Source organism: Phreatobacter stygius, from assembly GCF_005144885.1.
GTDB classification, from domain to species: domain Bacteria; phylum Pseudomonadota; class Alphaproteobacteria; order Rhizobiales; family Phreatobacteraceae; genus Phreatobacter; species Phreatobacter stygius.
The window spans coordinates 5821297-6051458 of sequence record NZ_CP039690.1 but is presented as its reverse complement, the minus strand read 5'-3'; the positions used below and the strand labels follow the sequence as shown (position 1 = coordinate 6051458).

Sequence of the window (230162 nt, the reverse complement as noted above, 5' to 3'; positions counted from 1 at the left end):
ATTATGTCGCAGCTGGCAGGCCAAATCAACACGACCGTATCGAATATCGATACTATTTAGCCGATTTTGGACAGGCAGAGGCTACCATACCAGTCATGGCTGATCCGAAGCAGGATGCAAAGAGAGAACAGTTGCTTATCGCAAGCGGCTGCAACCGCGGCGAGATTGGGGAGCAGCGAGCGCGGCGCGCGTGAACCCTCGCCCGCCGGCTACGCCGACACCCTCTGGGCTAGCGGATGCACACATCTCTGAAAGGGACCTGAATTCGCCGCCCCTCAAGGCTTCGCACGAGAACCACGGATAGCGCATGCGCCGCCCTTTTTCGTCATGGCCGGCCTGGTGCCGGCCATCCACGCATTGCCTTGACCGCGGAAGACGTGGATGGCCGTGACAAGCACGGCCATGACGAAGCGAGGAACGGCGTGCCAAGCCGTCGATTGTCGAGATGTGTGAACCCTCGCCCTCTGGGAGAGGGTTATTTGGTCGCCCTCAAGCCTGCCCGCAGCCCTCAAGCCCGGCTGCGGCCCTCGCGCCCGGTCGCGCCGGCGAGCGTCTTCAGGTCGAAACCGCAGGCCTCGAAATCGGCCAGCGTCAGCGCGCGCGAGGCCGCCAGCACCCGGCGCGCCAGCATGTTGTCGGCCGGCTTGTTGACCGATTCGACGCCGAGAAACCGGCCATCCTTGAAACAGAAGATCGAGAAGCGGCCGTCGGCGACCTCGCCCTGCAGCACGCTATGGTCATGGCCGGCGGTCAAACCGGCCATTTGCAGCTTGCTGTCGCCCTGGTCGGACCAGAACCAGGGCACCGCCTGATAGCTGGCCGGCCGGCCGGCGAGCCGCGCCGCCACGGTGCGGGCCTGGTCGGCGGCGTTCTGCACCGATTCGAGCCGGATCAACCCGCCGGAAAAGCTGTTCGGATGGGCGGCGCAATCGCCGATCGCCGAAATGTCGGGATCGCTGGTGACGAGGTGCTCGTCGACCAGGATGCCGTTGTCGACGGCCAGGCCCGCCTCCGCCGCGAGCTCGACATTGGGCAGCACACCGATGCCGGCGACCACCAGGTCGGCCTTCAGCACCCGGCCGTCGGCAAGCCGCACGCCGGTGACGCCATCGGCATCATGCTCGATGGCGGCAACCTCGGCCTGGAACGAAAAATCCGTGCCCCAGCTCTCGTGCCGGCTCTGAAAAAAGGCCGCGCAATCCCGGCTGACGGCGCGCGCCATCAGCCGCGGGCCGGCTTCGACGACATGCACGCGGCGGCCGAGCTTGGCGGCGACGGCGGCAAGTTCCAGCCCGATGAAACCGGCGCCGATCACCACGATATCGGCTGAATCGGCGAGCTTCTTCTGCAGCGCGCGGGCATCCTCGATCGAGCGCAGATGGGCGACCTCGCCGCGTTCCGCGCCGGCGACCGTCAAGGGCCGGTTGCGCGCGCCGGTGGCGATGACCAGATGGCCATAGCCGTGGCGCGTGCCGTCGGCGAGCCGCACGGCATGGCCTGCCCGGTCGATGGCGACGACCTCCGCGCCTTGCACGAAGTCGATGCCGAGCTTTTCCAGGAAAGCCTGCGGCCGCAGCTGCAGGCCGGTCTCGTCGACGGCGCCGAGCAGGAAGGCTTTCGACAGCGGCGGCCGTTGATAAGGCACGCTCTGCTCCGCGCCGATCAGCGTCAGCTGGCCGTCATAGCCTTCTTCGCGAAGCGAGATCGCGGTCTGCAGGCCGGCCTGGCCGCCGCCGACGATAACGATGCCCGAGCTCATTGGCCGTTTTTCCTCTGCAAACCTTGCCTCTGCAAACCTTGCCGCGGCCCTGAGAGCCCGTTTGAGAACTCGATCCCGGGCAGTTCGCCGCCGCTCGTCATCCCCGGGCTTGGCCCGGGGACCCATGCATTCAAAACAGAACAAGTCGTGGATGGTCGGGACAAGCCCGGCCAAGACGACGTGAGACCTCGCTGGAACGAGTTCTCAAACGGTCCCTGACATGGCCCGCAAGCCGCGCCGGCGCCATGGCGTGGTCCGCAAGGCAGATCCGCATTTTGCTAGAGCTGCGCCTCCGCGACCTCCAGCACGATGCCGTCGAGGCTGTCGGACATTTCGATCTGGCAGGCAAGCCGGCTGTTCGCCCGCCGCGGCGCGGCGGTGGCGCCGAGCATTTCGTCCTCGGCCGGTGACACCGGTGCGATCCGGCCGAGCCAGGCGTCGTCGACATAGACGTGGCAGGTGGCGCAGGCCATGGAGCCGCCGCACTCGCCGATGATGCCGCGGACCTGGCTGCGCAGCGCCGCCAGCATGGCGCTGTCGCCGGCTCGCACCGCGAGTTTGACGCGCCGGCCATCCGGCTGGACGAAGGTGATTTCAGGCATGACGCTCAGGCCGCCTTGACGCGGAGCGGCAGCGTCTTGAGGCTGCGCAGATTGTTGTTGAGGCCGCGGGTCGGCGCGCCGGCGAGCGTCAGTTCGCCGACCCGTGCCGCCATGGCCTTCAGCACCGCCTCGCCTTCCAGCCGCGCGATCATCTGGCCAATGCACATGTGGATGCCCGTGCCGAGCGCCAGGTGGCCCATGGTGGAGCGCATCAGGTCGTAATCGTCGGGGCGCTCCCAGAAGTCGGGATCGCGGTTGGCCGAGGCCAGGATCATCAAGACCTTGCTGTCGTTTTCGATCAGCGTGCCGTCGACCACGACGGGACGCATGGTCTGGCGGCAGACATTCTGGATCGGCGTTTCGAGCCGCATCGCCTCTTCGAGCGCGGCGCGCGCCCGGGCCGGGTCCTCGCGCAGGAGAGCCCATTGGCCGGGATCGCGGGCGAGGTACCAGAGCGCCGCCGAAATGCTGCTGGTGGTGGTGTCGAGGCCGCCGCGCAGGAAGGAACGGACCAGCAGCGGCGCGATGTCGGGTTCGATGTCGCCGGCATCGGCGGCCAGGAAGATCTTTTCGCCGAAGCCGCCCGGCACCAGGCTCTCGCGCCTCATGCTGTCATTGTACCAGTCGGTGATCGCGTCGGCGCGGCGCTGGGTCGCCTCGTAACGGGCGTTGCGCGGGCCCTGGCCGTCGAAATTCAGCTCGCCGAGCAGGAACAGGTTGGCCCGCCGCTCGGGCGACCATTTGAGGCCGAGCGCGTCGGGAAAGGTCTTGGCGACATAGGTCTCGGCGAGATCGTCGACGCCGCAGAACTCACCCCGCCCGACCAGCTCGACGACGAGCCGGTCGGCCTCGCGCTCGAATTCCTCGCGCCATTGCCGGATGACCGCGGGCGACAGGATGCGCTGCAGCGCGGTGCGCACCTTGGTATGCTGGGGCGGGTCGACCTCGACGATCGGGCTGCCGGGCCGCCAGGCATCCGGCCGCCTGATGTCGCCGAGGCCGGAGCCGCCGGTGGAGGAAAAGGTCTCCCAATCCTTCAACGCCGGCTGGATGTCGCGATGCCGGCCCATGACATAGACGCCGTAGCGGCTGAGAAAGGCGACCGGGCCGGCGCCGCGCACTGCCGCATGCATGGCGAAAGGCTCGTTCAACACCGCGTCGGCATAAGGATCGACATCGATGACCGGGGCCGGCTTGCCGGGGAGGTCACCGGTTGCTGGTTGGGTCATCTCTTGCTTCCCCTCATGGATGGCGCGGCCAGGAAGGCCGGCCGGCGTCCCAAATCATGGCTCGAATGCCCGTATCGTCAGGCAATATCGACGTATTGTCATGAATGCTAGCGGCCCAATTCCAACCCTGTCAATTCGGCCGGGCCGCCTTTTCCGCAGGGCCGGCATGACATGCGCGACGGCAGGCGGTCGGGCGGCGGAATCGAAGACGATCATGCGGCATGGTGGATCATTCGGCGCTCCGGCCTTCCAGCAGGTCGCGCTCGCCGCCGAGCGCGGCCGCGATGAATTCGGTGAAGGCGCTGACCCGGCCGGTGCGGCGCAGGTCCTCATGGGTCAAAACCCAGAGATCGGTCGCCATGGCGGCAATGGGCGCGCCGATGCGGCTCAGCCCGGCCGTCCGGTCGCCGAGATAACAAGGCAAGGCGGCGATGCCGAGGCCGGCACGGGCGGCGTTGCGCAGCACGACGAGCGAATCCGCGCGCAGCGCAATGGATGCGCCGGGCAAGGTCTGGCGCATCCAGCGCGCGATCGTCGATGTCGCGAGGCTGTCGTCGGGCGCGAGCCAGGGCTGGTCCGTGAGATCCCCGGCCGGCTGATACGCCGCGTAAAGCGCGAAAGCGATGCCCGAGATGCGGCGGCCGACCAATGCCTCGGGCGGATCGCTCGCCGGGCGGATCGCCACATCGGCATCGCGCCGTGTCAGATTGGCGAGCGCATTGGCGGTGGCGACCTCGATCAGGATGCCCGGATGCATCTGGCGGAACCGCGCGATCAGCGGCGGCAGGACCGAGGCCATCAGCGTGTCCGTCGTGGTGATGCGGAGCGTGCCTTCGAGCCTGAGGTCCTGGCCGGCGAGCCGGCGTTCGAGGGCTGTCACCGTCGCCGCCATGGAGCGCGCGGTCGCCAGCAATTCCTCGCCGCCGCCGGTCAGCGCATAACCGGTCGGCAGGCGGTCGAACAGGCGTAGGCCAAGCCGCTGCTCGAAGGCATTGACCCGCCGCAGCACCGTCGTGTGGTTGACCCCGAGCGCGCGGGCAGCACTCGCCAGCGACCGGGTATCGGCCACCGCCAGGACATAACGCAGGTCCTGCCAGTCGATCGGCTTCTGCATCGGCGCGGGGCCCTCGCGTTTCGGTCGCCGGACGAGCCTAGCAGCACACTGTGCAAATTTGCAGTTCAATTCGGCAAATAGACAGATCGCGCGGCGATCTCGCACCGGCCATCTGTCTCGGTGACACGACGGGCCCTCCCGTCGAACCGCCCACCGGGAGATACCGATGACCCCGATCCAGCTGCACAGCTATCAGACGCCGAACGGCCACAAAGCCTCGATCATGCTCGAGGAGACCGGCCTGCCCTATCAGGTCCATGTCGTCGACATCGAGCGCGGCGACCAGCACGCGCCGGATTTCCTGGCGCTCAATCCGAACAACAAGATCCCCGTCATCGTCGATCCCGACCGCAACCGCACCGTATTCGAGAGCGGCGCCATCCTGACCTATCTCGCCGAGCGTTCCGGCCGCTTCCTGCCGGCCAACGAACAAGAGCGCCTCGTCACCTTGCAGTGGCTTTTGTTCCAGGCCGCCCATGTCGGCCCGACGCTCGGGCAATTGTGGAACTACAAGGTCTTCGCTGCCGAGCGCATCCCCTCTGTCATCGGCCGTTTCGAGAAAGAGACCGCTCGCGTCCTCAAGGTGATGAACGGCGAACTCGGCAAGCGGGCCTTTCTCGCCGGCGACAGCTATGGCATCGCCGACATCATGACCTGGCCCTGGATCCATGCCGGGCTCAAACATCTCGGCCTCGACCTCGCGGCAAGCCCCGATGTCGGCCGCTGGTACGAGACCATCGGCGCCCGGCCGCAGGTCCGGCGCGGTCTCGCCATTCCCGCGCTCGGCGACCGATCCGACGCCGCCTGAACGCCTCGCCCTGGACAGTTCCGATGGACCATCTCTTCATTCCGCTCGCGCTCGTCGCCGGCGGCCTGCTCGCCGTGCAGGCCGGCGCCAATGCACAGCTGGCCAAGGCGACCGGCAGCGCCTTTGCCGCCACCACGCTGCAGCTCTCGGTCGGCACCGCCGTGCTCATTCTGGTGACACTGGCGACCGGTACCTTCGCCGCGCTCGCCGGCCTCACCCAGGTCGCCTGGTGGCATGCGATCGGCGGCACGGCGAGCGCCTTTTACGTCGTCGCGACCATTCTGCTGTTTCCCCGCCTCGGCGCGGTGGTCAGCGTCGGCCTGATCATCGCCGGCCAGATGCTGGCCTCGGTGGCGCTCGACGGCTTCGGCTGGCTCGGCGTGCCGCCGCGCGGCTTCGGCGTTGCGAGCCTGGCCGGCGCCCTCGTCGTGCTGGCCGGCGCCGCCGCCGTGGTCTTCGGCCAGACCGCCGGTCCGGCCGGCATGCCGAGACCCGGCTGGATCCTGTTCGCCTTGCTCGCCGGCGCGGTGCTGCCGGTGCAGGGCGCGGTCAATGCGCTGCTGCGCCAGGATCTCGGCGCGCCTTTCGCGGTTGGCGCCGTCAGCTTCTTCGTGGCAACCCTGGCGATGGCCGCGGTGCTGCTGCTGGCGCTGGCCTTCAACCGGCAGCCGCGCCCGTCGCTCACAGGGGTTGCCGCCATGCCCTGGTGGGGCTGGCTCGGCGGCCTTGCCGGCGCGACCTATGTCACCACGCTGTTCACCGCGATCCCGGTCATCGGCACCGCGGCTGCGGTTGGCCTCACCGTCGCCGGCCAGCAGCTCGCCTCGGTCCTGGTCGACCGCAACGGCTGGTTCCGGCTCGCCGAACGGCCGGTCTCGGGGCTCCGGCTTGCCGGCGTCGTGCTGATCATCGCCGGCGTCGCCGTGCTGAAGCTCGCCTGACGGCGCGCCACCCCTGCCCCCAAGCTCACGGGAGTTCATCCGATGTCGCCGACATGGGCCTGGACGATGCTGATCCTGTCCGGCCTGGCGGATGTCGCCTGGGCCGTCGCCACCAAATTGTCCGACGGCTACAGCCGCCCTGGCTGGACCGCGGCCTCGGTCGCCGCCCTCGTGGTCTTTCTCGGACTGCTGACCCAGGCCCTGAAGGTGCTGCCGCTCGGCACGGCCTATGCGGTCTGGACCGGCATCGGCGCGGCGGGTTCGGTCGCCGCCGGCCTGGTGCTGTTCGGCGAGACGATGAGCGCCTATCGCATGGCTGCCGTGGCGATGATCATCGGCGGCGTCATCGCCTTGAAAGTCCTGCCGGATTGAACCGAAGGGCGGCCCGGTTCACAGCAAAAACCATCTCCGCGGGCAAGTTTGGACGCGCGTGGGCTCGTGTCCAGGTTGCAGATCGGCTAAACTCATTCCATGCAGCCGATCATATCCGTCTCGAATCTGTCCAAGACCTACGCCTCCGGCTTTCACGCCCTCAAGACCATCAATCTGGAGATCCGGCGCGGCGAGATCTTCGCCCTGCTGGGTCCGAACGGGGCCGGCAAGACGACGCTGATCGGCATCGTCTGCGGCATCGTCAATGCGTCCTCCGGCTCGGTCGCCGTCGACGGCCATGACATCAGCAGGGACTATCGCGCGGCCCGTTCGCTGATCGGCCTGGTGCCGCAGGAACTGGCCACCGACACGTTCGAGACGGTCTGGGCGACGGTCTCGTTCAGCCGCGGGCTGTTCGGCAAGAAGGCCAATCCCGAACACATCACCAAGGTGCTGAAGGACCTGTCCTTGTGGGACAAGAAGGACAGCAAGATCCTGACCCTGTCCGGCGGCATGAAGCGTCGCGTGCTGATCGCCAAGGCCCTGTCGCACGAACCGCAGATCCTGTTTCTCGACGAGCCGACCGCCGGCGTCGATGTCGAGCTGCGCAAGGACATGTGGCAGGTCATCCGCACGCTGCGCGATTCCGGCGTGACCGTGATCCTGACCACCCATTACATCGAAGAAGCCGAAGAAATGGCCGACCGGATCGGGGTGATCAATCACGGCGAGATCATCCTGGTCGAGGACAAGGTCGAGCTGATGCGCAAGCTCGGCAAGAAGCAGCTGATCCTCGAACTTGCCGCCAAGCTCACGGCGCTGCCCGAGACGCTCGCCGGCTACGGCCTGACGCTCAATGCCGACGGCAGCGAGATGATCTACAGCTATGACGACGCCGGCGAGCGCTCCGGTATCGCGACCCTGCTCGCCGACCTCAACCAAGCGGGCATCGGGTTCCGCGATCTCCACACGACGCAAAGTTCGCTGGAGGACATCTTCGTCGGCCTGGTGAGCAAGAAATCATGAACCTTCATGCCGTCAAGGCCATCTACCTGTTCGAGATGTCGCGCACCTTCCGCACGCTGCTGCAGAGCATCGTCTCGCCGGTCATTTCGACCTCGCTCTATTTCGTGGTGTTCGGCGCGGCGATCGGCTCGCGCATCACCGAGATCGAGGGCATCAGCTACGGCGCCTTCCTGGTGCCTGGCCTGATCATGCTGATGCTGTTGACGCAGAGCGTCGCCAACGCCTCGTTCGGCATCTATTTTCCGCGCTTCACCGGCACGATCTACGAGATCCTGTCGGCACCGATCTCCTATGTCGAGATCGTCATCGGTTATGTCGGCGCGGCCGCCACCAAGTCGATCATTCTCGGCCTGATCATCCTGGCCACCGCCGGCCTGTTCGTGCCGCTGCAGATCGCCCGGCCCGGCTGGATGCTGGCCTTCCTGGTGCTGACGGCGGTGACCTTCAGCCTGTTCGGCTTCATCATCGGGATCTGGGCCGACGGCTTCGAGAAGCTGCAGGTCATCCCGCTCCTGATCATCACGCCGCTGACCTTTCTCGGCGGCAGTTTTTATCCGGTCAGCGTGCTGCCGCCGTTCTGGCAGACGGTGGCGATGTTCAATCCGGTGGTCTACCTGATCAGCGGTTTCCGCTGGAGCTTCTTCGGCATCACCGACGTGCATATCGGCATCAGCCTCGGCGCCACCGCGCTGATGCTGGCCTTGTGCATCATCGCGGTCGGCTGGATCTTCAAGACCGGCTACCGGCTGAAAACCTGACCGGCCGGCCGGTCCGAAAATCGGCTCGCGGCGACTTTTTCACGCGCTGCGCCGGCCGCCTCAGAAAGGTCGAAAAGCCAGCGCCATCGTCGCCTCGTTCGTGACAGCGCAGCCCGTCCCCGACAGTCGTTCGGAAGCGGCAAAAGCCCTTCGGCCGTGGCCGAGAGAAGGCTGGCGCGTCTCGTATCCGGCCGGGGCCGACGCTCTCGCGCGGGCCCGGCATCTGGACGTCAAGCAGAGCTCACGCTTGTTCGAGGAAACCCACGATGGCGAACCAAGACACCAAATCCGAGCATGGCCAATCCGAGCATGCCCAATCCGGGCATGGCCAATTTGAGCATACCCATGACAGCGACGCCCTGGCTGCGATGATCGCCGCGGCGCCAACCATGATGCAGAGCCTGCTGGACAGCCAGCACGACGTCCTGACCGCCAGCCAGCAGATGGTCGAGGAAACCTTCAGCTTCGCGCTGAAGCGGCTGGACGCGCAACGGGAGTTCTTCGCCAGCCTCACCGAAGCGAAAGATCCCGACACCCTGACCCGCCTGCATACCGCGTTCTGGAACCGGGCGAGCGCCGACTATGCCGGCGAGTTCAAGAGCGTCGCCCAATCGGTTCAAGGCATGGTCGAAAGATTGCAGCCGCCGAAACGCGCCGCGTGACCGCCATCGGCGCCGCCTGAAGCCTGGATCGCGGCCAAATCGGGGCGCCGGCACGGGCGCCCCGCGACGATCCGCCATGCAGCAACGCCCGGCATCAATCCCTGCCAATTGAACTAGGCTGCCGCTGGCCGGTTGTGACCGGCGAAGCATGGCAGACCGGAGACGTTGGATGATGAAGGACATCGTTGTGCATCTCGACGGCGGCGCGGAAGACGAGACGCGGCTGTCTTACGCGGAGCAACTGGCCACCGGCCGCGGCGCCCATATCACCGGCCTCTATACCAATGTCATGCCCGATATCGCGATGATGGCGACGCCGGAGGCGGCGGCGGCGGCCACCGTCTTCACCGAACTGGAACAGGCCGCCAAGGCCCAGGGCGACGCCACCGCGGCCAGATTGCTCGAACGCCTGACCCGCTCGGGCCTGCCGGTCGAGCTTGCCCGCTGCGACCAGCGCCTCGGCGAACTGAGCCTGGCGGCAACCTCGGCGGCACGCTGCGCCGACCTGTTCATTGCGACCTGCCCCTATCGCGGCGGCGACGGCACCAATTGGGACGGCCTCGCCGAGGCGGTCCTGTCGGACAGCGGACGCGGCACGCTGTTCGTGCCGCCCGGCCTGGCCGCCGGCCAACCGGCGCAACGGATCATGATCGCCTGGCGCGACACCCATGACGCGGCGCGCGCGGTCGCCGAGGCCTTGCCGCTCATGGCGGCGGCCGCCCGCGTCGACCTCGTCATGGTCGATGCCGATCCGGGCGAGACCGGCGCCCCGGCCGCCGACATGGCCAGGCACCTGGCACGCCATGGCGCCAAGGTCGACGTCAGGGCGGTGGCATCCGACGGCCGCAGCGTCGCCCAGGCGCTGACCGATGAGGCTGGCCGCGGCGCGATCGACCTCCTGGTCATGGGTGGTTATGGCCACTCGCGGCTGAGGGAATGGGTGCTGGGCGGAACCACGCGCGATATTCTGACCACCACCGCGATCCCCGTGCTGATGGCGCACTGACGGCAGGATCCCAGGTCTTCAGAAGTCGTAACCGACACGCAGCCGCACCTGATGGCGCTCGAAGCCGATCAGGTCCATGCCGTGGCGCTTGCCGACCTCGTGGCCGGCAATCTGCGTCTGCCAGCTCAACGAGGCCCACCAGTTGCCGCCGAATTCGGCATAGACGGTCGGCCCGAGATAGAATGCGTGGCCGTGGAAACGGCCGGCGGCGAAACCGTCATGGCGGCGCAGATAACGAAACTCCGCGCCGACATGCAGCACTTTGCTCAACCTGGCGGCGAGACCGAGCCCGAGGCCAGCCCGCGAGCCGCGCTCCCAGCCGGCAATGCCGTCAATGCGCTGATGGGTCATTTCATAGGTCAGGTTGAGCGTGCCGAACAGCGTGCCGGCAATGAGTTCGCGGTCGAGCGCCAGGCTCACCGCCAGCCCGTGAGCCGCGCCGCGACGCACCGCCTCGTCGGCGAAACGCCATTGCGGCGTGAACTGCAAGGTCAGCCCGATGGGATTGCTGCGCCGGTCGATCAGGCCCAGACGCAGGTCGCCGCGGAAGCCGCCGAGCAGGGCGCGCCGGACATCCGGCAGGCCCGGCACGACATGGACGGAGGCGATGGTGAATTGTGGGCCAAACGCCACCTGGACCTGGTCGGTCACGGCATAGGCCAGGTTGAGCAGCGTGTCGCTCGAGGCGAAATGGCGACCGCGCCGGCCATAGAGGCCAACCGTGTCGAGTTCGAGCGAGACCGTGCCGGCCTTGTCCATGTCCGAACTGTTCAGGAAGCCATATTCGACGCCGCCCGGTTCCGGCGCATGCGACGCGGCACCCTGCGCCCAGCCCTGCTGTGCCGGCAGCACGCCGGCCAAGACCAGAAGCCCAGCGGCGATCACGCCACCGCACGAACGAAAGGCGTTCAACAAGCGTGACATGCAGCGATCCGTGCCGGAACGAGCCCCCGCCGGCGACGGACCTTTCGGTTCGCCGCGGCCGTTCAACGGGCGGATCTAAGCCGGGCTCGATGCCAGCCATGTGACGGAACGGCAGCTTAGCCGTGACAAGCCTCACATCTATCGCGGCTCGACACGCCGACCGTTCTCAGTTCGCTGTTCCTGCCGCCAACCCTGGTGTCCGGCCATTTCGGCATGAACACCAAGGATCTGCCACTGGCCGAGACAAGTCATGGTTTGCTCCGGACCCTGGCCCTGATGGGACTGTCCTCGGTCGCCGTCTATGGCCTGTTCCGCTGGATCTCGCGGCAGCGCTGACCGGACGGCGATTGCTTTGCGTCATAGCGAAGCCGGCCTGCGAGCCGCTGAAAGCGCGCATCGTTTCAGACCGGCCGCGACCCGTCAGCCTTCCTGCTCGCGATGAACGTCGTGGACCACGATGCCGGCGCCCTCGGGCGGCAGGTCCAGCCAATCCTGGCGCTGCAGCGTGCGCCGGGTGTCCTCGTAGCCGCTCTGCCAGTGCTCGCGCATCGAGGTGCCGGAGAATTCATGATCCTTGGCATGGCCCTCATAGGCCTTCTGCTGATAGATCAGCTGCAGGATGGTGATCTCCGGCAGGTCGTGGAGTTCCGCTTTCAGGTTATGCTGCTCGGCCGTCAGGTCGGCATCCGGCACCTTGTCCAGCGCCTGGAACAGCTGCGTCTTCAAGTTGTGCATGCGCCGGAACAGGTCGGTCGTGTAGCGCGTGCGCGACGAATACATGATGTCCTTGTGGCGGGCCATGACATCCTGGATGTCGCGCGGCAGCACGCCGCGCGAGCTGAACAGGTCGACCTGGAAGACCAGCGAGTTCAACCCGTCCTCCTGGTCGAGCAGGTGCTGCAGCGGCGTGTTGGAGACGATGCCGCCGTCCCAGAAATGATCGGTGCCGATCTTGACCATCGGCAAGGCCGGCGGCAGGGCGCCGCTCGCCATGATGTGTTCCGGTTCGATCGGCTCGCGGGCATTGTCGAAATAGATGAAATTGCCGCTCAGCACGTTCACCGCACCGACCGAAAAGCGCATGGCCTGCTCGTTGATCAGCGAGAAATCGACCAGGTCCTTGAGCGTCTCCTTCAACGGCGCGGTGTCGTAATAGCTGGTCGCGCCCTGCGAGCCGGCAAAGCTCACCCAGGGGTTCTGCTGGCGCGGCGCGAAGAAGCCGGGCTGGCCATAGACCATTGTTATCATCGAGCTCATGCTGTTGCGGGCCTGGCGGAACACGTCGCCATCGGGCGTGAAGGCCCAGATCTTGCGCTCGGTGATGGTCTCCCAGAACTGCCTCAGACGGTCGAGCCGGCGCGCCGGCGAATTGCCGGCGATGATCGCGGCATTGATGGCGCCGATCGACACGCCCGAGACCCAATCCGGTTCGATGCCCGCTTCGTGCAGCGCCTGATAGACGCCGGCCTGGTAGGCGCCGAGCGCGCCGCCGCCCTGCAGCACCAGCGCGACGCGGTCGCAGCGGTCGGGGCGCAGCCCCTGCGCCCCGGGCTTGGTTCGGGCGACCGGAGTTCTGGCCATCGGGCCTTTGGCAACCGGGGACTTCAAATCCGGGGTCTTGGCATCCATGGCCGTCTCCTTCACGCATCACGGCCACGATGCAGTCCGGTTCTGACAGGCGCATGACGCAGTGCGGTAGAGGCGGTTGCGCCGCGTCACACATCTGTAGCCATCGCCCGACACAAGGAGGGTCGACGTTCAGCCGCCGGTTTGGGAGTTGCTTCGATGCTTTCGGGAAAGACCGCGATCGTGACCGGCTCGACCAGCGGGATCGGGCTCGGCATCGCCAAGGCGCTCGCCAAGGCCGGCGCCAATATCGTCATCAACGGCTTCGGCGATCCGGCCGCCATCGAGCAGGAGCGCGCGAGCCTTGCGGGCGAGAACAATGTCAAGGTCACCTATAGCGGCGCCGACATGGCCAAGCCCGAGGAAATCGCCGACATGATCGGGCTGGCGGCCGATGAATTCGGCGGCGTCGACATCCTGATCAACAATGCCGGCATCCAATATGTCGCGCCGATCGAGGATTTCCCGATCGAAAAATGGAACGCGATCATCGCGATCAACCTGTCGAGCGCCTTCCACACGGCGCGCCTGGCGGTGCCGGAGATGAAAAAGAAGGGCTGGGGCCGGATCATCAATGTCGCCTCGGCCCATGCGCTGGTCGCCTCGCCTTACAAATCGGCCTATGTCGCCGCCAAACACGGCATTGCCGGCCTGACCAAGACGGTGGCGCTCGAGGTCGCCGAGCACGGCATCACCGCCAATGCCATTTGCCCCGGCTATGTCATGACGCCGCTGGTCGAGAAGCAGATCCCGGAACAGGCCGCCGCCCGCGGCATTTCGGAGGAGGCGGTGGTGCGCGACGTGCTGCTGGCGGCGCAATCGACCAAACGTTTCGTCGAGGTCTCGGAGCTCGCGGCGCTCGCGACCTTCCTGTGCTCGGCCGAAGCCGGCTCGATCACCGGCGCGATCATGCCGGTCGACGGCGGCTGGACCGCCCATTGATCGCCGGGCGGCGGTCGGTCAGGCCGCCGTATCCCGGCTGCCCGCCGCCCCGACGGCACCGGCCAGATCGCCTGCGGCGGCCAGATCGCCAGCGCCGGCAAGATGCCTGGCGGCGATATAGCCAAAGGTCAGCGCCGGCCCGAGCGTGATGCCGCCGCCGGGATAATTGCCGCCCATGATGCTCGCCATGTCATTGCCGCTGGCATAGAGCCCGGGGATCGGCTCGCCGTGATCGTCGAGCACCCGGGCGTGGCCGTCGGCGCGCAGGCCGGCGAAGGTGCCGAGGTCGCCGACCACCACCTCGACCGCATAGAACGGCGCCTCGGCGATCGGCGCCAGGCACGGGTTCGGCTTGACGTCGACATCGCCGTTGAAGCGGTTATAGGCGGTCGAGCCCTTGCCGAAGGCATGGTCCTCGCCGGACGCCATGTCCCGGTTCCAGGCCGCGACCGTCGCCTCCAGATTGGCGGCGTCGATGCCGGTCGCCTTGGCGAGTTCGGCCAGGCTGCGGCCGACTTTGAGATAACCGGAACGGAGCTGCGGCCCGACCGGCACCGGAAACGGTTTGACGAAGCCGAGGCCGTAACGTTTCAGGAACGGCCGGTCGACGATCAGGAAAGCCCGTGCCGGCTGGTCCTTCTCGCCCGCCGCGAACAGCGCCTGGCAGAAGTCGTGGTAAGAATTGGCCTCGTTGACGAAGCGCCGGCCATTGGGCAGCACGGCGATCAGGCCGGGCTTGGCGCGGTCGATGAAATGCGGGAAGACGCCCCAGCTGCCGTCGCGGCGCGGCACCCGTGACACCGGCACCCAGGCCGCGGCATTGGGATAACCCTGCTCGACCACGGCGCCGGCTTCTTCGCCGAGCCTGAGACCGTCGCCGGTATTGCTTGCCGGCGCCGGCGAATAATGGCCGTCATTGGCGCGGTCATGCGGGAACATGCGGCGGCGGCGTTCCAGGTCCTGCGGGAAACCGCCGGCGGCGAGCACCACACCACGCCGCGTCTGCACCAGCACCTCGCCGTCGGCCCGCTGGACCAGGGCGCCGACCACCGCGCCATCGGCGTGTTCGAGGCGGATCACCGGCGCGTCGGTCCAGACATCGACGCCGAAATCGAGCGCGCTCGCGAACAGCCGGGCCGCCAGGGCATTGCCGTTGGTCAAGAGCATGCCGCGGCCGTTCAACGCGAGATCGCGGGCGTGCGAGGTCAGCCGGCCGGCGACATAAGCCGCCGAACGCACCGACCGCGTCACGTTGAAAAAATGCTTTAACTCCGGCCCGGAACCTATCATCAGGCCAACAAAAGTCAGCTCCGGCAGTGGCGGGCGCAAGCGCTTCAGTTGCTTGCCCAGTTCCTGGCCGCGGAAGTCGCGCGCCTTGATCGAGCGGCCACCGGGCAAGCCGCCCGGCTCGGTCGGATGATAGTCGGAAAAGGCCGAGGCCGGCTCGAACTGAACCTTGGTCCTGGTCTCGAAGAAATCGATCGCCTCGGGCCCGCTCGCCAGGAAGGCATCGACACATTCGGCGTTGAAATGGTTGCCCGCCTCGTGGCGCAGATAGGTGCGCGCCGCCTCCACCGTGTCCGCGATGCCGTCGCGCCGCGACACCGGATTGTTCGGCACCCACATGAAGCCGCCCGACAGCGCGGTCGTGCCGCCGACATGGCTGGCCTTTTCGGCCACCACCACCTTCAGGCCGCGCGCCGCAGCCGCCACCGCCGCGGCCAGCCCGCCGGCGCCCGAGCCCACCACCAGCACGTCGCATTCGATCATCGTCGCACTCATCGTTCCGGCCATCGCTTCACTGCTCATGTCGTTTGCGCCCGAGCGCCTGACGCCGTTCGTCGAGGATCGCGCCCATATGCTGCTCGCGCTTGTCGAGCCAGGCGCCATGGCGCACCGGCCAATCGGCATAGTCGGGCTTAAGCCCGAGCTGCTCGCGCGCCCGGCGCGGCCAATAGGGGTCGTTCAGGGCCTCGCGGCCAATGGCGACGAGGTCAGCGCAGCCGGCCTGAAGCAAGGCTTCGGCCTGCGGCGCATCGACGATCATGCCGACGGTCTGGGTGACCACATCGGCCTCGCGCCGGATCCGGTCGGCAAAATCGACCTGAAAACCAAGGCCGCGCGGCACGGCGATGCGCCGCGTCTCCTCGGTGAGCCCGCCGGAGGAGACGTCGATGACGTCGACCCCAAGCCGCTTCAGTTCGCAGGCGAAGACAATGGAATCGCCAATGTCCCAGCCGCCTTCGGCGCCGTCGACCGCCGAGATCCGGCAGAACAGCGGCCGATCGTCGGGCCATTCGGCGCGCACCCGCGTGACGATCTCGAGGCCAAGCCGCATGCGCCCTGCCCGGTCGCCGCCATAACCATCGTCACGCCGGTTCGACACCGGCGACAGGAAGCTCGCGACCAGATAGCCATGGCCGAAATGCAGTTCGATCGCGTCGAAACCGGCGAGAACCGCACGCCTCGCCGCCGCGCCGAACTGGCCGATGGCGCCTGCTATGTCGGCCTCGTCCATTTCGGCCGGCGCGCTCCATTCCGGTCCGGCGGCAATGGCGCTGGGTCCGAACCGCTGCAAGCCACCCGGCGCCGTGGCCAGTTCATCGACGCTAAAGGCGCTGCCGCCGTCCCACAACGCGTGGCTGCCGGCCTTGCGTCCGGCATGGGCCAGTTGCACGCCGATCAGGCCGTTCTGGGCATGGATGAAATCGACCACGCGCTTCAGCGGCGCAATATGGGCGTCCGACCAGAGACCGAGGTCGCGGATGCCAATGCGCGCTTCCGCCGCCACCGCCGTGCTTTCGGTCAGGATCAGGCCGGCGCCACCGAGCGCAAATTTGCCGAGATGGACGAGGTGCCAGTCGGAGGCCGCGCCATTGTCGGCGGCATGCTGGCACATCGGCGAAATGACGATGCGGTTCGGCAAGGTCCGGCCGCGCAAGGCGAGCGGGCTCAACAGGCGCGGTCCGACATCGCCTGGGCGGTCAGACGACATGGTGGACCTCGACCAGGAAGGCGGTGATCTCGGCGATGAAACTGAGCGCGTGGCGCTGCGCCCGCTCGGCCGCGGGCGAGCGGAAGGCGGCGGTCAGGTCGGCCTCCGACCTGAACCACATTTCGACAATGCCGTCGGCCGGCACCGCCTCGTAAGCCGAGCTCGCCCCGGGCACGGCCTGACGGCCGGTGATCAACGTCTGGGCATAACCGGCAAGACCGGGAAATTCGCGCACCAGCGGCGCGTGGACCCTGCCCCACTCGTCGGCGAAGCGTTCCGGGCTCATGCCATCCAGGCGGCGCAGGATCGACATGCGCTTGATCAGCGGCCCCGCCCCGTCGGCCACCGGCACCACCACCTGCTGGCGGCCGGTGATGACGCGCGTATCGGCAAGGAAATGGGCGGAATCCTCGACAACCGGCCGATAAGCTTCCGAAGCGATGGCGCGCCGCATGGTCTCGGCATCGTCGAACCAGAGCTCGGAAATGCCATCGATCGCCCAGCCGCCCCGGGCGTGGTCGATAGCCAGCTGGCGCCGGTCGACAATATGGTTCTGCTGATAGGCGTTGAGGCCCGGCAGATGGGCGGCCAGCGGCCCGTGGACCGCGCGCCAGTGCTGGCGGAATTCGGCCTCGGAGAGGTCGGGCCGCCGTGTCAGAAGCCCCATGCGGACGATCATCGCGCCGGTCCTCAGAGCGCCAGATAGCCACCGTCGACGACAAGCGTCGTGCCGGTGACATAGCTCGACATGGAGGAAGCGAGGAACACCACCGGACCGACCAGTTCCTCCGGCTCGCCATAACGGCCCATCGGGATGCGGGCGAGGAAGCGCTCGGAGCGCTCGGGATTGAGCCTGGTCGCCTCGGTCATGGCGGTGGCGATGGTGCCCGGCGCAATGGCGTTGACCCGCACGCCGTCGCGGGCGAGCTCATGCGCCATGCTCTGGGTCAAGGCCTTCACGCCGGCTTTCGAAACCGGATAGCTCACCGAGGTCGCGGTCGAGACGAAGGCGGCGATGGAGGCGATATTGACGATCGTGCCCTTGGTCGCCTTGAGCTGGTCGAGGCAAGCCAGCGACACGTTGAGCGTGCCGCGCAGGTTGATGTCCATGGCCTGATCCCACAGCCGCGCGAGATCCGGGCTGTCGAGCTGATGGCGCGGGCAGATGCCGGCATTGTTGACGACGATGGAGATGGCCCCGAGGCTGTCGCCGATTGTCGCAGCCAGAGCCCGGCTCGCCGCGGCATCGGCGACATCGAGTCCATGGGCTTCCGCCCTGCCGCCGGCGGCGCGGATCTCGGCTGCCGTCCGCTCGGCGGTCTCGGCCGCGATATCGGTCGCAACGACAACCGCGCCTTCTCTGGCCAGGCCCTTGGCAATGGCCGCGCCATTGCCCTGGCCGGCTCCCGTGACGATGGCGATGCGCCCTGCCAGCAGCATATGCGCCGTCTCCCTGGTCGATGGTCTTGATGGGGGCGCCGGCCCGGTCGCGAAGGTCTGATCTGGCCGGCGGCCCGAGACGTCAGAATTATTCATAGAGCGAGCGCATTCGCAAGTGACGAATCTTTCACACCTTCGATTTGTCGGTTGCGTAGCGTTTCGCCCATTGCTAACACAGTCAAATCCGACCCATCGTCACGACAAGAAGCCGGCGGCCGGACTAGGGAGAGAAGATCCGGAACGGCTGCGCTCGCGGCCACCGGCTTGCCGATTTTCCTGTCCGAACCGACTGGCTCCCAAGCGAAGCGCTCGGAGCTGAACAAGCCGGAAACGCGGCAGGAGGAACCATGACCTATTCCAGCAATCCGAGCCGCCGCGACATTGGCCGCGGCGCATTGGCGGCGCTGATCGCCGCGCCCGCCCTGTCGCTGTCCGGCCGCGGCGCCTCGGCTGCCGAGGACATCAAGCTCGGCTTCAACGGCGACCTCTCCGCCTCGCCCTCGGCGCAATCCGGCCGGGCCGCTGTGGTCGGCATCCAGGCTGCCATGGAAGACCTGCAGAAGCAGGGTGGCGTGCTCGGCCGCAACTTCGCGCTGACCATCCGGGACGACCTGTCGCAGCCGCCGAAGTCGATCCAGAACATGAGCGACCTGATCGACAACGAAAAGGTCGCGGCGGTGTTCGGGCCGACCAATTCGGGCAATGCGCTGGCCTGGCGCCATATCCCGAACCAGAAGCGCATTCCGGTCATGGGCTGCATCGGCTCGGCCACCGACATCACCAAGGCGATGAGCGCCGGCTCGGACAATTACATGTTCCGTGTCGGCAGCGTCGACCGCACCCAGGTGGTCGCCCTGATGGGCTATGCCAAGAAGAGCCCGAACGGCAAACGCATCGGCTTCCTGACCGAAACGACAGGTTACGGCCAGGGCGGCCTGAAAGACCTGCAGGAGGTGGCGCAGGCCCAGGGCATGAACGTGGTGGCGAACGAAAAATTCAACGTCGCCGACACCGACATGACCTCGCAGCTCGCCAAGCTGAAGGCGGCGGGGGTCGACACCGCGCTGGTCTGGGCCCAGGGCACGCCGATCGGCCAGCTGATGCGCAGCATGGACAAGATCGGCTATTTCCCGGTCACCCTGACCAGCTGGGCCGCCGACAATCTGAGCTTCATCAATGCCTCCGGCCCGGCGCTTGCCGAAAAGCCGATCTTCCTGCGCACCGTCTCGGAAGACCGCTCGCCCCGCCAGCAGGCGCTGTTCGACCGGATCCGCCCGAAGCTCGACGCGGATTCGGCCTTTTCCTTCGCCGTCCACGGTTATGACTGCACCTTGCTGCTCGCCAAGGCGATGCAGCAGGCCGGCAGCACCGAGGGACCGAAGGTGCGCGCCGCGCTGGAAGACCTGAAAGGCACCATCGAGGGTTATGCCAAGACCTATACGCGGCCCTTCACCACCGCCAACCACGACGCGCTGGGGGCAGCCGACCAGCGCTGGACCTGCTGGCGCGGCGGCAAGCTCGCCGCCTATCGCGACGACGTCATCGACGCTTTGAAGAGCGACGACTTCAAGGGCTGAGGCCCGCATCGCGACCTGCCTCGCCCTTGCGGCCCGGCAGGTCGCCGCATCATCCCTTGGCGCCATCGGGCGCCTCCATCGACGAAGGATCTCTGGTGCTCGCGACCTTCCTCCAGGCCCTGGTCAGCGGCCTTGCCATTGGCGGCATTTATGCGCTGATCGCGCTCGGCTTCAGCATCACCTTCACCACCACCAAGACGCTGAACTTCGCCCAGGGCGAATTCATCGGGGTTGGCGCCTTCCTGGGCGTCACCGTGCTCTATGTCCTGAGCTCGGGCAGCTTTTCCGGCCATGGCCTGCCGCAAGCGGCCTCGGCCGGGGTCAACTTCCCGGTCGCCGTGATTGCCGTCGGCGCGGTCATGGGCGTGCTCGGCATCCTGCTGTTCATCACCGCCGTGCAGCCCTTCGCCGGCAAGCCCGGCATGTCCTGGATCATGAGCACGATCGGCTTCGGCACGATTTTGCAAAGCTTCGGGCTGGCGATCTGGGGGCCGGCACCGGTCAGCGTGCCCTCGCCGTTTGGCGACGACGTCATGCGTTTCGGCGGCGTCGGCGTCCGGCCGCAGGAGATCCTGGTGCTGGTGGTCGCCATCGTGCTGATGGTCGGGCTCGACATCCTGATGCGCCGCACCCGGCTCGGCAAAGCCATGCGGGCGGTCGCCCACAGTCCTTCGGTGGCAGCCCTGATGGGCATCAACGTGACCGCCATCATGCTCGGCGCCTTCGCGCTCTCCAGCCTGCTCGCCGGCGTCGGCGGCCTGCTGGTCGCGCCGATCTCGTCGGCCTCGCTGTTCCTTGGCCTCGGCATCGCCTTGAAGGCCTTTTCGGGCGCCATTCTCGGCGGCCTCGACAATCCCCGCGGCTGCATTTTCGGCGGCTTCATGCTCGGCCTCCTGGAGGCCGGCGTCGCGCTCTGGCAGGCGCAATGGCGCGAGATCGTCATCTTCCTTTTGATCATCCTGGTGCTGGCGATCTTCCCGAACGGCCTGTTCGGCTCGCGCTCCCTGGACAAGGTCTGAAGCCCGATGCGCCATGTTCTCGCAGCGCTCGGCATCGCGCTTGCCGCCAGCCTCCTGGTCCTGGTCACCGCCAACGACTTCTACCTGCGCATCCTGTTTTCGGTCTGCGTCTATTTCCTCTGCGCCTCCGGCATGAACGTGCTGCTCGGTTTCGCCGGCCAGAAGTCGCTCGGCCAGGCCGGCCTGTTCGCCGCCGGCGCCTATGCCGTGGCCATGCTGACCACCAGCCTCGACATGAACCCTTGGGCCGCACTTGCCGCGGCAACGGTCATCTCGGCCGGTTTCGGCGTGCTGATCGCCGCGCCCTCGCTGCGGGTGCGCGGCCCAAGCCTCGCCATGGTGACGCTCGCCTTCGGCATCGTGGTGGAGAAGCTGGTGACCGAAGCCTCCGACCTGTTCGGCGGCGCCATGGGCATCTATGCGATCAAGCCGCTGACGCTCGCCGGCGAGCCCTTCACCATGGCGCAATGGGTCTGGTTCGCCATCGCTCTCAGCCTTGCCGTGCATCTCCTGTTGCGCAACGTGCTGATTGGCCGGCTCGGCCGGGCGCTGCTGTCGATCCAGGCCGACGAGGTGGCCGCCAGCGCCATGGGCGTGCCGGTGCTGCGCTACAAGGTCCTGGCCTTCGTCATCGCGGCGACGACCTGCGGCCTCGCTGGCGCGCTGGTCGCCCAGCAGAACCAATATATCAACTCCGACTTCATCACCTTCAACCTGTCGATCTTCATCCTGCTCACCGTGCTGTTCGGCGGCGCCGGCTCGCTCATCGGGCCGCTGCTCGGCGCGCTGACCTTGACGGTGCTCTCCGCCTTCCTCGCCCGCTGGGCCTGGATCGAACATTTCGCCAATGGCGCGCTGCTGCTCTTCGCGCTCTATGTCATGCCGCAGGGGCTGGCCGGCGTGCTCTCCGGCCTGTCGCGGCGCCTGTTCGGCGAGCGCCTCTCGGGCGATGTCACGGTGCCCTTGGCCGACCCCACCGGCGCAGCCTTGCCGGTGCGCGACGGCAAGGCTGCGCGGCCCGATGCGCCGCTGCTGGTCGCAACCAACCTGTCGAAATCTTATGGCGGCGTGAAACCGGCACGCGACGTCAGCGCCGTGCTGACCGCGGGCCATATCCATGCGCTGATCGGGCCGAACGGCGCGGGCAAGAGCACGTTCATCAACATGGTCTCGGGCATCATTCGCGCGGATGAGGGCCGGATCGAATTCCGCGGCAGCGATATCGGCCGGCAATCCACCCACGCGATCTGCCGCGGCGGGGTTGCCCGCACCTTCCAGAACCTCAGGCTGTTCCGCGAGCTCTCGGTGATCGACAACGTGCTGATCGGCCAGCATGGCCGGATGCGCAACGGCTTCCTCACCTCGCTTTTCGGCCTGCCGTCGTCGCGCCGCGAGGAGCGGTCGGCGCGCGAACGGGTCGCCCGCATCCTGGCCTTTCTCGATCTGACCGGTGTTGCCGGGGCGCCCGCCGGCAGCCTTGCCTATGGCCTGCAGCGGCGCGTCGAGCTGGCCCGCGCGCTCGCCACCGAACCGGAAGTGCTGCTGCTCGACGAGCCGGCGGCCGGCCTCAATCCGCAAGAGACCGAAGAGCTCGGCCAATTGCTCAAGCGCATTCGCGACCAGGGTATCACCATCCTTTTGGTCGAACATCACATGGACCTGGTGATGGCCATTTCCGACCACGTCATCGTGCTCGACTATGGTGAGAAGATCGCCGAGGGTCCGCCGGCCGCCATGCAACGCGATCCGCGCGTCATTGCCGCCTATCTCGGCGTCGACGAGGCGGACGAGGCAGCGGCCCAAGACGGCACGCCGGCGCTCGGGCTTGCCGGCGATTTGGCCGGCAGCAATCTTGCGGGGCACAGGTGAGCGCCATGCTGACACTCGATGCCGTCTCGCTGTTCTATGGCCCGATCCAGGCCGTCTCGGAGGCGACGATCACGGTTGGCGAAGGCCAGGTGGTTGCCATTGTCGGCGCCAATGGCGCCGGCAAGAGCACGCTGTTGAAGGCGATCGCCGGCCTCGCCTTGCCGAGATCCGGCCAGATCCGCTTTCGCGGCGAGGATATCACCCAGCTTGCCGCGCATAAGCGGGTGAAGGCCGGCATCGCGCTGTCGCCCGAAGGGCGCCAGGTCTTTCCCGACCAGAGCGTGCGCGACAATCTCGAGCTCGGGGCCTATTCGCGCAAGCTTTCGACGGTCGATCTGACCCGTGCGATCGACGCCCAGTTCGACATGTTCCCAAGGCTCGCCGAACGGCGGAGCCAGCCGGCGGTGACCTTGTCCGGCGGCGAGCAGCAGATGCTCGCCATTGCGCGCGCGCTGATGGGCGAACCGAAGCTCTTGCTGATGGACGAACCCTCGCTCGGCCTGGCGCCTTTGATCATCAAGGAGATCTTCGCGACCATCCGGCGCCTGCGCGATGCCGGCATGACCATCCTGCTGGTCGAGCAGATGGCCAACCTGGCGCTGGCGGTGGCCGACCGCGCCTATGTGCTGGAGACCGGCCGGATCGTGCTGTCGGGCACCGGCCAGGAGATGTTGCAGAACGCCCGGGTCCGGGCGGCTTATCTGGGAGGTGGGCATTGATCGGCGTCAGGCCGGAAACACCTACGTCACCCCCGGCGAGCGAAGCGAGGGAAGGGGGTCCAAGGGTTGCAGGCCGCTTAGCTCAACACTGCGAAATCCCCCGAAATCGATCCACGGAAGGCGTGATGTGTTGGCTCCTGGGCCCCCTTCCCTCCCTCGCTACGCTCGGTCGCCGGGGGTGACGTAGAGGTTCACGTGCGTGTTCCGAAAAGACATGCTTGCAAGGCAGCCTGCATCCTCGCCAATTGGCCCCGACCTTCGCTAGCCCGGCCTTGACCGGCGCGGCGGGCGGGCAAAGGGCACGGCGCGTTCGGCGAATTCGCCGCGGACGCGGCCGAAACCGAATGGCAGGGCGGCCGCCGGATCGTCGCTTGTCCGTTCAGCCCGAAATCCGAGATTGGCCGACAGGCTTTCGGCGAAACGCTTGACGAAAATCGCCTGCTCGCTGTCGCCCTTGACGATCAGGTCGGAGGCCGGACCGATCAGCGTGATGGCGAATTGCACCTGGCCGCTATGGTCGAGCACCGGGGCGCTGACCGCGTTGATGCCGGGCACCGGAATGCCCTCGGTGGTGGCAAAGCCGCGCCGCCGGATCTCGGCGAAATCGGCGGCCATCTTGTCCCTGGCCAGGCGCGTCGCGCCCGGCCGGCCGGCGCCACGTTCCTTGTCGATCAAGGGCCGCACCAGATCATCCGGCAGGAAGGCGGCGAACAGCCGGCCGGTGGCCGTGCCGGTGACCGTATAACCCGCGCCGACGCGCAGATTGACGTGCACCGGCTGGACCGATTCCTCGACCTCGATAATGGTCGGCCCATGGGTGCCCCAGACCGTGACGGTCACCATCAGGCCGGTCTCGGCGGCAAGCTCGACCGCCGCCTGGCTCGCCATGCGCAGCGGCACATGTTCGCGCATGCGGGTGAGCCCGACCTGCAGCGCGAAGGGGCCGAGCAGGTAGCGCCCGCTCAAGGGATCCTGCTCGACCATGCCGATCTTGCGGAAACTGACGAGATAGGCATGGGCCTGGGCCGAAGTGACCTTGGCCATGGCCGCGAGGTCGCGCAGCATGGCCGGCTTGCCGAGCTCGACCATGGCGGCGAGCAGCCGCCCGCCGACCTCGATCGACTGAACGCCCCTGCCCTCTGGAAGCCGCTTGATCATGGCCGAATCCATACGAGGAACCGCGGCTCAACACCAGTGCAATCAACGGGTTGCGACCCGACGCACCCGATTCAGGCGGTCTTGGCGGCAAGGCTCAGCCAGTCGCGGACGCGCTGGTCCGGGTCGGGATTGCCGGTGACATCGCTGACCACCGCGATCGAATCGGCGCCGCTGGCATAGACCGCCGGTGCCCGCTCCAGCGTGATGCCGCCAATGGCGATCAGCGGGATGGCGCCCATGCGGTCCTTCCAGGTGCGGATGCGCTCCAGCCCCTGCGGCCCGAAGCGCATGACCTTCAGGGTCGTCTCGTAGATCGGCCCGAGCGCGATATAGTCGGGCACGTAGTCGAGCGCGGCATCCAGCTCGTCGTCGTCATGGGTCGACACGCCCAAGGTCAGCCCGGCGCGCCGGATTGCCGGAACGTCGGCATCGGCGAGGTCCTCCTGGCCAAGATGGACATGCTCGGCGCCGGCATCGATCGCCGCCTGCCACCAGTCGTTGACGACCAGCCGGGTCGGCGTGCCACGGGTCACGGTAAGGGCCTCGCGCATCAGGGCCGTCGCCTGTTCGAGCGTCAGGTCCTTGACCCTCAGCTGCACGGTGCCGACGCCGAGCGCGGTCAGCCGCCTGAGCCAGGCGAGGCTGTCGATGACGGGATAGAAGCGATCAGGGTAGGTCATGCCAAAACGGTGTCCCGACAACCGGCGTGGAGGGAGAAGCGAAGTCGCGCGGCGCCATCAGGCCCGCCGCATGGGCGGTATAGCCGGCCTCCACCCCTTGCCGGAAGGCCCTTGCCATAGCGACGGGATCGGCGGCCTTGGCGATCGCGGTGTTGAGCAGCACCGCGTCGAAGCCGATCTCCAGCGCTTCCGCCGCATGCGAGGGCGCGCCGAGGCCGGCATCGACCACCAGGGTCAGCTCGGGCAGCCGGTTGCGCATCAGTTCGAGCGCCCGCCGATTGGTGATGCCGCGGGCGCTGCCGATGGGCGAGGCCCAGGGCATGATCACCCGGCAACCGGCATCGGCCAGGCGCAAGGCCACGCCCAGGTCCTCGGTGCAATAAGGAAACACCTCGAAGCCATCCTTGATCAGGATGGCGGCCGCCTCGACCAGGCCAACCACGTCCGGCTGCAGGGTGTCGTCATCGGCGATCACCTCGAGCTTGATCCAGGGCGTCTCGAACAGCTCGCGCGCGAGCTTCGCCGTGGTCACCGCATCGCGCACGCTGCGGCAGCCCGCGGTATTCGGCAGCACGGCGACGCCGAGCTCCTGGATCAGCGACCAGAAGCCCTGGCCGGTGCCACCGCCGGCGCTTTCGCGACGGACCGAGACGGTGACGATCTCGGACCCCGCGGCGCGCACCGCCTCCTGCATGATGGCGGGTGACGGATAGAGCGCCGTGCCGATCAGCAGGCGCGAGGTGAACGAACGTCCGTAGAAATCGACCATGGTCTCAGCCGCCCTGGCGCGGCGTGATGATCTCGACCGCGTCGCCGTCCTGCAGCGCGGCTTTCGCCCAGGCGGCGCGTGGCACCACCTCGTGGTTGACCGCAATGGCGAGATGGCGGTGCTGGTATTCGAGCTCCTCCAGCAAGGCCGGCAGGCTGGTGGCCGCCGTTTCGGTTTTTTCGCCGTTGACGATCAGGATCATGACATCACCTCGTTGTCGATTGAGCCGTGTTGCAGACCTTGCCGCACCTGCGCGAGCGTCAGTTCGGCGAGCGCCGGCGCGATGAGAAACCCGTGGCGGTAGAGCCCGTTGACCGCGATCATCCGGCCGTCGACGGAAATCCGCGGGTGGTTGTCCGGAAAGGCCGGCCGGAGCGCCGAACCGAGTTCGACAATGCGCGCCTCGGCGAAAGCCGGATGCAGCGCATAGGCCGCGGTCATCAGTTCCAGCGCCGAGCGCAGGCTGACCCCCTGGCTTTCGCTCTCGATCGAGGTTGCGCCAATCAAAAACAGGTTGCCGGCACGCGGCACCACGTAGAGCGGCCAGCGCGGATGCAACAGCCGGACCGGCTGGGACAGCGCGATCTCGGTGGTCTCGATCAGCACGGTCTCGCCCTTGACGCCGCGCAGGGCCGGCTGGCGGTCGCGGCCGGCGAGCCCGCGGCAATCGATCGTCAGGCCGGCACAATCGGCCGGTTCGCGCCTGGCGCCGAAGACGATCTCGCCGCCCGCCTGGGCGATGAGCCGGCGCAGCGCCGGCATGACCCGGCGCGGTTCGACATGGCCTTCGCCGGGAAAATGCAGGGCATCGCGGAAACGCCCGGCGAGCGCCGGTTCGAGCGCGGCGAGACGTTCGGCGTCGAGCCGGACATGGCCCTCGGTCATGCCGGCGAAGCGCTCGAAATCGGCCCGGTCGCGCGTATGGGCGACCACCAGCGAGCCATTGAAGGCAAGCTCGGGCAGCGCGTCGCGCCAGAGCGACAGGGACCGGATGCCGAGCCTGGTCACCACGTCGTCGGCGGCCTCGCGCTCGCACCAGGGCGCCAGCATGCCGCCAGCCCAATGACTGGTCGCCTGGCTCATTGCCTCGTCGCCCCGCTCGAACAGCGTGACCGCGTAGCCGGCGCGGGCAAACAGCAAGGCTTGCCAGAGCCCGGCTATGCCGGCTCCGATAATGCTGACCTGTGCATGGCGTGCTGACGTGTCGTGACGCATCCCTGTCCCTCCGCCGGCATGATCCGGATCAGGTTCAAGGGTCGCCACCGTGCCGGCGTCCATGCCGGCCTTGCAGCCTCTCAGCCCCGTCGCGGGGCTCCCCTCAGAGTTCACTTGAATCTGGCCTCCTCCCCCGGTCCCGTCAACCCCTGCCCGCGGGCAATGGACAATCACGCGCCAATGGCGTGAGCTTGGCGCGGGCCGGCCAAAAGCGAATCCAGGCCGCCGGTCGGATGCGAGAGGAGCCGGGACAATGCCCAGGGATTGTCGTGGACTGACCATGACCTGCGCGTCGGACGCCGCGGCGGTGGCCTTCGACCATGCGGTGGCGGGCTATCTGACCTATCGGCTGGACACGGCGGCCCGGGTGAAGGCCTGCTTGGCGGTCGATCCGGACTTCTGCCTCGCCCATGTGCTGCGCGGCTACCTGACGCTGGCCGCGTTCAATCTCGCAACCGTGCCGGCGGCGCGCGAGGCGCTGGCGCTGGCAAAAACCGCCGCCGTCAACGCCACGGCGCGCGAGCAGGCCCATGTCGCGGCGCTGGAAGCCTGGGTCGACGGCCGGCTGGACGAACTGCTGGCCCGCTGGGAAGCCATCGTGGCGCGCCATCCGACCGATGTCCTCGCCTTCCGCCTGCACCATTTCAACGCCTTCTGGCTCGGCCGTCCCGAGCAGATGCTGGCTGTCGTCGAAGCGACCTTGCCGCATTGGGAGCTGGGCCTGGCCGGCCGCGGCGCGGTGCTCGCCTGCCGGGCCTTCGCCAACGAGGAATGCGGCAACTACACGGTGGCCGAAAATTCCGGCCGCGAGGCGATCGCGCTCGACCCCGGCGACATCTGGGCGACCCATGCGGTGGCCCATGTCATGGAAATGCAGGGACGGCGCAGCGAGGGCATCCTGCTGCTGCGCGACCTGGAGCCGCATTGGCAGGGCGGCAACAACCTCAAGCATCACCTGTGGTGGCATCGCGGCCTCTACCACCTCGAACGCGAGGAGTTCGACGAGGTCCTGGCGCTCTACGACAAGGGCTTCCGCAACCTCGGCTCGCCCATCGTCGAGATGCAGCCCGACCTCTATATCGACGTGCAGAATGCCGCTTCCATGCTGTTCCGGCTGCAATTGCAGGGCGTCGATGTCGGCGACCGCTGGATCGAGCTCGCCGACAAGGCCGAGGGCCGGATCGGCGACTGCCTCAACGCGTTCACCTTGCCGCATTGGATGATGGCGCTGGTCCATACCGGGCGCTACCAGGCCGCCGAGGCTTTCCTGGCCGGCCTCGAGGCGGCGGCGGCCGGATCGGATACGATCGCCGGCCTGGTCCGGCTCTATGCCCTGCCGATCTCGGCGGCGGTGCTCGCCCATGGCCGGGGCCGCTACCAGGAGGCGGTCGAGCTGATGCGGCCGGCGCTCGGCGGCATGTACCGGCTCGGCGGCAGCCACGCCCAGCAGGACGTGCTGGAGCAATTGTTCACCGATGCCGCGGCCAAGGCCGGCTCGAAAAGCGATGTCCTGATGATGCTCGAGCGGATCGCCGGGCGCTACCCGGTGCCGCCGGAAAACCGCATCGGCTATCGGCATTCGGCGACCCTGGTGGCCTGAATGGACCTTGGCGGACGCGGCGATGGTTGCCCCGGGAGGGCGTGGTGAGCCTCGGCTTTTTCATCAGCCATCCCGAAGTGGTCATCGATCCCGCCGTGCCGGTGCCGCGCTGGCACCTGAGCGACAAGGGCATCCAGCGCATGCGGACATTCGCGGCGTCATCGGACATGCGCGGCCTGGCCGCGGTCTGGGCGAGCAACGAGACCAAGGCGGTGGAAGCGGCGGGCATCCTGGCCGGCCGCTCGGGCTTGGCCGTCGGTGTTCACCCTCGCCTTCATGAGAACGACCGCAGCGCCACCGGCTTTCTGCCGCCGCCCGAATTCCAGCGGACGGCCGACATGTTCTTCGCAAGCCCCGACGAGAGCGTCAGGGGCTGGGAGCGCGCGGTCGATGCCCAGGCGCGGGTTGCCGCCGCGGTCGATGCAATCCTGAACAACCATTCGGGCGGCGACATCGCCTTCGTCGCCCATGGCGGGGTCGGCACCCTGCTGCTGTGCCGTTATCTCGGCCAGCCGATCAGCCGGAGCGCCGACCAGCCCTTCGAGGGGCATTACTGGGCCTTCGAGATCGCCACGCGCCGGGTCCTGCACCCGTGGCGGCCGATCGCAGCGCGCTGACGCCTACGGCATCAGGGCCTTGGCCACGGCCATGAAGGCCGGCAGGGTCACCGGGTCGTTGGCGACATTGCCGGCCTGGGGATGCGAGCCGTAACGCGCGATCACCATCTCGGCCTTCGGGTCGACATAGATCGACTGGCCATGGATGCCGCGCGCCATATAGACGCCGTGCTCGTTGTGGCTGACCCACCACATGTTCCGCTAGGACCAGCCGGGCAAGGTGGCATACCCCGCCGGCTTGAACTGCGCCGGGTCGGCGCCGCGCGCGATATCCTCGACAGCCTCGGCCTGAATGATCTGCTGGCCGTTGAACCGGCCCCTGTTGCGCATGCATTCGCCGAAGCGGGCAAGGTCGCGCAGCGTGGTGTTGAGGCCGCCGCCGCCCGATTCCGTGCCGATGCTGTCGACGGTGAAGAAGGCATCTTCCTCGGCGCCGAGCTTCGACCAGATCCGGCTCGACAGCAGCTCGCTCAACGACTGGCCGCTGGCGCGCCTGACGATCCAGGCGAGCACGTCGGTATTGACGGTCTTGTAGGCGAAGACCTGGCCGTGCTCGCCTTGCTTCGGCTGGGAGATCAGGAAGTCGTAGAGCGTCCTGGCGCCCTGATAGTCCGGATCCCGCGCGGCCATGCCATTGGCGCGGCGCAGCCCCCAGACATCCGAATTGGCGTCGGTATAGACCTCGGTGTAGCGAAGCCCCGTGGTCATATCCATGACCTGGCGGACGGTGGCGTCGCCAAAGGCGCTGGCGCCGAGTTCCGGCACATAGCGGGTCACCAGGGCCGCGGGATCGATCAGCCCATCGGCGACCAGCATGCCGGCGAGCACGCCGACGAAAGACTTGGTCACCGACATGGCGAGGTGCGGCTTATGGGCCTCGAGCGCGCCGAAATAGCGCTCGTAGACGATCCGGCCGCGATGCAGCACACAAATGCCGTCGGCATAGGTCTCGGCCAGCGCCTGGTCGAAGGTCATCGGACGGCCGTCCATGGTGGTCGAGGCAACCTTGCCGAGGTCCTGCTCGTCGCGCGGCAGCACCGAGACCGGCCCCCGCCCGCGCCAGACATTGGTTGTCGGCACCAGCTGGCGGATATTGCTCCAGGCCCAGCGGAATTCGGGAAATGAGCGGAACGAGCCGTCGGCGAAGGCGACCGTCCGTTCGGCCGGCGGCGGAAAGCCCCGCATCATGCCGAGCGCGACCGGGTCGCTGTCGGCGGCACTCGGTGCGGGCGGGGCTTTTGGTGCGGGCGTCGTCATCAGCATGAACTCCAGAGCCGGAATGCGAACCGTGGCCGGCGGCGCGACTGTCCGGCCGATCGGCGGCCGGCACAACGGCCATGCCGGCGGCCCGTCCATGCATTCATGTCACGGCAAGCCCCCCCCTCGACCCCACCCGCCCATGAAAAAGAGCGGGGACCAGCCCCGCTCCTTCCTGCGTCGCGAGAGCGCGTGGCTCAGGTGCGCTTCGGCGGCGTTGCCGGCCAGGACCGGATCAGCGCGTCGTAATCGACCGTCTGGCCCTGCGGCTTCTCATTGGCGAGCTTGCGCTGGGGCGCGACCGTGCCGGCGGTCTCGGCCCGGCGATACCATTCGTCAGCCGTCGTCTTTGGATTGATGCGCGGTCCGCAGGCGCCCTGGACGCCGGAGCGTTCGAGCCGGATCATCACGTCGTCCATGGCATCGGCGAGCGAATCCATGGCGGCCTGCGGGGTCTTGGCGCCCGACGAGGCATCGCCGATATTCTGCCACCACAGCTGCGCCAGACGCGGATAGTCGGGCACGTTGTTGCCGGTCGGCGTCCATTGGACGCGCGCCGGCGAGCGGTAGAACTCGATGAGGCCGCCGAGGTTCTTGGCCCGGTCGGAGAAGCTCTGGTGCCAGATGTCGCTCTCGCGGATGAAGGTGAGGCCGACATGGCTCTTCTTCAGGCTGGTGGTCTTGCAGACGCAGAACTGGGCATAGAGCCAGGCCGCCTTGCGGCGCTCGACCGGGGTCGACTTCATCAGCGTCCAGGAGCCGGCGTCCTGGTAACCGAGCTTCATGCCCTCGCGCCAATAGGAGCCCTTGGGCGACGGCGCCATGCGCCATTTCGGCGTGCCGTCGGCATTGACCACCGGCAGGCCGGTCTTGACCATGTCGGCGGTGAAGGCGGTGTACCAGAACATCTGCTGGGCGATATTGCCCTGGGCCGGCACCGGTCCTGATTCCGAGAAGGTCATGCCGGCGGCGCCGGGAGGCGCGTATTTCTTCAGCCACTCGACATATTTCTCGACCGCATAGACGGCGGCCGGGCCATTGGTATCGCCGCCACGGGCGATATGGGCGCCGCGCGGATTGCAGCCCTCCATGCGAATGCCCCATTCGTCGACCGGCATGCCGTTGGGAATGCCGCGATCGCCATTGCCGGCCATCGACAGCCAGGCGTCGGTGAACCGCCAGCCGAGCGAGGGATCCTTCTTGCCGTAGTCCATATGGCCATAGACACGCACACCGTCGATCTCCTTCACCGTATTGGTGAAGAACTCGGCGATATCCTCATAGGCCGACCAGTTGGCGGGCACGCCGAGGTCATAGTTGAACTGCTTCTTGAAGGCTTCGCGGATCTGCGGCCGCTGGAACCAGTCGTAACGGAACCAGTAGAGATTGGCGAACTGCTGGTCGGGCAATTGGTAGAGCTTGCCGTCGGGCCCGGTGGTGAAGGCCTTGCCGATGAAATCGTCGATGTCGAGGGTCGGCAAGGTCACCTCCCTGCCCTCGCCGGTCATCCAGTCGGTCAGTGGCACGGCCTGCTGGTAGCGGAAATGGGTGCCGATGAGATCGGAATCATTGACCCAGGCGTCATAGACATTGCGACCCGACTGCATCTGCGTCTGGATCTTCTCGACCACGTCGCCTTCCTGGATGACGTCGTGCTTCAGCCGGATGCCGGTGATCTCGCCAAACGCCTTGGCGAGCGTATTGGCCTCGTATTCATGCGTCGTGATGGTCTCGGAGACGACATTGATCTCCTGGCCCCGATAAGGCTGGGCCGCCTTGATGAACCAGTCGAGTTCGGCCGCCTGCTGTTCCTTGGTCAGCACGGAGGGCTGGAATTCACTGTCGATCCAACGCCTGGCGGCATCGGCCTGGGCACGCACCGGGGTCGACAGGTAGGGGGCGGCCACGAGGGCCGAGGTTCCTGCGACGAATGCTCTTCTGTTGATCTTGATTTTCATCGTCTCCTCCTGGGTTGGCCTCAGTCCGGTTTTCCGGTTTTTCTTGATGGCGCGTCAGACGTATCGGAACACTCCGAAGGCCCAGACGAGCGAAACGAGCGTCGCGCCCCAAAGGCCCGAGGCGCCCAGGGCCGCGATCCACAGGATGTGGATGATCGCGGCGCTCAAAAGCGAGAGAAACAGCCGGTCGCCGCGCGTCGTGGCGATCCTCAAGGCCCCGCTGCGCTCGACCTCCGGGTAACGGACGGCGAGCACGGTCATCACGACCAGCGTGCAGAACAGGACGAAAAAGAACAGGCCGGTCTGCCAGGTCCAGGCCATCCAGGCGAAGGTCTGGGCGAACCAGTCGACGGTCCGGGCGAACCAGTCGGCCATCACACCCTCCCCAGGGCGAAGCCCTTGGCGATGTAGTTGCGGACGAACCAGATCACCAGCGCGCCGGGGATGAGGGTGAGCACGCCGGCGGCCGCGAGCAGGCCCCAGTCCATGCCGGCCGCCGAGGCCGTGCGGGTCATGATCGAGGAGATCGGCTTGTTGTTGGTCAGCGTGCGCGCCAGCAACAGCTCGACCCAGGAGAACATGAAACAGAAGAAGGCCGCCACCCCGATGCCGCTGGCGATCAGCGGCGTGAAGATCTTCACGAAGAAGCGCGGGAAGGAATAGCCGTCGATATAGGCGGTCTCGTCGATCTCGCGCGGCACCGAGGACATGAAGCCCTCGAGAATCCAGACCGCCAGCGGCACATTGAACAGGCAATGGGCGAGCGCCACCGCCCAGGGCGTGTCGAACAGGCCGATCGCCGAATAGAGATTGAAGAAGGGCAGCGCAAAGATCGCCGGCGGCGCCATGCGGTTCGACAGGAGCCAGAAGAACAGGTGCTTGTCGCCGACGAATTTGTAGCGCGAGAAGGCATAGGCCGCCGGCAGGGCGATGCCGATCGACAACAGCGTGTTGATCACGACGAAGGTCAGCGAGTTGACATAACCCATGTACCAGGACGGATCGGTGAAGATCTTCTCGTAATTGCGCAGGGTGAAGGTCTGCGGATAGAGCGAGAAGGCCGTGGTGATCTCGGTATTGGTCTTGAAGCTCATGTTGACCAGCCAATAGATCGGCAACATGAGGAAGACGAGATAGACGATCAGGATGGTGCGGCTGGCCCTCATGGCGCGCCCTCCCGCTGGGTCTCGCCATGGGTCATGACGGTGTAGAAGACCCAGCAGACGGTCAGCACGATGACGTTGTAGATGATCGACAGGGCCGCGGCCTTGCCGAGATCGAACTGGCCGAGCGCGATCTTGACCAGATCGATCGACAGGAAGGTGGTGGTATTGCCCGGACCGCCGCCGGTGACCACGAAGGGCTCGGTATAGATCATGAAGCTGTCCATGAAACGGAGCAGCACCGCGATCAGCAGGACCCGGTTCATCTTCGGCAGCTCGATGGTGCGAAACACCGCGAAACGCGACGCGCCGTCGATCTTGGCGGCCTGGTAATAGGCGTCGGGGATCGACTTGAGGCCGGCATAACAGAGCAGCGCCACCAGGCTGGTCCAGTGCCAGACATCCATGACGATGATGGTCACCCAGGCGGCCAGCGGATCGCGGACATAGTTGTAGTCGATGCCGAGCCCGTTGACGGCATAGCCGAGCAGGCCGATGTCGCCGCGCGCGAAGACCTGCCAGATGGTGCCGACGACATTCCACGGAATGAGCAGCGGCAGCGCCATCAGCACCAGCGTCCAGGCCACGCCCCAGCCGCTCTTCGGCATGGACAGCGCCACCAGGATGCCGAGCGGCACCTCGATCGCCAGCACGATGGCCGAAAACATCAGGTTGCGCCCGAGCGCATCGTAGAAGCGCTGGCCGACCGACGAGCTCGGGTCGAGCACCTCCTGGAACCAGCCTATGCCGTTCCAGAAGAACTGGTTGTTGCCGAAGGTGTCCTGGACCGAATAATTGACCACCGTCATCAGCGGCACGAGCGCGTTGAAGGCGACGATCAGCACGACGGGGAGAACCAGGAACCAGGCCTTGTTGTCCGCGATCTTCTGCATGGGTCAGGCCTCCCTCTCAGGCGTGACGAGCCGGCCGTCGGCATAGATGTTGATGCGGCCGGGATCGAACAGCACCGATGCGGCGTCGCCGGCCGGCGTGACGTCGTCGGGCACGGTCACGGCAACCGCCCGGCCGGCAACCTCGACCCGCGCCAGCCGGATCCGTCCGAGATCCTCGATGCGCAGGACACGCGCCGGAATGCCCGCCCCTGATGGCCCGAGGCGGGCATAGTTCGGGCGAATGCCCAGTTCGACAGCGCCTTTGAGCGGCCCGTAACCGTGCTTGAGATCGAGCATCGTGCCGGCGACGCTCGCCGTGCGGCCGTCGACCGCGCAGGGAATGAAGTTCATGCCGGGCGAGCCGATGAAATTGCCGACGAAGCGATGGGCTGGACGCTCGAACAGCTCCTCGGCGCCGCCGGCCTGCAGCACCCGGCCGTCCGACATGACGATGACCGTGTCGGCGAAGGTCAGCGCCTCGGTCTGGTCATGGGTGACGTAGATCATGGTCACGTCGAGCTGGCGGTGGATGACCTTCAGTTTCGACCGCAATTCCCACTTCAGATGCGGATCGATGACGGTCAGAGGCTCGTCGAACAGGATGGCCGAGACATCCGAGCGGACCAGGCCGCGGCCAAGCGAGATCTTCTGCTTGGCGTCGGCAGTCAGGCCCCGCGCCTTGCGGTCGAGGTCGCGGCCAAGGTCGAGCAATTCGGCGATCTCGCCGACCCGCCGCTTGATGCTGGCCGGGTCGAGCCGGCGGTTCTTCAGGGGAAAAGCCAGGTTCTCGCCGACCGTCATGGTGTCGTAGACGACCGGGAACTGGAACACCTGGGCGATGTTGCGGTCGACCGTGCTGGCCTTGGTAACGTCGCGGCCGTCAAATTTGAGCTGGCCGCGGGTCGGCACGACCAGGCCCGAGATGATGTTGAGAAGTGTGGTCTTGCCGCAGCCCGATGGCCCGAGCAGGGCATAGGCGCCGCCATGGCGGAAGGTGAAATCGAGCTCCTTCAGCGCCCAGTCGTCCTCCGCCCGGCTCGGCGTCTTGAGGTAGGAATGGGCCATGTGCTCGAGCGTGATCGCCGTCATGACGCGCCCTCCCCGACCCTTGCCGCGGCAGCGGCAGCTGCAGCGGCCGGCCCGCCCGCCAGCCGCCCGTCCTGGCCGAACAGGAAGGCCTGTTGCGGGTCGAGCCAGGTGGTGATCGCCTGGCCCGGCTCGAGATTGCGCACGCCCTGCGCCAGCGCCACCAGAAGATGCGCGCCGGCCGCCAGGTGGACGAAGCTTTCCGAGCCGGTGATCTCGGACACGCGGACCGTCGAGGGCAGCGCCAGCGCGCCCTCGCCGAGCCGGTCGAGCGACAATTGGTGCGCCCTGAAACCCATGGCATAGGCGCCATCGGCGACGCCGGCGAAACGGCCGGCCGGCGCCGCGCCGAAGGGGCCGAAATCCAGCACCGGCCCGCGCTTGGCGACGTCGATGACATTGAGCGGCGGGTCGGAAAAGACCTCGGCCGAGGTGAGGTCGCGCGGCTGCCGATAGACCTCGCCGGTCGGCCCGAACTGGGTCAACCGGCCCTGGTGCAGGGTTGCGGTCGAGCCGCCGAGCATCAGGGCTTCGGCCGGCTCTGTCGTGGCATAGACGAAGATGGCGCCGGAGGCCTCGAAAATGCGCGGCAGTTCCTCGCGCAGCTCCTCGCGCAGCTTGTAGTCGAGATTGGCCAGCGGCTCGTCCATCAGGACCAGGTCGGCGCCCTTCATCAGCGCCCGGGCAATGGCGGTGCGCTGCTGCTGGCCGCCGGACAGTTCCAGCGGCATGCGCTTGAGATAAGGCTCGAGCCGCAGGAGCTTCGCCGCGGTCCCGACCCGCGCCTCGACCTCGGCGCCCGCCACGCCCTGGACCCGCAAGGGCGACGCGATGTTCTCGAAAACGCTCAGCGTCGGGTAGTTGATGAACTGCTGATAGACCATGGCGACGTTGCGCCGCCGCACCGGGACGCCGGTGACATCGACACCGTCCATCAGGACGCGGCCCGCGCTTGGCGGGTCGAGGCCGGCCATGACGCGCAACAGGCTGGTCTTGCCGGCCAGCGTCGCGCCCAGCAGCACATTGAGGCTGCCGCGCTTGAGTGTCAGCGACACCGCGTCGAGATGCTTCACCGTCGCAACCGATTTCGACACGGCGTCGAGGACGAGGCTCATCGCGCCTCCCGGCGGAGGGTTCCGCTCTGCCCGGCGCCGACCAGGCCCGCCATGAAGCCGTCCAGCGCGGCGATTTCGGACGGCTGCATCCTGAGCCCCAATTTCGACCGGCGCCAGACGATATCGCCGGCCGAGCGGGCCCATTCCCGATCGGCGAGATAACGCACCTCGGCTTCGGTCAGGGTCGCGCCGAAATCGCGGCCGAGGTCCTCGGCGCGGCGCGCTTCGCCAAGGATCGCCCGGGCGCGCGTGCCATAGGAACGGGCAAGGCGCGCCGCATGATCGGCGGCGAGGAACGGGAATTCGGCCCGCAGTTCGGCGGCAAGCGCGGCGCGCCCGTCGACGGGGAAGTCGCCGCCCGGCAAGGCCGCATGCGCGGTCCAGCCGGCGCCGCGCTGGCCCGGACCGATGCCGAGCTTGCCGAGCGCGTCCTCGGCGAGCTTCCGGTAGGTGGTGATCTTGCCGCCGAAGATCGACAGGAGCGGTGGCTGGCCGGAGGCATCATCGAGTTCGAAGACATAGTCGCGGGTCGCCGCCCGGGCTTCGCTGGCGCCGTCGTCATAAAGTGGACGGACGCCGGAATAGCGCCAGACCACGTCGGCGGGCGTGACGGCTGAGCGAAAATAGACGCTCGCCGCCTCGCACAGGTAGTTGACCTCGGCCTCGGTCGCCGCGACGGCCGCCGGATCGCCGTCATAATCGAGATCGGTGGTGCCGATCAGGGTGAAATCACCCTCATAGGGGATGGCGAAGACGACGCGCCCGTCGGCGGTCTGGAAAATGTAGCAGCGCTCGTCGGTGAACAGCTTGCGGACGACGATATGCGAGCCCTGGACCAGCCGGACCTTGGCGCGGGCCGCCATGCCGAGCTTTTCCGACAGGACATCGGCGACCCAGGGGCCGGCGGCATTGACCAGCATGCGGGCGGCGACGACGTCGCGGGCGCCGCTCGCCACGTCCTCGACCGTCACCTGCCAGCCCTCCGCCAGCCGCTCGGCGCCGACCACGCGGGTGCGGGTGCGGATGACCGCCCCGCGATCGGCCGCGTCGCGGGCGTTCAGCGCCACGAGCCGGGAATCATCGACCCAGCAATCGGAATATTCGAAGGCCCTGGTGAACAGCCCGGGCTTCAACGGCAGCCCGGCGGGGTCGCGCGTCAGGTCGAGGCTGCGGGTGGGCGGCAGCCGCTTGCGGCCGCCCAGATGGTCGTAGAGGAAAAGCCCGGTGCGCAGGAGCCAGGACGGACGCAGCCCGGCATGATGCGGCAGGACGAAGCGCAAGGGACCAACGACATGCGGGGCTATGCCCCACAGGACCTCGCGCTCCTTCAGCGCCTCGCGCACCAGGCGAAACTCGTAATATTCGAGATAGCGCAGGCCGCCATGGATCAGCTTGGTCGAGGACGACGAGGTGCCGCTGGCGAGATCGTCCATCTCGACCAGGCAAACCGTCAGTCCGCGGCCGACCGCGTCGCGCGCGATGCCGCAGCCATTGATGCCGCCGCCGATCACCAGGAGGTCGAATTGGCCCTGCACGCGCAATCTCCGGCATGGCCGTTTGATGCGGCCTGTACCAGACAAAGGCTAAAACGAAGATCGAAACGCGTGCAAGTGAAAATCAACCCGAAGACCGATAAACCTCAATCCGGCTCGCCTCGGCTCAGAACGCCACCCGGATCGGCCTCGACCAGGTCGACCTGCGCCTCCAGGCACATCTGCCGGATGTCCTCTGAAGGCACCAGGTCGGTGACGAAACTGTCGATCTGGCTCATATGGCCAATGCGCACGGGCGCCTTGCGCGTGAACTTGGTCTGGTCGGACACCAGGATGACATGGCGCGCGTTCTCGATGATCGCCTGGGTGACCAGCACCTCGCGATAGTCGAAATCGAGCAGCGTGCCGTCGGCGTCGATGGCCGACACGCCGATCACCGCATAGTCGACCTTGAACTGCCGGATCAGATTGGTCGCGGCGGCGCCGACCACCGCGCCGTCGGCCTTGCGCACCGGGCCGCCGGTGACGATCACCTCGATGCCGGCGTGCCGGTAGAGTTCGGTAGCGACATTCAGGTTGTTGGTGATGACCAGAAGGTCGTCGCGAAAAGCCAGGGCCTTGGCGACTTCTTCAGTGGTCGTGCCAATATTGATGAACAGCGAAGAGCCGTTCGGCACCAGCGCCGCCGCGGCGCTTCCAATGGCGCGCTTGGCTTCGGCCGCGGCAAAGCGCCGGGCATCATAGGACAGGTTGGCGACACCCGACGCGACCACCGCGCCGCCATGGACACGCTGCAGCACCCGCCGCTCGCAGAGCTCGTTGAGGTCCTTGCGCACGGTCTGCGGCGTCACCTCGAAACGCCGGGCGAGATCTTCGACGCCGACCTTGCCGGCGGTCCGCGCCAGCGCCAGGATTTCCGATTGCCTGGGCGAAAGGTCGCTCATCGCGCTGCCAAGGTCCTTGTTTGCCGCGCCGGGTTGCCGCCAGCTTTGTTCGTTCTGCCTTTCAATATTGTCATGTTCGAATAAATAACGAAATAGCCTTGGAGTTCTCTTGCGACTTCAGCCCGGCGCAATACGGGCACGGTCGATGATGGATTGGCTGTCGAGGCCGCTGGGCATGGTCCCGAAGGCCTGCCCCCAATCGCCGTCCAGACGGGTCGCGCAGAAGGCGTCGGCAACGGCCGGGGTCGAATGGCGCAGCAGCAGGCTCGCCTGAAGGGCAAAGGCCATCATCTCGACGACCCGGCGCGCCGCGCCCTCGAAATCCGCGAGCTGGCCAAGGCGGCGCTCCAGGTCGTCGGTGAAGGCATCGAAGCGGCGATCCGCCCCACGCGCCTTGCGCAGTTCGTCGAGGAACACCGTGACGGTTTCGGGTTCGCGCTGCATCGCGCGCAGCACGTCGAGGCAAATGACATTGCCGGTGCCCTCCCAGATGCCGTTCAGCGGCGCCTCGCGGTAGAGCCGCTCCATCAGGTGATCGGCGATGAAGCCGTTGCCACCATGGCATTCCAGCGCCTCGACAACGAAGGGCGGCGCGCGCTTGCAGGCCCAATATTTGGCCACCGGCGTGCAGATCCTGGACAGCAATTGCTCGAACCGGTCCTCGTCGGAGCGGTCGAGCGCAAAGGCCAGCCGCATCGACATCCACATCAGCGCCTCGCTCTCGACAGCCAGATCGGCCACCACATTGCGCATGATCGGCAGGTCGACCAGCGACCGCTGGAAGGCGCGCCGGTTGGTCGTGTGGTGGATCGCCTGCGACAGAGCCTGGCGCATCAGGCCGGACGAGCCGACGGCGAAATCGAGCCGGGTGACATGGGCCATTTCGATGCCGGTGCGGATGCCCTTGCCATCCTCGCCGAGCATGACCGCGTAGAGGTCGTGGAATTCGACCTCGGACGAGGCATTCGACTTGTTGCCGCATTTGTCCTTGAGCCGCTGCAGCTTCAGCCGGTTGCGCGTGCCGTCGGGCAGCCAGCCGGTCGCCAGGAAACAGGAGAGCCCCTTTTCCGTCTGCGCCAGGGTCAGGAACAGATCGCTCATCGGCACCGAGAAGAACCATTTGTGGCCGGTGATGAGATAAGGCGCGCCGGAGCCCCGGCGGCTGGTGGCGGGCCTCGCCGTGGTGATGGTGGCGCGCAGATCCGAGCCGCCCTGCTTCTCGGTCATGGCCATGCCGACGGTTGCGCCGGCTTTCGCGGCGGCGTGGATCGGCCTGGGATCGTAGACGGGTTTCAGGATCTGCGGCGCCCATTGGTCGAACAGCGCGGGGTCGTGCCTGAGCGCGGGAATCGCCGAGAAGGTCATGCCCATCGGGCAGCAGATGCCGTTTTCGCCCTGGTTCCAGAGATAGCTGAGGATGGCGCGCGCGACATGGCCGCCCGGCCGCTTGTGGGTCCAGGCAAAGCTGTGGGTCTCGGTGCCGTAAATCAGACCCATCAGCTCGTGATAGGCCGGATGAAACTCGACCACGTCGAGCCGGTTGCCGAACCGGTCATGGGTCCTGAGTTCCGGCAGGTTCCGGTTGGCTTGCCGGGCAAGGTTTTGCACCTTCTCGCTGCCGACGATCGCACCGGCGCGACGCAAATGGTCGCCGGCCCAATCGGTACCGAAAACGCGGGCCGCCTCGACCAGCGCCGTGTCGCCGGCGAAGGCATTGTAATCGGCGAGCGAACCGGACTGGTTGAACACCTCGTGGGTGGCGTAACCCGGCGCCTCGCCGGCGAGGCTGCGATCCGTCATCGTGCTGCTCGTCATCAAGCCCTCCCCTCGTCTGCCACAACAACCCGATCCTGAGACCGCGCCTGAGGCCCGGCCAGGCCCGGCGGCTCGCAGCCCGTGGCGCAGCACCGTCCCGGCTGCCTGGACGGACGGCCGCCGCCGGCCAGGACGCCGCGGTCGAGCAGGCTCTCGACCAGCTCGACCTTTTCCATGACCGGATAATTGCGCCAGACCTCGCGTTTCATGGCTTCCGGCGAGCCGCCGCCATGGAGCGAGATGACCGAGTACCAGCCAGCCTGATGCGAAATGGTGAGATCTTCGATGAAACGGGAGACCTCGATGCGCTGCGCCATGGGAATGTCGGCGCGGCCGCCGAGCACGGCGGCAAGCGAAGCCTGGGTCATCGGATTGTGGTCCTCGTCGGGGCCGGGAAGCGCGACGATCAGGCCGCCCGAGACATAATGGGCGAGCCGATGCATGTCGTAGATCCTGGTCGCCAGCAGGAGCTTGCCGATGTTCGAGAACACCGCATCCGGCATGACCGAACCGGCGGGGTCCTGGACGCAATAGACCGATGACGCGACGCCGCAGGCGTAGAAGCCTTCGGTGATGGTGATCAGCTCGACCATGGCGTCGCGGATATGACCATGGGCGTCGGCATCGAGCCCATTGGCTTCGGTCATCAGCGCGCCGGCGCCGATCAACAGGTCGCCGAAGCCGGCGCGCGCGCCGATGCAGGAATGCCGGTGGTGGGTGGCGTAGGAGGTGGTCAGGAAACCGCCCTCCTCGACCTCGCCGGCGAGGAAGACCCGATCATGCGGCACGAACACGTCGTCGAACAGGACGACGCCGGTCGACTGGCCGTATCGGGCGGAAAATTTGGCCGCCGCCTCGCCTGGGCGGCCGGCCGGGCGGGCGACGATGGTGACGCCGGGCGCATCGACCGGCACCGCGCAGCAGACCGCGAAGTCCGCATCTTCCGGGACATGCGTCCGGCACGGCATGACCAGGAATTCGTGCATATAGGGCGCGCCGGTGACGATCGCCTTGGTGCCGCGGATGACGATGCCGTCGGGCCGCCGCTCCTTGATATGGACATAGACGTCCGGGTTCGCCTGCCCGCCCGGCCGCCTGGACCGATCGCCCTTGGCGTCGGTCATGGCGATGCCGAGCGTCAGGTCGCGGTCCTGCACCGCGTGCAGGTAGTTCAGGAAGCGCTGGGAATAGTCGGTCGCATGGGCCTGGTCGGTGCGCCGCGTCGCCTGAAACAGGCCATTGAGCGCGTCATGGGCGAGGTAGCGCTGGGCGCAGCCCGAGATCCGGCAGGCCAGACGCACCGCTTCCAGCTTCTGCAAGAGATCCGACGAGGTCTCGTCGATGTGCAGCATCCGGTTGACGGTCTTGCCCGAGGTCCCCTGCCGGGCCGTCATGACGGTGCGATGCCCGGCTTCGTGCGCGAGGTCGTAGGCGGTGCCGACGGCATTGATGCCGGGCGCCAGCAACGGCTCGTCGGCGACGCTCGCCACCGCGTTGCCATTGACGAAGACACGCGGCCGATAGGCGCGCAGCGACTCGCGATAGTCGGCGGACGTCATCAACATGGGCACCTCCAGGACTTCTTGTTTGATTAATTGAACAGTGTTAGAAAATTTATCGACAGTCAATCGGGACGCGACGGGAAGAACGGTGGAACAGCGCAGGCAGGGACGCACCCGGGCGGTCAAGGAGCTCAAGCGCAGCCTCATCCTGGACGCCGCGCGCAAGGTCTTCGAGGCGGAGGGCCTTGATGGCGCGTCGCTGCGGGCGATTGCCTCGGAAGCCGGCTACACGCCCGCCGCGCTCTATTTCCACTTCGCGTCCAAGGAAGCGATTTACGCCGAGGTGCTTCAGGCCTCGCTGACCAATCTCAGCGAAACCGTCGACCGGGCGGTCGCCCGCTGCCGCACGCCCGCCGAACGGCTGCGCGCCGCGGCAACCGCCTTTTTCGGCTTCTATGCAGCCAATCCGCGTGATCTCGATCTCGGCTTCTACCTGTTCCGCGGTGGCATGAAACCGAAAGGCCTCGGCCGGGAGCGCGACGAGGAGCTGAATGCCGGGCTCGCGGCGGCGCTCGGGCCGATCGCGGAAGCCGCCGAAAGCCTGGGCGCGACACGCGAAGCGGCCAATCTCCTGATGGTCGACGCCTTCGCCCACGCCGCCGGCCTGCTCCTGCTCGCCCATACCGGCCGCATCAGGATGTTTTCAGCCTCGGCGCCCGAACTGATGGCGCGCTACATCGACGGCGTCGTCGAGCGCCTGCAGCGGACGTGACAGGCGGCGAGCGGCGGCCTGCCTGTCAGGGAATGAGGATGGACGGCGCCGAAATGCGGGCGCGGAACATGTTCCGCTGGCCGGGACTGCCGGCAAGGGTTGCATCCGAGCTCTCGATATCCAGCCTCAGGCCCCGATCCGCCAGGGCCTCCGCGACCTGGTTGAGCGCCGCGATCGCACCAATGAGCTTGTCGCGCATCTCTTGGGGGATAGCATCCATGATGGGCTCCGGCTGACCGGTCTGAACGGCGTCGCCGACGGCCGGCGCACCGCCCTCGAATGTGTATTCAACAACCGACCGGCTGCGCAGTTCCTTTTCGGAACGGCTGGTCTGCGCTCAGTTCGACCCGCGACATGCCGCCGCCGGGCGGAACAAAGACCGGGGCCCGCGGGTTGTCGGACCGAGCTGGCCTGCCTGCCGCTTCGGCCGGTTTGTGAGGGAGGCTCATGCCATGCGCGACGACATCGCTCGGCCCGGCCCGCGCTGCCTCTATAGTCTTCAGGACATTCGGCAGATGCGGCTGAAATTCGACCAGACCTGCGAGGAACTCGGCCTGTTCCACGAAGACCGGGAGGCCCGGGCGGCGGTCGGCCGTGCCGTGGTCAAGGCCTTCGCCACCGGCCTCGCCGAGACCCCGCCGACATTCGCCACCGAGACCCTGCCCTTCGAAGGCGAAGGAGCGGCCGTCAGGACCCGATCGGGGGGCTCGCCCTACGGCATCCGGCACCGCCGCCTGATCGATTCGGCATAGGGCAGAAGCGGCGTCAGGTCGAAGGTCTGCTCGACACCGGCGAACTGAATGAACAGACGCGCGGCGCCGGCAATATCGCGCAGCAGGGATTCGGCATAACGCGCGCTGACATAGGCCGTGCGTCCCGGCGTGGTCCAGCTGATCGGCTTGGAAGGCCCGTCGTCGATCTGATAGGTGCCCGCTATCGGCCTGTCGCGCGGGCGATCGACCCGGAATCCCGCGGCGTAGGAGATGAACACACCGGTTTCGCTGCAGACGACCGTGAATTTCTCGCCCGAACTGCGGTAAGTCAGGTCGAGCACGGCGGCACTGCCCGGTCGTGCCGCGATATCCTGCACCAGCCATTGGGCGCGCGCCGGACCGGCGACCAGCATCGTCCAGAGCAGGGCAGCGAGAATACGACGGATCGGCACGGTCACTTCTTGGGTCAGATCTTGCGAATTCATCGGCCATCAATGATCCGGCCATTGCACAAACTATATGATCGCCCGTGCAATGGTCGAGTGTGTTGCCGCACATAACCGTCATTCCGATCCGCACGACAATGGATCTTTCGACCGACCCTGGGGCAACCCCAGCGTCAACTCACGCAAGGCGGCCGCGTGACCGGCACCGCACCCGCCTTCCCCCAGCGTCCCGATCGTCGAGGCCTGCAAAAAGCGCTCGGACCAAAAACCACACGCGGGCCATGTGGAACTATGGCTGGGGCCCACGCGTTGATGCGGCGCCGGACAGACGGCGAGAGCCGGCAAAGGGTCAGACCATGGCATGGGACAACTTCCTGAGCGCGCTGGCGTCTTATGACCCGCCGACGGACGATACCGACGAGCACGCCATCGATGACGGCGGAACCTTCGAACACGATCTCGTCCTGCGTTATGCGGCGGTCGGAATATTCGTCATTCTGGCGATCGCCACGCTGAACATGACCCGCGCCATCTCCCTGCCGGTAACCGCCGGCGTCATCATCGGCCTGGTTCTCGGCCCGCTCGTCGATCGGCTGGTTCGGCACGGGGTTCCAAGGCATCTGGCGGCGGCGGTCCTCGTGCTGGCCAGCGTCGGTCTGACACTTGCCGCGCTCTCATTGCTCACCGTCCCGATCGCCGCCTGGAGCGACCAGTTGCCGGCCATGATGGCGGCGCTCCAGGCCAAGCTCGCCGACATATTTGCGATCATCAAACAGGTCGAAACCGCGCTCGAGAGCCTCTCGACCTCGTCGGGCCTGCAGGTCAACGTCGCCGGCGGCAGCCAGGTGATGCATTTCGCCATATCGTCCTCCGCGGCCGCCGGCGGCGTGCTCATTTTCATTGCCACCACCTATTTCTACCTGGCCACCCGTCGCATCATGAAGGCGCGCATCCTCCGCCTCTGCCTTGGCCGCGGGGCCCGGAAATCGGCAGGCGGCTTCTTCGAAGAAATCGAAGAGCGGGTGGCTGCCTATCTCGGCATCGTCACGGTCATCAATCTGGGACTGGGCGCGGCCACGACGATCATCGCCTGGATCGCCGGCCTGCCGTTTCCGATCTTCTGGGGAGCGCTGGCGTTCCTGCTGAACTATCTCGCCTTTGTCGGCCCGATCATCGTCGCGGCGCTGCTGTTCGCAGCCGGCCTGCTAACGACCACGACCACGCTTGCCGCGCTTTGGCCGGCCGCCGCCTTCTATGTCCTGCATCTCGTGGAGAGCAATGCCGTGACCCCCGCCGTGGTCGGCAACAGGCTGACCGTGTCGCCCTTCCTGGTGTTCATCTCCTTCATCTTCTGGCTCTGGCTGTGGGGGCCGATCGGCGCCGTGCTGTCGACGCCGATCCTGCTGATCGCGATGGTCGGCGTCGAAACCTTCGCCAAATACCGCGCCGAAGAACGCTGCCCGCCGGCCGCACCGACCCCGTGAGATGGTCCGGGAACCGATCGGAGGGCCGGACGTTCATCATGGGATCGAAGCGGGGCGACCCGCTCCCGCACCGAAGCGATTTCATCGATTTTGCAAGGAGATTGATATGGCCAATCCTGTTTCGTCGGGCAAACGACTGTCGGCTGTCTCGGCCGCGGCCGAGGACGCCGCCGAGCGCGTTTCGGCAACCGCCACCAAGGCGCGCGAGGAGGCTTCGGAATTGCAGGACACCGTCGTGCGCAATGCCGAGGAACTGGCGGCGAACGTCAATCAGAAGCTGAAAGCGGCCGGCGTCGACACTGACGTGATGGTCAAGGCCGCCAAGGGCCAGGCGTCGGAACTGCAGCGCCTGGTGGCGGACGAGCTGAAAGCCCGGCCGCTGCGCGCGCTCGGCATTGCCGCGGCCATTGGCCTGGTCGTCGGTTTCATGACGGCGCGCTGACATGTTCAAGGTGCTCGGCGCGCTGGCCATGAGCGAGGCAGGCCAATCGATCAGGAAGAGCCTGGTCGTCCACGGCCTCTATGTCGTCGCGATTCTGATCGGCGTCGTCGCCTGCGGCTTTGCGCTCGCCGGGCTCTACACCATGCTCGCCCTGCGTTACGATGCGGTGGTGGCGAGCCTGGTGATCGCCGCCGGCCTGTTCGTCGTCGCGCTGGTCATTTTTGCCATCGCAGCCTTCATGCAATCGCGTCCGCGCAGGTCCAATGCCCTGGCGACCACGGCGCTGGTCGCCGCGCCGATCGCGGCGAGCGCGCTCGGCTCGAAGAACACGCTCAAGGTCGCCGCGCTCGGCGGCATCGTCTTGCTCGGCGCCGCGCTCGGCCGCCAATTGGGCCGCTGACCGGCAGGCCGGGCAAGCCATGTCTTTTGACATAGGACGAGGCGCCGCCTTAGCCTAACTCGATCCGATGATCGGTTGGATGAAGACGCGCTCGGCGATGACCAATTGGTGGCCAACTCAACGGGCGAGGTCGATGACGCCCCTGGTCAGCGGCATTCTGGCGCTGGCCGCGGTCGCGGTGACCATCGTCATGGTCGCCCTGATCAACCTGCAGGCGCTCGAAGCGGTGCGCCGCGTCGTCCATGCGCTGCAGGCGCGCGAACATGCCGAGCGGTTTCTCGGCCAGTTGCGCGACGCCGAGACCGGCCAGCGCGGCTTCCTGCTCACCGGCCGGCGGGAATTCCTGGAACCCTATGACAGCGGCAAAGCGGCCATCGCGGCCGAACTCGGCAGCCTTGCCACACTCGTCTCCGACAATCCCGCGCAGAGCATCCGTGTGACCCGGCTGCGCAATCTCGCCACCGCCAAGATGGCGGGACTGGACGAGGCCATCGCCGCCTATCGCGCCGGCGACCTGGCCAAGGCGCTCGACCAGGTCCGCCAGGAGGTCGGCAAGGGGCTGATGGACGAGGTGCGCCTCACCGTCGGCGAACTGCAGGCCGAAGAGACCCGGCTTTCAGCCGAGCGCACCGCCACCGGCAATCAGCGCAGGCTGATCAGCACGCTGGGCGTGGTCCTGGCGCTGGCTTTCCTGGCCTTTGCCGCCTGGCGGCAGCTCTATGTCGGCAACCGCCGCAATCTCAGCCTGGCCCAGGCCAATGCGCTGCTCGATCGGCGCGTGACCGAGCGGACGCAGCAGCTGGAAAACGAGAAGCTCAGGGTCGAGGCGCTGCTGAAGGACGTCAACCACCGGGTCGGCAACAATCTGGCGACGGTGTCCGCGCTGCTCAGCGTGCAGGGCCGCCAGGCGCGCGAACCACAGGTCAAGGCCGCTCTCGCCCAGGCCCAGTCGCGCATCCAGGCGATCGCCGCCGGACAGCGCCGCCTGCGCATCGACATCGAGGCCGACGAGATCGATGCCCGCCCCTATTTCGAAGACCTCCTGGCCGAGATCGGCAAGGCCGCCGAGGGCCGCCCGATCACCTTCAAACTCGCCATGGAGAATATCCGGCTGCCCGGACGCGATGCCGTGTCCTATGTGGTGCTGGTCAATGAACTGGTGACCAACGCGATCAAACATGCCTTTCCCTCGGGCATGGCGGGGACGATCACGGTTGGCGTGCACCCGGCCGCCGACGACACGAATGCCGTCCTGCTGCGGATCGAGGACGACGGCGTGGGCATGCCGGCCAAAGTCGAGTCCGACGGCCTTGGCCAATCGGTCATCGCCAGCCTGTTGCGCAGCATGCGGGCGACGATGGCCGTGGAGATGATCGATCCCGGTGCGCCAAGGCCGGGCACGCGTGTCACCCTGATTTTCCCGAAAAAGGAACCGGCAGCGACCGAAACCTAGGCCTCGGCGTTCAGGACATTCTCGACCAGCCGCCGGATCTCGGGCGCCGAAAACGGCTTGCGAACGAAGGGCACCGCGCGCAGCAGTTCCGGCAGGTCCGCCGGCAACGAGCCCGAGACGAAGGCGAAAGGCGTACCGCGGCTGGCCAGGGCTTGGGCCAGCGCGAAGGTCTTGCCGCCAATGACGTCGATATCGAGCAAGGCGAAGGATAACGGCGCCTCCGCCGCCTTGTTCGCCTCGTCCAGCGAGCCGACGACGACCAGCTCGGCATCGCCATCCAGGCCGTCGCCGACCGTGGCCTCAAGATCGAGCGCAATGAATGGATCGTCTTCGACGATCAGAACTCTTGTATTTGCCAAGGTTCGATCCCTCCATTGGCAGCCGAACCTTACCGCTCATTTGAATGATTCTGGCAGAGATAGATTAGCGCCGCGTTATTCGATATCGTCGACGCAACCTGCCGGGCCGGGGCCGCCCACAAAGGAAGAGCCTCGCGCGCTCGCTCTGGCGCGTTCGGAAGCCGTTGTTTCGATGGGCCCTGTCATGATGCAACGCATGCCCGACGGACCAGTTCCTGCGGTGTAGCCGACCAACGATCGCCGGCCGCCTTCAGCCTGACGGCCGGGGCACAGAACAGAATGGGCGGAGCTCGGTGGTCACACCGATGCTTTCAAGGCCGATGCGGGAGAAGCGCCATGGCAGTGATCAACATCATCATGATCGTGTCGATCGTCATCGTCGTGGTCGCCACGGTGATGGGTTTCCTCAGCGGCTTCGGCAAACGATCCCGACACTGACAAGCCGAGCCCCGGCGCGATGACCTGACGACCTGAGCTACGGCGAGCGGAGCATGAGCCGGCGTCGCCGGGTCATGACGGGCCTGCCTTGTCTCGGTCGCGATCCGACCGTGCCGCGGCCCCGGACAGCGCGCGGCGGAGCCTTCCGTTGCACCCGCAAACGAGGAACAAAACACGGCACGCGGCGTTTTCCGAAAGACTTCAATAGGCAGCACAGGAGAGACGCCATGTTCGGCTGGGCCATCATGTTTCTGATCGTCGCACTCATTGCCGCGGCCCTTGGCTTCGGCGGCGTTGCGGGAACCGCCATGTCGGCCGCCCAAATCGTCTTCGTGGTGGCGCTGATCGCATTCGCGATCTCCGCGGTCATGGGTCTGGTTCGCGGCAGGGGCTGACGGCGCCGACGCGTCGACAGGCGGCCATTCCTCCAGATCAAAACCCCCGCTTCGGGTGATCCGAAGCGGGGGTTTTGTGTTTCGAGGGCCGACATCTGTCGTGTGGCCGGCCCCGTTTCGCGTGGTGCGCCTTCGATCAGGCGGCCGCCTTGCCGGCGCGCCGGTCGAAGAACAAGGCCTGGCTGATCGCTGCCTTCACCGCATCCTGCTGGAACGGCTTGGTGATCAGGAAGGCCGGTTCCGGCCGGTCGCCGGTGAGCAGGCGTTCCGGATAGGCGGTGATGAAGATGACCGGCACCGAGATCGAGCGGAGGATCTCGTTGACCGCGTCGAGGCCCGAGCTGCCGTCGGCGAGCTGGATGTCGGCGAGTACCAGGCCCGGCCGCTTGGCGGCGACCAGGGCGACGGCCTCCTTGTGGGTGCGCGCGACGCCGGTGACCCGGTGCCCGAGCTCCTGCACCATCGTCTCGATATCGAGCGCGATGATCGGTTCATCCTCGATGATCAGCACGTCGGTCGCCATCTGCTCGGCGATCTCGCGGCCGGCGCGATCGAGCAGGTCGGCGGTGTCGGCCACCGGCTCGGCCATGATGCTGGCGACCTCGGACAGCGAAAAACCCTCGACGGTGCGCAGCAGGAAGGCCTGGCGGGAGCGCGGCGTCAGCGCGTCGAGGTTGCGCTCGGCGAAGGACCGATCCCCCTCGCCTTCGTTGTTGACGCCGACCGAGGACCAGAGCTTGAGGAACAACCGGTAGAGCGCAATGCGTTCGCCGAGGCTGCGTTCGAAGATCGTGGGGTCTTCGACCAACGCCTCCAATGTCGCCACGACATAGGCATCGCCGCTCGCCTGGGTCCCGCACAAAGCCCGTGCGAAACGCCTAAGGTACGGGAGATGCTGGGCTATTTCCTTCGCGATCGACATCGTATGGTGCTCCTTATTGGTCGGAAGGCGAACATTTGCCGCCATCGCTTGGCAAGCATTTTATTTCTTGCTCGACATGGAACTTTCCTGAGGCGCACAGGTTCCTTAGGCGGATTGGTATATCTGCGCCTTGGCGAGCGCGACGCTTCTGTGGCCAATCGACAACTGCGGATTCCGCTGGTCAAGGTGATGATGAGGACGAGCATGGTGAACCCAAGAGACGAAGACCCCGCCCGCGATTTCGAGGTCTTCGAGAACGAGCCTGTCCTCGATCAACGCGTTCAGGATGCCATTGGCCGTTCCTTGAAAGCCCATTACGACGATCTCGTCAGGGCCCCGATCCCCGATCGTTTTCTGGTTCTGCTGGCGCAGCTCGAAGCCAAGGAGCTGAAGGCCCAGTCGAATGGTGAAACCGATGAGCGATGACATTTTCAGGGACGGACTGATTGCCGAGATTCCGAACCTGAGGGCTTTCGCGGCATCGCTGTCCGGCTCGATGCAACTGGCTGACGACCTGGTCCAGGATACGCTCTTGAAGGCCTGGTCGAATGCCGAGAAATTCGAACCCGGAACCAGCCTGCGGGCCTGGCTCTTCACCATCCTGCGCAACACCTATTTCTCGCTCTACCGCAAACGCGGGCGCGAGATCCAGGACAGCGACGGCACCTATACCGAACGCCTGTCGACCCAGGGCAACCAGGAAAGCCATCTCGACCTCGCCGATTTCCGCAAGGCGCTGGCGACCCTGCCGGACGAGCAGCGCGAAGTGCTGATCATGGTTGGCGCAAGCGGCCTGTCCTATGAAGAAACCGCCGAGATCTGCGGCGTTGCCGTCGGCACCGTCAAGAGCCGTGTCAATCGCGCCCGCGGCAAGCTCGCCGAGCTGCTGCAGATCCATGGCGCCGACGAATACGGCCCTGACCGGAAGACAACCGCAGCCCTGCAGACCACTGGCGCCTCGGGTTCCGGCAACTGACGAAACCGGCAGAGCATGAAGCTGTCCAAATTCCAGACCGTCCGAGGCCGCCTGATCGGGCTTCTGGTGCTGATCGCGGTGCCGATGGCGCTGCTCGCCGCCACCGCCGCGGTGACGACTTATAGGACGGTGCTGGGATCGATCGAAGATCGCCAGCTGGAAGCGGCGGCCAATTACGCGGTCAGGACGCGGATCTGGTACGACGGCGCGCTTCGGGCGCTGCTCGCCACCGTCGCCGGGGTCGAAGCGACCGGTCTGACGGACCCGCAATGCGACGCGATCGGCCGCCAGGTGCTCGCCGGCACCCAGGACGACCAGGCATTGCGCCTGCGCTTCGCCAATGGCACGTCCTGCCTCGCCTCGCGCAACGGCGCCCTGTCCGCCGAGACGCTCGACGCCATGACGCGGACCCTGACGTCGCGCCCGATCGTCCAGGATCTGCCGGGCGCCGCGTCGACGACGGCGCGCTACGATTATGTCGACATCGACGGCAAGCACTATCTCGCCATTCACGCGACCGGCGGCGGGGCCGGAACCGGCTGGGAGGGCCTCTACGTCACCGACGTGGCGGCGCTCGAGCGGGCCTTCGATCTCGGAGCCCTGGCGGCCGGCGCGGTCGTCGGTCTCATCGGCCGGAGCGATCAGATCCTGATCGCCCGGGGCGCCGACGAGAAGGACGTGAGCTGGCTGCCCGAGGGGAGCATTTCCCGAACCGGCGAGCCCTTCGAGGCGGCCAGCCGCGCCGGCGCGCGGCGGTCCTATTCCGTTCAGCGGATCGCCGAGCCCGATCTTTATGTCCTGGCAAGCCTCGACCAGACCGTCACCCGCGCCGCGCAAACCCAGTTCCTGGCGCTGCTGATCATTCCACTGGCGACGCTTGCCCTGCTCTGCGCGGTCTATCTGCACGCCATCCACAGCCACATCCTGCGCTGGCTGCGCGGCATCGAGCAGGCGGCGCGGCAGGAAGAGCAATCGTCATTCACCGCCCGCGCGCTGGTCGCCGAGGAAATGCCGTCGGACATCAAGAGCGTCGCGCGGGCCTTCAACGGCATGGTCGATGCGCAGGAGCAGCGTCAGCACGCGCTGCAGACCGCGCTCGACCGCAACCGGCTGCTGGTGCGCGAGCTGCACCACCGGGTGAAGAACAGCCTGCAGATCGTGCAGAGCTACCTGTCGCTCGCCAAGCGCAACCATTCAACCGAGGCGAAGCTGGCGCTGAGCGAGGCGGAGTGCCGGGTCCAGGTGCTGGCCATCGCCTATCGTTTCGCGCTTGCCGAAGGCGAGATGCATGTGGTGCGTGTCGACGCATTCCTGGACGAGGTGCTGGCGACGATCTCGCGGCTGCTGTCGCGCCCCGGTCAATTGGTGGAAGGGCAGATCGCCTCGCAGGCGAGCTTGCCGATCGATCGCCTGATCCCGCTGGGGCTGCTGGTCGTCGAGGTGGTGTCGCGCTGCCTTTGGACCATACAGGGCGTGCATATCATCGCCCGCGTCGTCGATCTCAACCCGAACGCCGCCAAAAAGGCCTTCGAACTCAAGCTGACGGCCGATCGCGACGTGGCGCTCGGACCGCAGCCGAAAATGCTTGCCGGCCTCGCCATGCAGATCGAGGCGGTCCAGCCGGTGCCGGCGACGGCCGCCGATCTCGGCACCTGGCAGGTGACCACCTAACCCGGACGTCTCACGCGGGCCTGAAGGTTCAGCGCTCGATCGCCGGGCGGTCACCCGGATCCGGCAGGACACGCTCGAGCGTATCGATAGCGGCGGTGGCGTTGATCGCGAGGACGGCGCCCTGCGCCGCCTGATCATGGTAACCGAGGCGCGAATTTGGCCCGCCGGTTGGCTGTAGGATCATGCTGACCAGGCAGATGCCCAGAATGACCAGGGTTGCCGCCGCAAAGGACAACAGGGGTAGAACCGGGCGCGACGCGATGGACATGGTGATCTCCTGCCTCGTTGCGGGTCAGTGCAGGAGCAACGTGCGATATCTGGGGTTGTTCCCCGTGGGCCGCGGCACCGATGGGTTTCAGCCGACCGGCGGGCGCGACGCAGGTGGCGGCTCAGACGCCGGCCTTGCCCAGTCCGAACATCCGCCAGAGCGAACTGGTCGACGTCTCCGCGGTCAGGCGTGCGCCCGCCGGCCGGCGCTCCAGGGTGATCTTGCGGTCATGAAACTCCTCCAGGCCGGCGCGATGGCCGACACTGATGACCGTCGAACCGGCGAGTTCCTCGCGCAACAGTTCGAGCAGCCCATTCTGGCTGTCTTCATCCAGCGCCGAGGTCGCCTCGTCCATGATGATGATGGTCGGTTTCTGGATCAGCAGCCGGGTAAACGCGACACGCTGGCGCTCGCCCCCGGACAGGGTTTGATCCCATTTGGCCTCGTCGTCATCGAGGCGCTTGGCGAGATAGCCGAGACCGCAGCGCTTCATCGCCGTGACGATGGTCTCGTTGTCGACCGCTATGTCGGCATGGGGATAAAGCAGCGCCTCCTTGAGGGTGCCCATGGGGATGTAGGGTTTTTGCGGCACGAAGGCGATGGACTGGCCCGGCGGCACGGTGATCTTGCCCGAACCCCAGGGCCAGAGACCGGCGAGCGCGCGGATCAGCGTGCTCTTGCCGGTGCCGCTCGCGCCGGTGATCAGCACCTTTTCGCCGGCCTCGATGACGACGGAGGCATCGGCAATGACCACGCGGCCGTTGCGATGGGCCAGCGACAGGTTGTCGATATGGATCGCGCCGTCGCCGCTGGTGCCCAACTCGATCTGGCCCTCACCCTCCATGATGGTGCCCATGTCGAGGTCTTCCAGCACCTCGACCAGTTCGTCGACACGCTTGAGCGAAGCGTACCATTCGGCGAGCTTGACGAAATTGTCGACGAACCAGATCAGCGCGGACTGCACCGCGCTGAAGGCGGCGGTGACCTGCATGACCGCCCCGAGAGACAGCTCGCCGGCGAGATATTTGGGCGCCACCAGCACCAGGGGAATGATCGGGAACAAGGCGCCATTGGTGTTCATCACCAGCGCGATGATGCCCTGCTGGCGGACGATCTGAAGCCAGGCCTTGACGACATTGCGGTAATTGTCGTGAACCGATGCCCGTTCGTCATCATCCCCCCGGATCAGCGCGATGCTTTCGGCATTTTCCCTGAGCCTGGTCATCTCGGCGCGGAATTGCGCCTCCATCTGGTTCTTGTGCGAGATCCTCCCGACCAGGGGCCTGCCGGTGAAATAGGCCGCCGTCGAGATGACGACCGCATAAAAGATGGCCGCGATCGCCATGTAGAAGGGAATGACGACCGTCGTTCCGCCGAGCGAAAACTGCACCGATCCCGCCACCTGCCAGAGGATGGCGGCGAAGGTGACCGCCGTGACCGAGGCGGTGATCAGGCCGAGCGCGAACTCGACCAGCGGTTCGACCGACAGGCGGACGTCCTCGGCAATGCGGAATTCCGGCGCGGTCTGCTCCTCGGCGATGAAGCCGAGCCGGTAATAGCGCTGGTCGGCGATCCACCAGCCCGCCAGATGCATGGTCAGCCATTCGCGCCAGCGCGTCTGCAGCAGCATGCGCGTGACGACGACGCCCGACAGCGCGAGCGAGAAGAAACCGACAATGACCGGCACCCAGCCGATGGCGCCGAGGACGTCGCCAACCGACTTTCGCTCGAGCGCATCGAAAAACAGGCGTTGCCACATATTGATGCCGACCTGCGCGCCAATATGGGCGGCGGCGAAGGCCAGGACCAGCAAGGTCAGTCCCCAGGCCCGAAACCGGGTGCGTCCCGTCCAGAAACCCAATGACGTCCGAAAGAATTCGCGCGCCCGCAAGCGCCCGCGAGATGAACCCTCATCCCGCCCCAGATCGTCATTCTCGGTCATCATGGCCACCGGTTCGAAAGGCGCGACACGCGAGGGCGCGCCCCGACGCGCTCCCCATGACAACGCCCCGTCCCCGCGCAGGTTCCTCTCCTGCGCCGGAACTTCCTGGCCACGAGGCCGTTGATGCGGTGGTTGATTTTGCGAGGGTCCGAATGCTCGTCTATACTGACAAGAGCCGCCTGCCGCGGGCCGGAACGCCCTGCAGTGCCTGCCCCCTTCGGGCCAAGCCCGCTTTTGCCGACAAGACGGTGGATGACATCGCCTTCATCCAGTCGATGAAGATCGACCATCGGCTGGTGAAGGCCGGCAGCGACATCATCAGCCCGGGCGAAACCGATGCCGAACTGTTCACGCTGTTCGCCGGCTGGGCCTATCGCTACAAGACCTTGCCCGACGGCCGGCGGCAGATCCTCAACTTCCTCCTGCCCGGCGACATTCTGGGCCTGCAAGCCTCACTGCTCAGCGCCTCCCAGCATGGCATCGAGGCCTTGACCGATGTCGAGGTCTGCGTGTTTTCCCGCCGCCGCGTCTGGGACCTGTTCGTCAAGATGCCCACCCTCGCCTATGAGCTCGCCTGGCTCGGCTCGCGCGAGGAAAGCATGGTCGACGAGAACCTTGTCTCGGTCGGCCAGCGCAGCGCCGCCGAACGGATCGCCGCGCTGGTCATCTCGCTGTTCCGGCGCGCCGAAACGCTCGGCTTGGTCAGCGACAAAAGTTTCCAGTTTCCGCTGTCGCAGCAGCACATGGCGGACGCGCTCGGCCTGTCGCTGGTCCATACCAGCAAGACCTGGTCGCGGCTCCGGCGCGCCGGCCTGTTCGCATTCGCCGGCGGACGCCTGACACTGCTGAATCCGCGGCTCACCGCGCGGATGGCCTCGCTGTTCGAACGCGAGATGACGCCGCGGCCGCTGATCTGAGCGGCGCAGCTTCTCGGTGCTTGCCGGGAACCTTGATCCGACCCGAGACGTTCCATGACTGTCCCCCCGCCTGTGCGGGCCCACCTTCAAAACCCGGAGATTGTGAAATGGCGAACCAAGCCACGGGAACGACGTCCGGCCGGTCCATGTCCGGTCATTCCGCGATCATTGCCGCCGACCGCGTCGCCGGCACCAATGTCTATAACAGCAATGGCGAACATCTCGGCGAGATCCACGACATCATCCTCGACAAGGAATCGGGCCATGTCGTCTACGCCATCATGTCGTTCGGCGGTTTTCTCGGCATCGGCGAGAAATATCATCCGCTGCCGTGGAGCGTGCTGAAATACGACACCGAGCGCGAAGGCTATGTCGTGCCGCTGACCCGCGACCGGCTGGAGAACGCCCCGATGTACGATGCCAAGGGCGAGCCGGACTGGAGCGACCGCGTCTATGGCAAGCGCATCTACGACTATTACGGAACCAGTCCCTACTGGATGTAAGTTCCACGTCGACCTTTCGGCATTTCAGGGCGCGAGCTTGCCGCTCGCGCCCTTTTGACGAAACGATAGCGCCGGCCGGCGCGCGCGTGCTGTAGCATGGCGCTGCGGTTTCCTTTTTCATCCCGCCGGAGCGCGCGATGCATATCCGTTATGGCTTCCACATCGACATCCTGTGCGAGGCGGCGACGCCGCTGATCGCCTTGCTCGACATTCACCCGAGCCGGCGCCAGGACCTGACCCAGGCCGACGAGCTGATCGCCAGCGCGCTGGCCGACCCGGCCTTGCCGATCGAGCAGACCATTCACGAAGATCAGTTCGGCAATCTCTGCCGGCGCATGACCGCGCCGGCCGGCGGCCTGTCGCTCAAGGCCGGCGGGGTGATCTTCGATCCCGGTTTTTCCGACACGGTACAGCCTTTGGCCGGCGAGGTGCCGCCGGAGCAACTGCCGGAGGACACCCTGATCTACCTGCGCGGCAGCCGCTATTGCGAGACCGATCAGCTGTCGCAGGAGGCCTGGCACCGCTTCGGCCATGTCGCGCCGGGCTGGAGCCGTGTCCAGGCGATCACCGATTTCGTCCACGACCGGCTCGGCTTCGGCTACCACTTTGCCCGCGACACGCGCACCGCTACCCAGGCCTTTGAGGAACGGGTCGGCGTCTGCCGGGATTTCGCCCATCTGGCCATCACGCTGTGCCGCTGCATGAATATCCCGGCGCGCTATGCCACCGGCTATCTGCCCGATATCGGCGTGCCCCAGGACCCTGCCCCGATGGATTTCTGCGCCTGGTTCGAGGCCTTCCTCGATGGCCAGTGGTACACCTTCGATGCCCGCCACAACATGCCGCGCATCGGCCGCATCGTCATGGCCTACGGCCAGGACGCCGCCGACGTGCCGCTGGTCAACTCGTTCGGCGCGCATGTGCTCGATCGTTTCGAGGTGACTGCCGAAGAGGTGCTCGGCCAGCGCTTCCCGGTGAGTGCGGAAGATCGCCGCGCCCATGCTGCGGCCCAGACCGCGTGGCGCCGAAACCGGTCCGAAGGATTGCCCTGACGGCGGCTGCGCGGGAGGCCGGTGCCAGCCGGCCTCCCCTCATGTCATTGCTCAGCGGGCGTTCCAGACGCCGACGACGAAACCGACGGCCGCGGCGATGCCGAGCGCCCGGAACGGCCGGGCGGCGATTTCGTCGATCAGCAGCTTCTGCAGTTCGGTTGCCTGGCCCTTGGCGGCGTCGACCATGACATCGGTGTCGACACCGACATGTTTCAGCGTCTTGCTCGCGGACGAGGCAAAATCGCTGGCGCCGCGGACGATCTTGTCCTCGAGTTCGGTCGGGCCGGCCGGGCCTCCGTTGTTCGATCCCGTGCGGCCTTGCGCATCAGCCATGACAAACCTCCATCGATCCTGAACCCATGCGGGCAATGCCCGTCAATGGTCCAACCCGATCGAAGGCGTGAGGTTCCGGCCGAGGCTTAGCGCCACATGCCGCGCATGCGCTGGGCGATATCCACCTTGACCGGCTGGGCGGCGGCGCGGCCGGCATTGGCCTGCTGGGCGGCGATCGGCCAGGTGGTCAGCTGGAAGTTTTTCAGAACCGAGGGCGGAATGAACCGGGTGCGCTGGGCATAGACGTGCCGGTCGCCGGTGGATGACTGCTGATGGGTGAAGAAGCGCTGCGGCACCATCAGGTGCAGGTCGTCCTTGGCGCGGGTCATCGCGACATAGAGCAGCCGCCGCTCCTCCTCGATCTCGGAACTGGTGCCGGCACCGAGATCGGAGGGAATGCAACCATCGACCGCATTGAGCACGAAGACCGATTTCCATTCCTGGCCCTTGGCGGAATGAATGGTCGACAGGATCAGGTAGTCCTCGTCGAGCAAGGGCATGCCGGCCTGGTCGCTGGTCGCGTCGGGCGGATCCAGGGTCAGCTCGGTCAGGAAGCGCTCGCGCGAGGGATAACCGCCGGCGATCTGCTCCAGTTGCAGAAGATCGGCGCGCCGCACGCTGGCGTCCTCGTGCATGCGCTCCAGATGCGGTTCGTACCAGAGCCGCGCCGCGCCGAACTCGGCCGGCCAACCGGCCCGGCCGGACCGCAAGGCCAAGGCCAGGTCGACAAAGGCCGGCCAGTCATCGCCGGAGCGAGGCGGCGCCGCGGCCTCGGCCAGCGCGCCGAACGGATCCCTGACCCCGGTCATCTGGTCGATCAGGCGTGCCGCCGAACTGCCGCCAACGCCCGGGATGAGCTGCAGCACCCGGAACCCGGCGACGCGGTCGCGCGGGTTCTGCACGAAGCGCAGCAATGCCAGCATGTCCTTGACATGGGCGGCATCGAGGAACTTGAGCCCGCCGAACTTGACGAAAGGAATGTTGCGCCGGACCAGCTCGACCTCCAGCGGGCCGCTGTGATGCGAGGTGCGGAACAGCACCGCCTGGGCCTTCAAGGCCGTGCCGGTCTCGCGGTTTTCCAGGATCCGGTCGGCGACGTAGCGGGCCTGGTCGATCTCGTCGCGCACGGTGACGAGGCCCGGAGGCTCGCCGGAGGTGCGTTCGGTCCACAGATTCTTGGTGAAGCGCTCGGCGGCCTCGCCGATCACCGCATTGGCGGCGGCCAGGATCGGCTGGGTCGAGCGGTAGTTGCGGTCGAGCGTGACGATCTCGGCCGGCGGGTCGAACTGGCCGGGAAAATCGAGGATGTTGCGCACGGTCGCGGCGCGGAACGCATAGATCGACTGGGCGTCGTCGCCGACCACGGTGAGGCCGCGCCCCGCGGGCTTCAAGGCGATGAGGATCGACGACTGCAGCCGGTTGGTGTCCTGATATTCGTCGACCAGGATATGGTCGAAGCGGCCGGAAAGCTCCGCGGCGAGCGCCGGCTCGGCGACCATTTGCGCCCAGTAGAGCAACAGGTCGTCGTAATCGAGCACGTTGTGGCGCTGTTTCGCCTCGACATAGGCGGCAAACAGCGCCCGCAGTTCCGCTGTCCAGGCCATGCACCAGGGAAAAGCCGCCCGCAGCACCTCCTCCAGCGCCATCTCGGCATTGACCGCGCGCGAATAGATCGCAAGGCAGGTGCCCTTGGTCGGAAACCGCGTCTCGGTCTTGGAGAAACCCAGCTCGTGGCGGCAGAGGTTGACGAGATCGGCGGAATCCTCGCGATCATGAATGGTGAAGCCCGGATCCAGTCCGATCTCGCCGGCATGGTCACGCAGGATGCGCGCGCCGATGCCGTGGAAAGTGCCGGCCCAGGTCAGGGCATCGGTCATCACGCCGGCCTTGGCACCCAGCGCCTCGGCCGCGATGCGCTCGACCCTTCGGGTCATTTCGGCAGCCGCCCGGCGCGAAAAGGTCAGCAGCATGATGCGGCGCGGATCGGCGCCGCCGACGATCAGGTGGGCGACCCGATGGGCCAGCGTATTGGTCTTGCCCGAACCCGCCCCCGCGATCACCAGCAGCGGTCCGCAGCCGGCCTCCGTTGAGGCCGCGCCGTGCTCGACCGCGCGCCGCTGCTCGGGGTTGAGCTTGGTCAGATAGGCGGCGGCGACGGACAAGCGCGAATCATCCCTGGGCTGGCTTCATCCCGTGGATGACACGTTTCCTGTTTTGTTCCAATCACCGGCCGGTTGCGGCGGGAGACCTTTGCCCTGGTCGCGCCGGATCAGCCCCGCTGGCCGGCCGATCCGGGCTTCTGGCCCTGCTGGCGGCTCGGCTGGCCGCCGGCCTGCGCCTTCTGCCCACCGCGCGCCGGGCGGCCATTGCCCTGGCTCTGCTGCGACTTGCCCTCGTCATCCGGCTGGACGGGCGCCTGGGCATCTTGCCATCCACCGGCTTCCTTGGGATGCATCATGATCGCCTCCTGTTTCGCCTCTATCGAGACACAACGAGATGCGGGCGGTCCGGTTCCTGCCGCGCCGATCACGCATCGGATCGACCGGTCGGGCGGGCCTTGGGCGAAGCATCATGAGGCGGACCTGCCTCGACGGGCGGCCGCCATGGGTTAGAATGCGCCAGGGGAACCGGGCCTGCCGCCCGACCTTGCTGATCTCCGGACGCCCGACCGGTCCTTTTTTAGATATCGCCTCGCCCTCGACAGGTTGCATGATGATCGACGCCCCCAGATCCAGGAACCTGCCCGATCTGCTGGCGCCGCAGATCCGTCTTCGGCCGGACGACTATGCGGTCTATTTCGATTTCGACGGCACCCTGGTCGACATTGCCAATACGCCGGAAGAGGTGATCCTGCCGCCAAGCCTGACGCCCGACCTGACGCGGCTTCAGCAGCGCCTCGGCGGCGCGGTCGCGGTGGTGACCGGGCGGCATCTCGCCGATATCGCCCGCATGATCGCTCCGGCGCAACTGGCTGGCTCCGGCCTCCATGGCCTCGAATTCAGTTTCATGTCGGCCGATCCGGTCACACCCATGCCCGAGGCGATCGCGCCGGCCCTGCTTGCCCGCGCGGTGGCGCTGGTGGCGAGCCATCCAGGCGTGCGCCTGGAATATAAGGGCCCGATCCTGGCGGTTCACTTCCGGCAGGCGCCCGAGGCCGGGCCGGCCTTGCTCAATGCGCTCGCGCATCTGTTGGTCGAGCTCAATCTCGATCATCACCTGAAAGAGGGCCGCGCGGTGATCGAGGTGATCCCCAACGGCACGTCCAAGGCAACGGCTCTGCGAGAAATCATGCGCAGGCAGCCCTTTGCCGGACGCATTCCGATCATGATCGGCGATGATCGCGCCGACGAGGACGCCTTCGTCGTGGCCGAGGGTGCCGGTGGGTTCGGCCTGAAGGTCGCCGGCGAGCATTTCCGCCAGGCCGACGCTAGTTTCATGGAGCCGGCGGAGGTGCGCGCCTGGCTGTCGCGTATCGCCGGCGGCGACGCGGCATAGCGGCCAGGCCTCACGGGGCGACGACGGCCGCCGGTGCGGCCACGCTTTGGCCCGGCGCCAGGACCCGCAAGGCTCCCGGCATCAATTTGAACTGCAAGGGCATCGGCAAAAGCCGGATCTCGCCGTCGTTCAGCACCGTGATGCGCCGGCGGCGTGCGCCGATCCGGATGGCGGGAGCCTCGTGATAGACGATATTGGCATTGTCCTCGGCGCGGCCGGCGAGGATCGCCGCGGCCATTTTCATCAGCGTCAGCCGGCCGTTGTCGCGGGCGGCATAGATGGCGAGCCGGCCGCCATCGAGGCTCGCCCGCCTGGGGATGCGCGACGGCTGCCTGAGGAACGGATTGACCGAGACGATCACGCCGCGGCTGTCCTCGCGCCAGGTCCGGGCGCCGTCGCCGAGCACCAGGCGCATCGGCCTCAGGCGGAAGGCCTTCAGGATCGTCGTCACGATGGCGAGCAGCGTCGCCGGCAGCCGGCCCCGCGCCTGTTCGCGATAGCGCTGCAGCTTGGCAAGCGGCCCGACGACAGACGTGCACAGGAAAGCGCGTCCGTTGACCATGCCGACATCGATGGCGCGGATCGAACCGCCGACGAAGGATGCCACGGCAAGTGCCGGATCCAGCGGGATATCGAGGTCGCGGGCGAGTTGATTGACCGTGCCGAGCGGCACGATGGCCAGCCGCGTATCGGTTCCCAGGAACGCCTCCGCCGCGGCCAGAATGGTTCCATCGCCGCCGATCACGAAGACCAGATCCGGCTCATGCGCCCGGCAGGCGGCAAGCGCCTCCTCGAGGCCGCCCCGCCGCGCCATGAAGAGCCGGGGATAGAAGCCGTGCCCGGCCAGCATCGAGACGGCGACATCGACCGCTTCGGCGGTTCGCGCGGTCAGGCCGGAACTGCGATTGGCCAGGATCGCGACGGAGGCGTCGCCGGTCATCCCGAACACCAGATTGTCAGCCAAATGTCCCCTCGTCACGTCATGATTGGCCACGTCATGATTGCCGGCGCGCCCGGATGGCGGTCCGTCAAGGACGGCATCACAAGCCAGCCTGCCGCCGGCGGCCCTCATCGGGGGTCGCGGTCTTCGTCGTCGGGCGGGTCGGGCGGCGGCTCGTCAATGCTGTCGGCCGGCTGATCGATCGCCGGATCCTGGTCCGGATGACGCTCCGGATCGATCACCGGATCGCCCACGTCCGGCTCACGGCGGCGCCGGGCCGGATCGTCTTCGTCGAAGCCGGGACTGTGTCTGGGAACAGGATTGCCCATCACGACTTCCTCCCGATCGGGGCGTCGTCGACCCGCACGTCCGGGCGATCGTCGCCGGATGAATGTTCCTTGTGCCAGCGGCCGTCGCCATCCTCATATTCGATATCGACCGGCTCGCCCGGCCGGTGCTGGCGGGCCGCCACGCCCTCGGCCGCGATCACCGCTTCGTCATGGGAGGCGAAGGTCTCCGAGATGACGTCGCCCAGCTTATAGGCCCAGCCGCCATCATGCTGCACGATCTGGTAGTGAAGCTCAGCCATGGTGACCCTCCTGTGACCAGCAGGAAACCGGTCGCGCGCGCGAAAGTTCCCGCCGAACACCCCACGAAACCGCCTTTCGATCGATCGGCCGCCGGCCAGGGCGCTGACGGTCCGGCGGAACCGATCGGCGCGCCTTCCGTTGGTATGAAGCCACAGGAGGACACCATGACCAGCCAGGGAAAATCGCTCGCCGATCGCAAGGCCGACGACATGCAGGCCGAAGGCACCCGCGAGTTCGAGGCGGCGATCGCCGGTGCGGGCCCGGCCATGCCGGCAAAACAGGCAGGCCAGACGATCGACAAGGGTCTGATCGATAAGGATCTGATCGACAAGGATCTGCACAAGGCGCTCGAGGACACTTTCCCTGCGAGCGATCCGGTTGCCGCGACCTCGGCCGAGACCAAGCCCGGCGCCCCTTCGAAACCGCGCCGCGACGCCTGAACGGGCCCCATGATCGCCCGCCGCGGATGGACCGGCCGTTACTCTGATCGGGAACCTTCCGGGTCGACCTGCGTTGAATAGCCGACCGTGTGACTGCCGCAGACCCAAGCGGCATGTCGACACGAGAATCCGATCCCGCGAGGCTCACATGTCGACCCTGCTTCTGATCATCCTGGTCGTCCTGCTGCTTGGCGGTGGAGGTTATTTCGGACACCGGGCCTACGGTTCGAGGGGCCTCGGCGGCGGCCTCGGCACCGTTCTCGTCATCCTGTTGATCGTCTATCTGCTCGGTGGCCTGGGCGCCGGTATCTGATCCGCCCGACCAGGCCGGGCGCCCCGTTCCAATCACCTCGCCAAACACCTCGCTCCAAACACCTCGCTCAAGGCATCGAAACGGTGTGGACGAACAGCCGGTCGCGGGCGCTTGCCTGGCTGCTTCCCGGGCCATTGCCTTGGCCACCCGCCGGGGTCATGGAATTCGAGGCCGCCTCGCCCGCCGCCGCCAATCTTTGCCGCGCCTTGGCGACGACCGTCGCCATCCGGTTCTGGACATTGCGCCGCAGGCCGACCAGCACGGCCGGCGGGATATCCTCCTGCGCACCGATATTGGCGATCTCGGCGCCGATCATCTCCTCGAAACGCGCCAGCGTGGCCTCGGCCGCGGCCGGATCGAGCCGTCCCAGGGCCTCGGCGAGACGCCCGAAGCCTTCCTCCAGGAACAGACCCGTGATCGACAGGACATAGGGTCGCATCCAGGGTTCGTCGCGGGTCATGACACATCCTCGGGGGGATCCAAATCCCGAACGCGCAGGCCGGCACGTTGTTCCGGCCCCCGAGCAAAAACGCCTGGCCCGTGGTGGATTCGGACAGCCGGCCGGGAACCTCGGGGCAAGCGGCCTGTTGGTCTCCCGAAGAACCCATTCTCCCGAACAGCCCATTCTCCCGAACAACCCTGGAGGACGACATGGCGAACAGCCCTCATCCCGGCGGATCAAGCCGCGACGTCAACCGCGACGAACCCAACAAATCCGGCGGAACCGCGCGTGGCAATCAAGGCGAGGACCGCAACCATGGCGACATGGTCGGAGCGGGCAATTTCGCCGATCAGCCGGAGCGCGACGACGACGGCCTGGTGCGAGGGCCGCCGCCCAAGCCGCACAAGCGCTACAGCCAGGCCGGATAACCTCCGGCACTGATCCGAAATGCGACAACGACTAAGACACTGTTCGCGGCGGTGCGCCGAGCATCGGTCGCCGCGCGACGCAATGCGGCAATTGCCCCTCTGAAATGTCTGATCAGCTGTGGCTGTTGTCGATGGGAAACACCACCCGCCGAAACCGCAACCCCGCCTTACATTCTCCTTGCATCTCCCGCCAAAACTGTACGTCATGACGCTCCTTGACGCTTTTTTGGGGGGGAAGCGGCATGTCTCGAACCACAAGCCGGCCGCGACGGCTGTCGGGCGGATCTGCGGCTGACCTGCGCAAGGCGCTGTTGGCGGGCGCGGCTTTGCTGGCCGTCGCGACGACGGCCGCAGCACAGGTTCCGGTCAATTACAACGACGGAGACGTCAGTTCGGCGCCGATCGTCGTCGACGGCGTCATGGGGACGAACCTCATTGTCGTTGTGGGCACGGCCGAGCAGTCCGGTGTCATTTCGGGCGGACCGCACGCTCTCCTCAAGACTGGCGCGGGCACGTTGATCCTGTCGGGCGCGAATACCTATACGTTCCAGACCGATATCTACGAGGGAACGTTGGTCGCGGGCAATGATGCGGCTTTCAGCAACAGCATCGTCAATCTGGCCTTGGCAGGAGCGACCCTCGGTTATCTCGACGGCATCACCATCAACAACACGATTGGCATTGTCGTTTTCGGGGGCGCGGTCAATTTCGACGTCGCGTCGGGCCGGGCAACCCAGGCCGGCGAAATCACCTCGCCCTTTGCCGACGACCTGATCAAGACCGGCGCCGGCACCTTGGTACTGGCTGCGGCCAACCCCTTCCTCGGCGCCTCGCTTCGGATCGATGCCGGCACGATCGAGGTCGGCAATGCCGGAGCCTTGGGCGGACCAATCGGGGCTACCGCGCTCATCCTGAATGGCGGCGGTCTGCGCTCGACCGTCTCGGCGACCTTCGCCAACAGCTTCGTCTTCAATCCGGGCACGACCGGCACGGTTTCGGCGGCGGCGGGCCAGACGATCACCTTCGGCCCGGCTGGCGGAGGGAGCATCGCGCTCTTCGGCGCCGGCAGCACCGCCATTTTCGGCAGCGCCACCGACAGCGGGACGGTGGTCATCGCTTCCAACACGGTCATCGTCGATCCAGGTGCCATGCTGCAGGTCGCCGGCGGCACCTTGCGCGACGGCAATGGCCTGTTCGGGGGTCAGCTCTTCAACTTCGCGTCGGTGACGGTGAATTCGGGCGCGACGCTCGATCTCAACGGCTTCTCGGCTGGCATCAACAATCTGCTCGGCGCCGGCACGGTCCAGACCGGCATCAACCCCTTGTCCGTACTGGCCCTGCAGGGCGGCGATTTTGCCGGAGCCATCACCGGCGCCGGCGCGGTTCGGCAACTCGCCGGCGGCACGACCATTCTGTCCGGCGCCAACAGCTATTCCGGCGGCACCGCGATCGATCTCGGCGGCACGCTGCAACTTGGCACCCTGACGAGCGCCGGCTCGATCACCGGCCTGGTGACCAATGACGGCACGTTCAACATCGTCAACGGCAATACCAACGGACTGACCATCAACACCACCGGCGAGATGAACTTCTACAACGCGACGTCGGCCGGCAATGCCACGATCACCACCATCGCGTTCGGAGGCCTCGTTACCTTTCGCGACAACAGCACCGCCGGCACCGCCACGATCATCAACAACAGCGGGCTCGAATTTACCGACAGCAGCACGGCTGGCGCGGCGACGATCACCAATAGCGGCGACCTGCTGTTCAGCCAGCAGGCGCGCGCAGGCACCGCTGTCATCACCAACGGAACCGGCGGCGTCCTGTATTTTGGCTCGACCATCCTCGGCGGCACCGACACGGCCTCGGCTGACCATGCGACCATCGTCAACACGGCTGGCGGGCTCACCTTTTTTGGCGGCTTCGCGACGGCCGGCAATGCCACCATCACGAGCCAGTCCGGATCCGCGGTTTTCTTTGGTGAATCCAGCACTGCCGGCAGCGCCACGATCACCAACCAAGCCGACGCGGCCACGTTCTTCAGCGATTCCAGCACCGCGGGCAATGCCACCATCATCAATGAGGCCGCGGTCGGCCCGGCCTATGCCCTCTTGGTGTTCGACGGCTCCAGCACCGCCGGCAATGCCACCATCATCACCCGGAATGGCTCCGAGGTTTTGTTTGGCGGCAACAGCACCGGCGGCAATGCCCGGTTCATCACCGAGGCGGGCGGCCTGGTCGATTTCGGCTTCAGCTTCGGCCCGAACAATGACGGCCGGCTCAGCGCCGGCTCGATCGAAGGCGCCGGCGACTATTTCCTCGGTTCCAACCAGTTGACTGTCGGCAGCAACAACCGGTCGACCGAGGTGAGCGGCGTCATCGCCGACAGTTGCGGCTGCGGCCCGGGCGGCGGCTCGCTGGTCAAGGTCGGCACCGGCACGCTGACCCTGTCGGGCGCCAATACCTATACCGGCCCGACCATCGTCGAGGCCGGCACGCTGACGGTCAATGGCTCGCTGGTCTCGGCTGTGACCGTCAATGCCGGCGCCTGGCTGAGCGGCGTCGGAACCATCGGCGCATTGGATCTCAGCGGCAATCTGGCGCCCGGCAACAGTATCGGCACCATGACTGTGGCAGGCAATGCGACCTTCAATGCCGGTAGCGTCACCTTCATCGAACTTTCGGGGACGACGGCAGACCGGGTCAATATCGGCGGCACCGCAACCCTGGCCGGCGGCTTGCGGGTCGTCCTCGCCGGCAGCGGCTTCAATTTCACGACCACTTATACCGTGCTGTCGGCAACCGGTGGCCGGACCGGCACCTTCACCGACTTGAGCTCGACGCTGCCGGCCATCACGCCACATCTCACCTACACCGCAACCGATGTCCAACTGAGACTCAGCGCCGGCGCGTTGGTCCCGCTTCTGCCGGGCCTGCCGACCAATCCGGCCAATGTCGCGGCGGCGCTCGACCGCGCGGTCGCCGGCGGCGCCGATGTCTCGGCCTTCATGCCGCTCTACTTGCTGCCGCTGTCGTCGCTGCAACAGGCGCTCGCCGGACTGTCGGGCGAAACCGGTACCGGTACGCAGGACGTGGCGTTGCGGGCCTCCAGCCTGTTCCTCAACCTGATGCTCGACCCGATGGCCGGCGCGCGCGGGGCCCAGGCCTCGTCCGCCAGCCCGTCGCTGATCCAGATGGCCGATCCGCCGGTCGGCCGGCCCTTGTCGGCCGGGCGGGTCAGCGAAGGCTGGGCGATCTGGACCAAGGCCTTCGGCCAGGCCACCAAAATCAATGCCGATGCCGGCACTGGCGCCGCGGCCACTAATAGCGGCATCTATGGGGTTGCCGCCGGTGCCGACCGTCGCATTTCGCCGGAGACCCTGGTCGGTTTCGCGCTGGCCGGTGGCGGCACGTCCTACGGGCTCGGCGCGCGCGGCGGCGGCACCGGCGACCTGTTCCAGATCGGCCTTTATGGCTCCACCCGTCTCGGCAATGCCTATGTCTCGGCGGCCGTGGCCTATGGCTGGAACAGTTTCGACATCAAGCGCAACGTCAATCTGGCCGGCCCGGAGCTCTACCGCTCCAGCGTCACCGCGCAGACCTATGGCGGCCGGATCGAGGCCGGCTGGCGGTTCGGCCAGCCGGGCTTCGGCTGGACGCCTTACGCCGCGCTGGAAGCGATCGGCTATTCGGCGCCCCGCTACAGCGAAAGCTCGATCCCGGCGGGCGGCGTGTTCGGCCTGAACTTCGCCGGAAAAAGCGCGGCCTGGGTGCGCACCGAGCTCGGCGTCCGGCTCGACGGCCGGATGGTGCTGTCGCCCGGCACCGACCTGATCGCTTTCGGGCGCCTCGCCTGGGCCTATCAGCCGACCACCGAGCGGTCGCTGGATGCCCAGTTCCAGACGCTCGGCAATTCCGGCTTCACGGTGTTCGGCGCCCGCCCCTCCATGCATACCGCGCTCGCATCGGCCGGAGCGGAACTCAGGCTCGGCACGGGCCTCAGCTTCACCTCGTCGATCGAAGCCGAGCTCGGCGAGCGGCATCAGGCGATCCGCGGCAGCCTCGGCCTGCGCCACACCTGGTAAGGGCAGCACGCCTGCCGGCAAGGCCGGCATGGCGGCCAGCGCCGAGTTCGACTATGATTTTGCCGTTGCGAGGCCATTTGCCGGCGCGCCGAACAGGCGCAGTGCCCGGGCCTGAGGGTATGCCTGTTCGCACGGGTGCGCCTGCTCGACAGCGTGCAGCCCGAACGGCAATCGGCCGACCAGCGACATCCGATCTGCCCGCGGCGGCGGTCCACGCCTGGCAGAACCACCGGCATCGGCATTCCAAGCGGCGCGTCCAACCGGGAGCAACAGCCATGCTCGAGACCCTGCGGCCAGACCCGACCTTCTATCCCTCGCCCAAACTCGCCATGGAGGCCCCACGCGAGAACTATGCCTATGTGCTTTTGCTCTCGCCCGACTTCTCCAAGCCCGATGCGCTGGGCGTGGTCGACGTGACGCCTCATTCGACCCGTTTCGGCCATCTCGTCCATCAGGTGGAGATGCCCAACAAGGGCGACGAGTTCCATCATTTCGGCTGGAACGCCTGCAGCTCGGCACTGTCGCCGATGAGCGGCCACGGTTTCCTCGAGCGGCGGTTCCTGATCATTCCCGGCATGCGCTCGTCCAGGATCTATGTCGTCGACACCAAGCCGCATCCGACCAAGGCGAAGATCCACAAGATCATCGAGCCGGAGGACGTCTTTCGCAAAACCGGTTATTCGCGGCCTCACACCGTCCATTGCGGTCCCGAGGGCGTCTATATCTCGACCCTCGGCGGCAAGGGCGCCAACGGCACCGAGGGGCCTCCCGGCGTGTTCATCCTCGATTGCGAGAACTTCGAGATTCTCGGCCAATGGGAGATCGACCGCGGCCCGCAGCGGCTGCATTACGACTTCTGGTGGAACCTTCCCCGCGACTATGCGGTGTCGAGCGAATGGGCCCTGCCGCCGCAATTCGAGAATGGCATCGTGCCGGACGATCTCCTGGGCAACCGCTACGGCCACCAGGTGCATTTCTGGGATCTGCGCGGCCGCCGCCACATCCAGACGATCGATCTCGGGGCCCAGCACCAGATGGCGCTCGAAGTGCGCCCGGCCCATGATCCGGCCAAGGAATACGGCTTTCTCGGCGTCGTCGTCGACACCACCAATCTCGAAGGCTCGATCTGGACATGGTGGCGGGACGGCGGACGGTTCCATATCGAAAAGACCGCAACGATCCCGCCGGAGCCGACCGACGCAGCACTTCTGCCGCCCCTGTTGAAGGGTTTCGGCGCCGTGCCCCCGCTAGTGACCGATATCGACCTGTCGATGGACGATCGCTATCTCTATGTCGCCTGCTGGGCGACCGGCGAGTTGCGCCAATATGACGTGACCGAGCCCAGAAAGCCCGTCCTGGCCGGGTCCGTCCAGATCGGCGGCATCGGCAAGAACCGGCCGCGGCCGGGCGGCAAGCCATTTGCCGGCGGACCCCAGATGATCGAGATCAGCCGCGACGGCGAGCGGGTCTATTTCAGCAATTCGCTCTATTCGACCTGGGACCCGCAATTTTACCCCGAAGGCATCCCCGGCGCGCTCGTCATGGTCAATGTCGCCGCAGACGGGGGCCTGGCGATCAACCCCGATTTCCAGGTCGAATTCCCGCCCGGCTACGCCGCCCATCAGATCCGGCTGGAGGGCGGCGACTGCTCGACCGACTCGTTCTGCTACCCCTCGGCCTGAGGCGCCCGATGTAGCGACAGGAACTTTGGCGACACGGACATGGCGACAGAGACGGCGCTCTGGCTGGCGGTGGTCGCGAGCGGCCTCTATCACGGGCTGAACCCTGGGATGGGCTGGCCGCTGGCGGTCGCGGCGGGCATGACGGAACGCCGGCTCGGCGCGCTGATCGGCACCTTGGTTCCCTTGGGCGCCGGCCACCTTGCGGCGGTTGCCGTCGTGCTGCTGCCTTTCGCAGCGCTGAGCCTGCTGCTGGACTGGGCGCGCGAGATCAGGATCGGCGCGGGATTGCTGGTCGTCGGTTTCGCAGCCCTGCTCCTCTGCTATCCCGGCCATCCCAGGTTCATGGCCAGGATCCGGCCGACCCAGATCGCGCTGTGGTCGTTTCTGGTCGGCGTCCTGCACGGCGCCGGGCTCCTGCTCGTGCCGATCCTTCTGGGGCTTTGCACGGTCCCGTCGGCCGGCCTGCCGGGCCTGGCGGCCGGCCAGGCGCCAGGTCTTGCCGGCAATGCCGGCCTGGCGCTGGGCGTAACCCTCATCCACACGGCGGCCATGCTGGCCTCGGGCGGCCTCGTCGCCTGGACGGTCTACCGGCTCGTCGGGCTCGGGGCGCTGACCCGGTCATGGTTCGACCTCAGGATGCTCTGGGCGGCGAGCCTGGCGCTCGCCGGCTCGCTTGGCCTCTACGCCGCCTTCTGACGCCGATCGCCGCCCCGGCGCCCAGCCTTCCGCTCAGCGGTCGACCTCCCAGAACATCGGGTAGGACGACTGGATGAGATTGTTGAGGTGGCTGCGATAACCGGCGGGAATGGTGAACTGGCCCCACATGACGGATGGCGTCAGTTCATAGGCAACGGTCTGGATCTCGGCCGCGACGCGCTTGCGATCGTCGTCGCTGTCGGCCTTGGCGAATGCCTCCAGAAGCGCCGGCACCCGCTGGTCGCAGGACCAGCCGGGATAATCGGCGCAGGTCGACGCGATGTAGAAATGCGACAATGGTGAGATCATGTCGGTGCCGTTCGAATAGACCGAGAACATCGACCAGCCGTCCTTTTTGGCCCGGCGCGCCAGCACGGTGCCCCAGTCCATGGTCTGCTCGTCGACCACGAAACCGGCATTTTTCATGTTCTGCGCCAGGACATTGGCGGCGGTCTGGCTGATCGAGCCGGCGACCTCCAGCAGGATCACCGGCTGGCCGCGATAGCTCGTGGCCTTCAGTTCGGCCTTGGCCGCTTCGATGTCGAGGCGGGCGGTCTCGGAGCCGGCGGTGGTCGACAGCGGCGCGTCGCACATCCAGAACGACGGGCATTGCGGCGCGCGGAACTGCTCGGGAACGCCGATCGCGGTCAGCACCGAGGACTGGTCGGCGAGCTTCCACAGGACGCGCCGGATCGCCGGGTCGTCGAACGGCGGAAACTGGTGATTGAGCCGGAAATTGCCCTGAAACTGGTGGATGCCGCCAAGCCCCAGGAGATTGACCCCGCGGGCCCGCTGCAACAGCGGCAACATGTCGAAGGGCAGATATTGCATGTAGTCGATTTCGCCGCGCATCAGCGCGTTGGCGCCGGTCGACTGGTCCGGCATCACCCGGAGGTCGAGCTGGTCGATCTTCACCGTCTTGCCGCCGGCCAGGAAATCCGGCGGCTCGCGGCGCGGCACGTAGTCGGGATTGCGTTCCAGCACCATGAGATTGCCCGAGCGCCACAGGTCCGAGCGGAACCGGAACGGTCCCGAGCCGATCGGCGTGGTGATGCGCTGGTCGCCCGGCGTCCTGGCCAGCCGCTCCGGCATCATCACCGGCAAGGGCGCATTGGCCTTGCCGAGCGTCGCCAGCATGAGCGGGAACGGATGCTTGAGCTGAAAGGTGAAGCTGCGCGGGTCATTGGCGGTGAGCGCCCCGGTGGCGGCCGCCAGCATGCGGCCGAGCGCGTCGCGCGGCGCCCAGCGGTTGAGCGAGGCGACGCAGTCGGTGGCGGTCACCGGCTCGCCATTGTGCCAGCGCAGGCCGTCGCGCAGCTTGAACTTCCAGGTGAGCTTGTCGGCCGAGGTCTCGAAGGCCTCGATCATTTGCGGGCGGATGTCGCCCTTGCCGTCCATGGCGAACAGCGTGTCGAAGACATGGGTGCCGAAGGTCCGGGTGATGGCGGCCGTGGTGAAATGCGGGTCGAAAATGACCACTTCGGATTCCAGCACGACGTTGATCGATTTGGCGGCGCGCGCCTCGCGCGGTCGGATGACGCCGGCCGCGGCCAGAGTGGCGCTCCCGGCCAGCATGTTTCGCCGGCTCATCGTCGCGTCTGCCATGCTCGTCTCTCCTTGGCCTTCGAGAAATCCAAAGCGGGATTGGTCGAACGATTGCATGCACTGCCGGAGCGCCAAGCTGAGCCGGTTTCCTCCTTCCGCGCAACGGCTGATCGGCACCGACACCCATCTGCCGCAGGGCAGCCGTGAACCGCCCTTGGTGCACTGCGTCCTGCCTGGACGGGTGCCCCCTTCCCGGTCGAAGATCGGAAGCGGCAGCACTGTTGCCGTTCCGGGGAGCCCCCATGCAAGACGCCGATCTCCTGTTCATGTCCGCGACATCGGCGGCGGCGCTGATCCGCGCGCGCAAGCTGTCGCCGGTCGACTATGTCGAGGCCGTGCTCGGCGCCATCGCGCGCCAGCAGCCGCGGCTCAATGCCTTCGTCACCGTCACCGCCGCTGAGGCCAGGGCCGACGCGAAGCGAGCCGAGCAGGCGGTTGCGGCCGGCGAACCGCTCGGCCCCCTGCATGGCGTGCCGGTCAGCATCAAGGACCTGGTCGATGTCTCGGGCGTGCCGACCAAACACGGCTCGGCGATCTTCCAGGACAATATCGCCAGAGAAGACGATGTGCTGGTCGCGCGCCTGAAGGCGGCCGGCGCCATCGTCATCGGCAAGTCGACGACCCCGGAATTCGGCAACAAGGGCCTGACCGACAGCCCGAGCCACGGCATCACGCGCAATCCCTGGAATCTCGGGCGAACCTCCGGCGGGTCGAGCGGCGGCGCCGCGGCAGCGGTTGCCGCCGGCCTTGGGCCGATCGGCCTCGGCACCGACGGTGCCGGCTCGGTGCGCGGGCCCGCCGCCTGTTGCGGCGTCGTCGGGCTCAAGCCGACGCTCGGCGCGGTGCCGGCCGACACCACCCGCGACGCCTTCGGCAACAATATCTATGCCGGGCCGCTCGCCCGCACCGTCACCGACGCGGCGGTGATGCATGCCGTGCTGACCGGGCCATCGGCCAAGGATCCCTGGAGCATCAAGGGCCAAGATCAGCGGCAGCTCTCGCCCAAGCTGATCGGCGGCGATCTCACCGGCATCCGCATCGGCCATATCGCGCGCTGCGCCAATCCCCGGGTGGCGGCCGACGTGACAGCCAATACCCGCGCCGCGCTCGACGCCTGGGCCGCCATGGGCGCCGAGGTGGAAGAGGTGACCGACGCGATCGACTGGATCGAGCTCGAGGGGCGCATTCTCTACCAGGCGAATTTCACCGTGTTCTGCGCGCAATATCTGCCGCGCTGGCAGAACCAGATGGACCCGGTGACGCTCGCCTTCATGGAACGCGGCGCGACATTCAGCCTGGCCGACTTCCGCAATGCGCAATTTGCCCGCACCCGCCTGTTCCGCGCCATCCAGGCGCTGTTCGAGCGTTATGATTTCCTGGTCACCCCGACCAACACCCGCTCGGCCCTGCCGGTCGAATTCGACGCCGCCAATGACGAGGTCGAGGTCGACGGGGTGAAATGTGGCATCACCCGCCAAGGTTGGACCTCCTACCAATATCCGTTCAACCTGACCGGACATCCCGCGCTGTCGGTGCCTTCGGGCTTCGCCGCCGACGGCCTGCCGACCGGCGTTCAGATCGTCGGCCAGTGGGGCGCCGAGACCGACGTCCTGCGGCTCGGCAGCCTGCTCGAACAGGCCCGGCCCTGGGCCCAGCATCGCCCGGCCGGGCTGTGAGAGACCGATCATGAACGACGCCGACTGCTTTCTGACCATCGACCAGCTCCAGTCGCGTTATGCCGCGGCAACACTCACCCCGACGGGTGTCGCCATCCTGCATTTGCAGCGCATCGCCAGGATCGAGCCGGCGCTCAACGCCTTCCAGCTGATCGATGCCGACGGCGCGCTGCAGGCGGCCGCCGACAGCACCGCCCGCTGGCAGGCCGGCCGGCCGATCGGACCGCTCGACGGCGTGACGGTGACCATCAAGGACAATGTCGACATTGCCGGCTTCCCGACCCGCCACGGGTCGCTGACGGTGGAGGATCTGCCGGCCACCGCCGATTCACCGGTGGTCGCGCGGCTGCGCGAGGCCGGCGCGGTGATCCTGGGCAAGACCCGCCTGCCCGAATTCGGCTGGAAGGGCTTGACCGACGGCCCGCTGCAGGACGGACCGACCCGCAACCCCTGGAACCTCGGCCGATCGCCCGGCGGATCCAGCGGCGGCAGCGCGGCCTGTGTCGCCGCCGGCCTCGGCACTTTCGCCTTCGGCAATGACGGCGGCGGCTCGATCCGCATCCCCGCCAGTTTCTGCGGCCTGTTCGGCATCAAGCCGACCTTCGGCCGCGTGCCGCATCATCCGCAGGAAGGCCTGTTCGCGACCCTGGTCTCGGGCGGCCCCTTGACCCGCACCGTCGCCGAGGCGGTCGCCGTGCTCCAGGTGATGGCCCGGCCGGATGATCGCGACTGGTTCGCGCTGCCGCCGCCGGAGCCCGGCTGGCTCGCCGGCATGGCGCCGAAGCTCACCGGTCTGCGCCTGGCCTATTCGCCCGATTTCGGCGGCATCGCGCCGGATCCGGACGTGCGTGCCGGCATCGAGGCGGCGGTCGCCGCCTTGCGTGCCGCGGGTGCCGACATCACCGAGGTCGGTCCTGTCGTCAGCGATCTCGAGACGGCCTTCGGCGCGTTCTGGATCGCCGGATTCGCCCGCCGCCTGCGTCAGATCCCGCGCGAACGCTGGGACCAGCTGGATCCGACGTTCCGCGCGCTGGCCGAACGGGGCCTCGATGTCGGTGTCGACGCCGTGCTGACGGGCGAAGCCGCCCGCGCGGCCCTCGGCCGCGAGCTCGCCGCCTTCCATCGGGATTTCGACCTTTTGATCTCGCCGACCGTGCCGCGCGTCGCCGCGCCGGTGGAAACGGCCTATCACTCGCAAGGTTATGACCGCTGGCGCGACGCGGTGCCCTATACCCTGCCCTTCAACCTGACCGGCCTGCCGGCGGCGACCTTGCCTTGCGGCCTGTCGCCCGAGCGACTGCCGATCGGATTGCAGATCTCCGGGCCCAAATATTCCGAGCGGCTGATCCTGGAAGCCTGCCTGGCGGTCGAGCAGACGCTGGCCCTGCCGCAGCCGCACCCGGTGCTGATCGCCGCGCTCGACACGATCGGCTGATCATGATCCGGCATGACGGCGGCCCTGCACGACGGCCCATGGCCCGACGATGCCAGGGGCCGGACCGCTCCGGCCTCGCCGATCAGCCGCGGCCATTGACCGGCAGCGCGGCGCCGGTGATGCCACTGGCTGAATCAGCCAGGAGAAAGGCCATGGCTTCGGCCACTTCCGAGGGCAGCACCCAGGCCGACGGATTGGCTTTCGGCATGGCCGCGCGATTCTGCGGAGTGTCGATCGTGCCGGGCAGGACGGCGTTGACCCTGACGCCCTCGGACTTCAACTCGGCGGCGAAACTCTCGACCAGCCGCAGGACAGCGCTTTTCGACGCGGCATAGGCCGCCAGCCCCGATGGGGCCTTCAAGCCGGCTCCGGCGGCAATGGCGACCAGGCTGCCGCGTTGCGCCGCGCGCATCGGCGGCAGCGCCGCCTGGACGATGTTGAGCGTGGTCAGCGTGTTGAGCCGGAACATCTGGTCCCACAGGTCGGTGCCGCCATCGGCGGCCGGGGCGGCGGCGAAACCGCCGACCGTATGGGCAAGGCCGTCGATGCGCCCGAAGCGGGCGAGCGTGTCGGAGACGACCTTCCGGCAAGCCGCGGGATCGAGCAGGTCGGCGTCGGGGATCGCCAGATGCGATGCGGCGGCGGGCAAATTCGCCAGGGCTTCGGTGAGCGCCGCGCCGCCGCGAGCCACCGCGACGACGGTCATGCCGCGATCGGCGAGCACGGGCAGGAGCGCACGTCCGACATTGCCGGTGGCGCCGGTGACGATCACGACAGGGGTCGGATGGGGCATGGCGGTCTCCAGGGATGCAAGCGCCGACCAGGCTACATCCCGTGCCCTGCCCGGCGCCATCCCGTTGACGGGCCGCCGCGGCGGCAGCCGCCGGCCTCCCGCCGAACCCGATCAGCCCAGGTAATCGTTGTCCAGGTAATCGTGCACGACCTCGCCGAGGTCGAGGGTGAGGTCGGCGATCAGATGCACGCCGGACAGGATCTCCAGCACCGGCAGGTCGGCGACCGGCGCCAGGGCGTGCGGGCTGAGTTCCAGCGCCGCCGGCCCGGTCCAGGCGCCCTTGAGGTCGAGATCGCGCAGGTAGTAGCGCACCAGTTCGCAGACGCGCGGGCGGCCGTCGACATGGGGAACGATCTTGAGCAGGAAGCCCGGCTCCTGAAGCGCGTGCAGCGCGGTCTCGTCCGGGATGCGCCGGTGCTTGTAACCCATCGTGCCGGTGGCGATCCGCGCCGGCCCGAAATCGAGCGTGCCGACCAGCGTGTCGCCTTCGACCTTCAGGCTCGGCGCGGCGAGCTTCTTGGGAAAGCCCCAGAGTTCGCGCCCGCCGGCGATCGGCGGGTCGTCGTCGAGGAACATCGAATGGACGAAACCGCCGCTCTGGTAGCCGCCCTGCCCGTCCGGCAGCCTGACCGGAATGACCTGGCCGGATTCGGTGTAGTCACCGAAGCCGGTCGAATCGGGCATGCGGATGAACTCGTATTTGACGATCGGCTCGACGATCTCGAGCGGCTCGGGAACCACCCGTTCCAGCGCCTCGCGGCTGGTCCGATAGGTGATGATCAGGAATTCGCGATTGACGAAACGATAGGGGCCAGGCGGAAAGGACGGGTTTTCCAGCGGCATGGCGAAGGCGTTCTTGCGGATATCGGCGGGTTCCATCGAAACGGTCCTCGGAGCGGGGCGTCGGCGCGCAAAACGTGAACGGTGGGCGGCGGTTCAGGCGAGGTAGTCGTGAACCACCGTGCCGAGATCGAGCGTGTAGTCGGCGATCATGTGCAGGCCGGTGACCTCGCCCGCCATCGGCAGGTCGGCGAGCGGCGCCAGGGCGTGCGGATGCAGCCTGAGCGCCGACGGCCCGGTCCAGGCGCCCTTCACGGTAACGTCGCTCTTGGTGACCCGGACCAGCTCGCAAATGCGCGGGCTGCCATCGACATGCGGGATGATCTTCAAAAGGAAGGTCGGCTCGAGGAAGCCGGCAAGCGTCGCCTCGGCGTCGGCGCGCCGGTGCTTGTAGCCCATGGTGCCGGTGGCGACCCTGACGCGGCCGAAATCCAGCGTGCCGACCAGCGTGTCGTGCTCGACCGCCAGCTTCGGCCCGGCGAGCTTTTGCGGAAAGCCCCAGAGTTCGCGTCCGCCCGAGATCGGCGGATGGGTGTCGAGGAACATGAAGCGGGTATAGCTGCCGGTCTCCTGGCCGAACTTCACCGGGATGACCTGGGCGGCGCCGCTATAGGCGCCGAAGCCGGTCGAGTCGGGCATGCGCACGAATTCGATACGGACGGCGGCGTCGATCACCTCGAGCGGTTTCGGCACGACGCGCTCGATCAGCGCGCGATCGGTCCGATAGCTGATGGTCAGATATTCGCGGTCGACGAAGCAATAGGGCCCCGGCGGAAAAGACGGGCGGTGCAAGGGCATGGCGAATGCGGATGCTCTGACGTCCTGGGCTTTCATGGGCTCACCTCGCACCTTAAAAAAAGGGTGAACGCACCCCACCCTGCCGGACGAGCGCGACCGCGCTGATCTATGACACGGGGCGCGACAGGCGGATGTCACGGGCCGGTGTTTCTCGTCCCCTCATGTCGTCCGGCTGGTGCCGCTCGGCCGGCCCCGGCAGCCGCCGGTTGCCGCCCGGCAAGCGCGCGCGCCGCGTGACCCTCGGCCCGCGACCGGCGCAACGCGCCCTGCCGGCGCGAGCCGCGAGGCGAAATGCCAGCTCGACTTGCATCAAGCCCTCTGGATTAATCTTCGGTAGAGCGAATTCTGGCATTATTCTCGGCTCGGCAAGGGACACTGCAGGACATGCTTCGCAGCCGCTGGATGGCAAACTGGGCGAACCGGGGACCCGCCTTGCGCTGGGTCGCGCCGATCGTCCTGATTGCCGGCTGCTTCTGCGCAGTCTGCGCCCATGTCCTGATCGAAGCGCGCCACGCAGCCCTGGAGCGTGCCGCTCAGACCGCCACCGGCCTGGTTGCCGCGATCGAGACCGACACCATTCACAACGTCGAGAGCGTCGCTCTGTCGATCGCCGGCGTCGTCGAGGGCCTGAAGCGGCCCTATATCGATCAGGTCAGCCCCGAACTCCGCCAGGTCCTTCTGTTCGACCGGTCGACGACCGCGCGCCATCTCGGCGGCATCATGGTCATCGATGAAACCGGCGAAGTGCACCTGGATTCGCGGACGCTCTATCCGCTTTCGGTCAACCTCAGCGATCGCGATTACTTCCAGTTCCACAAGGGCAGTGCCTCAGCCGGGATCTATATCAGCCGCCCCTATGAGGATCCGATCACCGGGCAACTCAGCGCCGGGGTCAGCCGACGCCTCTCCCATCCGGACGGATCGTTCGCCGGTGTGGTGATCGGCGCCCTGCGCCTGGAATATTTCCAGAACCTGTTCAAGGACACGTTTCTGGGCACCGACGGGCTCATCACCCTGGCCCGCGCCGACGGCACCATGCTCATGCGGTGGCCCTTCCAGGAACACCTGCTCAGCTGGAATCTCCGGTCCACGGAACTGTTCAGGCATTTTGCTCAGAAAAGAGCCGGCCGTTATGAAGTGAAGATCGTCCCCGACGGCATCGACCGGCTCATGGTCTATGGCCAGATCGGCGAATTGCCGCTGGTCGTCGTGGTCGGGCAATCCCTCGCCGACATCTATGCGTCGTGGCGCCGCTACGCCTCGATCGTCAGCCTGCTGGTCGCCGGGCTCTGCGCCGTCACCGTCACGCTGGCGGTGTATCTGGCGCGCGAACTGAAGCGGCGCACCGACACCGAGGCCGAACTCGAGCTACGCGCCCGGACCGACGAACTGACCGGCCTGTCCAACCGGCGCCATTTCAACGAGACGCTCGATCGGGAATGGGGGCGCGCGGCGCGCGCCCAGGAGCCGCTCGCATTGCTCATGCTCGATATCGACCATTTCAAGACCTATAACGATGCCTACGGCCATCAGGCGGGCGACAAGCTGCTCCAGGCGCTGGGTTCGGCGATCAAGGGCAGCATCCGGCGCCCGGGCGATCACGGGGCGCGCTACGGCGGCGACGAATTCTCGATCCTGCTGCCGGGAACCGAGGCCGAGGGCGCGGTGCGGGTGGCCGAGCTGGTGCGCGCCTGCCTGGCGCAGACCGAGCCCGGCGAGATCAGGTCGGCGCAGCGGCTGAGCGTTGGTGTCGCCTGCCTCACGCCCAAGCCGGAATGGCAGCCCGACGAACTCATCGCGCTGGCCGATCGCGCGCTCTACCGGGCCAAGGAGCTCGGCCGCAACCGCACCGAAATCGTCGAGCGCCGGTCCGCCCGGCCGGCACTCCGGCGGCAGCAAGGCCCCCACCAGGCTTCGTAGCGAATGGCGAGTAGTGAATGGGGATGATGCGAAAACCGCAGTGAACGTCCCCCTGCCGCAAGCGATTTGTGCCGGCGGCATTTCGCTGCATGCCCCATTCGCCACTGGCTATTCGCTATTCGCCCCCGATTCCGGAAAGGACAGTGCCTTGAGCGAAAACCTTGGATTGGACGAGACGCGTCGGGATGCCGCCCTGCACGGCCCGATCGAGAGCATCCGGTTTTCTGGCCTCGGCGCCGGTCCGGCGCTGATCGTGCTGGGAGCCGTGCATGGCAACGAGATCTGTGGTCCGAACGCCATTCGCCGCGCCATCGCCGCATGCCGCTCGGGCGAACTCTTGATCCGGCGCGGCGACGTCACCTTCGTGCCGGTGGCCAATCCGAAGGCCTATCTCCAGAACACCCGGGAAGGCGACCGCAATCTCAACCGCGACCTGCGCGAGAAACCCTATCCCGCCGACTATGAGGACCGGATCGGCAATCGCCTCTGTTCACTCCTGCGCCAGCACGACGTGCTGCTCGACATCCATTCATTCAAGAGCCCCGGCGTCCCCTTCACGTTCTTCGGGCCGGAGAACAACCGGGGCGAACTCGAAGCCTTCCGGCACGCCGATGCCGAAGGCGCGCTGGCCGCCTGCCTCGGCACGACCATCGCCATTCACGGCTGGCTGGAAAATTATGCGCGCCTGCTGGCCGTGCGCGAGCGCATCGGTTTTCCCTGCACGTCAATCGCCGAGGGTTGGGGCACCACGGAATATATCCGCTTTTCCGGGGGTTACGGCGTGACGCTCGAGTGCGGGTTGCACGACGATCCGGTCTCGGCCGAGGTCGGCTACAGCGCCATCGTCAACACGCTGGCCCATCTTGGCCTGACCGATGGGCCGGCACCGGCGCTACGCCCGCAGACGGTCATTCACATGGTCGATGTCATTGTCTGCGAACAGGCGGGCGACCGCCTGGAGGGCCGCTGGAAGACCGGTGATGCGGTTGCAGCCGGCGACCTCGTCGCCCGGCGCGCCAATGGCGAGGCGGTCAGGGCCGCTCGCCCGGGCTTCATCATTTTCCCCAATGCCAATCCGAAGCCCGGCGAAGGCATCTGCCATCTCGGTGTCGCCAGCGACCGGCGGATCTGAGCGACCCACCCCGCAGCCGCGCTAGCGTTGCGGGCTGAGGGCGAGTTGAGAGGCGATGCCGTCACGCTCGTAGACATCGTGGCGAAACCGCACCACGCCGGCGGGATCGGCCCAGGCGGTGACGTAGACCCAATAGACCGGGATCGATTGCAACGGGCGCACGTCGATCCGCTCGTCTGTTTGCAGAACCTGATCGATCTCGGAACGGGTCCAGGCTGTTCCCTGCAGCGCCCAGGCAATCAGGCCGCGGATATCCTGGATCCGGGCACAACCGGACGAATGAAACCGCTGGTCCTCGTCGAACAAGCCCTTGGCGGGGGTATCATGCATATAGACCGCATGGACGTTCGGGATGTTGATCCGCACATTCCCGAGGGAATTGCCCTCGAAAGGGTCCTGGCGAAACCGGTATCTCAAAGCCTCAGTCGAATTCCAGTTGATCGAAGCGGCGTCGACCTCCTGGCTCTCGCCGTTGAAGAGACGAATCCGATTTCTCGCCAGATAATCCGGCTCGGCCTGCATTTTTGGGATCAAATCCTTGCGGATGATCGAGGCCGGGATGGTCCAATAGGGATTAAAATTGATGTCGGCGATGCGGCTCGAAATGACCGGCGACTGCCGGTCGACCTTGCCGACCACTGCGACATGGCGCGACACCACGACGTCGTTCTCGACCGCCTCGGCTTCCGCCGCCGGAATGTTGAGAACGAGATAGCGGTTGCCAAGGAAGCCCGAATAGGCGCGCACCCGGACGAGATTGGTCTCGAGCTGCCGCAGCCGCGTCTCGGCTGGCACATTCAGGGCCGTCAGCGTCGATGCGCGGACTTGGCCCTCGGGCGATATCCCATGGCGCATCTGGAACCGCCTGAGCGCCGCTTCGACCGTGCTGTCGAACAGATCGCCGCCGCGGGCATTGCCGCCAAGGTCGCCGGTCGCCGCCAAACGCTCGCGCAGCGCCGAGACGCCCCGGCCGCGCGCGCCGATGCGCAGCCTGTCGCCCGCCGGGACGGGTCGCCAACCACCGCGCGAGACGATCGCGGCATAATCGTCGATAGCCCGTTCCAGGCCCAGCACCGTGTCGGTTCCCAGAACCGGCCGACTGCTCCGCACCGCATGCGGGCGCAGCGGCGCCGCAGCGCTGCCATTGATTGCCGCGCCGCTCGCTCCCTGCCGCGGACCTTGCGCCCAGGACGCATGGCCGCTGCCGAGAAACAAGGCCGAAACGGTCGAGCCGATCAGGACTTGGCGGCGATCGACCCGGATGCCTGACGGAGAATGGGACGTTGCTTGCGGCACGAAAAATCTCCGACGCTCCGACAGCGCCTGCAGTTCCGATAGTTGCCGAGATTTGCCTCCTTTATGGTTAACGGCAGCGACGTAACGGCGCTTGCGATCGCAACAACGTCCAGTCCCGCTGCGTCACTCCGCGCCGACAGGACGCTGAAACGCAATATCGCTGATATCAACGACCTTACATGCGCAAAATCAGCGGCGGACGTTGCTCAGATTTCATAAACCATAACAATTCAAATTGACTCTTTTCTCACGCGATCAACTCCCGGCAAACGAAAGGTGGTGTAATTTTTCCGGCGCATCGGCAGTTCGGGCGAAATGTCACACAAAGACGAAAAACACCTCGCGTTGCCCCCAAGACGACCTGAATGAACATGCGCCTTACTTATGTCGCTGCCTCCGTATGCGCGTGTCTTGGCCTCGCCGGGTGCGCCGCCAGTCCATATCTTGAAGGCGCCGACCCGCGGCAACCACCCGTCGAGACGACCGGCTCGATCACCAGGCCAGCCGCAGCCACTCCCCCCGCCGCAACCGGCCTGCCATTGCCGCAAGACAGGCCGAGACCGGCCTCGACGGCGCCGGGCGCAGCTTACGCGCCCTTGCCTGCCAGCAGGCCCGTCCTGGCGGCCATGACCAGCATGCCGGCTGCCCCGGCGGTTCGACGCATAGCGGCGGATGCCGTGCAGGTCCACAGCCGCCGTTTTCGCGACGCCAAGCCAATCAATTTCGGCGCATCGTCGCCCAGCAGGCTGGCTGTCCACGGCGTCGATGTTTCGCGCTGGCAGGGCGATATCGATTGGGTGAAGCTTCGCAGCCAGGGTGCCAACTTCGCCTATATCAAAGCGACCGATGGCGGCGATCACCTCGACCCGATGTTCGTCCGCAACTGGCACGCCGCGGATGCGGCCGGCCTGAGACGCGGCGCCTATCATTTCTTCTATTGGTGCCGATCGGCGAGCGACCAGGCCGCCTGGTTCATCCGCAATGTCCCGCGTGTCCAGGGCGCCTTGCCACCGGTCATCGACGTCGAATGGAACGGCGAGTCCCGTTGCACGAGGCGCCCGTCCCGCGCTCAGGTCTTGGAAAAGATGCGGGTCTTCATGGACCGGCTCGAAGCCCATTACGGCCAGCGTCCGATCATCTACACGGCGCCGGACTTCTATCGCGACAATCTTCGAGGCGCTTTCCTCGACCATCCCTTCTGGCTGCGCGCCGTGGCGCAGCATCCATCCAGGGTCTATCCGGGCCGCAACTGGGTGTTCTGGCAATATTCGGGATCCGGCCTGTCGCACGGCGTCACCGGCCGGATCGACCTCAACGTCTTCCACGGCAACGAGAGCGCCTGGCGGGCCTGGCTCGCGCGCTCGTAGCGATCAGGCGCGAAGTCGCCAAGCGAACCAAGCGGCCTGCGCGGCAATGCTCTTGCGACAGCCTCGCCGCGGCGCCATTTCGGCGACCCGCCTGAGGCTTAGTCCCGGGCGCCGGGCAGCACCTGAAGAACCGCGGGCGGAGATGGTCCCGTTGCGGAGAGCTGATCCCGGGACAGAAGAACGATAGCAAGAATTGGAGCCAATATTGGCGTGCCGATGATTGCCAACACCAACGACGCGCGCGCGGCGTATCCGACAAGCCTATTCAGGACGCGAAACTGGTACATGACCTAGGGATAGCAGGACAAGATCAAACAAGCATTGAATTGTCCGTTCAGCGGTCATTCATTGCGCCGCCAGCGGCGAGGCCGCTGCCGTGCCCTGCCCGACCGGCATCATTGTCCCGCATGCCGACGCCAAGCCTGGCGAAGGCATCTGCCATTTCGGTGTGGCAAGCGCCGGCTGCACTGAGGCCGGCACGCCAGTACGCGGGGGCTTTTCACCCCCGCACGCGTGTCCTTAAGTCAATCGATGATGGCGATGGCGCGGGTCCAGCCGGCCGAGGCGCGTTCGATCTTCACCGGGAAACACGACACGGTGAAACCGGTCGAGGGCAATTGCTCGAGATTGTGCAGCTTCTCGATATGCGAATAGCCAATGTGACGGCCCGCCTTATGGCCTTCCCAGATCAGGCTGGCATCACCGGTTTCGGCATATTTCCGGGCGGTGTAGACGAACGGCGCGTCCCAGCTCCAGGCATCCGTGCCGGTGACCCGAACGCCGCGCTCGAGCAGGTACATGGTCGCCTCATAGCCCATGCCGCAGCCGGAATTGACATAGTCCTGGCGGCCATATTTGGCGCCGGCGCTGGTATTGACCACGACGATGTTCAACGGCTGCAGCTGATGGCCAATGCGCGCCAGTTCCTGCTCGACGTCTGAGGCGGTCACCACATAGCCGTCGGGGAAATGGCGGAAGTCCAGCTTCACGCCGGGCTGCAGGCACCATTCGAGCGGCACTTCGTCGATCGTCCAGGACTTCTCGCCCCGGTTCATCGTCGGGTGATAATGCCAGGGCGCGTCCAGATGAGTGCCATTGTGGGTCGACAGGGTGATGCGTTCGACCGCCCAGGCCTGGCCCTCCGGCAGGTCTTTCGGCGCGAGCCCGGGGAAATGCTTGAGCATGCGATCCATGCCCTGCTGGTGGTCGATATATTCGATCGTCGGATGGCCGCCGGGCGGATCGGCGGGCACGTCGTTCTGCAAGGGCACCGAAATATCGACCAGTCGGCGTGACATGGCGTTTCTCCTCGATTTTTTTGGATCATGAAGGCGGCCGCTCCAGCCGGATGCGCCAGGTGCACCGGATGAAACGGCCGCCGCTGTCGTGTCAGGCCGCCTGCCGCTCGACGCGGTTTTTCAGGATGCCGATCTTTTCGATTTCGAGCTCGACCGTATCGCCATGCTCGAGAAACCACCCGAGCTCCAGCCCGCAGCCATTGCCGACGGTTCCCGAGCCGATGAACTCGCCCGGCATCAAGGTCTCGTCACGCGAGATATGGGCAATGAGCTCCTCGAAGGAAAACAGCATGCCCTCGCTGGTCGTGTCGCAACGCGTCTCGCCATTGACCCGCGCCTTCATGCCGAGACGATAGGGATCGCCGATCTCGTCCGGCGTGACGATCCAGGGACCGATGACATTGCCGCCGTCGAAGCTTTTGCCTTTCGACGGTCCAAGCCGGCCGGCCATTTCGATGCGCTGCGCGTCGCGGGCCGAGAAGTCGTTGAAGATGGTGAAGCCGAAAATGTGGTTGCCGGCCGCCTTCGCGTCGATATCGGCGCCCCTGCCCTTGGTGATGCAGGCGAGCTCCAGCTCGTAGTCCATCAGCTTGCTGTATTTCGGCCATTTGACCGTGGACCCGGTGCCGCCGACGCTGAACCGGTTGGTGATGTAATAGATCGGCACCTGCCGATAGACCTCGGGCAACTCGCCGAGCGGCTCGGCATTCAGCCGCGCCAGTTCCGCCATGTCGCCCTTCTGGCGCGCGGCGAGCTTCGCCGGCCCCCGGCCGCCTTGCAGGATATGCGTCGGAAACGACATGGCATCCCGCATCTGCCGGGGTTCCGGCAGCGGCGAAAGCAGCGCCACCGCGGCCAGATCGTGGGAGAGATCGGCGTCGCCCGAGCGGCTGTCGAACAGCCGCCGCGCCTGGTCGAGCGCGGCATCGCCACCATCGATCAGGTCCAGCATCGACTGGAAGGCCTGGCTTTGCGATCCGGCGCGATCGGCCGCCAGCGCCAGGTCGAAAACCTTGCCGTCGCCATCGTGAACGACGCCGATGCGCGCCTTGCCGCCGTGTCGAAACGTCGCGAGCTTCATGACCACTCCTTGCTTAAAATAAATATATATGTATGGAATATCGATAAAGATAATGAGTCAAGCGCAACGCTTGGTCATCTGGGAGGAGCCGGACACATGTTGAAATCGCTCATCGGTACGATTGCGGGCGCCACCATGCTGCTGGTCGGCGCGGCCCAAGCGCAGCAGAAGGTGAAGATCGGCTGCACCGCGACCGCCGACTGCGCGTCGGCCATGGTCGCCATCGACCAGGGCATCTTCAAGCGGCTCGGCCTCGACGCCGAAATGGTGCTGATCGGCATCAATTCGAACATCCCGGCGGCGCTCTTGTCCAATTCGATCCAGATCGGCGGCCCGACGGCGACGGTGTTCCTGCAGGCCGCCGATGGCGGCCTCGGGCTGGTCGGCGTCGCCGGCGCCTCGGTCATGACGCCGCCGACCAACCAGGTCGTCACGGCCTTCGTGCGCAACGGCCTGACCCTGACCAAACCGACCGATTTCATCGGCAAGAAGGTCGGCGCGCCGGGCTTCGGCGCCTATCTGCACGTGCTCTTCGTCAAATGGCTGATGGACAATGGCGTCGACCCGGCCAAGGTCAATTTCGTCGAGGTGACCTTCCCGACCATGAGCGACATTCTCCGCTCCGGCGCCGTCGATGTCGTGCTGTCAGGCGAGCCGATCGTCACCCGCATGCTCAATGCCGGCATCGGCACGGTCGGGGTGCGTTATGTCGCCGAACTCGGGCGCAACGATCCGATCATCATCTATGCCGCGTCGCGCAGCTGGGCCGCGCAAAATCCGCAACTCGTCAGCGCGTTCCGCGCCGGCATTCGCGAGGCCGCCCAGATCGTCAATACGGATCCGGACAAGGCCTCGGAATCGATCGCCCGCTTCACCCGGCAGCAAATGGAACTGGTCCGCGCGAGCCCGCGCAACCATTCCGACCCTGCCCTGACCGGCAATATGCTGCGCTGGTGGGTCACGGTCATGACCCAGCAGAACCTGCTTCAGGGCAATCTCGATCTCAGCAAGCTCATCCTCGAATAGGAGCGCCTCATGACGTCCGCAGCCAGCGATCCCGTTCAGGACGGACATGCCAGCGACACGCTCACCGACCGGGCCATCGCACTGGTGCAACGGGACATCCTGGCGGGCGCGCTGACGCCGGGGGCGCGGCTGCGGATCGTCGACCTGGTCGAGCGTTACGAGATCGGCGCGACGCCGCTGCGCGAGGCCCTGTCCCGCCTGGTCTCGCGCGGGCTGATCATCGCCATCGGCCAGCGCGGCTTCCGGGTGGCCAGCGTCAGCCGCGACGACCTGCTCGACATCACGCAGGTGCGTGTCCTCGTCGAGATGGAGGCGCTGCGCCTGTCGATCGCCCATCGCGCCGACACCTGGGAGGCCGGCATCCTCGCCAGTCTTCATCGCCTGCGCCGTTATGTCGAACGCCATGGCGAGCATTTCGGCGAAGGCACGGAGGAATTCGACGCGTTGCACAAGGCCTTCCATTCGTCGCTGATCAATGGCTGCGGATCGCCCCGGCTGATCGAGGCGGTGTCCAGCCTCTACGACCAGGCCTATCGCTACCGCCGGGTCATGATGCGCGGCTTTTCCGACCCCAACCGGTTCATCATCTCGCACCAGCAGCTGGCCGACAGCGTGCTGTCGCAGGATTTCGCCGCGGCGAGCGAGGCCCTGTCGTCCCATCTCAGGAAGACCCTCGAGTTCGTCTACCCCCAGGTGCAGGAATGAACGCGTTGATCAAGAGCCAGAGCCACGGGATCGCCGAACGCGCGAGCCCAAGTCGGCCGGTCGCCGAGCCGCATTTCGATTTTTCCGGCGTCAGCCTGACCCTCGGTGCCAAGACGATCGTCGAGGATATCGACTTTCAGATCGGCAAGGGCGAATTCGTCTGCATCATCGGCGCGTCGGGCTGCGGCAAGACCACCGCGCTGCGCCTGGCCGCCGGGCTCTACCAGCCGTCCGGTGGGGCCGTCACTTTCGCCGGCGCGCCCATGCTGTCGCCGCGCCAGGACATCGCGATCATTTTCCAGGACTATGGCAAGGCGCTGCTGCCCTGGCGCACCGCCGCCGGCAATGTGTCGCTGGCGCTGGAAGCCGCCAAGGTGCCGAAGGCGCAGCGCGGCGCGCTGATCAAGGACTACCTGACCAAGGTCGGGCTGCCCGATCATGCGACCAAATATCCGACCGAGATGTCGGGCGGCATGCAGCAGCGGCTGCAGATCGCGCGCTGCCTGGCGCAGGATCCGCGCGCGCTGCTGATGGACGAGCCCTTCGGCGCGCTCGACGCAATGACCCGCCAGTCCCTGCAGGACGAGGTTCTGTCGCTGGCCGCGGCCACCGGCGCCACCGTGCTGTTCGTGACCCACGACCTCGAGGAGGCAATCTATCTCGGCGACCGGGTGATCGGGCTCCTGCCGCACCCCGGGCGCATCGGCATCGAGCTGAAGATCGACCTGCCGCGGCCGCGCGACCAGCTCACCACCCGGGAGGACCCTGAATTCCTGCGTCTGAGGCGCACCCTGTTCGATTTCATCAAGGCATCGGAAAGCTGAGCCGGCATGGACACCGACCGCCTGAAAGGCTTTCTGTTGCCGATCGCCGCCGTCCTCGCCATGGAGGCCTGGCTGCGCTGGTCGAACATCCAGAGCGAGTCGCTCGCGCCGCCGAGCCAGGTCGTCGTCGCCCTGTTCGAGGCGCTGACCGACGGCTCGATGCTGGCAGCGACCGGCGATACGCTGATCGGCGCCTTTACCGGCCTGGTCATCGGCACCTCGATCGGGCTGGTTCTCGGCCTGCTGCTCGGCCTGTTGCCGCCGGTCGACCGGTTGATGGAAGTGACGATCGAATCCATTCGCCCGATCCCCTCCGTGGCGCTGCTGCCAATCGCGCTGATGGTCTTCGGCTTCGGCTACATGATGGAATTCACCATCGTCGCGAAGACCTGCACCTTCGCAACCCTGATCATGACGCGCTCGGCGGTCAGGGGGGTCGAACCGCGCCTGCTGGAGGTCGCGCGGGCGCTGCGCCTGTCGCCGCTCGCGCGGATCTGCAAGATCGTCATCCCCGCCGCGCTGCCCCGGATCTTCATCGCGTTCCGCCTCGCCGCCGGCGCGGCCTTGATCGTCGCCGTGACGGTCGAGATCACCATGAACCCGCTCGGTCTCGGCTACGCCATGATGACCGCGCAGCAGGCGCTTCGGCCCGACCTGATGCTCGCCTATCTCGTCTGGATCGGCATTGTCGGCTTCCTCTGGAACGCGACGCTTTTGTTCGCCCAGCGGCGGTTCTTCGGCCGCGCCGCGATCGTGGAGGGCGAACAATGAGCCTGTCGTCCCCGTTGATCTGGCGTCTCGCCAGCCTGGCGGTGGCCGCCGGCTTCGTCGCGCTGTGGCAGTTGCTCGCCAATTCGCAGCTGATTTCGCCGGTCTTCCTGCCCGGACCTGACAGGGCCTGGGCTGCCCTGGTGCGCGGCTTCACCGCCCGTGACCTTGGCGCCAAGGTGCTGGGCACGCTGCAGCACATGGCGTTCGGCTGGCTGGCGGCCTCGCTTGCCGCGATCGTGCTCGGCTCGCTGATCGGCTCGTCCAGGCGGGCGCGCATCTATATCGCGCCGTCGCTCGAATTCCTGCGGCCGCTGCCGGTCTCGGCCATCATCCCGGTGGCCATCGCGCTTTATGGCCTGAGCGAGACGATGGCGATCTTTGTCATCGCCTTCGGCACGCTGTGGCCGATGCTGCTCGCCACCGTTCACGGCTTTTCGGCCGTCGAACCCAGGCTCTACGAGGTCGCCCGCAGCCTGAACCTGTCGCGGCTCGAGACCATCTTCAAGATTTCGCTGCCCTCGGCCCTGCCCGACATCCTGGCCGGCATGCGGATCAGCCTGACGGTGGCGCTGATCCTTTCGGTGGTCTGCGAGATCGTCGCCGGACTGAACGGACTCGGCCAGTGGATCCTGGTTTCCGCACGCATGTTCCGGGCGCCCGACCTGTTCGCCGGCGTCATCCTGCTCGGCGTGATCGGCTATCTCGCGGCGGCCTGCATCGGTGAGGTCGAGCGACGGCTGCTGGCCTGGCGAACCAGGGGGCATTGAGGCAAGGACGCGCGTTCGCCGGCACGCCGACGGGGCCGGCAAGCCGCCGCCATGATCGGAGCGGTGGCGGTCGCGTGCTTCTGCTATAATCAGGGCATGACGATCGGGATCACCGGACCCGGGCGGCCGCTCTTGCGGCAGAATGCCGTGGCAGCACTCCTTCCTGCTGCCATCGTGCTCGGGATCTGTTTGATCCTCATGTGGATCACGGGCGACATCCTGGTCGATTGGATGTGGTTTTCGGCGATCGGCTATCTGGCTGTCTTCTGGACGGCTTTCGGCACGAAGCTTGCGGTCTTTCTGGCTGTCTTCGCGGCGACCTCCGTCATCCTGTGGGCGAATGGATGGATCGCGGTCCGCCAGGCCCGACGCGCGACGCAAGCCTCGTCCGAGCTCGCGCCGAACGCCGCCGTCGCCTCGCCGCCCGATCCATTCGAAGCCTTGCGCCATGGGCTGCCCTGGGGGCCCGTCGTCGCCGGCGGCGCCGGTTTTCTCGCGCTGCTCGTCGCCTGGGTTGAGACCGGCAACTGGGACGTCTTCCTGCGGTTCCTCTACCAGGTCCCCTATGGCGCGAACGATCCGCTCTACGGCAAGGATATCGGGTTCTATCTGTTCTCCCTGCCCGCCTATCTCGTCATCAAGAACTGGTTGCTGGTCACGCTGTTCCTGAGCGTGCTCGCCGCCGGCGCGATCCATTGGGTGCATGGCGGCATCGCCTATGACGGCCAGCGCTGGTCGATGTCGCCGGCGGCGGTCGCCCATGGCTCCGCGCTCCTCGGTGTCTTCTTTGCCGTGGAGGCATGGTCCTACGGGCTCGATCGTTACCTGCTGCTCTACGAAAACAACGGGGTGCTGGTCGGCGCCAGCTATACCGGCGTCCATGTGGACCTGCCGCTTTTGTGGGTGCTGATCGGCCTTTCGATCGCCGCGGCATGCGCCGCATGGACCAATGTCTGGCTGCGCAGCTACCGGCTGCCTGCCGCAACCGCGCTGTTCTTCGGCGTCGCCTTCGTGCTGACCGGGGTGGTCGCGGGCCTGTTCCAGCGCATGTTCGTCAAGCCGAACGAGCTGGATCTGGAGCGGCCCTATATCGAGCGCCACATCACCCTGACCCGGCAGGCCTACAATCTCGATCAGATCGTGACCAAGGCGTTTCCCGCCGAACAGGACCTGAGCTTCAACGCGTTGCAGGCCAACCGCGCCACCATCGACAATATCAGGCTATGGGACAGGCAGCCGCTGGCGGATACCTACGCCCAATTGCAGGAGATCCGCACCTATTACAAATTTCATGATCTTTACGTCGACCGCTACTGGCTCGACGGCGCCTACCAGAGCGTGATCGTCGCGGCCCGCGAGATGAAATCCTCCCTGCTGCCGCCGAACGCCCAGACCTGGGTCAACCGGCACATCCTGTTCACCCACGGCAATGGCGCGGTGATGAGCCCGGTGACCAGCAAGAGCGCCGAAGGCCTGCCGCTTCTCTATGTGCGCGACATTCCCCCGGTTGCCGACGGCGGTCCCCCCATTCGCGAGCCGCGCATCTATTATGGCAGGGAGACCAGCCCCTACGTCATCGTCAAGGCGAGCACACCGGAGTTCGACTATCCAAGGGGCAAGGACAATGTCTATGCCAGCTATGACGGCACCGGCGGCGTCCCGATCGGAGGGATCCTGCGGACAGCGATCTTCGCCCATTATTTCAATGACGTGAACCTGCTGCTCTCGGACTATGTCACCGCCGACAGCCGGATCATGTTCCGCCGCAACATTCAGGAGCGGATCCGCACGATCGCCCCATTCCTGACCCTTGATCGCGACCCCTATCTGGTCATCAGCGACGGGCGGCTGTCATGGATCCAGGACGCCTACACGACGAGCCGCTATTTCCCTTATGCGCAGCCGGCGCCCGACCACGATCTCAACTACATCAGGAACGCGGTGAAGGTTGTCGTCGACGCCTATCACGGCACCGTGGACTTTTACCTGATCGACCCCGCCGATCCGATCGCCGCCACCTACCAGCGCATCTTCCCGAGCCTGTTCAAGCCCTTCGCGGCCATGCCGGCCGATCTGGCGACGCATATTCGCTATCCCGAGGACCTCTTCCTGATCCAGGCGCAGCTCTACCAGAGCTTCCACATGGACGTGCCCGACGTCTTTTACAACCGCGAGGATCTCTGGCAATTTCCGCGCCAACCGGCCGCTCGTGGCCCCGCCCCGATGGTGCCCTATTACATCATCATGCGGCTGCCCGGCGAGGCGCAGGCCGAGTTCTTCCTCATGATCCCCATGGTGCCGAGCCGCCGGGACAACATGATCGCCTGGCTCGCCGCGCGCTGCGACGCGCCCGATTACGGCAAGCTGATCGTCTACGAATTTCCCAAGGACAAGCTGGTCTACGGACCGTTCCAGATCGAGGCGCGGATCAACCAGAACACGGAGATCTCCCAGCAACTGGCGCTGTGGAACCAGCTGGGCTCGCGGGTGATCCGGGGCAACCTGCTGGTCATTCCGATCGAGACCTCGATCCTCTACGTTTCGCCGCTCTATCTGCGTGCGGAACATGGGTATCTGCCCGAGCTCAAGCGCGTGATCGCCGCCTATGGCGAAAATGTCGTGATGAAGGAAACCCTCGCCGAGGCCTTGTCGGCGCTGTTCCCGGAACCGAGCACCGCGCCGGCCCCTCTGGCCATTCGGACGGGAACGCTGGCCCCGGTCAGCGTGGCGAAACAGGTGCAGGAGGCGCTCGACCACTATCACCGGGCCATGGAGCGGTTGAAGTCCGGCGACTGGGCGGGGTTTGGCGCCGAACTCGACGGCATGCGCGGCCTTCTGGAGAATTTGAGCCGGCAGTCGGCTGATCGCTAGGCGGCCCCGGGATGTGTCATGCGTGATGGAAGACCCGCCAAGAGCGGCGACTTTGGAGATCGATCATGGATGAAGACCGCTTCAACATGGCTGTCCGCAAGTTCCTCAAGGAGGTCGGCGTAACCTCGCAACGCGAGATCGAGCGCGTCGTCCGTGACGGCGCGTTCGACGGACGCGTCATGCGCCTTCGCATGACGCTCACATCGGAGGATGCGCCCTCGCTCCAGCACGTCGTCGAGACGACCCTCGATCTGCGCTGACCGTCCACCGGGCCGGTGGACGCCTGGCGAAGCCCTACGCGGCCGCCCCGCCATTCGGGCGCCCGCCGAGCTGTCTGATCTTTGCCTCGACCTTGGCGCGAAGCTCGTCCTGGAACCCATCGGGCGTGACGTCTTTGGCCAGGCTGAAGGCCGCCTCGATATAGAGCTCGCGCGCCTTTTTCGTCTGGCCCTTCGCCTCGGCCAGCTCGGCCTTTTCCCACACCATGCCGAAGGCCAGCTTGTCGCGCTCGGCCCGCATGACGACCACCGCCTTCTCGATGACGCTGGCGTCGTCGACGTGATCCCTCAGGCGCTGCAGGCGTTCGATGGCTCCCGAATAGGCTTCGAGCTTGTCGCCGGGCGACCTCAGGTCCTTGAACCTTTCGCGCGCCGCGAACCAATGGGTACGGATGGCCTCCTCCAGAATGCCGGTCCTCAGCGTCTCGAGCTCGACGGTGAGCGTGTCGGGGTCGGCGTCGATGCCGGGCAGCACGCCGTAGCGGCGCAGCGCGTTGCAGTGCTCGATCGACCTGGCGACCGATTCGAGCTGGAGCTCGGCGCGTTTCACGCCGGTCCGGTATTCGGCTTCGCGCAAGATACCGGCAACCGCTGCTTCGACGACTGGGCCATGCGCCGGATAGCAATCCGAGCAGATGCCATAGGCTTCGATCCGAAGGAACTGGTTGGTGCTCTTGCACAGCGAACAGGTCGGCATGATCCCTCCACACGGGAGGCAAATGATCACGACCGAGGCGGCGGTGTCGACCCCTTACGGCTCGCGTTGCCGGCGCGGGCCTTTCGGTTCCGGCGGCCTGTCTGCGGTGCAGGTCGAGGCCGACACCGGCTATTTGGAGGTACACCCGTCCGAACATCCCTCCAGCGTCGTCGGATGCATCGACCAGCACGGCCGCGAAAGCCAGTGATGAACCGGCGACAGCCCCGCCTGCCGAGGAGGGCGCTGGTCGACAGCCCTCCTCGGCCCCATCAGCAGAACCGCCAGCCGATCCGCCCGGCGCGGACGACGACTTCGTCGCCTTCGCGCATCGCCTCGGCAAGGCTGGGCGGACCGCCGGCAAGACCATCCCGCATTGCGGTGACACGGACCTCATTCGCCCTATTGCCGAGCCGCTGGAGTGGACCTCTGAAGTCCAACCATCGCCTTCCAGGGGACCACTCGAATGGTCCAGCACAGGTCATGTCCCGCTTGGTGGTGTAGCTGACGCGGTGGTCATCGGCGGTTGCCGGTTAGGTTTGGGTTGCGACGACCAACCCCGAACCGAGAGATCCACCGATGACCAACGAGATGATGAACCTGCGCGGGCTGCTGGAGAAGAGCCCCGACGCCGATCTGCTGCGCGAGATGATCGGCTTTGCCGCCCAGCGCCTGATGGAGCTCGAGGTTGGCGGCCTGACCGGCGCAGGCTTGGGCGAGAAGAGCCCGGAGCGTCTGGCGCAGCGCAACGGCTATCGCGAGCGGGATTGGGAGACGCGCGCTGGCACGGTCGAGCTGCGCATCCCGAAGCTGCGCAAGGGCTCCTACTTTCCGGGCTTTCTCGAACCGCGCCGGATGGCGGAGAAGGCGCTGACCGCCGTGATCCAGGAGGCCTACATCCAGGGCATCTCGACGCGCTCGGTCGACGATCTGGTCAAGGCGATGGGCATGAGCGGCATCTCGAAGAGCCAGGTCAGCCGGCTCTGCGAGGAAATCGACGAACGGGTGCAGGCCTTCCTCGATCGGCCGATCGAGGGCGACTGGCCCTACCTCTGGATCGACGCCACCTATGTGAAGGTCCGCCAGGCCGGCCGGATCGTCTCGGTCGCGGTGATCGTCGCAGTCGGCGTCAATGGCGACGGCCGGCGCGAAGTGCTGGGCATGGATATCGGCCCGTCCGAGGCGGAGACGTTCTGGACGGCGTTCCTGCGCAAGCTGGCCAGACGCGGCCTGCGCGGCGTGAAGCTCGTCGTCTCCGACGGCCACGAGGGTATCAAGGCCGCGGTCTCGAAGGTGCTGACGGCGAGCTGGCAGCGTTGTCGCGTGCACTTCATGCGCAACGCGCTCGCCCATGCCGGCCGCAGCGGGCGGCGCGTCGTCTCGGCCTTCGTCGCCACCGCCTTCGCCCAGAACGATGCCGCCGCCGCCAGCCAGCAGTGGCGCCGGGTCGCCGACCAGCTCAGGCCGACGGTTCCCAAACTCGCAGCCCTGATGGACACCGCCGAGACCGATGTGCTCGCCTACATGACCTTCCCGGCCCAGCATCGCGCCAAGCTTCACAGCACGAACCCGCTGGAGCGCCTCAACGGCGAGATCAAGCGCAGGACCGAGGTCGTCGGCATCTTCCCGAACGAAGCCGCCATCACACGGCTCGTCGGCGCGATCCTGCTCGAACAGAACGATGAATGGGCCGTCCAGCGCGCCCGCTACATGACGCTGGAAACCATGAACGGCCTGAGCGATGATCCAATCGTCAGCCTGCCAGCCGTGGCAGCCTGACCGTCCCGGCCTATGCTGGTGATCGTGGTGGCCCAATGCCAGCTACACCACGTCAAGGGACACGACCTCCAGCACAACCCCTTGCGGACCGCATTAGGATGCAAAACGAGGGTGATCACGTCACCCTTTCAGGATGCGTGGGACCAATGTGGGATCAATGCAACCCCACATGTCCGCGGTCATCGGTCAATTCGAAATCCGGCCTCCCTGCCCCCTTGGAATGACCATCGGCTCGCGGCAGGATGACGCGCATGACGCAGACACCAAAACAAGTGCTGAGTGGAAGCTGCCTGTGCGGATCATTGGCCTACGAGGTCGACGGGAGCGCAGGCCCGATTGTCCATTGCCATTGCGTGACATGCCGCAAGGCTCACGGCTCGGCCTTTTCCAGCGTTAGCAACGTGCCTCGTGCCTCGTTCCGATGGACCCGCGGTCAGCATGATGTGTTGAGGGGTTACGAGTCGTCACCCGGCAAAACACGTCACTTCTGCGCAAAATGCGGGTCACACATCATGGCAGAACGTGTGGGGGCAGCAACGGTGTTGCTTCGCCTCGGGTGTCTCGACACACCGATCGCCGAAACGCCGGTGGCTCACATCTGGAGGTCAGACGCGGCAAGTTGGTATGACCCGAAGGTATCGGTTCCAGAGCACCAAGACGGGTTTCCTCGATAGCCGCCATTGCGGTGATACGTAGCCAATTCCCTTTCCCGCGTGAACGGGTGCCAGCCTGGCCTGCCAGCATTGCCGTCCCAAGTGAGTGGGCCAGGCTGGGGCCACGTTAGTTGGCCGAAGCGGCGCGCCGATCCTGCTCGGCTCCGACATGATCTCCCAAGGCAGCCCGCACCCGCGCTCGCAGGTCCAAGGCGGGCCTGAAGTCAGGCTTCAGTTCGATGACTTCGTCGAGGTCGAACGAGGCCGACGAGAGCCTGCCGGCTCCGTGCATGGCCTCTGCGCGAGAGAGCAGCGCATAGACGAGATTGGTTTTGGACTGCTCGTCCCGGCCGGACTGCTCGCGAACGAATTCCGTCGCGGCCGTGAAGTCGTCGATCGCTCCGGCAAGATTTCCTCGGGCAATTCTGATGTCGCCGCGCAGCATGAACTGCGCCCAGCCGCCGCGCCGCGCAATGGCCTGATCGACGTCGGTTTCAGCTCTCTCGAACTGCCTCAGCGCCCAATATCCGTGGGCGCGATAAAAATAGTAGGCGCCCAGGTCCGGCTCGCCTGGTCTGCCCGATCGGATGAGCCGGTCGCAGCCGCGCACCCGGTCCCTCGGCGCCAATGTTTCACCGACACACAGTTCGACAGCTTGCCCGCGACTGTTCTGGGCGAGACCAGGGCTCGCGCAGGCGATCATGGATGAGGCAGCAAGCAGGGCCGGGAGAGTGCTCAATCTCATTGTCGATCCAATTCCTCAGCCCTCCGACCAAGGCCAATGGTCGCTCCTCATCGAATGCGAACCATGCCCGGTCTTCGGAGACCTTGTCCCACGGGAGACGCTGGTGGATGGCACCAGGCACCTGATCTCAACGCCCAACCGCGGCCGGCAAGCTGGCGACGTCACATTGCGGACATTTGTCACGACGGGATCTGCCCGCAGGTCCGTCAAGAAACACAAGGGGGGCGTCGGCATGTGCCAGCGCGCCATGGTCACCGCACGGCCGCGCGGTGGAGTGCAGACGATCGGGCCTTGCGGCGGCACGCAGCCATTTCCCTGATCCCCGCGGGATCAACCCCTGTCGGCCGTTTGTGTTGCAATGAACCTGCCGTGCGGCGGAGTTGGCGGCGGAGAGCGGCGTCCGCGGATCCTTGTATTTGCGTGCACGCTTATTATTGACGGGATTCGATTATCCGTGTACGAATAATACGTGGACATCATCTATGATGAAGCGAAGCGGCGCCAGAACATCGAGAAGCACGATCTCGATTTCGCCGAGCTCGACATGAGCTTCTTCGCTTCGTCCATCGTGGTGCCGGCCAACTCCGGTCGGTCAATGGCGATCGGTGAATTCCAGGGTCAGATGATCATCGTCGTCGTGTTCAAGCCGCTCGGCTCCGAAGCACTCTCGGTGATTTCGATGCGCCCCGCGAGCCGCAAGGAAAGGAGCATCCTATGACCCGCATCAAGAACCCGACCGATGCCGAAGAGGCCGCGATCCAGCGGCAGATAGCCAGCGATCCCGACGCTCCCGAAGCAACCGACCAGCAGTTGCGCAAGGCCAAGCCGTTTGCGGCGGCCTTCCCAGACCTGATGAATAGCATCAAGCGTGCGCGCGGCCGGCCGAAGTTGGCCGCTCCGAAAGAGGCGGTTACGCTACGCCTGGATCCAGCGGTCGTTTCCGCGTTCAGAGCGACCGGCGGCGAATGGCGGGCCAATATGGGCAAGGTTCTGGAACAAGCAGCCGCCAAAACGCTTTCGAGTGGCAAGGGCCGCGGTTCTGCGAAAGACGTGAAGTCGATTGCGGCGTCTGCCATGACCGCAAAGGGCCGTGGAGATCATCAACCGACGACATCGAGCGAACCAAAGAGGCGGCCGAAGGGCTAAAGCGCCATTACTGTGACACGTCCCTATTTCCCTTTTTCCGCGAAGACTGGAGTGGCCCCCTGAAGTAGATAAATAAAATAGGGAACTAGACAAAGATAGCGCATTAGCTACGTGCCATCGCAATTCCGCACGCCAGCCTGGCCTCAACCGCACGGACGCTCACCGTGCCGCGCGGACCCTCTCTGAGTTGCCGATGGCCTCGCCAAGTCGCCGCATCGTTACGCGGAGGGCTTCCTCACTCGATCGGGATAGCGAAACAGCCCCTCCAGCACAAAAGGCGCCAGCATCGGTATCGCCTCGGCCATCGCCGTCGACCGTCTGCCCGAAGATGCGGCCGCTGGTGCCATCTACGACGATGGACGCGGTGATCCTGACTTCGGTTATGATATTGGCGGACCAGAAGCCGGGCGCAACACGCAGAGTGCCACGGACGTCTTCCCCCCGGATCGTCACCATTCCTCGCGCTCCGCGACGCCTAAGTTCCTCGCCCGAGACGGGGCGATCGACTGTCTCAATCGACTCGAAAAGATTTGCGAGCGTTCCGCGAACCGACCCAGGGAAACTACCTCGAAACGACAACGGGAAATTGTGCGCCGAGCAATTGATGTCAGACGGGCGCACAAGACTATCGAGCCGCTCACCTTCGCTAAACACGAGCCATTTTCCCGGGATCTTTGTCCCGAACGACACCACCACATTGGATGCCGGGGTTACCGGCGCTTGAGCCTGATAGGCACACGCAGAAACACCGATCGCCGTCGCGGCGATTACCCCAAGCCGACGCATCCAGGTCGTGTCCCGACTGGTGGTGTAACTGACGGGTGGTCATCGGCGGTTGCCGGTTAGGTTTGGGTTGCGACGACCAACCCCGAACCGAGAGATCCACCGATGACCGACGAGATGATGAACCTGCGCGGGCTGCTGGAGAAGAGCCCCGACGCCGATTTGCTGCGCGAGATGATCGGCTTTGCCGCCGGGCGGCTGATGGAGCTTGAGGTCAGCGGCCTTGCCGGCGCCGGCTTCGGCGAGAAGAGCCCGGACCGCCTGGCCCAGCGCAATGGCTATCGCGAGCGGGATTGGGAGACCCGCGCCGGCACGGTCGAGCTGCGCATCCCGAGGCTACGCAAAGGCTCCTACTTTCCGGGCTTTCTGGAGCCGCGCCGGCTGGCCGAGAAGGCGCTGACCGCGGTGATCCAGGAGGCTTACATCCAGGGCATCTCGACCCGCTCGGTCGATGACCTGGTCAAGGCGATGGGCATGAGCGGCATCTCGAAGAGCCAAGTCAGCCGGCTCTGCGAGGAAATCGACCAGCGCGTCCATGCGTTCCTCGACCGGCCGATCGAGGGCGACTGGCCCTATCTGTGGATCGACGCGACCTATGTGAAGGTCCGCCAGGCCGGCCGGATTGTCTCGGTGGCGGTGATCGTGGCGGTCGGTGTAAGCGGCGACGGTCGGCGCGAGGTGCTGGGCATGGATATCGGCCCCTCCGAGGCAGAGACGTTCTGGACGGCGTTCTTGCGCAAACTGGCCAGACGCGGCCTGCGCGGCGTAAAACTCGTCGTCTCCGACAGCCACGAAGGCATCAAGGCGGCGGTCTCCAAGGTGCTCACCGCGACCTGGCAGCGCTGCCGCGTGCACTTCATGAGGAATGCGCTCGCCCATGCCGGCCGCAGCGGGCGGCGCGTTGTCTCAGCCTTCATCGCCACCGCCTTCGCCCAGAACGATGCCGCCGCCGCCAGCCAGCAATGGCGCCGGGTCGCCGACCAGCTCAGGCCAACGGTGCCGAAACTGGCGGCTCTGATGGATACCGCCGAGACCGACGTGCTGGCCTATATGACCTTCCCGACGCAACATCGGGCGAAGCTCCACAGCACCAATCCGCTGGAGCGCGTCAACGGCGAGATCAAGCGCAGGACCGAGGTGGTCGGCATCTTCCCCAACGAGGCCGCCATCGCCCGGCTCGTCGGCGCGATCCTGCTCGAACAGAACGATGAATGGGCCGTCCAGCGGGCCCGCTACATGACCCTGGAAACCATGGCCGGCCTGAGCGATGATCCTAGTGTCGGCCTGCCAGCCGTGGCAGCCTGACCAGCCCGGCCTATGCCGGCGATCGTGGGGCCTTGCGCCAGCTACACCACGCTACGGGACATGACCCGCATCCAAGGCCCCCATGCTTGCACTGCCTGCGTGCCCCAATCGGCAAGCTAACATGACGTTAGGAAACGTCCAGCGGATAGCTCACAGGACGGCAGCCTCTTGGAAGGCGCCCGCTGGTGGACTGCACCCCAATTGCAGGACAAAGAAATGAGGGTGGCATGGGCGATCGGCGGCACTTGGCAACAGATCGCAGGTTCCTGACAAGAGCTGAGATGCCTATCGGCGCGCCCGCGACTTGATCCACATCCTCCGTCTCAACAGCGCAGCCGGCGGGAATGGATGCCGGCGCGTATCGAGCATATCGCCCGGTTCGGAGCGGGACATCCCCTCACCCGGCAGCTGACGCTGCCACCCTCTCCCTCTGGGAGAGAGTCAATTCGCCGGCGCTTCAAAGGGAGTTCAAATGATCTCTCGGCAAACCGGCGAAAATGGCTGGGGGACCTGGATACCCACTTCCGCTCACCGAAGCCATCCACGGGCCTGACGGTCCAGGTTTTGACGTCAACTATAGAGCCCTGACTGCCCCTGCCCTACAGATGTGGGAGCAATGTGGGACCCAGTCAACCCCACCTCGACCAAGGGCAACTGGCAGGCCACCACACCCTTCCGGCCTCACTCCTGCTCCGTCAGCACCCAGATGCGCTTCATGGGGAGGTCCGCCTGCACCTCCTCCGGGAGCTTCTCATAGACCTGCTGGATGGCCGTGACGACGTCTCCCGCGTCCCAAATCCTGATCTCGAAGAACAGCCGCTGGGCCTCCCTCTGGAGCGCCTTAGTGACCCCGCCCCAGGCCACGAGGAGCCCCTGTTCGGCATTGAACTGCCTCATGACGCCCTGAAGCTCCCGCAAGACGGGCACGTCCACCGCCTTGTCCTGCGATTTCACCTGAACGACCAGTCGAGGTCCCTCCATACCGAGAGCCCCGCGCCCCGCCACGATATCAACACCGCCGTCCGCCCCCGGAGGCGAAACCACCGCATGATAGCCCTGAGCCTTCAGCACCTCACCGATGAGGCTGGACAGACCGTGTCCCCTGAAGGCTGTTCCAATCTTCATGCGGATGGCGTCATCGGCGATTTCGGCAAGGTCGAGGACGGCGGTCTCCTCCGGCGCGGCCTCCTCTGTGATGCCGGAAGGCACAGGCACCGGCCGGCCGACCGCCATTGAGGACCCGCTGAGCATCGGGTCTGGCTTGCCGGAGAGGACCGCAAGCACCCGTTCCTCGGCTCGGTTCCGACTGACGCGGCATACAGTCATGAACGAGCCGAAGGAGTAGAGCAGGTCTTGTGCGAATTCGTTGCGCTGTACCTCCTTGAGCCATTCTACAGGGCGTGTGTGGCGGGCATCTCCCAGGTCCTGGCGGTAGACGTACGGCCCTTTCACACGGCCGATGGCGATGGCCGAGCGCGTCTTCAGAGGCATCACAACGAGGTCACCAACCTGCATCACGTGGGCAAAGGGCCAGAGCTGGCTTTCCCAGTTAGTCAGGGTCTTAGAGGAGGCGGTCGGGAAGGAGCGGTTCAGCACCGCCCGTAAGTCCTCTCGCACCTTCAGGGTCGAGAGGTCAGGCATTTCCTCCCACCCGATGACAGCCACCCCGTTGTCGAGGGCCAGCGTTTCACGCTCTCCGTAGCGCCCGGACCTCACAACCCAAACCGTCATCAGATTTCACTCCCGCCCAACACCGTTTGCCCCATGGCCGAGGGGACCGGCTACTGCGACAACACGAACCAGCCCTGAGGAGACCGCCGGGCGACCCCCGCGGCTGCGAGAAGCTGGAGGCCGCGTTCGACCCGGCGTGTGGCCCTGCCGCCTTCCTTGAAGCGGATGGCGATGTCCTTGGCCTCTGCCGGTCTGCCGATGCCTCGCAGCGTCCGTCGCAGCTCTGCCAGCAGGTCCGGGTCCTTGGTCGGCAGGCCGGGACGGCCGGCGGTCGGTGCATCGAGGTCAGCTTCGAGTTGAGCCTCCTTGCGGGCGGACCGGCCTTCCCCGAACCGGGCCGCTTGGTAGTCTGGCCGGAGCCACCGGACGAGGCCGTTGCGCTCCTCCTCCGCCCGCTCCGCGTTCAAGGCGACGAGACGGGCGAGGATGGCCTCATCGGTGAGGTCGGCAGGCCAGCCATAGGCATCGGCCACCGCCCGGTCGATGCGCTGATGCACTTCATGGACCACGCCCACTGATCCGGCCTCATGGATGGCACGGTCGCTCTCGTCCAGCGGCTCCCCCTTCAGGAGCTTGTCACGAACGTTGTAGAGCTTGGTCATGGTGAGAAAGTCGTGGTCAGCCAGCACCCGCTTGCGGAGGGAGTCCAACTCCTCGGCAAGGGTCCGGATGGCCAACTTCTGGGGCTCCGTGGCGTCTGGAAAGGGAAAAGGGTCGAAGCAGCGGGACTTCGAGTAGCGAGGATCATTTCCGACACCAAGCCAGCCACCGGCCCTCAGCGCCCAGACGATGTGCAGCCGGGATGACAAAACGCCCATGTGAAACGCGTCTGCTGTTGCGACGCAGATCAGCATGTTGTCGGGCAGCACTGAGCCGGGTAGCAACTCGAAGAAGCGATGCTTGGATGTTTCGACCGTAGCGATAAAGCGTGGCAGCCCGACGAGGGCGGGGCGGAGCTCTTGGCGGGGCTTCCCGAAGAGCCACCAGTTTTCCCTGTAGGAGATGGCGTCGGCCGTTGGAGACTTGGCCGCTTGGGCCTCGCGAGCTGGCCGCACTGTCTCGCTGAGCCTTTGCCAGAGCGCCGGGAACCGTTGCCGCACTACATCCTCAGGGAGCCCAAACAGGTCGATGACCATGACGCGCCGTGGTCGCGAGGCAAGGTCACGGCCGTTGCGATACTCTCGGATATGGTCCTCAAGACCAGCGTCCCGCCCGAGGCCGAAGGCGCGAGCTTGCTGCGGCGTGATGATAAAGCCATCGCCGTGGAGCTTGACGCCTGGACTGGCCATCCCTTCGTTGGAGCGCAGAGCGTTCGTGGCCGTGATGTCCGCTCCCAGGTTCAAGTCTGGACTGATCCGCCCCAACATCGAGCGTAGTTCGACTCGCGGCTGGTCGGTGTCCAACTGATCCTCCCCGATGACCTCCGCCAGTTGCCCTTCTCGTTCGCCCCGCTCAGCCACTGTCATCGCGATGCGGACAGCCGCCCGCCGGCCAGTGCTCCGTCCGCTCTTGACCCACGGGTGGTCCGGGACAGCGAACAGCAACGAGATGGGGTTCTTGGGGGCCTTGAGATGCCTCTCCAGCACCCGCCGGGAGAATTTCTGGGTGATGGAGTTGGTCGTGATGAAGCCGAAGCGGCGGAGGCGAGTGCCCTTGGCCCGAAGCATGGTGGCCGCCATGTCCCACCAGTACATGACGAAGTCGATGCTGTCGGTCTTCTTGCCCCGCGACTTCCACAGGGCCGCGACATAGCCATCCCCGAGTTCGGCCCGGATGTCCTTGCCGCCGATGAAGGGCGGATTGCCCACGATGAAGTCCACCATTGGCCACTTCGCGGGCCGTGGGCTCACGTAACGGTAAACCGGCAGCCGCACATCAGGGTCAGGGATGGCCTCACCCGTGATCGGATGGAGCTTGGTGGCATCCGGGTCGGCACGGGTGATGAAACGGCCGCTGTCATCCTTCAGCAGTTCCTCCCGGTCAAAGGCCAGAACAGCGTCCCCGACCTTGATAGTGCCGAAGTCCTTCAGGATGGGCTCCTGGATCACCGCCCGCTCGCGGGTGCGGAACCACCACTGAATGAAGCCAATCCAAAGGACCAGTTCGGCAATGGGGACGGCTCGGGGGTTCTTCTCGATGCCGAGGAACTGGTGGGGGTCGATGGTTCGAAGGGGCTCGCTGGGCTCACCGAGCTCCTTCAGAAAGTCCAGCACCTCACCTTCGAGGCGCTTCATCAGCTCCAGCGCCACGTACAGGAAGTTCCCCGTACCGCAGGCCGGGTCGAGCACGAGGGTGTCGCAGAGGCAGTCGTGGAATTGCTTGACGGCCTCGCGGGCCGCCGGAGCGTTCCCTTCGAGGAACTTGCCGATGGCATCGCTCTGGACGATGTCCCAGTCTTCTCGAAGGGGTTCAACGATGGTCGGGACCACGAGCCGCTCGACATAGGCGCGGGGCGTGTAGTGGGCCCCGAGGCTCGACCGTTCCCGCTCCGACAGGGCCTGCTCCAGCAGGGTGCCGAAGATTGCGGGTTCCACGTTCCGCCAGTCGCGGCGGGCTGCCTGCTCCAGAAGGCCGAGCTCGTCCTCGGTGATGGGAACAGTGATGGCTTCCCGGAACAAACCGCCGTTGAAGCGGCGGATGTCCGCCTGAATGGCCGCCATGTGGCCGCCCTTATCCATCTTGTCGAAGAAGTCGTTGGCCGCGTGGTGGAACCGGTCCGCCCTACCCTTGTAGAGCTCGATGAGCTGAAGGAAGCCCCCGGCGGGAAGCAGGCCGATATCCTCCGCAAACATCGCGAAGATGCACCGCATGAGGAACTTGGAGATGCGGTAGGCGTTCTCGGCCTTCTGCGTCGGGTCCTCCAACTTGGCCCTTGCCTCCAGCGACTGGGTCATCTTTGCCAGCAGCGCCGCGATGCCCTGCGTCACTTCGGCTGCCCGAGTCGCTGGGTCGAGTGTCAGGGGAGCCGTCCAGATATCCCGGAGTCGGTCTCGAACCTCCTGCCGCTGGAGGTCGTCCATGGTGATGCGGAACTCGTTCCGGTTCGGGAACTGGGCGTAGTTTTTCCCCTGCCGGGCGAAGTCGGCATAAACCTCGATGGTGTGTCCTACATCGACGACAATGATGAAGGGAGGCCACTCGTCCAGAGCGCGGGCATAGTCTTCCGCCTGCCGCTTGGCAGAGCGCATCAGCACGTCCCATGACGACGCCACAGCCTTCGCTCGTGGGCGCTCCTTCACCGCCACGCCACCACCATCGCCCTCCAGCATGAAGGAGAGCTGGTCGTAGGTGTCACCGCCCTTCTGCCGCTTGGTGGATTGCTTGGCCTCCAGCACGAAGGAACCCTTGCGGTAGAGGTCGATGCGGCCCGGTGACGTTGAGCCGTCCTCGTAGCGGAACCTCACTGGTCGCTCGAAGCAGTAGTCGTCGGCAGGCAGGCCCTTCTCGCGATGGTCGTGCGGCTGATCCACGCCAATGAGCTGACACAACTCGTTCAGGAAGGTTTGGGCGTCCCCCCGCTCGGTGCCGGATGCGCCTTTCCACCGGCCAATGAACCGGGAGGGTGCGAAGGGGTCCGTACGTTGGTCTGGAGGAGGACTCATGCTTGCGGCAGGCTATGCGGAGGCGGAGGAAGGAACAAGGCAGTCTTGAAGCAGTCATCGCCAAGGATTGCGTCAGCTCTCACCTCGGGGGCGGGCTGGCATAGCCGACCACGAGCGGGTGAGAGGTCCATTGTCGAAGCTTCAGGCCGGCAATCCCGGTCTTCCTCTGAGCAATTCACACGCTCCCTCAAGCGCCGCTCCAACGAGCCTGAGCACCTGCCCTCGGCTATGTGGGTAGACGTAGATGCCACGCTTGCGGGTGATGTGAGAGCATTGTGGGACCATCGAGCCCATGCGTCTATTTTCCGACCTGAGGACGGGCGGAAAGGCTCGATGAAACAATCACTTGACGAGGTTTGGCTGGGGGACCTGGATTCGAACCAAGACTAGCGGAGTCAGAGTCCGCTGTTCTACCATTAAACTATCCCCCACCAGCGGACCTTGCGGCCCGTCGCCGGTGCGAGGCGCGGTCATAGTCGATTAGCCCGTGGGGTTCAAGAGCCCGGTGGCGAGAATTGCACCACGGCGTCGCCTTGCGCGCAAAGCTTGCGGCACCGCCCTCGCCTGATACACTCAGCCCCAACTGAACAGCATCAATCGGCTGGCCCGTCGAGCGTTCGCGCGTTCCGGGGCAACCGGTGGAAAGGTCGCCATGGCCCACGAACCGCAGAACGGCGGTTCGCCGGGAGAATCGGGCGTGCAGCCGGCCACACCGGCTGTCGGCGCGCGCGACGGCTATATGGCTCCGGCCAATCGCCCGCCGCGACGGCTTTATGCCGCCCTCGATCTCGGAACCAATAATTGCCGCCTTCTGGTCGCCAAGCCGGAAGGCGCGAGCTTTCGCGTGGTCGACGCCTTCTCGCGAATCGTCCGGCTCGGCGAGGGCCTCGGGCAGACCGGGCGGCTCAGCGACGCGGCAATGGACCGCGCGGTCGAGGCCCTGAAGGTCTGCCGCGGCAAACTGCAGGACCGGCAGGTGGCGCGCGCCCGGCTGATCGCGACGGAAGCCTGCCGCGCCGCCGAGAACGGCGCCGAATTCATCACCCGGGTCAAGGACGAGACCGGCCTTGCGCTGGAAATCGTCGACCGCCAGACCGAGGCGCACCTGGCCGCCCAGGGCTGCGTGCCCTTGGCCGACCCGCGCGCCCGCGGCGTCATCCTGTTCGATATCGGCGGCGGCTCGTCGGAACTGGTCTGGCTGTTGCCGCGCGGGCCCGGCAAATCCGGCGGCCCGCCGACCGCCGACATTCTCGGCTGGATCTCGCTGCCGGTCGGCGTGGTGACGCTGGCCGAACGCCATGACGGCAAGCGGGTGACCCGCGAGAGCTTCGCGCTGATGGTCGACGAGGTGGCCGAGATGGTCGCCTGCTTCACCCATCGCGAGGCGATCCGCGGCCAGCTCGAGCACCTGCATATGCTGGGCACCTCGGGCACGGTGACGACGCTTGCCGGCGTGCATCTCGGCTTGCCCAAATATGACCGCCGGCGGGTCGACGGCGCCTGGCTCGCCGCCGGCGAGGTCGACACCATTCTCGACCAGCTGCTCGACATGACCTATGAGCAGCGCATCGGCCATCCCTGCATCGGCGCCGAGCGGGCCGACCTGGTGCTGGCCGGCTGCGCCATTCTCGAAGGCATGCGCCGGCACTTCCCCTGCGAGCGGCTCAGGGTCGCCGACCGGGGCCTGCGCGAGGGCATATTGGTCGGCCTGATGCGCGCCGACGGCGTCTGGCGGCGGCCCTTCTATCGACCGCATGACGGAGACCGGCGATGAGCGCCAAATCGGGTGGCGGCAGCCGCGAAATGACGGTGCGGCTGAAAACCGCCAAGAAGCGCACCACCAGCCAGCAGCGCTGGCTGGAGCGCCAGCTGAACGACCCCTATGTGGCGCGTGCCAAGCGTGAGGGCTGGCGCTCGCGCGCCGCCTTCAAGCTGATCGAGATCGACGACAAGCTGAAGCTCTTGAAACCCGGCCAGCGCATCGTCGACCTGGGAGCAGCCCCCGGCGGCTGGCTGCAGGTGGCGGCCAAGCGCATTGGCCTGGAACGGGGCCTCGGCAAGATCGTCGGCATCGACCTCCTGGCCGTCGATCCGATCGCCGGCGTCGAGTTCATCCAGGGCGATTTCACCGCCGACGACGCACCCGACCGGCTGAAGGCCCTGCTCGGCGGCGAGGCCGACGTGGTGCTGTCGGACATGGCCGCCAATGCCATGGGCCACAAGCAGACCGACCATATGAAGATCATCTATCTGGCCGAGCTCGCCATCCATTTCGCCCGCGAGGTGCTGGCGCCCGGCGGCCATTTCTTGTGCAAGGTGCTGCAGGGCGGCACCGAGGGCCAGCTGCTCGCCGACCTCAAACGCGACTTCGCCACGGTGAAACACATCAAGCCGCAGGCGAGCCGCGCCGATTCCAGCGAACTCTACGTGCTGGCCATGGGGTTCCGCGGCCGGCCCGCCGATCCGCAAGAGATGGGAAGTGTGATCGTCCCGGACTGAACCGGCCTGCCTTGCCCAACGGCCGGCAGGCCCGAAGGCCTGCCGGCGTCGCTCAGGGCTGGCGCAAAGGCTCGTTGCGCGCCAGCAGCGCCGCGGTTTCGGTGATCATGCCGTCGCTTGCCATGCGGCCGAGCACCCAGTCGCGCCGCGCCCGCGCCCGCCCGGCATTGTCGGCAAGGTCGATGCGATAGAGGTTCGGCGCCTTGGGCAGGGCCGCGAGCGAGGCTGCCTCGGCCATGGTGAGCGCGCCCAAGGGCTTGCCGAAATAGGCATCGGCGGCGGCGGCCACGCCATAAGCCGCGCCGCCGAAATAGATCTGGTTCAGATAGATTTCCAGGATCCGTTCCTTCGACAGCGCCGCCTCGATCCGGCCGGCGAGGATCGCCTCGCGCACCTTGCGGCCGAGCGAGCGCGGCTGGTCGGCGAGCAGCAGGTTCTTGGCGACCTGCTGGGTGATGGTCGAGCCGCCGGCCGGATCCTGGCCGAGGCTGGCGATGTTTTGCGCCGCGGCCCTGACGATCGCCGGCAGGCTGGTGCCGCCATGGTCGAAAAAGCGCCGGTCTTCCGCCGCAAGAAAAGCCTTCACCACATGGCCGGGGATCATGTCGAGCGCGACGAAGTCACGCCGCTCCAAGAGCCGTCCATTGGCATCGCGGCGCAGCACGGTCTGCGGCCGATAGGTCGCCAATGTCCCGACATCGGGCAGATCCTGGCCATAGGTCACGACCAGCGCGCCCGCGCCGCCGCCGATCAGCAGCGCCAAGGCCGCGGTCGCCACCCCTGCCCGTTTCGCCCAGCGCTTCAGGCCGCCGCCGGCGAGCTGATAGGGCCGGCTCAGGAGATCGAGCGGAATGGCCCAGGCGCGTGCCAGCTTGTCGGCCATCGTGCCTGACAGCGCCCGCCGGCGCGCCAGAATCTCCGAGGCGCGCGACCGCGACCCCAGGGCGTCGGCGAGCTCGGTCTGCGAACGGCCCTGCGCCTGCATGGCGAATTCGATCACCGCCAGCGCGTCGGGAGGATCGATGCCGGCGGTCTTGCCTTCGTAACTGGCGACCAGGATCGCCAGCACCTCCAGCCGGTCGGCTTCGGCCGTGCCGGGAGCAGCTGTTATCAGCGCGCCGATCTCGGCCAGCGCGCGCTGGTGATCGTCGGCGGAACGGATCGGCTTCAGCGGTTCCATGGGGTTACTCTCTCACGATGTTGAAACGTCGAATGAAATCCGGTCGATCACGACCAGCCCGGCGGCGAAATTCACCGACCAGGAGAGGACAAGTGCCGGTCGGTTCAGGACCAGCCGCCAGTGGCCTGGCCCATCCTGTCCGGCCAGCGGCAATGTCGCCTCGAGATCCTCGGCATCGGCCCAGGCAGCCGCGGCCACCAGCGCATGAAAGGCGCGCAGCATCGGCCCGGATTCGGGGTTGCGGTGGATGGCCTCGTTGAGGATGGGCAAGCCGACGATCTGCATTGCCCAATACTTGTTCCCAAATATGGGAACAATATGGCGGAGCGCGCGGCGCGTCCGCCCTCACCCACGCGGGCGTTGGCCCTCGCCAAACCGCCTGCGGAACCAGTCGCGCAGCATGGCCTTCTCGTAAGGCAGCCATTCGCCGGAATTGCGGGCCTGGATATTCATGAGATAGTTGAGGTCCGAGACGGTTTCCTCGGCGCTCGCGAGCGTCCGCCCGGCGGCTTCCAGGCGATAGCGCAGCTTGACCCGCGGCGGGGTCACGTCGCGCATCACCCTGACATCGTTGAAGCGGGTGTTGAACGGCTCGTAGCGGCCGGCGAGGTCGACGTCGAGCACCTCGATCCTGAGCGTCTGGCCGGGCCGAAGATAGAGCTCGCCCACTCGCTGCAGGAAGCGTTCGAGCTCTTTCATCAGCGGCTCGCGCTTATAGGGGCTGCGAAAGTCCTGGTCGGCGAAGCGCTCCGGCGCAACGAAGCGGACATTGACCCCGGCAAGAGCCGCCGCCGGCAGCAGCAGCGACGCAAGGGTAACGACGACGGCGAATTTCGGCGCGCGCATGATCTCTCCGGCACCACGGTTCGACCCCCCCGGGGCAGATCATAAGCCGCCGCCGGACGCGGATGAAGAGGCTGCGTCGGCAGGCGAGCTTTGCCGTCGGGCTCAGGGCGCGGTCGGCGCGGCTTCGCCCTGGGGTTTCAGATCGGCCAGGAAGGGCGGGATCGACCGCCCGACCGAGACGAGATAGGCAACCATCGGCCCCGCGACCTTGCGCACCGCCGGCCGGCGGGTCATCCGCTCGCGCCAGGCGACGAGTTTCGGATGGGCATCGGTCAGCCGCGCGCCCATGCGCTCGCCGAAAAGCTGCGCCATGAAGAAGGCGATATCGGCAAAGGAATAGGCGCCGGAAAGATAGTCGTTCGCCCCGATCGTCCGTTCCATCTCGGCATGAAACCGGCCGGCGCTCTCGAGCGCCGCGATGGCCGGCTCCTCGCCGAGCTGGCCCTGCAGGCTCATCAGCCTGATGATATGGGGAAAATAGACCTCGTCGGATTTGTGTTCGATGAGGCGGGCGCGGGCACGCGCCGCGGGTTCGGCGGGCCAGAGCGCCGGCTCGGGCTTCAAATGCTCGAAATATTCGAAGATCTGGGTCGAATCGAAGATCTCCAGATCATCATGGATCAGCACCGGCACCTGGCGTTTCGGGTTGATGCGGCAGACCTCCGGGTGTTTCGGCTCATAGAGCCGGTCCATGTCGAAAGGCACCATGACGATCTCGAAATCGAGGCCCTTCTCGAAGGCCGCGATCTGGACCTTGGCGCCGAACATGTTGAGTGGTCCGTAGAACAGGCGCATGCGGTTCATCCTGGCCTCCCCTGAAGCGTGGTTGTCGTGGCGCCGGGTTGGCCCAGCATCAGTGCCAATTGGCCTGCGCAAGCGCGCAGCGGCGCGGCGCGCTGTTCGGCCTTGGCGAGCGCCATGGCGCCGGAATAGGCGGCGACCACAAAGGTCGCCAGCGTCTCGGGCTGGTCGCTCCGCTCGGCGCGAAATTTGGCGGCGAGCGCTTGGCGCCACCCGGCAAAAATGCCCTCGGCCGCCGCGCGGAACTCGGCATCGGCCAGCGACAATTCCAGCGCGAGATTGTTGAGCGGACAGCCGCGCACCGCGCCGCGCTCATCAAGCCCGGTGGCGATCGCCTCGAACACCGCGAGGATGCCTGATCGCGCCGAGGCGGCCGAGGCCACCGGTGCGATCCAGGTCGCCTCGACCGCCGCCGCCACCCGCTCGTGCAAGACGGCAAGCCCAAGCGCCTTCTTGCTCGGGAAATGGTGATGCAGCGCCCCGCCGGTCGCGCCGGCCAGCCGCATCAGCTCGTGAATGCTGGTGGCGTGATAGCCGCCAGCCTGAAAGGCATCGAAGGCGACATCGAGCAGCCGGCGGCGCAAGCCCTCGGGGTCGTTGATGCGCTTGCGCTCACGCCTGTGCGGTGCCGCCATCACGTGTTTCCTCCGGTGGCCAAGCTAACACAGCCATCAAACAGGACAACCGGTCTGTTTTGCAACGCCAAAAAATTTGACCGTTGATGGCTCTCGCTGCGTCATGGCCGTGCTTGTCACGGCCATCCACGTCTTCTGTGGTGAAGGCCATGCGTGGATGGCCGACCCAAGGCCGGCCATGACGAAAAAGGGTGGCGACGCCGACAGCGGCGCCGCGGTGGTTCCAGAGCGGAACCATCGACGATCCATCGCCCGCGCCGGTTTTCCACGCGTCATGGCCGTGCTTGTCACGGCCATCCACGTCTTCCGCGGTGAAGGTCATGCGTGGATGGCCGGCCCAAGGCCGGCCATGACGAAAAAGGGCGGCGAGGCCGGACATGGGCGTCTCGGTGGTTCCAGAGGGGAACCGTCGGCGAGTCTATTGCCGGCGCCGGTTTTCCGCGCGTCATGGCCGTGCTTGTCACGGCCATCCACGTCTTTCGCCATCAAGGCCATGCGTGGATGGCCGACCCAAGGCCGGCGAAGACGAAAAAGGGCAGCGAGGCCGGATACGGGCCTATCCGGTGATCGCGGCGCTCAGGAAACCGGTCGGTCCGGCGCCTTCTCGAGATCTTCGGCCGCGACCTTGAGGCAATCGGCGAAATCGACGGCCTCGCCGGCCCGATGCGCCAGCACCATGACGAGCTTGGCCAGGAACACCGCCTCATTGGCTTCGCCGACCTGGTCGATGGCCTCGGCCAGCCGCTCATAGACCTGTTCGAGCTTGTCGAACGGCAAGGGTTTCGGCGCGGACTTGGGTTTCATCGCGGGCCCGGGCGTCATGGTGCCGATCTCCCGAGGCAAGCCGACAAGGAGGCGATGATTTCATCCGATACCGCGTCGCGCCAGCGGCCGGCGACATGCAGGTCGGGGCGCAACAGATAGACGGTGCCGGGCCTTGCGTCATAGCGGCCGGCGACATTGCCGTCGGGGTCGGCGATCGCGCCGGCCTGACCGCCGCCGCCGATGGTCAGCGCCTTGAAGCGCCGGTCGAGCCGGCCCAGCGACGCCAGCAAGGACGCCATGCCGGCGCTCAATGGGCCCTCGGCAAAGACCAGGGCGGTGAAACCGTCGCCGGCATGGTCGAGCAGGAAACCGCCATCGGCCAGCCGGGCATTGGCACTCGCCGCACCACAAGGCGGACCGCCGGCGAAGTCCCGATCGCGGTCGGGCCACAAGGTCAGCGGGCTCTCGGCATAGCTATAGGGCAACATCTGGCGCGGGTCGGCGAAAGCCCTGGCGAAATCATGGCCGAGCGCCAGCGACAGCACGGCCTCGCGCATCAGCTTCCAGCCGCGCGTCGGCGGCGTCATGAAGCGTGTGCTCTTGGTCGCATTGGCAAAAACGTCGAGGGTGGCGCCGCGCCGCTCGGGCGAATAGCTGTCGAGCAGCGCTTCGCCAGCCGCGCCGTCAAGCACATAGGCGAGCTTCCAGCCAATGTTCTGGGCGTCGGCAAAGCCGTTGTTCAGGCCGCGCACGCCGAAGATCGGCACGATATGGGCGCTGTCGCCAATGAACATCACGCGGCCCCGGCGGTAGTCGTCGAGGCAGAGGGTGTTGGCGGTATAGACGCTCCACCATTCCAGCGCCCAATCGCCCCGGTGGCCGATATCGGCAAGGATCGCCCCGACGCGCGCGCGGATCGTCTCCTCGCGCATCGCCTCGTCCTCGCTCTCGCCGTCCTTCAGCTGGTAGTCGATACGCCAGATATTGTCGGGCTGGCGGTGCACCAGCACCGTGCCGCCGGGATTGGAGGCCGGCTCGAAAAAGGCGCGCCGCTCGGTCGGATAGTCATGGTCCATCTGGATATCGGCAATGACGTAACGACCCTCATAATTCTGGCCGGACAGCCGCAGCCCGAGCTTGCTCCTGACCGTGCTGCGGGCGCCGTCGGCCGCCAGGACATAGTCCGCCGCCAGCCGATAGGCGCCATGGGGCGAGCCGACATCCAGGGTCACGCTGTCGTCGCCGGCGGCAATCCCGGTGACCGCGCTTTGCCAGCGCATGTCGATCAGGTCGCTCCGCGCCACCGCCTGATGCAGGAACTGTTCGATATATTGCTGCTCGAGATTATACATCGGCAGGTATTTTTCGTGCCCGCCATGGGGCATCTCGAACGCATAGATCTCGCGGCCGCGATAGAAGCTGCGGCCGCGCGTCCAGCCGAGCGATTTTTCGAGGAACGGCGCGACCGCGCCCACCTGGTCGAGGATCTGGAAGCTTTGCCGGGCAATGCAGATCGCCCGGCTGCCGTCGTTGAACGTGTTCTTGGCCTCGAGCATGACGCTTTTCACGCCGTAGCGCGCCAGCGTCAGGGCGGCGGTCATGCCGATCGGGCCGGCGCCGACAATGACCACGGGATGCGGCCGGGACTGGCCCGACAGCTCCGGAGCCGGCTCTGCCGCGAACACCGGATAGTCGAAATAGAGCGACTCGAGCGGTCCCCGGCCCTTCGGTCTCATTGTCTCTCCGATCAGGCGGCCGCCTCGAAGCCCCCCAGCACGGCGGTCAGATTGGGGCCGAGACTGTCGGAGAGATAGCCCCCCTCCTGGACGAACAGCGTCGGCAGGCCCATGCGGGCGATGGCCGCGCCGGCCTGGCGGAAGCCCTCGGCCGTCACCTTGGCGCCGCCGAAGGGATCGTCTGAGGAAGCATCGAGGCCGAGCGCCACCACCAGCACGCCGGGGTCGAAGGCGGCGATGGTGCGGGCCGAGTGCTCGATCGCCGCGACATAGGCGCCGTTGTCGGCGCCCTGCGCCACCGGAATGTTCAGGTTGAAGCCTTCGCCGGCGCCCTCGCCGCGCTCATGGGCATAACCCCAGAAGAACGGGTAAAAACGGTTCGGGTCGGCATGGACCGAAACGGTCAGCACATCGGGCCGGTCGTAGAAGATCGCCTGCGTGCCGTTGCCATGGTGGATGTCGATATCGAGCACGGCGACACGGTCGTGAACCGAACGCAGATATTGCGCCGCGACCGCGGTGTTGTTGATGAAGCAGTGGCCGCCGGCCATGTCGCGATAGGCGTGGTGGCCGGGCGGACGGCAGAGCGCATAGGCGGCACGCTCGCCTTCGATGACGAATTCGGCCGCGGTCACCGCCACGTCGGTTGCCGAGGATGCGGCGATCCAGGTCTCCGGTCCGATGCCGCAGGCCATGTCCTGCATGTACCAGCCGGCCCGGCCGGTGAGCGAAAGCGGCATGGTGCCGCCGCGCCGGACCGGGTGGACATTGCCCAGGACCTCGTCGGAAGCATCGGCGAGCAGCTTCCATTCGGCCGCCGCCTCTTCGAGGAAGCGCAGATAGTCGACCGTGTGCACACCGAGCCGCGGTCCCTGGCCGAAGATCTCGGCCGGATGCAAAGTGTGGTTGCCGGCCTGCAGGCCGGCGGTCAGCCGGTCGGCGCGTTCGGGCCGCTCTTCGCCCTGGGCGAACTTGCCGCGCAGGACGAAACGTTTGGGGTCGTGGCCACGGTGCAGGTCGGTGAAGGCGGCTTTCATCGGCAATGTCCCGGCGAAGTCTGAAGGCTGGAATCTGCAAGGTTTGGCTGGCGACCAAACACGCTCGGGGCGAGCCTCGCAAGGGCGGATGCGCGGAGCAAGGCTGCATCATCAGCGCTTGCTCGGAGCGTCGTCGCCGCTAGGCTCGCGCCAATTGGAGCCCTGACATGTCACTTGATGCCGCGCTAGCCGCCAAGATCCTGAAAGCCGTCGACGACAATTTCGACCGTCAGATGGAGTTCACCAAGACGCTGGTGCGTTTCGCCTCGCTGCGCGGCGCGGAAGGACCGTGCCAGGATTTCGTCTATGCCGAGATGGACAAGCGCGGCTGGTCGATGGACCGCTTCGCCATGGATGAAGATGCCATCCAGCGCCATCCCGGCGGCTCGCCGTTCTCGGCCGACCATTCCAAGGCGCCCATTGTCGTCGGCATCCACCGGCCTCGCCAGGAAACCGGCCGCAGCCTGATCCTGCAGAGCCATGTCGACGTGGTGCCGGCAGGCCCGGACAAGATGTGGTCGAGGCCCGCCTTCGAGCCGCATATCGAGGGCGACTGGTTTTATGGCCGCGGCGGCGCCGACATGAAGGCGGGGCACGCCGCGATGTTCGCGGTGTTCGACGCGCTGAAAAGCATCGGCCTGCAGCCGGCGGCCACCGTCACCGTGCAGTCGGTGGTCGAGGAGGAAGCCACCGGCAATGGCGCGTTGCAGTGCCATCTGCGCGGCTATCGTGCCGAGGCGGTGCTGATCCCGGAACCGGAAGAGGAAAAGATCATCCGCGCCAATGCCGGCGTGTTGTGGTTCCGGGTCGAGGTGGCCGGCCTGCCGGTTCATGTCAGCCATGCCGGCTCCGGCCAGAACGCCATCGAGGCGGCCTTCGGGCTGATCGGCGCGCTGCGCGGGCTGGAAGCCCAGTGGAACGACAAGAAGGGCGAGCATCCGCTGTTCGCGCCCGATCCGCACCCGATCAACCTGAATATCGGCAAGATCGAGGGCGGCGACTGGGCCTCCTCCGTGCCGGCCTGGTGCGCGTTCGACTGCCGCATCGCGATCTATCCCGGCGAACGGCCCGAGGCCATGCGGAAGGCCGTGGAGGCGACGATCGCGAGCGCCTCGCTGAACGACCGCTTCCTGTCGAACAATCCGCCCAAGGTCGTCTGGAACGGCTTCACCACGGAGGGTTATGTGCTGGAGCCGGGTTCGGAAGCCGAAGCGGTACTGGCACGGGCGCATCAGACCGCCACCGGCAAGCCCCTGGAAGAGCTGGTGACGCCGGCCTATCTCGATACCCGCGTCTATGCGCTCTACGACAAGGTGCCGGCGCTCTGCTATGGCCCGATCTCGGAAAACATCCACGGTTTCGACGAGCGCTTCTCGATCGCCAGCATGAAGCGCGTCACCCGCTCCATGGCCCTGTTCGTCGCCGAATGGTGCGGCGTCGAACCGGTCTGACTGTCCCACGGGCCCCGTGCCCTTCCCTTCCGATCCGTACTGCCCGGAGCCTTTCATGCCGCTCGATGCCGCGCTCGCCGACAAGATCCTGAAAGCCGTCGACGAAAATTTCGCCGACCAGATCGAATTCACCAAGGCGCTGGTGCGCTATCCCTCGCGGCGCGGCGAGGAGAACGCGGTGCAGGACTTCGTCTTCCGCGAGATGAAGACGCGCGGCTGGGCCATGGACCGCTTTCACATGGACGAGGAGGCGATCAAGCGGCATCCCGGCGGCTCGCCGTTCTCAGCCGAACATTCCAAGGCGCCGATCGTCGTTGGCATCCACCGGCCGAAACAGGAAACCGGCCGCAGCCTGATCATGCAGGGCCATATCGACATCGTGCCGGAAGGCCCGACCGCCATGTGGACGAGCCCGCCTTATGAGCCGCGCATCGACGGCGACTGGTTCTACGGCCGCGGTAGCGGCGACATGAAGGCTGGCCACGCTTCGATGTTCGCGGTGTTCGACGCCTTGAAGCGGATCGGCCTGCAGCCGGCGGCAACCGTCACCGTGCAGTCGGTGGTGGAGGAGGAATCGACTGGCAACGGTGCGCTGCAGTGCCATCTGCAGGGCTACAAGGGCGAGGCGGTGATCATTCCCGAGCCCTCGGGCGAGAAGGTGACGCGCACCAATGTCGGCGTCGTCTGGTTCCAGATCGAGGTTGCCGGCTTTCCGGTCCATGTCCGCGAGGCCGGCAACGGCCAGAACGCCATCGAGGCAGCCTTCGGCATCATCAAGAAATTGCGCGAGCTCGAGGCCTTCTGGAACACCAGGGTCGGCGATAACCCGCTGTTCAAGGACACGCCGCACCCGATCAACCTGAACATCGGCAAGATCAAGGGCGGCGACTGGGCCTCATCGGTGCCGGCCTGGTGCACTTTCGACTGCCGCATCGCCATTTTCCCGGGCGAAAAGCCCGAGCAGATGATGCGCGCCATCGAGGATGCGGTGGCCAAGGCAACCCGCGAAGACCGGTTCCTCGCCAACAATCCGCCGCGCATCACCTGGAACGGCTTCACCACGGAAGGGTATGTGCTGGAGCCGGGCTCGGAAGCCGAAGCGGTGCTCGGCCGGGCGCATCAGACATCGACCGGAACGCCGCTCACCGCGCAGGTTCTGCCGGCCTATCTCGATGGTCGCGTCTATGCGCTGTTCGACAAGATCCCGACACTCAATTATGGCCCTTATTGCGAATTGGCGCATGGCTTCGACGAACGCTTCAGCATCGCAAGCCTGAAACGTTCGACTGGTACCATGGCGCTGTTCGTCGCCGAATGGTGCGGGCTCGAGGCTATCTGACGGAGGTCGGCGCCTTTGGCGGTCACGAAGCCGGCCGGCTCGAAAGAGCCTGGCCTGGCCCGCTTGACCGCCGCCGATCGCTCCCCGACAGTCCGTCACCCCATGGAGAATCCCGATGTCCACCGCCGTCCGTGACGCCCTCGAAGCCGCCCTTGTCCGTATTGACGATCCGACCTCGGACGGCCGCGTCACCTATACCAAGGTTTATACCGAACGGGCCCGTGCCGAGGCCGATGCGGCCGACGCCCGCGCCAAGGTCGGGGTCAGCCTGTCGCCGCTCGACGGCTGGGTGATCTCGGTCAAGGACCTGTTCGATGTTGCCGGCGAAACCACCACGGCCGGCTCGTCGATCCTGCGCAACCGGCCGCCGGCCACGGTCGATGCGCCTGTTATCGCCAGATTGCGGGGCGCCGGCGCGGTCATCGTCGGCAAGACCAACATGAGCGAATTCGCCTTTTCCGGCATCGGCATCAATCCGCATTTCGGCACGCCCGGCAATGCCGCCGACAAGAGCCGGGTGCCCGGCGGCTCGTCGTCCGGCGCCGGCGTCTCGGTCGCCGAAGGCACCGCGCGCATGGGGCTTGGTACGGACACCGGCGGTTCGATCCGCATTCCCGCCGCGCTCAACGGCTGCGTCGGCTTCAAGCCGACGGCCAATCGCATTTCGAAGACCGGCGCCTTCCCGCTGTCCTATGCGCTGGATTCGATCGGCCCGCTGGCGAAGACCGTGGCCGACTGCGCCGCGACCGACGCGGTTCTGGCGGGCGAAGAACCCTGGACGCTGGACCCCGCCCCGATCGCCGGCCTCAGGTTCGGCATTCCACGCGGCCGGCTGTTCGGGCAGATGGAGCCGGAGGTCGAAAAGGCCTTCGAGGCCTCGGTCGCGAAGCTCGGCAAGGCCGGCGCCCGCATCACCGAAGTGTCGATCGAAGACCTGCTGCAGGACCTTGCCGACGCCATGGCCAAGGCGCCCTTCGTGGCGATCGAAGCCGCCGCCGTCCATGCCGAATGGCTGGAAGACCGGGCGCGTGATTTCGATCCGCGCGTGCTGGCGCGCATCCGCATCGGCGCCAAGGCGCTCGCCTCCGACTATATCCGCCTGGTCAACAAGCGCGCCGAGCTGATCCTGCGCATGCGCGACCGGCTCGCCGACATCGATGCGATGATCCTGCCGACCACGCCGATCCGTGCACCCAAGATCTTCGACCTGATCGCCTCCGACGATCAGTTCTGGGCCGCCAATGGCCTGGTGCTGCGCAACACCACGGTCGGCAATATCTTCGACTTCTGCGGCGCCTCGCTTCCCTGCCAGCCGGCCAAGGGCCTGCCGATCGGCTTCATGATGACGGCGCTTGCCGGCCAGGACCGCCGGCTGTTGCGCATGGCTGCAGGCGTCGAGGCGCTGTTCCAGGGGTAAGGGGAACTGGGGCCGAGCGACGGTTGATATCATCTCGCCTGAAGGCGGAAGCTCAGCGAAATCAACCCGCTCCCAAAGCGAGAGGATTGGTTCGGCTGTTCGTTTTCGTTCGCCCGAACCTGCCTCGGCCCACGAAAAAAGCCCGCCGCGGCTGTGCCGGGCGGGCTTTCGGTTTGTCGATTTCAGAGCGACCTACGCCGCCTTGACGGCTCCGAGGAAGGTGCCGACCGCGTCGCGCAAGGCGGTCACATCGGCGTCGAGGCCGCTGGCCACCTGGTTCAGCGACTGCACGGCCGAACCGACCGCGCCGATCCGCTCCGACACGGTGCCGATCGCCTGGCCGGCTTCCTGGGCGACGGCGGCGGCGCTTTCGACGCTGACGCCGATCTCGCGGGTCGCCATGGCCTGCTGGTCGATGGCATTCGAGATCGCTTCGCTGGCATTGCGCATCTTCACCACCGTGTCGGAAATGCCCGACATCGACGACACGGTGCGGCCGGTCGCCTGCTGGATGGCCGAGACCTGGCCGGCAATGTCTTCCGTTGCCCGCGCGGTCTGGGAGGCGAGCTGCTTGACCTCGCTCGCCACCACTGCAAAGCCCCTGCCCGCCTCCCCGGCGCGCGCCGCCTCGATCGTGGCATTCAGCGCCAGGAGATTGGTCTGTTCGGCAATGGCGCGAATGAGCTGCACCACCTCGCCGATCTTTTCCGCGGTCGAGGCCAGGCCGCCGACATCGCCGGCAGCCGACTCGACCGCGCGGGTCGCTTCCGCCGAGACGTTCAGGGCTTCCTCGGTCTGGCGGCGGATCTCGACGATCGCGGCATTGAGCTCTTCGGTCGCGCCGGCAATGCCGGTGACGCGGCTGAGCGTTTCTTCCGTCGCCGCGATGGTTTCGCGGGCGCCGGTCTCCGCCGCCTCGCCCGAAACGGTTGCCGTGCCGGAGGCGTCGCCAACGGCGCGCGCCCGCGAGGCGACATGATCGACCACGCCGCCGATCGCCGTATCGAAGGCGCCGATGGCGGTTTCGATGCGCCGACGCCGATCGAGTTCGGCAGCGGTGCGGGCATCCTCGCTGGCGCGCATTTCGGCGCGTTCGGCCAGACGCGCGGCGAGATTGTCGACGGCGCGCGCCATCAGGCCGATCTCGTCCTGGCGGGTGGCATATTTGAGCGGCGCCACGACCTTGTCCTCGGCGAGCGCGCCAATGGCATCGGCAACCTCACGCACCGGCCGGAGGAAGCGGGTTAACATGAAGAAGACGCCGACGGCGGCGGTCAGGGTCAGCAGCGCCAGCGCGGCGAGAACGCCGTTGCGCATGGCGGCGACCGACCTTTCGGCATCCAGCCGGCTGACGCCGGCGCCGATCGCGCCCAGCACCTTGCCGTCGGCTGCGACGATCGGCAGGTAGCGGGCGATCCGCGGGATATCGGCGACGACGATATGGTCGGTCAACACCTCGCCGCGCCGGATCGACTGGGCCACCCGGCTGGCCGCGGGGATGCGGGTGCCGACCACGCGCTGGCCATCGGCGGCCTTCACCGAGCTCGAATGGCGGATCAGGTCGCCGGTCGCCGGGTCGATCCGGAACATGGATGCGGCTTCGGTCGCATGATCGACGATCCGGTGATCGCCTTCCTTGGGCAGGGCCGACACCTTCACGCGCAGCAGCTGGCCGGCGGCATTGCGTTCGACCACGGCGCCCTCGATGCCGAGTTCGAGCGCCTTGGCCATGGCAATGGTGCGTTCGGTGATCTGGGCCTCGACGATCGCGTCCATCCTGGTGTTGATCTCGGAAACCGAGAACCAGGCGGCGCCGGCGGCGACGACCGTGATCAGCATTGCGGCGAGCGCGGCGACTTTTGCCGCGAGCGGCAGGCGATTCAGAAAGCGCATAGGGTCCCCAATGGTTACAGCCCAAGGGGACGATCAGCGAGCAGCCTTAACAAACGGTTCCGGAACTGTATGAGGCTTTGAAAAATCCAGCAAAACGAGTGTGTTGCCAGCTCCCATTCAACCGGAAGGCGGTTCTGGGCAGATCAGAGCGGCTTGGTCATCCGCTTGAGCCAGGCGAGCGCCGGACCTTCGAGCTGCCTGGCCAGGGCCTTCGCCACACGCGCGTGGTAGCCATCGATCCATTCGCGCTCGGCCGGATCGAGCAGGCCGACGTCAATGGCGCGCCGGTCGATCGGGCACAGCGTGATGGTCTCGAACTCCAGGAAGCCTTCGGCGGCAGCCTCGCGCACCACCAGCAGGTTCTCGATGCGGATGCCGTGGGAGCTGGTCTTGTAGTAACCGGGCTCGTTGGACAGGATCATGCCGGGCTCGAGCGGCACCTGGCTCAATGGCGAGATCCGCGCCGGGCCCTCATGGACGCCGAGATAGCTGCCGACGCCATGGCCGGTGCCATGGTCGAAATCGAGCCCGTTGGCCCAGAGATGGCGGCGGGCGAAACCGTCAATGGCGATGCCGCCGGTGCCCTTCGGAAAGCGCGCCGTGGCGACCGCGATATGGCCCTTCAGCACCAGGGTGAAATGCCGCTTCAATTCGCGCGGCAGCCGGCCGACCGGAATGGTGCGGGTGATGTCGGTGGTGCCGTCGCCATATTGGCCGCCGGAATCGAGCAGGAAGAAGGTTCCCGCCTCGACCGGCCGGGCGGTCGCCTCGGTCGCGCGGTAATGCACGATGGCGCCGTTCGGGCCGGAACCGGCAATGGTGGTGAAGCTCGAGCCCCGATACATCGGGTCCTCGCCGCGGGTCTCCTCCAGCTTGGCCATCACCTGGAGTTCGCTCAAGCCCAGGGCTTCGGCATCGAACCAGGCGAGGAAGCGCACCATGGCGGCGCCGTCGCGGATATGCGCCTTGCGCGTGCCGGCGAGCTCCGCATGGTTCTTGCGCGCCTTGGGCAGGACGCTGGGATCGGCGCCGCGCATGACCTTGGCGCCAGCCGCCTTCAACTGCGCCTCGATCCAGGCCGTTGACGTGTCGGGTTCGATCGAAACGGTCTCGCCGGCCAGGTCCTTCAGGCCGTCGGCGAAAGCCTCGATCGGGCGGATGGTGACACCATTGCCGAGGTGATGGGCGAGACCGGCGGTGAGCTTGCGCTGGTCGACGAACCAGGTGGCGTGGCCGTCGGATGACAGCACCAGGAAGCTCTGCACCAGGGGCGTCGAGGGCGTGTCGCCGCCGCGCACATTGAGGATCCAGGCAATCGAATCGAGCTGGTTCAGCACCGTCGCCTTGGCGCCGCGCCGGGCCACTTCCTCGCCGAGGCGGGCACGCTTGTCGGCGCTCTTCTCGCCGGCAAAGGCCAAGGGGTGGGCATGGACGGAAGCAAAGGGATCGTCCGGCTGATCGGTCCAGAGCTGATCGATCGGATTGTCGTCGAGCGCCACCAGTTCGGCGCCGGCCTTGGCCATGGCGTCGCGCCAGCGCTCGGCCTCGCTCACCGGCGTGATACGCGGGTCGTAACCGACCCGGTCGCCGGCCTTGACCTTGGCGGCGAGCCATTCGATCGCCGGCGGCTTCTTGAAATGGCGGCATTCGATGACGCTGGCGTCGGTCTCGGCCGGCGCCTGCAAGGTGTAGCGGCCGTCGACGAAGAGCGCCGCCTGCTTGCGCAGGACCACGACGAAACCGGCGGACCCCGAAAAGCCGGTCAGCCATTTCAGCCGCTCGGCACGCGCCACGATATATTCGCCCTGATGCTCGTCGGAGCGCGGCACCAGGAAGGCGGCGAGCTTCAGCTTGGCCAGGCGCTTCTGCAGCGCCGGAATGCGCCCGGCGTCGGGCTCGAACGAGGGTTCCGGCACCTCCGACAGCATCGCCCTCAGTTGAAACCGCTGTTCGACGGTTGCCTGCGGACAGGCCGCCGCCATCCACTCGTCGGGATGCGGGCTCGCGGGCGTCGCCTTGACGCGGGCAAGGATCGGGCGAAGCCCTTCGAGATCAACTGGCATCAAGAACCTGTCTGGCCGCCTCGGCCCCTGCGATGCGTCCGAGGACGACGGCGGTCACGAGGCCATTGCCGGAAAGATAACCTGAGGAATGCGGACCTGACACCCCCACCGCCGCACCCCCAGCCGCGAAAAGATTGGGCAGGACCGATCCGTCGGGGCGGCAGACCCGCGCCTGCCGATCGACCCGAAGTCCGCCCTGGGTATGGAATAGCGCGCCGGTGACGCGCACGGCCCGATAAGGCGGCACGAGCTGCGGCAGGCCGGACCAGTCGCGGCCCAGGACATCGGTTCCGCCATTCCGCTTGAAGCCGGCAACCGATTCGAGAGTCTCTCGAATCGGTTGAGGCGACATCTTCATGGCTTGCGCGAGCGCCTCCGGCGTCTCGGCCGTGACGATGGCGCCCGCCGCCCCGGCGCGGCGGAAATCCTCGAACTGGCCGGCAATGCCGGCAATGCGTGTGTCGAAAATGTCCCAGGCGATGCCGCCGGGCTGGCCAAGCACGGCGACGCCGGCCTCGGAATAGCCCTGCGCCTCGTTCCAGAACCGATGCCCCGAGGCATTGACCTGGAAGCCGCCCTCCATGATGACCGCCCAGGAGATCAGGATGCCGTGGGGATGGGCCACCGAACCGTGGCCCTGGTGGCCGGTCATGTGTTTCAGCCCGGCGCCCAGCGCCTGGCCCCACAGAACCGCGTCGCCCTGATTGCCGGCATGGCCGAAATAGAGCGCCTGTTCGAGCTCGGGGATATGGCTGGCGACCAGGTGCTTGTTGCCGCCATAACCGTTGCAGGCGAGCACGACGGCGGTGGCGCCGATCCGCTCGACGGCGCCGTCGGGCCGGGTCAGCTCCAGGCCGCGTGCGGTGCCGTCCGGCCGCGCGATCAGCGCCGTGACATGGGCGCCGGTCAGGATCGCCACGCCGGCCCGTTCGGCGGCGGCGCGCAGCCGGTCGATCAGTTCGGCGCCGGAGCGCGAGGCAAGCCCGTGCATGCGCCGCGCGGAATGGCCGGGATAAGAAAAGTCGCCGATGACGGTGAAGGCGAGACCGTGGCGATCGGTCAACCAGTCGATGGCGGGGCCGGCTCCCTCGGTCGCCAGCGCCAGCACCGTCGGATCGGCCTCGCCATGGGCCTTGGCCTGGATATCCAGGGCAAAGAGTTCGGTGCTGTCGACGATGCCGGCAGCACGCTGCGCCGCCGTCGCCGGCGCCGGGATCAGGCCGGCCGAGAGCGCGGTCGAGCCTTGCGGCAGCGGGTCGCGCTCGAACACGACCGGCTCGGCGCCGGCTTCGGTCGCGGCCAGCGCCGCGCAGAGGCCCGCCGCGCCGCCGCCAATGATGGCCAGGGCAATGGTCGTGTCGAAAGGCAGGTCATCGAACAGGACGCGGGACATGTGGTTCTCGCTCGGAAGTCAGGCTGGCCGGAGGCTTGCGCTGCGCGGGCGAAGACAGCGCCAGATAACCCTCTCCCGCGAAGACGCGGGCGAGGGTTCATGCGCCGCCACTCCCCCTCACCCACCGATTTCGGCGATCACTTCGGCAATCGTCGCGATATGTGCCACCGGCCTCAGGCCGGCGATCGCCTCGGCATGAACCTGCGGCGAAAAGGCCGCGCAGCCGTCCTCGATGACGGTCACCTCGAAATCCCGGACATGGGCATCGCGCACGGTCGAGGCGACGCCGCCATTGGTGACGATGCCGGAGACCACGAGGTGCGTGATGCCGGCCTTTCTCAGCACCCATTCGAGCCTGGACATGTAAAAGGCCGAAAACGCCACCTTCTCGACCTGGATGTCGGCCGGCTTGAGACCGTCGACCAGATCATGGCCCCAGGAGCCGGGCAGGAAATCGCCCTTGGCCAGGAACGGCCGAAGCTTTTTCAGATGAGGTGAGATGAACGGCTCGCCGGCCTTGCCCGGGACCAGGGTGAAATGGGTCGAGACGATCCAGCCGCCATGCTTGCGGACGAGATCGGCGAGCGGCTTCATCCGCACCGGCACCGCCTCGATCTGAGGCGCGGCCTGGCCGGCGCGGCCATAGGCGCCATCGGGGTGGATGAAGTCGTTCTGCAGGTCGCAGAGCAGCAGGGCCGTCGTCGCGAGATCCATCAGTTGCGTTCCACGATCAGGTTGCCGAGCCGGTCGACCCGGCCGCGCTGGCCCGGCGGCACCACGGTGGTGGCGTCAGGCTGTTCCAGGATGGCCGGGCCTTCGATGACGGCACCGACCGGCAGGTCGAGCCGCGACCAGATGGCGGTGTCGCGCCAGCCGCCGAACCAGACCTTGCGGTCGCCGAGGCGCGCCTTGGCGACCGAAGCGTCGGGCCCGGGGGCCAGCGCGCCCAGATCGACCTTGGGGCGGCGGCCGATCGCGGCGGTGCGCAGATTGACGATACGCACGCCAAGACCCGGCAGGAGCCGCGAGAACGCCCTCGAATAGGCGGCCTCGAAAGCTCTTGCCGTGATCTCGCCGGTAATGCCGGTGCGGCCATCGGCAAGCATCACCGGCAGCGGCACGGCGACGGTATGGGTCTGGCCGAGATAGTGCATGTCGAGTTCGAAGGTCACGTCGATGCGCTCGACGCTGAGGCCGGCCGCGGCGACCACGGCGCGCGCCGCCTCGCCTTCTGCCGCCATGCGTCGGTCGAGGGCTGTCGCGTCGAGACCGTCGAGCGCCAGGTTCAAGGTCTGCACCTGGTCGTGGCGGATATCGGCGATGATGCAGCCCATGGCCGAGGTGACGCCGGGAAAGCGCGGCACCAGGGCCGCCTTCAGCCCGATATCGGCGATCAGCGCGCCGGCATGCAGCGCGCCGCCGCCGCCGAACGGCACCAGGGCGAATTTGCCGGGATCGTGGCCACGCTCGATCGAGACCAGCCGGATGGCGCCGGCCATGCGCGCATCGGCGACCCGGATGATCGCTTCCGCCGCCTCGTGGGTGCCGAGCCCGAGCGGCCCGCCGACATGCCGGCGGATGGCGTCGGCCGCCGCCTCGACGTCGAGCCGCTTCAGTGCCCCGCCAATGGGGCGTTCGGCATTGATCCGGCCGAGCACGACATTGGCGTCGGTCAAGGTCGGCCGGTCATTGCCCTGGCCGTAAGCGACCGGGCCCGGCCGGGAGCCGGCGCTTTCCGGGCCGACCTCCAGGAGGCCGCCCTTGTCGACATGGGCGATCGAACCGCCGCCGGCGCCGATCGTGGTGATCTCGATCATCGGGTTGCGGATGACCATGCCGAAATCGATCGTCGTCTGCGCCGCGAGCGCCGCCGCGCCGCCCGCGATCAGCGAAACGTCGAAGGAGGTGCCGCCGAGATCGCCGGTGATGACATCGGGATAGCCGGCGGCCCCGGCGATCGCCGCGGCCGCGATGACGCCGGCGGCGGGCCCCGACAGCGCCGTGCGCACCGGCAGCCGGCGCGCGGTGGCCGTCGACATGACGCCGCCATTCGACTGGACGATATGGAACGGCCCGCCGAAAGCCTCGCCGGCAAGCGCCGCCTCGAGCTTGGCGAGATAGGACCCGACCACCGGCTGCAGATAGGCGTTGAGCGCGGTGGTCGAGGCCCGTTCGAATTCGCGGATCTCGGGCAGGATTTCCGACGACACCGAGACGTGCTCGTTCGGCCAGACCGCGCGGGCGGCCGCGGCCGCCGCCCGCTCATTGGCCGGATTGGCGTAGGAATTGATGAAGACGATGGCGAGCGCCGTGACGTTCTTGGCGATCAGCGCCTCGGCGGCGAGGCGAACCTCTTCCGGATCGACCGCCTGGCGCACGGTCCCGTCGGCCAGCGTGCGTTCGCCGACCTCGACGCGCAGGTCGCGATCGGCGATCGGGGCGAAATCACCCCACAGGCCCCAGGTGTTGCGGCGGTCGCGCCGGCGCATCTCCAGCGCGTCGCGAAAGCCCGGCGTGGTGATGACGCCGATCCGCGCGCCCTTGCGCTCGAGGAGCGCATTGGTGCCGACGGTGGTGCCGTGGACGATCGAGCCGAGGCCGGACAGGGGCCCGAGGCGCTTCAGGCCGTCGAGGAAGCCGACGGCCTCGTCGCCGCGGTTCGACGGCACCTTGGCGGTCTGGAAGGTGCCCTTTGCCTCGTCCATGAAGAACAGGTCGGTGAAGGTGCCGCCGACATCGACACCGACCAGGGTCGAGCCGCTCATGTCTCGTCTCCCAGGCTATTGGCATAGTTGGTTTCGAGATGGCCGGGCGTGACATATTCAAAGATCACGTCGCGGGCGATCGCCTGCGGATCGCGCCTGGCCGGATCGCCGAAGCCGCCGCCGCCAGGCGTTTCCAGCCTGACGCGATGTCCCTGCCCGAGCTTGACCCCGGTGATCTTGGAGGCCATCGGCGGCACATGCGTGCCGGTGTCGTCGGTCCAGGTGAAGCGGTTGAGCGCGGCCGCGGTTCCGCCATTGACGCCGAACGGCGCGTAACGGCCACGTTCGCCGAGCAGGAAGACCTCGGCGCCCCGCTCGTCCAGAAGCTCGATCTCGTAGACCGCGCCGAGCCCGCCGCGATGCTGGCCGGCGCCGGCCGAATCCGGACGCAGCGCCCATTGGGTGAACATCACGGGATAGGCAGCCTCCAGGATCTCGACCGGTGGAATGGTGGCGGTCGAAATCGGATTGTTGGCATGGCTGAGGCCGTCGCTCTCCGGATTGCCGCCAAGGCCGCCGCCGAAGAAGGAGAACATCACCCAGCGCGCGCCATTGGCGCGGTGGCCGGCGATCGACAGCGCGTTGATGGTGCCGAAGGGCCCCGCTGTGGCCCGGTCCGGCACCGCAATGGCGAGCGCGCCGAACACCACGCCGATCAGGCGCAGGATGGTCTCGGTATAACCGGCCATCGGCTTGGGCGCCCGCGCCCCGAGCAGGGTGGTGTCGGGAATGACGAAGGCAATCGGCCTCAGGCAGCCGGCATTGGCCGGCACTTCGGTAAAGACATGCTTGAGCGCCACATAGCAGGCGGCGACCGTGGTGGCGGTCGAGATGTTGATCGGCCCCTGGCAAGGCGGCGAGGAGCGCGAGAAATCCAGCGTCATCCGGTCGCCTGAAATGGTGAGGTCGAGCGCCACCGTCAGTTTCTCGTCGGTGATGCCGTCATTGTCGAGATAGTCCTCGAAGGCATAGATGCCGTCGGGCAGCGCGCCGATCGCCTCGCGCATCAAGGCCTCGGCGCGGTCGGAAAAGGCCTGGAAGGCCTGGTCGACGACCGCCTCGCCATAGTCGTCGAGCAGGCTGCCGAGGCGCTTCTCGCCCAGGTCGAGCGCATTCAGCTGGCCGTTGAGATCGCCCCAGTTGGAACTGGGCAGGCGCGAATTGGCGGCGAGGATGTCGACGATGTCCTGGCGAAGCTCGCCCCTGGCGATCAGCTTGACGACCGGGATCAGCACGCCTTCCTGGAAGCTCTCGGTGGCGACCGGATTGTAGCCGCCCGGCACATTGCCGCCGATGTCGAGCCAATGACCGGCGGAGGCGAGCCAGCAGAACAGCCGGCCGTCGCGGAAGATCGGCCGGACCAGGCGGAAATCGTTGAGATGGGTGCCGCCGGCATATTGATCGTTGAAGATGAAGGTGTCGCCGGGGTTCAGATCACCCTGGAGCGCGACCTTGTCGATCACCGCCTTGACCGCGAAGGCCATGGCGCCGACGAAGATCGGCAGGCCCTTGGTGCCCTGCACCAGCGTGTCGCCGGTGTCGCGGTGGTAGAGCCCGTGGCAGGCATCGCGCGCCTCCGCGATGATCGGATTGAAGGCCGAGCGGTAGAGCGTCGCGTCCATCTCGTCGGCGATCTGCTCGAGCCGGCCCTTCAGGACCGCCAGGGTGACCGGGTCGAGCGCGGTCACGCCCCGCCTCCGCCGGCCGCATCATATTTGCGGCCCTGTTCCAGGAGCTGGGTGGTGCCGACGATCTCGGCGAGCTCATCGAAGGAATACATCTGGTCGCGAATGGCATCCGAGGTGCCGTCGGCCTTCAACGTGTCGTAGAAGGACCTGGCGATCCTGGCCATGGCGCGCACGACGCCGGCCGAGAACACCACGAGGTCGTAGCCCATGGCCTCCAGCTCGCTGACCGGGGTCATCGGCGTGCGCCCGCCCTCGACCATATTGGCCATCAGCGGCCGCTTGCCGCCGAGCGCCTTGGGCACTGCGGCCAGTTCCTCGTTGGTGCGCGGCGCCTCGACAAAAATGATGTCGGCGCCGGCCTCGGCATAACGCTCGGCCCGCTCGAAGGCCCGTTCGAAGCCCTCGACAGCGCCCGCATCGGTGCGGCCGATGACCAGCAGGCCGTTGACCCGGGCGTCGACCGCCGCCTTGATCTTGCCGACCATTTCCTCGACCGGCACCACGTCCTTGCCGCGCAGATGGCCGCAGCGTTTCGGAAAGGTCTGGTCCTCGATCTGGATGGCGGCGGCGCCTGCCCGCTCGAAGAAGCGGATGGTGCGCTGGACGGTGATGGCATTGCCGAAGCCGGTATCGCCGTCGACGATCAGCGGCACATCGACCTTGTCGGCGATGCGGGCGATCACTTCGGTCACCTCGGTCATGGTGGTGAGCCCGACATCGGCCATGCCGAGCCGCGTATAGGCGATGCCGGCGCCGGTCAGGTAGAGCGCCTCGAAGCCGGCATTGACCGCCAGCACCGCGGTCAGCGGATCGATGACACCAGGTGCCACCAGGACGGGACGCTCTTGAAGGCGTGCGCGCAGGATCTGGGCCGAGTTGTGCATCAGGCGTCTCCGGCTATGTGCAGTAAGGTCAAAAGGCGCTGCGGATCGATATCGGCTTCGAGCGCCTTGACCGCGGCGATGACGCGCAGGGCCTTGGCCTCGCCCCAGACCGGCGCGGTGATGTCGATGAATTTCTGCTCCACCTCCTCGGCCGAATAGGGATCCTCGGTATCGCCCTTGTTGGTGATCGCGGTCGATTGCAGCACGCGTCCGTCGGCGAGCCGCAGCGTGACACGCGCCGGCCGGGCCGCCGGCAGCATGGCCGACAAGGCCGGATCCTCGTCGACCCGCACGCGGCTGGCGAGCGCCAGCGTCACCTTGTCGGCCCGCGCCTTGTCCCTGAAGGCCTCGATCGAGGCCCGGCCGTGGACCAGCGTGGTGGCCAGCGCGAAGGGCAATGAGAATTTCGCCGCCAGCATGGTCTTCGGCTCGGGATCGTCGAGCTGGGCGGCCCAGACATAGGTCGCGACATCGATGCCGAGCACGGCGTGCGGATCGATCCGGCCGGCCGCCTGTCTGGTGATATCGGCCAGCGCATCGAGCGCGGCATGGGTGTAGCGGCAGGCGGCGTGGCGCTTGAAATAATTGCGCGCGATCTCGTAGCGCTCGCCGAGTTGGTCGGTCATCGCCTCCGGCCTGAAATCGCTCGCCGCCACCGTGCCATAGACGGTCGCGACACCGTCGCGCTCGCCACCGAAGCCGGCCGCGACCATTTCCCAGGCGATCAGCCCGAGCTTATTGGAAAAGCCGGCGAAGGAATTCCTCACCGTCGCGCCTTCCAGCATGGTCTTGCGGCTGGTGGTCAGCCCGAGCGACGAGGCGACATTGATCGTCTCGACCATGGTCTCCGGATCGGCCTCGTTGAGCCGGGCGATGGCGACCGCCGCCCCGACCGTGCCCCAGGTGCCGTGGGGATGCATCGCGACATTGAGCCGGGAGGCAATGCCGATGCGGGCGCCGATCTCGTAGCCGAGCACGATCGCGGTGATCAGGTCCTCGCCGGAACAGCCCATGCGGGCAGCAGCGATCAAGGCCGCCGGCACGACATGAATGCCGGGATGGCCACGGGCATATTGATTGCCCTCGTCGAGCTCGAGCATGGTGCCGGCGGTGCCGCCGAGAAAAGCCGCGTTGGAGGCGGACAGCCGCTTCGAACTGCCGATCACCTGGGACGAACCGGTGCCGTCGAGGGCGCCGAGCCGCATGGCGAGCGCCTGCATTTCAGGTTCCGCCATGCCGGCGGTGATGGCGCCGACGCAATCGGTGATCACCTGTTTGGCGCGCGCCACCACCGGATCGGGCAGGTCGTGAAAGGTCAGGTTGGCGGCGAACCGGCCCCATTCGGCGAGCCATTCCCCGCGCGGTTCGGCGGCAAGTTCGGTGGCGGTCTTCACACCCGGCGTGACGATGGTCATGGTCAGAGCCCCAGATAGGCGCGTTTGAGCGCGGGATCGGCGGCGAGGTCCTGCGCCCTGCCCTTCAGGGCGAAGACCCCGTTCTCCAGGATGAAGGCGCGGCTGGCGAGCTCCAGCGACTGGACGACATTCTGCTCGACCAGCATGACCGCCAGGCCCTCGGCATTGATCCGGGCGACAAGCTGGAACATCTCCTCGACCAGCAGCGGCGAGAGCCCCAGCGAGGGTTCGTCGAGGATGATCAGCCGCGGCTCCGCCATCAGCCCGCGGCCGATGGCCAGCATCTGCTGTTCGCCGCCCGAAAGTGTGCCCGCCTGCTGTCCCACCCGTTCCTTCAAGCGGGGAAAGATTGCGAATGCCTTCTCCAGATTGATCGATCTGTTGGCTTTGCCGCGCCGGTAGGAGCCGAGTTCCAGATTTTCCTTCACCGTCATGTTCGGGAAGATCTTCCGGCCCTCGGGAACATGGATCAGGCCAAGGTCGACGATCACCTGGGAGGCGGCATGGGTAATATCGCGGCCGAGAAAGTGGATGCGCCCCGATGTCGCCGCGCAGACACCCGACAGGACCTTGTTGAGCGTGGTCTTGCCGACGCCATTGGAACCGAGCACGGCGACGATCTCGCCAGGTTCGACCGTCATGGTCAGGCCGCGCAGGATCTCGGTCGGACCATAACCGGCGCGCAGGTCGTTGATGACAAGCAGCGGTTCAGCCATGACTGGCCTCCGCACTGAGCCGCCTGGCGGCGCCATGGCCGAGATAGGCTTCCACCACCTTGCTGTCGCCGACAACCTCCGCCGGCGTGCCCCGCGCAATGGTGCGGCCGTTGGCGATGACATGGACCGCCTCGCAGAGGCTCATCACCGCCTGCATGACATGCTCGATCATCAAGATGGTGACGCCCGACGCACGCACCGACCGGATCACCGGCAGGATGTCGCGGATCTCCGAGGGATTGAGCCCAGCCAGAACCTCGTCGAGCAACAGCAGCCGCGGCTCGGTGGCCAGCGCCCGCGCAAGTTCCAGGCGCTTGCGGCCGGCCACCGTCAGGGATGCCGCCGGCTTGTCGAGATCGGCGCCAAGACCGACCTTGGCCGCGACCGCGCGCGCCTTGGCGAGCGCCTCGGCGCGACCGGCATGGCGCAGATAGGCACCGACGGCAATGTTTTCGCAGACATCGAGGCCGGCAAAGGGCTGGACGATCTGAAAGGTGCGGGCAATGCCCATCAGCGCCAGCGCCTCGGGCTTGCGGCCGGTAATATCCTTGCCCTCGAACAGGATGCGTCCCGAAGTCGGCTGCTCGAAACCGGAGATCAGCGTGAACAGCGTGGTCTTGCCGGCGCCGTTCGGGCCGATCAGGCCGGCAATCGCGCCGGCCTCGACATGCATGCTGACGTCGTTGACCGCGACGAGCCCGCCAAAACGTTTGGTGACCGCCTCCACCCGCAGCATCAGCGGCCTCCCCTCGGCACCAGGCGGCTCGCCAGGCCCATGACGCCCTGGGGCGCAAAGGCGATGGCCAGGATCAAGAGCACGCCATAGACGACCAGGTCGACGCCCGGCACGGCCGCGCCGAACAGCGCGTGGATGCCGATCTTGGCCAGTTCGCCGAGGCCGAGCAGGGTCAGCGTGCCGAACAAGGGACCGAACAGCGTGCCGATGCCGCCGATGATCGGCGCCAGCAAGGCCTCGACCGAGATCCACGAGCCATAGGCGATGTTGGCATCGATATAGAGGAATTTCTGGGTGTAGAGCGCGCCGGCGACGGCGGTGATCGCCGCCGACAGGGTGATCGCCTTCAGCTTCACCCTGAGCGTATCGACGCCGAGCGCGCGCGCCGCATCCTCGTTCTCGCGCACCGCCACCAGATAGGCGCCGAAACGCGACAGCTCCACCGCGCGGTTGATCACCAGGACCAGGCCGACCAGCGCCAGGGCCAGATAGAAGAAGGCCTCGCGCGCCGCGAACTGGAAATTGCCGATGCGGACGTCGAGCGGCACCAGGATGCCGGCCGCCCCGCCAGTGATTGGCGCGGCATTGGCGAGGATGCGGAAAACCTCGGCGAAAGCCAGCGTCACCAGGGCGAAATAGGACCCGCGCAGCCGCGCCCGGAAGGCAAGATAGCCAATCGCCGCGCCGGCAAGGCCGCCGGCGGCCACCGCCAGTGGCAAAGCAGCCCAGGGATTGACCCCGAAGCGGGTCTGCAGGATCGCCTGGGCATAGGCGCCGGTGCCGAAAAAGGCGGCGTGGCCGAAGGAAAACTGGCCGCCATAACCGCCGGCGATGTTCCAGCCCTGCGCCGCCAGCGTGATGATCAGCGCAAACACCAGCAGATTGACCAGGAGGTTGGCGCCCACCGCCAGGCCGGTGCCGACCAGCAGCGGCACGGCGAGCGGCAGGGCGGCCAGCAGAGCCACGACCAGGGCGATCGATCGGAAGTCCCGGAGCCTCATGCCTTGGCTCCGAACAGGCCGGTCGGGCGGAACAGCAGCACCAGGATGAAGATCACGAAAATGCCGATCTGCCCGAGGCTCTCGCCGAGATAGAGGCCGCAGAGGCTTTCGACCGCGCCGATCGCCAGCCCGCCGATCAGCGCGCCGGGGATGGAGCCCATGCCGCCCAGCACCACCACGGTGAAGGCGACCAGGACGAAGGCGTTGCCGACGCGCGGATTGACGTAGAAGGAGGGCATCAGCAGGCAGGCGGCAATGGCGATGCAAGCCGTGCCGAGCCCGAAGGTGACGGCATAGATGTGCCGGACGTCGATGCCGACCAGGGCGGCTCCGAGCTTCTCTTTCGCCACCGCCCGGATCGCCTTGCCGGTATCGGTCAGCGACAGCACCGCCCAGAGCACGACCGCTACCAGGATGGCGACGCCGAAGCCGATCACCCTGGGCAGCGACAGCAGCGCAAAACCGAGATCGACCACCTGGAAGGAATAGTCGAGCGTCAGCGCGCGGGTGTCCGAGCGGAACACCGCGAGCAGCGCATTTTCCAGGATGATCGACAGGCCGAGCGTCACCAACAGGATCGAACCGTCGTCATTGCGGCTCGCCGGCCCGATGACCAGGCGCTGCAGGCCATAACCCAGGCCAAAGAACAGCGGGGTCAGGACAGGGATCGCCAGGTAAGGATCGAGCCCGAGGCCGAGATGCACCATGAGGACCGCGAACATGGCGAGCGTCAGCAGCGCGCCATGGGCGAAATTGATGATATGCAGCACGCCATAGACCAGCGTCAGCCCGAGCGCGACGAGGGCATAGACCGAACCGGTGAGCAGGCCGTTGAGCACGGCTTCCAGCACGATCTGGGGCGGGTAGGAATGAAACACCTGATGATCCTGCTTCTCTTTACGAAAACAAGGCATCTCGTCGTGGCCGGATGGGTCCGGCCAGCGCTGGTCGCGTCAGGGTCGTCTATTGCGTGACGCGCGCGACGGTGCGCCGCGCGCGCCGGTTATCAGCCGGTCACCGGATAGACCGGCTTGGCGTCGGCGAATTCGGCCGGGAAGATCACCTTGATGTCGCCCCCCTGGATCTGGGTGTTGACCGGCCCTGCCCCGAGGTTCTGGCCGTTTTCGAACCTGGTCGGGCCGTAAGGCATGATGTGATCGGCAAAGGTCGAGGCGGTGATCGCCTCGATGATCTTGACCCGGTCGCGCGAGGCGGCCCGCTCGATGGCATCGGCCACCAGCCGGACGCAGGAATAGTTGAGCGGCGTGTTGTAGAGCCAGAACCGGCCCGTTGCCTCGACCTGCTTGCGCAGTTCGGCGGTCTTCGGCTTGCGCGGATCGGCCCAGTGATTGCAGTCCATCACATTGGCCGCGGCCTCGGGGAATTCCTTGACGAAACGGAAATTGGAGGCCGCCCCGTTGAGCACCGCATAGATGCCCTTCGGGCGGATGCGCTGCTGCTGCATGGTGCGGGCGAGCAGCACGAACTCGCCGTAATAGCTCGACGGAATGACCAGGTCGGGGTTCAGCGCCCGGATGCGCAAGGCGACGTTCGACATGTCGCGCGCCGGCGTCGGATGGGCAATGGTCTCCAGGATCTGGAAGCCGAGCGCCGAAAGCCGCTCGTTCATCAGCTTGGCAAGCCCGGTGCCGAACAGGCCGTCCTCATGGACCAGCACGACCGTCCTGGCCGGCTTGCCGGCGGCATCGTTGAGCTTGACCAGGTTTTCGATCGCCGCCTTGGTCACCGTGCCGAAGCCCGGCCCGAAGCGGAACGTGTTCTTCAGCCCGCGCGAGACGATGGCATCGGAGACGCCGACATCGACGACATAGGCGAGATCATAACGCGAGGCCGCCTGGGATGCGGCCAGGCAGATCGGCGAGGCAAAGCCGCCGACCACCGCCGCGACGCCCTCGGCATGCATGCGCTCGACCTCCTGGGTGCCGCCCTCCGGATTGGAGCGGGCATCACCGAACACCATTTCGAGCTTGGCGCCGCCGAGCGACTTGATGCCGCCGGCCGCATTGACCTCGTTGATCGCGGCCTCGGCGCCGATCCGGCCATATTCGCCGTCCTGGGCGAGATTGCCGGTCACCGGCTGGAGAATGCCGAGCTTGACCGGCGCCGGCTGGGCCATGAGCAGCCCCGGTGCCGAGAGCAAGGTCGCGCCGGCCGCTCCGGTCTTGATCAGGCTGCGCCGCGACAATCCATTCAGAGAAGCCGTCCGGCCGTTGAGAGAAGTCATCCCGCTCGTCTCCGTCTTTCCCGTTACCCTGGAAGTGCCGGCGTGGAAGGCCGGTCGTTGAACCATTCGATCCCCGCTTGACCGCGCGATGACGCGTGTCGTGTCGATCAGTCGGCGGTCGCCGTGCCGTTGAAATTATTGCCGCCGCGAAAGCGCTCGACCGGCGACCACAACCGGTCGCCGCCGGAATCGATGCGGACGAGATCCATCTGAAACGAATAGCGGTCGGGACGATAGAGCGCGACCAGGTGCTCGATGCCGCGCCGCTTGACGTCGAAGACGACCCGGGTGAGCGCGATCAGGGGCGAGCCGATGTCGATGCCCAGCGCCTCGGCGACACCGGGGCCGGCAAGGGTCGCGGAAATGGTCTGGGTGGCGCGGTCGACCTTGACGCCGGAGCGCTCGATCAGGGTCAAAAGCGGCAGTGCGGCGAGTTCCTGCTCGGTATAGGTCGTGCCGATGCGCGCCGGCACGTGGGTGACGAGATAGCTGAACGGCTCGCCGTCGATGATGCGCACGCGCACCGAGCGCTGGGCCTTCTCGCTGTCGTCGAGGCGCAGCGCCTCGGCAACGTCGGCGGCGGGCTCGAGATAACCGAATTGCAACAACCGGACATCGGTCGAGCGGCCCATTTCGACGAGGTGGGCCAGTGCGTTGGAGAGATCGGCAACGATCGGCCGCTTGATCATCCGGGCGGTGATGAAAGTGCCGGCGCCCGGCCGGCGCGAGATCAGGCCCTCGCGCTCGAGTTCGGCCAGCGCGCGCCGGATGGTGACGCGGGAGACATCGTGGAGATCGGCGAGATCCGGTTCGGACGGCAGCCTGGTTCCCGGAGTGAGTTCGCCGGAGGTGATACGATCGCGCAGGGTCAGGTAGACCCGCCGCGTCTTGGAGGTCTCGATTGCGTCTGCCATGATTGTCTCGTCACCCCGATGACTCTCAGCGCCCCATGCGTCACAACCCCTTGCGGAGTGTGACATTTCGGCAATCGTTTGCGCCCGGAAGTCCATTGACGTCAACTACACCATCGCAATTTCCCGCTAGCTGTCTAGTCTATGATACAATCTCCGCCGGTCAAGCCGTGATCGAAAGAATAACCCAGTGACGGCACCATACACGCTCTTCGACAAGCTCTGGGACGCCCATGTCGTGACCGTCAGGGACGACGGCCTGTCGCTTCTGTGGATCGACCGGCATTTCGTCCATGAAGGGTCGCATCATGCCTTCGGCCAGATCGCCGCGCGCGGCGTCACAGTGGCGCGGCCGGACCTGACCTTCGGGGTCGCCGATCATTATGTGCCGACCCGCGGGCGGGGCGGCCCGATCCCCGACCTGTCGATCTCCCGCATGGTCGACATGCTCGCGGCGAATGCCGCGACCCATGGCATTACCCTGTTCGGGCTCGACGATCCGCGCCAGGGCATCGTTCATGTGGTGGGGCCGGAACAGGGCCTGACCCTGCCCGGGCTGACCATCGTCTGCGGCGACAGCCACACCTCCACGCATGGCGCCTTCGGGGCCTATGCTTTCGGCATCGGCGCGTCCGAGGTCGCCCATGTGCTGGCAACCCAGACCTTGTGGCAGAAGAAGCCGAAGCGGCTCAGGATCCGCGTCGAGGGCGTGACCGCGCCTGATATCGCGGCCAAGGACATCATGCTCACCGTGATCGCCACGATCGGCGCCGACGGCGCGGCTGGCCATGCCATCGAATATGCGGGATCGGCGATCCGGGCGCTGACGATGGAAGGCCGCATGACGCTGTGCAACATGTCGATCGAGGCCGGCGGCCGTTGCGGCATGGTGGCGCCCGATGCGGCAACCCTGGCCTATCTCAGAGGCCGGCCCTTCGCGCCCGACGGGGCGACGCTGGACGCCGCCGAAGCGGCCTGGGCGCGGCTCGCCAGCGATCCGGACGCCGCGTTCGACCGCGAGGTGGTGCTCGACGGCAGCGAGATCGCGCCGACCGTGACCTGGGGCATCAGCCCGGAACACGCCTTGCCGATCTCGGCGACGGTGCCCGATCCGGCCCGCATCGACGACCCGGTCAAGGCCGCCGCGGTGCGCGACGCGCTGGCCTATATGGACCTTGCCGCCGGCCAGCGGATCGACGCCATTGCGGTCGACCGGGTGTTCATCGGCTCCTGCACCAATGCCCGCATCGAGGATCTGCGCGCCGCGGCCGCGGTGCTGCGCGACAAGCGGGCCGTCATCCCCGGCGTGGTGTCGCCGGGCTCGTCGGCGGTCAAGCGCCAGGCCGAGGACGAGGGCCTGGCGGCGATCTTCCAGGCCGCCGGCCTCGAATGGGTCGAGTCCGGTTGTTCCATGTGTGTCGGCATGAATGGCGACATGGTCGGCCCCGGCGAACGCTGCGCCTCCACCACCAACCGCAATTTCAAGGGCCGCCAGGGGCCGGGCGCGCGCACCCACCTGATGTCGCCGGCCATGGTGGCGGCCGCCGCCGTCACCGGCCGGCTCACCGATGTCAGGCGCATGCGATGAGACCGTTCAAGACCGAGACGGCGCCAATGCTGAGGCTTGCCGCCGCCAATATCGACACCGACCAGCTGATCCCGGCGCGCTTCATGAAGGAGCCGCGCAAGCCTGACGGTTATGGCCGCTTCCTGTTGCACGACCTGATTGCCGAAGGCCTGCTGCCGGCGCCCCTGCCCGGCCAGACCGTGGTGGTCGCCCGGCGCAATTTCGGCGGCGGCTCGTCGCGCGAGGCGGCGGTCTATGCGCTCGCCGATTTCGGTTTCCGGGTGGTGATCGCGCCGAGCTTCGGCGATATCTTCGCCGCCAACTGCGTCAAGAACGGCGTGGTTCCGGCAGAGGTCAGCGAGGCCGATGCCGAGGCCCTGCTGGAGGCCGCGGCCCTCACCGTGACCGTCGACCTCGAAGCCCGGCGCATCACCGCCGGCAATCTGGCGGTCGACTTCTCAATCGATCCGGTCTGGCGCACGCAGCTCCTGAAGGGCTTCGACGATATCGACATGACGCTGGCCGAAGCACCGGCGATCGAGGCCTTCACGGCGAAGGACGCGCTGGCCAGGGGTTGGGCTGCGCCGCGGCGCTAACCAAACCTCGCCCGCCTGCGGGCGAGGGGGCGCTTAGCTAACCTTCTCCCATGGGGAGAAGGTGGCGGCGTCAGCCGCCGGATGAGGAGACGTCCAAATCAGGATAAGGCGGTATGCTCGACGAGCGCCGGCACGTGTTGTCGAAGCTTACGCCCCTCACCCGGCGCCTGACGGCGCCACCCTCTCCCAATGGGCTACGACATTCACACATCGTGGGTTGCGAGGAGGATGCGGCTCTGATTCCTTGATCCGCAGCTAGCGGGAGGAAGCAGATGCAGGAGCATGGGCTGGGGCGGTTTGGCGACCGCCGGCTGGAAAAAGGGGGGTCTTTTTGCACCGCCGGCTGGTCGAGTGGGGTGGTCGTGGCATTCGGATTCGGCCGCTGGGCGGCAACCGGCGAGGCGAGATGCGCCTGACCCGTTTGCTGCGCAATCCGGCGGTGACGGTCGAAGAGATGGCGGCGACGGCGCAAGAGCGCACGGCGGAACGGTGTATCGGCCGGCCGGTGCTGGCGATCCAGGACACCACCAGCATCAAGTCGAGCGGCGGCGGTGGGCTTATGTTGCATGCGATGATCGCGGTGGATGCCGAGGACGGCGCCATCCTGGGGTTGGCGCATGCTCAATTCATGAGCCGCGACAAAGGCTTGCGTGGGGAGCGGAAATCCCGCCCATTGGCGGCGAAAGAGAGCCGGCGCTGGCTGGAAGGGGGCGAAGACGCGGCCAGGATCGGGGCGCTGGCTCGTAGCGTGACGGTGATCGCCGATCGCGAGGGCGATATCTTCGAGGCCTTTGCACGACGCCCGAAGGACATCGAGCTTCTGGTCAGGGCGGCCCAAGATCGCAGCCTCGGCGATGGCGGTCGGCTGTTTGCCACCGTGGATGCCTTGCCTGAGGCCGGCCGGACCCTGCTGGACCTGCCGGCCAAGCCCGGCCGCAAGGCGCGCCAGGCGCGACTGGCGGTCCGCTTCATGGCGGCGCAATTGGCACGTCCCAAGGCCGGCACACCAGGACTTGAGGCCCTGCCGGCGAGCGTCGGCATGACGCTGGTCGATATCCGCGAAGTCGATCCACCGGCGGGCGAGCCGGCGGTTCACTGGCGGCTCTTGATCTCGCGCGCGGTCCGCGACATCACCGAAGCCCTGGCGGTGGCCGAGCTCTACCGGCGTCGTTGGGCCATCGAGCAGTTGTTCCGCACCCTGAAGACCCAGGGCTACGACATCGAAGGCCTGCGCATCGCCGAGGATGTGCCCCGTCTCAAGCTGGTCATGGCAGCGCTGGTGGCCGCGGTCAGCGTCCAGCAACTCGTCCATGCTCGTGACGGCGCATCGCCTCAGACCCCGCTCAGGCCGTTCACCGATGCCTTCCAGCCGGAAGATCAGCCCTTGCTCGAGGCGCTCTCGGCCAAGCTGGAGGGCAAGACCCAGCGGCAGAAGAATCCACACCCCAAGGGCTCGCTCGCCTTTGCCGCCTGGGTTTGCGCAAGGCTCGGTGGCTGGACCGGATATTACGGCAAGCCTGGCCCGATGGTCATGCTACAGGGCTGGCTATCCTTCTACGATGCCAAGCAGGGATGGGACGCTCTCGCCCAGGCAAAAGATGTGTGAATCTAGTAGCCCAATGGGAGAGGGTTAACTCAAGAGCCCTTCCGCGTCAGGCCGCGTCGCCAGCGATCGCCCGCTGCACCGCCGGCCGCTCCTGCATGCGCCGCATGTGGTCGGCTACTTTCGGGAAGCGCGCGACGTCGACGCCGTCGCCTTCGAGCCAGCGCGCCATGGTGTAGAGATAGGGATCGGCAATCGTATAGCTCTCGCCCATCGCCCAGGGACCAACCAGCATCTCGCGTTCGATCAGAGCGAAGCTCTCGGCCATGGTCTCCGGCACCTTGCGCTTCATGTCGGCATAGGAGGTTTCTTCGCTGGCCCAGCGATAGCCGCGCATCTTGTGAGCGTGATTGATGTGGACGGTCGAGCAGAGATAGCTGTTGAAGGCCTGGATCTGGGCGAAGGCGAAGGCATCGTCCGATGGCGCCAGTTTCGCCTGGGGATAGGCCTGGGCGATATAGGCCAGGATCGCCGGCGTCTCGGTCAGCACACCCTGGGGCGTCGCCAAGGCCGGCACCCTGCCCTTCGGATTGACGGCGAGATAGTCGGCGGTCCTCTGCTGGCCGCCGGCCATGTCGAGGCGCACCGCCTCGTAAGCCGCGCCGGCCTCCTCCAAAGCGATGCGCGAGGCCAGCGCGCAGGTCTTGGGCCCAAAGAAGAACTTCAAGGTCATGATGCCTCCGTCCCTGTCAGCTGGCCTTGACCAGCACGTGTTTCTTGCGACCAAAAGACAGCTTGAGCACGCCGTCCTTCAGATGCCCGGCATTGACCAGCAATTGCGGGTCGGCGAGCGCCTCGTCATTGAGCCGGAGCCCGCCGCCCTGAACCTGGCGGCGCGCCTCGCCGTTGGAGGCGACGAGGCCGGCGCGGACGAACAGGGCGAGCACGCCGATGCCGCCGGCAAGCTCGGCCGCCGGCACGACAATGGTCGGCAGGTCGGCCGAGACCTGGCCCTGCTCGAAGGTCTGGCGCGCGGTCTCGGCGGCCGCCTCGGCCGACTGCCGGCCATGGATCAGCGCGGTCGCCTCGGTCGCCAGCACCTTCTTGGCATCGTTGATCTCGGCGCCGCCAAGGGCCGAAAGCCGGGCGATCTCATCCATCGGCAAGGTGGTGAACAGCTTGAGGAAGCGCGACACGTCGGCATCCTCGGTGTTGCGCCAGTACTGCCAGTAGTCATAGGCCGACAGCATGTCGGCATTGAGCCAGACCGCGCCGGCGGCGGTCTTGCCCATTTTGGCGCCGGACGAGGTGGTGAGCAGCGGACAGGTCAGGGCGTAGAGCTGGTGCGTGCCCATGCGCCGGCCGAGATCGATGCCGGTGACGATATTGCCCCATTGATCCGAGCCGCCCATCTGCAGGTTGCAGTTGTAGCGGCGGGCCAGCTCGACGAAGTCATAGGCCTGCAGGATCATGTAGTTGAATTCGATGAAGCTGAGCTCCTGGTCGCGGTCGAGCCGGAGCTTGACCGAATCCATGCTGAGCATGCGGTTGACCGAGAAATGCCGGCCGATGTCGCGCAACATCTCGATATAGTTGAGCTTCGTCAGCCATTCCGCGTTGTCGGCCATGACCGCGTCGGTCTTGCCGTCGCCGAAGGTCAGGAACTTCGAGAACACGCCCTTGATGGCATTCTTATTGGCCTCGATATCCTCGAGGGTGAGGATCTTGCGCGTCTCGTCGCGGCCCGAGGGATCGCCGACCCGGGTCGTGCCGCCGCCCATCAGGGTGATCGGCTTTCCGCCGCCGGTCTTCTGCAGCCAATGCAGCATCATGATCGACAGGAGGTGGCCAATATGCAGCGACGGCGCGGTGCAGTCGTAACCGACATAACAGACCACATCGCCCTTGGCGGCCAGCTGGTCGATGCCAGCGAAATCGGAGGACTGATGGATGAACCCGCGCTCGGTCAGGATGCGCAGGAAGTCTGATGTCGGGGTCGTCATGATCTTTCCAAGCCGGATGAAACCGCCCGGGCCTCGCGCCCGGCGGGCAGCCGGTGTAGCAGAGGAAACCCACGATTTCATCCTTTGAGTCGTCTTGGTCGGGAGAGCCATTTTTGACCGGAAAGACCCTCCGCGCGATCGGCCTGATGTCCGGCACGTCGATGGACGGCGTCGATGTCGCCCTTCTCGATACCGACGGCGAGACGATTTCGGGCTTCGGCCCGACCGGCTACCGCGCTTATGGCGAGGACGAGCGGGCCCTGCTGCGCGAAGCCCTGAAGGAAGGTTCCAGGCTGCAGGACCGGGTGACCCGCACGCCGCTGCTGGCCAAGGCCGAAGAGCTGATCACCCGCGCGCATGCCGAAGCGGTGGAGGCCTTTCTCGCGGCCAACGGCCTGACCCGTGCCGATATCGGCGTGATCGGCTTTCACGGCCAGACCGTCATCCACCGTCCGGACCTGAAAATGACCGTGCAGATCGGCGACGGCCTGGCGCTGCGCCAGCGGCTCGGCATTCCCGTGGTCTATGACCTGCGCCAGGCCGATATCGCGGCCGGCGGCCAGGGCGCGCCGCTGGTGCCGGTGTTCCACCGGGCGCTGGCCGCGCAGAAGGCGCTGCCGCGGCCGCTCGCGGTGGTCAATGTCGGCGGCGTCGCCAATGTCACCTTCATCGGCTCGAACGACGAGCTGACCGCCTTCGATACCGGCCCGGGCAATGCCCTGATCGACGACTGGATGCGCGAACGGACCGGCCACGCCATGGACGACAATGGCGTGATGGCGGCGAGCGGACGCGGTGACGAAGCCCTGCTCGCCTGGCTGCTGGTTCACCCGTTCTTCGCCAAATCGCCACCGAAATCGCTCGACCGCAACGCCTTCGCCCATCGCATCGTCGGCAATGTCTCGACCGAGGATGGGGCGGCGACGCTGACCACCTTCACCGCCCGCTCGATCGCCCGGGCCGCCGACTTCGTGCCCGAGCGCCCGGTGCTCTGGATCGTCTGCGGCGGCGGCGCCCGCAATGCCGAGCTGCTCAGGCTCCTGGCCTATCACGCCCGCGCCGAGGTGAAGACCGGCGAGGCGGTCGGCTGGTCGTCCGACTTCCTCGAGGCCCAGGCTTTCGGCTTCCTGGCGGTGCGCTCGATGCACGGCCTGGCGCTGACCTTTCCCTCGACCACCGGCGTCAGAGAAGCCTCAACCGGCGGCGTGCTCGCCGGAGCGTGACCGAACCTCCCCGGGGGTGCCCTGCCCTGTCTTTCGCCCCACTCGCCTTGGCCGGCGCCTGGGACTATCCTCGTCGCGACGAGGAGCGTGCATGTCCTACACAGTCGAAGACCTCAGCCCCGAGGATGTCGCCGCGGCGCTGGCCAATGACGAGATCCTGCTGGTCGATGTGCGCGAGCCGCACGAACTCCTGATGGCCCGGATCCCGGAGGCGGTGAACCTGCCGCTGTCGCGTTTCGATCCCTCTGATATCCCCGATCCGCAAGGCAAGCGCGTGGTGTTCATGTGCGCCGGCGGCGTCCGCTCGGTGCAGGCGAGCGAGATCGCACAAGCGCATGGCCTGCCCTATCACCAGCATCTCGCCGGCGGCATCAAGGCCTGGGCCATGGCCGGCCAGGATTTCGAGCGCGGCTGATGCAAGCTCTGGTTCTCAATCGCTTCGGCCTCGACGGCCTTGCCTTCGAACAGCGCGAGACCCCGGCCCCCGGCCCTGGCCAGGTGGCCATCGCCGTCGAGGCGGTGACCCTCAATCGGCGCGACCTCCTGCTGGTCGAAGGCGTCTACAATCCGCGCCAGACCTTCCCGGTGGTGCCGGGCTCGGATTGCGCCGGCACGGTCACGGCGGTCGGCCCCGGTGTCACGGCGTTCAAGCCGGGCGACCGGGTGGTGCCGGCCTTCTTCCCCGACTGGGTCGACGGCGAACCGACCATGGCCAATCTGATGTCGTCGCGCGGCGGCCATGGCGGCGACGGCGTGCTGGCCGGCACGGTGATCTTTCCGGCCCGCGGCGTCGCCCACATCCCGGCTCATCTGAGCGCCGCCGAGGCGGCGAGCCTGCCCTGCGCCGGGTTGACCGCCTGGTCGGCGCTGTCGACCCATGGCGCGGTCAAGGCCGGCGACACCGTGCTGATCCAGGGCACCGGCGGCGTTGCCATCTTCGCCCTGCAATTCGCCAAGCTTCTGGGCGCAACGGCGATCGTCACGACCTCGTCCGACCGCAAGGGCGAGGCCGCCAGGGCGCTCGGCGCCGACCACATCATCAATTATGCCGCCAATCCGCGCTGGGCCGAAGCCGCGCGGCAACTGGCGCCCGGCGGTATCGACCATATCATCGAGGTCGGCGGCGCCGCGACGCTGGAAAGCGCGCTGCGCGCGATCCGGCCAGGCGGCATCATCTCGCTGGTCGGTGTGTTGTCCGGCGCCATCGCGCCGTTGAACCTGCCGCTGGCGGTGATGCGGCGGGTGCGCCTGCAGGGCATCACGGTCGGCTCGGTCCGTGAATTCGAGGCCATGCTGGCGGCGATCGGCAAGGCCCGGATGAAGCCGGTGGTCGGCGCGACCTATGCCTTTGCCGACAGTCTCCAGGCGTTCCGGGCGATGAAGGCCAATAGCGTGTTCGGCAAGATCGCCATCGGTCTGGCGGGCTGACGCCGTTACCGCAGCACGGTGATCACGACTGGTTGATTTCGGAGCAAACAAGTCGTGGATGCCCGGGACAAGCCCGGGCAAGACGATGTGTTGACCTGACGGGTGTGCCGGGCCACGGCGCGGACCCCGCGTCCGTCTCCAGGGAGCCCCCCTCGTCTTGGCCGGGCTTGTCCCGGCCATCCACGACTTCAGCTCAGTTCCTCACGGAAAACGACCCATTCAGGGTGCGCGTCACCCCAACTGGTAATTCCCGACGGCGCCCACCCGCGTAGCGCAACCAAACCCGGATGGGAACGGGGGCCGCCGAGCGCAACACTTGACCCTACGTCACCCCTGTGCAGGATCCGCGCGGGGGCGGCCTGTGACGATTCAAGGTCTATGCAGCATGCGCATGACGATACCGGCTTCGGCCCTTGCCTTCACCCTCCCCGCTCTGGCTTTCTTGGCGCTCGCAGCGCCATCAGCTTCGGCCCAGAGCTCCACGAGCGCGCTGGCCGGCGCCTGGGCTCAACGGTCGAGCGGCGAGGAACTGACCCCGGTTTCCCGCATCAGGCTGGTGCCCAACAGCAGCGGCTCGGGGCTCACGCCAACCCCGCAGACCCAGGTGATCCCGGTCCAGGTCGAGCGCGCCATGAGCCTCGACATCCGGCCCGATGGCCGTTTCCGGTGGGTGATCGACAAGAAGCGGGCCTCCGGCACGACCAATTCATCCTGCGTCATCGCCACGCGCGAGGAAAAGCTCGGTCATGTCCAGGTCATCGGCGATCAGGTGACCTTCGTCGTCACCGGCGGCTCGAGCGGGTCCAGCGACAGTTGCGATCCCGCCCGCGCCACATCGGGGGCCGGCCGCCAGGGACCGGAAACCTATTCTTATGGAACCGGCGGCGGCGGCCTGCGGATCAGCGGTCCGGGCGGCGTGAACTGGACGTTCACCCGGCGCTGAACCATTCGAGCGCTCAGCCGCCGCGTCGGCCATGCCTTGGGCCAGGGCCACGGCATGGGCATGGCCGCCGCCGACACGCCCAATGGTCACGGACGAAGCGGGCATGGGCGCGTCCCGTGCGGCGCCCATCGCGCACGGCCCCGCCGCGCCCGTTCACGCGCGGGCGCCAGATCTCAACCTGAAGAAAGCGCCATAAGGTCCATCAATAACAGCATTTATTCGCTTGGACGCCATGGAGAAGGGCGGCCGCGGGCAAAGCCCGTCAGCGAATGGCGCCGCCCTGCTCGTCCGAGCGAACGACGCTGCGGCCGCGGAACTCGAACATCTTGCGCAGGAAACCCGGGGCCACCGCCGAAAGCGGATTGACCGTCAGCTTGGGCTGACTGACCTGGCCGGCGATCTCATAGGTGATGCCGATGACACCCTCATCCGGCGCGCCGCCGAGGAAAAAGCCAAGAACCGGGATGCGGGCGAACAGATTGTTCAAGGCATAAGCCGGGACATAGGTGCCGCGCAGCCGGAGACGATCCCGGCCGGTGTCGAATTCACCCTCGACGGTGGCGCCGATCGCCGCGCCCCAGAGCAGGCCGTCGCTGACCGTCACCTTGCCCTGGGCGCGCGTGAACCCGGCGCGCAGCCTGGAAAAAGCGAAGGCGTCGTTCGGCTGCTGCGCGCGGGCCGCACCGGGGGCCTCGCCGGCCGCCGCCACCATGCCGGCAATGGCCCGGTCGCCCCGAATGGCGAAATTGGTGATCTCGATATTGCCCTCGCGAATACTGCCATCGGCCTGGGCCGGCGTCATGACGAGCGCCAGGTCACCGCCCTGCAGCGTGCCCCAGAGGTCGAGGAAGCGGAGCGTCGCCCCGGCGTCGCCCGAACTCACCACCAGGCGCTGGCCGGCGCCCTGGCCGCGCAATTCGACGGCGAAGGGGGCGTTGCGTCCGACCCGGCCGCTGGCAGCGAGCACGCGGATGTCGGAGCCGCGCTTCACCGTGCGCAGCTCGAACTGGCGGATGACCTCGCCATTGCCGCCGGCAATGGCATTGGCCTTCATGTCGATCTCGAGTTCGCCGCTCTGGCCCGGGCCGGTGCCGCCACCTGGGCGCGGCGCCTCGGTCATCTGGCGCAGCAATTGGCGCGCGTCCATCATCTCGCCGCGCACCGTCACCTTGTGGCCGGAGCCGGCGCGTTCGACCCGGATATTGATCCGGTCGCCGTCGGACAGGTTATAGGCCGGGAACAGACCGGAGACGAGGCCGCCGCTGTTGTCGAGCACGGCCGAGCCGCGCACCAGCACGCCGCGGCCTTCCACCACCATGTCCTCCAGGCGCCAGCCGTCATCGGTCTCGACAGCCACGAAACGGGCCTTGGCGGCCTGCCCCCTCGGCTTGTTCCAGCCGGGCAGCAGTTCGGCGAGCGCGGCCTGGGTCAGATCGGCCTCCACCGTGTAGCGGCCGGAATCATCGCCTTCGGTCGTCACCTTGAGCGGCGTCGGCCCGACCACGCGGGCGCCAATATTCAGGCCGAGGCGGCTGCGGCCGGCGTCATCGAGCGTGGCGGTCAGGCGGATCACCGGCTTGGCGTCGGGCCGGGGCTTGCGATACTCGAAATTGGCCTGGGCGCCGCCAAGCCTGCCCTCGCCGCGCATCAGGAAATCGCGCGGCGTGGTGACGACCTTGAAACTGGCATTGTCGACCCGCATCTCGCCAAAAACCTTGTCGCCCGAGAAGGCGGAGAAATCCGCCTCGACCCGATAGTCGATCTGGCTCTGTTGCAGCTTGTCGGTGATCGGCACGTTGACGGTGACATTGGCCACCACATTGCCGCGCACCGGTCCGGTCGGCAGCGTCGGCCCGGTCGCAGCGCCCTTGAACGCCTCCTGGCCCAGCAGGGCGAAGGCGGCGTCGGCCGAGCCTTCGAGGCGGAAGCGGCTGGCCGACTGCGGATCGGCGACCCGGTGCTCGGCGATCGCGAATGTGCCCTGGCTGAGCGTCAGCCGCCTGCCCGGCGCCGGCTCGACCGTGCCGCGCAGCACGGACAGGCGTGTCGCCTGGCCGTCGACCAGCACGTCGATATCGGCCTCCTTCAGCGGCGACAGGTTGGGCAGCAATTTGAGCGAGGTGCCGCGCAGCTTCGACTGCACCAGCAGCGCGTCCGGCTCCAGCAGCACCGGCATGGTGGCGAGCTGGCCTTCGGCGATCTCGAGCCGGATGGTGGTGTCCTCGGCCGTGCCGCCGGACATGTTGTCGACCACCCAGTCCCGGACATAGGGGTTGGTGATGCGCGGCCACAGCTTGACCGCCTGCGCCAGCGGCATGCGCCCGGCACTGACACGCAGCGACACCGCCGGCGCCGCATTGGTCAGCACCGCCTGGCCGGTGACGGTCGCGACCGTCTCGGCACCCTGGTCGATGTTCATCCGCTCGATCGACAGCACCCGGCTCTCCGGCTGGTAGACGAAGCGGGAATTGGTCAGGCCGATCGGCACCGGCGGTTCGTGCGGGTTCAGCAAGGCGGCAACCGTGGTCGCCTTGGCGATCTCGACGACCAGCGGCTCGCCCGGATTGGCCGGCGCCCAGACCGTTCCGTTCAGCTCGCCGCGGTTCTGGCCGGCGGCGATCTGCACCCGCTCGACGCTGAGGCCGCGCGTGCCGGCCTGCCAACGGACATCGGCGGCGGCGTGATCGATGCCGATGCGCATCTCCGGATTGTTCAGGTCGCCGACCGTGCCGGCGCCGAGCACCACCCGGCCGAAAAAGCCGGATGGATCGCCCGATGCGTCGAGCATGGCGCTCAGCGAACCGGAGATCGGCGTGTCGGCATGGAACACTTCCGGATGCTGCAGGGCGAGGCTCAGATCGCGCGGCGACAAGCCGGCCATCACCAGGTCGATCTTGCGCCGGCCCTCGCCGTCACGCGCCGTGATCAAGGCCGTCGATGTCCAGCGGGCGCCCGAACCGGAGGCACCGACCCCCAGCGTCAAGCCGCCGTCATGCGGCGCAGCGAGATCGAAATCGATGCCGCCGAAGATGAAGCGTTTGCCGGAACGGACGTCGTCGACGATCACCGTGCCGTTGCGCAACCCGATACCGACCAGGCGATGGCCGTCCAGGCCGGATTTCTCGATCAGGTCGAGCCAGATGCCCAGCCGGCGAAACGGCGACATTTCCGGCTCGGGCAGGTTGGAGGTGAGTTCGGCCTGCGGCGCACGGCCGGCCTCGGCTTCCGGCTGGGGCCGTTCGGCGCCCGGACCCGCGCGGAACTGGCCGGCGGCGAAGGCGATCTGGCCGTCCTCGCCAACCTTCAAGGCGACCGAGGCGCCGACCAGATCGATGCGGCGCACCGAGGGGCGGCCGAACAGCGGCATGCCGTCGAGGCCGAGCGCAACGCGCGGCATGGAAATGATTCGCCGGCCATCGGCGTCGAGAATGGTGACATCCTGGGCTTCGACCTCGACCCGGCCGGAGGGGTCACGCGCGGCGACGGCCGAGCCGATGGTGACGGTGCGGCCCTCGCCGAGCTGGCTCGACAAGGAATGGGCGATCCAAGGCGTGAGCATGTCCAGCGCCACGCCGCCGCCGCGATGGATCTGCCAGGCCAGGAAAGCGCAAGGGGTGGCCAGCGCCAGGAGAACTGCGGCAAAAAGGCCGACGGCGACGCGTCGACGGGTCGACCAGCGCCGGCTCAGCCAGCCGGACAGGAACGGCGGAACGCGCCGATTGACCCACAATGCAGCAAACCGGCCCGTTCGAACGGACCCGGACGCGCAAACGCGGCCCTGGTCGGCACCCATCTCCATTCCAGCTCTTCCCCCACTTCAGCGACCCTCTAGGCCTGCGGCTTGTTGTGGCGCGGTTGCGCCCATTGTTCCATTCTGCCCACGCCCTGTTAACCGAACGTTGGCCACGAATCGCAAGAGCGGACCAGTAAAATCGGTCCACCACCACTTCGCGGGCCTTCGGGAAAATCACGAGAACTTCGTGGGATTCCGTCGTCGGGCCCGAACAGGGCGCCTGAGAACCGCGCGCACACTCTCCTACAAACCTGACAAAAGGAAGGCATCATGGCCCTTTCGACTGGCGACCTGGCTCCGGACTTCTCGCTTCCCGCCGACCGCGGCGGCACGGCGAGGCTTTCCGAGCTGCGCGGCAGCAAGGTCGTCGTCTATTTTTATCCCAAGGCCAATACCGAGGCCTGCACCGTCCAGGCCCAGGATTTCACCCGGCTGAAGGCGGATTTCGACAAGGCCGGCACCACCGTGCTCGGCATTTCGCATGACCCGGTGAAGGCGATCGACAAGTTCCAGGCGAAATACGATCTCGGCATCAAGCTGGCGACCGACGAGGGCCTCGATACGCTCGACGCCTATGGCGTCTGGGGCGAGAAATCCATGTATGGGCGCAAATATATGGGCATCGAGCGGACGACCTTCCTGGTCGGTCCCGACGGCAGGATCGCCCGAATCTGGCCCAAGGTCCGGGTCAAGGGGCATGCCGAGGAGGTGCTGGCGGCGGCGATCGAGCTCTAGCGCCGGCCCCGCAGCCGGACTTGCCGACCAGGCGCGCCAGGAGCCGGTCGAGCATCGCCATTTCGCCCTCGGACAGCCGCCGCCGACCACCTCTTCGGCGGCGGCGGCCTGGACCGGCCCCATCAGCCGGCGCCGGTCCCTGCCCGCCTCGGTCATGACAATGACGTGGCCGCCCCAAGCCATTCGCCCGCAGCCCGACATCCCAAGCCCGACATCCCAAGCCCGACATCCCAAGCCCGACATCCCAAGCCCGACATCCCAAGCCTGCAACCTTGGCGACGCTTCGTTAACCTTAATCGGCGGTAATGCAGTGTCTCGTTCGCGTACGGAATCGTTCGCCGATGTCACGGAATGACCGCCTCCATCATGCCCCGCCCGCTCACGATGCGAGCCGGCGGGCGCCGATCCCCAAGGGCTCGATCACCTTCGTCTGGCGCAGCAAGGCCGGGCTGAAATCCGCGTCGCTGTCCTATCTCGCTTGCGGCGCGCTCGGCGGGCTGACGGTGGCGCTGGGCATCTGGGGCGCTGCGGTGAGCAGTTACCTGGTGTTCAAGGACGACATCCTGAGCGGGCTCATGAACCGCCAGGCGGCGGTGCAATATGCCTATGAGGACCGCATCCGCGACTTGCGCGCGCAGCTCGACCGCTTCACCAGCCGGCAGATGGTCGACCAGAGCGAGGTCGAGCGACGGGTCGACCAGATCGCCCGGCGCCAGGCGATCCTGGAAAGCCGCCAGTCGATCGTCGCCTCGATGTCGGAAGCGGCCGGATCGCCGCGCGGCCGTCCGGCGGGCCAGCCTGCGGCCTCGCCGCCGCCCCTCCCCGAGGCGCGCCCGCTGCCGGTCGGCGACACGCTGCGCCTGGCGCCGCCGGTCGAACGCCAGTCGCGGCTCGAATCGCGTGTCCAGCCGGTCCGTGCCGCAACCGAAGCGCCGCACTTCCGGCTGGCCTCGCTGCCGTCGGCTGCGCCGCCCAAGGCCGATGTCATCGCCCGGGTCGAACAGTCGCTGGAACAGGTCGAGCTCGCCCAGCAGACCGAATTGCAGACGCTGGAGACCCGCGCCGAGCGCCAGGCCCGACGGATCCGCGCCGTGCTCACCGATCTCGGCCTCGACCAGGCGCGGCTGGCCCAGGCGCCCGAGCGCAGCGCCGGCGGCACCGGCGGCCCGTTCCTGCCGATCGCCGAGCCGCGCGCCGAAGCCTCGCCGTTCGAGCGCCAGGTCTTCCGGCTGCAGGCGGTGATCCGCGATCATGATCGGCTGAACCGGCTCGCCGCGACCATCCCGCTCGGCCGGCCGCATGCCGGCGACCTGGAGCAGTCATCCGGCTTCGGCCCCCGTCTCGACCCGTTCCTGCGCACCTGGGCCATGCATTCCGGCATCGATTTTCGCGCGGCCACCGGCGAAGCGGCGCGCGCCACCGCCGCCGGCAAGGTCACCCATGCCAGCACCATGGGCGGTTACGGCCTGATGGTGGAGCTCGACCACGGCAACGGCATTTCGACACGCTACGCCCATCTGTCGCGCATCGACGTCTCGGTCGGCGACATGGTCCGCGCCAATCACCGGGTCGGCCGGGTCGGTTCCACCGGCCGCTCGACCGGCCCGCATCTGCATTACGAGACCCGGATCAACGGCGAAGCCGTCGACCCCTTGCGGTTCCTGCGCGCCGGGTTGCGGCTCGCCAGCGCCGAGTGAGGCCATGACATGGGTCCGCGCCACGCTTCCGTCATGTCGCGCGCCGCTCCCTTAATTCATGGCGAATGGGTGTTGCAGAAGGGCGACGTACCCCCGAACACATGGCCCGTCTTCAGGCCGCGACCGACGCAAGACGACGATAATCCGACGGCGTGATGCCGCAGGCCTGTCGCCAGGCGTGTACCAGATGCGCCGAATCGAAAAATCCCGCCGTCTGGGCGATCATCGTGAGCGAGCCGCTCGCCGTTCTGATGGCATGGCCGGCAATGGTCAGGCGAATGGCCTGGCGCAAGGCGCTGAAGCTCAGGCCGGCGCGCGCCAGGTCGCGCTGCAGCGTCCGCCGGGCGCAGCCGAGCGCCGCGATGCAGTCGGCAAGACTGGCGGCCGGCTCCGCATAGAGGCAGTCGACCAGATCGACCAGGCCGGCGCAGGCGCCATCGAGCAGGCGCGCATTGACGGCCAGCCGCCTGGCGTCGTCGATCCCGCGCGCCGCGGCTTGAGCCGAGGGAAGGATGAGCCCGACGCAGGTGGCGATGACCTGCGCGCGGAATGCACTGTCCGCTTCCGCCGAGCGAACCGCGCGATGCAGGCGGACGGTCCCGTCGGCCGACAGGGAGGTATCGACGCCCAGCGGCGCCGATCGGTTGAAGCCGTTCCAGCGCCGCTCGAAGCTCGCCAGGTCGGGGGCGGTGCGCATCAGTTCGGCGATCGGATTGGCGTCCAGCGCGATCAGCGGCGTCATCTGCCGCTCCAGCCGCCCGGGCGTGGTGCGCCCGCGGGCCGCGCGCGCCGCGGCCTGATGATAGTCCGCGTCGTCGATGAAGCCGTTCACCACACGATTGACCGACCAGGCGAACAACCGGCGCGGCTCCTGCGGCCCCGGATCGAGCGACGCGCCAAGCAGGTGATAGCTCTTCCAGCGCGTCATGACGGCCCGCGGCTGGGCCGCTCTGATCAATCCGGCCCGCCCTGGAGAATTAGACGGCGTGGCACCGCCATACAAGCCGGCGCCGTCTCACCCTGCCAGAAAGGCCGCCTCCGACACGTGAGGCGCCATGATGGACAGACGATGCTTTCTCACCCGGGCCGGCATGGCCGGCCTTGCAGCCACGGGCGCGATCGGCCTGCCGCACGCCGCCGCCGGCCACGACGATGACCTCGCCGCGCTGGATGCGACGGCGCAGGCGGACCTCGTCCGGCGCGGCGAGGTCAAGCCCGCAGAGCTCCTCGAAGCCGCCATCGCCCGGATCGACAGGCTCAATCCGGCGCTCAACGCCGTCGTCGCATCGTTTTACGAGCGCGCCCGGCGCGCGGCCGCCCAGCCGCTGCCGGAAGGCCCTTTCGGCGGCGTGCCCTATGCGCTCAAGGATCTCTTGGATCTGCAAGGCACTCCCCGAACCGCGGGATCGCGGCTTCTGGCCAGGCACGTCTCCGCCGCGACCAGCGACATCGCCGCGCGCTCGATGGCGGCAGGCCTGATCGTGCTGGGCAAGACCAACACGCCGGAATTCGCCCTGAACGCCTCGACCGAACCGCTGCTGTTCGGTCCCTCGCGCAACCCGTGGAACCCCGGGCGCTCCCCGGGCGGTTCGTCCGGCGGCGCGGCGGCGGTGGTCGCGTCGGGCATGCTGGCCATGGCGCATGCCAGCGATGGCGGCGGCTCCATCCGCATTCCGGCCTCGTGCTGCGGCCTGTTCGGCCTCAAGCCCAGCCGCGGCCGAATGACCGGCTCACGCCAGAGCGATGCCGGCGTCGACCATTGCCTCAGCCGCTCGGTGCGCGACAGCGCGCGGCTGTTCGGGTGGAACCAGAGGCAGGACGCGGCGGCGCCTCTGGCCCCCGTCGCGCTCGGCGCCGACCCGGCCGCGCGGCGCCTCAAGATCGGCTTTTCGAGCCAGGGCATCCTCGGCCATGAGCCGGCGGCCGCCGTGAAGGCCGCCCTGGAACAGACCGCCAGGCTCTGCGCGGGCCTCGGCCATCAGGTGGTGCCGGCGCGGCTGCCGGTCGAGGGCGAGCTGTTCTTCCGGCACTTCATGGTGGCCTGGAGCGCGGGCGCGGCGCGCGCGGTTCAACAGGCCAGGACCGAACGCCAGGACCCGGAGGCGGTGCTGGAGCCGTGGACGCTGTTCCTGGCCGCGCATGCGCGCGCCCAGGCCGCCGATGCCGGCCAGCTGGCTGGCGCCTATTTCGCCGAGGTCGCGCGCCGGTTCGACCGCTTCTTCACCGACTATGACGTGATGCTGACCCCGGTGGTCGATGACGAACCGCCCGAGCTCGGCCATCTCGGCCCTGATGTCGGCGGACCGCAGATGTGGGACCGGCTGGTGAAATATGTCGCCTATACGCCGGTGCACAACGTCGCGGGCACGCCGGCCATGTCGGTGCCGCTTAGCATGAGCCCGTCGGGCCTGCCCATCGGCAGCCAGTTCTCGGCCCGCGTCGGCAACGAGAAGACGCTGTTCGACCTGGCGTTCGAGCTGGAACAGGCGAGCCCCTGGGCGCAGCGCCGGCCATCTCTCCGCTAGCGGCAGGCATGAGACCTGGCACAGGATCGGCCCTGCCCCACCGGCAGGGCCATCGGCCTCATTCGACGTCGTCGGTGTCGCCGGCCTTGGTGCCATAGGCGCGCATGGCGAGCGTCGCCTCCATGAAACCGTCGAGATCGCCATCCAGCACGTCGGAGGGCACGCCCGAGGTTTTCCCGGTCCGCAGGTCCTTCACCAACTGATAGGGCTGCAGCACATAGGAGCGGATCTGGTGGCCCCAGCCGATATCGGTCTTGGCGGCGAAATCGGCGGCGGCCGCCTCTTCGCGGATCTTCAGTTCCCGCTCATAAAGCTTGGCGCGCAGCATCTGCCAGGCCACCGCCCGGTTGGCATGCTGTGAACGCGAGCCTTCGCTGACCACCATGACGCCGGTCGGGTTATGGACCAGCCGGACGGCCGATTCGGTCTTGTTGACGTGCTGGCCGCCGGCGCCGCCGGACCGCATCGTGTCGATGCGCACGTCGCTCTCGTTCAGCTTGATGTCGATCTTGTCGTCGACGACAGGATAGACGGTGGCCGAGGCAAACGAGGTATGGCGGCGGGCATTCGAATCGAAGGGTGAAATGCGCACCAGGCGGTGGACGCCGGCTTCCGTCTTCAGCCAGCCATAGGCATTGTGGCCCTTGATCAGCAAGGTGGCCGACTTGATGCCGGCCTCTTCGCCCTGGCTCTCCTCGAGCACCTCGACCTTGAAGCCGCGGCGCTCGGCCCAGCGCGTATACATGCGCATGAGGATCAGGGCCCAGTCCTGGCTCTCGGTGCCGCCGGCGCCGGCATGGACTTCCAGATAGGTGTCGTTGGAATCGGCCTCGCCCGACAAGAGCGCTTCCAGCTGCAGGCGCTGCGCCTTGGTCCGGGCCTCGACGAGCGCCTTGGCGGCCTCGTCCAAGGTCGCGGCATCAGCCTCGGCCTCGGCCATTTCGGCCAGTTCCAGGTTGTCGGAGAGCTCACGGTTGATCTCGGTCAACGCGCTCATGCGACTGTCGAGCGCGGTGCGCTCCTGCATGACCTTCTGAGCCTTCTCCGGATCGTTCCAGAGATCATTGCTCTCGGCGAGCGCGTTCAGTTCGGCGAGGCGCTTCTGGGAGGCATCCCAGTCAAAGATGCCTCCTCAGGAGTCCGACCGACTCCTTGATGGCCTCGGCGGTGGCGACGATGTCGGCACGCATGGCTCTGTCCTACGGGGTTTCACGAAAAGGAGGGCGCACCCTAGTCAGGACGGGCCTCGTGTCAATGCGGCAAGGCCGCCGCCGCGCGCCCCTGCCGGTTCGACAGCAAGGCGGCATCGCCAGCGCAGACATCCCATAGAACATTTCATCAAAAATGCTCCAATGACACCTTTCGAGGCGGTATTGCGCCATATCTCCGCCGGTTCTGCGCCGAAAGACACAGATCTTTAGGAAAGCGCCCTTAGGGAACGAACATTGAATGGGGGCGACGATGTTTCGCGTTCTGACGTGTCTGGCATTTGAGCACAATTGGTGGCTGGTCGCTCTGGCAGCTATAATATGCTTTATTTCAAGTTATTCCTACGTTGCTATTGGCCGACAGGCGCGCGATGCCAGAAATGGCCAGCGCCTGGGCTGGATCTTGATTGCCGGAGCCGCTGCCGGCTTTGGTATTTGGTCCACCCATTTCGTCGCTATGCTGGCCTATGACCCGGGTGTCGTCGTCGGATACGACACCGAACTGACCATCCTGTCGCTCGGCGTCGCGATTGCCTTGACGGCCGCTGGCCTGGCGCTGGCCTTGACCTGGAAAACCCAGTGGTCGGCGGCGGCCGGCGGCGCGGTGGTCGGCGGCGGTGTCGCCGGCATGCATTATCTCGGCATGTGGGCGATGCAATTGCCCGGACAGATCACCTGGGCGCCCGATCTCGTCATCGCCTCGATCGCGCTTGGCGCCGGCCTTGCGGCCCTGGCCTTCATGACTGCCCGCCGGCATCGCGGCGCGACCGGCGATCTCGCCGCCACGCTGCTGCTGACGCTGGCGATTTGCTCGCTGCATTTCACCGGCATGGGCGCGGTGACCATCGTCGCCGACCCGACGCGGGCCATTTCCGGCTCCACGCTGGATCCGCAGACCATGGCCTATGCGGTCGCCATCGCCGCCATCGGCGTGATCGGCGGCGCGCTGGTGGTTGCCCTGATCGCCCGCCAGGCGCTCGCCGAACGGCATGCCAGCGAACGGCGCTTCAGCCTGCTGGTCCAGGGCGTCTCCGACTATGCGATCTACATGCTCGATCGCGGCGGCTGCGTCGCCAACTGGAATGCCGGCGCCGAACGCGCCAAGGGTTATGCCGCGAACGAGATCGTCGGCCAGCATTTTTCGCGTTTCTACAGCGAGGCCGACCGCGCCCTGGGCACACCTGAAAAGGCGCTCGCGACGGCCTTGGCCGAGGGCCGGTTCGAAGACGAAGGCTGGCGCTTCCGCAAGGACGGCACGGGCTTCTGGGCCCATGTCGCGATCGACGTCATCCGCGACGACAACGGCGAATTTGTCGGCTTTGCCAAGATCACCCGCGACTGCACCCGCCAGAAGGCCGATGCCGACCGGATCCGCGAGGTCAGCCGCACGCTCGACCTGGCTTTGTCCAACATGAGCCAGGGGCTCTGCCTGTTCGACCCGGCCGGCCGGCTGGCGCTGACCAACCGGCGACTGGCCGAGATCTTCCAGATGGCGCCCGACGCGGTACCCGTCGGCACCTCGTTCCAGGACCTGTTCAGCCGCATCGTCGCGGCCTCCGGCGGCAGCACGACGGACGCCCAACGCATGCACCAGCGCCATCGCGGGCTGATCGCCGGGCGCGACAGCCGCGTGGTGGTCGAGGAGTTCAGCGCCGGACGCTCGATCTCGATCTCGCACCGGCCGGTCGCCGACGGGTCCTTCGTCTCGACCTTCGAGGATATTTCCGAGCGGCGCCGGTCGGAACAGAAGATCGCCCATATGGCGCGCCACGACGCGCTGACCGGCCTGCCGAACCGGGCCTATTTCAACGATCACCTGGACCACGAGCTCGAGCGCGCGTCGAAGACCCCGGACAAGATCGCGGTGATCGGCATCGACCTCAACCGGTTCAAGGAGATCAACGACCTGCATGGCCATGCCGCCGGCGACGAGGTGCTGGAAATCCTGTCCCAGCGCATGACGGAAACGCTTGGCGAGGGCGAATTCGTCGCCCGCTTCGGCGGTGATGAATTCGCCGCGGTGAAACGCTTCACCCAGCAGGCCGATCTGATGGACTTTCTCGAACGGCTCGAAGCCTGCCTGTTCGGCCACGTCAAGATCGGCGAGTTCGACATCGCGCCGGGGGCCAGCATCGGCGTTGCGCTCTACCCGGCCGACGCGACGATCCGCGAGACGCTGGTCAACAATGCCGATCTCGCGATGTACCGCGCCAAGACCGGCCTGAACCAGACCATCTGCTTCTACGAGGCGCGCATGGACGAGGCCGCTCGCACCCGCCGGGCACTGGCCAAGGATCTCTGGGCCGGCATCGAGCGCAAGCAGTTCAGCCTGTTCTACCAGGTCCAGAAATCCGTCGCGACCGGCGAGACCATCGGCTACGAGGTGCTGCTGCGCTGGCTTCACCCCGAACGCGGCATGGTGCCGCCAAGCGAATTCATTCCGATCGCCGAGGAATGCGGCGCCATCGTGCCGCTCGGCGAATGGGTCCTGCGCACCGCCTGCACCGAAGCCGCCCGCTGGCTGCACCCCTACAAGATCGCGGTGAACCTCTCACCGGTCCAGATCGGCCATGTCGACCTGGTCGCCCTGGTCAGCCAGGTGCTGGCCGAAACCGGACTTGCGCCCAGCCTTTTGGAACTGGAGATCACCGAGACCACCATCATCGCCGACAAGACCCGGGCTTTGCACATCCTACGCCAGATCAAGGCGCTCGGCGTGACCATCGCGATCGACGATTTCGGCACCGGCTATTCCTCGCTCGATACGCTGCGTTCCTTCCCCTTCGACAAGATCAAGCTCGACCGCACCTTCATGACCGAGGTGGAGACCAGCCCCCAGGCCAAGGCGATCATCCGCGCCATCCTGGCGCTCGGCCGGAGCCTCAACGTGCCGGTCCTGGCCGAAGGGGTGGAAACCGAAGACCAGCTGGCCCTGCTGCATCTGGAAGGCTGCGACGAGGCTCAGGGCTATCTGCTCGGCCGGCCGAAGCCGCAGGCCGACATTCACGAGCTGATCCGCCGCGCCAAGACCATGCAAAGCCCCGGACTGGCGCCGGACGCGGCCAATGCCCTGGGAACCGGCGCCGTGCAAAAGGCCTGAGGCGGCCTTCGCGCGTTCACGCGGCTGTGGATTTACAGCCGCCGCCGATGGCCTATCGTGCCGCCCCGAGCCCATGGCCCGAGGAGACGCACCATGCATCGCCGGTTGTTCGTGAAGCTTGGCATGATCACGCTCTGCGCCCCGCAGCTCATCACGCGGCGCGCGGCGGCCAATGAAAACGGCTTCAAGGTCACCTATTTCGATGTGCCCGCGATCCGGGGTTCACGCGATGTGACGGCCGCCGGCGAGGGCCGGATCTGGGTCTGCGGCCAGCGCAACGGCACGCTCGGCCTGTTCGACCCGCGCGACCAGAACCTGCGGGTGATCCCGCTCGGCGAAGGTGCCGCCCCGCACGGCGTGATCACCGACAAGGACGGCGCCGCCTGGGTCACCGAGGGCGGGCAGAACGCCATTGCCCGGGTCGACCCGATATCGCTGAAGGTCGAGCTGTTCCGGCTGCCGGCGGAACGCGCCAACGCCAATCTCAACACCGCCGTGTTCGACCAGGCCGGCGTGCTCTGGTTCACCGGCCAGAACGGCATCTATGGCCGGTTCGAGCCGAAGACGACCAGGATGGACGTGTTCGACGCGCCGCGCGGCCGCGGTCCCTATGGCATGACCCGCACGCCATCGGGCGAGGTCTGGTATGCCTCGCTCGCCGGCAATCACATTGCCCGCATCGACACCGGGACCGCCAAGGTCAGCATTGTCGAGCCGCCCACGGCCAACCAGGGCGCCCGCCGGGTCTGGACCGATTCGAAGAACCGGGTCTGGGTCAGCGAGTGGAATTCCGGCAATGTCTCGGCCTATGACACGGTGGCCAGGACCTGGCAGACGTGGAAGCTGCCGGGCGACCGACCGCGGACCTATTCGGTCTATGTCGACGACAAGGACAAGGTCTGGCTGACCGATTTTTCGGCCAATGCGATCGTCCGCTTCGATCCGGAGGCGCAGGCCTTCACCAGCTTCGCCAGCGACAAGGCCGGCGCCAATGTCCGCCAGATGGACGGCCGGCCGGGCGAGGCCTGGGGTGGTGAGTCCGGGCAGAACCGGCTGGTCCGGATCCAGATCCAGACGCCTGCCTGATCATGCCGCGGTCTGGCCCGGCCCGGATGTCCTGCACGGGCTATGGCCTGCTCCTGGCGTTCGGCCTCGCCCACCCCGCCTGGTCCGACGACATGGCGCGCGGCCGCGCGCTGTTCGAGACCTGCACCGCCTGCCACAGCCGCGCACCCGAGCAGGTCGGCATGGCCGGGCCCAATCTCGCAAGCCTGAACGGCCGCCTCGTCGGATCCGATCGGGATTTCGACTATTCGCCGGCGCTGCGTTCGGCCCGCGCCCAGGGCGCGGTCTGGGACGGGCCACGGCTTGCCGCCTTTCTGGCCGATCCCGAGGAGATGTTTCCAGGTCTCTGGATGAGTTCGCCCGGCGTCCGCAGCGTCGAGGATCGGACAGCGCTCGCAGCCTATCTGATGAGCCCGGAGCCTTAGATCACCGCGCGCGCGGTCACCAAAGGCTCTTCCGAAGAAGGACGTTCGTTCCGGGCAGGCAGCCGGGGCGCCGGCCATCGCGCGCGTCATCCAAGACCCTGCCAGGACCCAGCCAAGATCCCGCCAAGATCCCGCCGACCGGCCGCCTCTTGTCGCGGGCTCGCCGGCCACGCCGATCTGTACGCCAGCGCACGGCGGGAACGATTGCCGGTAGCCTAATGTCGGAGGTAATATAATCCTGCACCAGCAGGAACACGGTCGCCCCTTCGCATCTCGTACCCGGAGCACGGACATGACGAATGATCCGAAGAGAACCGACTACATGCCGACGGAGGAATTCGCGCGGCGCGCGCTGGAGCAAACCCGGCTCGGCTACAAGGCAATGGGCCAGACGGTGACGCTCAATGCCAATTTCGACACGAGCTTTGACCAGTTCGCCGCCAATGTCGCGCATGGGCTGCGCCACTATGTAGTCTATCGCAGCGACGGCGGCGCGTTCGCCCGCGGCCTGGTGCGCGCCAGCCAGGATCTTGGATTGATCCACCGGGACTACCTGACCTCGAAGCTGCCGAACGGCACGCGCATCGCGCTGGCCGCCCGCCTCTACCGGCGCCAGCACATGGTGCCGAGCGACCGCTGGATGATGAGCGTCCGCTTCGCCAAAGTGGCGGTCACCTTCGGCAAGGACGAGGCCGAAATCGTCAGGGCCTCGCCGGCGATCATCGCCAAGTCCGATAAGATCCTGGCCGAGAAGGTCCTGGATCACGCCATCGCCGCGGCCTACAACCCGCGCTGGAGCGGCGATCGGCAGAAGCGCATCATCGATTGGGTCATCCTGGCCGCGGAGCTGGATTATCCAGCCTATCTCGACCTCTGGTATTACAACCGGGTCGCGGTCTTCGAATTCGTCAACTGGAACACCCTGGACAAGCGTCGCGCCGACATGACGCGCGCCACCGGCGGCAAGCTGCCGTTTTCGGGCACGACCGGCAGCATGGGCGGCCGTGGCACGTTCTCGGCTCCGCCGGACACGCCCTGGCGGGAATATCCATTCCGCAACGCCATCAAGAAGTGCCGCGGGCGCACCAATGTCGACGACTGCGCCGGCCTGGTCGGCAATGAGCTGAAGTTTGCCGAAAGCGAAATCTTCCAGTCGATCCGGGAGATGGAGAAGCAGATCAAGCGCGCCGGCATGGCCGCGAACCAGGATCCGTTCCAGAGCCCGATCGGCGCCGCCTCCGACGCCGTCGGCGCATCGGCAGCCCCGTTCTTCAAACATGTCCTGGCACAGCTGAAGGACCCGAAATCGCTCTACGCGACCTACATGAAGTACAGCCAGGCCTCGACGACCATCTGGGACACGAACTGACGCCCGGCGGGCTGCGCCGCCGTCACGTCGCGGTGGTCAGCACGGCGGTGAACTGCTCGAGCGCCCAATCGGCCTGATCGCGGGTGATGACCAGTGGCGGGGCAATGCGGATCGTGTCGCGATGGGTGTCCTTGGCCAGCACGCCGCGCTCCTTCAGCAGATCGCAGAAGCGATGCGCCCCGCCCGCGTCGGGGTTCAGCTCGACCGCCAGCATGAGGCCGCGGCCACGCACCTCGCGCACCACGTTGGAGCGGATATCGGCCAGTCCCGCTTTCAGATAGGCGCCCTGTTCCGCCGAGTTCTCGATCATGCCCTCCTCGACCAGCACTTTGACGGCGGCGCGCGCCACCGCGCAGGCCAGCGGATTGCCGCCGAAGGTCGAGCCGTGCTGGCCGGGTTTCAGGACACCGAGCACGGCGGAATTGGAGAGCACCGCCGAGACCGGATAGAAGCCGCCGGACAAGGCCTTGCCGATCAGCGTGACATCGGCCTCGATGCCTTCGTGCTGCTCGGCCAGCAGCGTGCCGGTGCGGCCGAGCCCGGTCTGGATCTCGTCCAGGACCAGCACGACATTGCCGGCCGTGCAGAGCTCGCGGACCTGAGCGAAATAACCGGAAGGCGGAATGATCACGCCGGCTTCGCCCTGGATCGGCTCGACCAGGAAGCCGACGGTATTGGGCGTGATGGCGGCTTCCAGCGCCGCGGCATCGCCGAAGGGGATGACGCGGAAGCCGGGCGCGAAGGGACCGAAACCGCCGCGCGCGGTCGGATCGGTGGAGAAGCCGACAATGCCAATGGTGCGGCCGTGGAAATTGTTGGCGCAGACGATGATCTCGGCGGCATTCTCCGGCACGCCCTTGACCTCGTAGCCCCATTTGCGCACCGCCTTGATGGCGGTTTCGACCGCCTCGGCGCCGCTGTTCATCGGCAGGATCTTGTGCGAGCCGGTCAGCGCCGCGAGCTCCTCGTAGAACAGCGCCAACTGGTCGTTGCGGAAAGCCCGCGAGGTGAGCGTCAGCCTTTGCGCCTGCTGGACCATGGCGGCCAGGATCTTCGGATGGCAATGGCCCTGATTGACGGCGGAATAGGCCGAAAGGCAGTCGAGATATCGGTTGCCGTCGACGTCGAAGACATAGACCCCCTCGCCGCGCGCCAGCACGACGTCGAGCGGCTGGTAATTGTGCGCGCCGAGCCTTGCTTCGGTGGCGATCAGGTCGGAACTGGACGGCCTCATGACGGTCTCCGCCGGGAGAGCTGATCATGACTAGATGTGTTGTGCCAGCGGTGTCGGCTAGACTGATCCGGTGACCAACCCATAGAGCACGCCAAGGCCCGAACAACCGGCGAGCACCGGGATCATGCCGATCTTGAAGCGGAACACGGCCAACATCGCGCCGAGCGTCAGGATCGCCGATGCGATGTTGATGGAGCTTGGGATCGGCACGTCGACGGTCATGCCCCATCCGCTCATTGTGCGCAGCTCCGCGAACAGCACGTGGAGGGCGAACCAGACGGCCAGGTTGAGGATCACGCCGACCACCGCCGCGGTGATCGCCGACAGCGCCGCGGACAGCGCCCTGTTGCTGCGCATCGTCTCCATGAACGGCGCGCCAAGGAAGATCCAGAGGAAGCAAGGCACGAAGGTCACCCAGGTGGTCAGCAGCCCCCCGAGCGTGCCGGCAACCAGCGGGTGGAGCGAGCCCGGCGCCCGATAGGCCCCCATGAAACCGACGAACTGGGTGACCATGATCAGCGGGCCCGGCGTCGTCTCGGCCATGCCGAGGCCGTCAAGCATCTCGCCAGGCTTGAGCCAGCCATAGTGGTCGACCGCCTGCTGCGCGACATAGGCCAGCACCGCATAGGCGCCGCCGAAGGTCACCATGGCCATCTTGGAGAAGAAGACGGCGATATCGGTGAAGACATGGCCTGGCCCGAGCAGCGCCAAGAGGCCGAGAACCGGCACGAGCCACAGGACGAGGAAGGCGGCGGCGATTTTCAGCGACCAACTGACCGGCGGGCGGGCGTGGGCGGGAACCGCTTCGCCGAGCGCGGTATCGATATCGGCGACCTGCCGGCCGCCGACCTTGCCATGGCCATTGGCCGCGAGGAATGGCGCCCAGCCCGCCTTGCCGCCGGCATAACCGATCAGGCCGGCGACCAGGATGACCAGAGGGAACGGCACCTGGAAGAAGAACAGCGCGGCAAAGGCCGCCGCCGCGAGCCCAACCATGACATTGTTCTTCAGTGCGCGCCGGCCGATGCGCAGAACCGCTTCCAGCACGACGGCCAGCACCGCCGCCTTCAGGCCGAAGAACAGCGCCTGAACCAGCCCGACATTGCCGAACAGGGCATAGATCCAGCTCAGCGCCATGATGGCGACGAGGCCCGGCAGCACGAACAGCGTGCCTGCCACCAGGCCGCCCTTGGTCTTGTGCAACAGCCAGCCGATATAGATCGCCAGCTGCTGGGCCTCCGGACCCGGCAACAGGGTGCAGTAGTTGAGCGCGTGCAGGAACCGGGTTTCGCCGATCCAGCGCTTTTCCTCGACGATGATCCGATGCATCACGGCGATCTGGCCGGCCGGACCACCAAAGCTGAGGAGGGCCACCCGCGCCCAGACCCGCACGGCCTCGCCGAAGGCAATGCCGTGGGCAGGCAGATCGGCTGTCTTGGCCGGTTTCACCGCGACGCCTTCGGCATTGGTCATGGCCCGATCCTTCTTTGTCAGCCGCGCCTGGCGCGGAAATATTGGTGCAGATTGTCGAACACCGCCGCCCCCTGGGCGATCCGCTGATCGTCATCCGCGCTGGCCATGGCGATGCCGGCGATCAGGCTTGCGATGCCGGTTGCCTCCTCGCGGCCGAATTTCGCGTCCTTCAGGTCGATGTCGTGGACGATCTCGGCGATCGCCTGAAGGGCCGGATCGGCGATGCCGGTGCGGGCCAGCAGAACCTCGAAGCTGCAACGGTCGCCCTCGTGGGTGATCTCGCCTTCGAACATGTCGAAGCGCAGTTCGCCCGGCTCCGGAACATAGCCTTTGCCCGGCACGAAGCGGATGACGGCTTGCGGGTCGATGAAGCGGCGGATCAGCCAGCTGCAGGCGATGCGGTCGACATGCACGTCGCGACGCGTCACCCAGGTCCGGCCCTTCAGCTCGGCGATCGGCGCGACCGCTCTCGGCGGGTCCTCGGTCATGGCCTCATCCTCCATAAGCCGGGCTTCAAGCCCGGCAAGCATCGCCTCGACCGCAAGGCGGCCCGTGGCGGCGAAAAAATCGATGGCCACGAGCTCGGCCAGCCGCTTGCGCAGGCGGTTGATCTGCGTCCGGGCGTCGGCACCGCCCTCGCCGCTCGCCTCGGCATCGCGCGTGGCTGAAAGCGCGCGCGCGTCCTGGGCGATCTCGGCGTAATCGGCATCGCGCGCCTTGTCGAACAGCGCCCGCGCCTGTGCATCCGTCAGGCCGTCGATCAATCGCGCCTCGCACAGCATGGCCTCGCCGCCGCCCGCGACGATCTCTTTCAGCAGCCATTCGAAATCTTCCTGCGTCTCGGCATTGGCGGGCAGCGCATAGACCGTGCTCTTCACCGCCACCGCGCCCAGCCCCTGCAGCCGGCGCCAGATCTTCACCCGGAAATAGGCCGGCTTGGTCGGCAATTGGTGGATCAGCAGGAGCCATCGTTGCTCCAAGAGGATGGTCGTCGCGTTCATGAGCACACCGTATCACGCGAATATTGAAATGCAACACTTGTATCATTTTTGATTCGAGCGTAGCTTTCGCCTCCTCTCGGGAAAGCCCAAGCGAGGATACGATGACCCATCGGATCATGCCCCTGCCCTTCAAGCCGCCGCGCCTCGACGGCCTCTCCGAGCGGCTGCTGGCGAGCCATTACGAGAACAATTACGGCGGAGCCGTCAGGCGCCTGAACGCCATCGAGCAGCGGCTCGGCGAAACCGACTGGAGCACGGCGCCGATCTTCGACATCAATGGCCTGAAGCGCGAGGAACTGGTCGCCGCCAATTCGGCGATCCTGCACGAAATCTATTTCGACGGGCTCGGCGGTTCCGGCGACGCCGAGGGCGATCTCGCCACCGCGCTGGAACGCGATTTCGGCAGCGTCGCGGCCTGGCGCGCTCAGTTCACGGCGGTCGCCAAGGCGCAGGCCGGCGGCTCCGGCTGGACCTTGCTGACCTGGTCGGAGCGCCATGACCGGCTGATGATCCAATGGGCGGCCGACCACACCAACTGCCTGGCCGGCGGCGTGCCGATCCTGGCGCTCGACATGTACGAACATGCCTATCACATCGATTTCGGCGCCAAGGCCGGCGCTTATGTCGATGCCTTCATGAAGAACATCCATTGGGAGCGCGTCGGCACCCGCCACGGGCGTGCGATCGCCCGCCAGGATGGCCGCCCGCCGATCCCGGATCCGGCTGCCCGCGGTGTGGCGGCCGAGGACCTGCGCGCCCGCCTGGAGCGGAAAGACGACGTCGTCGTGCTCGATGTCTGCCTGGCCGACGACATGGCCAAGCGCAGCGACATGGTGCCCGGTGCGTTGATCCGGGCGCCCGAGACGATCGCCGATTGGGCAGACGAACTGCCGAAGGACAAGCCGGTCGTCGTTTATTGCGTCTACGGCTTCCAGGTCAGCGGCCAGGCCGTCGCCGAATTGCGCCGCCGCGGCATCGATGCCAGCGCGCTGTCCGGCGGCATCGCCGCCTGGCACGCCATCGGCGCACCCACCGTTCCCCTGACGCTCAACCAGAAGGAGATGAGGTCATGAAATGGGTCACACGCGAACGTCCGGTCATCGACCGGATTGCCTGCCCCTGGCTGGTCGCCCGGTTCATCGACAAGCAGCCGGAATTCCTGTTCGTGCCGCCCGACCAGGTGATGCGGGTGGCAGCCGAGACCGGCGCCACGCCTTATGACGTGCCCGGGGTCGACTATACCCATGTCGACGACGGCTGCAGCTTCGACACCTTCGTCGCGAAGCACGGCCTCGAGCGCGATCCGGCCATCGTCACCATCGCGGCGATCGTCCGCGGCGCCGATACCGACCGGCACGACCTGACGCCGCAATCGGCCGGGCTCCTGGCGATCTCGATGGGCCTCCGCGACCTGACGCCGGATGACCAGGAGGTGCTCCGGCACGGCTTCGTCATCTATGACGCGCTCTACGCCTGGGCCTCGCGGCGCAAGGCCGAGACACATAACTGGCCACCGGTGATGAAGCCGAGCGCGGCTTAGGGCTCACGGCCCACGATCGATCACATGCCGGCCGAACAGGCTCGCCACCAGATCGACCAGCAACAGCGCGCTCTTGCCCCGGTCATCGAGGAAGGGATTGAGTTCGACCACGTCGAGCGAGCCGACCAGGCCGCAATCATGCAGGAGCTCCATCACCAGATGGGCCTCGCGATAGGTGGCGCCGCCCGGCACGGTGGTGCCGACGCCGGGCGCGAGCGAGGGATCGAGGAAGTCGACATCGAGGCTGACATGCAGCACGCCATTCGCTGCCTTCACCCGGTCGATGATCCTGCGGATCAGCACCGAGGCGCCGAATTCGTCGAGCAATCGCATGTCGACGACGTCGATGCCGCGCGCGCGCAGGAGCGCACGCTCGGCCCGGTCGACCGAACGGATGCCGAAGAGATGCAGGTTTTTCGGATCGACCAGGACGCGCCGCTCGTCGCCGAACAAGCCGTCAAGACCCGGTTCGCCGCACAGGAAGGCGGCCGACATGCCGTGCATATTGCCTGACGGCGAGGTTTCCGGCGTGTTGAAATCGGCATGGGCATCGAGCCAGAGCACGAAGAGCGGCCGGCCCTGGTCCTGCCAGTGCCGCGCCACGCCGGTGACCGAGCCCATGGAGAGCGAATGGTCGCCGCCGAGCACGATCGGCAGCCGGCCCTGCGCCAGAGCCGTCTCGGTCTCGCGCGCGATCAGCCGCGACCAGCCGGCAATGCGCGGCAGGTTCTTGGCGTTTCCCACGGCAAGCGTCAGCTCCGGCAGATCAGCCGGCAGCCGGAGATCGCCGAGATCGGCGACATCGTGGCCGAGATCGCGCAGCGTGCCGACAAGCCCCGCGGTGCGCAGCCCCGCCGGCCCCATCACGGCGCCGGCCTGGCCGGCGCCCTCCTCGATCGGTGCGCCGATCAGACTGAGCTGTCGCGCGCCTTGGTGCGATCCCATCTCATCCGGCTCCTTCATTCGGGCGACCGCCGCCAACCGCAGGCCGAGCGGCTCCGACTCATAGCAGAGTCGGGGCGTCTCCTTAGGACACCAGGCTGCCGCGGCCGGATGACGTCGCGGTGTCGCCGGCGCCAAAGGCCGGGCCAGCGTCGATGAATAGCGGCCGCGCCGGCCTGTTGCCGGTGTTTTGCCGCTCCTTTCCGGTGGATTGCGGCTTTCCCTCCCTGTTTTCCGTGGGCGAAGCGGGCTTAGCATCCGGCCCTGGGGCGCGCAGGCACGAATCCGGCCCGGCGCGCATGAGGGGAGCACATCATGGCGGACGGCTATTTTCCCAAATGGACCGAGAAGAGTTCGGGCACCATCATGCCCGACGAACGGCTGCCGGTCGGCCAGACCATCGTGGTCGGCCTGCAGCATGTGGTGGCGATGTTCGGCGCCACCGTGCTGGCGCCGATCCTGATGGGCTTCGACCCCAATCTGGCGATCCTGTTCTCCGGCATCGCCACGCTGATCTTCTTCGTCATCACCGGTGGCCGGGTGCCGAGCTATCTCGGCTCGTCCTTCGCCTTCATCGGCCCGGTGCTGGTGGCCACCGGCGCCGCCGTCGCCAGCGGTCCCAATCCCAATATCGGCGTGGCGCTCGGCGGCATCGTCGCCGCCGGCGCGATCTATACGGTGATCGGCCTGATCGTCATGGGCGTCGGCCATGCCTGGGTCGAAAAGGTCATGCCGCCGGTGGTGACCGGCGCGATCGTCGCGGCCATCGGCCTGGTGCTCGCGCCGATCGCCATCAACAGTGCCTCCGGCATCGGGCCGGGCAATGCCGAGGGCACCGGTTTCGCCCGGTTCATCGCGCTGGTCACGGTGGCGGCCGTCGGCCTGTTGGCGGTCCATGCCCCGGGCCTGTGGCGCCGGCTGCCGATCCTGCTCGGCGCGATCGCCGGCTATCTCGTCTATCTCGTGCTGGCCAATGGCTTCGGCATGGGCGCGCCGATCGATTTCTCCAAGGTCGGCCAGGCGGCCTGGCTCGGCATGCCGAATTTCGCGGCGCCGGTCTTCGACGCCCGGGCCATGGTGCTGATCGCGCCGGTGGCAATCATCCTGGTGGCCGAGAATCTCGGGCACCTCAAAGGCATCGCCGCCATGACCGGGCGCGACCTCGACCCCTATATCGGCCGCGCCTTCGTCGGCGACGGCGTCGCCACCATGCTGTCCGGTTCGGCCGGCGGCACCGGGGTGACCACCTATGCCGAGAACATGGGGGTGATGGCGGTCACCCGGATCTTCTCGACCTTGATGTTCGTCGCAGCCGCCCTGATCGCCATCCTGCTCGGCTTTTCGCCGAAGTTCGGCGCGCTGATCCTGACCATTCCGGGACCGGTGCTGGGCGGCCTGTCGATCGTGGTGTTCGGCCTGATCGCCGCCACCGCCGGCCGCATCTGGGTGGAGAACAAGGTCGATTTCTCCAACGCGCGCAACCTGATCACCGTGGCGGTGGCGCTGGTGCTGGGCGCCGGCAATTTCAAGCTGACGCTGGCCGGCTTCACGCTCGACGGCATCGGCACGGCGACCTTCGGCTGCATCATCCTCTACCACCTGCTGCGCGAGCCGAAGGCGGAGTGAGGGGGCAGCGGAACATAACCCTCTCCCGCGCAGACGCGGGCGAGGGTTGATGCGCGTAAACCCTCGCCCGCTTGCGGGAGAGGGTTACGTTCCCCGTTGCGTCCTCAATACAAGCCGCCGGTGCCGGTCGAGATCGCCCTGTTGGTCTCGGACGAAGGTCCGCGTCGCGGGCCGCCGCTGGCGAGCGCATCGCCGGGGTTGATCAGCTGATAGGAATCGGGCGGCGCGGTGCCCGGCTTGAACGCTTCGAGAATGGCGTTGCCCGAACCCGAGCCGGCGCGCAGGCCCGATTTCGGGTCGATGCGGATCAGCTTGATGCCGGTCGGCACGCGGAACGGCACGGCCGGCCGGTCGGCGAGCGCGACGCGCATGAAGTCGCGGAAGATCGGCGCCGCCATGACGCCGCCGGTGGAGCCATGGCCCATCGGCTTCGGCGTGTCGTAGCCAATATAGATGCCGACGGCGAGATCGGGCGAGAAGCCGACGAACCAGGCATCCTTTTCCTCGTTGGTGGTGCCGGTCTTGCCGGCGATCGGCTTGCCGAGCTCACGCACGGCGGTGCCGGTGCCGCGCAGAACCACGCCCTCCATCATCGAGGTGATCTGATAGGCGGTCATCGGGTCCAGCACCTGCTCGCGGCGGTCGATCAGGATCGGCTCGTCCTGGCGGGTCCAGCGCTCGGCGGTGCAGCCCTGGCACTGGCGGTCGTCATGGCGGAAAATGGTCTGGCCGGTGCGGTCCTGGATGCGGTCGATCAAGGTCGCGCGGATACGCCGGCCACCATTGGCGAACATCGAATAGCCCGCCACCATGCGCATCAGCGTGGTTTCGCCCGCGCCCAGCGCCATCGAGAGCACCGGCTGCATGTCGTCGTAAATGCCGAAACGCTTGGCATATTCGGCAATCAGCGGCATGCCGACGTCATTGGCGAGCCGGACCGTCATCACGTTGCGCGACATTTCAATGCCGAAGCGCAGGGTCTGCGGCCCGTAGAACCGGCCGGAATAGTTTTCCGGACGCCAGACCGAACCGTCGGACTGGGCGAGTTCGAACGGCGCGTCCAGCACGACGGTGGACGGCGTGTAGCCGTTGTCGAGGGCCGCCGCATAAACGAACGGCTTGAACGAGGAGCCCGGCTGGCGCCGCGCCTGCGTCGCGCGGTTGAACTGGCTCTGATCGAAGGAGAAGCCGCCGACCATGGCCAGCACGCGGCCGGTATAGGGGTCCATGGCGACCAGGCCGCCGGAAACCTCCGGCACCTGGCGCAGGCGGAACTGGCCGTCACGCCCGGCGATCGGCTCGACATAGACGACATCGCCCGGATTGAGCGCGCGATTGACCGCGCGCCGGGTCCAGCGGACACCATCGGCGGTCACCAGGCCGATCTGCCGGCCCGGCACGACCACGCCAGCCTGGTCGCGGCCGGGCTGGAGGCCAATGCGGGCATTGTCGGCCTGGGAATCGAGCACCACGGCGAGCTTCCAGCCGACATCGCTGACGGCGCGGATTTCGGCGAGCTTGATGCCCCAGTCGCCGCGGGTGTCCTCGATGCGGGTGACCGGACCGCGGAAACCGCGGGCTTCGTCATAACGGATGAGGCCGTTGGTCAGGATCTGGCGGGCCGCGACCTGCAGCTTCGGATCGAGCGTGGTGCGGATCGACAGGCCGCCTTCCAGGAGCTTCTTCTCGCCGAAGCGATCAGCCATCTCGCGCCGGACTTCTTCGGCGAAATAGTCGGCGGCGAAGGTCTGCTGGCGCGGCGAGCGCGGATTGATGGTCAAAGGCGACCGCTTGACGCGCTCGCCCTCTTCGGTCGAGACGACGCCGTCCTCGACCATGCGGCCGATGACATAGTTGCGCCGCTCGATGGCGCGGTCGCGGTTGCGGAACGGATGCAGCTGGGTCGGGCTCTTCGGCAGCGCCGCGAGATAGGCGGCCTCGGCCAGGGTGAGCTCGTGCACCGACTTGTCGAAATAGACCAGCGCGGCGGCGGCGATACCATAGGCGCCGTAGCCGGGCAGGACGAAGCCGAGATAGATCTCGTTCAGATAGAGCTCGAGGATCTGGTCCTTGGAGAAGGCCGATTCCATGCGCATGGCGATCAGCGCTTCGCGGATCTTGCGATCGACCGTCTGCTCGCCGGACAGGAGGAAGTTCTTCGCCACCTGCTGGGTGATGGTGGAGGCGCCCTGCGGCCGGCGACCCGAACCGCGATTGTTGAAATTGGTCAGCGCGGCGCGCGCGATGCCCATCACGTCGATGCCGTTATGGGAGTAGAAATTCTTGTCTTCCGCCGCCAGGAAGGCCTGCACCACCAGTTTCGGCACGGCCTGGATCGGCAGATAGAGCCGGCGCTCGCGGGCATATTCGGCCATCAGCTGGCCGTCCGCGGCGTGGACGCGGCTCATGATCGGCGGCTCGTAATTGCGCAGGGTGTTGTAGTCCGGCAACTCCTTCGTCACGGTCAGGATATAGACCGCCACGCCGGCCGCGCCGATGAGGAAGGCCACCGTGCCAAGGCCGAACGCCCAGCCGAAGAATCGGAGAATAAGTTTCATCCGGTCATTTCGTGCCCGACGGGCAGCGCCTCTCGTCCCCGTGGTACCGCCGCGAAGGAACCGGGGCCGGGGGTGCCCTGTCCTGACTGCCTCAAATCATACCACGTCGCCTCGCCCCTGACAGGCGCGAATGCCGCTGCGGGGCTTCCGGCCGACCGATGCCCCGCGACTGTGGCGCGGATGTGACCCGGACGTGACCGCGCCTCTTTAGCGATACTCGTCCCGCCGCGCTACTCTGGATCGGCGCTGCGCGGTCGCCGCGCTTTCTGGATTTATCTCTGCGCGGCTGGGCGCGCCACCGCCCGGCCGGCAAAGAACTGGTCGATCGCCTTGGTGACCGAATCGGCGGTCCGCTGGCGCCAGATCGCCGAGGTGAGCATTTCCACATCCTTGGCGCTGGAGACGAAGCCGAGCTCGACCAGAACCGAGGGGATGTCGTGGGCACGCAGCACCTGGAAGCCGGCCGAACGCAGAGGCAGGCGATGCATGCGGGTGGCGTGGCGCATTTCGCCGGCGAGCGTGCGGGCGAAATTGGCCGAGAACATGCGCGTTTCGCGGCGCGTCAGGTCGATCAGGATGTCGGCGATCTCGGAGGGCTCGTCCGACAGGTCGAGGCCGGCAATGGCGTCGGCCTTGTTCTCGCGCTCGGCGAGCCTGGCCGAATCGGCGTCGGAAGCCCGGTCCGACAGGGTGTAGACGGTGACGCCGCGGGCGTTGTCCTGGGCGCCACTGATCGAATCGGCATGGATCGAGACGAACAGCGCACCATTGTGCTCGCGCGCGATCCGCACCCGGTCGCCGAGCGGAATGAAGATGTCGCGGTCGCGGGTCATCACCACCCGGTAGCGTCCGGTGGCGTTGAGCTTGTCGCGCAGCACCCGGGCGAAATCGAGGATGATGGTCTTCTCCTCTTCGCCCGAGGCCGCCACCGCGCCCGGATCGATGCCGCCATGGCCGGGATCGATGATCACCACCGGCGGACCATCGGGCGCCGCGGTGCGGGTCGAGACACGCGGGCCGAAGCCCTCGCGATCGCCCCGGCGGGCGAGATTGGAGGTCGCCCGCTCGTTCTGGGCGCGCCGAAAGCCGTCGGCGTCGGTGCGCACGAGCTCGAGCACGACCTGCGGCGGCGCGCCGTCGCGGCCCTCGACCAGGTGGGCGCGCTCGATCAGCGCCGGCCCGGTCAGATCGACCACCACCCGTGACTTGCTGGGGGCGAACAGGCCGTAACGGAAGGCCTGGATCAGGCCGCGCGCGCCGGTGCCGGCGGTCTGCGCGGTGGAACGCGCGCCGGAATGCGCCCGCTGGTTGCCGATCTGGAAATTGACCTCGTCGAGATCGATGATCACCCGGTAGGGATCGGCGAGCGCGAAAGCCCTGATCTCGATATTGCGGGTGAGCTCGAACGACAGCCTGGTGCGGCCGCCATCGCCGGTGATGTGGGCGCCCGAGACCACCGCCGGCAAGATCGTCCGTGCCGCATGCGCCCGCGCCTCGCCGGCCCCGCCGTCGCGCGCGGCGGTCGAAGCAATCGCGCCGGTCGAAACCGGCTCGCTGGTCTCGGCACGCAGAGCTTCGCCCGCGAACAGCGTCGCGGCCAACAGAGCGCCAAGAAAACGGGAACCGGCCATGGCCCCTCGAAGGTCGGACGAGGCGGCGCCAGGACAACCAGCAAGGACCGCCAGGAGATGGGATAACCCATAGGGCCTCCCGGGTTAACTGCCCGTTAAGCATCCCCGGACAGCCGGCCCGGAAGCGTTGCCGGAAAGACACGAAACAGACCGTCGCCCTTCCCTGCCGGGGAAGCTCCGGCCGCCTCCGCGCGGCCGTCCGGCGGCTTGGACGCCGAATGCCGGGCACGGACCCGAATGTGTGGGAATTTGGCCACAGAACGGCCATGAAGGTGACCGGCCAAGGCCCGTTCACGACTTCGTGAACACCAGCCAAGCCAATGACTGGGCACGCTTAATTCCGACGATTCACCCTCATCACCGAGCGCCAAAGACAATGAGCCACCACGCAGAGAATGCCGCTCCCGGCGACAAGGCCCTTGCCGATGCCGGTGCCCGCGACAGCACCGATGTCAGCGCCAATGCCGGAGCGATGTCGCGCCGCCTGTTCCTCCTGGCCTCGCCCGCCGTGCTCGCCGGCTGCGTCACCGGCGGCGGCCCGATCGGCTCCTATGCCGGGCGCCAGGATGCCGGTGTCACCTTGCCGGCCATGGACACCTCCAATGTCGACCCGCGCTTCCTGCGCCAGGAAGTCGCCTATGCGACACGCGAGGTCGCCGGCACCATCGTGGTCAGGCCGAGCGAGCGGCATCTCTATTACGTGCTCGGCAATGGCAGGGCGATCCGCTACGGCGTCGGCGTCGGCCGCCAGGGCGCGCTCTGGCACGGCCGCGCCGCGGTCGGCCGCAAGGGCTCGTGGCCGAACTGGACGCCGACCGCCAACATGATCGCCTATGACCAGCGCAACGCGCGTTATGCCGGCGGCATGGCCGGCGGCATCGCCAACCCGCTCGGCGCCCGCGCGCTCTACCTCTATCGCGGCAGCCGGGACACCATGTACCGCCTGCACGGGACCAACGTGCCCTCGTCGATCGGCCAGGCCGTGTCGTCCGGCTGCATCCGCTTGTTCAACCACGACATTATCGATCTGCACGACCGCGCGCGGATCGGCACGCCCGTGGTGGTCATGGCCTGACGGACCGCGCCACGGTTTGTACGACGGCTACGCTTGCCAAGGTCGCACTTCCGCCGCTACATAGGTCATGACACGGTCATGCGGGTATGGAGCGGCGTGTCGATCGAAGGCAGCCGAAGGTTTCATTCCGTGGCCCCGATCCGAGCGCTCCCTGACCCCCGCACGCGTGGCGCCGTCTTCGGCGAGCCGCTGCCATGTCACCCTTAGCCGCGCCCCGTCCGGGGCCGCGTCGCACTTCGAAAGGGTCTCGCCCATGTCGGGATCGACGGCACAGCCGGGTTACAGGCGGACGGGAGATCTGATGATCGCCTGCTCATCCGCTGGCCCCGCCGTCGGCATTGCGACCAGGCTTGCACCCTCCCCTTCCACCGCAATGACGGCCGTGCGCCGGCGCCTTCACGGCGCCGCCCTGGCACTTTCTGCAGAGCGGGGCCCGACCGGGCCGGCGCTCGCGGCCGCCGTAAACTTCAAGAGCTCATCCGATGGCCAACAAGATGCTCATCGACGCCGCCCACCCGGAAGAAACCCGGGTCGTGGTGGTCCGTGGTAATCGTGTCGAGGAATTCGACTTCGAAAGCCAGTCACGCAAACAGCTGCGCGGCAATATCTATCTCGCCAAGGTAACGCGGGTCGAACCCTCGCTGCAGGCTGCCTTCATCGAATATGGCGGCAACCGGCACGGCTTCCTCGCCTTCTCGGAAATCCATCCCGACTATTACCAGATCCCGGTCGCCGACCGCGAAGCGCTGCTGGCGGAAGAAGCCCGCTCGCATCGTGACGACGACGACGAGGAAGGCGGCCGGAGCGAACGTGGCGGCCGCGGGGCCAAGGACGGCGGCCGCGATGGCGGCAGGCGCCGCCGGCGGCGCGGCGGTCCGCGCCCGCGCAACGAGGCCGCCGAAGCCAAGACCTCGGACGCAGTGACCGGTGACGCCGAGACCGACGAGGACGAGGCCGGCGCCGAAGGCCATGACGAGGCGCAGGACGACGGCCGCGACCGGCAAGACGACGACCGCGACGACCGGCAGAACGACGACGGCGGCGACGAGCCGCGCTCCGAGAGCCGCGACACCGAAGAGAACGGTGACGGCGACGGCGACGAACGCGGCAACGGCCATGTCGAGGAGGCACCGGCCGAAGAGGACGTGGTCGAATCGGTCGGCGCGGGCGACGCCTATGAGGACATGCCCGACCGCACCTTCCGGCCGCGCAAGCAGTACAAGATCCAGGAGGTGATCAAGCGCCGGCAGGTCATGCTGGTGCAGGTCGTCAAGGAAGAGCGCGGCAACAAGGGCGCGGCGCTGACCACCTATCTGTCGCTCGCCGGCCGCTATTCCGTGCTGATGCCGAACACCGCGCGCGGCGGCGGCATTTCGCGCAAGATCACCAATGCCGCCGACCGCAAGCGCCTGAAGTCGATCGCCGGCGACCTGGAAGTGCCGGACGGCATGGGCGTCATCCTGCGCACCGCCGGCGCCAACCGCACCAAGACCGAAGTCAAGCGCGACTTCGAATATCTCCTGCGCATGTGGGAGACGGTGCGCGAGGTGACCTTGAAGTCGAATGCGCCGACGCTGGTCTATGAAGAAGGCTCGCTGATCAAGCGCTCGATCCGCGATCTCTACAACAAGGACATCGAAGAGGTCCTGGTCGCCGGCGAGGAAGGCTACAAGGAAGCCAAGGACTTCATGCGCATGCTCATGCCGAGCCATGCCAAGAACGTGAAGTCTTATCGCGAGCCGCAGCCGCTGTTCGCCCGCTCGGGCGTCGAAGCCCAGCTCGACGCGATGTTCTCCAACACCGTGCAGCTGAAATCCGGCGGCTATATCGTCATCAACCCGACCGAAGCCCTAGTCGCCATCGACGTGAACTCGGGCCGCTCGACCCGCGAGCACAATATCGAGGACACGGCGCTGCGCACCAATGCGGAGGCCGCCGACGAGGTGGCGCGCCAGCTCAGGCTGCGCGACCTTGCCGGCCTGATCGTCGTCGACTTCATCGACATGGACGAGAACCGCAACAACCGGGCGGTCGAGAAGCGCATGAAGGATGCGCTGAAGAACGACCGGGCGCGGATCCAGGTTGGCCGCATCTCGCATTTCGGCCTCCTGGAAATGAGCCGCCAGCGCATCCGCACCGGCGTGCTTGAAAGCTCGACCGAGGTCTGCGCCACCTGCGGCGGCACCGGCCATGTCCGCTCGGTCTCCTCGGTTGCGCTGCACCTGCTGCGGTCGGTCGAGGAGCAATTGCTGCGCTCGGCCATGTATGACGTCGTCGTGCGCACCCGCACCGCGGTGGCGCTCTATGTGCTCAACAACAAGCGCGCCCACCTGCACGAACTGGAGAGCCGGTTCCGCGTCAGCGTCGACATCACCGCCGACGAGACGGTCAGCGGCCAGCACATGTTCGCCATCGAAAAGGGCGCGCAGGTCCATACCCATGAGACCGCCTACCGGCCGCCGGTGATCGCGCCGCTGCCGGTCGACCCGGACGATCTGATCGACGACGAGATCGAAGAGGACGACGAGGCCGAGGCCGAGGTGCAGACCAGCGCCGAGCCGCGCGAGCCGCGCGAGCCGCGTGGTGAGCAGCGTGCCGAGACCGAAGACGGCGAAAAGCGGCGTAAGCGCCGGCGCCGGCGGCGGCGCGGCCGTGGCGGCGAAGGCCGCGAAGACGGCGGACGCGATGAATTCGGCGCCGAGCGGCCGCATGTCGCGGGCCAGGCGAACGACGATCTCGATGCCGACGACGCCGAGGACGGCGATGATGAGGCCGGCGCCGAGGATCAGGCGCTGGAAGGTGCCGCCACCGACGATGCGAGCAGCGAAGGCCGCCGCCGCCGGCGCGGCCGTCGTGGCGGGCGCCGCAACCGGCGCGAGGACGAACCGGGCTTCGTGGCCGAAGGCGAGACCGAGGCCGGGACCGAAGCTGGCGCCGAGACGGGCGCGGACGAGGTCGGCGAACCTGCCGTCGTCGAGGCTCCGGTCGTGACCGCGGAACCGGCCGCCGAGGCCGAACCGAAACATGCCGGACGGCGCGGCCGGCCCCGTCGTGGCAAGGCTGCCGCGGCTGAAGAACTGGCCGCGAGCGAGGCAGCCGAAGGCGCGGCGACTGCGGAAGCGGCCCCGGCCGAAGCCGCTCCGGCGCCGGCGAAACCGGCGCGCCGCCGCCGGACACCGGCAGCCGATGTCGCTGCCGAGGCAGCGGCCGTTCCCGCCGACACCGTGGTTCAGGCTGAGCCGGCGGCGGCCCCCCCGGCGAGGCGCCGGCGCACGCCCGCGCCGGAACCGCTGGCCCAAGCCTCTGTCGAAACTCCTGCCGAAGCCCCTGTGGCAGCCCCGCCGACGCCGCCGGCCCTGCCGCCCATGGCCGCGCCGGTTGTCGCGCCAGTCGTGGCGCCGGTGGCCATGTCGGTGGCACCGGCGGCTGTCGAGGAGCCAGTGAAACGCCGTCGTACGCCCGACCCGGAACCGGTCGAGATCGTGCAATCGGCGACCCCGGCCGCGCCCCGGCGCGCCGGCTGGTGGAACCGCAAGGCCGAGGGCTGAGCCCTCCGCGAGGCTCGCTGAGAACAACGAACGGCCGGGGGCACCTCCGGCCGTTTTCGTTTGTCCCACAGGCGGTCCAGCCGGTTCGAATCGACGGCCGGAATCGGCCAGCGGAATCAACTGGAACCGATTCCCGCCCTGCCCGGTCCCGTCAGATGATTCCGTGCCGCTGCGTCAGCGCGAACAAAAGGCGAAACGGCCGCCGCAGAGCTGTCACAATCCAGCCACACTTCGCCACCCCCCACGCGATGTTGGGAATATCTCCCGCGGTTCCGCACATGACTGTGGAGAGCCGGCGAAGGGTTGGTGAATTTTTCCTTGGCGAATCTCCTCGGAATCTCCGACACTTGGCTCGCTGGTGCCAGCTCCCCCCTTAAAATTTGACCGCCCGACACCATATTTAGGGGTCTGTTTACCCATAGCCCCTATATCTTGACGACATGAAGGCATGCCGCTTACCTTGGAGTTCGGTTCGGCGGGTCTGTTCAAAGTTCTCGCCGCACCAAATCCCCAGACGGTTTCCAGGCTAACGTCGCGCGCCAGCGCCGCGTGGCGGGAGGAGTCTTTGCCATCCGATGGCGCGTTCCCTTGCCGGAGCGCTGCCCGCGGGCGGCGAAGTGTCGCCGCGACACCGTCCGGGAACGCGCCAAGCGCGACAAGAGTTAACCAGCGGACCGGTTCTCCCCTGTGGAGAGCGGGGATGGTGGGTGAAGGCGGCAAAAGGGTCCGGCAGAACCGGACCGACGCAGGTCCAGGGCATGGACCGCGGGGCGGCTCGGGAGCACAATTCCCGGCCAGGACATGAAGGACGAAGACGATGCGCATCGAACGGCGATACACCAAGGCGGGCCAGTCGCCCTATGCAGACATCGCGTTCCGTGCGGCCACGTCCGAGATCCGCAATCCGGACGGTTCGATCGTGTTCCGGCAGGCCGACATCTCGGTGCCCGAGGCCTGGAGCCAGGTTGCGGCCGACATTCTCGCGCAGAAATACTTCCGCAAGGCCGGCGTGCCGGCGCGCATGAAGAAGGTCGAGGAAAATTCGGTCCCGTCCTGGCTGTGGCGCTCGGCCCCCGACGAGAAGGCCATGAAGGAACTGCCGGAGAAGGAACGCTGGACCGGCGAGACCTCGTCGACCCAGGTGTTCGACCGGCTGGCCGGCACCTGGACCTATTGGGGCTGGAAGGGCGGCTATTTCGAAGCGGAAGCCGATGCCCAGGCTTTCTTCGATGAACTGCGCTACATGCTCGCCCTGCAGATGGTGGCGCCCAATTCGCCGCAATGGTTCAACACCGGCCTGCACTGGGCCTATGGCATCGACGGCCCCGGCCAGGGCCACTATTACGTCGATTTCGAAACCGGCAAGCTGACCAAGTCCAAGTCGGCTTACGAGCATCCGCAGCCGCATGCCTGTTTCATCCAGTCGGTCGCCGACGACCTCGTCAACGAGGGCGGCATCATGGACCTGTGGGTGCGCGAGGCGCGCCTGTTCAAATATGGCTCGGGCACCGGCTCCAACTTCTCCTATCTGCGCGGCGAAGGCGAAAAGCTCGCCGGTGGCGGCCGTTCGTCCGGCCTGATGAGCTTCCTGAAGATCGGCGACCGGGCCGCCGGCGCGATCAAGTCGGGCGGCACCACGCGCCGCGCCGCCAAGATGGTGGTGGTCGACGTCGATCACCCTGATATCGAGGCCTATATCGACTGGAAGGTGATCGAGGAGCAGAAGGTCGCGAGCCTGGTCACTGGCTCGAAGATCAATGCCAAGCACCTCAAGGCCATCATGAAGGCCTGCGTCAATTGCGAAGGCGCCGATGGCGAGCGCCTGGACGGCTGTTTCGACCCGGCGATGAACCCGGCGCTGAAGCGCGAGATCAAGGCCGCCCGCAAGTCGATGGTGCCCGACAATTACATCAAGCGGGTGATCCAGTTCGCCCGCCAGGGCTATACCGATATCGATTTCCCGACCTATGACACCGACTGGGATTCGGATGCCTACCTGACGGTGGCCGGCCAGAACTCCAACAATTCGGTGTCGCTGAAGGACGACTTCCTGCGCGCCGTGGAGACCGATGGCGACTGGAACCTGACGGCGCGCATCACCGGCAAGCCGATCAAGACGCTGAAGGCCCGCGACCTCTGGGAAAAGATCGGCCACGCCGCCTGGGCCTCCGCCGACCCGGGGCTGCATTTCAACACCACGATGAACGACTGGCACACCTGCCCCGCCGCCGGCCCGATCCGCGCGTCGAACCCGTGCTCGGAATATATGTTCCTCGACGACACCGCCTGCAATCTGGCGTCTGCCAACCTGTTGCAGTTCTACGATGCCAAGGCCAAGCAGTTCGACATCGACGGCTACGAGCATCTCTGCCGGCTGTGGTCGGTGGTGCTCGAGATCTCGGTGCTGATGGCGCAATTCCCGTCGCGCCAGATCGCCGAATTGTCCTACGAATACCGCACCCTCGGCCTGGGTTACGCCAATATCGGCGGCCTGTTGATGACCATGGGCATTCCCTATGACAGCGACCGGGGCCGCGCGCTCGCCGGCGCGCTGACCGCGGTCATGACCGGCATCGCCTACAAGACCTCGGCCGAAATGGCCGGCGAACTCGGCACCTTCCCCGGTTATGCGCCGAACCGCGAGCACATGCTCCGGGTCATCCGCAACCATCGCCGCGCCGCCCATGGCGAGACCGCGGGTTACGAGAGCCTGGCGGTCAACCCGGTGGCGCTCGACCACGCCAATTGCCCGGATCCGGAAATCGTCGCCCGCGCCAAGAAGGCCTGGGACGATGCGCTGGCGCTCGGCGAAATCAACGGCTATCGCAATGCCCAGGTCTCGGTGATCGCGCCGACCGGCACGATCGGCCTGGTGATGGATTGCGACACCACCGGCATCGAGCCCGACTTCGCCCTGGTGAAGTTCAAGAAGCTCGCCGGCGGCGGCTATTTCAAGATCATCAACCAGGCGGTGCCGGCGGCGCTGCGCACGCTCGGCTACTCCGAAGCCGATATCGCGGAGATGGAGGCCTATGCGGTCGGCCATGGCACGCTGAAGCAGGCGCCCGCCATCAATACCGGCTCGCTGAAGGCCAAGGGCTTCACCGATGCGGCGATCGCCAAGGCCGAAGCGCAGTTGAAGACCGCCTTCGACATCAAGTTCGTGTTCAACAAGTGGACGCTGGGTGAAGACTTCCTGGTCAGGACGCTGGGCATTCCGGCCGACGAGATCAATGCGCCGGGCTTCGAACTGCTGACCCGCGTCGGCTTCTCGAAAAAGGATATCGAGACCGCCAACGAGCATGTCTGCGGCGCCATGACGCTGGAAGGCGCGCCGCACCTGAAGCTCGAGCATTATGCGGTGTTCGACTGCGCCAACCCCTGCGGCCGCAAGGGCAAGCGCTACCTCTCGGTGGAAAGCCATATCCACATGATGGCGGCGGCCCAGCCGTTCATCTCGGGCGCCATTTCCAAGACCATCAACATGCCGAACGAAGCGACCGTCGACGACTGCAAGTCGGCCTATATGCTGTCGTGGAAGCTGGCGCTGAAGGCCAATGCGCTCTACCGCGACGGCTCCAAGCTGTCGCAGCCGCTGAACTCGCAGCTGATCGAGGACGAGGACGACGAGGACGGCGTCGAGGAGTTCCTGGAAAAGCCGCAGGCCGCGCGCGCAGCAGCCCTCGCCGAGCGCATCGTCGAGAAGGTGGTCGAGCGTGTCCAGGTGATCCGCGACCGCGAGAAGATGCCCGACCGCCGCAAGGGTTATACCCAGAAGGCGGTGGTCGGCGGCCACAAGGTCTATCTGCGCACCGGCGAATATGACGACGGCCGCATCGGCGAGATCTTCATCGACATGCACAAGGAGGGCGCGGCGCTTCGCTCGCTGCTCAACAACTTCGCCATCGCCATCTCGCTCGGCCTGCAATATGGCGTGCCGCTGGACGAATATGTCGACGCCTTCACCTTCACCCGCTTCGAGCCGGCGGGCCCGGTGCAGGGCAATGACACGATCAAATATGCCACCTCGATCCTCGACTACGTGTTCCGCGAACTGGCGGTGAGCTATCTCGGCCGCTTCGACCTCGGCCATGTCGATCCGGGCGAAAGCCGCTACGACGCACTCGGCACCGGGGCTGCCGAAGGCACCAAGAGCGTGCTGTCCAAGGGCCTGGTGCGCGGCAAGACCGACAAGTTCACGCTGGTCTCGGCCAATTCCGGCCCGACGCCGGCGCTGACGCCGGGCTCGCTCGCCAATGACAGCCGCACCTCCGGCACTGTGGTGACCATGCGCACGCAAGGCGCCAACGCGCTGAAGGAAGAGGTGGCGGCCGCCGTCTCGCCAGCGCTCGGCGCCCTGTTCGACCAGGCCCCGGCGCCGGCCGCCAATGCCGAACGGACCACCGCCGACCGGCGGGCGGAAGCCAAGCTCCGCGGTTATGTCGGCGACGCCTGCCCGGAGTGCTCGAACTTCACCATGGTGCGCAATGGCACCTGCCTGAAGTGCGACACCTGCGGGTCGACGACGGGCTGCAGCTGAGGGGCTTTCGAGCTGGTTCGTGTGGCGTGCCCAAAAGTCACGCCGCAATTTCCCAAAGTCGCGCCGCAATTGGAACCAAAGTCACGGTTTCTGCGGGGCCATAGGTAGCGCGACACCGTTAATGCGAACCGCCGCCGGCTCATGCCAGCGGCGGTTTTCTTGTTTGTTACCGAACTCACACTCACCCTGAATACGGGTTCTCTAACGCTATCGAGGGAACTCGGAAGAGTTTTACGGAAAGCGTCTAAAGACATCTAAGATCTGAGTGAGCCCTGGGTAATGCGGGTAAGGCCCATGTCGCGCCTTCTCAAGATTGCTGGCTGGAGTGGCGATAAGCGCGGCAATGTTGTCTTCGTTCATGGGCTCGGCGGCCACCCCTACGACACCTGGCGGAGGAAGCACGATAACTCCACCTTCTGGCCGCTCTGGTTGGCAAAGGATGTGCCGGGTCTAGCGGTCTATTCCCTTGGCTATGTATCGCCGCCGACGAATTGGCTCGGAACAGCCATGCCGCTCCTTGATGAAGCGGCTCACGCCTTGCGAGTCCTGCTCAACAGTGACGAACTCAGAACAGGACCAATCACTTTCATTTGTCACAGCTTGGGCGGCCTCATCGTCAAAAGCGTTCTTCGCTCAGCGAACGAACAGAAGGGCGACCCTGCAATTGCAGATTTCTGGCCTGCTGCCGGTTTCGTGGACACGTTCCTAAGCTAAATTCGCTTGGTTTTCGAACTCCATCGGACTGAGATAGCCGAGCGTCGAATGACGCCGGCGTGGATTGTAGAAGCGCTCGATGTAATCGAACACGTCAGCCTTGGCCTGATCGCGCGTGCGGTAGACCTTGCGAGCCGTCCGCTCGGTCTTGAGCGAGGAGAAGAAGCTCTCCATTGCGGCATTATCCCAGACGTTTCCGGAGCGGCTCATCGAACAGATGACGCCATTATCGGCCATCAGACGCTGGAACGGCGCGCTGGTGTATTGGGCGGATTCAAACGGTCGTCGCAACACTCTGAAGTTGGAGGTTGCGATGAGCATCCGAAAGCGGCGATCGGCACGGTCTGGACGAGCGCCATTACCTTCACCAGGACGGCCGCCTTTGGCGGGGCGCGATGAACAGATTCGATTCTGGCGGGCGATCGCCGCGGGGCTGAGCAGCGAAGATGCTGCTCTCGAAGCCGGAGTGTCGCAGCCTGTAGGAACCAGATGGTTCCGAAAGGCGGGCGGTATGCCACCAGCAATGTTCAGATCCTCGGCAAAGCCGCCTGGTCGTTACCTGTCATTGGTGGAGCGTGAAGAGGTCGCACTTCTTAGGGTGCAGGGCCATTCCATGCAGGAGATCGGGCGCCGCCTGAGGCGAGCCGCCTCGACAATCTCCCGTGAACTGCGGCGCAACGCAGCCACGCGCAGCGGCGGGTTGGAGTATCGGGCGACGACTGCCCAGTGGCATGCGGATCGATCGGCCCGTCGGCCCAAACCGACCAAGCTTGCGCTCAACACAACCTTGCGCACCTATGTGGAGGAGAGACTTGCCGGCGTCGTCGTGGCTCCGAGCGGCGTTTCCGTTCCAGGTCCTGCCGTTCCGTGGAAGGGCCGCCGGCATGGCCCGCGAAAGGATCGGCGATGGGCAAGGGCCTGGAGTCCGGAGCAGATTGCCCGGCGCTTGCCGATCGACTTCCCGGACGACAAGACGATGCGTATCAGCCACGAAGCCATCTATCAGGCCCTCTTCGTTCAGGGCCGGGGGGTGCTGCGCCGCGAACTGACGGCCTGCTTGCGAACAGGACGCGTGTTGCGGGTGCCAAGGGCGCGCGTCCGCAGGCGAGGCAAGGGCTTTGTCTCGCCCGAGATCATGATCAGTCAACGCCCCGTCGAAGCAGCCGATCGAGCGGTGCCTGGCCACTGGGAGGGAGACCTCATCCTCGGTCTTGGCAGCTCGGCGATCGGCACGCTGGTCGAGCGCACAACGCGCTTCACGATGCTGCTGCATCTGCCCCGCCTCGCGGGGCACGGCGAAGCTCCTCGCACGAAGAACGGGCCAGCGCTCGCGGGACACGGAGCTGAGGCCGTGCGCGATGCGATCGCGCGCACCATCATCACCTTGCCCGAAGAACTGCGTCGCTCGCTGACGTGGGATCAGGGAGCCGAAATGGCCCAGCACGATCGTCTCAAAATCGATGCGGGTGTCCAGGTCTACTTCTGCGATCCGCAAAGCCCATGGCAGCGCGGCACCAACGAGAACACCAATGGGCTGCTGCGTCAGTACTTCCCGAAAGGCACCGACCTGAGCATCCACAGCGCCGATGAGATTGCCGCCGTGGCAGCGGTCCTCAATGCCCGACCGAGAAAGACGCTGGGCTGGAAAACGCCGGCAGAGGCGCTTGACGCGTTACTGCCATGAGTGAACACAATCGGTGTTGCGACGACCGTTTGAATCCGCCTTGGCTGCCCCGGTCGGAATGATGCAGCAGGGCGTCGGGCTTGCCCCGGCGCCAGATCGCCATCATGAGCGCATCGGTGACGAGTTGGGCCATCATCGACGCGTTCATGGACCAGCCAACCACCCGCCGCGAGAAGAGGTCGACAACCGCGGCCACGTAGAGCCAGCCTTCGGCCGTCCAGACATAGGTGAAGTCTGCCACCCACTTCTGGTTCGGCGCCGATGCCTGGAACTGGCGATCGAGCAGGTTTGACGCGATGCCGACGCTGACCCGCTCCCCCGTATCAGGGGGAAGGCCACGGCGCCGCGGCCGAGCGCGAAGAGCTTGACCGTGCATCAGACGTTCGATCCGGTGGAGCCCGCAGGAAACGCCATCGGCGAGAACGTCATGCCAGACCCGGCGAGCACCATAGGTTCTGTCGCTGGCAACGAAGCTCGCTCGCACCTTCGCGCCGATCGCCTCATCGTCCTTGGCCCGCTGGCTCGGGGACCTTGTGAGCCAGGCGTAGAAGCCAGAACGCGAGACCCCGAGCGCCTCACACAACCATGCCGTCGGCCAGATCCCCCGATGTTTCGCAACGAACCCGAATTTCATATCGAGTCCTTCGCGAAGTAGGCCGCGGCTTTTTTTAGGATATCTCGTTCGGCCTTGAGCTTGGCAACCTCGCGTCTCAGCCGCTCGATCTCCAACTGCTCGGGCTTCATCTGTCCCTGGCCGGGGAACGCTTGCTGTGGGTCGGCCACAAAATCCTTGGCCCATTTGCGCAGCACGTTCTCATGCACATCCAGGTCGCGCGCCGCTTGCGCGACCGCAACCCCGCGCTCCTTGAGGTCATGTCCCGTAGCGTGGTGTAGCTGGCGCAAGGCCCCACGATCGCCGGCATAGGCCGGGCTGGTCAGGCTGCGACGGCTGGCAGGCCGACACTAGGATCATCGCTCAGGCCGGCCATGGTTTCCAGGGTCATGTAGCGGGCCCGCTGGACGGCCCATTCATCGTTCTGTTCGAGCAGGATCGCGCCGACGAGCCGGGCGATGGCGGCCTCGTTGGGGAAGATGCCGACCACCTCGGTCCTGCGCTTGATCTCGCCGTTGACGCGCTCCAGCGGATTGGTGCTGTGGAGCTTCGCCCGATGTTGCGTCGGGAAGGTCATATAGGCCAGCACGTCGGTCTCGGCGGTATCCATCAGAGCCGCCAGTTTCGGCACCGTTGGCCTGAGCTGGTCGGCGACCCGGCGCCATTGCTGGCTGGCGGCCGTTGCATTGTCTTGGGCGAAAGCGGTGGCGATGAAGGCTGAGACAACGCGCCGCCCGCTGCGGCCGGCATGGGCGAGCGCATTCCTCATGAAGTGCACGCGGCAGCGCTGCCAGGTCGCGGTGAGCACCTTGGAGACCGCCGCCTTGATGCCTTCGTGGCTGTCGGAGACGACGAGTTTTACGCCGCGCAGGCCGCGTCTGGCCAGTTTGCGCAAGAACGCCGTCCAGAAGGTCTCTGCCTCGGAGGGGCCGATATCCATGCCCAGCACCTCGCGCCGACCGTCGCCGCTTACACCGACCGCCACGATCACCGCCACCGAGACGATCCGGCCGGCCTGGCGGACCTTCACATAGGTCGCGTCGATCCACAGATAGGGCCAGTCGCCCTCGATCGGCCGGTCGAGGAAGGCATGGACGCGCTGGTCGATTTCCTCGCAGAGCCGGCTGACTTGGCTCTTCGAGATGCCGCTCATGCCCATCGCCTTGACCAGGTCATCGACCGAGCGGGTCGAGATGCCCTGGATGTAAGCCTCCTGGATCACCGCGGTCAGCGCCTTCTCGGCCAGCCGGCGCGGCTCCAGAAAGCCCGGAAAGTAGGAGCCTTTGCGTAGCCTCGGGATGCGCAGCTCGACCGTGCCGGCGCGGGTCTCCCAATCCCGCTCGCGATAGCCATTGCGCTGGGCCAGGCGGTCCGGGCTCTTCTCGCCGAAGCCGGCGCCGGCAAGGCCGCTGACCTCGAGCTCCATCAGCCGCCCGGCGGCAAAGCCGATCATCTCGCGCAGCAAATCGGCGTCGGGGCTCTTCTCCAGCAGCCCGCGCAGGTTCATCATCTCGTCGGTCATCGGTGGATCTCTCGGTTCGGGGTTGGTCGTCGCAACCCAAACCTAACCGGCAACCGCCGATGACCACCCGTCAGTTACACCACCAGTCGGGACACGACCCTCCTTGATCAGCTTCACAGCCTCGAGCTTGAACTCCCGGCTGAACTTTCGTCGTTGCATAGGCCACCTCCGGCTTCACAGTTGACACCCAAACTCGGTGTCCGTGAAACCGGCAGCAGGCCAATATGACCTTCCCGACGCAGCATCGGGCGAAGCTCCACAGCACCAATCCGTTGGAGCGCGTCAACGGCGAGATCAAGCGCAGGACCGAGGTGGTCGGCATCTTCCCCAACGAGGCCGCCATCGCCCGGCTCGTCGGCGCGATCCTGCTCGAACAGAACGATGAATGGGCCGTCCAGCGGGCCCGCTACATGACCCTGGAAACCATGGCCGGCCTGAACGATGATCCTAGTGTCGGCCTGCCAGCCGTGGCAGCCTGACCAGCCCGGCCTATGCCGGTGATCGTGGGGCCTTGCGCCAGCTACACCACGCTACGGGACATGACCGCTCATTTCTGCCTGAATACACAACAGTCAGCGATATCTCCGGACGGGGCAACACCCACGCTCATCGCCTACTTCTTCTGCCAGGCGCGCCGGGATGCGCCTTCTGGGCCCTGCGGCTCAAGTTTGCTTCCAATGCGGCAAAACTTTCCGGTCAAAGCCCCTTTAGAACCGCTTGTTTGAGGCAAAACTATAGTTCCACTTTTCAAACATTGCGGCGTGCCCGAAAGGCGCGCCGCAATTTCCCAAAGTCGCACCGCAACTGGAACCGAAGTCAGGGTTTAGGCGGCATCATAGGTAAACCGGTTGCCAGATAAGATCAGTAGATCTATTTTACAACCGGTTGTATAATACAATCAGAACTGCGGATGCGTCGCGTGAGAACAGGAAGCGACATGGCTAAGCTCGTGTTCGGAATGAACCAGTCCCTGGACGGCTACGTCGACCATATGGCGTTTGCGCCAAGCCCCATGCTCTTCCGCCACTTCATCGCGGAGGCTCAGGGGCAGGCGGGCAGTGTCTACGGTCGTCAAATGTATGAGATCATGCGTTACTGGGACGACGATCATCCTGAATGGGATGCAGAGCGACACGCCTTCGCGGCGGCGTGGCGGAACCAGCCGAAATGGGTCGTCTCGCGCTCGTTGAAGTCGGTCGGCCCCAACGCCAGGCTTGTTAAGGATGATCTTGAGGGAGCGATCCGTGAGCTGAAGGCCGAGCGCGCCGGGGAGATCGAAGTTGCTGGCCCGGACTTGGCGCAAAGCCTCACCGAACTTGGCCTGATCGATGAGTATCGAATCTACCTGCACCCCGTCGTGCTTGGTCACGGCAAGCCATATTTCGCCGGCCCCCGGCCGCCGCTCCGCCTCATGACCAATGATCGGATTGGCGAGGATGTGATCAGGTTGACCTACGTTCCTGCTTAATCTCGTGACCCGCCGGATTCTGTTGGGCTCAGATGGCCGATTTACGAGCGGGCCTTCTTGTCCCCCTTCCTTCTCATTGAAATCCGCCAGTTCTGACGCTATATTGCGTCACAATGACTGGCATTTGGAACGGAGTTGAGAGTCATGGGCCTCGCCCAGTATGCGGACAATGGTCTCTTCGCCCCGCGCAAGATCGCGGAGGCTCTCCGCACCACCAGCGAAGAGATCGCCCGCACGGCCGGGCTCGGCAAAGACGCCGTCCAGCGCAAGGATCGGGTTCAGTCCGACAGGACGCAACGGCGCCTGCGGGAGATGATCGAGGTCATCAACAAGGTTGAGCCGCGCTTTGGATCCGCGCTCATGGCCTATGCCTGGTATCGCTCCGAACCGCTGGCGGGCTTCTCCGGCCAGACCGCAATGCAGCTCGTTCGCAGCGGACGCAACGACGAGGTGCTCGACTATATCGACGCGGTCGACGCCGGCGTCCACGCCTGACCGTGCCGCTCCGCCACGAAGGAAAACTCTACCGGGCGCTGAACCCAATCTATGCGCGCGAGCCGCTGTCGGGACGCGGCGCCGCGCTCTACGGAGGACGCTTCAATCCAAAGGGCACGGCGGCGCTCTACACGTCGCTTTCGGTGATGACAGCCCTAAGGGAAGCCAACCAGGTCGGCAACCTTCAGCCGACGACACTGGTCTGTTATGACACCCAGGTCGAGAACATCTTCGATTGCCGCGACGAGACCGCGCTCGCGGCCGAAGGAGTGGATGCCGCCGCGCTCGCGGACGACACTTGGCGCGACCAGATGAAGGCCAGTGGCGAAGCGAGAACCCAGGCCTTCGCGCGGCGGCTCATCGCCGCCGGCTACAATGGTCTGCTGGTGAGAAGCTACGCTCCGGGCTCGACTGCTGAAGACCTCAACCTCGTGCTTTGGAGATGGGGCAAGGACGCCCCGGCTCGTCTCGTTCTGATCGACGATGAGAACCGTCTGTCACGATAGAAGCGTCACGCTGTGATGCCGGCGAACACGGACTCCCACGCAAGCGCGGGCGAGGGTTGACGCGCGGTCCGTCACGGCAATTGCCGGCTCGACGGATCAAATTCCGGCCGAAGCGCCAGAGCTTCAACCGATGGATCCTTGCCCGGCAAAATAATGCGATAGGCAAGGTCCGTCGTCCGACCGAGTCCGAAGGGCCCGCGCGCGGATGCGACACCCTCGGCTTCGAGCCCCGGGATGACCCGCCGCAGCCGATCGAGAGCCTCGGGATCCGCCTCATTCCAGACAACCAGAGCGCCGTTCCTGGAGACTGCGTCGGCGTCAAGTCCCGGGGAAATCACCGGGTTTCCGTCGAACAGGAGCAAGGGTTGGTCTGCCGCGTAGAAGGCGATGTTTCCGGCGTGCCACCGATCTCCGATGACGATCCGCAGGGGCATGGACGTCCTTGCCCGCCAGCGGTTTTGCAACGCGTCGGCCAATTGCACGGCAGGATAGAGCGTCGGGACATGGGCGGCGCCCATTCCAAGCCGCACCAGGTGATGACCTGCGTTCGCGAGCGGCAGACCGATGAGGATGGCGACTATCAGCGCGGCGCCGAGACGCAAACGTCCGAGACGCAATAGCGGGCCAGCCAAGCCGATCGCCGCGATGCCGGAGAACGCGAAGAGCGCTGTCCCGCGCCCCTGGCGGAATTCGCCACCCACCGCGAAGTTCGTCAGAACGGCAATCGTGATCGGGGCGAAGGCCATGAGCAGGATGACGAAACGCTCTCGCTCGGGAACATCGTCGCCTTCAACAACGATCTCCGCGCGCGGACGCCAGTTGCCCAAGCCAAGGCAAATGCCGACGAGGAGAAAAATACCGGCATGTTCGACGATCTGGGCGCCCAGGAACTTGCCGCAGAACCACAGGCGCATCGCCATGCTCTCGGCTTTCGTCCCGTGAGAAAACGCATGCGAGAGCGACGAGAAGCCCGTGTCGGCCATCCACCACAGATGCGGCGAAACGAGGCCTATCCCGAAGGTGAGCGCCAGCCAGAATTCCTTCCGACGAAGCTCCTTTCGCCCCTCCGGCATTGCCAGCGTCAGCCCGCCGAGGACGCCGACAAGCAGAAGGCCAATGTATTTCGCGTAGACCGAAGCGGCGACGGTTACCGCCAGCGCAAACCAGGCAAGGGGGCGACGGTGCATGACCGCGCGCCACCACCACAACCCGGTCAGCGCCCAGAGCGGCGCAGACAGCGTGTCCGGCGTAAAAGTCGCCATCGCGGGACCGTAATAATGCACGCCGGCAAGCGTCAAAATGGCGGCGAGCACACCGCGGGCCTCGCCCAGAATTTCGATCGCGAGCTTCAGAACCGCCCAGAGCGTCACCGCAACGCAAAGCTGGGCATAGAGATAGGCGAGCCACGGTGCATTCGGCGCCATCTGCTCGGATAGGCCGAGAATCCAGGCCTGCAGCGGCGGATGCTTGGAATAACCCCATTGAAGGCTGCGCCCCCAGAGAAACCCCTCGACCGTGTCGCGTGGAGGCGTGAGGAAGCCAAAGGTCGGCGCAAGAAAGGCGACGAGGCAATGCAGCGTGACGAGACCCCAGAACAGTGAAACGCCATGGCGGACGAGCCATGGCCCGCCCACCCTTGGCGCTGGCCCATGGGTGCCGCCGCCCCGAACGTCCGAAGCGGAAGTCGCGGCCGTCGGCCGGTCGCGAAAGCGCATGAAGTCCCGCCACTTCGCGGAGGAGCGATCTGTGAGCGCGCGCAGCATCAAATTCACCACGGGATTTCCTTGGCTTTGCCGGGGATGGGGAATGAGGCGACCGGCTTCGCGGCCAATGCGGCGATCGACACGCCGTCCCCTGTCCGACAGAGGCAGTCGATCAGCGGCGGCCGGCGCATCGACCATCGTGCGGTCGCCCGCTTCGGCGCCGTTCCGGCGACCGAGACGCGGCCGGGCGCGGCATCAAAAAGGCGGAGAGCACGTCATGCCGCTTCCCGAAGACCAGCCTGAAAGATCAGCCAGGCCGGCCTGACCGAGGTCGGCTCGAGGCTCGGGCGCAGTGCCGCGTCGCGGATCGTCTACGGTGCGGGTGCCGCGGGTGCCCCTTTGTCGGTCCAGCCTGGAGGAAGTCCAAGCGCTCCCCCCATGAAGCCTGCGACACCCGGCGATCGTCCGAACGCTTCACAGGCCGGACTGCTCGGCGCCCCGCCAAATGACGTTCTGATGCCGTGAGCAGAGGGGAATGACGGCAGCTTGCCGAAGGGGGTGCTTCCGGTGACCAGCAATTTGCTGAAATCAGAGCCGAAGTCCGATGCCAATCCATAGGCATCGCCTTCGACAGACATGCGCCCGGACCCTCCGAGGACGCCGGCTCCGCGTGCCCAGATCATCGCAGCCCTTTGATGGCCCGCCAGGTCGCGCGCTTCGGCTTCGAGACTGAGGCTCCCCATTCCGATCGGGATGCGCGGCACGGGAACGGGAATGCCGGGAAGCAGGATTGTCTTGGCTATGGCCGCGCCCCTCGAAGCCCCGACCGCGACCGGGTCCGTCGGCGTCACGTGGGTCACGACCGCGCGAACGGTCAAATCGGCCGGCTGCGTCGGCCCGACGACCTGAAATCGCTCGCTGAGGCCGGCGCAGAGCGCCCTGTCGACCGCGTTGGCGACCAGGCGGCGCTGCTCGACAGTCAACGGAACCCCGGTTGTTCCGGCGCCAAAAGCGGTCGGCACGATCTGGACCGTCTTGGCGGCCCGGATGACGGGCTCGTCGACCCGCAATCGCGATTGCGTCACAAGACCATTCGATGTCGTCAGGTTGTCGTAAGACTGAAGAGTGCCCGCCCGATCGAGCGGAGCACTCGCGCAACCGGCAAGCAGCAGATGCGCCAGGGCCCCGGCCGTCCGGGCCTTGCGAGAACCGCCATCCCGCAGTCTCCGGGCAAGATCGGGTTTTGCGATGCGCGAATTCACCGGCGCGATGATTTGCCGGCTTGGACGTTGTGGGACCCTTGCCAGTATCGCAGCTGCCGCAAGCAACCAGCGAGAGCTCTCGGTTCGAGGCAAATGCGGCCTGATCTGCCTGGCATAATCTTCAAGATATATTGACGCAGCTGCTCTGACCATTCAGTCCACCTGAGTGAAAACGCTGCGTTACTGATAACGCAGCCAGGTGGACCGCAATAAGATCGGACATGGCTCAATATTTCTGCTCGACAGATTCTTGTGTCGAAATGTGTATCAATTCATCTTCGGAATTATTTGCCCGTGATGCTGGTTCGCGAGGACGGTGCGCCAGCGCGACGGCTCGGGCGCCTGCCCAACTAGGCAGGCCCCGGATGCGGCGCCGGGTCAACCGTCGGCAGTGTCACGACCTGGAGCAAGCCGGACAGGAGGCCGTTTTCGATCGTGATACTGCCGCCGGAGCGCTGCACGATCTCATGAGCGATCGTCAGGCCCAGTCCGGCGCCTCCAATATCCTTCGCGCGCGACGGATGAACGCGGAAGAATGGCTCGAAGACCTGTCCGATCATGTCCTGCGGAATTCCTGGGCCGTCATCGTCGATGAGGACCAGCGCCTCCGAGGGCGTCGCCTCGAGGGCAATGCGTGCCCGCTTGCCGTAAGTCGCGGCATTGATGATCAGATTTCGAAACGCCCGCTTCAGACTGGTCGGGTTCGCGTGCACGATCGCAGCCGCGGCATGCGTGAGCGTCACATCATATGACAAGGCCCGCAACTCGCTCGCGAGTTCCGTGATGAGCATGTCGAGCCTGAGGGCTTCGGCCGGCGACTTTCCGGATTCTTCGCGCACCAGCAGGATCGCGCTATCGGCAATTCGCCCGAGCTCATCGATGTCTTTGAGCCACATCGTGCGGTCATCGTCGTTTTCGACGAACTCGACCCTGAGGCGCATGCGCGTGATCGGTGTCCGCAAATCATGTCCGGCGGCGGCAACGAGGCGCATCCGGCTCTCCATTGCCACCTTGAGACGGGAGGACAGGGAGTTGAGCGCCCTGGCGGCGACGCGGACCTCGACCGGCCCTTTGACCGCGAGCTCGGGCAGGAGCGCATCGGTCCCCACCGACTCGATCGCCCTCTCGAGCAGGACGAGAGGCTTGACCATCCGGTTTGCGAAAAAGAGCGCGATCGCGATGGCGCCTAGTGCAATGAGCGCGAGCCACATCGCAATGATCTTGAAGACGCCGCCCGCCGGGCCCAGGTCGGTGATCTGCGTGACGATCCAGCCTTGATCGACGGGGATGGAAAGGAGCGGCAAGTCGTTCGCGTTTCGAGACACCACGACATCGCGTGGCGCTCCTCGCGCTTGCAAGGTATCGCGCAACCAAAAGGTCAAGTCGGCCTCGCTCTCGCCTTGCGCCGGCTTCTGCTGAATCGAAACGAAAGTGGGGGCCTCGCGCGCCAGCCGCTCCAGCAATTGGACCTGGTCGGCCATCGGATCGATCGCCTGACGCTCGTCCGGCGGCCTCAAGACGTAGAGGAGAACTGCCGTTATGACACCGACCACCAAGATGATCACCACGGCAATGAGCGTGGCGAGTTTGGCCCGCAGCGTCATCATGACGGAAGGTCCTGGGCCTCGACTTTCACGACCAGCTGATACCCGCCGTTGCGAACCGTCTTGAACAGGCGTGCGTTCCCCAAAGGATCAAGCTTGCGCCTCAGGCGGCTGATCAGCACATCGATCGAACGATCGAGCACGTCGCCGTCACGCCCATGCGTGAGATCCAGAAGCTGGTCCCGCGAGAGCACGCGTCCGGGCCGATCCAGGAATGATTGCAGCAGATCGAACTCGGCGCCGGTCAGTTCGATGGCATTGCCTCGAGCGTCGGCCAGGCTGCGCTTTCGCGGGTCTGCGATAAACCCCTCGAACTGATAGAGTTTTGGGCCGGGAATCTCGACGATGGTCTCGGAGCGACGGCGCAAGACGGCGCGGATTCGCGCCACGAGTTCGCGCGGGTTGAACGGTTTTCCGAGGTAATCATCGGCCCCCATCTCGAGCCCGATGATCCGATCAATGTCCTCCTTGAGCGCCGTCAGAAGAATGATCGGGATCGTGTTGCGCTCCGCCCTCAGGTCCCGGCACAGGTCGAGGCCGGACCCGTCGGGGAGCATCACGTCCAGAACAACAAGATCGACCTCATGGGCCGCAATAGATCGGCGGAGTTCGCCACAACTCGACGCCAGCAGGACACGAAATGCCTGTCCCTCAATATAGCGGGCGAGCAGTTTTCTAATCTCAGGATCGTCGTCGACCACCAGGATTTGCGGCGTGTGTTCCGTCATGGATGGCCATTCGGTCATAGAGTGGAGGCCATCGATCTACGGGTGAAATTCGGTCGAAAGAAGCCGCGATACGTGACGAATTGCGTCTCGTGGGCGATCCAGACACGTTCAGACATGAAGCGGCCATAGCCGGACTTGTTCAGAGACAAATAGCCCGAAGCGGACATGAACAGGGAGGCCGCACATTTCCCAGGAAACGCCAGGGTATGACCGCAGAATATCGCGGCTCTCTTCAAAACTGCAGCTCGGTGATCATCACCACCAACCTCGCGTTCGGGGAGTGGCCCACCGGGTTCGGCGATCCCAAGATGACCACCGCGCTCCTCGAGCGCATCACCCATCGCTGCGACATCGTCGAGACCGGCAATGATAGCCGGCGGTTCAAAAACCGCAGCTGACCCGCCCGCTCAGACCTCCCGGAAAGACGCTTCGCCCTGCTTGCACCTCCGGTCGGGCTACGCCCTCGCTACGCCCGCAAGCAGGGCGAATAGCGCGCCGCTCGATCGTCCCACGCTTCCGCCAAGGGGGTCCCTGTTCGACGCCGATCGGGGGTCCCTTTTGGACGCCGTTTGACAGGCGTCCTCGGTAGCCTCACTCGGAAACCGTCGCTGGCTCACGCTGGCGGCGGTTTTCGTTTCGATGCAGAACGTCCAGCGGCGACATCGCCGCCGCCAGTTCGCCGTTTCGGGACGTCAGTTTCGCGGGGCGGCCATCTTTGCGATGACCGCCAGTGCAAACTCGACGAGATAGCTGTTCAGCGCCAGCGACGCAGCGCTGGCCCGCGCGCCCTCTCGCCCGGCAATCGCCTTCAGAATTTCCTGGTGAAGCCGCTTGCCATGCGCGACTTCCCGCTGCTCGTCCCGCACATGCATGAGCCAGAAGCGCCTGGACAAGGATTGCAGTGGCGTCATCAGCGCGTCGAGGTAGGGATTATGGGCGGCCTCGATGATCAGGGCATGGGTCTGGCGAACCGTCTCCGAATATTCGCGGAGCGTGAAATCCTGGTCGAGTGCCGTCGCCAGCGACCCGATCGCCTCGATGTTCTTTGATGTCGCGCGCTCGCAGGCGAGCTCGACCGCCAGCACTTCCATGGCGCGGCGCACCTCCAGCCCGCGCAGCTGGTCCTCGATCGAAATTCCCGGAATCTCGATCCCTTTGTTCGGGTGAATCCGCAGCATGTAGTTGAGGGCGAGACGCTGGATCGCTTCGCGCACAGGCGTACGCCCGAAGCCGGTCAGCTCCATCAGGTCGCGTTCAGACACCATCGAGCCCGGCTTGAGATCGCCCTGTTCGATCAGGCGCTGCAACACGCCGACCGCTTGTTCAGACTGATTCATCACGCCTTTCCACGTCTGCGGCTGCGCCCGAAACCCTTGCGGCCGGGCCCGCGTCCTGCCGTGTTCCCATATCGCATTTTCCCGGCTATCCATATTGCCATTCAACCGATATATCGGTTGAATATCATTTGAGCGCCACCGAAATGGTGGACGCGCCTCAGCAGCGGAATGCCACGCCATGAAATACGCTCCTCACCTCGAACCGAGCCCCTTGCCCTATTCGCCGTTCAAGAGCTGCACGGTGCCGCGTCCGATTGGCTGGCTGTCCAGCATCAGCAGCTCCGGCGTGGAAAACATCGCGCCATACAGCCAGTGGCAGAACCTCACCTTCGACCCGCCCATGGTGATGTTTTCCGCGAACCAGTATCCGGACGGCCGGCGCAAGGACACGGTGATCAATGCCGAGGAGACCGGCTGGTTCGTCTGGAACATGGCGACCTACGACCTGCGCGAGGCGGTGAATCTGAGCGCGATGGCCCTGCCGCCGCAGGAGAGCGAGTTCGATCGCCTGAACGTGACCCGCGAATATGCCGACAACGCCCCGATCCCGATGGTCAAGGAAAGCCCCGTCAAATTCGAGTGTCGTTACCTGAGCACTCACCGTCTCAAAGGCAATTCGCCCGTCGGATCGATCGATATCGTCTTCGCCGCGGTCGAGAAAATCCATATCGACGATGCCGTCATCATGCCCGACGGCCGGCTCGACATCGCTTCGATCAAGCCGATCGCGCGCATGGGCTATTTCGACTACGCGGTCGTCAAAGACACCTTCGAAATGCGTGTCCCGGGCTCGGACACCGACGCCCAATCCGGCCTGGAGGGGCGCTCCACGCTCCGATGAGAGACTGGCCGAGATTTTCCGAGTTCAAAAGCCGATCAACAAGGAGGGGTCATCACCATGTCCACGGCTGAGATAACCATCGCGGACCGCCATACGACATCCCGAAGAGCCAAGGATCTGATCGCCGTCAATTTCGGCAATACGCTCGAATGGTTCGACTGGGCGATCTACACGATCTTCGCCCCCTATTTCGCGCTTCAGTTCTTCCCATCGACCGACAAGTCGGCGGCCCTGCTGGCGGCTCTCGCCGTCTTCGCCGCGGGCTTTCTCACCAGACCGCTGGGCGGCTTTCTGTTCGGGCTCTATGCGGATCGCGTCGGCCGCAAGAAGAGCCTGACGCTCGCCATGTTCATCACCGCGGGCGGCAGCCTGGTCATCGCCTGCGCGCCAACCTTCGCCTCGGTCGGGCTTTTCGCATCGATCATCCTGCTGGCCGCCCGCCTCGCCCAAGGCATCGCCCATGGCGGCGAGATGGGGACATCCATCACCTATCTGGTGGAGCGCGCGCCAAAACACCGACGGGCGCTTTATGGCAGCACGTCATGGATGAGCGTGGTTCTCGGCACCATGATCGCCACCATGACCGGGCTTGCGCTGAACGCCAATCTCGACCGCGCGGCACTCGAGAGCTGGGGCTGGCGCATTCCCTTCGCCCTGGGTGGCCTGCTCGGCCTTTACGGGCTCTATCTCAGGCGCAAGCTGACGGAGACGGCAAGCTTCGAAAAGAAGCAGGCGGACGGAGCCGTTGCGGCCACGGGACTTGCGCCACTCGTGCGCAACTGGCGCGGCGTCGCGGTGGTCTTCGGACTGTCCGCCGGCGGCTCGATCATGTTCTATACGTGGCTGATCTACAGCCCGACATTCGCCCAGATCAGCCGAGGCCTCGACGCCAAGTCGGCGCTGACGGCAAGCCTGATCGCGCAGGCCGTCTTCCTGGTCGCGATACCGATCGTCGGCTGGCTCGCCGACAGGTTCGGCAGGCGCATCTTCATCATCCTGTTCGGCATCGGCTTCATCGCGGCGACATTCCAGCTCGACGGCCTGATCGACAACAGCTTCACCGGCCTGCTGACCGCCATGGTCATCGCGCTGCTGATCCTGTCCTGCCTGTTCGGTGTCAACACGGCGGTTTGGGCCGAGGTTTTCCCGACCGAGATCAGAGCGACAGGCGTGAGTGGGCCGCTGTCGCTCGCCACCGCGATCTTCGGCGGCACGGCACCCTATGTGAACACCTACCTGGCGCAACAAGGCCAGCACAAACTGTTCCTGGTCTACCTGATGGTGGTCTCCGGCATGACCTTGCTGACCGGCCTGCTTGTCCCGGAAACCAGGCGTCTTGAACTCGACCGGCCCAACACCGGCCGCCTCTCCAACGGGCCGGGCTCGTAAATCGCAAGATCCAAATGACCCATGCCGGCCCGGGCGCCGGCATGGGTCACGTGTCATCGTCGAGACTGCTGATCCTGGTCCATGCCGGATTTGGGTGCGGAGGTCGGTCTCCAGACCTCGCGCCCCGGCCCGTCAGACGCGACGGATGTCGATCACGTAGAGGTCGAGCAAGCCGCTGGGCCTGACCTCGGCTGCGGCCTCGCCGGGCGCCTCGAACACGCCCGTGTCGCCATCCAGCGCCTCGATTTCGGCCGCGCCGGATTTCAGCACGGCGCCGGCGCCGCGGATCAGCACCAACATCACCTCGCCGGTCCTGGACAAGCCTGTCGGCCGCTCGGTTCGGATGCGTCTCAAGCTATGGTCGAAGCGCCCGCGTCTGGTCATGACGTTGAGATCCTCGATCGCCCCATCGCGCAAGTCGGCTGCTGCGGCCACATCGGCGGAGAACCGCAGGGGATCGCTGTCGCGATCGAGGCGGCGGGTGCCCTGGCCGGCGATCGTCAGGTCGATCCCCCTGCCCGTCAGGATGCACAGCGTGCGATCTATCCCGGGGAAAACCGAGAAGGGTCCGGCCAGCGCGACGCGGGCCATGCTGACGCGCCAGTCGAAGCTGTCGAGCGAGGCGCCCGCGGGCGAAACGACGATTTCCGTCGTCTCGCCGGCGCCGTTCTTCCAGGCCATGCGGCGGTAGTCGCCGGCGCGGATAATGTTCATCGGCTCACCCAAGGCTCGGCAGATCGAGACCGTGTTCGCGCGCGCAGTCAATGGCCTGATCGTAGCCGGCATCGGCGTGACGCATGACGCCGGTTGCCGGATCGTTCCACAAGACCCGTTCGATGCGGCTGGCCGCCTCGGGCGTGCCGTCGGCGACAACAACCATGCCGGCATGCTGGGAAAAGCCCATGCCGACGCCGCCGCCGTGATGCAGCGACACCCAGGTTGCACCCGAAGCGCAATTGAGCAGCGCATTGAGCAGCGGCCAGTCGGACACCGCGTCGGAACCGTCCTTCATCGCCTCGGTCTCGCGGTTCGGCGAAGCGACCGAGCCGGAATCCAGATGGTCGCGGCCGATCACCACCGGCGCCTTCAGTTCGCCCTTGGCCACCATCTCGTTGAAGGCAAGGCCGAGGCGGTGGCGGTCGCCGAGGCCGACCCAGCAGATGCGCGCCGGCAGACCTTGGAAATGGATGCGTTGCCGCGCCATGTCGAGCCAGTTGTGCAGGTGGTGATTGTCCGGCAGCAGTTCCTTCACCTTGGCGTCGGTCCGGTAGATGTCTTCCGGATCACCCGACAGCGCCGCCCAGCGGAACGGGCCGATGCCCCGGCAGAACAAGGGCCGGATATAGGCCGGCACGAAGCCGGGGAAATCGAAGGCATCGGCGACGCCTTCCTCCAGCGCCATCTGGCGAATGTTGTTGCCGTAGTCGACCGTCGGCACGCCCATGCGATGGAAGTCGAGCATGGCCCTGACCTGCTCGGCCATGGAGCGCTTGGCGGCCTTGGTGACGACTGCGGGGTCTTTCTCGCGCCGATCCTCCCATTCGGCCAGCGTCCAGCCCTTGGGCAGATAGCCGTTGACCGGGTCATGGGCGGAGGTCTGGTCGGTGACGCAATCGGGCCGGACGCCACGGCGCACCAGTTCCGGGAAGACGTCCGCGGCATTGCCGCGCAGCGCGACCGAAACGGCCTTCTTCTCGGCGCCGGCCTTGGCGATGATCGCCAAGGCGTCGTCCAGATCCTTGGCCTGAACGTCGACATAGCCGGTGCGCAGGCGGAATTCGATGCGGCTTGCCTGGCATTCCACGGCCAGGCAGGACGCGCCGGCCATGGTGGCCGCCAGGGGCTGGGCGCCGCCCATGCCGCCGAGACCGGCGGTGAGGATCCAGCGGCCGGCGAGATCGCCGGCATAGTGCTGGCGGCCCATTTCGACGAAGGTCTCGTAGGTGCCCTGAACGATGCCCTGGCTGCCGATATAGATCCAGGAACCGGCCGTCATCTGGCCGTACATCATCAGGCCCTTGCGATCGAGCGCGTTGAAATGCTCCCAATTGGCCCAGTGCGGCACCAGGTTGGAATTGGCGATCAGCACGCGCGGCGCATCGACATTGGTGCGGAACACACCCACCGGCTTGCCCGACTGGACCAGCAGGGTCTCATCGGCGTCGAGCCGCCGCAGCGCCGCGACGATGCGGTCGAAGCTCTCCCAGTCGCGTGCGGCGCGGCCGATGCCGCCATAGACGACAAGCTCGCCGGGCCGCTCCGCGACCTCAGGATCGAGATTGTTCATCAGCATGCGGAGCGGCGCTTCGGTCAGCCAGCTCTTGGCCGAGAGCTCGGTTCCGTGGGCCGCTTTGATGATGCGGGCATTGTCGATGCGGGACTTGTCTGGTCGGGTCATGAGGCGCTCCTCGATCGGGCGAAGATGGGCAGGGGAACGGTGAAAACAGGGATCTCGTGAGCGGCAGCGTCAGGCGGCGGCTCATCGGGCCTCGGGATCAGGCTCACTTGCCCCTCCAGACGCGGCGATGCAGCGGGTTGAAGCCCAGGCGATAGACGAGCTCGGCCGGCCGCTCGATGTCCCAGATGGCGAGGTCGCACCATTTGCCGGATTCGAGCGTGCCGATCCGGTCAAGCTGGCCGAGGGCGCGCGCCGCCTCGCGGGTGACGCCGGCGAGACATTCCTCGACGGTCAGGCGGAACAGGGTCGCGCCCATGTTCATGGTCAGGAGCAGCGAGGTCATGGGCGACGTGCCGGGATTGCAGTCGGTGGCGAGCGCCATCCGCGTGCCATGCCGGCGGAACCCATCGATCGGCGGCTTCTGCGCCTCGCGGAGGAAATAATAAGCGCCCGGAAGCAGCACCGCGACGGTGCCCGCACGGCCAAGCGCCGCCGCGCCCGCCTCATCGGTATATTCGACGTGATCGGCCGACAGAGCCCGCCATTCGGCGGCCAGCCGTGCGCCATGGCCATTGGACAGCTGGTCGGCATGAAGTTTGACCGGCAGGCCGTGCCTGCCGGCGGCGGCAAAGACGCGCGCCGTCTGGTCGGGCGAGAAGGCCAGCCCCTCGCAGAAGGCATCGACCGCGTCAGCCAGGCCTTCCGCCGCGAGCGCCGGCAGCATCTCGTCGCAGACCTTGGCAATGAAGGCATCCTTGGCCGCAACGGGATCCGCCCCTTGCGCTTCCGGCGGCAAAGCATGTGCGCCAAGGAAGGTGGTGGTGATCGAGACCGCCCGCTCCTGCCCGAGGCGGCGCGCCGCCCGCAGCATGCGCGCCTCGGTCTCGGCGTCGAGGCCGTAACCGGACTTCACCTCGACTGTCGTGACGCCTTCGCGCAGCAAATGATCGAGGCGCGGCAATGCACCGGCGACCAGGGCATCTTCGCTGGCGGCGCGCGTCGCCTTGACCGTCGAAGCGATGCCGCCGCCGGCCCTGGCGATCTCATCATAGCTTGCCCCTGCCAGACGGAGCTCGAACTCGTGCGCGCGGTCGCCGCCGAAGACCAGATGGGTGTGGCAATCAACGAGACCGGGGGTGATCCAGCGTCCGGCACAGTCGACACGCGTCGCGGCGTCCCAGCCCTTGGGCAGATCGCGCATCGGCCCGGCGAAGACGATGCGGCCGTCCTTTGCGGCGATGGCCGCGGGCGCCTCGATGGTCGCGATGCCCACGTCCTCGCGCATCGTGGCGATGCGCGCATCAAGCCAGATCGTGTCGAAGCCCATCGCGCCCCCTTAGGCATCAGTTGTCGATGTTATGTCTATACATAATTCGACTCCCGCTATATGTCTATACAAAATAGCCCGTCACCGACCCGGCCATCGTCTTGACCGGACGGCCCTTGCACCGAAGGCCACGCCCATGATGCGCAAGCTGATTTTCGACGCGGCCCTGCTTCCGTCCGGCTGGGCCAGCGACGTCGCGGTGGATTGCAGCGGCGGCATGATCGCCAAGGTGGCGGCCAACGCATCCAGCGACGGACGGGAGCGGATCCGCGGTGTTGCGCTGCCCGGATTACCCAACCTGCACAGCCACACCTTTCAGCGCGGCATGGCCGGGCGCGCCGAGATCCGTGGCACCGAGGAGGACAGCTTCTGGACCTGGCGCCAGGCGATGTACCGGTTTCTCGGCCGCCTCACCCCTGATGATGTCGAAGCCGTCGCCGCCTTCGCCATGATGGAGATGCTGGAGGGCGGGTTCACCGCGCTCGCCGAGTTTCACTATCTGCACCACGACGCCGATGGCCGGCCTTATGCCAATCCTGCCGAGATGGCCGGCCGCATCGCCGCGGCCGCCGCCGAGACCGGCCTCGGCCTGACCCTGCTGCCGGTGCTCTACGCCCATGGCGGCTTCGGCGGGACGGCGCCAAACGAAGGACAGCGCCGTTTCGTCAACTCGCTCGACGGTTATTTCCGCCTCGTCGAGGCTTCGCGCGCGGCCTTGGCCGGGCTCGACGATGCAACCCTCGGCGTGGCGCCGCACAGCCTGCGCGCCGTCACCCCGGATGAGCTTGGCGCCCTGCTTGGCGCGATGCCGACGGGACCGGTGCACATGCACATCGCCGAGCAGGTCAAGGAGGTCGCGGATTGCCTCGCCTGGTCTGGCCAGCGCCCGGTGGAATGGCTGCTCGACCACGCTGATGTCGATGACCGGTGGTGCCTGGTTCACGCGACCCATCTGACGGGCGCGGAAATCCGCCGGATGGCGCCGGCCGGCGCGGTCGCCGGCCTCTGCCCGATCACCGAGGCCAATCTCGGCGACGGCCTGTTCGAGGGCCATGCCTATCGCGCGGCCGGCGGCCGGTTCGGCATCGGTTCCGATTCCAATGTCCAGATCGACGCGCCGGGCGAATTGAAGCTGCTGGAATATGGCCAGAGGCTGAATCACGGGGCCCGCAATGTGCTCGCCGACCCAGGCGGCGGATCGACCGGGCGCGCCCTCTATGAGGCGGCGCTCGCCGGTGGCGCGGCAGCGCTCGGCCGGCGGATCGGCGCCCTGGATGCCGGATACCGGGCCGACGTCGTGGTGCTGGATACAAGCCAGCCCGATCTCTGTCTCGGCTCCGGCGACAGCTGGCTGGACCGCTATATTTTCGTGGCCGGCCGTTCGGCCATTGACAGCGTCATCGTCGCCGGTCGAACCGTGGTGACCCATGGTCGCCACCACAAGCGCGACGCCATCGTCAGGCGCACCATCGCCGCTCTGGCGCGGCTCGCATCGTGAGCCGGGACAGGCCGATGATCGCCGCGAGAGAGGACCGATCGCCTCATGCAACCTCTGCATCAGCGTATCCGCGATGATCTCGAACGGCACATCATGTCCGGGGAATGGCCCCCCGGGCACCGCATCCCCTTCGAGCATGAACTGATGGAGCGCTACGGTTGCTCACGCATGACCGTGAACAAGGTGCTGTCCGCCCTGGCGGTCCAGGGACTGATCCTGCGGCGGCGGAAAACCGGATCGGTGGTCGCCACGCCCCGAGCCGAACGCGCGGTGCTCGAAATCCAGGACTTTGCGCTCGAAGCGAGCCGTTTGGGTGTCGAATACCGGTTCGACGTTCTGAAGCGCGAAGTGGTTTCGTTGAATGCGGCCGAAGCCAAGCGGCTGGACCTGCCCAAGGGCCTGGACATGCTCAGCGTGGTGACGCTGCATGTGCTGAACGACCTGCCGAGCGCCCTGGAGCAGCGGCTGATCAATCTCGCCGCCGTGCCCGAAGCGCGCGAGGCGGATTTCAAGGCCTTTCCGCCCGGCACCTGGCTGCTCGACCGCATTCCGTGGACGGATGCCGAACACACGATCCACGCGGTCAATGCCGATGCCACCTTGGCGCGTCGGCTGGCGATCGAGCCGGGCAAGGCCTGCCTCGTCCTGGGGCGGCGCACCTGGCAGGCCGGCACGTTCATCACCGAGGCGCGCATCAGCTACCCCGGCGAACGCCAGCACTTCGTCGGCCGCTTTTCGCCGACCGAAGACGCCCGGTCTCCCGCGAGCATTGCGCCCGCGCCCCCTGACCGCAGTTGACGGGCGTCATCCGCGGCAGGCGCAGGCCGCCCGCCGCGCCGGGCCGGGCCGCCGCCGAATACGTCTTTCAAGTCATCATGATCAAACGCAACGACGTTTGATTTCGGCTCAATAAATTCATCGAAGGCGAGGAATGCAAAACGCAGCTGCCAAGGAAAAAATCATCGCCGTCATCGAGGCTGACGACGCCATTGCCTTCACGCGGGATCTCGTACGAATACCCAGCATTTTTCCGCGCGAAGCCGAGTGTGCGGCGCTGCTCGCCGACCAGTATCGTGCGTGTGGTCTCGATGTGGTCCTCCAGGAGGTCGAGCCCGGTCGCCCCAATGTCATCGGCACGCTCGCCGGCCATGGCGAAAGCCCACGTCTCCTCATCGAAGGCCATACCGACGTGGTGGCGCTCGGCGACGAAGCGAAATGGACGGTCGATCCATGGGGCGGCGAGATCATCGACGGTCGCCTCTACGGCCGCGGCGCGAGCGACATGAAATCGGGCCTTGCGGCCGCCGCCATCGCGGCGCGCGCCATCGTGCGCGCCGGCATCAAGCTCAACGGCACGCTTCAGCTCGCAGGCTTCATTGACGAAGAGAACATGATGTCCGGCGTCCGCCATTTCGTGCGCGAAGGGGGCGCGAAGGGTCTCGGAGCCGCCATCACGACCGAGCCGACCTTCGGTCTCGGCATCGGAACCTGCTTTTGCGGAAGGACCCGTGCCGACATCACCTTTTTGGGTCAGCCGGGCCACGCCGGAATTCCGCCGGGGTCGACGGTTGGCAAGAACGCCGTCCATATGGCGTGGCGGCTGATCAAGGCGGTGAACGAGACGGTCCCGCCCCATCAACCGCATAATCTTTACGGGCCCAGCCACTGGCAGGTCGTCTCGATCACCGGCGGAGATTTGAACGAAGCGACCATTCCCGAAACCTGCACGGTGCGCATCGATGCGCGGCCTGTGCCGGGACACGACGCGGCCTCGATCTGGAGATATGTCGATGATCTTCTTGCGGAATTCAGGCGCGACGATCCGAGCATCGAGACGCGCGTCCGGCTGGTCGAAGACTACGGCACGTCGAGCTGGAGCACCGATCCCGAGGCCGATATCGTCAGGGCAACGCAGGCCGCCTATCGCGCGGTGGTCAACCGGGACAGTCCTCTGAACCGGGTCACGCAGATACCGCCCGGCAGCGGGCACACGCTCAAGGTATCGACCGATGTTCATCATATCGCCGCGCTCGGGATCCCCTGTCTCAACATTGGAGCCGGTGGCGCGAACGCGCATATGGCAGACGAATATGTTGATGTCGAAGACATTCCATTGCTCGCCAAGATCCTCGCTTTGACTGCGATCGATTATCTTGGGGTTGTCTGAGTTGTCGCAAACGTTCCCGAAAGATCACTGGGGTGAGAGGCTCATGTGAGCTACGCGATGAGGAAGATCGCGAGTGCCGATCCTGAACGATAGTTCCGAGCTTGGCGGCCTCATCCGTTGCTACACGCCGCCAGTTTTTGATTTGGCGGGATGGCCCATGGGCTACGGCTGGAGCCCGGTGGCGCAATGCCCCCTCCGCCGGTGAGGCCGGGAGCGGCAAGGGCGCAGATCGACCTCGACATGCGACGCCGGCCCGCAACCCGGACCGGCACGAAAATGCCGATCACCGGCGTTCCGCCCGACAAGACCGCAAAGACGATCGGCCCCGCTCAGCGCAGCGTCGCCAGGGCGATCGCCAGGCGACAGGCGTCCTGGAAGGCGGGAATGTCGATCCACTCGTCGACGGTGTGGGGCTCATTCTGCCCGGCGCCGAAGGTCACCGTCGGTATGCCGTGCAGGGTCAGCCAGTTCGCGTCGAGGCCGCCATTGGCCAGCCGCGGGTTGGGGGTCAGTCCCAGGCTCGACACCGCCGCCGCGCCGTGGGCGACGACGGGCAAGCTCGGGTCAAGCGCGAAGGCGTGATATTTCCGGTGGCGGGTGAATGTGATGCTGCCGGTCTTGCCTTCGCTGTTGGGCAGGGATTTCACGGCGTTCCGGAACGCGGCTTCGTAAGCGTTGGTGATCTCGTCGACAAAGGCCATGTCGTGGCTGCGGCTTTCGCCCTCGACGAAGGCGTAGTCGGTGACGACATTGGTTGCGTCGCCCGCCGCCCTGCCGCCGCGACCGGCAACGGTGCCGACATTGCTGGTGCCGGCCTTGCCGCCCTTGACCACCTTGCCGAACCACCCGCCGGCCTGCGCCTCGGCCAGGGCCAGCGCGGCGATCATCGTCGCGGAAATGCCGCGCTCGGGCGCAACGCCGGCATGGGAGGCGCGACCTGATATCTCGACCTCCCAGCTGTCGGCGCCAACCGCGCCGGTGACGATGTCGGACGGTTTGCTGGAATCGAAGTTGAAGCCCATGGCCACCGGGCCGACGCGTTCCAGATCGATGTAGCGCGCGCCCCATAGCCCGCTTTCCTCCCGGACGCAGAACACCAGCACCAGCGGCGGATGATCGAGATCCTGGCGGGCGAGTTCGGCCGCGAGCGTCACCAGCACCGCGCAACCCGTCCGGTTGTCGCCGCCGAGAGCCGTGTCGCCGCCACTGACGATCCGCTCGCCGTCGATCCGGGGCTTGGCGCCGGCACAGAGCGGCACGGTGTCCAGATGGGTCATGAACATGAGCGGCGGGCTGTTGCTGAGCGCGCCGCGTCCGGGCAGCCTGACGATCAGGTTGCCGGTCTCGGTCGGCACCGGAATGCGCGTATTGGCATCATCGAAGCCAATGACATCGGCGGCGACACCCGCCTCCACCAGCGCCCGCGCGACGTCGGCGCCGATCGCCGCTTCCTGGCCGGTCACCCCCTCGATCAGGAGAAAGCGCATCAGTCGGTCGAGCGCGGCTTTGGCATCGTGGGTGATCATGGCGGCCTGATCCTTCGGACAATTGGATGGCGCCAATCTTGCCCAGGCTTGCGCCAACGAGGAGTGCGTCCTTGGCAGGGGCGCCCTGCCCCGGCGCGCGAAGTCGGATCGGCGCCTCGCGAAACAGCGATGCCGGCGATGGGGCCCGCGTGCCTCGCACCGACCGGCCCTGACGCCGGCGGCCGCGCGGTCACCGGCCTCTCCCTCATCGAGGCGCGGGCCCGGCTCCAAGTTGTGCGGCCTTCATGCCCGCCTCAGATGACGCCGACCGCGGCTTGTTCGGCCTCCGAAGCCGCGGAGCGACCGTGAAGCATCGCCGTTGCTTCATTGGCCAGAACGACTTTCGCATCGTTGATCTCCGCGCCCTCATATTCGCGTCGTCCGGCCTGGCCCCATGCCGTATCGCGCCGGCAAGAATGCCGATCGGACATTGCCAATGTTGCAAAGTTCCGGCAGTTCCCGGGGCGCCAAGATCACGTGGCGCGGCCCGGAGGCTGCGCCCTGCCGACAACCAGACCCATTGCGGACCATGACCGAGACACCGACACTGGAGAGCTTGCGGGATATCATTACCGGCCGGTTTCCCGATCTCGCGAAGGCCCGCTTCTCGCTGCTGACCACCGGATGGGCCAGCCTCGCCGTCGAGGTCGATGGCCGGCTGATCTTCAAGTTCCCGCGCAACGACGAAGCCGCGACCTCGCTGCGCCGGGAGGCGGATCTGCTCGGCGTGATCCGCCCTGTCGTCACCATGCCGGTGCCCGACCTGACGCTCTGCGCCGGCCCGCCGCTGTTCTCGCGGCACGCCAAGCTCGCCGGCGATCATCTGGTCAGTGCGCAATATGACCTGCTGCCGATCGATACCCGCCAGCGGCTGGCAACGGACATGGCCCGGTTTTACGCCGAACTGCACCGGCTGGAGCCGGGCGACATGGAAGAAGCCGGCGCGCACGCCATCAAGCCCTGGCTTCAGCCGGATGAGATCCTGCGCCGGTGCTGTCAGGTGCTGTCAGCCGAATTGCAACGCTACGCGCGCCGCACGGTCGCGGCCTGGCAAGACCTGCCGGCCGACCCGCATGGCACGACCTACGGGTTTTTCGACGGCCACGGCTGGAACATGGCGTTCGACCATCAGGCCGGCCGGCTCAACGGCATCTATGATTTCGGCGATTCCGGTTTCGGCGCGCTGCATCAGGAGTTCATCTACACAAACTTCATCTCGCGGGACCTTACCGCCCGGATCGTCGACGCTTATGAAGCCCTGACCGGCCGGCGGCTCGACCGCCGGCGCATCGCGCTGCTCAGCGGGATATTGCGATTGTCCGAGCTGGCGGAGCTGGCCGACGACCCCGGACACATGCCGGCAATGCGCGAGCATGTCGCGACATGGGCGGCAGGCGACGCCTCGAGGTGACGTGGCTTCGTCCTCGGCCGCGAGGTCCGTGGCAAGGTTGGCCGGCGGGCGCATAGGGCACGGCAGAGGTCCCCTTGTTTGCGGGAACCGATGAGCCGGGTTAGCTTTGCCGGATTGAAGCAGTGGTCAGCGGTTCCCGGAGCGACCATGAGCGCGGCGCGTATCGACGAACCCTGGTTGAGCCTGGAACGGATCGCGTTCAGCGACTTGGGAGCGATGCTCTTCGCCGCAGTCGACGCCGAGGGCATCAACGACGACCGCGTCGCCGAACTGATCGCCACCGCATTGCATGTGCTCGGCAATGGCAGATGTATCTATCTGGCCAGTGCAGTGGCGGGCGACCTGAATTTTCCGGTCGCGGCGTTCAGGCGCCAGACGATCGATCATAGCCTGGTTCACGCCGCAGTCATGGAACCGCGGACGGGCAAGGTCGTCGACATTCTCGGAGCGAAATCCCTGGCCGAACTCCGGGAAGAGCTGAAACGGGCGATCGGACCGGTGGTCCTGACCGTGCAGGCGCCGCTCTCGGAAGCCGATTTCGCCCCCGGAGAGAAAGAGGACCTCCTGAAGATTGCCGCGGGCCTCCCCTGGATGCCGCGCGGCTGCCGGCCGGCAACCGCCTGGAGTGAATGGATGATGCTGGTTTCGGATTACGCCAAGCGGTTTGGCTGAACCGGGCCTGCAGGCGACCGCTGCCGGGCTCCTTTGCCGTTTCATGGCACCATCGGGGGCCACACCCACGGCGTCCGACCCTTGAGCGAAACCGGCCGGCATCGCCGGCCCGGATTGTCGCGGCCGCGCCGCCCCGGCGCCGCACCGGAGCGAGCCTTGCCGTCACGGCGTATCCATTTCCGGACGCCGTTCCCAGGGCGGCGGCGCGAAACTCTCGACGAGGAAATCGGTCAGCGCGCGGACCCGGGGAACCGGCATCCGGGTCTCCGGGATCAGGGCCTTGATCCAGATCTCCGGCAGGGAAAACGTTTCCAGCACCGGGACCAGTTCGCCGCTCCGCAGGGCCGGCAGAGCGACATAGTTCGACAACAGGGCGATGCCGTTGCCGGCGCGCGCCGCGGCCAGCAACACCTGCCCGTCATTGGCGCTCATCCTGGGATGAACATCGACGGCGACCGGTCCCTTGGCGCTGATGAAGGTCCAGGTCTCGCCGGTCGGCCGAAAGTTCAGCGTATCGTGCCCGGAAAGGTCCCGAGGGTGGCGCGGCATGCCCCGGGCCGCCAGGTAATCCGGAGACGCACAGAGTGTGCGCTGCAGGGCACAGAGCGGCACGTCGACGACCCCGCCGAATGTCGCCGAAAACACCGAGATGGCCAGGTCGAAGCCTTCGTCGACCGGGTTCAGCGCGCGGTCGGTCAGCACGATGTCCAACGTCACCTTGGGATGGCGCTTCTGGAAGTGCCCGAGGATATCGCCGAGATAGAGCACCGCCAGACTGGTCGGCGCCTTGACCCGCAGCGCTCCCTCCAGATCGAGGCTCGGCCGCGCCGCCTCCTTCATCAGGTCATCGACATCGCCCACGACCGTCTTGACGCGGGCGATCCAGCGCTGCCCCGCTTCCGTCAGAGTAAGCCGTCGTGTCGTGCGCACGAAAAGCCTGGTGCGGGCAGCGGCTTCCAGCTGATCGACCCGCTTGGCCAGCACCGAAGTCGCGAGCCCGGCTTGCCGGGCCGCGGCAGAGAAGCTCCCGGTCTGCGCGACGGCCAGGAAGGCTTTCAGGTTCTGGACGGTGTCCACGGCGCATTACCTTTCTGATATCGCGAAAAGTCATAGCGCAATTTGCCATATTCTCTCTCGTTTCCGAAGAGGCTACCGGTGAACCAAGCAATTGCAGGGGAAGGAAACAGCATGGCCATCCTGGCAAGCCTGACCGAGCCGAGCCGCCAAACCGAGCTGTTCGGCACTTTCGATGTCGTCGTGCTCGGCGGCGGTCCGGCCGGCATCGCGGCCGCGGCCGCGGCGGCCCGGGCCGGCGCCTCGACCCTGCTGGTGGAGCGCTACGGCTTTCTCGGAGGCATGGGGACGGCCGCCGGCGTCACCAATTTCTGTGGCTTGCATGCCAACCGGTTCGGATCGATCGACCAGGTGGTCCATGGCATCGCCGATGATCTTCTCGGCCGCATCGACGCGCTCGGCGGCCTGAAGGCGCCACACACGGTCTTCGGCAAGATCAATGCCCAGGCCTATGACACGGCGGCCTACAAGATCGCCGCCGATGCCCTGCTGCTGGAGGCGGGCGCAAAGATCCTGTTCCACGCGCTCGGCGCTGGCGTCGTGATGAATTCCGAACGGGAGATCACGGCTCTCCTGGTGGAGACCAAATCGGGGCGCCGGGCCGTGGCCGGGCGGGTCTTCATCGACGGCTCCGGCGATGGCGATCTCGCCACCTGGGCGGGCGCGCCATTCGAGATCGGCACCGAGACCGGCGCGATCATGTTTCCCTCCACCATGTTCCGCATCAACGACGTGGCGCCCGAGGCGGCGCGCAACCGCGCCTGGACCGGCTTTGCCACGCTCATGGCGGCGGCGGAGCAGAGAACCGGCCGACGGTTCCCACGCAAGACCCCGATCATCCGCCCGCAAAATCACGAGATCGAATGGCGCGTGAACCTGACGCAGGTCGCCAATCCGGACGGCAGCGCGGTGAACGGAGTGGACGCCGAACAGCTCAGCTACGGCGAGATCGAGGGACGACGGCAGACCGCCGAGGCCTTCAGCCTCTTGAAGGAGGCGGTGCCGGCGTTTTCCCAGTCCTACATCGTCGACATCCCGCCCCAGATCGGCATACGGGAAACCAGGCGCGTGCTCGGCGACTATGTGCTGACCGAGCAAGACGTGCTGGGCTGCGCCAGTTTCGAGGATACGATCGGGGTCAATGGCTGGCCGATCGAGGATCACGTGGCGGGCGACGTGCTGTTTCGATGGCCCGACATTCCCGGCAGCCGCGGCTTCAACCACCTGCCCTACCGCATGCTGCTGCCGCGCGGTCTCGACAACCTGCTGGTCGTCGGCCGCTGCGCCTCCATGACCCATGGCGGCCAATCGGCGGCGCGTGTCTCGGGCGCCTGTTTCGTGATGGGTGAGGCCGCCGGAAACGCGGCTGCCATGGTGGCCTCCGGAAACGGCACGACCCGGAGCGTCGATGTTTCGGCTCTCCAGCAGAAGCTGGTCGAACAGAGCGTCTATCTCGGCACGGACATGTAGCTCGGCCGACATTGCCGGGCTCCCGCAGGTGGCGACTGCCGGAGAATCCGATCTCGACGATCAATTCAGCCTGAAAGAACAAGCAGCTCTTGGGAGGAGCACCATGCGTCAAACGATCCTTGCGGTATTGGGCATGCTGCTGGCGACGGTCGCCGCGCAGGCTCAGGAATGGCCGAGCCGTGCCGTCACCATCGTCGTTCCATTCGCCGCCGGCGCCACGCCCGACATCGTCGCGCGTATCGTGGCGGAGCGGCTGCAGGCCAAGCTCGGACAAAGTTTCATCGTGGAGAACAGGCCCGGTGCGAGCGGCAATCTCGGCACCAATGCGGTGGCGCAGGCAGCCCCCGACGGCTACACGATCGGCGTGAGCATCGTCGGCCCACTGGCGCTGAACACGCTTCTGTTCGCGCGCATGCCCTATGATCCGGCCAGGGATCTGGCCTTGATCACCGTCCTGGCCTCGCAGCCGAGCGTCCTGGTGGTCAGCAGCCAATTGGGCGTGACGACGGTCGCCGATCTCATGGCGCTGCTGCGCCGGTATCCGGGCAAATATAATTATGGTTCGATTGGAACCGGTTCCTTGTCGCACCTGGCCATGGAGGCGATCGCGGCGCAGAGCGGCACAAAACCGGTCCACATTCCCTATCGGGGTTCACCGGCCGCCGTCACCGCGCTGATCAGAAGCGACGTCCAGATCGGCATTCTGCCCGCCGGAGCCGTCGCGCCGCACGCCGCGACCGGCCAGTTCCGGATGATCGCGGTCAGCTCCGCGCAGCGCTCCCAGTTCCTTCCCGATCTGCCGACGCTCAGGGAAGCGGGCATTTCAGGCGTTGAAGCGGATGCATGGATAGGACTGATCGCACCCCGCCAGACCAGCGACGCCATCAAGGCCAAGCTCGAACGGGACATCAGAGCGATCCTCACCGAGCCCGAGACGCGCGAAAAGCTCAGGCTCCAGCTCATGGAAGCCGTCGGCAATTCGTCGGAAGAGTTTCGCGGCCAGGTCGATGCCGAGCTCGCCCGGTGGACGCCGATCATCAGGGCGAACAATATCCGTATCGAGCAGTGACGGCCGTCGCGGCCGACACGGCGCCAGGACCATGCCGGGGAGAGATCGGTGCAATTTCACCTGAACGGTTTCGAACCCGGCGACCCGGACATCGCAGACCTGGAACAGCGCCGGGACACGGCGACGGCTTCAAGCCCCCTTCCCCGTGAAGTCGATGTCCTGATCGTCGGCTGCGGGCCGGCCGGCTTGACCCTTGCGGCCCAGCTCTCGGCCTTTCCCGACATCAGGACCTGCATTGTCGAGCAGAAATCCGGTCGTCTGCTGCGCGGCCAGGCCGACGGCATCGCCTGCCGGACGATGGAAATGTTCCATGCCTTTGGCTTCGGCGAGCGCGTGCTGCGCGAGGCCTATTGGGTCAACGAAACCACCTTCTGGAAGCCTGACGACAGGCAGCCCGGGACCATCATGCGCAGCGGCCGGGTGCAGGACACCGAGGACGGGCTCTCCGAATTTCCGCACGTCATCCTGAACCAGGCGCGCGTGCATGATTTCTATCTCGACATCATGCTGAAATCGCCGGCGCGTCTCGAGCCGCACTATGCGCGCCGCCTGCTCGACCTGACGATCGATCCGGCATCGCCGGTCCCGGTGACGGCCAGGCTCGAGCGTCTCGATCAGCCACAGGCGGGGCAAACCGAGACGGTCAAGGCCCGCTATGTCGTCGGCTGCGACGGCGCGCGCAGCACGGTGCGCCGGTCCATCGGCCGCGCGTTGCATGGCGACTCCGCCAATCAGGCCTGGGGCGTCATGGATGTCCTGGCGCTTACCGACTTTCCCGACATCCGCCGGAAGGCCGTCATCAAGTCCGCAGACGGTGGCAGCATCGTGCTGATACCGCGCGAGGGCGGCTACCTGGTTCGCATCTATGTCGAACTCGACGACCTCGCCGAAAACGAACGCATCGCGAACCGCGCCATCACGATCGACTCGCTCGTCGCCGCGGCCCAGCAGGTCTTCAAGCCCTACACGTTCGAGGTCAAGGACGTGGCGTGGTGGTCGGTCTATGAAATCGGCCAGCGCCTTTGCGACAAGTTCGACGACGTGCCCGACCAGCACGTCGGCGAACGCGACCCTTGCGTGTTCATTGCCGGCGATGCCTGCCACACGCATAGCCCGAAGGCCGGGCAAGGCATGAATGTCTCCATGCAGGACGCGTTCAACCTGGGCTGGAAGCTCGCCTCGGTGCTCAGGAAGCAGAGCCCTGCCCGCCTGCTGCACAGCTATTCGGCCGAACGCCGGGCCATCGCCAAGGAACTCGTCGACTTCGACCGCGAATGGGCCGGCATCCTCAGCGGCGCCTCGAAGGCCGCGACCGACGGCCAAGGTGGCGGCATCGATCCCGCCGAGGTCCAGCGCTATTTCGTTCAGCATGGGCGCTATACGGCGGGAACGGTGACCCGTTATGCGCCGTCCGTCCTGACGGGCGAGCCGGCCCATCAGCATTTGGCCGGGGGCTTCGTGGTCGGCACGCGCTTCCATTCGGCGCCGGTGATCCGCCTGGCGGATGCCAAACCCGTCCATCTCGGCCATGTGGTCAAGGCCGATGGCCGCTGGCGCCTCATCGCCTTTGCCGGGTCGGGCGATCCGACGGCGCCGAACTCCGCCATTGGCGCGTTCTGCGCGTTTCTCGCGGAGGCTCAGGCGTCTCCCGTCAGGCGATACACACCCGCGGGCGAAGACATCGACACGGTGATCGATGTCAGGGTCGTCCTGCAGCAGCGCCATAGCGAGCTTGCGCTTGAAAGCCTGCCGGCCTTCCTGCTCCCGCAAAAGGGCCGTTTCGGGCTGCGCGACTACGAAAAAGTGTTCTGCGCCGACCTCGAGAGCGGCGACGACATTTTCGACATGCGCGGCATCGATCGTGAGCGCGGCTGCCTCATCGTGGTGCGGCCGGACCAATATGTCGCCCATGTCCTTCCGCTGGACGCTGACGCCGACCTTGCCGCGTTCTTCGACGGTGTCATGCTCCGGCAAGCCTGAAGACGTCTTCCAAGTTTCGCGGCAGCGTCCCGTCAGCGCCTTGGCGCCGGCCGCAGCGCCAGCGTCATGCCGGCCATCGCCACGGCCATGCCTGCAATCTCCAGTCCCGAGGGCCATTCGCCGAGCAGGACGGTGCTGGCCACCGCGGTGACCGCAGGCACCAGCGGCAAGAACAATGCGGCCCGCGCCGCGCCGAGGATGGCGTTCGCCTTGGCGTAGAGGAACAGCGACACCACGCCGACCAGGACGCCTTGATAGATCGCCTGCAGCGCCAGGGCCTCAAGGCTGGCGCCGGCCATGTGCAGCGGCACGGCAACCGCCAGGAGCGGCGCGGTGACGACCGAAAGAAGGCATATGGTGATCGTCAGCCCGAGCGCGTCCGCCTGCCAGCGCTTCGCCAGGAGGCCGAATGCCGCCCACATGACGGCAGCCAGGACGAACAGCAGATCGCCGCGCCAGGCGCCGTCGCGCGCCGGCGCCCCGGCAAAGGCCTGCCAGGCGAAGATGAGGACGCCCGCGACGATCAGCCCGAGACCGATCAGATGCCGCCGCGGCGGCCGCTCGCCCAGGACAACAAAGGCAAGCCCCGCCGCCAGGACCGGAATCAGGCCCGGCGTGACCACCGCGGTGTGCAAGGCGGGCGCGAAGGCCGAGCCGCCGACGAGCACCAGGCTGTAGGGCGCGCCGGCCAGCAAGGTCAGAATGATCGCTCGCTTCCAGCCGATCGGCCCGACCGGAAAAGGCCTGACCCGGGTCAGCGCAAAGGGCAGCAGCACCAGCGCCGCCGCGATGAAGCGCAGCACGGTGACGTCGGCCGCGCTGAGGCCATCGGCGACGGATTGACGCGAGACCACCGCCTGCACGCCCCAGATCAGCGCCGCGCCGGCGCCGCAGGCCAGACCCAGCCAGGCGTCGGACCGTCCCGCCCGGGCAGCGCCGGCAGGGGCAACGGGTTGGTCCAACTGCGTCACGGGCTGGTCCTCGGGCGATGGCGGAACCGGCGGGGCTTGGCCGGCCGAGCCGGTGCTATGACCCATTGGCGCGACGGCTGGCAAGGCGGCCTGCCGCAGGGCTCCCGAGCGAGGTGAAGCCGACAGGCCGGCCATGCCGGGCGCGCTCGGCTCGTCGGTCCGGGACGGCCCGGCCCGGCGCGCGACGTCACCCGGTGGCAATGGCGCCGGCGACAAATCGCATCACGACGCCGCGGCACCCTGCTGCGGCATGTGCCGCTCGATGAATTCGGCGGTCCTGCGGTAATGCGCCGAAAGCAGCGACACGGCGTCATCGGCGCGGCGCGCCAATGCGGCCTCCATGATCTGGCGATGTTCGAGCGGCACGTCGCGCGCCTCGGCCGGAACCACCTGGCCGGCCAGAACCGGCAAGCGGTAGCGCTGGGTCTCGGTATAGAGCTGGTCGGCCAGGTTGATGAAACGGCGTGACCGGCATTTCCTGATCAGCGCGCGATGAAATTCCTGGTGGCGGATTTCCAGCTGCGACAGGTCCTCTTCGCCCGGCTGGCCGCCGCCGGAGGCCAGGCGCCGGGCCTGCAGGTCGAGGGCGTGGAACGCCGCGACGATGCCGGCTTCCCAGTCGTCGTCGCCATGGGTGATCGACCGCCGAAGCGCTTCGCACTCGATCAGGATGCGGGTCTCGGTCGCGTCCCACATTTCCTCGATCGAGACCGGGGCGACCGAAAACCCGCGCAGCGCCGCCGAGACCACCAGCCGCTCGGTCTGCAACCGGTTCAGCGCCTCCCGCAAGGGTGAAAAGCTCAGGCCGTAACGCTGCTTGAGCAGTTCCAGCCGCAACGGCTGATCCGGTGCGAACCAGCCGACGACAATATCGTGGCGCAACCGCCGATACGCGGTCTCGGCCAAGGTCGAGGGCTCGTTGTTGGAATGCGGCAGCTCCTCGCTTGCCGGCTGTGCCGCCCTGCGACCCGTGCGCACCTGTCGAATCTCCTTGGCCTCGCGTTTGAACCACCGGCTTACACGAGAATGCATTCTACCGCAAAAAGCACTTTCTTTCGAAAATATGTCATGTCATATAAACGCCACTCACCGTGACAGGAGGCAGCCATGGCCAATGCCAGAGAGAACCACCGCGAGGACGTCGCCGGGCGGGCGAATGTCGAGGATACGCCGGAGCTGCTGGCCTATTACGATCAACTGGAGCGGCTGGAGGCGGGCGCCCTCTGGACCGTCGCCAACAAGATCGAGCCCTGGCAGCCCAAGTCCTCGTCGGTTCCGGTGCTGTGGCGCTACCAGGACCTGCGTGAGCACGTGTTGCGCTCGGTCGATCTGGTCACCGCCGAAAAGGCGGGCCGGCGGGTGATCTATCTCAACAATCCCGGCCGGCGCGATGTCGCGGCGGCGGTCGGCTGGCTCTATTCCGGCCTGCAGGTCATGCATCCGGGCGAGGTCGCATCGGCCCATGCGCATTCCGCCTCGGCGCTGCGCTTCATCATGGAGGGTTCGGGCGCCTACACGATCGTCGACGGCCACAAGATGACGCTGGGCGCCAACGACTTCGTGCTGACCCCCAACGGCACCTGGCACGAACACGGCGTCGCCTCCGACGGCACGCCCTGCATCTGGCAGGATGGGCTGGACATTCCGCTGGTCAACGCGCTCGAGGCGAATTTCTACGCCGTGCATCCCGACCTGCAGCAGGCGGTGGGCCATCCGGTCGATGACGTCACCGGCACCTGGGGCCATCCGGGCCTGCGGCCGGCCGCCGGCGACTGGGCCAAGGGCTATTCGCCGCTGCTGAAATACGAATGGGGTCCAACCTACGAAGCGCTGCAACGCTACGGCAAGGTCACCGACGGCTCGGCTTTCGACGGCATCCTGATGAACTACGTCAACCCGGCAACCGGCGGGCCGGTGATGCAGACGATCGGCGCGTCGATGCAGTTGCTGCGCGCCGGCGAGCACACCAAGGCGCACCGGCACACCGGCAGCTTCATCTACCAGGTCGCCAAGGGCCGCGGCCATTCCATCATCAACGGCAAGCGCTTCGACTGGAGGGAACGCGACATCTTCTGCCTGCCCGCCTGGGCCTGGCATGAGCACGCCAATGCCTCGGACAGCGAGGACGCCTGCCTCTTCACCTTCAACGACCTGCCGGTGATGCGCTCGCTCGGCCTCTATCGCGAAGAGGCCTTCGGCGAGGCTGACGGCCAGCAGCCGGTTTCGGCCTGAGGACGGCGACCATGCATCTCGTAACCTATCGCAGCACCATCGAATCCGCCGCACGCCTCGGTGTCATCGACGGCGACCTGGTGGTCGACGTCGAAAAGATCGGCGCCAAGGCGGCACGGTCGCTGCCGGCCGCCATGCTCGATTTCATCGACCTCGGCCCGGCGGCCATCGCCGAGCTTCGCGCCGCCCTGGACGACCATCGCGACCATTGGCCGGCCGGCACGGCCGTGCCGCTCGCCAACGTCAAATTGCTGGCGCCGATCCCCCGGCCACGCAAGAATATTTTCGGCATCGGCCTCAACTATGTCGAACATGTCGCCGAGTCCGCGCGAACGCTCGACACGGCCAAGGACCTGCCGAAACAGCCGGTCATCTTCTCAAAACCCCCGACCAGCGTGATTGGCCCGGGCGAAGCCATCGAGCACAATGCCAACATCACCCAGCAGCTCGACTGGGAGGTCGAACTCGCGGTGGTGATGGGGCGCACCGCCCGCCGCGTTTCCGAGGCCGAGGCGCTGTCCTTCGTCTTCGGCTACAGCGTGCTGATCGATATCAGCGCGCGCGACAACCGGCGCGCCGGCCAGTGGATCTATTCCAAGGGCCAGGACACCTACGCACCCTTCGGCCCCTGCATCGTCACCGCCGACGCGCTCGGCGATCCGCATGACCTCGGCCTGTGGCTGACGGTCAACGGCCACACGAAGCAGCGCTCGAACACGCGTCACATGCTGTTCAAGATCCCGACCCTGATCGCCGACATCAGCGCCGCGATCACCCTCGAACCCGGCGACATCATCGCGACCGGAACGCCTGAAGGTGTCGGCGCCGGCCGCACGCCCCAGGAGTGGCTCTGGCCGGGCGACGTGGTCGAGGCCGGCGTCGACGGGATCGGACGGATCCGCCACCCCGTGGTGGCGGCCTGACACCGGCCAAGATCAACACGAGACCGACGCCAAGTCATGCACAACCCCCAGGGAAGGGACAGGGAACAATGACCACAACTGCTTCAAGTCGCCGCGCCGTCGTGGCGGGATTGCTGACGACGGGATCGCTGGCCGCCTCCAGGGCCTGGTCGAACCCGATCCAGCCCGAAACCGTGACGATCGGCTTCATCACCACCCTGTCGACCCCGGCCGGCTATATCGGCGAGGATGAGCGCGACGCCTTCAACCTGGCGATCGCCGAGGGCGGCGGAAAACTCGGCGGCGTGCCGGTCCGGCTCGATATCGAAGACGACGCCCTGAAGCCCGCCAATGCCAAGCAGGCGGCGGACCGGATGGTCCAAGGCGGCATCAGGCTGTTTACCGGCGTGAATTTCTCGAACGTGCTGGCCGCCGTCGTGCCGAGCGTGCTCGCCTCCGGCGGCACCTATGTCAGTCTCAACCCCGGCCCGTCCACCTTCGCCGGCGAACGCTGCCATCCCAACTATTTCGTGACGTCCTATCAGAACGATGCGTTTCACGAGGCGTCCGGGCTCGCCGCCGACGAACTCGCCTACAAGAAGGTCGTCCTGCTCGCGCCGAATTATCAGGCCGGCCGCGATGCACTGGAAGGCTTCAAGCGTACCTATAAAGGCACGGTCGCAGGCGAGATCTACACCAAGCTCGACCAGACCGACTTCTCGGTGGAGCTCGCCCGTGTGCGCGCGCTGGCGCCGGACGCGATCTATCAGTTTCATCCGGGCGGCGCCGGCATCAATTTCGCCAAACAATATGCCAATGCCGGTCTTGGCCGAACCGTGCCGATGCTGATCCCGAGCTTTTCGATGGATGCGCGCATGGTGGCGGCGACCGGCGACGCGGCCAATGGCATCTATGCCTCCGCCATCTGGACGAGCGAGGTCGACAACCCTGCCTCGGTGGCCTTCGTGACAGCCTTCAGGAAGGCCTATTCCCGCACCCCGACGACCTATGCCCAGCAATCCTACGACACGGCGCGCCTGATCGGCAGCGCGCTCGAGGCGGTCAACGGTGACCTGCGCAAGCAGGACCAGTTCCGCAATGCGCTGCGGGCGGCGAAATTCGTGTCGGTGCGCGGCAAGTTCGCGTTCGGGCCGAACCAGCACCCGGTTCAGGACTATTACCTGACCAGGTTCGAGAAGAACGGCGCGGGCGAGATCGTCCAGAACATCGTCCGCAAGATCGCCTCCGACCGGGGCGACGCCTATGTCTCGAAATGCACGATGAACTGAGCCTGGCCGCCGCGGCCTCGGCCGCGGCCCATGGCTTGCGACTGAGCGGGACGCGCCGGGATGCTTCTATTCGTCGAGCAGATTCTCAACGGGCTGCAATATGGCGCCATGCTGTTCATGCTGGCGTCGGGACTGACGCTGATCTTCGGGATCATGGGCGTCATCAACCTGACCCATGGCTGCTTCTACATGGTCGGCGCCTATTGCGCGGCCTTCGCGGTGATGAGCACGGGGTCGTTCCTGGTCGGCATCCTGGCGGCGCTCGCCGGTGCCGGGCTCTATGCCGTCATGGTTGAAGTGGCGGTCGTGCAATGGCTCTATCGCCGCGACCATCTCTACCAGGTGCTGGCGACGCTCGGCCTGATCCTGTTCACCAACGAGGCGGTGAGCATGATCTTCGGCCGCCGGCCGCCGCTGCTCGACATCCCGCCCCTGCTGCAGGGCTCCGTCGCCATCCTGCCCGGGCTCGATTACCCGGTGATGCGCCTGGCCTTTATCGGCGTCGGCGCGCTGGTCGCCGTCGGACTGTGGCTGCTGGTCAACCATACCCGCATCGGCATGCTGATCCGCGCCGGCGCCGACGACCGCGAGATGGTCGATGCGCTCGGCGTCGACATCCGCCGCCTCTATACGCTGGTCTTCGGGCTGGGCGGGCTGCTTTGCGGCCTGGCCGGCGTGATGGCGGCGCCCCTGCTGGCGATCGAGATCGGCATGGGCGAGCGCGTGCTGATCACCACCTTCGTCGTCATCGTCATCGGCGGCGTCGGATCGGTCCGCGGCGCCCTGGTCGGAGCGCTGCTGGTCGGAATGGTCGACAGCCTCGGCCGCGCCTACCTGCCGCAGGTCCTGCAGGGGCTGCTGCCGGCCTCGGTCGCCGACACGCTCAGCGCCGGCCTCGTCTCGGCCAGCATCTATGTCCTGATGGCCGCCGTCCTGCTCGTCAGGCCGCTTGGCCTGCTGCCGGCCCGGGCCTGACGACATGCGTGCCAAATTCCGACTTGCAGCCATTGTCCTGGGGCTGGCGATCCTGGCGGCCATGCCGTTCACCGCCGAAGCGACCGGTTCGACGGCGCTGCTCGGCCTGACCAACCGGATCCTGATCTATGCCATCGCGGCGGTCAGCCTCGACCTGATCATCGGCTACGGCGCCCTGGTCAGTTTCGGCCATGCCATGTTCTTCGGCCTCGGCGGCTATACCGTCGGCATCATCGCCCATCACACCTTCGGCGGCGGCCCGATCTTCGGCTGGTCGGGCAGCAATGCCGCCCTGGTGGTCTGGCCGCTGGCGCTGCTCGGCTGCGCCCTGCTGGCCGCCGCCGTCGGCGCGCTGGCGCTGAGAACCAGCGGCGTCCAGTTCATCATGATCACGCTCGCCTTCGCGCAAATGGTGTTCTTCGTCCTCGTCTCGCTGCAGAGTTATGGCGGCGACGACGGCCTGATGCTCGACCGGCGCAACGACATGCCGTTCATCGACCTGGCGCGGCCGCAGACCTTCTACTTCCTGTGCCTGGCCCTGCTCGTCGCCTGGACACTGATTTGCCTGTCGATCGTCAATTCGCGCTTCGGCCTGATCCTTCAGGCCTTGCGCCAGAGCGAGCGGCGCGCGGTCAACCTGGGCATCCGGCCGTTTCCGTTCCGGCTCACGGCTTTCGTCATCTCGGCGGTCGGCACCGGCCTCGCCGGCGTCCTGTGGGCCAATTACGCCCGCTTCGTCACGCCCGACATGGCGGCCTGGACCAAATCCGGCGAGTTCATGGCGATCGTCGTCCTGGGCGGGCTCGGAACCCTGTTCGGCCCGATCCTCGGCACCGCCGCCTTCATCACGCTGGAGCAATTGCTGTCGAGCTGGAGCGAGCATTGGATGATCGTGATGGGCCCGGTGCTGACCCTCATCGCGTTGTTCGGCCAGCAGGGACTGGCCGGCCGCCTGTTCGGACGCCGCCATGACTGACCCTGACGCAGCCGTCACGGCAGCCCCGGTGCTGGCGATCACCGGCCTGCGCAAGGCGTTCGGCGCCCTGGTCGCGACCGATGACGTGACCCTGGACGTGCGCCCCGGCGAGCTCCACGCCCTGATCGGCCCGAACGGCGCCGGCAAGTCCACCCTGATCACCCAGATCTGCGGCGAGCTCGCCGCCGATGCCGGCCGCATCCGCTTCGACGGGCGCGACATCACCACCCTGCCCGCCCATGCCCGCGCGCGGCTGGGGCTCGGACGCTCGTTTCAGCTCACCCAGCTATGCCCGGACTTTTCCGCGCTCGAGAACGTCCTGCTGTCGATCGAGGCCCGGCACGGCGGCTCTTTCGACATGCTGTCCAATCCCCGCCGGAACGGCGCGAACCGGCAGGCCGCGCGCGACTGGCTCGACCGGGTCGGGCTGGCCGATCGCGAAGACCGGCGCGTCGCGACGCTCGGCCATGGCGAGCGCCGGCAGCTCGAAATCGCCGTGGCGCTGGCGCGCCAGCCCAGGCTGCTGCTGCTCGACGAGCCGATGGCCGGAATGGGACCGGAGGAATCGGCGGCCCTGACCCGGCTGCTCGGCAGCCTCAAGCGCCACTACGCCATTCTGCTGGTCGAACATGACATGGACGCGGTTTTTGCGCTCGCCGACCGCGTCAGTGTCCTGGTCTATGGACGGATCATCTTCACCGGTACGGTCGACGCGGTACGCGACCATCCTGATGTCCGCGCCGCCTATCTCGGAGAGGAACCGGCATGCTGACCGTCGACGGGCTCGAAGCCGGTTATGCCCAGAGCCGGGTGCTGTTCGGCCTCAGCTTCGAAGCACGCGCCGGCGAGGTGATCTCGTTGATCGGGCGCAACGGCATGGGCAAGACCACCACGGTGCGGGCGATCATGGGCATGACCAGGCCACGCGGCGGCCGGATCAGCTTCGACGGGCGGGCCATCGCCGGACTGGCGCCGAATGTCATCGCGCGGCTCGGCCTCGGCCTGGTCCCCGAAGGCCGGCGCATCTTCGCCTCGCTGACGGTCGAAGAAAACCTGGTCGCGACCGCCCGGCCGCGGCCCGGCGCGCAGTGGAACCTGGAGCGGGTGGTCGCGCTGTTTCCCCGGCTCGGCGAACGCCGCCGGCAATCGGCGCGGACCCTGTCCGGCGGCGAACAACAGATGCTGGCCATTGGCCGGGCGCTGTTGACCAATCCCCGCTTCCTCATTCTCGACGAGGCAACCGAGGGCCTCGCGCCGCTGATCCGCGCGGAGATCTGGCGCTGCCTGCACGAGCTCAAGGCCGCGGGCCAGACGATCCTGGTCATCGACAAGAACCTGGCCGAGATGGCGACGCTCGTCGACCGCCATCACATCGTCGAGAAAGGCCGCGTCGTCTGGTCGGGAACGCCAGGGGACCTCAACCGGGATGCCGCCCTCGCGCATCGCTATCTCGGCGTCTGACGGGCGCCGAAGTGGCCGCATCGGCGCGTGCCGTTCCGCGCGCTTTGCGAGAATGAATTGCTACCCCGCAATGTCGGCAGTGGTGTTTTCGTGTCCGGCAGTCGACGCTGGCTCGCGCATCGTCGTCGATGAACCATGCCCGATGGTCGTTCCGGCCCCCACTGGTCTCGCCGGAACCGGCCTTTGCTCATGGCGCGCGACGCGGTTCGCCTGATTCCCACGTTGCGCGATCGCTCGGCGTCGGGACGGCAATGACGGAGAGCTGGCATGGTGGTCGCGCTTGCTAGAGCGCCCGACGGTCCGGAACGACGAGACGGTCCGGCTCCGCCGCGGCAAGGCCGCGCCTCGCGAAGCGCGTCTCGCCTCGGCCGGACGCACCGGCCAGCCACACGGCACAATCCAAGAGCTGATGGAGAGACCCATGAGACGGCGGGAGTTCCTGCACACGGCCGGCATTGCCGCGGCATCACTTGCCGTCCCCGCGCGGGTGCGTGCGGCGGCCGAGACCACGCTGCGCTTCACCCCGCAGCAGGACCTGATCACGCTCGATCCGATCCTGACCACCGGCTATATCACCCGCAACTACGCCTACATGGTCTATGACACGCTCTACGGCATGAATTCGCGCTACCAGGCCACGCCGCAAATGGTCGATGGCCATCGCGTCGAGGCTGACGGCAAGCGCTGGGACCTGACGCTGCGCGACAACCTGTTCTGGCACGACGGCGAACGGGTCCTGGCGCGCGACTGCGTGGCCAGCATCAAGCGCTGGGCCCAGCGCGATACGTTCGGCGCGTCGCTGATCGACGCGACCGAGGAGCTTTCGGCGCCCGACGACCGGACCATTCGGTTCCGGCTGAAACGCCCCTTCCCGCTCCTGCCCATCGCGCTCGGCAAGGCCTCGGTGCCGGTCTGCGTGATGATGCCGGAACGGCTTGCCATGACCGATGTCTCCAAGCCGGTGCCGGAGATCATCGGCAGCGGCCCGTTCCGCTTCAAGCTGGACGAGCGCGCGCCCGGCTCGATCAATGTCTTCACCAAATTCGAGCGCTACGTGCCGCGCAGCGATGGCGAGCTCGGCTGGACCTCCGGTCCGAAGGTGGTGCATTTCGACCGGGTCGAATGGAATTCGATCCCCGATGCCTCGACCGCCACTGCAGCGCTGATGTCGGGCGCGCAGCACTGGCAGGAATATGCCTATCACGACCACCTGCCGATGCTGAAAGCGGCGCGGCAGGTGACGACCCGGGTGCTCGACCCCACCGGTTTCGTCTGCATGATGCGGATGAACCATCTGCACCCGCCCTTCGACAATCCGGCGATCCGGCGCGCGCTGTGGGGCGCGCTTGCCCAGAACGACTATATGGAGGCCGTGGTCGGCACCGATGACCGGAGCCTCTACAACGTGCCGCTCGGCTTCTTCTGCCCCGGCACGCCCATGGCCTCGACCGCCGGACTGGACATGCTCGCCGGGCCGCGCCGGATCGAGCAGGTGAAGGACGAGCTTAGAACCGCCGGCTACAGGGGCGAGAAGGTCGTCATCATGGCCTCCAATGCCGGCGCGCTCGCCGCCATCGGGGCGGTGGCCGCCGACATGCTGAAGCGCGTCGGCATGGACGTCGAGGTCTATGTCGTCGAGTTCAACGCCATGCTGCAGCGGCGCAACCGCCGTGGCCCGGTCTCGGACGGCGGCTGGAGCGCTTTCGTCACCAACTGGGCCGGCATGGACTGGCTGAACCCGGCCGTGCACATGGCGCTGCGCGCCGACGGCACCTATGCCGGCTGGTCGCAGAACGAGCGGATCAACGGCTTGCGCGCGTCATGGTTCGAGACCGCGGACGAGGCGGCCCAGGCTGCCATCTGCCGCGACATCCAGCTGGAGGCGGTCAAGGACGTGCCCTACTACCCGCTCGGCCAGTACCTCCAGCCGACCGCTTTCCGCAAGTCCATCACCGGCGTGCTCGACGGCTTCGCAACCTTCTGGAACGTCAGGCGCGCCTGACGAGGTCCCGGCGGCACCCCTCTTCCAACACCCGAGACGACCGGCGCACCCCGCCCCAGGCGGGGGCGCCGAAATGCAGACAACGGAGACTTCGCATGACCGCATCGAACACCATTCGCCAATCCGCGCTGGACTGGATCGCGCGCAATGAACCGCGCCTGTCCGCATTCAACGAGCGGATCTGGGCTTTCGCCGAGCCGGCCTGGCGTGAATATCGCTCGCTGGATGCCTATGTCGCGATACTCGGCGAGGAAGGCTTCAGCGTCGAAGCAGGCTCCGGCGACATGCCCACGGCGTTTGCGGCCCGCTGGGGCAAGAGCGGGCCGGTGCTCGCCGGCTTCTCGGAATATGACGCGGTGCCCGGCAATTCGCAGCAGGTGGTGCCGCGCGAGGCGCCGCGCGAAGGCGTCCACCCCTATGCCGCCGGCCATACCGATCCGCATTCGGTGCTCGGCACGGCCTCGCTGACCGCCATGCTCGCGACCAAAGCCGCCTTTGAGCAGCATGGCGTGGCCGCCACGCTGAAGCTGTTCGGCGAGCCGGCCGAAAAGGTCTGCGGCTCGAAGCCGATCCACGCCGCCAAGGGCTATTACGATGACCTCGACGCCGCCGTCGTGTGGCATCCCTGGCCGAGCAATACGGTCACTGGCGATATCCATTTCGGCGCCTATTGGAGCGCGGTCATCACCTTCGAGGCCGACGATCCCGAGAACTGGGTCGATCCCTCGCTGATGCCGTCCCAGACGGCCCATGCGGTCGCCCGCGCGCCTGGCGCGCTCGACGCCCTATGCCTCATGTACACCACGACGAAATACACCAAGGAGGCCATGTTCCCGCATAGCGGATCGTGGACGCTCAACGAATTCGTCCTGGGCGATGCCGGTGCGACCTCGGACAACCTGCCGCCGCGTTTCAGCCAGATCCAATATTCCTGGCGCTCGTCGTCGCTGGCGATCCAGGAGCAGATCTGGCGCGTGCTCGCCCGAAACGCCAAATCGGCGGCCATGGCGACCGGTTGCCGCGCCTTCGTGCGCTGGGTGACCAAGACGCGCGTCGGCTTGCCGAACACCGCGCTGACCGACCTGACCTGGGCCAATCTGCAGGCGGTCGGCGCCCCGATCTATGACGAAAAGGCGCTGGCCTTCGGCCGCGAGATCCAGAAAAACCTCGGCCTGGAACCGATGGCCAACCCGTTCATCAAGAGCGTGACGACGCTGACCACGCCGGAGGACAACGATGCCGGGTTGAAACGCACGCTGGCCGGCTGGCAGACCCATCTCAGCGCCGATGACTATGTCGAATTTTCCTGGCATTGCCCGACTGTGCGGCTGCTCGCCGCGCGGCCACGGCTGCAGCCGCCGTCGCCCGGTTATGCCTATCCGAACTGGGCCTATAACGCGCTCGGCGGCCTGCCCGCGGCGGTCGATCCCGGCCTGTTCGTCGCGGCCAAGACCATGGCGCTGACCATGGTCGATCTCGCGACCAAGCCCGGTGCGCTGGCGGCGTGCCAGGCCGAGTTCCGCGAGCGCACCGGCGGCGGGGTGGGCGGCAAGGACTGGGTCGGCCCGCTGCTGCCGGCCGATTTCGACCCGCCGGTCGACCTGCGCTGGCCGGAATATGTCAACACCGCGCGCGGCGACGAGTGGTGCTTCCCCACCCCGCATCGCGGCACCGGCGCCGGCGAGCCGATCTGATACGGGTCGGCCGATCACCGAACAGCCGTCGCATCTTTGACAGGCGCCAAGCCCCCGGATCTCTCCGGGGGCTTTTTTTTCTGCCCAACCGAAACCTGATCATCGCCGGCCGTTCCGCCTATGCCGCTCGCGGCATCCGATCAGCCCCTCTTGACCTTCCCATGATTGGAACCTTTATGGAATGGGGCAACCACCCGGGAAGGGAGTTGCACGACCATGACGGCCACGAGCCAACCAAGATCTCCGTTCGCGATCGCCGTTCACGGTTGGATGCCGGTGACGGCCAGCGACCGGCAGACCCCGGACCACGCCCGGGCACAAGGAACCGAAGCATGAATATCGGCGAAGCTGCAGCGGCCTCCGGCGTCTCGGCCAAGATGATCCGCTATTACGAATCGATCGGCCTAGTCGCCAACGTGTCGCGCACGGGATCCGGTTATCGCGTCTATTCGGACAGTGATGTTCACACGCTCCGCTTCATTCGCCGCGCCCGTGACCTCGGCTTCTCGGTCAAACAGATGAGCCATCTTCTCGCGCTCTGGAGCGACCGCTCGCGGGCCAGCGCCGAGGTGAAGCAGATCGCGCTCGGGCATGTCGCGGAACTGGAGCGGAAGATGCGCGAGCTGCGCGACATGTCGAAAACGCTGCGCCATCTGGCGGAACATTGCCAGGGCGACGACCGCCCGCACTGCCCGATCATCGAAGAGCTTTCGAAGGGCCATGCGGCCGGGCCGCTCAAGCCGTCGAAACGGCGGCCCGCGCACTGACCGCTCGCGTGGTCGTGCCCGCGAACAACCGAGACAGGAGACGAACAAATGCATCGACGCAGCTTTCTCGCGGCGGGCGTGGCAACGATTTTCGCAAGCCCACGCGCATCCGCCCAGATGAACATGACCGGCGGCCATGGCATGGGCGGCCATGGGGGCCATGGGGGGCATGGGGGCCATGGGGGCCATACAATATCGGCCCCGAACGCCGTGGCGCTGCCGGAAGGCGCACCGCTGCGTGAGCTGCCGCGCCTCGTGAACCAGGCGGCAGCCAAGGGCGTGTTCAAAGCCAGGCTCACCGCCCAGCCCGCGAAGGTCCGCTTCGCCGCGGGCCTCGACACGCCGGTGCTCGGCTATAACGGCCTGAGCCCGGGCCCGTTGATCGCGGTCACCGAGGGCGATCAGGTCGAGATTATCTTCGCCAACCGGATTCCCGGCGAAGAGAGCACGATCCACT

At 66.6% G+C, this 230162-nt stretch carries 198 protein-coding genes, 1 tRNA gene, 8 pseudogenes and 1 riboswitch (1 of these 208 running past the window's edge); of the genes and pseudogenes, 106 read left to right on the top strand and 101 right to left on the bottom strand.

Going from position 1 to position 230162, the window contains the following annotated elements; all coding sequences use genetic code 11:
• Positions 1-508 precede the first annotated feature (508 nt).
• The 4 genes from E8M01_RS28540 to E8M01_RS28525 all read right to left on the bottom strand — a co-directional run bounded on the left by E8M01_RS28540 (position 509) and on the right by E8M01_RS28525 (position 4704).
• On the bottom strand, positions 509-1759 hold the full coding sequence (locus tag E8M01_RS28540) for an NAD(P)/FAD-dependent oxidoreductase (protein WP_136963255.1): 1251 nt from the start codon (positions 1757-1759) through the stop codon (positions 509-511).
• 278 nt (positions 1760-2037) lie between these two features.
• A complete protein-coding gene (locus E8M01_RS28535; RefSeq protein ID WP_136963254.1) occupies positions 2038-2361 on the bottom strand; it encodes a 2Fe-2S iron-sulfur cluster-binding protein in 324 nt (107 codons plus the stop codon).
• A gap of 5 nt (positions 2362-2366) precedes the next feature.
• Entirely contained in the window at positions 2367-3590 is a 1224-nt protein-coding gene (locus E8M01_RS28530) for a cytochrome P450 (protein WP_136963253.1), read from the bottom strand.
• Positions 3591-3819: 229 nt separating this feature from the next.
• Entirely contained in the window at positions 3820-4704 is an 885-nt protein-coding gene (locus E8M01_RS28525) for a LysR family transcriptional regulator (protein WP_136963252.1), read from the bottom strand.
• A gap of 166 nt (positions 4705-4870) precedes the next feature.
• Here E8M01_RS28525 and E8M01_RS28520 point away from each other — a divergent pair, with 166 nt between their 5' ends.
• From E8M01_RS28520 to E8M01_RS28490, 7 genes are all read left to right on the top strand, one after another.
• Positions 4871-5512, top strand: coding sequence for a glutathione S-transferase family protein (locus E8M01_RS28520; RefSeq protein WP_136963251.1), 642 nt, complete (start codon positions 4871-4873; stop codon positions 5510-5512).
• 23 nt (positions 5513-5535) lie between these two features.
• Positions 5536-6453 (top strand): DMT family transporter, encoded by a 918-nt coding sequence (locus E8M01_RS28515; protein WP_136963250.1) that lies wholly within the window; start codon positions 5536-5538, stop codon positions 6451-6453.
• 42 nt (positions 6454-6495) lie between these two features.
• Complete coding sequence (locus E8M01_RS28510) at positions 6496-6825, top strand: DMT family transporter (RefSeq protein WP_136963249.1); 330 nt, start codon at positions 6496-6498, stop codon at positions 6823-6825.
• A gap of 99 nt (positions 6826-6924) precedes the next feature.
• Positions 6925-7851: an ABC transporter ATP-binding protein gene (locus tag E8M01_RS28505; protein WP_136963248.1), complete on the top strand. Its 927-nt coding sequence runs from the start codon at positions 6925-6927 to the stop codon at positions 7849-7851.
• On the top strand, positions 7848-8609 hold the full coding sequence (locus E8M01_RS28500; RefSeq protein WP_136963247.1) for an ABC transporter permease: 762 nt from the start codon (positions 7848-7850) through the stop codon (positions 8607-8609). Before E8M01_RS28505 ends, E8M01_RS28500 begins: the two co-directional genes overlap by 4 nt.
• Positions 8610-8875: 266 nt before the next feature.
• Positions 8876-9271 (top strand): phasin family protein, encoded by a 396-nt coding sequence (locus tag E8M01_RS28495; RefSeq protein ID WP_136963246.1) that lies wholly within the window; start codon positions 8876-8878, stop codon positions 9269-9271.
• A gap of 172 nt (positions 9272-9443) precedes the next feature.
• Positions 9444-10277, top strand: coding sequence for a universal stress protein (locus tag E8M01_RS28490; protein WP_170182118.1), 834 nt, complete (start codon positions 9444-9446; stop codon positions 10275-10277).
• 18 nt (positions 10278-10295) lie between these two features.
• Here E8M01_RS28490 and E8M01_RS28485 read toward each other — a convergent pair whose 3' ends face one another.
• Positions 10296-11201 (bottom strand): hypothetical protein, encoded by a 906-nt coding sequence (locus E8M01_RS28485; RefSeq protein ID WP_136963244.1) that lies wholly within the window; start codon positions 11199-11201, stop codon positions 10296-10298.
• Between the two features lie 171 nt (positions 11202-11372).
• Between E8M01_RS28485 and E8M01_RS28480 the strand changes: the two are divergent.
• A pseudogene (locus tag E8M01_RS28480) lies at positions 11373-11537 on the top strand (CorA family divalent cation transporter); the annotation flags it as partial.
• Positions 11538-11621: 84 nt separating this feature from the next.
• Here E8M01_RS28480 and E8M01_RS28475 read toward each other — a convergent pair.
• Positions 11622-12830, bottom strand: coding sequence for a patatin-like phospholipase family protein (locus tag E8M01_RS28475; RefSeq protein WP_136963242.1), 1209 nt, complete (start codon positions 12828-12830; stop codon positions 11622-11624).
• Between the two features lie 156 nt (positions 12831-12986).
• On the opposite strand from E8M01_RS28475, the gene E8M01_RS28470 reads away from it, so the two are divergent.
• Entirely contained in the window at positions 12987-13769 is a 783-nt protein-coding gene (locus tag E8M01_RS28470) for a 3-hydroxybutyrate dehydrogenase (RefSeq protein ID WP_136963241.1), read from the top strand.
• Positions 13770-13787: 18 nt separating this feature from the next.
• On the opposite strand, the gene E8M01_RS28465 is transcribed toward E8M01_RS28470, so the two are convergent.
• Genes E8M01_RS28465 through E8M01_RS28450 form a run of 4 tightly spaced genes read right to left on the bottom strand, consistent with a single transcriptional unit; the run spans position 13788 to position 18204 of the window.
• Complete coding sequence (locus E8M01_RS28465) at positions 13788-15578, bottom strand: FAD-dependent oxidoreductase (RefSeq protein WP_246088463.1); 1791 nt, start codon at positions 15576-15578, stop codon at positions 13788-13790.
• Positions 15568-16764 (bottom strand): NADH:flavin oxidoreductase/NADH oxidase, encoded by a 1197-nt coding sequence (locus E8M01_RS28460; protein ID WP_136963240.1) that lies wholly within the window; start codon positions 16762-16764, stop codon positions 15568-15570. The genes E8M01_RS28465 and E8M01_RS28460 overlap by 11 nt, the downstream gene beginning before the upstream one ends.
• Positions 16754-17443, bottom strand: a complete 690-nt coding sequence (locus tag E8M01_RS28455; RefSeq protein ID WP_136963239.1) for an EthD domain-containing protein — start codon at positions 17441-17443, stop codon at positions 16754-16756. Before E8M01_RS28455 ends, E8M01_RS28460 begins: the two co-directional genes overlap by 11 nt.
• A gap of 11 nt (positions 17444-17454) precedes the next feature.
• Positions 17455-18204 (bottom strand): SDR family NAD(P)-dependent oxidoreductase, encoded by a 750-nt coding sequence (locus E8M01_RS28450; RefSeq protein ID WP_136963238.1) that lies wholly within the window; start codon positions 18202-18204, stop codon positions 17455-17457.
• Between the two features lie 347 nt (positions 18205-18551).
• Between E8M01_RS28450 and E8M01_RS28445 the strand changes: the two genes are divergently transcribed.
• From E8M01_RS28445 to E8M01_RS28430, 4 genes are all read left to right on the top strand, one after another.
• A complete protein-coding gene (locus E8M01_RS28445; RefSeq protein WP_136963237.1) occupies positions 18552-19781 on the top strand; it encodes an ABC transporter substrate-binding protein in 1230 nt (409 codons plus the stop codon).
• A 95-nt stretch (positions 19782-19876) separates the two neighbouring features.
• On the top strand, positions 19877-20800 hold the full coding sequence (locus tag E8M01_RS28440) for a branched-chain amino acid ABC transporter permease (RefSeq protein ID WP_136963236.1): 924 nt from the start codon (positions 19877-19879) through the stop codon (positions 20798-20800).
• Between the two features lie 6 nt (positions 20801-20806).
• A complete protein-coding gene (locus E8M01_RS28435; RefSeq protein ID WP_136963235.1) occupies positions 20807-22669 on the top strand; it encodes a branched-chain amino acid ABC transporter ATP-binding protein/permease in 1863 nt (620 codons plus the stop codon).
• A gap of 5 nt (positions 22670-22674) precedes the next feature.
• On the top strand, positions 22675-23388 hold the full coding sequence (locus E8M01_RS28430; RefSeq protein ID WP_136963234.1) for an ABC transporter ATP-binding protein: 714 nt from the start codon (positions 22675-22677) through the stop codon (positions 23386-23388).
• 261 nt (positions 23389-23649) lie between these two features.
• Here the strand turns inward: E8M01_RS28430 and E8M01_RS28425 are convergent, their stop codons facing one another.
• The 5 genes from E8M01_RS28425 to E8M01_RS28405 form a co-directional block, all read right to left on the bottom strand.
• Entirely contained in the window at positions 23650-24546 is an 897-nt protein-coding gene (locus E8M01_RS28425; RefSeq protein ID WP_215908815.1) for an IclR family transcriptional regulator, read from the bottom strand.
• 71 nt (positions 24547-24617) lie between these two features.
• Positions 24618-25226 (bottom strand): thiamine phosphate synthase, encoded by a 609-nt coding sequence (locus tag E8M01_RS28420; protein ID WP_136963232.1) that lies wholly within the window; start codon positions 25224-25226, stop codon positions 24618-24620.
• Positions 25213-25995 (bottom strand): thiazole synthase, encoded by a 783-nt coding sequence (locus E8M01_RS28415; protein ID WP_136963231.1) that lies wholly within the window; start codon positions 25993-25995, stop codon positions 25213-25215. The genes E8M01_RS28420 and E8M01_RS28415 overlap by 14 nt, the downstream gene beginning before the upstream one ends.
• 4 nt (positions 25996-25999) lie before the next feature.
• The gene (gene thiS / locus E8M01_RS28410; RefSeq protein ID WP_136963230.1) at positions 26000-26197 is read right to left on the bottom strand and encodes a sulfur carrier protein ThiS; all 198 of its coding nucleotides are present in this window, start codon (positions 26195-26197) and stop codon (positions 26000-26002) included.
• The gene (locus E8M01_RS28405; protein WP_136963229.1) at positions 26194-27210 is read right to left on the bottom strand and encodes an FAD-dependent oxidoreductase; all 1017 of its coding nucleotides are present in this window, start codon (positions 27208-27210) and stop codon (positions 26194-26196) included. The genes thiS and E8M01_RS28405 overlap by 4 nt, the downstream gene beginning before the upstream one ends.
• A riboswitch (TPP riboswitch) is annotated at positions 27199-27324 on the bottom strand. (Overlaps the previous gene by 12 nt.)
• Positions 27325-27490: 166 nt before the next feature.
• Between E8M01_RS28405 and E8M01_RS28400 the strand changes: the two genes are divergently transcribed.
• Together E8M01_RS28400 and E8M01_RS28395 are read left to right on the top strand one after the other, a co-directional pair.
• On the top strand, positions 27491-28810 hold the full coding sequence (locus tag E8M01_RS28400) for a tetratricopeptide repeat protein (RefSeq protein WP_136963228.1): 1320 nt from the start codon (positions 27491-27493) through the stop codon (positions 28808-28810).
• A gap of 44 nt (positions 28811-28854) precedes the next feature.
• On the top strand, positions 28855-29427 hold the full coding sequence (locus E8M01_RS28395) for a histidine phosphatase family protein (RefSeq protein WP_136963227.1): 573 nt from the start codon (positions 28855-28857) through the stop codon (positions 29425-29427).
• 3 nt (positions 29428-29430) lie between these two features.
• Here the strand turns inward: E8M01_RS28395 and E8M01_RS28390 are convergent.
• From E8M01_RS28390 to E8M01_RS28340, 11 genes and pseudogenes are all read right to left on the bottom strand, one after another.
• Positions 29431-30684: pseudogene (locus tag E8M01_RS28390) on the bottom strand (serine hydrolase domain-containing protein).
• Positions 30685-30881: 197 nt separating this feature from the next.
• Positions 30882-32642 (bottom strand): ABC transporter substrate-binding protein, encoded by a 1761-nt coding sequence (locus E8M01_RS28385; RefSeq protein ID WP_136963226.1) that lies wholly within the window; start codon positions 32640-32642, stop codon positions 30882-30884.
• 54 nt (positions 32643-32696) lie between these two features.
• Complete coding sequence (locus E8M01_RS28380) at positions 32697-33017, bottom strand: DUF2160 domain-containing protein (protein WP_136963225.1); 321 nt, start codon at positions 33015-33017, stop codon at positions 32697-32699.
• The gene (locus E8M01_RS28375) at positions 33017-33808 is read right to left on the bottom strand and encodes a carbohydrate ABC transporter permease (RefSeq protein WP_136963224.1); all 792 of its coding nucleotides are present in this window, start codon (positions 33806-33808) and stop codon (positions 33017-33019) included. The genes E8M01_RS28380 and E8M01_RS28375 overlap by 1 nt, the downstream gene beginning before the upstream one ends.
• Entirely contained in the window at positions 33805-34698 is an 894-nt protein-coding gene (locus tag E8M01_RS28370; RefSeq protein WP_136963223.1) for a carbohydrate ABC transporter permease, read from the bottom strand. Before E8M01_RS28370 ends, E8M01_RS28375 begins: the two co-directional genes overlap by 4 nt.
• Before the next feature lie 3 nt (positions 34699-34701).
• The gene (locus E8M01_RS28365; protein ID WP_136963222.1) at positions 34702-35787 is read right to left on the bottom strand and encodes an ABC transporter ATP-binding protein; all 1086 of its coding nucleotides are present in this window, start codon (positions 35785-35787) and stop codon (positions 34702-34704) included.
• Entirely contained in the window at positions 35784-36899 is a 1116-nt protein-coding gene (locus tag E8M01_RS28360; protein WP_136963221.1) for an ABC transporter ATP-binding protein, read from the bottom strand. The genes E8M01_RS28365 and E8M01_RS28360 overlap by 4 nt, the downstream gene beginning before the upstream one ends.
• Positions 36896-38434 (bottom strand): glycerol-3-phosphate dehydrogenase, encoded by a 1539-nt coding sequence (glpD, locus tag E8M01_RS28355; RefSeq protein ID WP_136963220.1) that lies wholly within the window; start codon positions 38432-38434, stop codon positions 36896-36898. The genes E8M01_RS28360 and glpD overlap by 4 nt, the downstream gene beginning before the upstream one ends.
• A gap of 104 nt (positions 38435-38538) precedes the next feature.
• On the bottom strand, positions 38539-39336 hold the full coding sequence (locus E8M01_RS28350) for a DeoR/GlpR family DNA-binding transcription regulator (RefSeq protein ID WP_136963219.1): 798 nt from the start codon (positions 39334-39336) through the stop codon (positions 38539-38541).
• Positions 39337-39453: 117 nt separating this feature from the next.
• Positions 39454-41151, bottom strand: a complete 1698-nt coding sequence (locus E8M01_RS28345) for an acyl-CoA dehydrogenase family protein (protein ID WP_246088462.1) — start codon at positions 41149-41151, stop codon at positions 39454-39456.
• Entirely contained in the window at positions 41151-42716 is a 1566-nt protein-coding gene (locus E8M01_RS28340; RefSeq protein ID WP_136963218.1) for a 4-hydroxyphenylacetate 3-hydroxylase family protein, read from the bottom strand. The genes E8M01_RS28345 and E8M01_RS28340 overlap by 1 nt, the downstream gene beginning before the upstream one ends.
• An 85-nt stretch (positions 42717-42801) precedes the next feature.
• Here E8M01_RS28340 and E8M01_RS28335 point away from each other — a divergent pair, with 85 nt between their 5' ends.
• Positions 42802-43425: a TetR/AcrR family transcriptional regulator gene (locus tag E8M01_RS28335; RefSeq protein ID WP_136963217.1), complete on the top strand. Its 624-nt coding sequence runs from the start codon at positions 42802-42804 to the stop codon at positions 43423-43425.
• A 25-nt stretch (positions 43426-43450) separates the two neighbouring features.
• On the opposite strand, the gene E8M01_RS28330 is transcribed toward E8M01_RS28335, so the two are convergent.
• Positions 43451-43645, bottom strand: coding sequence for a hypothetical protein (locus E8M01_RS28330; protein ID WP_136963216.1), 195 nt, complete (start codon positions 43643-43645; stop codon positions 43451-43453).
• A gap of 232 nt (positions 43646-43877) precedes the next feature.
• On the opposite strand from E8M01_RS28330, the gene E8M01_RS28325 reads away from it, so the two are divergent.
• Positions 43878-44177 (top strand): hypothetical protein, encoded by a 300-nt coding sequence (locus E8M01_RS28325; RefSeq protein WP_136963215.1) that lies wholly within the window; start codon positions 43878-43880, stop codon positions 44175-44177.
• On the opposite strand, the gene E8M01_RS28320 is transcribed toward E8M01_RS28325, so the two are convergent.
• Complete coding sequence (locus tag E8M01_RS28320; RefSeq protein WP_136963214.1) at positions 44138-44623, bottom strand: hypothetical protein; 486 nt, start codon at positions 44621-44623, stop codon at positions 44138-44140. The two genes, E8M01_RS28325 and E8M01_RS28320, sit on opposite strands and share 40 nt — an antisense overlap.
• Positions 44624-44940: 317 nt before the next feature.
• Between E8M01_RS28320 and E8M01_RS28315 the strand changes: the two genes are divergently transcribed.
• From E8M01_RS28315 to E8M01_RS28300, 4 genes are all read left to right on the top strand, one after another.
• Entirely contained in the window at positions 44941-46068 is a 1128-nt protein-coding gene (locus tag E8M01_RS28315; protein ID WP_170182117.1) for an AI-2E family transporter, read from the top strand.
• A 106-nt stretch (positions 46069-46174) separates the two neighbouring features.
• Complete coding sequence (locus E8M01_RS28310) at positions 46175-46510, top strand: hypothetical protein (protein WP_136963212.1); 336 nt, start codon at positions 46175-46177, stop codon at positions 46508-46510.
• Between the two features lies 1 nt (position 46511).
• Positions 46512-46910, top strand: coding sequence for a hypothetical protein (locus tag E8M01_RS28305; RefSeq protein ID WP_136963211.1), 399 nt, complete (start codon positions 46512-46514; stop codon positions 46908-46910).
• Between the two features lie 133 nt (positions 46911-47043).
• The gene (locus E8M01_RS28300; protein WP_170182116.1) at positions 47044-48363 is read left to right on the top strand and encodes a sensor histidine kinase; all 1320 of its coding nucleotides are present in this window, start codon (positions 47044-47046) and stop codon (positions 48361-48363) included.
• Here E8M01_RS28300 and E8M01_RS28295 read toward each other — a convergent pair.
• Positions 48360-48722: a response regulator gene (locus E8M01_RS28295; protein ID WP_136963209.1), complete on the bottom strand. Its 363-nt coding sequence runs from the start codon at positions 48720-48722 to the stop codon at positions 48360-48362. The genes E8M01_RS28300 and E8M01_RS28295 overlap by 4 nt on opposite strands.
• A 665-nt stretch (positions 48723-49387) precedes the next feature.
• Between E8M01_RS28295 and E8M01_RS28290 the strand changes: the two genes are divergently transcribed.
• Positions 49388-49555 (top strand): DUF1328 domain-containing protein, encoded by a 168-nt coding sequence (locus E8M01_RS28290; RefSeq protein ID WP_136964877.1) that lies wholly within the window; start codon positions 49388-49390, stop codon positions 49553-49555.
• Between the two features lie 136 nt (positions 49556-49691).
• On the opposite strand, the gene E8M01_RS28285 is transcribed toward E8M01_RS28290, so the two are convergent.
• Entirely contained in the window at positions 49692-50477 is a 786-nt protein-coding gene (locus E8M01_RS28285; RefSeq protein WP_136963208.1) for a response regulator, read from the bottom strand.
• Here E8M01_RS28285 and E8M01_RS35650 point away from each other — a divergent pair.
• From E8M01_RS35650 to E8M01_RS28270, 3 genes are read left to right on the top strand one after another with little or no spacing between them, the layout of a single operon-like run.
• Positions 50448-50903, top strand: coding sequence for a NepR family anti-sigma factor (locus E8M01_RS35650; protein WP_136963207.1), 456 nt, complete (start codon positions 50448-50450; stop codon positions 50901-50903). The genes E8M01_RS28285 and E8M01_RS35650 overlap by 30 nt on opposite strands.
• Complete coding sequence (locus tag E8M01_RS28275; RefSeq protein ID WP_136963206.1) at positions 50893-51453, top strand: sigma-70 family RNA polymerase sigma factor; 561 nt, start codon at positions 50893-50895, stop codon at positions 51451-51453. The genes E8M01_RS35650 and E8M01_RS28275 overlap by 11 nt, the downstream gene beginning before the upstream one ends.
• 15 nt (positions 51454-51468) lie before the next feature.
• Complete coding sequence (locus tag E8M01_RS28270; protein WP_136963205.1) at positions 51469-53124, top strand: sensor histidine kinase; 1656 nt, start codon at positions 51469-51471, stop codon at positions 53122-53124.
• A gap of 28 nt (positions 53125-53152) precedes the next feature.
• On the opposite strand, the gene E8M01_RS28265 is transcribed toward E8M01_RS28270, so the two are convergent.
• Together E8M01_RS28265 and E8M01_RS28260 are read right to left on the bottom strand one after the other, a co-directional pair.
• Positions 53153-53392, bottom strand: coding sequence for a hypothetical protein (locus E8M01_RS28265; RefSeq protein ID WP_136963204.1), 240 nt, complete (start codon positions 53390-53392; stop codon positions 53153-53155).
• A gap of 121 nt (positions 53393-53513) precedes the next feature.
• Positions 53514-55253 (bottom strand): ABC transporter ATP-binding protein/permease, encoded by a 1740-nt coding sequence (locus E8M01_RS28260; protein WP_170182115.1) that lies wholly within the window; start codon positions 55251-55253, stop codon positions 53514-53516.
• Positions 55254-55486: 233 nt separating this feature from the next.
• Between E8M01_RS28260 and E8M01_RS28255 the strand changes: the two genes are divergently transcribed.
• The 3 genes from E8M01_RS28255 (at position 55487) to E8M01_RS28245 (ending at position 57806) form a co-directional block, all read left to right on the top strand.
• Entirely contained in the window at positions 55487-56251 is a 765-nt protein-coding gene (locus E8M01_RS28255) for a Crp/Fnr family transcriptional regulator (RefSeq protein ID WP_136963202.1), read from the top strand.
• Between the two features lie 107 nt (positions 56252-56358).
• Complete coding sequence (locus E8M01_RS28250) at positions 56359-56754, top strand: PRC-barrel domain-containing protein (RefSeq protein WP_136963201.1); 396 nt, start codon at positions 56359-56361, stop codon at positions 56752-56754.
• A 137-nt stretch (positions 56755-56891) separates the two neighbouring features.
• A complete protein-coding gene (locus E8M01_RS28245) occupies positions 56892-57806 on the top strand; it encodes a transglutaminase-like domain-containing protein (protein ID WP_136963200.1) in 915 nt (304 codons plus the stop codon).
• Between the two features lie 51 nt (positions 57807-57857).
• On the opposite strand, the gene E8M01_RS28240 is transcribed toward E8M01_RS28245, so the two are convergent.
• From E8M01_RS28240 to E8M01_RS28230, 3 genes are all read right to left on the bottom strand, one after another.
• On the bottom strand, positions 57858-58139 hold the full coding sequence (locus tag E8M01_RS28240) for a hypothetical protein (protein WP_136963199.1): 282 nt from the start codon (positions 58137-58139) through the stop codon (positions 57858-57860).
• A gap of 86 nt (positions 58140-58225) precedes the next feature.
• Positions 58226-60301: an ATP-dependent helicase gene (locus E8M01_RS28235; RefSeq protein WP_136963198.1), complete on the bottom strand. Its 2076-nt coding sequence runs from the start codon at positions 60299-60301 to the stop codon at positions 58226-58228.
• A gap of 107 nt (positions 60302-60408) precedes the next feature.
• Entirely contained in the window at positions 60409-60597 is a 189-nt protein-coding gene (locus E8M01_RS28230; RefSeq protein ID WP_136963197.1) for a hypothetical protein, read from the bottom strand.
• A gap of 155 nt (positions 60598-60752) precedes the next feature.
• On the opposite strand from E8M01_RS28230, the gene otsB reads away from it, so the two are divergent.
• Positions 60753-61634, top strand: coding sequence for a trehalose-phosphatase (otsB, locus tag E8M01_RS28225; RefSeq protein ID WP_170182114.1), 882 nt, complete (start codon positions 60753-60755; stop codon positions 61632-61634).
• Positions 61635-61644: 10 nt separating this feature from the next.
• On the opposite strand, the gene E8M01_RS28220 is transcribed toward otsB, so the two are convergent.
• From E8M01_RS28220 to E8M01_RS28210, 3 genes are all read right to left on the bottom strand, one after another.
• Positions 61645-62598 carry a diacylglycerol/lipid kinase family protein gene (locus E8M01_RS28220; protein ID WP_170182113.1) on the bottom strand — a complete coding sequence of 318 codons (954 nt, stop codon included), beginning with the start codon at positions 62596-62598 and terminating at the stop codon, positions 61645-61647.
• Between the two features lie 104 nt (positions 62599-62702).
• Complete coding sequence (locus tag E8M01_RS28215; RefSeq protein ID WP_136963194.1) at positions 62703-62903, bottom strand: hypothetical protein; 201 nt, start codon at positions 62901-62903, stop codon at positions 62703-62705.
• Entirely contained in the window at positions 62903-63163 is a 261-nt protein-coding gene (locus E8M01_RS28210) for a DUF2188 domain-containing protein (protein ID WP_136963193.1), read from the bottom strand. Before E8M01_RS28210 ends, E8M01_RS28215 begins: the two co-directional genes overlap by 1 nt.
• Here E8M01_RS28210 and E8M01_RS28205 point away from each other — a divergent pair.
• Both E8M01_RS28205 and E8M01_RS28200 read left to right on the top strand, forming a co-directional pair.
• Entirely contained in the window at positions 63131-63604 is a 474-nt protein-coding gene (locus tag E8M01_RS28205; protein ID WP_136963192.1) for a hypothetical protein, read from the top strand. The genes E8M01_RS28210 and E8M01_RS28205 overlap by 33 nt on opposite strands.
• Before the next feature lie 148 nt (positions 63605-63752).
• Entirely contained in the window at positions 63753-63917 is a 165-nt protein-coding gene (locus E8M01_RS28200) for a DUF3309 family protein (RefSeq protein ID WP_136963191.1), read from the top strand.
• A gap of 67 nt (positions 63918-63984) precedes the next feature.
• Here the strand turns inward: E8M01_RS28200 and E8M01_RS28195 are convergent, their stop codons facing one another.
• Positions 63985-64377 (bottom strand): hypothetical protein, encoded by a 393-nt coding sequence (locus E8M01_RS28195; protein ID WP_136963190.1) that lies wholly within the window; start codon positions 64375-64377, stop codon positions 63985-63987.
• A gap of 191 nt (positions 64378-64568) precedes the next feature.
• Here E8M01_RS28195 and E8M01_RS28190 point away from each other — a divergent pair, with 191 nt between their 5' ends.
• The 4 genes from E8M01_RS28190 (at position 64569) to E8M01_RS28175 (ending at position 71253) form a co-directional block, all read left to right on the top strand.
• On the top strand, positions 64569-64787 hold the full coding sequence (locus tag E8M01_RS28190) for a hypothetical protein (protein WP_136963189.1): 219 nt from the start codon (positions 64569-64571) through the stop codon (positions 64785-64787).
• 242 nt (positions 64788-65029) lie between these two features.
• The gene (locus tag E8M01_RS28185) at positions 65030-68875 is read left to right on the top strand and encodes an autotransporter domain-containing protein (RefSeq protein WP_136963188.1); all 3846 of its coding nucleotides are present in this window, start codon (positions 65030-65032) and stop codon (positions 68873-68875) included.
• Between the two features lie 275 nt (positions 68876-69150).
• Positions 69151-70557 (top strand): selenium-binding protein SBP56-related protein, encoded by a 1407-nt coding sequence (locus E8M01_RS28180; RefSeq protein ID WP_136963187.1) that lies wholly within the window; start codon positions 69151-69153, stop codon positions 70555-70557.
• 39 nt (positions 70558-70596) lie between these two features.
• Complete coding sequence (locus E8M01_RS28175; protein ID WP_136963186.1) at positions 70597-71253, top strand: hypothetical protein; 657 nt, start codon at positions 70597-70599, stop codon at positions 71251-71253.
• Positions 71254-71286: 33 nt separating this feature from the next.
• Here E8M01_RS28175 and E8M01_RS28170 read toward each other — a convergent pair whose 3' ends face one another.
• The gene (locus E8M01_RS28170; protein WP_136963185.1) at positions 71287-72858 is read right to left on the bottom strand and encodes an ABC transporter substrate-binding protein; all 1572 of its coding nucleotides are present in this window, start codon (positions 72856-72858) and stop codon (positions 71287-71289) included.
• 242 nt (positions 72859-73100) lie between these two features.
• On the opposite strand from E8M01_RS28170, the gene E8M01_RS28165 reads away from it, so the two are divergent.
• Together E8M01_RS28165 and E8M01_RS28160 are read left to right on the top strand one after the other, a co-directional pair.
• On the top strand, positions 73101-74534 hold the full coding sequence (locus tag E8M01_RS28165; RefSeq protein ID WP_136963184.1) for an amidase: 1434 nt from the start codon (positions 73101-73103) through the stop codon (positions 74532-74534).
• A 10-nt stretch (positions 74535-74544) separates the two neighbouring features.
• Positions 74545-75969: an amidase gene (locus E8M01_RS28160; protein WP_136963183.1), complete on the top strand. Its 1425-nt coding sequence runs from the start codon at positions 74545-74547 to the stop codon at positions 75967-75969.
• Positions 75970-76051: 82 nt separating this feature from the next.
• On the opposite strand, the gene E8M01_RS28155 is transcribed toward E8M01_RS28160, so the two are convergent.
• From E8M01_RS28155 to E8M01_RS28145, 3 genes are all read right to left on the bottom strand, one after another.
• Positions 76052-76762 (bottom strand): SDR family oxidoreductase, encoded by a 711-nt coding sequence (locus tag E8M01_RS28155; protein WP_170182112.1) that lies wholly within the window; start codon positions 76760-76762, stop codon positions 76052-76054.
• Positions 76763-76873: 111 nt separating this feature from the next.
• Positions 76874-77641, bottom strand: a complete 768-nt coding sequence (locus tag E8M01_RS28150; RefSeq protein ID WP_136963181.1) for an acetoacetate decarboxylase — start codon at positions 77639-77641, stop codon at positions 76874-76876.
• 57 nt (positions 77642-77698) lie between these two features.
• Positions 77699-78436 carry an acetoacetate decarboxylase gene (locus tag E8M01_RS28145; protein WP_136963180.1) on the bottom strand — a complete coding sequence of 246 codons (738 nt, stop codon included), beginning with the start codon at positions 78434-78436 and terminating at the stop codon, positions 77699-77701.
• Positions 78437-78784: 348 nt separating this feature from the next.
• On the opposite strand from E8M01_RS28145, the gene E8M01_RS28140 reads away from it, so the two are divergent.
• Both E8M01_RS28140 and E8M01_RS28135 read left to right on the top strand, forming a co-directional pair.
• A complete protein-coding gene (locus E8M01_RS28140) occupies positions 78785-80320 on the top strand; it encodes a GGDEF domain-containing protein (RefSeq protein WP_136963179.1) in 1536 nt (511 codons plus the stop codon).
• 148 nt (positions 80321-80468) lie between these two features.
• On the top strand, positions 80469-81452 hold the full coding sequence (locus tag E8M01_RS28135) for a succinylglutamate desuccinylase/aspartoacylase family protein (RefSeq protein ID WP_215908814.1): 984 nt from the start codon (positions 80469-80471) through the stop codon (positions 81450-81452).
• Between the two features lie 21 nt (positions 81453-81473).
• Here the strand turns inward: E8M01_RS28135 and E8M01_RS28130 are convergent, their stop codons facing one another.
• A complete protein-coding gene (locus tag E8M01_RS28130) occupies positions 81474-82748 on the bottom strand; it encodes a L,D-transpeptidase family protein (protein WP_136963178.1) in 1275 nt (424 codons plus the stop codon).
• Between the two features lie 371 nt (positions 82749-83119).
• Here E8M01_RS28130 and E8M01_RS28125 point away from each other — a divergent pair, with 371 nt between their 5' ends.
• Complete coding sequence (locus E8M01_RS28125) at positions 83120-84115, top strand: glycoside hydrolase family 25 protein (RefSeq protein ID WP_136964875.1); 996 nt, start codon at positions 83120-83122, stop codon at positions 84113-84115.
• A 524-nt stretch (positions 84116-84639) separates the two neighbouring features.
• Here the strand turns inward: E8M01_RS28125 and E8M01_RS28120 are convergent.
• The gene (locus E8M01_RS28120) at positions 84640-85413 is read right to left on the bottom strand and encodes a cyclase family protein (protein ID WP_136963177.1); all 774 of its coding nucleotides are present in this window, start codon (positions 85411-85413) and stop codon (positions 84640-84642) included.
• A gap of 91 nt (positions 85414-85504) precedes the next feature.
• Positions 85505-86494 carry a fumarylacetoacetate hydrolase family protein gene (locus E8M01_RS28115; protein WP_136963176.1) on the bottom strand — a complete coding sequence of 330 codons (990 nt, stop codon included), beginning with the start codon at positions 86492-86494 and terminating at the stop codon, positions 85505-85507.
• A gap of 96 nt (positions 86495-86590) precedes the next feature.
• Here E8M01_RS28115 and E8M01_RS28110 point away from each other — a divergent pair, with 96 nt between their 5' ends.
• From E8M01_RS28110 to E8M01_RS28080, 7 genes are all read left to right on the top strand, one after another.
• A complete protein-coding gene (locus E8M01_RS28110) occupies positions 86591-87520 on the top strand; it encodes an ABC transporter substrate-binding protein (RefSeq protein ID WP_136963175.1) in 930 nt (309 codons plus the stop codon).
• A gap of 9 nt (positions 87521-87529) precedes the next feature.
• Positions 87530-88225, top strand: a complete 696-nt coding sequence (locus tag E8M01_RS28105; protein WP_136963174.1) for an FCD domain-containing protein — start codon at positions 87530-87532, stop codon at positions 88223-88225.
• On the top strand, positions 88222-89049 hold the full coding sequence (locus E8M01_RS28100; protein WP_136963173.1) for an ABC transporter ATP-binding protein: 828 nt from the start codon (positions 88222-88224) through the stop codon (positions 89047-89049). Before E8M01_RS28105 ends, E8M01_RS28100 begins: the two co-directional genes overlap by 4 nt.
• A 6-nt stretch (positions 89050-89055) precedes the next feature.
• Positions 89056-89820 carry an ABC transporter permease gene (locus E8M01_RS28095; RefSeq protein WP_136963172.1) on the top strand — a complete coding sequence of 255 codons (765 nt, stop codon included), beginning with the start codon at positions 89056-89058 and terminating at the stop codon, positions 89818-89820.
• Positions 89817-90587: an ABC transporter permease gene (locus tag E8M01_RS28090; protein WP_136963171.1), complete on the top strand. Its 771-nt coding sequence runs from the start codon at positions 89817-89819 to the stop codon at positions 90585-90587. Before E8M01_RS28095 ends, E8M01_RS28090 begins: the two co-directional genes overlap by 4 nt.
• Positions 90588-90683: 96 nt before the next feature.
• Positions 90684-93458 (top strand): UPF0182 family membrane protein, encoded by a 2775-nt coding sequence (locus tag E8M01_RS28085; protein WP_136963170.1) that lies wholly within the window; start codon positions 90684-90686, stop codon positions 93456-93458.
• A 65-nt stretch (positions 93459-93523) separates the two neighbouring features.
• On the top strand, positions 93524-93718 hold the full coding sequence (locus E8M01_RS28080) for a DUF6494 family protein (RefSeq protein WP_136963169.1): 195 nt from the start codon (positions 93524-93526) through the stop codon (positions 93716-93718).
• A 34-nt stretch (positions 93719-93752) separates the two neighbouring features.
• Here E8M01_RS28080 and E8M01_RS28075 read toward each other — a convergent pair whose 3' ends face one another.
• Complete coding sequence (locus E8M01_RS28075) at positions 93753-94433, bottom strand: hypothetical protein (protein ID WP_136963168.1); 681 nt, start codon at positions 94431-94433, stop codon at positions 93753-93755.
• A gap of 22 nt (positions 94434-94455) precedes the next feature.
• Between E8M01_RS28075 and E8M01_RS28070 the strand changes: the two genes are divergently transcribed.
• From E8M01_RS28070 to E8M01_RS28060, 3 genes are all read left to right on the top strand, one after another.
• The gene (locus E8M01_RS28070) at positions 94456-94641 is read left to right on the top strand and encodes a hypothetical protein (RefSeq protein ID WP_136963167.1); all 186 of its coding nucleotides are present in this window, start codon (positions 94456-94458) and stop codon (positions 94639-94641) included.
• A gap of 368 nt (positions 94642-95009) precedes the next feature.
• The gene (locus E8M01_RS28065; protein WP_136963166.1) at positions 95010-96209 is read left to right on the top strand and encodes an IS256 family transposase; all 1200 of its coding nucleotides are present in this window, start codon (positions 95010-95012) and stop codon (positions 96207-96209) included.
• Between the two features lie 242 nt (positions 96210-96451).
• Complete coding sequence (locus E8M01_RS28060; protein ID WP_342778634.1) at positions 96452-96883, top strand: GFA family protein; 432 nt, start codon at positions 96452-96454, stop codon at positions 96881-96883.
• A gap of 106 nt (positions 96884-96989) precedes the next feature.
• Here the strand turns inward: E8M01_RS28060 and E8M01_RS28055 are convergent, their stop codons facing one another.
• Positions 96990-97601 carry a tetratricopeptide repeat protein gene (locus tag E8M01_RS28055; RefSeq protein ID WP_136963164.1) on the bottom strand — a complete coding sequence of 204 codons (612 nt, stop codon included), beginning with the start codon at positions 97599-97601 and terminating at the stop codon, positions 96990-96992.
• A 475-nt stretch (positions 97602-98076) separates the two neighbouring features.
• On the opposite strand from E8M01_RS28055, the gene E8M01_RS28050 reads away from it, so the two are divergent.
• The 3 genes and pseudogenes from E8M01_RS28050 (at position 98077) to E8M01_RS28035 (ending at position 100841) form a co-directional block, all read left to right on the top strand.
• Positions 98077-98325 carry a BrnT family toxin gene (locus E8M01_RS28050; protein WP_136963163.1) on the top strand — a complete coding sequence of 83 codons (249 nt, stop codon included), beginning with the start codon at positions 98077-98079 and terminating at the stop codon, positions 98323-98325.
• Positions 98322-98609 (top strand): annotated as a pseudogene (locus E8M01_RS35645) (BrnA antitoxin family protein); the annotation flags it as partial. The gene E8M01_RS28050 and the pseudogene E8M01_RS35645, both read left to right, overlap by 4 nt.
• A 1032-nt stretch (positions 98610-99641) precedes the next feature.
• The gene (locus tag E8M01_RS28035) at positions 99642-100841 is read left to right on the top strand and encodes an IS256 family transposase (protein ID WP_136958310.1); all 1200 of its coding nucleotides are present in this window, start codon (positions 99642-99644) and stop codon (positions 100839-100841) included.
• Between the two features lie 681 nt (positions 100842-101522).
• Here the strand turns inward: E8M01_RS28035 and E8M01_RS28030 are convergent.
• The 3 genes from E8M01_RS28030 to E8M01_RS28020 all read right to left on the bottom strand — a co-directional run bounded on the left by E8M01_RS28030 (position 101523) and on the right by E8M01_RS28020 (position 106605).
• Entirely contained in the window at positions 101523-102572 is a 1050-nt protein-coding gene (locus tag E8M01_RS28030; protein WP_136963160.1) for a restriction endonuclease, read from the bottom strand.
• Between the two features lie 50 nt (positions 102573-102622).
• Positions 102623-106174, bottom strand: a complete 3552-nt coding sequence (locus tag E8M01_RS28025; RefSeq protein WP_136963159.1) for a class I SAM-dependent DNA methyltransferase — start codon at positions 106172-106174, stop codon at positions 102623-102625.
• 357 nt (positions 106175-106531) lie between these two features.
• A tRNA-Gln gene (locus E8M01_RS28020) sits at positions 106532-106605 on the bottom strand.
• Positions 106606-106826: 221 nt separating this feature from the next.
• Between E8M01_RS28020 and E8M01_RS28015 the strand changes: the two genes are divergently transcribed.
• Positions 106827-107948 (top strand): Ppx/GppA phosphatase family protein, encoded by a 1122-nt coding sequence (locus E8M01_RS28015; protein WP_136963158.1) that lies wholly within the window; start codon positions 106827-106829, stop codon positions 107946-107948.
• Positions 107945-108673 carry an RlmE family RNA methyltransferase gene (locus E8M01_RS28010; RefSeq protein ID WP_136963157.1) on the top strand — a complete coding sequence of 243 codons (729 nt, stop codon included), beginning with the start codon at positions 107945-107947 and terminating at the stop codon, positions 108671-108673. Before E8M01_RS28015 ends, E8M01_RS28010 begins: the two co-directional genes overlap by 4 nt.
• A gap of 52 nt (positions 108674-108725) precedes the next feature.
• Here the strand turns inward: E8M01_RS28010 and E8M01_RS28005 are convergent, their stop codons facing one another.
• The 9 genes from E8M01_RS28005 to E8M01_RS27965 all read right to left on the bottom strand — a co-directional run bounded on the left by E8M01_RS28005 (position 108726) and on the right by E8M01_RS27965 (position 115673).
• Positions 108726-109853, bottom strand: a complete 1128-nt coding sequence (locus E8M01_RS28005) for a transglycosylase domain-containing protein (RefSeq protein WP_136963156.1) — start codon at positions 109851-109853, stop codon at positions 108726-108728.
• Positions 109854-109865: 12 nt separating this feature from the next.
• Positions 109866-110138 carry a hypothetical protein gene (locus tag E8M01_RS28000; RefSeq protein WP_136963155.1) on the bottom strand — a complete coding sequence of 91 codons (273 nt, stop codon included), beginning with the start codon at positions 110136-110138 and terminating at the stop codon, positions 109866-109868.
• Between the two features lie 60 nt (positions 110139-110198).
• Complete coding sequence (locus tag E8M01_RS27995) at positions 110199-110699, bottom strand: DUF3016 domain-containing protein (RefSeq protein WP_136963154.1); 501 nt, start codon at positions 110697-110699, stop codon at positions 110199-110201.
• A 102-nt stretch (positions 110700-110801) separates the two neighbouring features.
• Complete coding sequence (locus E8M01_RS27990) at positions 110802-111503, bottom strand: glutathione S-transferase family protein (RefSeq protein ID WP_215908812.1); 702 nt, start codon at positions 111501-111503, stop codon at positions 110802-110804.
• On the bottom strand, positions 111500-112135 hold the full coding sequence (locus tag E8M01_RS27985) for a TetR/AcrR family transcriptional regulator (RefSeq protein ID WP_136963153.1): 636 nt from the start codon (positions 112133-112135) through the stop codon (positions 111500-111502). Before E8M01_RS27985 ends, E8M01_RS27990 begins: the two co-directional genes overlap by 4 nt.
• Positions 112113-112514, bottom strand: a complete 402-nt coding sequence (locus E8M01_RS27980) for a hypothetical protein (protein WP_136963152.1) — start codon at positions 112512-112514, stop codon at positions 112113-112115. The genes E8M01_RS27985 and E8M01_RS27980 overlap by 23 nt, the downstream gene beginning before the upstream one ends.
• 197 nt (positions 112515-112711) lie before the next feature.
• Positions 112712-112957 (bottom strand): hypothetical protein, encoded by a 246-nt coding sequence (locus tag E8M01_RS27975; protein ID WP_136963151.1) that lies wholly within the window; start codon positions 112955-112957, stop codon positions 112712-112714.
• On the bottom strand, positions 112954-114636 hold the full coding sequence (locus E8M01_RS27970) for an FAD-dependent monooxygenase (RefSeq protein ID WP_136963150.1): 1683 nt from the start codon (positions 114634-114636) through the stop codon (positions 112954-112956). Before E8M01_RS27970 ends, E8M01_RS27975 begins: the two co-directional genes overlap by 4 nt.
• Positions 114637-114647: 11 nt before the next feature.
• Complete coding sequence (locus tag E8M01_RS27965) at positions 114648-115673, bottom strand: histone deacetylase family protein (protein ID WP_136963149.1); 1026 nt, start codon at positions 115671-115673, stop codon at positions 114648-114650.
• A gap of 167 nt (positions 115674-115840) precedes the next feature.
• Here E8M01_RS27965 and E8M01_RS27960 point away from each other — a divergent pair, with 167 nt between their 5' ends.
• The 3 genes from E8M01_RS27960 to E8M01_RS27950 all read left to right on the top strand — a co-directional run bounded on the left by E8M01_RS27960 (position 115841) and on the right by E8M01_RS27950 (position 119880).
• Positions 115841-117124, top strand: a complete 1284-nt coding sequence (locus tag E8M01_RS27960; protein WP_136963148.1) for an ArgE/DapE family deacylase — start codon at positions 115841-115843, stop codon at positions 117122-117124.
• 55 nt (positions 117125-117179) lie between these two features.
• Positions 117180-118463 carry an ArgE/DapE family deacylase gene (locus E8M01_RS27955; protein ID WP_136963147.1) on the top strand — a complete coding sequence of 428 codons (1284 nt, stop codon included), beginning with the start codon at positions 117180-117182 and terminating at the stop codon, positions 118461-118463.
• A gap of 115 nt (positions 118464-118578) precedes the next feature.
• Entirely contained in the window at positions 118579-119880 is a 1302-nt protein-coding gene (locus E8M01_RS27950; protein WP_136963146.1) for an amidase, read from the top strand.
• A gap of 192 nt (positions 119881-120072) precedes the next feature.
• On the opposite strand, the gene E8M01_RS27945 is transcribed toward E8M01_RS27950, so the two are convergent.
• From E8M01_RS27945 to E8M01_RS27880, 14 genes are all read right to left on the bottom strand, one after another.
• Positions 120073-121773 carry a methyl-accepting chemotaxis protein gene (locus tag E8M01_RS27945; protein WP_136963145.1) on the bottom strand — a complete coding sequence of 567 codons (1701 nt, stop codon included), beginning with the start codon at positions 121771-121773 and terminating at the stop codon, positions 120073-120075.
• Positions 121774-121916: 143 nt separating this feature from the next.
• Positions 121917-123836, bottom strand: a complete 1920-nt coding sequence (locus E8M01_RS27940) for an aminopeptidase P family protein (protein ID WP_246088461.1) — start codon at positions 123834-123836, stop codon at positions 121917-121919.
• Positions 123826-125229 carry an FAD-dependent oxidoreductase gene (locus tag E8M01_RS27935; RefSeq protein WP_136963144.1) on the bottom strand — a complete coding sequence of 468 codons (1404 nt, stop codon included), beginning with the start codon at positions 125227-125229 and terminating at the stop codon, positions 123826-123828. Before E8M01_RS27935 ends, E8M01_RS27940 begins: the two co-directional genes overlap by 11 nt.
• A 117-nt stretch (positions 125230-125346) precedes the next feature.
• Positions 125347-125943, bottom strand: a complete 597-nt coding sequence (locus E8M01_RS27930; RefSeq protein WP_136963143.1) for a cysteine hydrolase family protein — start codon at positions 125941-125943, stop codon at positions 125347-125349.
• Positions 125943-127994, bottom strand: a complete 2052-nt coding sequence (locus tag E8M01_RS27925) for a hydantoinase/oxoprolinase family protein (RefSeq protein ID WP_136963142.1) — start codon at positions 127992-127994, stop codon at positions 125943-125945. Before E8M01_RS27925 ends, E8M01_RS27930 begins: the two co-directional genes overlap by 1 nt.
• Complete coding sequence (locus E8M01_RS27920; protein ID WP_136963141.1) at positions 127991-129682, bottom strand: hydantoinase B/oxoprolinase family protein; 1692 nt, start codon at positions 129680-129682, stop codon at positions 127991-127993. The genes E8M01_RS27925 and E8M01_RS27920 overlap by 4 nt, the downstream gene beginning before the upstream one ends.
• The gene (locus E8M01_RS27915; protein ID WP_136963140.1) at positions 129679-130566 is read right to left on the bottom strand and encodes an isocitrate lyase/PEP mutase family protein; all 888 of its coding nucleotides are present in this window, start codon (positions 130564-130566) and stop codon (positions 129679-129681) included. Before E8M01_RS27915 ends, E8M01_RS27920 begins: the two co-directional genes overlap by 4 nt.
• Positions 130566-131981 carry an MmgE/PrpD family protein gene (locus E8M01_RS27910; RefSeq protein WP_136963139.1) on the bottom strand — a complete coding sequence of 472 codons (1416 nt, stop codon included), beginning with the start codon at positions 131979-131981 and terminating at the stop codon, positions 130566-130568. The genes E8M01_RS27915 and E8M01_RS27910 overlap by 1 nt, the downstream gene beginning before the upstream one ends.
• A gap of 2 nt (positions 131982-131983) precedes the next feature.
• Positions 131984-132685, bottom strand: coding sequence for an ABC transporter ATP-binding protein (locus E8M01_RS27905; RefSeq protein ID WP_136964872.1), 702 nt, complete (start codon positions 132683-132685; stop codon positions 131984-131986).
• Between the two features lie 4 nt (positions 132686-132689).
• Positions 132690-133433, bottom strand: a complete 744-nt coding sequence (locus E8M01_RS27900) for an ABC transporter ATP-binding protein (protein ID WP_136963138.1) — start codon at positions 133431-133433, stop codon at positions 132690-132692.
• Positions 133433-134434, bottom strand: a complete 1002-nt coding sequence (locus E8M01_RS27895; protein WP_136963137.1) for a branched-chain amino acid ABC transporter permease — start codon at positions 134432-134434, stop codon at positions 133433-133435. The genes E8M01_RS27900 and E8M01_RS27895 overlap by 1 nt, the downstream gene beginning before the upstream one ends.
• Positions 134431-135312: a branched-chain amino acid ABC transporter permease gene (locus E8M01_RS27890; RefSeq protein ID WP_246088460.1), complete on the bottom strand. Its 882-nt coding sequence runs from the start codon at positions 135310-135312 to the stop codon at positions 134431-134433. The genes E8M01_RS27895 and E8M01_RS27890 overlap by 4 nt, the downstream gene beginning before the upstream one ends.
• Before the next feature lie 128 nt (positions 135313-135440).
• Entirely contained in the window at positions 135441-136679 is a 1239-nt protein-coding gene (locus E8M01_RS27885) for an ABC transporter substrate-binding protein (RefSeq protein ID WP_136963135.1), read from the bottom strand.
• Positions 136680-136786: 107 nt separating this feature from the next.
• A complete protein-coding gene (locus tag E8M01_RS27880) occupies positions 136787-137593 on the bottom strand; it encodes a GntR family transcriptional regulator (RefSeq protein ID WP_136963134.1) in 807 nt (268 codons plus the stop codon).
• 187 nt (positions 137594-137780) lie between these two features.
• On the opposite strand from E8M01_RS27880, the gene leuC reads away from it, so the two are divergent.
• The 3 genes from leuC to E8M01_RS27865 all read left to right on the top strand — a co-directional run bounded on the left by leuC (position 137781) and on the right by E8M01_RS27865 (position 141359).
• Positions 137781-139178 carry a 3-isopropylmalate dehydratase large subunit gene (gene leuC / locus E8M01_RS27875; RefSeq protein WP_136963133.1) on the top strand — a complete coding sequence of 466 codons (1398 nt, stop codon included), beginning with the start codon at positions 137781-137783 and terminating at the stop codon, positions 139176-139178.
• Positions 139175-139753: a 3-isopropylmalate dehydratase small subunit gene (gene leuD / locus E8M01_RS27870; RefSeq protein ID WP_136963132.1), complete on the top strand. Its 579-nt coding sequence runs from the start codon at positions 139175-139177 to the stop codon at positions 139751-139753. Before leuC ends, leuD begins: the two co-directional genes overlap by 4 nt.
• 406 nt (positions 139754-140159) lie before the next feature.
• Positions 140160-141359, top strand: coding sequence for an IS4 family transposase (locus tag E8M01_RS27865; protein ID WP_136963131.1), 1200 nt, complete (start codon positions 140160-140162; stop codon positions 141357-141359).
• Positions 141360-141405: 46 nt separating this feature from the next.
• Here E8M01_RS27865 and E8M01_RS27860 read toward each other — a convergent pair whose 3' ends face one another.
• Both E8M01_RS27860 and tyrS read right to left on the bottom strand, forming a co-directional pair.
• Complete coding sequence (locus tag E8M01_RS27860) at positions 141406-142029, bottom strand: glutathione S-transferase family protein (RefSeq protein ID WP_136963130.1); 624 nt, start codon at positions 142027-142029, stop codon at positions 141406-141408.
• Between the two features lie 16 nt (positions 142030-142045).
• Entirely contained in the window at positions 142046-143299 is a 1254-nt protein-coding gene (gene tyrS, locus E8M01_RS27855; RefSeq protein ID WP_136963129.1) for a tyrosine--tRNA ligase, read from the bottom strand.
• Between the two features lie 113 nt (positions 143300-143412).
• Here tyrS and E8M01_RS27850 point away from each other — a divergent pair, with 113 nt between their 5' ends.
• From E8M01_RS27850 to E8M01_RS27835, 4 genes are all read left to right on the top strand, one after another.
• Complete coding sequence (locus E8M01_RS27850) at positions 143413-144522, top strand: anhydro-N-acetylmuramic acid kinase (protein ID WP_136963128.1); 1110 nt, start codon at positions 143413-143415, stop codon at positions 144520-144522.
• Between the two features lie 91 nt (positions 144523-144613).
• The gene (locus tag E8M01_RS27845; protein ID WP_136963127.1) at positions 144614-144937 is read left to right on the top strand and encodes a rhodanese-like domain-containing protein; all 324 of its coding nucleotides are present in this window, start codon (positions 144614-144616) and stop codon (positions 144935-144937) included.
• On the top strand, positions 144937-145950 hold the full coding sequence (locus E8M01_RS27840; RefSeq protein ID WP_136963126.1) for a zinc-dependent alcohol dehydrogenase family protein: 1014 nt from the start codon (positions 144937-144939) through the stop codon (positions 145948-145950). The genes E8M01_RS27845 and E8M01_RS27840 overlap by 1 nt, the downstream gene beginning before the upstream one ends.
• A 391-nt stretch (positions 145951-146341) precedes the next feature.
• Entirely contained in the window at positions 146342-146893 is a 552-nt protein-coding gene (locus tag E8M01_RS27835) for a hypothetical protein (protein ID WP_136963125.1), read from the top strand.
• Positions 146894-147155: 262 nt separating this feature from the next.
• On the opposite strand, the gene E8M01_RS27830 is transcribed toward E8M01_RS27835, so the two are convergent.
• Entirely contained in the window at positions 147156-150623 is a 3468-nt protein-coding gene (locus E8M01_RS27830; protein WP_136963124.1) for a YhdP family protein, read from the bottom strand.
• 333 nt (positions 150624-150956) lie between these two features.
• On the opposite strand from E8M01_RS27830, the gene bcp reads away from it, so the two are divergent.
• Both bcp and E8M01_RS27820 read left to right on the top strand, forming a co-directional pair.
• Entirely contained in the window at positions 150957-151421 is a 465-nt protein-coding gene (bcp, locus tag E8M01_RS27825) for a thioredoxin-dependent thiol peroxidase (protein WP_136963123.1), read from the top strand.
• 341 nt (positions 151422-151762) lie between these two features.
• A complete protein-coding gene (locus tag E8M01_RS27820) occupies positions 151763-153118 on the top strand; it encodes a M23 family metallopeptidase (RefSeq protein WP_170182111.1) in 1356 nt (451 codons plus the stop codon).
• 112 nt (positions 153119-153230) lie between these two features.
• Here the strand turns inward: E8M01_RS27820 and E8M01_RS27815 are convergent, their stop codons facing one another.
• Positions 153231-154121, bottom strand: coding sequence for a helix-turn-helix domain-containing protein (locus E8M01_RS27815; protein WP_136963121.1), 891 nt, complete (start codon positions 154119-154121; stop codon positions 153231-153233).
• 52 nt (positions 154122-154173) lie between these two features.
• On the opposite strand from E8M01_RS27815, the gene E8M01_RS27810 reads away from it, so the two are divergent.
• Complete coding sequence (locus E8M01_RS27810; RefSeq protein ID WP_246088459.1) at positions 154174-155643, top strand: amidase; 1470 nt, start codon at positions 154174-154176, stop codon at positions 155641-155643.
• Between the two features lie 58 nt (positions 155644-155701).
• Here the strand turns inward: E8M01_RS27810 and prfB are convergent.
• A protein-coding gene (gene prfB, locus E8M01_RS27805) for a peptide chain release factor 2 (RefSeq protein WP_136963120.1) occupies positions 155702-156833 on the bottom strand; the annotation gives its coding sequence in 2 pieces (ribosomal slippage) (positions 155702-156763 and positions 156765-156833; 1131 coding nt in all).
• A gap of 271 nt (positions 156834-157104) precedes the next feature.
• Here prfB and E8M01_RS27800 point away from each other — a divergent pair.
• The 4 genes from E8M01_RS27800 (at position 157105) to E8M01_RS27785 (ending at position 162810) form a co-directional block, all read left to right on the top strand.
• Positions 157105-159951 (top strand): bifunctional diguanylate cyclase/phosphodiesterase, encoded by a 2847-nt coding sequence (locus tag E8M01_RS27800; RefSeq protein WP_136963119.1) that lies wholly within the window; start codon positions 157105-157107, stop codon positions 159949-159951.
• 93 nt (positions 159952-160044) lie between these two features.
• Positions 160045-161037: a Vgb family protein gene (locus E8M01_RS27795; RefSeq protein ID WP_136963118.1), complete on the top strand. Its 993-nt coding sequence runs from the start codon at positions 160045-160047 to the stop codon at positions 161035-161037.
• A 26-nt stretch (positions 161038-161063) separates the two neighbouring features.
• A complete protein-coding gene (locus tag E8M01_RS27790; RefSeq protein WP_170182110.1) occupies positions 161064-161441 on the top strand; it encodes a c-type cytochrome in 378 nt (125 codons plus the stop codon).
• Positions 161442-161733: 292 nt separating this feature from the next.
• Positions 161734-162810: a hypothetical protein gene (locus E8M01_RS27785; protein ID WP_136963116.1), complete on the top strand. Its 1077-nt coding sequence runs from the start codon at positions 161734-161736 to the stop codon at positions 162808-162810.
• A 22-nt stretch (positions 162811-162832) separates the two neighbouring features.
• On the opposite strand, the gene rocD is transcribed toward E8M01_RS27785, so the two are convergent.
• Genes rocD through E8M01_RS27770 form a run of 3 tightly spaced genes read right to left on the bottom strand, consistent with a single transcriptional unit; the run spans position 162833 to position 166518 of the window.
• Positions 162833-164044: an ornithine--oxo-acid transaminase gene (gene rocD / locus E8M01_RS27780; protein WP_136963115.1), complete on the bottom strand. Its 1212-nt coding sequence runs from the start codon at positions 164042-164044 to the stop codon at positions 162833-162835.
• Positions 164045-164101: 57 nt separating this feature from the next.
• Positions 164102-165517: a chromate efflux transporter gene (gene chrA / locus E8M01_RS27775; RefSeq protein ID WP_136963114.1), complete on the bottom strand. Its 1416-nt coding sequence runs from the start codon at positions 165515-165517 to the stop codon at positions 164102-164104.
• Between the two features lie 17 nt (positions 165518-165534).
• Complete coding sequence (locus E8M01_RS27770) at positions 165535-166518, bottom strand: chromate resistance protein ChrB domain-containing protein (protein WP_136963113.1); 984 nt, start codon at positions 166516-166518, stop codon at positions 165535-165537.
• Positions 166519-166619: 101 nt separating this feature from the next.
• On the opposite strand from E8M01_RS27770, the gene E8M01_RS35905 reads away from it, so the two are divergent.
• Both E8M01_RS35905 and E8M01_RS27760 read left to right on the top strand, forming a co-directional pair.
• Positions 166620-167591, top strand: coding sequence for a Fe-Mn family superoxide dismutase (locus E8M01_RS35905; protein ID WP_136963112.1), 972 nt, complete (start codon positions 166620-166622; stop codon positions 167589-167591).
• Entirely contained in the window at positions 167588-168058 is a 471-nt protein-coding gene (locus E8M01_RS27760) for a chromate resistance protein ChrB domain-containing protein (RefSeq protein ID WP_136963111.1), read from the top strand. Before E8M01_RS35905 ends, E8M01_RS27760 begins: the two co-directional genes overlap by 4 nt.
• 3 nt (positions 168059-168061) lie before the next feature.
• On the opposite strand, the gene rocF is transcribed toward E8M01_RS27760, so the two are convergent.
• On the bottom strand, positions 168062-169003 hold the full coding sequence (rocF, locus tag E8M01_RS27755; protein ID WP_136963110.1) for an arginase: 942 nt from the start codon (positions 169001-169003) through the stop codon (positions 168062-168064).
• A 312-nt stretch (positions 169004-169315) separates the two neighbouring features.
• On the opposite strand from rocF, the gene E8M01_RS27750 reads away from it, so the two are divergent.
• Complete coding sequence (locus tag E8M01_RS27750; protein ID WP_136963109.1) at positions 169316-170626, top strand: solute carrier family 23 protein; 1311 nt, start codon at positions 169316-169318, stop codon at positions 170624-170626.
• 104 nt (positions 170627-170730) lie between these two features.
• Here the strand turns inward: E8M01_RS27750 and E8M01_RS27745 are convergent, their stop codons facing one another.
• Together E8M01_RS27745 and E8M01_RS27740 are read right to left on the bottom strand one after the other, a co-directional pair.
• On the bottom strand, positions 170731-173184 hold the full coding sequence (locus tag E8M01_RS27745) for a penicillin-binding protein 1A (protein WP_136963108.1): 2454 nt from the start codon (positions 173182-173184) through the stop codon (positions 170731-170733).
• Between the two features lie 272 nt (positions 173185-173456).
• Complete coding sequence (locus E8M01_RS27740; protein WP_136963107.1) at positions 173457-174815, bottom strand: N-acetylmuramoyl-L-alanine amidase; 1359 nt, start codon at positions 174813-174815, stop codon at positions 173457-173459.
• Positions 174816-175287: 472 nt separating this feature from the next.
• Here E8M01_RS27740 and E8M01_RS27735 point away from each other — a divergent pair, with 472 nt between their 5' ends.
• From E8M01_RS27735 to E8M01_RS27720, 4 genes are all read left to right on the top strand, one after another.
• On the top strand, positions 175288-175890 hold the full coding sequence (locus E8M01_RS27735) for a L,D-transpeptidase (RefSeq protein ID WP_136964870.1): 603 nt from the start codon (positions 175288-175290) through the stop codon (positions 175888-175890).
• A 482-nt stretch (positions 175891-176372) separates the two neighbouring features.
• Positions 176373-179438 carry an Rne/Rng family ribonuclease gene (locus tag E8M01_RS27730; protein ID WP_136963106.1) on the top strand — a complete coding sequence of 1022 codons (3066 nt, stop codon included), beginning with the start codon at positions 176373-176375 and terminating at the stop codon, positions 179436-179438.
• Between the two features lie 817 nt (positions 179439-180255).
• On the top strand, positions 180256-183978 hold the full coding sequence (locus E8M01_RS27725; protein WP_136963105.1) for a vitamin B12-dependent ribonucleotide reductase: 3723 nt from the start codon (positions 180256-180258) through the stop codon (positions 183976-183978).
• Positions 183979-184272: 294 nt separating this feature from the next.
• The gene (locus tag E8M01_RS27720; RefSeq protein WP_136963104.1) at positions 184273-184692 is read left to right on the top strand and encodes an esterase/lipase family protein; all 420 of its coding nucleotides are present in this window, start codon (positions 184273-184275) and stop codon (positions 184690-184692) included.
• On the opposite strand, the pseudogene E8M01_RS27715 reads toward E8M01_RS27720, so the two are convergent.
• Positions 184684-184962: pseudogene (locus E8M01_RS27715) on the bottom strand (IS3 family transposase); the annotation flags it as partial. The gene E8M01_RS27720 and the pseudogene E8M01_RS27715 sit on opposite strands and share 9 nt — an antisense overlap.
• A gap of 43 nt (positions 184963-185005) precedes the next feature.
• Between E8M01_RS27715 and E8M01_RS27710 the strand changes: the two are divergent.
• Positions 185006-186376, top strand: coding sequence for an IS30 family transposase (locus tag E8M01_RS27710; RefSeq protein WP_211596664.1), 1371 nt, complete (start codon positions 185006-185008; stop codon positions 186374-186376).
• 40 nt (positions 186377-186416) lie between these two features.
• On the opposite strand, the pseudogene E8M01_RS27705 reads toward E8M01_RS27710, so the two are convergent.
• Positions 186417-187279: pseudogene (locus E8M01_RS27705) on the bottom strand (IS3 family transposase); the annotation flags it as partial.
• 32 nt (positions 187280-187311) lie between these two features.
• A complete protein-coding gene (locus E8M01_RS27700) occupies positions 187312-188511 on the bottom strand; it encodes an IS256 family transposase (RefSeq protein WP_136958628.1) in 1200 nt (399 codons plus the stop codon).
• A 218-nt stretch (positions 188512-188729) separates the two neighbouring features.
• On the opposite strand from E8M01_RS27700, the pseudogene E8M01_RS27695 reads away from it, so the two are divergent.
• The 4 genes and pseudogenes from E8M01_RS27695 to E8M01_RS27680 all read left to right on the top strand — a co-directional run.
• A pseudogene (locus E8M01_RS27695) lies at positions 188730-188990 on the top strand (transposase); the annotation flags it as partial.
• A 458-nt stretch (positions 188991-189448) separates the two neighbouring features.
• Entirely contained in the window at positions 189449-189979 is a 531-nt protein-coding gene (locus E8M01_RS27690; protein ID WP_136963103.1) for a dihydrofolate reductase family protein, read from the top strand.
• Positions 189980-190123: 144 nt separating this feature from the next.
• Positions 190124-190474 (top strand): antitoxin Xre/MbcA/ParS toxin-binding domain-containing protein, encoded by a 351-nt coding sequence (locus E8M01_RS27685; protein WP_136963102.1) that lies wholly within the window; start codon positions 190124-190126, stop codon positions 190472-190474.
• A gap of 2 nt (positions 190475-190476) precedes the next feature.
• Complete coding sequence (locus E8M01_RS27680; RefSeq protein WP_136963101.1) at positions 190477-190980, top strand: RES family NAD+ phosphorylase; 504 nt, start codon at positions 190477-190479, stop codon at positions 190978-190980.
• 71 nt (positions 190981-191051) lie between these two features.
• On the opposite strand, the gene E8M01_RS27675 is transcribed toward E8M01_RS27680, so the two are convergent.
• From E8M01_RS27675 to E8M01_RS27660, 4 genes are all read right to left on the bottom strand, one after another.
• On the bottom strand, positions 191052-192881 hold the full coding sequence (locus E8M01_RS27675; RefSeq protein WP_136963100.1) for a glycosyltransferase family 39 protein: 1830 nt from the start codon (positions 192879-192881) through the stop codon (positions 191052-191054).
• A gap of 173 nt (positions 192882-193054) precedes the next feature.
• Positions 193055-194098 (bottom strand): DUF3313 domain-containing protein, encoded by a 1044-nt coding sequence (locus E8M01_RS27670; RefSeq protein ID WP_136963099.1) that lies wholly within the window; start codon positions 194096-194098, stop codon positions 193055-193057.
• A 197-nt stretch (positions 194099-194295) separates the two neighbouring features.
• Positions 194296-195552, bottom strand: a complete 1257-nt coding sequence (locus E8M01_RS27665; protein ID WP_246088458.1) for an ATP-binding protein — start codon at positions 195550-195552, stop codon at positions 194296-194298.
• A complete protein-coding gene (locus E8M01_RS27660; RefSeq protein ID WP_136963098.1) occupies positions 195549-196277 on the bottom strand; it encodes a response regulator in 729 nt (242 codons plus the stop codon). Before E8M01_RS27660 ends, E8M01_RS27665 begins: the two co-directional genes overlap by 4 nt.
• A 251-nt stretch (positions 196278-196528) precedes the next feature.
• Between E8M01_RS27660 and E8M01_RS27655 the strand changes: the two are divergent.
• A pseudogene (locus tag E8M01_RS27655) lies at positions 196529-196675 on the top strand (ATP-binding protein); the annotation flags it as partial.
• 294 nt (positions 196676-196969) lie between these two features.
• On the opposite strand, the gene E8M01_RS27650 reads toward E8M01_RS27655, so the two are convergent.
• Positions 196970-197794 (bottom strand): GntR family transcriptional regulator, encoded by an 825-nt coding sequence (locus tag E8M01_RS27650; RefSeq protein ID WP_215908811.1) that lies wholly within the window; start codon positions 197792-197794, stop codon positions 196970-196972.
• On the opposite strand from E8M01_RS27650, the gene E8M01_RS27645 reads away from it, so the two are divergent.
• Positions 197793-198455, top strand: a complete 663-nt coding sequence (locus E8M01_RS27645) for a flavin reductase family protein (protein WP_136963097.1) — start codon at positions 197793-197795, stop codon at positions 198453-198455. The genes E8M01_RS27650 and E8M01_RS27645 overlap by 2 nt on opposite strands.
• Before the next feature lie 57 nt (positions 198456-198512).
• Complete coding sequence (locus tag E8M01_RS27640; RefSeq protein WP_136963096.1) at positions 198513-199844, top strand: MFS transporter; 1332 nt, start codon at positions 198513-198515, stop codon at positions 199842-199844.
• 132 nt (positions 199845-199976) lie between these two features.
• On the opposite strand, the gene E8M01_RS27635 is transcribed toward E8M01_RS27640, so the two are convergent.
• The 3 genes from E8M01_RS27635 to hutI form a co-directional block, all read right to left on the bottom strand.
• Positions 199977-200558 carry a HutD/Ves family protein gene (locus E8M01_RS27635; protein WP_136963095.1) on the bottom strand — a complete coding sequence of 194 codons (582 nt, stop codon included), beginning with the start codon at positions 200556-200558 and terminating at the stop codon, positions 199977-199979.
• A gap of 4 nt (positions 200559-200562) precedes the next feature.
• The gene (hutU, locus tag E8M01_RS27630; protein WP_136963094.1) at positions 200563-202242 is read right to left on the bottom strand and encodes a urocanate hydratase; all 1680 of its coding nucleotides are present in this window, start codon (positions 202240-202242) and stop codon (positions 200563-200565) included.
• Between the two features lie 103 nt (positions 202243-202345).
• Positions 202346-203569, bottom strand: a complete 1224-nt coding sequence (hutI, locus tag E8M01_RS27625) for an imidazolonepropionase (protein WP_136963093.1) — start codon at positions 203567-203569, stop codon at positions 202346-202348.
• Positions 203570-203708: 139 nt separating this feature from the next.
• On the opposite strand from hutI, the gene E8M01_RS27620 reads away from it, so the two are divergent.
• The 3 genes from E8M01_RS27620 to E8M01_RS27610 all read left to right on the top strand — a co-directional run bounded on the left by E8M01_RS27620 (position 203709) and on the right by E8M01_RS27610 (position 207234).
• Positions 203709-205067 carry a formimidoylglutamate deiminase gene (locus tag E8M01_RS27620; protein WP_136964867.1) on the top strand — a complete coding sequence of 453 codons (1359 nt, stop codon included), beginning with the start codon at positions 203709-203711 and terminating at the stop codon, positions 205065-205067.
• A gap of 45 nt (positions 205068-205112) precedes the next feature.
• The gene (gene hutC, locus E8M01_RS27615) at positions 205113-205865 is read left to right on the top strand and encodes a histidine utilization transcriptional repressor HutC (protein ID WP_136963092.1); all 753 of its coding nucleotides are present in this window, start codon (positions 205113-205115) and stop codon (positions 205863-205865) included.
• Positions 205866-205998: 133 nt separating this feature from the next.
• The gene (locus tag E8M01_RS27610; protein ID WP_136963091.1) at positions 205999-207234 is read left to right on the top strand and encodes a M20 family metallopeptidase; all 1236 of its coding nucleotides are present in this window, start codon (positions 205999-206001) and stop codon (positions 207232-207234) included.
• Positions 207235-207563: 329 nt separating this feature from the next.
• Here the strand turns inward: E8M01_RS27610 and E8M01_RS27605 are convergent, their stop codons facing one another.
• Positions 207564-208757, bottom strand: coding sequence for a M20/M25/M40 family metallo-hydrolase (locus E8M01_RS27605; protein ID WP_136964866.1), 1194 nt, complete (start codon positions 208755-208757; stop codon positions 207564-207566).
• 272 nt (positions 208758-209029) lie between these two features.
• A pseudogene (locus tag E8M01_RS35630) lies at positions 209030-209125 on the bottom strand (tyrosine--tRNA ligase); the annotation flags it as partial.
• 164 nt (positions 209126-209289) lie between these two features.
• On the opposite strand from E8M01_RS35630, the gene E8M01_RS27600 reads away from it, so the two are divergent.
• Together E8M01_RS27600 and E8M01_RS27595 are read left to right on the top strand one after the other, a co-directional pair.
• Positions 209290-210171 (top strand): phosphotransferase family protein, encoded by an 882-nt coding sequence (locus E8M01_RS27600; RefSeq protein ID WP_136963090.1) that lies wholly within the window; start codon positions 209290-209292, stop codon positions 210169-210171.
• 147 nt (positions 210172-210318) lie between these two features.
• Positions 210319-210843, top strand: coding sequence for a hypothetical protein (locus tag E8M01_RS27595; RefSeq protein ID WP_136963089.1), 525 nt, complete (start codon positions 210319-210321; stop codon positions 210841-210843).
• A 162-nt stretch (positions 210844-211005) separates the two neighbouring features.
• Here E8M01_RS27595 and E8M01_RS27590 read toward each other — a convergent pair whose 3' ends face one another.
• Positions 211006-211920 carry a LysR family transcriptional regulator gene (locus E8M01_RS27590; RefSeq protein ID WP_136963088.1) on the bottom strand — a complete coding sequence of 305 codons (915 nt, stop codon included), beginning with the start codon at positions 211918-211920 and terminating at the stop codon, positions 211006-211008.
• Positions 211921-212031: 111 nt separating this feature from the next.
• On the opposite strand from E8M01_RS27590, the gene E8M01_RS27585 reads away from it, so the two are divergent.
• Genes E8M01_RS27585 through E8M01_RS27575 form a run of 3 tightly spaced genes read left to right on the top strand, consistent with a single transcriptional unit; the run spans position 212032 to position 216436 of the window.
• Positions 212032-213387, top strand: coding sequence for an FAD-dependent oxidoreductase (locus tag E8M01_RS27585; RefSeq protein ID WP_136963087.1), 1356 nt, complete (start codon positions 212032-212034; stop codon positions 213385-213387).
• Entirely contained in the window at positions 213326-214456 is a 1131-nt protein-coding gene (locus tag E8M01_RS27580) for a Bug family tripartite tricarboxylate transporter substrate binding protein (RefSeq protein ID WP_215908810.1), read from the top strand. The genes E8M01_RS27585 and E8M01_RS27580 overlap by 62 nt, the downstream gene beginning before the upstream one ends.
• Before the next feature lie 48 nt (positions 214457-214504).
• Positions 214505-216436 (top strand): FAD-binding monooxygenase, encoded by a 1932-nt coding sequence (locus E8M01_RS27575; RefSeq protein WP_136963085.1) that lies wholly within the window; start codon positions 214505-214507, stop codon positions 216434-216436.
• A gap of 32 nt (positions 216437-216468) precedes the next feature.
• Here E8M01_RS27575 and E8M01_RS27570 read toward each other — a convergent pair whose 3' ends face one another.
• Positions 216469-217407, bottom strand: coding sequence for a DMT family transporter (locus E8M01_RS27570; RefSeq protein ID WP_170182109.1), 939 nt, complete (start codon positions 217405-217407; stop codon positions 216469-216471).
• Between the two features lie 222 nt (positions 217408-217629).
• Positions 217630-218385: an FCD domain-containing protein gene (locus E8M01_RS27565; protein ID WP_246088457.1), complete on the bottom strand. Its 756-nt coding sequence runs from the start codon at positions 218383-218385 to the stop codon at positions 217630-217632.
• A gap of 129 nt (positions 218386-218514) precedes the next feature.
• Here E8M01_RS27565 and E8M01_RS27560 point away from each other — a divergent pair, with 129 nt between their 5' ends.
• The 11 genes from E8M01_RS27560 to E8M01_RS27510 all read left to right on the top strand — a co-directional run.
• Positions 218515-219639, top strand: a complete 1125-nt coding sequence (locus tag E8M01_RS27560; protein ID WP_136963082.1) for a cupin domain-containing protein — start codon at positions 218515-218517, stop codon at positions 219637-219639.
• An 11-nt stretch (positions 219640-219650) separates the two neighbouring features.
• Positions 219651-220562: a fumarylacetoacetate hydrolase family protein gene (locus E8M01_RS27555; protein ID WP_136963081.1), complete on the top strand. Its 912-nt coding sequence runs from the start codon at positions 219651-219653 to the stop codon at positions 220560-220562.
• A 68-nt stretch (positions 220563-220630) separates the two neighbouring features.
• Positions 220631-221830, top strand: coding sequence for an ABC transporter substrate-binding protein (locus tag E8M01_RS27550; protein ID WP_136963080.1), 1200 nt, complete (start codon positions 220631-220633; stop codon positions 221828-221830).
• A 60-nt stretch (positions 221831-221890) separates the two neighbouring features.
• Positions 221891-222805 (top strand): branched-chain amino acid ABC transporter permease, encoded by a 915-nt coding sequence (locus E8M01_RS27545; RefSeq protein WP_136963079.1) that lies wholly within the window; start codon positions 221891-221893, stop codon positions 222803-222805.
• A gap of 4 nt (positions 222806-222809) precedes the next feature.
• Positions 222810-223781: a branched-chain amino acid ABC transporter permease gene (locus E8M01_RS27540; RefSeq protein ID WP_136963078.1), complete on the top strand. Its 972-nt coding sequence runs from the start codon at positions 222810-222812 to the stop codon at positions 223779-223781.
• On the top strand, positions 223774-224553 hold the full coding sequence (locus E8M01_RS27535) for an ABC transporter ATP-binding protein (RefSeq protein WP_136963077.1): 780 nt from the start codon (positions 223774-223776) through the stop codon (positions 224551-224553). The genes E8M01_RS27540 and E8M01_RS27535 overlap by 8 nt, the downstream gene beginning before the upstream one ends.
• Positions 224547-225242, top strand: coding sequence for an ABC transporter ATP-binding protein (locus tag E8M01_RS27530; protein ID WP_136963076.1), 696 nt, complete (start codon positions 224547-224549; stop codon positions 225240-225242). The genes E8M01_RS27535 and E8M01_RS27530 overlap by 7 nt, the downstream gene beginning before the upstream one ends.
• A 421-nt stretch (positions 225243-225663) precedes the next feature.
• Entirely contained in the window at positions 225664-227244 is a 1581-nt protein-coding gene (locus E8M01_RS27525; protein ID WP_136963075.1) for an ABC transporter substrate-binding protein, read from the top strand.
• A 95-nt stretch (positions 227245-227339) separates the two neighbouring features.
• Complete coding sequence (locus E8M01_RS27520; protein WP_136963074.1) at positions 227340-228938, top strand: zinc-binding metallopeptidase family protein; 1599 nt, start codon at positions 227340-227342, stop codon at positions 228936-228938.
• Between the two features lie 332 nt (positions 228939-229270).
• The gene (cueR, locus tag E8M01_RS27515) at positions 229271-229705 is read left to right on the top strand and encodes a Cu(I)-responsive transcriptional regulator (RefSeq protein WP_136964865.1); all 435 of its coding nucleotides are present in this window, start codon (positions 229271-229273) and stop codon (positions 229703-229705) included.
• Between the two features lie 48 nt (positions 229706-229753).
• Positions 229754-230162 carry the 5' portion of a multicopper oxidase family protein gene (locus E8M01_RS27510; RefSeq protein WP_136963073.1) on the top strand. The gene runs 1115 nt beyond the window's last position, so the window shows 409 of its 1524 coding nt (coding positions 1-409); its start codon is at positions 229754-229756; the stop codon falls past the right edge of the window.

Bases quoted from the DNA above. Each gene is read 5' to 3' on its own strand.
- E8M01_RS28540 (WP_136963255.1), bottom strand. From the start codon at position 1,759: ATGAGCTCGGGCATCGTTATCGTCGGCGGCGGCCAGGCCGGCCTGCAG.
- E8M01_RS28535 (WP_136963254.1), bottom strand. From the start codon at position 2,361: ATGCCTGAAATCACCTTCGTCCAGCCGGATGGCCGGCGCGTCAAACTC.
- E8M01_RS28530 (WP_136963253.1), bottom strand. From the start codon at position 3,590: ATGACCCAACCAGCAACCGGTGACCTCCCCGGCAAGCCGGCCCCGGTC.
- E8M01_RS28525 (WP_136963252.1), bottom strand. From the start codon at position 4,704: ATGCAGAAGCCGATCGACTGGCAGGACCTGCGTTATGTCCTGGCGGTG.
- E8M01_RS28520 (WP_136963251.1), top strand. From the start codon at position 4,871: ATGACCCCGATCCAGCTGCACAGCTATCAGACGCCGAACGGCCACAAA.
- E8M01_RS28515 (WP_136963250.1), top strand. From the start codon at position 5,536: ATGGACCATCTCTTCATTCCGCTCGCGCTCGTCGCCGGCGGCCTGCTC.
- E8M01_RS28510 (WP_136963249.1), top strand. From the start codon at position 6,496: ATGTCGCCGACATGGGCCTGGACGATGCTGATCCTGTCCGGCCTGGCG.
- E8M01_RS28505 (WP_136963248.1), top strand. From the start codon at position 6,925: ATGCAGCCGATCATATCCGTCTCGAATCTGTCCAAGACCTACGCCTCC.
- E8M01_RS28500 (WP_136963247.1), top strand. From the start codon at position 7,848: ATGAACCTTCATGCCGTCAAGGCCATCTACCTGTTCGAGATGTCGCGC.
- E8M01_RS28495 (WP_136963246.1), top strand. From the start codon at position 8,876: ATGGCGAACCAAGACACCAAATCCGAGCATGGCCAATCCGAGCATGCC.
- E8M01_RS28490 (WP_170182118.1), top strand. From the start codon at position 9,444: ATGAAGGACATCGTTGTGCATCTCGACGGCGGCGCGGAAGACGAGACG.
- E8M01_RS28485 (WP_136963244.1), bottom strand. From the start codon at position 11,201: ATGTCACGCTTGTTGAACGCCTTTCGTTCGTGCGGTGGCGTGATCGCC.
- E8M01_RS28475 (WP_136963242.1), bottom strand. From the start codon at position 12,830: ATGGATGCCAAGACCCCGGATTTGAAGTCCCCGGTTGCCAAAGGCCCG.
- E8M01_RS28470 (WP_136963241.1), top strand. From the start codon at position 12,987: ATGCTTTCGGGAAAGACCGCGATCGTGACCGGCTCGACCAGCGGGATC.
- E8M01_RS28465 (WP_246088463.1), bottom strand. From the start codon at position 15,578: ATGAGCAGTGAAGCGATGGCCGGAACGATGAGTGCGACGATGATCGAA.
- E8M01_RS28460 (WP_136963240.1), bottom strand. From the start codon at position 16,764: ATGTCGTCTGACCGCCCAGGCGATGTCGGACCGCGCCTGTTGAGCCCG.
- E8M01_RS28455 (WP_136963239.1), bottom strand. From the start codon at position 17,443: ATGATCGTCCGCATGGGGCTTCTGACACGGCGGCCCGACCTCTCCGAG.
- E8M01_RS28450 (WP_136963238.1), bottom strand. From the start codon at position 18,204: ATGCTGCTGGCAGGGCGCATCGCCATCGTCACGGGAGCCGGCCAGGGC.
- E8M01_RS28445 (WP_136963237.1), top strand. From the start codon at position 18,552: ATGACCTATTCCAGCAATCCGAGCCGCCGCGACATTGGCCGCGGCGCA.
- E8M01_RS28435 (WP_136963235.1), top strand. From the start codon at position 20,807: ATGCGCCATGTTCTCGCAGCGCTCGGCATCGCGCTTGCCGCCAGCCTC.
- E8M01_RS28430 (WP_136963234.1), top strand. From the start codon at position 22,675: ATGCTGACACTCGATGCCGTCTCGCTGTTCTATGGCCCGATCCAGGCC.
- E8M01_RS28425 (WP_215908815.1), bottom strand. From the start codon at position 24,546: ATGATCAAGCGGCTTCCAGAGGGCAGGGGCGTTCAGTCGATCGAGGTC.
- E8M01_RS28420 (WP_136963232.1), bottom strand. From the start codon at position 25,226: ATGACCTACCCTGATCGCTTCTATCCCGTCATCGACAGCCTCGCCTGG.
- E8M01_RS28415 (WP_136963231.1), bottom strand. From the start codon at position 25,995: ATGGTCGATTTCTACGGACGTTCGTTCACCTCGCGCCTGCTGATCGGC.
- thiS (WP_136963230.1), bottom strand. From the start codon at position 26,197: ATGATCCTGATCGTCAACGGCGAAAAAACCGAAACGGCGGCCACCAGC.
- E8M01_RS28405 (WP_136963229.1), bottom strand. From the start codon at position 27,210: ATGCGTCACGACACGTCAGCACGCCATGCACAGGTCAGCATTATCGGA.
- E8M01_RS28400 (WP_136963228.1), top strand. From the start codon at position 27,491: ATGACCTGCGCGTCGGACGCCGCGGCGGTGGCCTTCGACCATGCGGTG.
- E8M01_RS28385 (WP_136963226.1), bottom strand. From the start codon at position 32,642: ATGAAAATCAAGATCAACAGAAGAGCATTCGTCGCAGGAACCTCGGCC.
- E8M01_RS28380 (WP_136963225.1), bottom strand. From the start codon at position 33,017: ATGGCCGACTGGTTCGCCCGGACCGTCGACTGGTTCGCCCAGACCTTC.
- E8M01_RS28375 (WP_136963224.1), bottom strand. From the start codon at position 33,808: ATGAGGGCCAGCCGCACCATCCTGATCGTCTATCTCGTCTTCCTCATG.
- E8M01_RS28370 (WP_136963223.1), bottom strand. From the start codon at position 34,698: ATGCAGAAGATCGCGGACAACAAGGCCTGGTTCCTGGTTCTCCCCGTC.
- E8M01_RS28365 (WP_136963222.1), bottom strand. From the start codon at position 35,787: ATGACGGCGATCACGCTCGAGCACATGGCCCATTCCTACCTCAAGACG.
- E8M01_RS28360 (WP_136963221.1), bottom strand. From the start codon at position 36,899: ATGAGCCTCGTCCTCGACGCCGTGTCGAAATCGGTTGCGACGGTGAAG.
- E8M01_RS28350 (WP_136963219.1), bottom strand. From the start codon at position 39,336: ATGAGCGACCTTTCGCCCAGGCAATCGGAAATCCTGGCGCTGGCGCGG.
- E8M01_RS28345 (WP_246088462.1), bottom strand. From the start codon at position 41,151: ATGACGAGCAGCACGATGACGGATCGCAGCCTCGCCGGCGAGGCGCCG.
- E8M01_RS28340 (WP_136963218.1), bottom strand. From the start codon at position 42,716: ATGTTGATGACGTCCGCCGACTATCGCGAGTCGCTGCGCGCCTATCGG.
- E8M01_RS28330 (WP_136963216.1), bottom strand. From the start codon at position 43,645: ATGGATGCTATCCCCCAAGAGATGCGCGACAAGCTCATTGGTGCGATC.
- E8M01_RS28325 (WP_136963215.1), top strand. From the start codon at position 43,878: ATGCGCGACGACATCGCTCGGCCCGGCCCGCGCTGCCTCTATAGTCTT.
- E8M01_RS28320 (WP_136963214.1), bottom strand. From the start codon at position 44,623: ATGAATTCGCAAGATCTGACCCAAGAAGTGACCGTGCCGATCCGTCGT.
- E8M01_RS28315 (WP_170182117.1), top strand. From the start codon at position 44,941: ATGGCATGGGACAACTTCCTGAGCGCGCTGGCGTCTTATGACCCGCCG.
- E8M01_RS28310 (WP_136963212.1), top strand. From the start codon at position 46,175: ATGGCCAATCCTGTTTCGTCGGGCAAACGACTGTCGGCTGTCTCGGCC.
- E8M01_RS28305 (WP_136963211.1), top strand. From the start codon at position 46,512: ATGTTCAAGGTGCTCGGCGCGCTGGCCATGAGCGAGGCAGGCCAATCG.
- E8M01_RS28300 (WP_170182116.1), top strand. From the start codon at position 47,044: ATGACGCCCCTGGTCAGCGGCATTCTGGCGCTGGCCGCGGTCGCGGTG.
- E8M01_RS28290 (WP_136964877.1), top strand. From the start codon at position 49,388: ATGTTCGGCTGGGCCATCATGTTTCTGATCGTCGCACTCATTGCCGCG.
- E8M01_RS35650 (WP_136963207.1), top strand. From the start codon at position 50,448: ATGCTGGGCTATTTCCTTCGCGATCGACATCGTATGGTGCTCCTTATT.
- E8M01_RS28285 (WP_136963208.1), bottom strand. From the start codon at position 50,477: ATGTCGATCGCGAAGGAAATAGCCCAGCATCTCCCGTACCTTAGGCGT.
- E8M01_RS28275 (WP_136963206.1), top strand. From the start codon at position 50,893: ATGAGCGATGACATTTTCAGGGACGGACTGATTGCCGAGATTCCGAAC.
- E8M01_RS28270 (WP_136963205.1), top strand. From the start codon at position 51,469: ATGAAGCTGTCCAAATTCCAGACCGTCCGAGGCCGCCTGATCGGGCTT.
- E8M01_RS28265 (WP_136963204.1), bottom strand. From the start codon at position 53,392: ATGTCCATCGCGTCGCGCCCGGTTCTACCCCTGTTGTCCTTTGCGGCG.
- E8M01_RS28255 (WP_136963202.1), top strand. From the start codon at position 55,487: ATGCTCGTCTATACTGACAAGAGCCGCCTGCCGCGGGCCGGAACGCCC.
- E8M01_RS28250 (WP_136963201.1), top strand. From the start codon at position 56,359: ATGGCGAACCAAGCCACGGGAACGACGTCCGGCCGGTCCATGTCCGGT.
- E8M01_RS28245 (WP_136963200.1), top strand. From the start codon at position 56,892: ATGCATATCCGTTATGGCTTCCACATCGACATCCTGTGCGAGGCGGCG.
- E8M01_RS28240 (WP_136963199.1), bottom strand. From the start codon at position 58,139: ATGGCTGATGCGCAAGGCCGCACGGGATCGAACAACGGAGGCCCGGCC.
- E8M01_RS28230 (WP_136963197.1), bottom strand. From the start codon at position 60,597: ATGATGCATCCCAAGGAAGCCGGTGGATGGCAAGATGCCCAGGCGCCC.
- otsB (WP_170182114.1), top strand. From the start codon at position 60,753: ATGCGCCAGGGGAACCGGGCCTGCCGCCCGACCTTGCTGATCTCCGGA.
- E8M01_RS28215 (WP_136963194.1), bottom strand. From the start codon at position 62,903: ATGGGCAATCCTGTTCCCAGACACAGTCCCGGCTTCGACGAAGACGAT.
- E8M01_RS28205 (WP_136963192.1), top strand. From the start codon at position 63,131: ATGCTGCACGATCTGGTAGTGAAGCTCAGCCATGGTGACCCTCCTGTG.
- E8M01_RS28210 (WP_136963193.1), bottom strand. From the start codon at position 63,163: ATGGCTGAGCTTCACTACCAGATCGTGCAGCATGATGGCGGCTGGGCC.
- E8M01_RS28200 (WP_136963191.1), top strand. From the start codon at position 63,753: ATGTCGACCCTGCTTCTGATCATCCTGGTCGTCCTGCTGCTTGGCGGT.
- E8M01_RS28195 (WP_136963190.1), bottom strand. From the start codon at position 64,377: ATGACCCGCGACGAACCCTGGATGCGACCCTATGTCCTGTCGATCACG.
- E8M01_RS28190 (WP_136963189.1), top strand. From the start codon at position 64,569: ATGGCGAACAGCCCTCATCCCGGCGGATCAAGCCGCGACGTCAACCGC.
- E8M01_RS28185 (WP_136963188.1), top strand. From the start codon at position 65,030: ATGTCTCGAACCACAAGCCGGCCGCGACGGCTGTCGGGCGGATCTGCG.
- E8M01_RS28180 (WP_136963187.1), top strand. From the start codon at position 69,151: ATGCTCGAGACCCTGCGGCCAGACCCGACCTTCTATCCCTCGCCCAAA.
- E8M01_RS28175 (WP_136963186.1), top strand. From the start codon at position 70,597: ATGGCGACAGAGACGGCGCTCTGGCTGGCGGTGGTCGCGAGCGGCCTC.
- E8M01_RS28170 (WP_136963185.1), bottom strand. From the start codon at position 72,858: ATGGCAGACGCGACGATGAGCCGGCGAAACATGCTGGCCGGGAGCGCC.
- E8M01_RS28165 (WP_136963184.1), top strand. From the start codon at position 73,101: ATGCAAGACGCCGATCTCCTGTTCATGTCCGCGACATCGGCGGCGGCG.
- E8M01_RS28160 (WP_136963183.1), top strand. From the start codon at position 74,545: ATGAACGACGCCGACTGCTTTCTGACCATCGACCAGCTCCAGTCGCGT.
- E8M01_RS28155 (WP_170182112.1), bottom strand. From the start codon at position 76,762: ATGCCCCATCCGACCCCTGTCGTGATCGTCACCGGCGCCACCGGCAAT.
- E8M01_RS28150 (WP_136963181.1), bottom strand. From the start codon at position 77,641: ATGGAACCCGCCGATATCCGCAAGAACGCCTTCGCCATGCCGCTGGAA.
- E8M01_RS28145 (WP_136963180.1), bottom strand. From the start codon at position 78,436: ATGAAAGCCCAGGACGTCAGAGCATCCGCATTCGCCATGCCCTTGCAC.
- E8M01_RS28140 (WP_136963179.1), top strand. From the start codon at position 78,785: ATGCTTCGCAGCCGCTGGATGGCAAACTGGGCGAACCGGGGACCCGCC.
- E8M01_RS28125 (WP_136964875.1), top strand. From the start codon at position 83,120: ATGCGCCTTACTTATGTCGCTGCCTCCGTATGCGCGTGTCTTGGCCTC.
- E8M01_RS28120 (WP_136963177.1), bottom strand. From the start codon at position 85,413: ATGTCACGCCGACTGGTCGATATTTCGGTGCCCTTGCAGAACGACGTG.
- E8M01_RS28115 (WP_136963176.1), bottom strand. From the start codon at position 86,494: ATGAAGCTCGCGACGTTTCGACACGGCGGCAAGGCGCGCATCGGCGTC.
- E8M01_RS28110 (WP_136963175.1), top strand. From the start codon at position 86,591: ATGTTGAAATCGCTCATCGGTACGATTGCGGGCGCCACCATGCTGCTG.
- E8M01_RS28105 (WP_136963174.1), top strand. From the start codon at position 87,530: ATGACGTCCGCAGCCAGCGATCCCGTTCAGGACGGACATGCCAGCGAC.
- E8M01_RS28100 (WP_136963173.1), top strand. From the start codon at position 88,222: ATGAACGCGTTGATCAAGAGCCAGAGCCACGGGATCGCCGAACGCGCG.
- E8M01_RS28095 (WP_136963172.1), top strand. From the start codon at position 89,056: ATGGACACCGACCGCCTGAAAGGCTTTCTGTTGCCGATCGCCGCCGTC.
- E8M01_RS28090 (WP_136963171.1), top strand. From the start codon at position 89,817: ATGAGCCTGTCGTCCCCGTTGATCTGGCGTCTCGCCAGCCTGGCGGTG.
- E8M01_RS28085 (WP_136963170.1), top strand. From the start codon at position 90,684: ATGACGATCGGGATCACCGGACCCGGGCGGCCGCTCTTGCGGCAGAAT.
- E8M01_RS28080 (WP_136963169.1), top strand. From the start codon at position 93,524: ATGGATGAAGACCGCTTCAACATGGCTGTCCGCAAGTTCCTCAAGGAG.
- E8M01_RS28075 (WP_136963168.1), bottom strand. From the start codon at position 94,433: ATGCCGACCTGTTCGCTGTGCAAGAGCACCAACCAGTTCCTTCGGATC.
- E8M01_RS28070 (WP_136963167.1), top strand. From the start codon at position 94,456: ATGATCACGACCGAGGCGGCGGTGTCGACCCCTTACGGCTCGCGTTGC.
- E8M01_RS28065 (WP_136963166.1), top strand. From the start codon at position 95,010: ATGACCAACGAGATGATGAACCTGCGCGGGCTGCTGGAGAAGAGCCCC.
- E8M01_RS28060 (WP_342778634.1), top strand. From the start codon at position 96,452: ATGACGCGCATGACGCAGACACCAAAACAAGTGCTGAGTGGAAGCTGC.
- E8M01_RS28035 (WP_136958310.1), top strand. From the start codon at position 99,642: ATGACCGACGAGATGATGAACCTGCGCGGGCTGCTGGAGAAGAGCCCC.
- E8M01_RS28030 (WP_136963160.1), bottom strand. From the start codon at position 102,572: ATGACGGTTTGGGTTGTGAGGTCCGGGCGCTACGGAGAGCGTGAAACG.
- E8M01_RS28025 (WP_136963159.1), bottom strand. From the start codon at position 106,174: ATGAGTCCTCCTCCAGACCAACGTACGGACCCCTTCGCACCCTCCCGG.
- E8M01_RS28015 (WP_136963158.1), top strand. From the start codon at position 106,827: ATGGCCCACGAACCGCAGAACGGCGGTTCGCCGGGAGAATCGGGCGTG.
- E8M01_RS28010 (WP_136963157.1), top strand. From the start codon at position 107,945: ATGAGCGCCAAATCGGGTGGCGGCAGCCGCGAAATGACGGTGCGGCTG.
- E8M01_RS28005 (WP_136963156.1), bottom strand. From the start codon at position 109,853: ATGGAACCGCTGAAGCCGATCCGTTCCGCCGACGATCACCAGCGCGCG.
- E8M01_RS28000 (WP_136963155.1), bottom strand. From the start codon at position 110,138: ATGCAGATCGTCGGCTTGCCCATCCTCAACGAGGCCATCCACCGCAAC.
- E8M01_RS27995 (WP_136963154.1), bottom strand. From the start codon at position 110,699: ATGCGCGCGCCGAAATTCGCCGTCGTCGTTACCCTTGCGTCGCTGCTG.
- E8M01_RS27990 (WP_215908812.1), bottom strand. From the start codon at position 111,503: ATGAACCGCATGCGCCTGTTCTACGGACCACTCAACATGTTCGGCGCC.
- E8M01_RS27985 (WP_136963153.1), bottom strand. From the start codon at position 112,135: ATGGCGGCACCGCACAGGCGTGAGCGCAAGCGCATCAACGACCCCGAG.
- E8M01_RS27980 (WP_136963152.1), bottom strand. From the start codon at position 112,514: ATGTCCGGCCTCGCCGCCCTTTTTCGTCATGGCCGGCCTTGGGCCGGC.
- E8M01_RS27975 (WP_136963151.1), bottom strand. From the start codon at position 112,957: ATGACGCCCGGGCCCGCGATGAAACCCAAGTCCGCGCCGAAACCCTTG.
- E8M01_RS27970 (WP_136963150.1), bottom strand. From the start codon at position 114,636: ATGAGACCGAAGGGCCGGGGACCGCTCGAGTCGCTCTATTTCGACTAT.
- E8M01_RS27965 (WP_136963149.1), bottom strand. From the start codon at position 115,673: ATGAAAGCCGCCTTCACCGACCTGCACCGTGGCCACGACCCCAAACGT.
- E8M01_RS27960 (WP_136963148.1), top strand. From the start codon at position 115,841: ATGTCACTTGATGCCGCGCTAGCCGCCAAGATCCTGAAAGCCGTCGAC.
- E8M01_RS27955 (WP_136963147.1), top strand. From the start codon at position 117,180: ATGCCGCTCGATGCCGCGCTCGCCGACAAGATCCTGAAAGCCGTCGAC.
- E8M01_RS27950 (WP_136963146.1), top strand. From the start codon at position 118,579: ATGTCCACCGCCGTCCGTGACGCCCTCGAAGCCGCCCTTGTCCGTATT.
- E8M01_RS27945 (WP_136963145.1), bottom strand. From the start codon at position 121,773: ATGCGCTTTCTGAATCGCCTGCCGCTCGCGGCAAAAGTCGCCGCGCTC.
- E8M01_RS27940 (WP_246088461.1), bottom strand. From the start codon at position 123,836: ATGCCAGTTGATCTCGAAGGGCTTCGCCCGATCCTTGCCCGCGTCAAG.
- E8M01_RS27935 (WP_136963144.1), bottom strand. From the start codon at position 125,229: ATGTCCCGCGTCCTGTTCGATGACCTGCCTTTCGACACGACCATTGCC.
- E8M01_RS27930 (WP_136963143.1), bottom strand. From the start codon at position 125,943: ATGGATCTCGCGACGACGGCCCTGCTGCTCTGCGACCTGCAGAACGAC.
- E8M01_RS27925 (WP_136963142.1), bottom strand. From the start codon at position 127,994: ATGAGCGGCTCGACCCTGGTCGGTGTCGATGTCGGCGGCACCTTCACC.
- E8M01_RS27915 (WP_136963140.1), bottom strand. From the start codon at position 130,566: ATGCACAACTCGGCCCAGATCCTGCGCGCACGCCTTCAAGAGCGTCCC.
- E8M01_RS27910 (WP_136963139.1), bottom strand. From the start codon at position 131,981: ATGACCATCGTCACGCCGGGTGTGAAGACCGCCACCGAACTTGCCGCC.
- E8M01_RS27900 (WP_136963138.1), bottom strand. From the start codon at position 133,433: ATGCTGCGGGTGGAGGCGGTCACCAAACGTTTTGGCGGGCTCGTCGCG.
- E8M01_RS27895 (WP_136963137.1), bottom strand. From the start codon at position 134,434: ATGAGGCTCCGGGACTTCCGATCGATCGCCCTGGTCGTGGCTCTGCTG.
- E8M01_RS27885 (WP_136963135.1), bottom strand. From the start codon at position 136,679: ATGACTTCTCTCAACGGCCGGACGGCTTCTCTGAATGGATTGTCGCGG.
- E8M01_RS27880 (WP_136963134.1), bottom strand. From the start codon at position 137,593: ATGGCAGACGCAATCGAGACCTCCAAGACGCGGCGGGTCTACCTGACC.
- leuD (WP_136963132.1), top strand. From the start codon at position 139,175: ATGAGACCGTTCAAGACCGAGACGGCGCCAATGCTGAGGCTTGCCGCC.
- E8M01_RS27865 (WP_136963131.1), top strand. From the start codon at position 140,160: ATGCGCCTGACCCGTTTGCTGCGCAATCCGGCGGTGACGGTCGAAGAG.
- E8M01_RS27860 (WP_136963130.1), bottom strand. From the start codon at position 142,029: ATGACCTTGAAGTTCTTCTTTGGGCCCAAGACCTGCGCGCTGGCCTCG.
- tyrS (WP_136963129.1), bottom strand. From the start codon at position 143,299: ATGACGACCCCGACATCAGACTTCCTGCGCATCCTGACCGAGCGCGGG.
- E8M01_RS27845 (WP_136963127.1), top strand. From the start codon at position 144,614: ATGTCCTACACAGTCGAAGACCTCAGCCCCGAGGATGTCGCCGCGGCG.
- E8M01_RS27840 (WP_136963126.1), top strand. From the start codon at position 144,937: ATGCAAGCTCTGGTTCTCAATCGCTTCGGCCTCGACGGCCTTGCCTTC.
- E8M01_RS27835 (WP_136963125.1), top strand. From the start codon at position 146,342: ATGACGATACCGGCTTCGGCCCTTGCCTTCACCCTCCCCGCTCTGGCT.
- bcp (WP_136963123.1), top strand. From the start codon at position 150,957: ATGGCCCTTTCGACTGGCGACCTGGCTCCGGACTTCTCGCTTCCCGCC.
- E8M01_RS27820 (WP_170182111.1), top strand. From the start codon at position 151,763: ATGTCACGGAATGACCGCCTCCATCATGCCCCGCCCGCTCACGATGCG.
- E8M01_RS27810 (WP_246088459.1), top strand. From the start codon at position 154,174: ATGATGGACAGACGATGCTTTCTCACCCGGGCCGGCATGGCCGGCCTT.
- E8M01_RS27800 (WP_136963119.1), top strand. From the start codon at position 157,105: ATGTTTCGCGTTCTGACGTGTCTGGCATTTGAGCACAATTGGTGGCTG.
- E8M01_RS27795 (WP_136963118.1), top strand. From the start codon at position 160,045: ATGCATCGCCGGTTGTTCGTGAAGCTTGGCATGATCACGCTCTGCGCC.
- E8M01_RS27790 (WP_170182110.1), top strand. From the start codon at position 161,064: ATGTCCTGCACGGGCTATGGCCTGCTCCTGGCGTTCGGCCTCGCCCAC.
- E8M01_RS27785 (WP_136963116.1), top strand. From the start codon at position 161,734: ATGACGAATGATCCGAAGAGAACCGACTACATGCCGACGGAGGAATTC.
- rocD (WP_136963115.1), bottom strand. From the start codon at position 164,044: ATGAGGCCGTCCAGTTCCGACCTGATCGCCACCGAAGCAAGGCTCGGC.
- chrA (WP_136963114.1), bottom strand. From the start codon at position 165,517: ATGACCAATGCCGAAGGCGTCGCGGTGAAACCGGCCAAGACAGCCGAT.
- E8M01_RS27770 (WP_136963113.1), bottom strand. From the start codon at position 166,518: ATGAACGCGACGACCATCCTCTTGGAGCAACGATGGCTCCTGCTGATC.
- E8M01_RS35905 (WP_136963112.1), top strand. From the start codon at position 166,620: ATGACCCATCGGATCATGCCCCTGCCCTTCAAGCCGCCGCGCCTCGAC.
- E8M01_RS27760 (WP_136963111.1), top strand. From the start codon at position 167,588: ATGAAATGGGTCACACGCGAACGTCCGGTCATCGACCGGATTGCCTGC.
- rocF (WP_136963110.1), bottom strand. From the start codon at position 169,003: ATGGGATCGCACCAAGGCGCGCGACAGCTCAGTCTGATCGGCGCACCG.
- E8M01_RS27750 (WP_136963109.1), top strand. From the start codon at position 169,316: ATGGCGGACGGCTATTTTCCCAAATGGACCGAGAAGAGTTCGGGCACC.
- E8M01_RS27745 (WP_136963108.1), bottom strand. From the start codon at position 173,184: ATGAAACTTATTCTCCGATTCTTCGGCTGGGCGTTCGGCCTTGGCACG.
- E8M01_RS27740 (WP_136963107.1), bottom strand. From the start codon at position 174,815: ATGGCCGGTTCCCGTTTTCTTGGCGCTCTGTTGGCCGCGACGCTGTTC.
- E8M01_RS27735 (WP_136964870.1), top strand. From the start codon at position 175,288: ATGTCGCGCCGCCTGTTCCTCCTGGCCTCGCCCGCCGTGCTCGCCGGC.
- E8M01_RS27730 (WP_136963106.1), top strand. From the start codon at position 176,373: ATGGCCAACAAGATGCTCATCGACGCCGCCCACCCGGAAGAAACCCGG.
- E8M01_RS27725 (WP_136963105.1), top strand. From the start codon at position 180,256: ATGCGCATCGAACGGCGATACACCAAGGCGGGCCAGTCGCCCTATGCA.
- E8M01_RS27720 (WP_136963104.1), top strand. From the start codon at position 184,273: ATGTCGCGCCTTCTCAAGATTGCTGGCTGGAGTGGCGATAAGCGCGGC.
- E8M01_RS27710 (WP_211596664.1), top strand. From the start codon at position 185,006: ATGAGCATCCGAAAGCGGCGATCGGCACGGTCTGGACGAGCGCCATTA.
- E8M01_RS27700 (WP_136958628.1), bottom strand. From the start codon at position 188,511: ATGACCGACGAGATGATGAACCTGCGCGGGCTGCTGGAGAAGAGCCCC.
- E8M01_RS27690 (WP_136963103.1), top strand. From the start codon at position 189,449: ATGGCTAAGCTCGTGTTCGGAATGAACCAGTCCCTGGACGGCTACGTC.
- E8M01_RS27685 (WP_136963102.1), top strand. From the start codon at position 190,124: ATGGGCCTCGCCCAGTATGCGGACAATGGTCTCTTCGCCCCGCGCAAG.
- E8M01_RS27675 (WP_136963100.1), bottom strand. From the start codon at position 192,881: ATGGTCGATGCGCCGGCCGCCGCTGATCGACTGCCTCTGTCGGACAGG.
- E8M01_RS27670 (WP_136963099.1), bottom strand. From the start codon at position 194,098: ATGGTCAGAGCAGCTGCGTCAATATATCTTGAAGATTATGCCAGGCAG.
- E8M01_RS27665 (WP_246088458.1), bottom strand. From the start codon at position 195,552: ATGATGACGCTGCGGGCCAAACTCGCCACGCTCATTGCCGTGGTGATC.
- E8M01_RS27660 (WP_136963098.1), bottom strand. From the start codon at position 196,277: ATGACGGAACACACGCCGCAAATCCTGGTGGTCGACGACGATCCTGAG.
- E8M01_RS27645 (WP_136963097.1), top strand. From the start codon at position 197,793: ATGAAATACGCTCCTCACCTCGAACCGAGCCCCTTGCCCTATTCGCCG.
- E8M01_RS27650 (WP_215908811.1), bottom strand. From the start codon at position 197,794: ATGGCGTGGCATTCCGCTGCTGAGGCGCGTCCACCATTTCGGTGGCGC.
- E8M01_RS27640 (WP_136963096.1), top strand. From the start codon at position 198,513: ATGTCCACGGCTGAGATAACCATCGCGGACCGCCATACGACATCCCGA.
- E8M01_RS27635 (WP_136963095.1), bottom strand. From the start codon at position 200,558: ATGAACATTATCCGCGCCGGCGACTACCGCCGCATGGCCTGGAAGAAC.
- hutU (WP_136963094.1), bottom strand. From the start codon at position 202,242: ATGACCCGACCAGACAAGTCCCGCATCGACAATGCCCGCATCATCAAA.
- hutI (WP_136963093.1), bottom strand. From the start codon at position 203,569: ATGGGCTTCGACACGATCTGGCTTGATGCGCGCATCGCCACGATGCGC.
- E8M01_RS27620 (WP_136964867.1), top strand. From the start codon at position 203,709: ATGCGCAAGCTGATTTTCGACGCGGCCCTGCTTCCGTCCGGCTGGGCC.
- hutC (WP_136963092.1), top strand. From the start codon at position 205,113: ATGCAACCTCTGCATCAGCGTATCCGCGATGATCTCGAACGGCACATC.
- E8M01_RS27610 (WP_136963091.1), top strand. From the start codon at position 205,999: ATGCAAAACGCAGCTGCCAAGGAAAAAATCATCGCCGTCATCGAGGCT.
- E8M01_RS27600 (WP_136963090.1), top strand. From the start codon at position 209,290: ATGACCGAGACACCGACACTGGAGAGCTTGCGGGATATCATTACCGGC.
- E8M01_RS27595 (WP_136963089.1), top strand. From the start codon at position 210,319: ATGAGCGCGGCGCGTATCGACGAACCCTGGTTGAGCCTGGAACGGATC.
- E8M01_RS27585 (WP_136963087.1), top strand. From the start codon at position 212,032: ATGGCCATCCTGGCAAGCCTGACCGAGCCGAGCCGCCAAACCGAGCTG.
- E8M01_RS27580 (WP_215908810.1), top strand. From the start codon at position 213,326: ATGTTTCGGCTCTCCAGCAGAAGCTGGTCGAACAGAGCGTCTATCTCG.
- E8M01_RS27560 (WP_136963082.1), top strand. From the start codon at position 218,515: ATGGCCAATGCCAGAGAGAACCACCGCGAGGACGTCGCCGGGCGGGCG.
- E8M01_RS27555 (WP_136963081.1), top strand. From the start codon at position 219,651: ATGCATCTCGTAACCTATCGCAGCACCATCGAATCCGCCGCACGCCTC.
- E8M01_RS27550 (WP_136963080.1), top strand. From the start codon at position 220,631: ATGACCACAACTGCTTCAAGTCGCCGCGCCGTCGTGGCGGGATTGCTG.
- E8M01_RS27545 (WP_136963079.1), top strand. From the start codon at position 221,891: ATGCTTCTATTCGTCGAGCAGATTCTCAACGGGCTGCAATATGGCGCC.
- E8M01_RS27540 (WP_136963078.1), top strand. From the start codon at position 222,810: ATGCGTGCCAAATTCCGACTTGCAGCCATTGTCCTGGGGCTGGCGATC.
- E8M01_RS27535 (WP_136963077.1), top strand. From the start codon at position 223,774: ATGACTGACCCTGACGCAGCCGTCACGGCAGCCCCGGTGCTGGCGATC.
- E8M01_RS27530 (WP_136963076.1), top strand. From the start codon at position 224,547: ATGCTGACCGTCGACGGGCTCGAAGCCGGTTATGCCCAGAGCCGGGTG.
- E8M01_RS27525 (WP_136963075.1), top strand. From the start codon at position 225,664: ATGAGACGGCGGGAGTTCCTGCACACGGCCGGCATTGCCGCGGCATCA.
- E8M01_RS27520 (WP_136963074.1), top strand. From the start codon at position 227,340: ATGACCGCATCGAACACCATTCGCCAATCCGCGCTGGACTGGATCGCG.
- cueR (WP_136964865.1), top strand. From the start codon at position 229,271: ATGAATATCGGCGAAGCTGCAGCGGCCTCCGGCGTCTCGGCCAAGATG.